217 protein-coding genes, 1 tRNA gene and 1 pseudogene (1 of these 219 cut by a window edge) are annotated in these 220,129 nt (G+C 69.9%); 110 read left to right on the forward strand and 109 right to left on the reverse strand.

All coding sequences use genetic code 11. The features are described 5' to 3' along the window. Positions 1-94 precede the first annotated feature (94 nt). Positions 95-337, forward strand: coding sequence for a hypothetical protein (locus tag AAHG03_RS03880; RefSeq protein WP_342148906.1), 243 nt, complete (start codon positions 95-97; stop codon positions 335-337). A 113-nt stretch (positions 338-450) separates the two neighbouring features. Here the strand turns inward: AAHG03_RS03880 and AAHG03_RS03885 are convergent, their stop codons facing one another. Both AAHG03_RS03885 and AAHG03_RS03890 read right to left on the reverse strand, forming a co-directional pair. Continuing rightward, positions 451-678: a hypothetical protein gene (locus AAHG03_RS03885; protein ID WP_091942510.1), complete on the reverse strand. Its 228-nt coding sequence runs from the start codon at positions 676-678 to the stop codon at positions 451-453. A gap of 384 nt (positions 679-1,062) precedes the next feature. Further along, positions 1,063-4,068 carry a glycosyltransferase family 2 protein gene (locus tag AAHG03_RS03890; protein ID WP_342148907.1) on the reverse strand — a complete coding sequence of 1,002 codons (3,006 nt, stop codon included), beginning with the start codon at positions 4,066-4,068 and terminating at the stop codon, positions 1,063-1,065. Positions 4,069-4,227: 159 nt separating this feature from the next. Between AAHG03_RS03890 and AAHG03_RS03895 the strand changes: the two genes are divergently transcribed. After that, on the forward strand, positions 4,228-5,586 hold the full coding sequence (locus tag AAHG03_RS03895) for a hemolysin family protein (protein WP_342148909.1): 1,359 nt from the start codon (positions 4,228-4,230) through the stop codon (positions 5,584-5,586). Here AAHG03_RS03895 and AAHG03_RS03900 read toward each other — a convergent pair. Further along, complete coding sequence (locus AAHG03_RS03900; protein WP_342148912.1) at positions 5,583-5,924, reverse strand: DUF6883 domain-containing protein; 342 nt, start codon at positions 5,922-5,924, stop codon at positions 5,583-5,585. The two genes, AAHG03_RS03895 and AAHG03_RS03900, sit on opposite strands and share 4 nt — an antisense overlap. Continuing rightward, positions 5,921-6,193, reverse strand: coding sequence for a DUF4926 domain-containing protein (locus AAHG03_RS03905; protein ID WP_342148913.1), 273 nt, complete (start codon positions 6,191-6,193; stop codon positions 5,921-5,923). Before AAHG03_RS03905 ends, AAHG03_RS03900 begins: the two co-directional genes overlap by 4 nt. A 69-nt stretch (positions 6,194-6,262) precedes the next feature. Here AAHG03_RS03905 and AAHG03_RS03910 point away from each other — a divergent pair, with 69 nt between their 5' ends. The 8 genes from AAHG03_RS03910 (at position 6,263) to AAHG03_RS03945 (ending at position 15,142) form a co-directional block, all read left to right on the forward strand. Then, a complete protein-coding gene (locus tag AAHG03_RS03910) occupies positions 6,263-6,988 on the forward strand; it encodes an SIR2 family NAD-dependent protein deacylase (protein ID WP_342148914.1) in 726 nt (241 codons plus the stop codon). 164 nt (positions 6,989-7,152) lie between these two features. Then, positions 7,153-8,592: a circularly permuted type 2 ATP-grasp protein gene (locus AAHG03_RS03915; protein WP_342148916.1), complete on the forward strand. Its 1,440-nt coding sequence runs from the start codon at positions 7,153-7,155 to the stop codon at positions 8,590-8,592. Positions 8,593-8,711: 119 nt separating this feature from the next. After that, complete coding sequence (locus AAHG03_RS03920; protein ID WP_342148917.1) at positions 8,712-9,656, forward strand: alpha-E domain-containing protein; 945 nt, start codon at positions 8,712-8,714, stop codon at positions 9,654-9,656. 460 nt (positions 9,657-10,116) lie between these two features. Beyond that, positions 10,117-11,595, forward strand: a complete 1,479-nt coding sequence (locus AAHG03_RS03925) for an MFS transporter (RefSeq protein ID WP_342148918.1) — start codon at positions 10,117-10,119, stop codon at positions 11,593-11,595. A 123-nt stretch (positions 11,596-11,718) separates the two neighbouring features. After that, a complete protein-coding gene (locus AAHG03_RS03930) occupies positions 11,719-12,582 on the forward strand; it encodes a transglutaminase family protein (RefSeq protein WP_342148919.1) in 864 nt (287 codons plus the stop codon). Positions 12,583-12,719: 137 nt separating this feature from the next. Then, on the forward strand, positions 12,720-13,610 hold the full coding sequence (locus AAHG03_RS03935) for a PLL family lectin (protein WP_342148921.1): 891 nt from the start codon (positions 12,720-12,722) through the stop codon (positions 13,608-13,610). 213 nt (positions 13,611-13,823) lie between these two features. Then, positions 13,824-14,573 (forward strand): peptidase, encoded by a 750-nt coding sequence (locus AAHG03_RS03940; RefSeq protein ID WP_342148923.1) that lies wholly within the window; start codon positions 13,824-13,826, stop codon positions 14,571-14,573. Positions 14,574-14,590: 17 nt separating this feature from the next. Continuing rightward, positions 14,591-15,142, forward strand: coding sequence for a sugar O-acetyltransferase (locus tag AAHG03_RS03945; protein WP_342148925.1), 552 nt, complete (start codon positions 14,591-14,593; stop codon positions 15,140-15,142). A 123-nt stretch (positions 15,143-15,265) separates the two neighbouring features. Here the strand turns inward: AAHG03_RS03945 and radC are convergent, their stop codons facing one another. Continuing rightward, a complete protein-coding gene (gene radC, locus AAHG03_RS03950; protein WP_342148927.1) occupies positions 15,266-16,003 on the reverse strand; it encodes a RadC family protein in 738 nt (245 codons plus the stop codon). 29 nt (positions 16,004-16,032) lie between these two features. Next, positions 16,033-16,854 (reverse strand): type I methionyl aminopeptidase, encoded by an 822-nt coding sequence (gene map, locus AAHG03_RS03955; RefSeq protein WP_342148928.1) that lies wholly within the window; start codon positions 16,852-16,854, stop codon positions 16,033-16,035. A 197-nt stretch (positions 16,855-17,051) separates the two neighbouring features. Between map and AAHG03_RS03960 the strand changes: the two genes are divergently transcribed. Further along, positions 17,052-17,657: a sulfite oxidase-like oxidoreductase gene (locus AAHG03_RS03960; protein ID WP_342148929.1), complete on the forward strand. Its 606-nt coding sequence runs from the start codon at positions 17,052-17,054 to the stop codon at positions 17,655-17,657. An 8-nt stretch (positions 17,658-17,665) separates the two neighbouring features. Then, positions 17,666-18,379, forward strand: a complete 714-nt coding sequence (locus tag AAHG03_RS03965; protein WP_342148931.1) for an FAD-binding oxidoreductase — start codon at positions 17,666-17,668, stop codon at positions 18,377-18,379. 168 nt (positions 18,380-18,547) lie between these two features. On the opposite strand, the gene AAHG03_RS03970 is transcribed toward AAHG03_RS03965, so the two are convergent. Next, positions 18,548-18,802 carry a hypothetical protein gene (locus AAHG03_RS03970; RefSeq protein ID WP_342148933.1) on the reverse strand — a complete coding sequence of 85 codons (255 nt, stop codon included), beginning with the start codon at positions 18,800-18,802 and terminating at the stop codon, positions 18,548-18,550. A 558-nt stretch (positions 18,803-19,360) separates the two neighbouring features. After that, positions 19,361-19,567, reverse strand: coding sequence for a hypothetical protein (locus tag AAHG03_RS03975; RefSeq protein WP_342148934.1), 207 nt, complete (start codon positions 19,565-19,567; stop codon positions 19,361-19,363). A 141-nt stretch (positions 19,568-19,708) separates the two neighbouring features. Between AAHG03_RS03975 and AAHG03_RS03980 the strand changes: the two genes are divergently transcribed. Beyond that, positions 19,709-19,981 carry a hypothetical protein gene (locus AAHG03_RS03980; protein WP_342148935.1) on the forward strand — a complete coding sequence of 91 codons (273 nt, stop codon included), beginning with the start codon at positions 19,709-19,711 and terminating at the stop codon, positions 19,979-19,981. A 32-nt stretch (positions 19,982-20,013) separates the two neighbouring features. On the opposite strand, the gene AAHG03_RS03985 is transcribed toward AAHG03_RS03980, so the two are convergent. Then, positions 20,014-20,235, reverse strand: a complete 222-nt coding sequence (locus AAHG03_RS03985; protein WP_342148936.1) for a DUF6894 family protein — start codon at positions 20,233-20,235, stop codon at positions 20,014-20,016. A 304-nt stretch (positions 20,236-20,539) separates the two neighbouring features. Between AAHG03_RS03985 and AAHG03_RS03990 the strand changes: the two genes are divergently transcribed. Further along, entirely contained in the window at positions 20,540-21,448 is a 909-nt protein-coding gene (locus tag AAHG03_RS03990) for an AbiTii domain-containing protein (protein WP_342148937.1), read from the forward strand. Positions 21,449-21,681: 233 nt separating this feature from the next. On the opposite strand, the gene AAHG03_RS03995 is transcribed toward AAHG03_RS03990, so the two are convergent. From AAHG03_RS03995 to AAHG03_RS04015, 5 genes are all read right to left on the reverse strand, one after another. Next, a tRNA-Leu gene (locus AAHG03_RS03995) sits at positions 21,682-21,768 on the reverse strand. A 34-nt stretch (positions 21,769-21,802) separates the two neighbouring features. Beyond that, a complete protein-coding gene (locus AAHG03_RS04000; protein ID WP_342148938.1) occupies positions 21,803-22,993 on the reverse strand; it encodes an FAD-dependent oxidoreductase in 1,191 nt (396 codons plus the stop codon). 8 nt (positions 22,994-23,001) lie between these two features. Then, positions 23,002-23,274, reverse strand: a complete 273-nt coding sequence (locus tag AAHG03_RS04005; protein WP_342148940.1) for a zinc-finger domain-containing protein — start codon at positions 23,272-23,274, stop codon at positions 23,002-23,004. Between the two features lie 77 nt (positions 23,275-23,351). Continuing rightward, a complete protein-coding gene (locus AAHG03_RS04010; protein WP_342148941.1) occupies positions 23,352-23,663 on the reverse strand; it encodes a hypothetical protein in 312 nt (103 codons plus the stop codon). Between the two features lie 133 nt (positions 23,664-23,796). After that, on the reverse strand, positions 23,797-24,705 hold the full coding sequence (locus tag AAHG03_RS04015) for a hypothetical protein (RefSeq protein ID WP_342148942.1): 909 nt from the start codon (positions 24,703-24,705) through the stop codon (positions 23,797-23,799). Between the two features lie 531 nt (positions 24,706-25,236). Between AAHG03_RS04015 and AAHG03_RS04020 the strand changes: the two genes are divergently transcribed. Further along, positions 25,237-26,325 carry an adenine-specific methyltransferase EcoRI family protein gene (locus tag AAHG03_RS04020; protein WP_342148943.1) on the forward strand — a complete coding sequence of 363 codons (1,089 nt, stop codon included), beginning with the start codon at positions 25,237-25,239 and terminating at the stop codon, positions 26,323-26,325. Then, on the forward strand, positions 26,322-27,404 hold the full coding sequence (locus AAHG03_RS04025; protein ID WP_342148944.1) for an HNH endonuclease family protein: 1,083 nt from the start codon (positions 26,322-26,324) through the stop codon (positions 27,402-27,404). Before AAHG03_RS04020 ends, AAHG03_RS04025 begins: the two co-directional genes overlap by 4 nt. Positions 27,405-27,620: 216 nt before the next feature. Here AAHG03_RS04025 and AAHG03_RS04030 read toward each other — a convergent pair whose 3' ends face one another. Then, the gene (locus AAHG03_RS04030; protein WP_342148946.1) at positions 27,621-29,363 is read right to left on the reverse strand and encodes a sensor histidine kinase; all 1,743 of its coding nucleotides are present in this window, start codon (positions 29,361-29,363) and stop codon (positions 27,621-27,623) included. Positions 29,364-29,756: 393 nt separating this feature from the next. On the opposite strand from AAHG03_RS04030, the gene AAHG03_RS04035 reads away from it, so the two are divergent. The 9 genes from AAHG03_RS04035 (at position 29,757) to AAHG03_RS04075 (ending at position 38,307) form a co-directional block, all read left to right on the forward strand. Next, entirely contained in the window at positions 29,757-30,500 is a 744-nt protein-coding gene (locus AAHG03_RS04035; protein ID WP_342148948.1) for a response regulator, read from the forward strand. A 193-nt stretch (positions 30,501-30,693) separates the two neighbouring features. Then, positions 30,694-30,927: a hypothetical protein gene (locus tag AAHG03_RS04040; RefSeq protein WP_342148950.1), complete on the forward strand. Its 234-nt coding sequence runs from the start codon at positions 30,694-30,696 to the stop codon at positions 30,925-30,927. Positions 30,928-30,937: 10 nt separating this feature from the next. Beyond that, positions 30,938-31,141 carry a hypothetical protein gene (locus tag AAHG03_RS04045; protein WP_342148951.1) on the forward strand — a complete coding sequence of 68 codons (204 nt, stop codon included), beginning with the start codon at positions 30,938-30,940 and terminating at the stop codon, positions 31,139-31,141. 130 nt (positions 31,142-31,271) lie between these two features. Next, positions 31,272-33,566 carry a HAMP domain-containing sensor histidine kinase gene (locus tag AAHG03_RS04050; RefSeq protein ID WP_342148952.1) on the forward strand — a complete coding sequence of 765 codons (2,295 nt, stop codon included), beginning with the start codon at positions 31,272-31,274 and terminating at the stop codon, positions 33,564-33,566. Next, positions 33,563-35,164: an ABC transporter substrate-binding protein gene (locus tag AAHG03_RS04055; protein WP_342148954.1), complete on the forward strand. Its 1,602-nt coding sequence runs from the start codon at positions 33,563-33,565 to the stop codon at positions 35,162-35,164. The genes AAHG03_RS04050 and AAHG03_RS04055 overlap by 4 nt, the downstream gene beginning before the upstream one ends. Before the next feature lie 253 nt (positions 35,165-35,417). Beyond that, positions 35,418-36,317, forward strand: coding sequence for a helix-turn-helix transcriptional regulator (locus AAHG03_RS04060; protein ID WP_342148956.1), 900 nt, complete (start codon positions 35,418-35,420; stop codon positions 36,315-36,317). 333 nt (positions 36,318-36,650) lie between these two features. Continuing rightward, positions 36,651-37,508, forward strand: a complete 858-nt coding sequence (gene cysE, locus AAHG03_RS04065) for a serine O-acetyltransferase (RefSeq protein WP_342148957.1) — start codon at positions 36,651-36,653, stop codon at positions 37,506-37,508. A 130-nt stretch (positions 37,509-37,638) separates the two neighbouring features. Further along, positions 37,639-37,854 (forward strand): DUF3126 family protein, encoded by a 216-nt coding sequence (locus AAHG03_RS04070; protein ID WP_342148958.1) that lies wholly within the window; start codon positions 37,639-37,641, stop codon positions 37,852-37,854. A gap of 123 nt (positions 37,855-37,977) precedes the next feature. Next, positions 37,978-38,307, forward strand: a complete 330-nt coding sequence (locus AAHG03_RS04075; protein WP_342148960.1) for a DUF6949 family protein — start codon at positions 37,978-37,980, stop codon at positions 38,305-38,307. Positions 38,308-38,414: 107 nt separating this feature from the next. Here the strand turns inward: AAHG03_RS04075 and AAHG03_RS04080 are convergent, their stop codons facing one another. Next, positions 38,415-39,047, reverse strand: coding sequence for a S24 family peptidase (locus tag AAHG03_RS04080; RefSeq protein ID WP_342148961.1), 633 nt, complete (start codon positions 39,045-39,047; stop codon positions 38,415-38,417). A gap of 210 nt (positions 39,048-39,257) precedes the next feature. Between AAHG03_RS04080 and AAHG03_RS04085 the strand changes: the two genes are divergently transcribed. Together AAHG03_RS04085 and AAHG03_RS04090 are read left to right on the forward strand one after the other, a co-directional pair. Next, positions 39,258-39,608, forward strand: a complete 351-nt coding sequence (locus AAHG03_RS04085; RefSeq protein ID WP_342148963.1) for a DUF952 domain-containing protein — start codon at positions 39,258-39,260, stop codon at positions 39,606-39,608. After that, the gene (locus AAHG03_RS04090) at positions 39,605-40,681 is read left to right on the forward strand and encodes a quinone-dependent dihydroorotate dehydrogenase (RefSeq protein ID WP_342148965.1); all 1,077 of its coding nucleotides are present in this window, start codon (positions 39,605-39,607) and stop codon (positions 40,679-40,681) included. Before AAHG03_RS04085 ends, AAHG03_RS04090 begins: the two co-directional genes overlap by 4 nt. Before the next feature lie 42 nt (positions 40,682-40,723). Here AAHG03_RS04090 and AAHG03_RS04095 read toward each other — a convergent pair whose 3' ends face one another. Both AAHG03_RS04095 and AAHG03_RS04100 read right to left on the reverse strand, forming a co-directional pair. Then, positions 40,724-41,062 (reverse strand): hypothetical protein, encoded by a 339-nt coding sequence (locus AAHG03_RS04095; RefSeq protein WP_342148966.1) that lies wholly within the window; start codon positions 41,060-41,062, stop codon positions 40,724-40,726. A 27-nt stretch (positions 41,063-41,089) separates the two neighbouring features. Next, positions 41,090-41,380, reverse strand: a complete 291-nt coding sequence (locus AAHG03_RS04100) for a hypothetical protein (RefSeq protein WP_342148968.1) — start codon at positions 41,378-41,380, stop codon at positions 41,090-41,092. 352 nt (positions 41,381-41,732) lie between these two features. On the opposite strand from AAHG03_RS04100, the gene AAHG03_RS04105 reads away from it, so the two are divergent. From AAHG03_RS04105 to AAHG03_RS04115, 3 genes are all read left to right on the forward strand, one after another. After that, on the forward strand, positions 41,733-44,042 hold the full coding sequence (locus tag AAHG03_RS04105) for an FdhF/YdeP family oxidoreductase (RefSeq protein WP_342148969.1): 2,310 nt from the start codon (positions 41,733-41,735) through the stop codon (positions 44,040-44,042). Beyond that, the gene (locus AAHG03_RS04110; RefSeq protein WP_342148970.1) at positions 44,039-44,341 is read left to right on the forward strand and encodes a hypothetical protein; all 303 of its coding nucleotides are present in this window, start codon (positions 44,039-44,041) and stop codon (positions 44,339-44,341) included. The genes AAHG03_RS04105 and AAHG03_RS04110 overlap by 4 nt, the downstream gene beginning before the upstream one ends. Positions 44,342-44,589: 248 nt before the next feature. Next, entirely contained in the window at positions 44,590-45,870 is a 1,281-nt protein-coding gene (locus AAHG03_RS04115; protein ID WP_342148971.1) for an MFS transporter, read from the forward strand. Here AAHG03_RS04115 and AAHG03_RS04120 read toward each other — a convergent pair. The 5 genes from AAHG03_RS04120 to tesB form a co-directional block, all read right to left on the reverse strand. Next, positions 45,864-48,491, reverse strand: a complete 2,628-nt coding sequence (locus AAHG03_RS04120; RefSeq protein WP_342148972.1) for a DNA translocase FtsK — start codon at positions 48,489-48,491, stop codon at positions 45,864-45,866. The two genes, AAHG03_RS04115 and AAHG03_RS04120, sit on opposite strands and share 7 nt — an antisense overlap. Before the next feature lie 244 nt (positions 48,492-48,735). After that, positions 48,736-50,007, reverse strand: a complete 1,272-nt coding sequence (locus tag AAHG03_RS04125) for an outer membrane beta-barrel protein (protein ID WP_342148974.1) — start codon at positions 50,005-50,007, stop codon at positions 48,736-48,738. 353 nt (positions 50,008-50,360) lie between these two features. Beyond that, on the reverse strand, positions 50,361-51,857 hold the full coding sequence (locus AAHG03_RS04130) for an ammonium transporter (RefSeq protein WP_342148976.1): 1,497 nt from the start codon (positions 51,855-51,857) through the stop codon (positions 50,361-50,363). 67 nt (positions 51,858-51,924) lie between these two features. Further along, positions 51,925-52,263, reverse strand: coding sequence for a P-II family nitrogen regulator (locus AAHG03_RS04135; protein WP_056247188.1), 339 nt, complete (start codon positions 52,261-52,263; stop codon positions 51,925-51,927). 299 nt (positions 52,264-52,562) lie between these two features. Then, positions 52,563-53,423: an acyl-CoA thioesterase II gene (gene tesB / locus AAHG03_RS04140; protein WP_342148978.1), complete on the reverse strand. Its 861-nt coding sequence runs from the start codon at positions 53,421-53,423 to the stop codon at positions 52,563-52,565. A gap of 135 nt (positions 53,424-53,558) precedes the next feature. Here tesB and AAHG03_RS04145 point away from each other — a divergent pair, with 135 nt between their 5' ends. Then, positions 53,559-54,839 (forward strand): FAD-dependent monooxygenase, encoded by a 1,281-nt coding sequence (locus tag AAHG03_RS04145; RefSeq protein ID WP_342148980.1) that lies wholly within the window; start codon positions 53,559-53,561, stop codon positions 54,837-54,839. 119 nt (positions 54,840-54,958) lie between these two features. On the opposite strand, the gene ppa is transcribed toward AAHG03_RS04145, so the two are convergent. Together ppa and AAHG03_RS04155 are read right to left on the reverse strand one after the other, a co-directional pair. Further along, positions 54,959-55,501, reverse strand: coding sequence for an inorganic diphosphatase (gene ppa / locus AAHG03_RS04150; RefSeq protein WP_137828379.1), 543 nt, complete (start codon positions 55,499-55,501; stop codon positions 54,959-54,961). A 143-nt stretch (positions 55,502-55,644) separates the two neighbouring features. Then, on the reverse strand, positions 55,645-56,151 hold the full coding sequence (locus AAHG03_RS04155; protein WP_342148983.1) for a GNAT family N-acetyltransferase: 507 nt from the start codon (positions 56,149-56,151) through the stop codon (positions 55,645-55,647). A gap of 93 nt (positions 56,152-56,244) precedes the next feature. On the opposite strand from AAHG03_RS04155, the gene AAHG03_RS04160 reads away from it, so the two are divergent. The 3 genes from AAHG03_RS04160 (at position 56,245) to AAHG03_RS04170 (ending at position 57,808) form a co-directional block, all read left to right on the forward strand. Further along, positions 56,245-56,541: a hypothetical protein gene (locus AAHG03_RS04160; RefSeq protein WP_342148984.1), complete on the forward strand. Its 297-nt coding sequence runs from the start codon at positions 56,245-56,247 to the stop codon at positions 56,539-56,541. Next, positions 56,531-56,998 (forward strand): DUF4279 domain-containing protein, encoded by a 468-nt coding sequence (locus AAHG03_RS04165; RefSeq protein ID WP_342148985.1) that lies wholly within the window; start codon positions 56,531-56,533, stop codon positions 56,996-56,998. Before AAHG03_RS04160 ends, AAHG03_RS04165 begins: the two co-directional genes overlap by 11 nt. An 84-nt stretch (positions 56,999-57,082) precedes the next feature. Beyond that, entirely contained in the window at positions 57,083-57,808 is a 726-nt protein-coding gene (locus tag AAHG03_RS04170) for a fused DSP-PTPase phosphatase/NAD kinase-like protein (protein WP_342148986.1), read from the forward strand. A 60-nt stretch (positions 57,809-57,868) separates the two neighbouring features. On the opposite strand, the gene lpxD is transcribed toward AAHG03_RS04170, so the two are convergent. The 11 genes from lpxD to AAHG03_RS04225 all read right to left on the reverse strand — a co-directional run bounded on the left by lpxD (position 57,869) and on the right by AAHG03_RS04225 (position 71,128). Then, on the reverse strand, positions 57,869-58,927 hold the full coding sequence (gene lpxD / locus AAHG03_RS04175) for a UDP-3-O-(3-hydroxymyristoyl)glucosamine N-acyltransferase (RefSeq protein ID WP_342148988.1): 1,059 nt from the start codon (positions 58,925-58,927) through the stop codon (positions 57,869-57,871). A gap of 45 nt (positions 58,928-58,972) precedes the next feature. Then, positions 58,973-61,543 carry an outer membrane protein assembly factor BamA gene (bamA, locus tag AAHG03_RS04180; protein ID WP_342148989.1) on the reverse strand — a complete coding sequence of 857 codons (2,571 nt, stop codon included), beginning with the start codon at positions 61,541-61,543 and terminating at the stop codon, positions 58,973-58,975. Positions 61,544-61,927: 384 nt separating this feature from the next. Beyond that, positions 61,928-63,085 carry an RIP metalloprotease RseP gene (rseP, locus tag AAHG03_RS04185; RefSeq protein WP_342148990.1) on the reverse strand — a complete coding sequence of 386 codons (1,158 nt, stop codon included), beginning with the start codon at positions 63,083-63,085 and terminating at the stop codon, positions 61,928-61,930. Positions 63,086-63,247: 162 nt separating this feature from the next. Next, entirely contained in the window at positions 63,248-64,426 is a 1,179-nt protein-coding gene (gene dxr / locus AAHG03_RS04190) for a 1-deoxy-D-xylulose-5-phosphate reductoisomerase (protein ID WP_342148991.1), read from the reverse strand. 24 nt (positions 64,427-64,450) lie between these two features. Continuing rightward, a complete protein-coding gene (locus AAHG03_RS04195; protein WP_342148992.1) occupies positions 64,451-65,305 on the reverse strand; it encodes a phosphatidate cytidylyltransferase in 855 nt (284 codons plus the stop codon). After that, the gene (locus AAHG03_RS04200; RefSeq protein ID WP_342148994.1) at positions 65,305-66,078 is read right to left on the reverse strand and encodes an isoprenyl transferase; all 774 of its coding nucleotides are present in this window, start codon (positions 66,076-66,078) and stop codon (positions 65,305-65,307) included. The genes AAHG03_RS04195 and AAHG03_RS04200 overlap by 1 nt, the downstream gene beginning before the upstream one ends. Before the next feature lie 156 nt (positions 66,079-66,234). Then, the gene (gene frr / locus AAHG03_RS04205; RefSeq protein WP_342148996.1) at positions 66,235-66,798 is read right to left on the reverse strand and encodes a ribosome recycling factor; all 564 of its coding nucleotides are present in this window, start codon (positions 66,796-66,798) and stop codon (positions 66,235-66,237) included. Positions 66,799-66,920: 122 nt separating this feature from the next. After that, a complete protein-coding gene (pyrH, locus tag AAHG03_RS04210) occupies positions 66,921-67,643 on the reverse strand; it encodes a UMP kinase (RefSeq protein WP_342148997.1) in 723 nt (240 codons plus the stop codon). A gap of 124 nt (positions 67,644-67,767) precedes the next feature. Continuing rightward, positions 67,768-68,688 (reverse strand): translation elongation factor Ts, encoded by a 921-nt coding sequence (tsf, locus tag AAHG03_RS04215; protein ID WP_342148998.1) that lies wholly within the window; start codon positions 68,686-68,688, stop codon positions 67,768-67,770. Positions 68,689-68,805: 117 nt separating this feature from the next. Beyond that, positions 68,806-69,873, reverse strand: a complete 1,068-nt coding sequence (locus AAHG03_RS04220; RefSeq protein ID WP_342148999.1) for a 30S ribosomal protein S2 — start codon at positions 69,871-69,873, stop codon at positions 68,806-68,808. 202 nt (positions 69,874-70,075) lie between these two features. Continuing rightward, a complete protein-coding gene (locus tag AAHG03_RS04225; RefSeq protein WP_342149000.1) occupies positions 70,076-71,128 on the reverse strand; it encodes an alpha/beta hydrolase family protein in 1,053 nt (350 codons plus the stop codon). A 285-nt stretch (positions 71,129-71,413) separates the two neighbouring features. Between AAHG03_RS04225 and AAHG03_RS04230 the strand changes: the two genes are divergently transcribed. The 13 genes and pseudogenes from AAHG03_RS04230 to AAHG03_RS04290 all read left to right on the forward strand — a co-directional run. Then, positions 71,414-72,577 carry a mandelate racemase/muconate lactonizing enzyme family protein gene (locus AAHG03_RS04230; protein WP_342149001.1) on the forward strand — a complete coding sequence of 388 codons (1,164 nt, stop codon included), beginning with the start codon at positions 71,414-71,416 and terminating at the stop codon, positions 72,575-72,577. A 134-nt stretch (positions 72,578-72,711) separates the two neighbouring features. Further along, positions 72,712-73,098, forward strand: coding sequence for a VOC family protein (locus AAHG03_RS04235; RefSeq protein ID WP_342149002.1), 387 nt, complete (start codon positions 72,712-72,714; stop codon positions 73,096-73,098). Positions 73,099-73,258: 160 nt separating this feature from the next. Next, entirely contained in the window at positions 73,259-73,720 is a 462-nt protein-coding gene (locus AAHG03_RS04240; protein ID WP_342149003.1) for a (2Fe-2S)-binding protein, read from the forward strand. A gap of 11 nt (positions 73,721-73,731) precedes the next feature. Then, positions 73,732-75,933: a xanthine dehydrogenase family protein molybdopterin-binding subunit gene (locus tag AAHG03_RS04245; RefSeq protein ID WP_342149006.1), complete on the forward strand. Its 2,202-nt coding sequence runs from the start codon at positions 73,732-73,734 to the stop codon at positions 75,931-75,933. Then, entirely contained in the window at positions 75,930-76,223 is a 294-nt protein-coding gene (locus tag AAHG03_RS04250; protein WP_342149007.1) for a c-type cytochrome, read from the forward strand. The genes AAHG03_RS04245 and AAHG03_RS04250 overlap by 4 nt, the downstream gene beginning before the upstream one ends. Before the next feature lie 137 nt (positions 76,224-76,360). Beyond that, a complete protein-coding gene (locus AAHG03_RS04255) occupies positions 76,361-77,593 on the forward strand; it encodes an FAD-dependent oxidoreductase (protein WP_342149198.1) in 1,233 nt (410 codons plus the stop codon). Continuing rightward, positions 77,590-78,060 carry a sulfur oxidation c-type cytochrome SoxX gene (gene soxX, locus AAHG03_RS04260; protein WP_412759714.1) on the forward strand — a complete coding sequence of 157 codons (471 nt, stop codon included), beginning with the start codon at positions 77,590-77,592 and terminating at the stop codon, positions 78,058-78,060. Before AAHG03_RS04255 ends, soxX begins: the two co-directional genes overlap by 4 nt. Then, positions 78,057-78,539 (forward strand): SoxY-related AACIE arm protein, encoded by a 483-nt coding sequence (locus tag AAHG03_RS04265; protein ID WP_342149008.1) that lies wholly within the window; start codon positions 78,057-78,059, stop codon positions 78,537-78,539. Before soxX ends, AAHG03_RS04265 begins: the two co-directional genes overlap by 4 nt. A 5-nt stretch (positions 78,540-78,544) precedes the next feature. Continuing rightward, on the forward strand, positions 78,545-78,865 hold the full coding sequence (locus AAHG03_RS04270; RefSeq protein WP_342149009.1) for a thiosulfate oxidation carrier complex protein SoxZ: 321 nt from the start codon (positions 78,545-78,547) through the stop codon (positions 78,863-78,865). A gap of 8 nt (positions 78,866-78,873) precedes the next feature. Beyond that, a complete protein-coding gene (soxA, locus tag AAHG03_RS04275; protein WP_342149011.1) occupies positions 78,874-79,665 on the forward strand; it encodes a sulfur oxidation c-type cytochrome SoxA in 792 nt (263 codons plus the stop codon). 447 nt (positions 79,666-80,112) lie between these two features. After that, on the forward strand, positions 80,113-80,349 hold the full coding sequence (locus AAHG03_RS04280) for a hypothetical protein (protein ID WP_342149014.1): 237 nt from the start codon (positions 80,113-80,115) through the stop codon (positions 80,347-80,349). Between the two features lie 105 nt (positions 80,350-80,454). Further along, complete coding sequence (locus tag AAHG03_RS04285) at positions 80,455-80,883, forward strand: hypothetical protein (RefSeq protein WP_342149015.1); 429 nt, start codon at positions 80,455-80,457, stop codon at positions 80,881-80,883. Positions 80,884-80,938: 55 nt separating this feature from the next. Then, a pseudogene (locus AAHG03_RS04290) lies at positions 80,939-81,148 on the forward strand (FUSC family protein); the annotation flags it as partial. A 48-nt stretch (positions 81,149-81,196) separates the two neighbouring features. Here AAHG03_RS04290 and AAHG03_RS04295 read toward each other — a convergent pair. Continuing rightward, the gene (locus tag AAHG03_RS04295) at positions 81,197-81,859 is read right to left on the reverse strand and encodes a TetR/AcrR family transcriptional regulator (protein ID WP_342149016.1); all 663 of its coding nucleotides are present in this window, start codon (positions 81,857-81,859) and stop codon (positions 81,197-81,199) included. A gap of 135 nt (positions 81,860-81,994) precedes the next feature. On the opposite strand from AAHG03_RS04295, the gene AAHG03_RS04300 reads away from it, so the two are divergent. Continuing rightward, the gene (locus AAHG03_RS04300) at positions 81,995-82,810 is read left to right on the forward strand and encodes a hypothetical protein (RefSeq protein ID WP_342149017.1); all 816 of its coding nucleotides are present in this window, start codon (positions 81,995-81,997) and stop codon (positions 82,808-82,810) included. A gap of 87 nt (positions 82,811-82,897) precedes the next feature. Here the strand turns inward: AAHG03_RS04300 and AAHG03_RS04305 are convergent, their stop codons facing one another. Continuing rightward, positions 82,898-83,893 carry a phytanoyl-CoA dioxygenase family protein gene (locus tag AAHG03_RS04305; protein WP_342149019.1) on the reverse strand — a complete coding sequence of 332 codons (996 nt, stop codon included), beginning with the start codon at positions 83,891-83,893 and terminating at the stop codon, positions 82,898-82,900. Positions 83,894-83,907: 14 nt separating this feature from the next. Next, positions 83,908-85,890 (reverse strand): acyl CoA:acetate/3-ketoacid CoA transferase, encoded by a 1,983-nt coding sequence (locus AAHG03_RS04310; RefSeq protein WP_342149021.1) that lies wholly within the window; start codon positions 85,888-85,890, stop codon positions 83,908-83,910. A 74-nt stretch (positions 85,891-85,964) separates the two neighbouring features. On the opposite strand from AAHG03_RS04310, the gene AAHG03_RS04315 reads away from it, so the two are divergent. The 3 genes from AAHG03_RS04315 (at position 85,965) to AAHG03_RS04325 (ending at position 88,477) form a co-directional block, all read left to right on the forward strand. Then, positions 85,965-86,177 (forward strand): hypothetical protein, encoded by a 213-nt coding sequence (locus AAHG03_RS04315; RefSeq protein WP_342149023.1) that lies wholly within the window; start codon positions 85,965-85,967, stop codon positions 86,175-86,177. A gap of 173 nt (positions 86,178-86,350) precedes the next feature. Then, positions 86,351-87,553 (forward strand): pyridoxal phosphate-dependent aminotransferase, encoded by a 1,203-nt coding sequence (locus AAHG03_RS04320; protein ID WP_342149024.1) that lies wholly within the window; start codon positions 86,351-86,353, stop codon positions 87,551-87,553. Positions 87,554-88,168: 615 nt separating this feature from the next. Further along, positions 88,169-88,477 (forward strand): hypothetical protein, encoded by a 309-nt coding sequence (locus AAHG03_RS04325; protein ID WP_342149026.1) that lies wholly within the window; start codon positions 88,169-88,171, stop codon positions 88,475-88,477. Here AAHG03_RS04325 and AAHG03_RS04330 read toward each other — a convergent pair. The 12 genes from AAHG03_RS04330 to AAHG03_RS04385 all read right to left on the reverse strand — a co-directional run bounded on the left by AAHG03_RS04330 (position 88,474) and on the right by AAHG03_RS04385 (position 102,557). Continuing rightward, positions 88,474-88,911: a prepilin-type N-terminal cleavage/methylation domain-containing protein gene (locus AAHG03_RS04330; protein WP_342149027.1), complete on the reverse strand. Its 438-nt coding sequence runs from the start codon at positions 88,909-88,911 to the stop codon at positions 88,474-88,476. The two genes, AAHG03_RS04325 and AAHG03_RS04330, sit on opposite strands and share 4 nt — an antisense overlap. 8 nt (positions 88,912-88,919) lie before the next feature. Continuing rightward, positions 88,920-89,363, reverse strand: a complete 444-nt coding sequence (gspG, locus tag AAHG03_RS04335) for a type II secretion system major pseudopilin GspG (protein ID WP_342149028.1) — start codon at positions 89,361-89,363, stop codon at positions 88,920-88,922. 17 nt (positions 89,364-89,380) lie between these two features. Then, positions 89,381-90,595 (reverse strand): type II secretion system F family protein, encoded by a 1,215-nt coding sequence (locus AAHG03_RS04340; protein ID WP_342149029.1) that lies wholly within the window; start codon positions 90,593-90,595, stop codon positions 89,381-89,383. Then, complete coding sequence (locus tag AAHG03_RS04345; protein WP_342149031.1) at positions 90,595-91,179, reverse strand: prepilin peptidase; 585 nt, start codon at positions 91,177-91,179, stop codon at positions 90,595-90,597. Before AAHG03_RS04345 ends, AAHG03_RS04340 begins: the two co-directional genes overlap by 1 nt. Positions 91,180-91,186: 7 nt before the next feature. Then, positions 91,187-93,616 carry a type II secretion system secretin GspD gene (gene gspD, locus AAHG03_RS04350; protein WP_342149033.1) on the reverse strand — a complete coding sequence of 810 codons (2,430 nt, stop codon included), beginning with the start codon at positions 93,614-93,616 and terminating at the stop codon, positions 91,187-91,189. A gap of 231 nt (positions 93,617-93,847) precedes the next feature. Further along, positions 93,848-94,537 carry a hypothetical protein gene (locus tag AAHG03_RS04355; RefSeq protein ID WP_342149034.1) on the reverse strand — a complete coding sequence of 230 codons (690 nt, stop codon included), beginning with the start codon at positions 94,535-94,537 and terminating at the stop codon, positions 93,848-93,850. Then, the gene (gene gspM, locus AAHG03_RS04360; RefSeq protein WP_342149035.1) at positions 94,537-95,127 is read right to left on the reverse strand and encodes a type II secretion system protein GspM; all 591 of its coding nucleotides are present in this window, start codon (positions 95,125-95,127) and stop codon (positions 94,537-94,539) included. The genes AAHG03_RS04355 and gspM overlap by 1 nt, the downstream gene beginning before the upstream one ends. Beyond that, positions 95,124-96,239 (reverse strand): PilN domain-containing protein, encoded by a 1,116-nt coding sequence (locus tag AAHG03_RS04365; protein WP_342149036.1) that lies wholly within the window; start codon positions 96,237-96,239, stop codon positions 95,124-95,126. The genes gspM and AAHG03_RS04365 overlap by 4 nt, the downstream gene beginning before the upstream one ends. A gap of 10 nt (positions 96,240-96,249) precedes the next feature. Continuing rightward, positions 96,250-97,929: a GspE/PulE family protein gene (locus AAHG03_RS04370; RefSeq protein WP_342149037.1), complete on the reverse strand. Its 1,680-nt coding sequence runs from the start codon at positions 97,927-97,929 to the stop codon at positions 96,250-96,252. 239 nt (positions 97,930-98,168) lie between these two features. Then, positions 98,169-99,962, reverse strand: a complete 1,794-nt coding sequence (locus AAHG03_RS04375) for a long-chain-acyl-CoA synthetase (RefSeq protein ID WP_342149038.1) — start codon at positions 99,960-99,962, stop codon at positions 98,169-98,171. A 258-nt stretch (positions 99,963-100,220) separates the two neighbouring features. Further along, positions 100,221-101,216, reverse strand: a complete 996-nt coding sequence (metA, locus tag AAHG03_RS04380) for a homoserine O-succinyltransferase MetA (RefSeq protein ID WP_342149039.1) — start codon at positions 101,214-101,216, stop codon at positions 100,221-100,223. Positions 101,217-101,264: 48 nt separating this feature from the next. Continuing rightward, positions 101,265-102,557 (reverse strand): O-acetylhomoserine aminocarboxypropyltransferase/cysteine synthase family protein, encoded by a 1,293-nt coding sequence (locus tag AAHG03_RS04385; protein WP_342149040.1) that lies wholly within the window; start codon positions 102,555-102,557, stop codon positions 101,265-101,267. Positions 102,558-103,002: 445 nt separating this feature from the next. On the opposite strand from AAHG03_RS04385, the gene AAHG03_RS04390 reads away from it, so the two are divergent. Further along, positions 103,003-103,446: a cupin domain-containing protein gene (locus tag AAHG03_RS04390; protein ID WP_342149200.1), complete on the forward strand. Its 444-nt coding sequence runs from the start codon at positions 103,003-103,005 to the stop codon at positions 103,444-103,446. Between the two features lie 59 nt (positions 103,447-103,505). Then, entirely contained in the window at positions 103,506-104,369 is an 864-nt protein-coding gene (locus tag AAHG03_RS04395) for a branched-chain amino acid aminotransferase (protein ID WP_342149041.1), read from the forward strand. A 167-nt stretch (positions 104,370-104,536) separates the two neighbouring features. On the opposite strand, the gene AAHG03_RS04400 is transcribed toward AAHG03_RS04395, so the two are convergent. Then, positions 104,537-106,213 carry a thiamine pyrophosphate-binding protein gene (locus tag AAHG03_RS04400; protein WP_342149042.1) on the reverse strand — a complete coding sequence of 559 codons (1,677 nt, stop codon included), beginning with the start codon at positions 106,211-106,213 and terminating at the stop codon, positions 104,537-104,539. 259 nt (positions 106,214-106,472) lie between these two features. Here AAHG03_RS04400 and AAHG03_RS04405 point away from each other — a divergent pair, with 259 nt between their 5' ends. The 10 genes from AAHG03_RS04405 to AAHG03_RS04450 all read left to right on the forward strand — a co-directional run bounded on the left by AAHG03_RS04405 (position 106,473) and on the right by AAHG03_RS04450 (position 115,237). Continuing rightward, on the forward strand, positions 106,473-107,057 hold the full coding sequence (locus tag AAHG03_RS04405; RefSeq protein ID WP_412759715.1) for a flavin reductase family protein: 585 nt from the start codon (positions 106,473-106,475) through the stop codon (positions 107,055-107,057). A 153-nt stretch (positions 107,058-107,210) separates the two neighbouring features. Next, the gene (locus AAHG03_RS04410) at positions 107,211-107,483 is read left to right on the forward strand and encodes a phosphopantetheine-binding protein (RefSeq protein ID WP_342149043.1); all 273 of its coding nucleotides are present in this window, start codon (positions 107,211-107,213) and stop codon (positions 107,481-107,483) included. A gap of 59 nt (positions 107,484-107,542) precedes the next feature. Further along, complete coding sequence (locus tag AAHG03_RS04415; RefSeq protein WP_342149044.1) at positions 107,543-108,739, forward strand: acyl-CoA dehydrogenase family protein; 1,197 nt, start codon at positions 107,543-107,545, stop codon at positions 108,737-108,739. A gap of 38 nt (positions 108,740-108,777) precedes the next feature. After that, positions 108,778-109,710, forward strand: coding sequence for an amino acid--[acyl-carrier-protein] ligase (locus AAHG03_RS04420; RefSeq protein WP_342149045.1), 933 nt, complete (start codon positions 108,778-108,780; stop codon positions 109,708-109,710). Between the two features lie 15 nt (positions 109,711-109,725). Beyond that, positions 109,726-110,676, forward strand: a complete 951-nt coding sequence (locus AAHG03_RS04425) for an alpha/beta hydrolase (RefSeq protein ID WP_342149047.1) — start codon at positions 109,726-109,728, stop codon at positions 110,674-110,676. A gap of 23 nt (positions 110,677-110,699) precedes the next feature. Next, on the forward strand, positions 110,700-110,957 hold the full coding sequence (locus tag AAHG03_RS04430) for an acyl carrier protein (RefSeq protein WP_342149048.1): 258 nt from the start codon (positions 110,700-110,702) through the stop codon (positions 110,955-110,957). 5 nt (positions 110,958-110,962) lie between these two features. Further along, on the forward strand, positions 110,963-112,327 hold the full coding sequence (locus AAHG03_RS04435; RefSeq protein WP_342149049.1) for a class I adenylate-forming enzyme family protein: 1,365 nt from the start codon (positions 110,963-110,965) through the stop codon (positions 112,325-112,327). Next, complete coding sequence (locus AAHG03_RS04440) at positions 112,324-113,067, forward strand: SDR family NAD(P)-dependent oxidoreductase (RefSeq protein ID WP_342149051.1); 744 nt, start codon at positions 112,324-112,326, stop codon at positions 113,065-113,067. Before AAHG03_RS04435 ends, AAHG03_RS04440 begins: the two co-directional genes overlap by 4 nt. A 260-nt stretch (positions 113,068-113,327) precedes the next feature. Continuing rightward, complete coding sequence (locus AAHG03_RS04445; protein ID WP_342149052.1) at positions 113,328-114,287, forward strand: hypothetical protein; 960 nt, start codon at positions 113,328-113,330, stop codon at positions 114,285-114,287. A gap of 272 nt (positions 114,288-114,559) precedes the next feature. Continuing rightward, positions 114,560-115,237 carry an SGNH/GDSL hydrolase family protein gene (locus AAHG03_RS04450; protein ID WP_342149053.1) on the forward strand — a complete coding sequence of 226 codons (678 nt, stop codon included), beginning with the start codon at positions 114,560-114,562 and terminating at the stop codon, positions 115,235-115,237. 7 nt (positions 115,238-115,244) lie between these two features. Here the strand turns inward: AAHG03_RS04450 and AAHG03_RS04455 are convergent, their stop codons facing one another. The 4 genes from AAHG03_RS04455 to AAHG03_RS04470 all read right to left on the reverse strand — a co-directional run bounded on the left by AAHG03_RS04455 (position 115,245) and on the right by AAHG03_RS04470 (position 120,732). After that, positions 115,245-116,366, reverse strand: coding sequence for an acyltransferase family protein (locus AAHG03_RS04455; RefSeq protein ID WP_342149054.1), 1,122 nt, complete (start codon positions 116,364-116,366; stop codon positions 115,245-115,247). After that, on the reverse strand, positions 116,363-117,694 hold the full coding sequence (locus AAHG03_RS04460) for an O-antigen ligase family protein (protein ID WP_342149055.1): 1,332 nt from the start codon (positions 117,692-117,694) through the stop codon (positions 116,363-116,365). The genes AAHG03_RS04455 and AAHG03_RS04460 overlap by 4 nt, the downstream gene beginning before the upstream one ends. A gap of 145 nt (positions 117,695-117,839) precedes the next feature. Further along, a complete protein-coding gene (locus AAHG03_RS04465; RefSeq protein ID WP_342149056.1) occupies positions 117,840-119,354 on the reverse strand; it encodes a GumC family protein in 1,515 nt (504 codons plus the stop codon). A 346-nt stretch (positions 119,355-119,700) separates the two neighbouring features. Then, the gene (locus AAHG03_RS04470) at positions 119,701-120,732 is read right to left on the reverse strand and encodes a GlxA family transcriptional regulator (RefSeq protein ID WP_342149203.1); all 1,032 of its coding nucleotides are present in this window, start codon (positions 120,730-120,732) and stop codon (positions 119,701-119,703) included. A gap of 378 nt (positions 120,733-121,110) precedes the next feature. On the opposite strand from AAHG03_RS04470, the gene AAHG03_RS04475 reads away from it, so the two are divergent. The 14 genes from AAHG03_RS04475 to folK all read left to right on the forward strand — a co-directional run bounded on the left by AAHG03_RS04475 (position 121,111) and on the right by folK (position 134,453). After that, on the forward strand, positions 121,111-122,364 hold the full coding sequence (locus AAHG03_RS04475; protein ID WP_342149057.1) for a sarcosine oxidase subunit beta family protein: 1,254 nt from the start codon (positions 121,111-121,113) through the stop codon (positions 122,362-122,364). A gap of 15 nt (positions 122,365-122,379) precedes the next feature. After that, positions 122,380-122,676 (forward strand): sarcosine oxidase subunit delta, encoded by a 297-nt coding sequence (locus AAHG03_RS04480; RefSeq protein WP_342149059.1) that lies wholly within the window; start codon positions 122,380-122,382, stop codon positions 122,674-122,676. Position 122,677: 1 nt separating this feature from the next. Next, positions 122,678-125,668 carry a sarcosine oxidase subunit alpha family protein gene (locus tag AAHG03_RS04485; RefSeq protein WP_342149060.1) on the forward strand — a complete coding sequence of 997 codons (2,991 nt, stop codon included), beginning with the start codon at positions 122,678-122,680 and terminating at the stop codon, positions 125,666-125,668. Then, a complete protein-coding gene (locus AAHG03_RS04490; RefSeq protein WP_342149061.1) occupies positions 125,661-126,227 on the forward strand; it encodes a sarcosine oxidase subunit gamma in 567 nt (188 codons plus the stop codon). The genes AAHG03_RS04485 and AAHG03_RS04490 overlap by 8 nt, the downstream gene beginning before the upstream one ends. After that, positions 126,224-127,588: an L-serine ammonia-lyase gene (locus tag AAHG03_RS04495; RefSeq protein ID WP_342149062.1), complete on the forward strand. Its 1,365-nt coding sequence runs from the start codon at positions 126,224-126,226 to the stop codon at positions 127,586-127,588. The genes AAHG03_RS04490 and AAHG03_RS04495 overlap by 4 nt, the downstream gene beginning before the upstream one ends. 568 nt (positions 127,589-128,156) lie before the next feature. Beyond that, a complete protein-coding gene (gene pqqA / locus AAHG03_RS04500; RefSeq protein WP_012317526.1) occupies positions 128,157-128,246 on the forward strand; it encodes a pyrroloquinoline quinone precursor peptide PqqA in 90 nt (29 codons plus the stop codon). Positions 128,247-128,294: 48 nt separating this feature from the next. After that, positions 128,295-129,194 carry a pyrroloquinoline quinone biosynthesis protein PqqB gene (gene pqqB / locus AAHG03_RS04505; protein WP_342149063.1) on the forward strand — a complete coding sequence of 300 codons (900 nt, stop codon included), beginning with the start codon at positions 128,295-128,297 and terminating at the stop codon, positions 129,192-129,194. A 194-nt stretch (positions 129,195-129,388) separates the two neighbouring features. Next, positions 129,389-130,465, forward strand: a complete 1,077-nt coding sequence (gene pqqC / locus AAHG03_RS04510; RefSeq protein WP_342149064.1) for a pyrroloquinoline-quinone synthase PqqC — start codon at positions 129,389-129,391, stop codon at positions 130,463-130,465. Further along, complete coding sequence (pqqE, locus tag AAHG03_RS04515) at positions 130,462-131,616, forward strand: pyrroloquinoline quinone biosynthesis protein PqqE (RefSeq protein ID WP_342149066.1); 1,155 nt, start codon at positions 130,462-130,464, stop codon at positions 131,614-131,616. The genes pqqC and pqqE overlap by 4 nt, the downstream gene beginning before the upstream one ends. A gap of 68 nt (positions 131,617-131,684) precedes the next feature. Further along, positions 131,685-132,341 (forward strand): hypothetical protein, encoded by a 657-nt coding sequence (locus tag AAHG03_RS04520; protein WP_412759717.1) that lies wholly within the window; start codon positions 131,685-131,687, stop codon positions 132,339-132,341. Next, a complete protein-coding gene (locus AAHG03_RS04525) occupies positions 132,322-132,684 on the forward strand; it encodes a hypothetical protein (RefSeq protein ID WP_342149068.1) in 363 nt (120 codons plus the stop codon). The genes AAHG03_RS04520 and AAHG03_RS04525 overlap by 20 nt, the downstream gene beginning before the upstream one ends. An 83-nt stretch (positions 132,685-132,767) precedes the next feature. Next, on the forward strand, positions 132,768-133,619 hold the full coding sequence (gene folP, locus AAHG03_RS04530) for a dihydropteroate synthase (RefSeq protein WP_342149070.1): 852 nt from the start codon (positions 132,768-132,770) through the stop codon (positions 133,617-133,619). After that, positions 133,612-133,980 carry a dihydroneopterin aldolase gene (gene folB / locus AAHG03_RS04535; RefSeq protein WP_342149072.1) on the forward strand — a complete coding sequence of 123 codons (369 nt, stop codon included), beginning with the start codon at positions 133,612-133,614 and terminating at the stop codon, positions 133,978-133,980. The genes folP and folB overlap by 8 nt, the downstream gene beginning before the upstream one ends. Continuing rightward, on the forward strand, positions 133,977-134,453 hold the full coding sequence (folK, locus tag AAHG03_RS04540) for a 2-amino-4-hydroxy-6-hydroxymethyldihydropteridine diphosphokinase (protein WP_342149073.1): 477 nt from the start codon (positions 133,977-133,979) through the stop codon (positions 134,451-134,453). Before folB ends, folK begins: the two co-directional genes overlap by 4 nt. Positions 134,454-134,515: 62 nt before the next feature. Here folK and xoxJ read toward each other — a convergent pair whose 3' ends face one another. From xoxJ to AAHG03_RS04575, 7 genes are all read right to left on the reverse strand, one after another. Continuing rightward, a complete protein-coding gene (xoxJ, locus tag AAHG03_RS04545) occupies positions 134,516-135,376 on the reverse strand; it encodes a rare earth element methanol dehydrogenase accessory protein XoxJ (protein ID WP_342149074.1) in 861 nt (286 codons plus the stop codon). After that, entirely contained in the window at positions 135,376-135,966 is a 591-nt protein-coding gene (gene xoxG, locus AAHG03_RS04550; protein ID WP_342149075.1) for a methanol metabolism c-type cytochrome XoxG, read from the reverse strand. The genes xoxJ and xoxG overlap by 1 nt, the downstream gene beginning before the upstream one ends. Positions 135,967-136,194: 228 nt before the next feature. Then, a complete protein-coding gene (gene xoxF1, locus AAHG03_RS04555; RefSeq protein WP_342149076.1) occupies positions 136,195-138,000 on the reverse strand; it encodes a lanthanide-dependent methanol dehydrogenase XoxF1 in 1,806 nt (601 codons plus the stop codon). Positions 138,001-138,141: 141 nt separating this feature from the next. Next, the gene (locus AAHG03_RS04560) at positions 138,142-138,483 is read right to left on the reverse strand and encodes a hypothetical protein (protein ID WP_342149077.1); all 342 of its coding nucleotides are present in this window, start codon (positions 138,481-138,483) and stop codon (positions 138,142-138,144) included. A gap of 165 nt (positions 138,484-138,648) precedes the next feature. Next, positions 138,649-139,413 carry an ABC transporter ATP-binding protein gene (locus tag AAHG03_RS04565; RefSeq protein WP_342149078.1) on the reverse strand — a complete coding sequence of 255 codons (765 nt, stop codon included), beginning with the start codon at positions 139,411-139,413 and terminating at the stop codon, positions 138,649-138,651. Beyond that, positions 139,394-140,128: an ABC transporter permease gene (locus AAHG03_RS04570; RefSeq protein ID WP_342149080.1), complete on the reverse strand. Its 735-nt coding sequence runs from the start codon at positions 140,126-140,128 to the stop codon at positions 139,394-139,396. Before AAHG03_RS04570 ends, AAHG03_RS04565 begins: the two co-directional genes overlap by 20 nt. Positions 140,129-140,161: 33 nt before the next feature. After that, positions 140,162-141,142, reverse strand: a complete 981-nt coding sequence (locus tag AAHG03_RS04575) for an ABC transporter substrate-binding protein (protein WP_342149081.1) — start codon at positions 141,140-141,142, stop codon at positions 140,162-140,164. A 192-nt stretch (positions 141,143-141,334) separates the two neighbouring features. Here AAHG03_RS04575 and AAHG03_RS04580 point away from each other — a divergent pair, with 192 nt between their 5' ends. Next, a complete protein-coding gene (locus AAHG03_RS04580) occupies positions 141,335-141,712 on the forward strand; it encodes a 4a-hydroxytetrahydrobiopterin dehydratase (RefSeq protein ID WP_342149082.1) in 378 nt (125 codons plus the stop codon). Positions 141,713-141,929: 217 nt separating this feature from the next. Here the strand turns inward: AAHG03_RS04580 and AAHG03_RS04585 are convergent, their stop codons facing one another. The 8 genes from AAHG03_RS04585 to AAHG03_RS04620 form a co-directional block, all read right to left on the reverse strand. Then, complete coding sequence (locus AAHG03_RS04585) at positions 141,930-142,901, reverse strand: HpcH/HpaI aldolase/citrate lyase family protein (RefSeq protein WP_183568461.1); 972 nt, start codon at positions 142,899-142,901, stop codon at positions 141,930-141,932. Positions 142,902-143,028: 127 nt separating this feature from the next. Next, the gene (locus tag AAHG03_RS04590) at positions 143,029-145,800 is read right to left on the reverse strand and encodes a phosphoenolpyruvate carboxylase (RefSeq protein WP_342149084.1); all 2,772 of its coding nucleotides are present in this window, start codon (positions 145,798-145,800) and stop codon (positions 143,029-143,031) included. A gap of 202 nt (positions 145,801-146,002) precedes the next feature. Further along, the gene (sucD, locus tag AAHG03_RS04595) at positions 146,003-146,893 is read right to left on the reverse strand and encodes a succinate--CoA ligase subunit alpha (RefSeq protein WP_342149085.1); all 891 of its coding nucleotides are present in this window, start codon (positions 146,891-146,893) and stop codon (positions 146,003-146,005) included. 22 nt (positions 146,894-146,915) lie between these two features. Then, positions 146,916-148,088 carry a malate--CoA ligase subunit beta gene (locus AAHG03_RS04600; protein ID WP_342149086.1) on the reverse strand — a complete coding sequence of 391 codons (1,173 nt, stop codon included), beginning with the start codon at positions 148,086-148,088 and terminating at the stop codon, positions 146,916-146,918. Positions 148,089-148,426: 338 nt separating this feature from the next. Next, complete coding sequence (gene fchA, locus AAHG03_RS04605; protein ID WP_342149088.1) at positions 148,427-149,053, reverse strand: methenyltetrahydrofolate cyclohydrolase; 627 nt, start codon at positions 149,051-149,053, stop codon at positions 148,427-148,429. Continuing rightward, positions 149,053-149,919 carry an NADP-dependent methylenetetrahydromethanopterin/methylenetetrahydrofolate dehydrogenase gene (locus AAHG03_RS04610; protein WP_342149089.1) on the reverse strand — a complete coding sequence of 289 codons (867 nt, stop codon included), beginning with the start codon at positions 149,917-149,919 and terminating at the stop codon, positions 149,053-149,055. Before AAHG03_RS04610 ends, fchA begins: the two co-directional genes overlap by 1 nt. A 206-nt stretch (positions 149,920-150,125) precedes the next feature. Next, a complete protein-coding gene (locus AAHG03_RS04615; RefSeq protein ID WP_342149090.1) occupies positions 150,126-151,070 on the reverse strand; it encodes a D-2-hydroxyacid dehydrogenase in 945 nt (314 codons plus the stop codon). Positions 151,071-151,192: 122 nt separating this feature from the next. Continuing rightward, positions 151,193-152,401, reverse strand: coding sequence for an aminotransferase class V-fold PLP-dependent enzyme (locus AAHG03_RS04620; protein WP_342149091.1), 1,209 nt, complete (start codon positions 152,399-152,401; stop codon positions 151,193-151,195). Between the two features lie 622 nt (positions 152,402-153,023). Here AAHG03_RS04620 and AAHG03_RS04625 point away from each other — a divergent pair. The 3 genes from AAHG03_RS04625 (at position 153,024) to AAHG03_RS04635 (ending at position 155,649) form a co-directional block, all read left to right on the forward strand. Next, positions 153,024-153,839, forward strand: a complete 816-nt coding sequence (locus tag AAHG03_RS04625) for a UDP-2,3-diacylglucosamine diphosphatase (protein WP_342149092.1) — start codon at positions 153,024-153,026, stop codon at positions 153,837-153,839. Between the two features lie 2 nt (positions 153,840-153,841). Continuing rightward, positions 153,842-154,918 carry a glycosyltransferase family 4 protein gene (locus tag AAHG03_RS04630; protein ID WP_342149093.1) on the forward strand — a complete coding sequence of 359 codons (1,077 nt, stop codon included), beginning with the start codon at positions 153,842-153,844 and terminating at the stop codon, positions 154,916-154,918. A gap of 92 nt (positions 154,919-155,010) precedes the next feature. Further along, on the forward strand, positions 155,011-155,649 hold the full coding sequence (locus tag AAHG03_RS04635; protein ID WP_342149094.1) for a ribonuclease HII: 639 nt from the start codon (positions 155,011-155,013) through the stop codon (positions 155,647-155,649). Between the two features lie 124 nt (positions 155,650-155,773). Here the strand turns inward: AAHG03_RS04635 and AAHG03_RS04640 are convergent, their stop codons facing one another. After that, positions 155,774-156,871: a PA0069 family radical SAM protein gene (locus AAHG03_RS04640; protein ID WP_342149095.1), complete on the reverse strand. Its 1,098-nt coding sequence runs from the start codon at positions 156,869-156,871 to the stop codon at positions 155,774-155,776. 168 nt (positions 156,872-157,039) lie between these two features. On the opposite strand from AAHG03_RS04640, the gene AAHG03_RS04645 reads away from it, so the two are divergent. After that, complete coding sequence (locus AAHG03_RS04645; RefSeq protein ID WP_342149096.1) at positions 157,040-157,558, forward strand: hypothetical protein; 519 nt, start codon at positions 157,040-157,042, stop codon at positions 157,556-157,558. A 3-nt stretch (positions 157,559-157,561) separates the two neighbouring features. Here the strand turns inward: AAHG03_RS04645 and AAHG03_RS04650 are convergent, their stop codons facing one another. The 6 genes from AAHG03_RS04650 to AAHG03_RS04675 all read right to left on the reverse strand — a co-directional run bounded on the left by AAHG03_RS04650 (position 157,562) and on the right by AAHG03_RS04675 (position 164,205). Then, entirely contained in the window at positions 157,562-157,915 is a 354-nt protein-coding gene (locus tag AAHG03_RS04650; protein ID WP_342149097.1) for a hypothetical protein, read from the reverse strand. A 29-nt stretch (positions 157,916-157,944) separates the two neighbouring features. Then, complete coding sequence (locus AAHG03_RS04655) at positions 157,945-161,127, reverse strand: efflux RND transporter permease subunit (RefSeq protein WP_342149098.1); 3,183 nt, start codon at positions 161,125-161,127, stop codon at positions 157,945-157,947. A gap of 12 nt (positions 161,128-161,139) precedes the next feature. Beyond that, positions 161,140-162,825: an efflux RND transporter periplasmic adaptor subunit gene (locus AAHG03_RS04660; protein WP_342149099.1), complete on the reverse strand. Its 1,686-nt coding sequence runs from the start codon at positions 162,823-162,825 to the stop codon at positions 161,140-161,142. An 87-nt stretch (positions 162,826-162,912) separates the two neighbouring features. Next, positions 162,913-163,311, reverse strand: a complete 399-nt coding sequence (locus AAHG03_RS04665; RefSeq protein ID WP_342149100.1) for a hypothetical protein — start codon at positions 163,309-163,311, stop codon at positions 162,913-162,915. A gap of 53 nt (positions 163,312-163,364) precedes the next feature. Further along, positions 163,365-163,721: a YybH family protein gene (locus AAHG03_RS04670; RefSeq protein WP_342149101.1), complete on the reverse strand. Its 357-nt coding sequence runs from the start codon at positions 163,719-163,721 to the stop codon at positions 163,365-163,367. 40 nt (positions 163,722-163,761) lie between these two features. Then, positions 163,762-164,205 carry an OsmC family protein gene (locus AAHG03_RS04675; RefSeq protein WP_342149103.1) on the reverse strand — a complete coding sequence of 148 codons (444 nt, stop codon included), beginning with the start codon at positions 164,203-164,205 and terminating at the stop codon, positions 163,762-163,764. Between the two features lie 178 nt (positions 164,206-164,383). On the opposite strand from AAHG03_RS04675, the gene AAHG03_RS04680 reads away from it, so the two are divergent. From AAHG03_RS04680 to AAHG03_RS04690, 3 genes are all read left to right on the forward strand, one after another. Next, the gene (locus AAHG03_RS04680) at positions 164,384-164,857 is read left to right on the forward strand and encodes a PAS domain-containing protein (protein WP_342149105.1); all 474 of its coding nucleotides are present in this window, start codon (positions 164,384-164,386) and stop codon (positions 164,855-164,857) included. 92 nt (positions 164,858-164,949) lie between these two features. After that, positions 164,950-166,200 (forward strand): formyl-CoA transferase, encoded by a 1,251-nt coding sequence (frc, locus tag AAHG03_RS04685; RefSeq protein ID WP_342149107.1) that lies wholly within the window; start codon positions 164,950-164,952, stop codon positions 166,198-166,200. Positions 166,201-166,416: 216 nt separating this feature from the next. Then, positions 166,417-167,646, forward strand: a complete 1,230-nt coding sequence (locus AAHG03_RS04690; RefSeq protein WP_342149109.1) for an HPP family protein — start codon at positions 166,417-166,419, stop codon at positions 167,644-167,646. 262 nt (positions 167,647-167,908) lie between these two features. On the opposite strand, the gene AAHG03_RS04695 is transcribed toward AAHG03_RS04690, so the two are convergent. The 3 genes from AAHG03_RS04695 to oxlT (AAHG03_RS04705) form a co-directional block, all read right to left on the reverse strand. Further along, positions 167,909-168,628, reverse strand: a complete 720-nt coding sequence (locus tag AAHG03_RS04695; RefSeq protein ID WP_342149111.1) for an alpha/beta hydrolase — start codon at positions 168,626-168,628, stop codon at positions 167,909-167,911. Positions 168,629-168,901: 273 nt separating this feature from the next. Then, on the reverse strand, positions 168,902-170,659 hold the full coding sequence (gene oxc, locus AAHG03_RS04700; RefSeq protein WP_342149113.1) for an oxalyl-CoA decarboxylase: 1,758 nt from the start codon (positions 170,657-170,659) through the stop codon (positions 168,902-168,904). Between the two features lie 250 nt (positions 170,660-170,909). Next, complete coding sequence (gene oxlT / locus AAHG03_RS04705; protein ID WP_342149115.1) at positions 170,910-172,220, reverse strand: oxalate/formate MFS antiporter; 1,311 nt, start codon at positions 172,218-172,220, stop codon at positions 170,910-170,912. 235 nt (positions 172,221-172,455) lie between these two features. Here oxlT (AAHG03_RS04705) and AAHG03_RS04710 point away from each other — a divergent pair, with 235 nt between their 5' ends. After that, the gene (locus AAHG03_RS04710; protein WP_342149116.1) at positions 172,456-173,652 is read left to right on the forward strand and encodes a YncE family protein; all 1,197 of its coding nucleotides are present in this window, start codon (positions 172,456-172,458) and stop codon (positions 173,650-173,652) included. Positions 173,653-173,770: 118 nt separating this feature from the next. Here the strand turns inward: AAHG03_RS04710 and oxlT (AAHG03_RS04715) are convergent, their stop codons facing one another. Then, the gene (gene oxlT / locus AAHG03_RS04715; protein WP_342149117.1) at positions 173,771-175,078 is read right to left on the reverse strand and encodes an oxalate/formate MFS antiporter; all 1,308 of its coding nucleotides are present in this window, start codon (positions 175,076-175,078) and stop codon (positions 173,771-173,773) included. A gap of 263 nt (positions 175,079-175,341) precedes the next feature. Here oxlT (AAHG03_RS04715) and AAHG03_RS04720 point away from each other — a divergent pair, with 263 nt between their 5' ends. From AAHG03_RS04720 to AAHG03_RS04730, 3 genes are read left to right on the forward strand one after another with little or no spacing between them, the layout of a single operon-like run. Beyond that, a complete protein-coding gene (locus AAHG03_RS04720) occupies positions 175,342-175,752 on the forward strand; it encodes a CBS domain-containing protein (RefSeq protein ID WP_342149118.1) in 411 nt (136 codons plus the stop codon). Continuing rightward, entirely contained in the window at positions 175,749-176,078 is a 330-nt protein-coding gene (locus tag AAHG03_RS04725) for a hypothetical protein (protein WP_342149119.1), read from the forward strand. The genes AAHG03_RS04720 and AAHG03_RS04725 overlap by 4 nt, the downstream gene beginning before the upstream one ends. Before the next feature lie 30 nt (positions 176,079-176,108). Beyond that, a complete protein-coding gene (locus AAHG03_RS04730; RefSeq protein WP_342149120.1) occupies positions 176,109-177,914 on the forward strand; it encodes a DEAD/DEAH box helicase family protein in 1,806 nt (601 codons plus the stop codon). 159 nt (positions 177,915-178,073) lie between these two features. Here the strand turns inward: AAHG03_RS04730 and AAHG03_RS04735 are convergent, their stop codons facing one another. Both AAHG03_RS04735 and AAHG03_RS04740 read right to left on the reverse strand, forming a co-directional pair. Continuing rightward, the gene (locus tag AAHG03_RS04735) at positions 178,074-178,934 is read right to left on the reverse strand and encodes a phosphoribulokinase (RefSeq protein ID WP_342149122.1); all 861 of its coding nucleotides are present in this window, start codon (positions 178,932-178,934) and stop codon (positions 178,074-178,076) included. A 149-nt stretch (positions 178,935-179,083) separates the two neighbouring features. Next, positions 179,084-180,133 (reverse strand): class 1 fructose-bisphosphatase, encoded by a 1,050-nt coding sequence (locus AAHG03_RS04740; protein WP_342149123.1) that lies wholly within the window; start codon positions 180,131-180,133, stop codon positions 179,084-179,086. Between the two features lie 155 nt (positions 180,134-180,288). Between AAHG03_RS04740 and AAHG03_RS04745 the strand changes: the two genes are divergently transcribed. Together AAHG03_RS04745 and AAHG03_RS04750 are read left to right on the forward strand one after the other, a co-directional pair. Beyond that, positions 180,289-181,284, forward strand: coding sequence for a LysR family transcriptional regulator (locus AAHG03_RS04745; RefSeq protein WP_342149124.1), 996 nt, complete (start codon positions 180,289-180,291; stop codon positions 181,282-181,284). Next, positions 181,281-182,507 carry an NAD(P)/FAD-dependent oxidoreductase gene (locus AAHG03_RS04750; protein WP_342149126.1) on the forward strand — a complete coding sequence of 409 codons (1,227 nt, stop codon included), beginning with the start codon at positions 181,281-181,283 and terminating at the stop codon, positions 182,505-182,507. The genes AAHG03_RS04745 and AAHG03_RS04750 overlap by 4 nt, the downstream gene beginning before the upstream one ends. A gap of 6 nt (positions 182,508-182,513) precedes the next feature. On the opposite strand, the gene AAHG03_RS04755 is transcribed toward AAHG03_RS04750, so the two are convergent. Further along, positions 182,514-182,843, reverse strand: coding sequence for a helix-turn-helix domain-containing protein (locus tag AAHG03_RS04755; protein ID WP_412759716.1), 330 nt, complete (start codon positions 182,841-182,843; stop codon positions 182,514-182,516). 299 nt (positions 182,844-183,142) lie between these two features. Between AAHG03_RS04755 and AAHG03_RS04760 the strand changes: the two genes are divergently transcribed. The 6 genes from AAHG03_RS04760 (at position 183,143) to AAHG03_RS04785 (ending at position 186,018) form a co-directional block, all read left to right on the forward strand. Continuing rightward, positions 183,143-183,649 carry an META domain-containing protein gene (locus AAHG03_RS04760; RefSeq protein WP_342149128.1) on the forward strand — a complete coding sequence of 169 codons (507 nt, stop codon included), beginning with the start codon at positions 183,143-183,145 and terminating at the stop codon, positions 183,647-183,649. 123 nt (positions 183,650-183,772) lie between these two features. Continuing rightward, complete coding sequence (locus tag AAHG03_RS04765) at positions 183,773-183,949, forward strand: hypothetical protein (protein WP_342149130.1); 177 nt, start codon at positions 183,773-183,775, stop codon at positions 183,947-183,949. Between the two features lie 257 nt (positions 183,950-184,206). After that, complete coding sequence (gene cysK / locus AAHG03_RS04770) at positions 184,207-185,172, forward strand: cysteine synthase A (protein WP_342149131.1); 966 nt, start codon at positions 184,207-184,209, stop codon at positions 185,170-185,172. A gap of 207 nt (positions 185,173-185,379) precedes the next feature. Next, positions 185,380-185,541, forward strand: coding sequence for a hypothetical protein (locus AAHG03_RS04775; RefSeq protein WP_342149133.1), 162 nt, complete (start codon positions 185,380-185,382; stop codon positions 185,539-185,541). Further along, entirely contained in the window at positions 185,531-185,845 is a 315-nt protein-coding gene (locus tag AAHG03_RS04780) for a hypothetical protein (RefSeq protein WP_342149134.1), read from the forward strand. The genes AAHG03_RS04775 and AAHG03_RS04780 overlap by 11 nt, the downstream gene beginning before the upstream one ends. 17 nt (positions 185,846-185,862) lie before the next feature. Continuing rightward, positions 185,863-186,018: a hypothetical protein gene (locus AAHG03_RS04785; RefSeq protein ID WP_342149136.1), complete on the forward strand. Its 156-nt coding sequence runs from the start codon at positions 185,863-185,865 to the stop codon at positions 186,016-186,018. A 45-nt stretch (positions 186,019-186,063) separates the two neighbouring features. Here the strand turns inward: AAHG03_RS04785 and AAHG03_RS04790 are convergent, their stop codons facing one another. Next, positions 186,064-187,437: a PleD family two-component system response regulator gene (locus AAHG03_RS04790; RefSeq protein ID WP_342149137.1), complete on the reverse strand. Its 1,374-nt coding sequence runs from the start codon at positions 187,435-187,437 to the stop codon at positions 186,064-186,066. A gap of 64 nt (positions 187,438-187,501) precedes the next feature. Beyond that, the gene (locus AAHG03_RS04795; protein WP_137831475.1) at positions 187,502-187,882 is read right to left on the reverse strand and encodes a response regulator; all 381 of its coding nucleotides are present in this window, start codon (positions 187,880-187,882) and stop codon (positions 187,502-187,504) included. Positions 187,883-187,959: 77 nt separating this feature from the next. Here AAHG03_RS04795 and AAHG03_RS04800 point away from each other — a divergent pair, with 77 nt between their 5' ends. Further along, a complete protein-coding gene (locus AAHG03_RS04800; RefSeq protein ID WP_342149140.1) occupies positions 187,960-188,256 on the forward strand; it encodes a DUF3572 domain-containing protein in 297 nt (98 codons plus the stop codon). A gap of 24 nt (positions 188,257-188,280) precedes the next feature. Here AAHG03_RS04800 and ruvA read toward each other — a convergent pair whose 3' ends face one another. Next, a complete protein-coding gene (gene ruvA, locus AAHG03_RS04805; protein WP_342149141.1) occupies positions 188,281-188,898 on the reverse strand; it encodes a Holliday junction branch migration protein RuvA in 618 nt (205 codons plus the stop codon). A 104-nt stretch (positions 188,899-189,002) separates the two neighbouring features. Here ruvA and AAHG03_RS04810 point away from each other — a divergent pair, with 104 nt between their 5' ends. Beyond that, complete coding sequence (locus tag AAHG03_RS04810; protein WP_342149142.1) at positions 189,003-189,632, forward strand: YceI family protein; 630 nt, start codon at positions 189,003-189,005, stop codon at positions 189,630-189,632. Positions 189,633-189,878: 246 nt separating this feature from the next. After that, positions 189,879-190,445, forward strand: coding sequence for a crossover junction endodeoxyribonuclease RuvC (ruvC, locus tag AAHG03_RS04815; RefSeq protein ID WP_342149144.1), 567 nt, complete (start codon positions 189,879-189,881; stop codon positions 190,443-190,445). A 125-nt stretch (positions 190,446-190,570) separates the two neighbouring features. Here ruvC and AAHG03_RS04820 read toward each other — a convergent pair whose 3' ends face one another. The 5 genes from AAHG03_RS04820 to AAHG03_RS04840 all read right to left on the reverse strand — a co-directional run bounded on the left by AAHG03_RS04820 (position 190,571) and on the right by AAHG03_RS04840 (position 194,268). Next, complete coding sequence (locus AAHG03_RS04820) at positions 190,571-191,545, reverse strand: NADPH:quinone oxidoreductase family protein (protein WP_342149146.1); 975 nt, start codon at positions 191,543-191,545, stop codon at positions 190,571-190,573. A 193-nt stretch (positions 191,546-191,738) separates the two neighbouring features. Further along, positions 191,739-192,311 (reverse strand): YbhB/YbcL family Raf kinase inhibitor-like protein, encoded by a 573-nt coding sequence (locus AAHG03_RS04825; RefSeq protein WP_342149148.1) that lies wholly within the window; start codon positions 192,309-192,311, stop codon positions 191,739-191,741. A gap of 58 nt (positions 192,312-192,369) precedes the next feature. After that, the gene (gene ubiG, locus AAHG03_RS04830; protein ID WP_342149149.1) at positions 192,370-193,104 is read right to left on the reverse strand and encodes a bifunctional 2-polyprenyl-6-hydroxyphenol methylase/3-demethylubiquinol 3-O-methyltransferase UbiG; all 735 of its coding nucleotides are present in this window, start codon (positions 193,102-193,104) and stop codon (positions 192,370-192,372) included. A gap of 43 nt (positions 193,105-193,147) precedes the next feature. Beyond that, a complete protein-coding gene (locus AAHG03_RS04835; protein ID WP_342149151.1) occupies positions 193,148-193,795 on the reverse strand; it encodes a hypothetical protein in 648 nt (215 codons plus the stop codon). After that, positions 193,792-194,268, reverse strand: coding sequence for a RusA family crossover junction endodeoxyribonuclease (locus tag AAHG03_RS04840; protein ID WP_342149152.1), 477 nt, complete (start codon positions 194,266-194,268; stop codon positions 193,792-193,794). The genes AAHG03_RS04835 and AAHG03_RS04840 overlap by 4 nt, the downstream gene beginning before the upstream one ends. A gap of 251 nt (positions 194,269-194,519) precedes the next feature. Between AAHG03_RS04840 and AAHG03_RS04845 the strand changes: the two genes are divergently transcribed. The 5 genes from AAHG03_RS04845 to AAHG03_RS04865 all read left to right on the forward strand — a co-directional run bounded on the left by AAHG03_RS04845 (position 194,520) and on the right by AAHG03_RS04865 (position 202,369). After that, complete coding sequence (locus AAHG03_RS04845) at positions 194,520-195,755, forward strand: aspartate kinase (RefSeq protein WP_342149153.1); 1,236 nt, start codon at positions 194,520-194,522, stop codon at positions 195,753-195,755. Positions 195,756-195,899: 144 nt separating this feature from the next. Further along, positions 195,900-198,161, forward strand: coding sequence for a phosphoenolpyruvate--protein phosphotransferase (gene ptsP, locus AAHG03_RS04850; protein WP_342149155.1), 2,262 nt, complete (start codon positions 195,900-195,902; stop codon positions 198,159-198,161). Positions 198,162-198,487: 326 nt separating this feature from the next. Next, positions 198,488-199,573, forward strand: coding sequence for a peptide chain release factor 1 (gene prfA / locus AAHG03_RS04855; protein ID WP_342149156.1), 1,086 nt, complete (start codon positions 198,488-198,490; stop codon positions 199,571-199,573). Between the two features lie 199 nt (positions 199,574-199,772). After that, complete coding sequence (gene prmC, locus AAHG03_RS04860; protein WP_342149158.1) at positions 199,773-200,654, forward strand: peptide chain release factor N(5)-glutamine methyltransferase; 882 nt, start codon at positions 199,773-199,775, stop codon at positions 200,652-200,654. Between the two features lie 428 nt (positions 200,655-201,082). Continuing rightward, positions 201,083-202,369: a DUF4167 domain-containing protein gene (locus AAHG03_RS04865; protein ID WP_342149159.1), complete on the forward strand. Its 1,287-nt coding sequence runs from the start codon at positions 201,083-201,085 to the stop codon at positions 202,367-202,369. Positions 202,370-202,433: 64 nt separating this feature from the next. Here AAHG03_RS04865 and AAHG03_RS04870 read toward each other — a convergent pair whose 3' ends face one another. From AAHG03_RS04870 to queD, 3 genes are read right to left on the reverse strand one after another with little or no spacing between them, the layout of a single operon-like run. Continuing rightward, positions 202,434-203,174 (reverse strand): PIG-L deacetylase family protein, encoded by a 741-nt coding sequence (locus tag AAHG03_RS04870; protein WP_342149161.1) that lies wholly within the window; start codon positions 203,172-203,174, stop codon positions 202,434-202,436. Between the two features lie 25 nt (positions 203,175-203,199). Continuing rightward, entirely contained in the window at positions 203,200-203,916 is a 717-nt protein-coding gene (gene queC / locus AAHG03_RS04875; protein ID WP_342149205.1) for a 7-cyano-7-deazaguanine synthase QueC, read from the reverse strand. A gap of 2 nt (positions 203,917-203,918) precedes the next feature. Further along, positions 203,919-204,275, reverse strand: a complete 357-nt coding sequence (queD, locus tag AAHG03_RS04880) for a 6-carboxytetrahydropterin synthase QueD (RefSeq protein WP_342149162.1) — start codon at positions 204,273-204,275, stop codon at positions 203,919-203,921. A 413-nt stretch (positions 204,276-204,688) separates the two neighbouring features. Here queD and AAHG03_RS04885 point away from each other — a divergent pair, with 413 nt between their 5' ends. Further along, complete coding sequence (locus tag AAHG03_RS04885) at positions 204,689-205,753, forward strand: SDR family oxidoreductase (protein ID WP_342149163.1); 1,065 nt, start codon at positions 204,689-204,691, stop codon at positions 205,751-205,753. 94 nt (positions 205,754-205,847) lie between these two features. Here the strand turns inward: AAHG03_RS04885 and AAHG03_RS04890 are convergent, their stop codons facing one another. Together AAHG03_RS04890 and queE are read right to left on the reverse strand one after the other, a co-directional pair. Beyond that, positions 205,848-206,072 carry a hypothetical protein gene (locus AAHG03_RS04890; RefSeq protein WP_342149165.1) on the reverse strand — a complete coding sequence of 75 codons (225 nt, stop codon included), beginning with the start codon at positions 206,070-206,072 and terminating at the stop codon, positions 205,848-205,850. Positions 206,073-206,096: 24 nt separating this feature from the next. Further along, positions 206,097-206,729, reverse strand: coding sequence for a 7-carboxy-7-deazaguanine synthase (gene queE, locus AAHG03_RS04895; RefSeq protein WP_342149166.1), 633 nt, complete (start codon positions 206,727-206,729; stop codon positions 206,097-206,099). Positions 206,730-206,993: 264 nt separating this feature from the next. Here queE and AAHG03_RS04900 point away from each other — a divergent pair, with 264 nt between their 5' ends. Next, positions 206,994-208,469, forward strand: coding sequence for a D-alanyl-D-alanine carboxypeptidase family protein (locus tag AAHG03_RS04900; RefSeq protein ID WP_342149167.1), 1,476 nt, complete (start codon positions 206,994-206,996; stop codon positions 208,467-208,469). 264 nt (positions 208,470-208,733) lie between these two features. Beyond that, the gene (locus tag AAHG03_RS04905; protein WP_342149168.1) at positions 208,734-209,840 is read left to right on the forward strand and encodes a CobW family GTP-binding protein; all 1,107 of its coding nucleotides are present in this window, start codon (positions 208,734-208,736) and stop codon (positions 209,838-209,840) included. A gap of 56 nt (positions 209,841-209,896) precedes the next feature. Here AAHG03_RS04905 and AAHG03_RS04910 read toward each other — a convergent pair whose 3' ends face one another. The 5 genes from AAHG03_RS04910 to AAHG03_RS04930 form a co-directional block, all read right to left on the reverse strand. Next, positions 209,897-210,220 (reverse strand): HPr family phosphocarrier protein, encoded by a 324-nt coding sequence (locus tag AAHG03_RS04910; RefSeq protein ID WP_091941925.1) that lies wholly within the window; start codon positions 210,218-210,220, stop codon positions 209,897-209,899. A gap of 85 nt (positions 210,221-210,305) precedes the next feature. Next, a complete protein-coding gene (locus AAHG03_RS04915) occupies positions 210,306-210,707 on the reverse strand; it encodes a PTS sugar transporter subunit IIA (RefSeq protein WP_091941927.1) in 402 nt (133 codons plus the stop codon). A gap of 124 nt (positions 210,708-210,831) precedes the next feature. Beyond that, positions 210,832-211,332, reverse strand: a complete 501-nt coding sequence (locus AAHG03_RS04920; protein ID WP_342149169.1) for an HPr kinase/phosphorylase — start codon at positions 211,330-211,332, stop codon at positions 210,832-210,834. Continuing rightward, positions 211,329-213,197 (reverse strand): sensor histidine kinase, encoded by a 1,869-nt coding sequence (locus AAHG03_RS04925; protein ID WP_342149170.1) that lies wholly within the window; start codon positions 213,195-213,197, stop codon positions 211,329-211,331. The genes AAHG03_RS04920 and AAHG03_RS04925 overlap by 4 nt, the downstream gene beginning before the upstream one ends. 28 nt (positions 213,198-213,225) lie before the next feature. Next, on the reverse strand, positions 213,226-213,942 hold the full coding sequence (locus AAHG03_RS04930) for a response regulator transcription factor (protein ID WP_056248322.1): 717 nt from the start codon (positions 213,940-213,942) through the stop codon (positions 213,226-213,228). A 293-nt stretch (positions 213,943-214,235) separates the two neighbouring features. Between AAHG03_RS04930 and AAHG03_RS04935 the strand changes: the two genes are divergently transcribed. After that, a complete protein-coding gene (locus AAHG03_RS04935; RefSeq protein WP_342149172.1) occupies positions 214,236-215,027 on the forward strand; it encodes a HugZ family pyridoxamine 5'-phosphate oxidase in 792 nt (263 codons plus the stop codon). Here AAHG03_RS04935 and AAHG03_RS04940 read toward each other — a convergent pair. From AAHG03_RS04940 to cobS, 5 genes are all read right to left on the reverse strand, one after another. Next, positions 215,014-215,706, reverse strand: a complete 693-nt coding sequence (locus tag AAHG03_RS04940) for a retropepsin-like aspartic protease family protein (RefSeq protein ID WP_342149173.1) — start codon at positions 215,704-215,706, stop codon at positions 215,014-215,016. The genes AAHG03_RS04935 and AAHG03_RS04940 overlap by 14 nt on opposite strands. Beyond that, entirely contained in the window at positions 215,703-215,915 is a 213-nt protein-coding gene (locus AAHG03_RS04945; protein WP_342149175.1) for a DUF1289 domain-containing protein, read from the reverse strand. Before AAHG03_RS04945 ends, AAHG03_RS04940 begins: the two co-directional genes overlap by 4 nt. A gap of 34 nt (positions 215,916-215,949) precedes the next feature. Then, positions 215,950-216,411, reverse strand: coding sequence for a type II toxin-antitoxin system YhaV family toxin (locus AAHG03_RS04950; protein WP_342149176.1), 462 nt, complete (start codon positions 216,409-216,411; stop codon positions 215,950-215,952). Beyond that, positions 216,408-216,767: a type II toxin-antitoxin system PrlF family antitoxin gene (locus AAHG03_RS04955; protein WP_342149178.1), complete on the reverse strand. Its 360-nt coding sequence runs from the start codon at positions 216,765-216,767 to the stop codon at positions 216,408-216,410. Before AAHG03_RS04955 ends, AAHG03_RS04950 begins: the two co-directional genes overlap by 4 nt. 62 nt (positions 216,768-216,829) lie before the next feature. Beyond that, positions 216,830-217,657: an adenosylcobinamide-GDP ribazoletransferase gene (gene cobS, locus AAHG03_RS04960; RefSeq protein ID WP_342149180.1), complete on the reverse strand. Its 828-nt coding sequence runs from the start codon at positions 217,655-217,657 to the stop codon at positions 216,830-216,832. A gap of 154 nt (positions 217,658-217,811) precedes the next feature. Here cobS and cobT point away from each other — a divergent pair, with 154 nt between their 5' ends. Continuing rightward, on the forward strand, positions 217,812-218,834 hold the full coding sequence (gene cobT / locus AAHG03_RS04965; RefSeq protein WP_342149181.1) for a nicotinate-nucleotide--dimethylbenzimidazole phosphoribosyltransferase: 1,023 nt from the start codon (positions 217,812-217,814) through the stop codon (positions 218,832-218,834). A 150-nt stretch (positions 218,835-218,984) separates the two neighbouring features. On the opposite strand, the gene chrA is transcribed toward cobT, so the two are convergent. Continuing rightward, positions 218,985-220,129 carry the 3' portion of a chromate efflux transporter gene (chrA, locus tag AAHG03_RS04970; RefSeq protein WP_342149182.1) on the reverse strand. Its footprint extends 235 nt past the window's final position, so 1,145 of the gene's 1,380 nt are visible here — the last part of the coding sequence; its start codon lies beyond the right edge, outside the window; it ends in the stop codon at positions 218,985-218,987.

Below are 220,129 nucleotides of genomic sequence, written 5' to 3' on the forward strand. Positions count from 1 at the left end.
CATGTGCGCTGGCGCAATGCCTCGGCAATCTGTCCAGCCTAGGTTCAGCCTCACACGAGAGCCGGCAAGGCTCCGAACCCAAGGGGCGGACATCATGCGGGACCTGTTCAAGATCGCGGCGGCCGGTGCGGTGCTCAGCGCCTACGCCGCCCTGGTGCCCTCGGTGGTCGAGGCGGTGCCCGCGCAGGGCGAGAAGGCCTTCACCCATCGCCTGCCGCAGGCCGGCGGCGCCGGTCCGGTCAGCGTCCGCCTGGAGACCACGGAGATCGGGGCCCGTCCGATGGACGCCCGCCGGCCGCTCGTCGTCGGCATCTCGGCGGGCGGAGCCTCCCGGTGACCACCGCGGACGCGCCCCTCCTCGCCGCGGTGTTCGTCGTCGGCCTGGGTGCGGCCGTGATCCTCAACGCCCTGCTGCTCGCCTGAACCCGTTTTCTGAGCGAGACGGACGCTTCAACCCGTGGCGGCCAGCGCGTGCACGTTGCCGCGCAGGCCCGCGCAGAGGTCGTCGACCTCCGCCAGATCGAGGGCATCGCCGCTGGTGGCCGCGATGGTGTCGATCAGGTCGTCCTTCCGGGGGTCGAACGGGTGACCCTGCATCCGGTAGAACTGGTAGTAGCGCAACGCCGCCAGAAGCGTGTCGCGCTCGCGAGCGGTCACGGTGAGGTTCTGCGTGGTCATGGGAGTCCCCTTGGCTTGCAACGAACGCCTGGCCGAGGCCGCACGCGACTCGGCCAAGCTCGACCGTTGTAGCCCCCGGAGAGCGGGTCCGTAAATGAATGGATGTTAAGGAAGGGGTGGACCGCGAGCGCTCGCGGCCGGGACGGCGCCTTGAGCTGGACGGCGCACCCACCGTTTCGATCCTGAACGCCGTCATTCCGGGGCGTGAAGCGAACCCGGACCCGAAGGGGCGCGCTGGAGGCGTGCAATCCACCCGTGATGCGCGGCTAGACGAGGCGTCGCGGCCAGTCGTGGATTCCGGGTTCCGCTGCGCGGCCCCGGAATGACGGCGGTGTGGGGTGGAGACGAGGGGGCATGCTCCGAATGCGGATATCCGCCTGAGGATCAGGCCGGCTCCCGCTCCGCCCCGACCCGTCCCGCCAAATCCCCGCCGGCCAAGCCGTAATAATCCTCCAAAATCCGCGGATAGACGGTCGGGCGAAAAACCGACTGCTCGGCCCTCAGCGCGTCGAGCGGGAGCGCCAGCAGCGCCGCGTTGAGCCGCTGCGGGTCGCCCGCGAGCGCCGGGTCGAGGCGGAAGCCCTGGCCCAGCTCCGCCAGCCGCTGCCCCTGCGCGCCGAGGTCGAACACCGCCGGGGGGATGCCCGCGGCGAGCGCCAGCGAGAGCGTGTAGCAGTAGGTCTCGGGCAGGATCGTCGGCAGCAGGATCAGGTCGGGATCGAGCCGGGCGAGTTCGGTGAAGGCCGCCGCGTCGCCGTCGTAGCGGCCGGTCTCGCGCACGCCCGCCGCCCGCATCGCGCCGGGGGCGTAGCTGTGGCCGATCAGGGTGTAGCCGATGGGCAGTGCGCGCAGCTGCGCGTCCAGCGCAAGGTCGTGGACCACGTCGAAGCCCTTGTGGATGCCGATGGAGCCGACCACCGCCACCCGCAGCGGCCCGTCCCGGCGCGTCGCGGGGCGCGGCGGGGCCGCGGGCAGCCGGTCCTCGTGCGGGCGCAGGGTGATCCCCGGGAGGTCGAGCGCCCCCGCGATGCGCTCGGCGAGATCGCGCGAGGGGGCGAAGACGCGCCGCGCGCCTCCCAGGAAACCGGCCCAGGCGCGCCTGCGCGCCTCCGGATCGGGCGGGGGCGTCTCGGGCTCGTCGTCGAGGCGGATGCAGGCGCGGCAGACCGCGGGCGCGGGCAGGCCGCAATAGACGCCCTCGGGCCGCAGCAGGTGGTTGCGGTGGCAGACCGCCGAATAGTCGTGCAGCGTCGCGTCGTAACCGGTGGGCAGGCCCGCGATCAGCTCCATCAGCCTCAGCGTCGAGGGCCAGTCGAGCCCGGCGAGCGAGTGGACGTGGACGAGGACCGGATCGAGCCACGCAATCAGCTCGGCGACGAAGTCGCGCTCGGTGGCGAGCGAGATCGGGTCCAGCACCGAGGCCGGGAAATCGACGGCGCTCGCCTTCGGCAGATCGGCCCGCAGGCCGGTGAGGTCGTCGGTGCGCAGGTAGACCGGTTCGAGCCCGGCCTCGGTGAGCCGCGCGCTCATCGCCTCGATATGGGTCTCGATGCCGCCGCCGAAATCGTGGGTGACGATCAGCGCCACGGGCCGTCCCGAGGCGATGACGCGGCGGGCGAAGCGGTAATGGTCGAGGCGGCGGCGGGCGAAGCGGGCCGGATCGACCCGGATATGGGTCTCGACCCGGCGCTGGTAGTCGGCGTGCTTGGTCAGCAGGGTGCGCAGGATCTCGGCGCCCTTGGTCGCGAGCAGGCCGCCGAACGAGACCGAGCCGGAGTGGAACACGAACACGTCGTGGGCGAGCACGTTGGCAAAGCCCGCCTTGAGCGCCCGCAGGCAGAAGTCGTTCTCCTCGCCGTAGCCGCGCCCGAAGGTCTCCGCGTCGAGGGGGCCGACCGCGTCGATCACGGCCCGGCGCATGTAGAAGCAGAAGCCGACGCCCGTCGGCACCGTGGAGCGCGTGCCGGCGTTGCAGGCCGCCGCGTAGGCGTCGATCTCGGCCGGGCCGACCTCGAGCTGCGTCTGGTTGTCGATGCAGAAGACCGGGTAGCTGCAGATCGTGGCGTTGTTGGAGAACGGCGTCACCGTGGCGATCGAGGGATCGTCGGCGGCGTGCCGGAGCAGGCGGTCGAGCCAGTCGCCGAACACGACGATGTCGGCGTTCAGGAGCACCACGTCGCGATCGGTGGCCAGCTCCAGGCCGCGGTTGCAGGTGCGGACGAAGCCGAGGTTCTCCGCGTTCCGTTCGAGCACGAACAGGCCGCGGCCGGCCAGCTCCGCCAGCGCCGCCGACAGCGCCGGCTCGGGGCTGCAATCGTCGATCACGAGGAGGGCGAAGGGCGTCGCCTGGGGCGCGCTCAGCACCGAGTGGATGGCGCGCAGGGTGTCGTCGAGCCCCTTGTAGACCGGCATGATCAGGACGACCCGCGCGCTGCCAAGGTCGGCGGCGGGCCGCGCCCGCTCCCACTCCGCCGCGCTCGGCGCGACCTGCGCCGGCCAGGGCCCGCGGCCGTAGGCGTTCGGCTTGAAGCCGCGGTCGCGCCCGACCGCGAGGTAGTGGAAGAACGGGTTCACGCCCCGCCCGATCTCGTGGCGGTACTGCGCGCGGTAGAAGCGGACGGAGAAGTGCGGGTTCGGGTCGCGGTCCTCGCGCACGCCGAAATCGAGGAAGTGGCGCACCGGATCGACGCCGGAATGGCGGATGTCGGCGTTGCGCTCGCGGTAATACGCCGTGTCGAACTCCGCCGCGACGGCCCGGTAGATCTGCGCGTCGGTGGCGTCGGCCGGATCGGCCGGGAGCCGGGCCGCCGCCCCGGTCGCCCGCGGCTCGGGCGGGATCGCCTGGGACGAATTCAGCCGCCGGGTCGAGACGAAGTGGTAGAGCGGGCTGACGTCGAGGCGGCGCACATGGGCGTGGGCCTGAAGGTAGGCGGTGCCGTCGAAGCCGTCGTTGGGGGCAAGCCCCCGCCGCCACCCCTTGGTGAGGTAGTGGATGAGCGGGTCTTCCCCGCTCTCCTCCAGCCCGGCGGTGCGGGCGTAGAAGCCGGCATCGAAATGGGGCGCGATCACCTCCGCCTGGACCGCGACGAAATCCGGCCCCGGCCGGGTCGGAACCCGCAGCCGCTCCGTGGCCGAGAGCCGGGCGTAGTGGAGCAGCGGGTTCTCCGGCACGCCTTCGCCCAAGTGCCGGTCGGCGTAGTAGAGCGTGCCGAACACGGCGGACGGGTTGCGGCCCTCGCGCCAGCCGTGGTCGAGGTAGTGCAGGAGCGGGTCCATCCCGCCGGACGCCACGTCGGGATATTCGCTGCGGTAGAACTCGGCATCGAAGAAGGGTCGCGCCAGCGCGGCGTCGCGGCGTTTGGGCCGAAGCAGCCTCGGCAGCTTGATCACGATCCGTCCTTCGATACGGCGATGGGCCCTACGCCCCCTACACCCGCGATGGCGGAGCCTGGGAGCGAAAAGATGGCGCGCGCCCGTCCTCCCCCCGAGGATTGATCGGCGCCCCCTTCCCCCGCCCCCGGGTTCGGCCTTAATTGCAGCCTGCCGCCGATGGGTGCGGTCATCGATGCGGCATCGCCCCGGGAGGGCACGATTTCCGACGGTCTCTGGTCTTCGGCGCTCGGTCTTCTGGCCGTCGTCGCCCTCGTCCTCGCCAACGGCTTCTTCGTCGCGGCGGAATTCTCCCTCGTGGCGGTGCGGCGCAGCCGGATCGCCGAACTGGTCAACGAGGGCCGGCTGAACGCCAAGGCGCTGCAACGCGCCACCGACCGGCTCGACGCGCATCTCGCCGCGACGCAGCTCGGCATCACCCTGTCCTCGCTCGCGCTCGGCTGGGTCGGCGAGCCGGCGCTCGCCCACCTGATCGAGCCCGCCTTCGCGTGGCTGCCGCCGATGGCCGCGGGCGTCACCACGCACACGCTCGCCGTGGTGCTGGCGTTCGCCGTCATCACCACGCTGCACATCGTGCTCGGCGAGCTGGCGCCGAAAAGCCTCGCGCTCCAGCGCAGCGAGCGCACCGCCCTCGTCATCGTGCGCCCGCTCTCCCTGTTCCTGCTGGTGTTCGGGCCCGCGATCCACTTCCTCAACGGGCTGGGCAACGGCGTGCTGCGGCTGCTGGGCCTGCGCCCCGGAGAGGGCGAGGGTCATCTGCCTTCGCCTGCCGAACTGAGCCTGCTCGTCACCGCGAGCCACGAGGCCGGCCTGCTGCACGAGGCGCAGGAGGACGCGGTGGCCCGCATCCTCGCCATCGGCGAGCGGCGCATCCGCGAGATCATGACGCCGCGAAACGAGGTCGATTGGGTCGATCTCGACGACAGCCAGGAGGAGATGATCGAGGCCGTGCGCGCCTGCCGCCACGAGCAGATCGTGGTGAGCCGCGGCCAGATCGACGACGTCGTCGGCGTGCTGAGGAAGCAGGACCTGCTGGATCAGTTCCTCGACGGCAAGCCCCTCGACGTAAAGGGCGCGACCCGCGAGCCCATCGTGGTCCACGAGGGGCTGGCGATCCTGAAGGTCTTGGAGATGTTCCAGACCAAGCCGGTGCGCATGGCGATCGTGGTGGACGAGTACGGCAGCCTGGAGGGCATCGTCACCCAGACCGACCTCCTGGAGGCCATGGCCGGCGAGATCCCCGAGCCCGGCGACGAGAAGATGGTGGTCGAGCGCGAGGACGGCTCGCTCCTCATCGACGGCATGATGCCCGCGGGCGACGCCTTCGACCGCCTCGGCTTCACCGAAAAGCCGCGCTCGGACGACTTCTCCACCTTCGCCGGCTTCTTCATCGTCCATCTCGGCCGCATCCCGACCGAGGGCGACTTCATCGAGGCGCAAGGCTGGCGCATCGAGGTGGTCGACATGGACGGACGCCGCATCGACAAGGTGCTGGCGCAGCGGATGGCGGAGGGTTAGCCACCCTCGCCGGCCGGATAGGCCGTCACGAACACGGCCTCCTCTCGACCGGGCGGCACGATCCAGACGCTGACGATGCAGGGGTCGCGCCCGTCCGGCGTCCTGATCCGGCATCGGAACGCGGTGCGGACACCCCAGCGGTCCCGGCGCACCTCGTCGATCGGATTGCGCTCGGGATGCTCCATCAGGGCCGCCTCGACGACGGGCCACGCCTCGGCCGAGAAGCCGAACGCTCGGAAGAAGGCGGCCTTCGACGCGCCGGCCGGATGGGTCGGATCGAGCAGGTAAGCGGTGATCTTGGCGAGCGGAATCCGGCGCGCCGGGGCCGGCTGCGTCACGCCGTCTGCGAGAGGTTCGGCGCCGTCACCGTCGCGACGGCGTGGAACGGGGTGATGAACTCCACCTCGTAGGCCTCGCCGGCCGCGTGCACGAACACCACCGCCCCCGTCGCCCCCGCGGGCAGGGTGCGGCCGTCGTCAAGCGTCAGGTCGCCGGACAACCGGACCATGCTCAACTCGGCCAGCGGCAGCCGGCTCGGCTGCGCGACGTTTCGCGCCAGCCGATGCTGCGGATGGACAAGTCCGGCGGTAGAAGACTTGCGGGTCACTCTCATCTCCTGCAGCCTGCAGATGGGCATGGCCAGGGGCCGAATGCAAATTGCCGTCGCCGGGGCACGATGGACATCGAGAACATCTTCGTGCTGACGGGCGCCGGCATCTCCGCCGAGAGCGGGCTCGGCACGTTCCGCGACCGCGGCGGGGTGTGGAGCCGGTTCGATCCGATGAAGCTCGCCACACCCGAGGCGTTCGCGGCCGACCCGGTGCTGGTGCACGACTTCTACAACATGCGCCGCCGCGACGCGGTGAAGGCCGAGCCCAACCCGGCCCACGCGGCTCTGGCGCGGCTGGAGGCGGCGCTGACGGCCCGCGGCGGACGGCTTTTCCTGTGCACGCAGAACGTCGACGACCTGCACGAGCGGGCGGGCTCGCGCGAGGTCGTCCACATCCACGGCGAACTGGTGCGGGCCCGCTGCACCCATTGCGGCGCGAGCCGGGAATGGCGCGAGGACCTCACGGTCGCGACGCCCTGCCCCAATTGCCAAAAAACCGGCGGGATGCGGCCGGACGTGGTGTGGTTCGGCGAGATGCCCAAACACCTCGACGCGATCGAGGACGCGCTGCTGAAGTCCGACCTGTTCGTGGCGATCGGCACCTCGGGGGCGGTCTATCCGGCCGCGGGCTACGCCGCCCAGGCGCGGGAATTCGGCATCCCGACGCTCGCGCTCAATCTGGAAGCCGCCGACAATGCCGGGATGTTCGCCAAGACCCGCCTCGGGCCGGCGAGCGAGACCGTGTCGGCTTTCGTCGCCGACATCCTGGCCGGCGGCGACGGCGCGGGGTGAATCGTAAGCGTCGCGGGGATGGGCCTACGCGCCCGATCCACTAGTTCCCTCGAAACGTCGCCGCACGGGAGGCACGAGGCCGGCGGACGGGGCATGGCTCCAACCGTCGCCGTGGCCTGCCTCTTGCTCCGGTACGGCGGAAGACGATGGGAGGGGTGGCGCGGATGGCGCACACGGCGTTCGACGAGATGAACGGGGGCGGGGCCGGTGGGGCCGATCCGGCCGCCGTGCGGCAGGCCTACGACATCCTCAAGGCGTGGCTCGACAAGACCTCCCCGGAGCATTTCAACACCCGCCGCAGCCAGGCCGAGATGCTGTTCCGGCGCATCGGCATCACGTTCGCGGTCTACGGCGCCAACGAATCGACCGAGCGGCTGATCCCGTTCGACATCATCCCCCGGGTGCTGACCAAGCCCGAATGGGACTTTCTGGAACGCGGGCTGAAGCAGCGCGTCACCGCGCTCAACGCCTTCATCAACGACATCTACGGCGCCGAGGAATGCATCAAGGCCGGGATCATCCCGCCCGACCTCGTCTACCGCAACCCACATTACCGCATGGAGATGCGCGCCTTCGACGTGCCGCACGACCTCTACGTCCACATCGCCGGCATCGACATCGTGAGGACCGGCGAGAACGACTTCTTCGTGCTCGAAGACAATGCGCGCACGCCCTCGGGGGTCTCCTACATGCTGGAGAACCGCGAGGTGATGATGCGGCTCTTCCCCGAGCTGTTCTCGCGCCACCGCGTCGCGCCGGTCGAGAACTATCCCGATGCCCTGCTCGCGACGCTGCGCAGCCTCGCGCCCCAATCCGCCACGCGCGACCCCACCGTCGTGCTGCTGACGCCGGGGCGCTACAACTCGGCCTTCTACGAGCACTCGTTCCTGGCGGACAAACTCGGCGTCGAACTGGTGGAGGCGGGCGACCTCTTCACCAAGGACGATGTCGTCTACATGCGCACCACCGAGGGGCCGCGCCGGGTCGACGTGATCTACCGCCGCCTCGACGACGACTTCCTGGACCCGCTGGTGTTCCGCCCGGACTCGGTGCTGGGCGTGCCGGGCCTCATGAACGCCTACGAGCGCGGAAACGTGACGCTCTCGAACGCAGTCGGAACCGGCATCTCCGACGACAAGGCGGTCTACAGCTACATGCCGGAGATCGTGAAATTCTTCACCGGCGAGGAGCCGATCCTGCACAACGTGCCGACCTATCGCTGCCGCGAGCGGGAGGCGTTCTCCTACGTGATGGACAACCTGAAGGACCTCGTGGTGAAGGAGGTCAACGGCTCGGGCGGCTACGGCATGCTGGTGGGCCCGCACGCGACCCGGCGCGAGATCGACGAGTTCGCCAAGAAGCTGCGGCATGCGCCGGACAACTTCATCGCCCAGCCGACGCTGTCGCTCTCCACCTGCCCGACCTTCGTGGCCTCCGGCGTCGCCCCGCGCCACGTCGATCTCCGCCCGTTCGTGCTGGCGGGCGCCGACGAGATCCGCATCGTGCCGGGCGGGCTGACCCGCGTCGCCCTGAAGGAGGGTTCGCTCGTGGTCAATTCGAGCCAGGGCGGCGGCACCAAGGACACCTGGGTGCTGGATGCATGAGCATCCCGACCACCCGTTGAGCAATCATTCGGCGGGACGTCGCAGGCGTTTGCCCTGAAACCGGGCAAATGCCGCACTGATCGCCGAAATGTCCAAGAGCTGGCCTGCGAGCTGAACCCATGCTGTCCCGGACCGCCGACAACCTCTACTGGCTCTCGCGCTACGCCGAGCGCGCCGACTTCCTCGCCCGCATCCTCGACGCGGCCCATCGCCTCGCAGCCCTGCCGTCGAGCTACGGCGGGCGCGAATCGAACGAGTGGGCCTCGGCCCTCCTGTCGGCAGGCGATCCGGAGCTGTTCCGCACGCTCTACGACACGGTCAACGAGCACACGGTCTGCAACTTCCTGGCGTTTTCCCCCAACAACCCGTCCTCGATCCGCTCCTGCATCGCCACCGCGCGGGAGAACGCGCGCTCGATCCGCACGGCGCTCACCACCGAGATGTGGGACACGATCAACGGCGCGTGGCTGGAGCTGCGCTCGTATGAAGGCCGCGACCTGACGCGGGAGGAATTCACGCAGTTCCTCGATTGGGTGAAGCGCGTCTCGCTCACCTTCGACGGCTCGGCCTACCGGACGATGCTGCGCAACGACGCCTACTGGTTCACCCGCGCCGGCACGGCGATCGAGCGGGCCGACAACACGGCGCGCATCCTCGACGTGAAGTACCAGATCCTGCTGCCGGCCTCCGAGCGGGTCGGCGGCTCGCTCGACTACTTCCAGTGGACCACAATCCTGCGCGAGGTCTCGGCCTTCAACGCCTATCACTGGGTCTACCGCGAGAGCATCAAGCCGCTGTTGGTGGCCGACCTGCTGATCCTCAACCCCGAGATGCCGCGCTCGCTGGCGAGCTGCTACCGCATGCTGGTCGAACATCTCGACCTCATCGCCGACGCCTATGGCCGCCGCGGCGAGAGCCAGCGCTTGGCGAGCAAGATGCGGGCGAAGCTCGGCAGCGCCGACATCGAGCGCATCTTCGCCTCGGGGCTGCACGAGTTCATCCAGGGCTTCATCGCCGAGAACAACGCGCTGGGGGCGGCGATCAGCGAGCAGTATCTGGTTTGACGGAGGTCGATCGCGACGACGACCCACGCATCCCCTCTCCCCGCACGCGGGGAGAGGGCTTCATGCCCCCTTGTCGGGGCATGAAGCGAGGCGGCAGCCGAAGGTGAGGGGGCTCATCCGTAGGAGCCTCTTCCGGACAAGCCCCCTCACCCCCGCTACCGCTCGTCGCGCCGACGACAGGGTCGTCGCGACCCTCTCCCCGCGTGCGGGGAGAGGGGGCACAACTTGCTCCGCCGCGCTTTCATCGGCACCGCACCTATAATGCCCCCGCCCAATCCCCCGTCCACGCCGTAAATCGCAACAGAACGTCGCTCCGCGACAACTCCCATCGCGGCAACCGATCACACTGCGCGAGGGCCGCAGCCCAGCCGCGCGCGGGCTTGCCCGTCTCATGAAGGAAAATGCCGGGCCCCGACCGCGGGAGGTGGATGCCCGTCGTCGCCACGGAGAGTCCTGAGGGATGCTGTCGCAGCACGTCGAGTCCGAGAAGGAGTGGAAGCCCTCCGACTGCACCGTCACCGAGCCGGCGACGGTCAACCGGGCGATCTCGGCGGCCTCCGTCGGCAACGTCGCCGAGTGGTACGATTTCGGCGTCTATGCCTTCTTCGAACCCGTCATCCAAAAAGTGTTCTTCTCCGACCTCTCCCACCCGATGGGCGAGATCGCGACCTTCGGCCTGTTCGCGGTGGCGTTCCTGATCCGGCCGCTCGGCGGGGCGTTCTTCGGGCCGCTGGCCGACCGGATCGGCCGCAACCGGGTGCTCGCCGCCACCATGATCCTGATGGCGGTCGGCACCTTCGCCATCGGCTGCATCCCGAGCCAGGAGAGCATCGGTATCCTCGCCCCGCTCCTGCTGCTCGCCGCCCGCCTCGTCCAGGGTTTCTCGACCGGCGGCGAGTACGGCAGCGCCATGACCTTCATCGCCGAGTACGCCCCGGACCGGAAGCGCGGCTTCCTCGGCAGCTGGCTCGAATTCGGCACCTTCACCGGCTACCTGCTCGGCGCCATCGTGGTGACGACCGCCCACATCGCCCTGACCGAGGAGCAGTTGCTCGACTGGGGCTGGCGCCTGCCGTTCTTCCTCGCCCTGCCGCTCGGCCTGATCGGGCTTTACCTGCGCGCGCAACTCGCCGAGACGCCAGCCTTCGCCGCCCTCGAAGCCGAGGCGGAAGCGCGCGAGAAGACCGCACGCGCCACCCAGACCTATCGCGACGTGTTCGCGCTCTGGCCCTACGCGCTCGTCTGCATGGGGCTGGTGCTGGCCTGGAACGTGCCGAACTACATGCTGACCGCCTACATGCCGACCTACGTCACCCAGACCCTGCCGACGATGCAGGGCTCGGGCGGCATCTCGGCCACCGCCTCGCAGATCCTGCAGATCGTCGTGATGGTGATCGCGCTGCTCGCGATCCCGCTGGTCGGGCGCCTGTCGGACCGGTTCGGCCGCAAGCCGTTCGCGCTCGTCGGCGCGGTCGGCCTCGTGGTGCTGGCGCTGCCGATGATCCTGCTGATCCGCAGCCAGAGCGAGGCGGCGGTGTTCACCGGCCTCCTCATGATGGGCCTGCTGCTGATCTGCTTTTCCGCCACCATGCCCTCGACCCTGCCGGCCCTGTTTCCGACCAACATCCGGGCGACCGGGCTGTCGATCGCCTTCAACGTCTCGGTCTCGCTGTTTGCCGGCACGACCTCGCTGGTGGTGGGTTCGCTCGTCGCCTTCACCGGCGACCTCAACTGGCCGGCCTATTACCTGATGATCGCGGGCGCGATCGGCGTCGCCTCGATGCTCGCCATCCGCGAGCCGAACGGGTCCAGCATGTGGGGCTCGCCCCCGGCGGCCGCGAGCGAGGCGGAGGCGCGCGACCTCGTGGCGCGCTACAACGCCGCCGCGACCGGCAGCCCCGCGCCGCCGCTCGGCCCCCTACCGCCGCAGGTGGTGTGAGTCGGCTCACCGCCTCGCGATGACGGCGCGAGTCTGCCAACGCTTTGGGCACACGACACGATTCCCAAATCGCGCATCCCGCCCTAGCTTGCCCGCGAGGCGCCGAGGCAGGACCATCACGGCATGCGCATCCGCATCGTCCACGACACCGTCTACACCTACGAGCAGCCGGCCCGCGGCCTGATCCAGCTCATGCGGCTGACGCCGCGCGACCATGACGGGCAGCACGTGCGCGAGTGGCGCATCGAGCCCTCCGTCAACGGGCGGCTGACCGCGCGGGAGGACGGGTTCGGCAACCTCGTCCACTGGTTCTCGGCGGACGAGCCGACCGACGCGCTCACCGTGCGGGTGACCGGCGAGGTCGAAACCTTCGAGACCGACGGCATCGTCCGCGGCGCGGTCGAGCGCCTGCCCGACCTGTTCTATCTCCGCGACACGCCGCTGACCGAGGCGAGCCCGGAGATCCAGGCCTTCGCCCGGCGCGTGGCAGGCGAGGGCGAGAGCAGCCCGCTCGCCATCCTGCACCGCCTGCTCGCCGCCGTCCCCGAGACGGTGGCCTTCGTCCCCGGCCCGGCCAGCGCCAGCACCACCGCCGCCCAGGCCTTCGCGGCCGGCAGCGGCGTCTGCCAGGACATCGCCCACGTCTTCGTCACCGCCGCGCGCCATCTCGAGATCCCGGCCCGCTACGTCTCCGGCTACGTCCGCCGCGACGACGGCGAGGAGGACGCGGCGCATGCCTGGGCCGAGGCCTTGGTGCCCGATCTCGGCTGGGTCGGGTTCGATCCGGCCTACGGCCTCTCGACCACCGAGGCGCATATCCGCGTCGCCACCGGCCTCGACTATCTCGGCGCCGCCCCGATCCGCGGCAGCCGCACCGGCGGCGGCACCGAGACCCTCACCGTGACCCTGCGGGTCGGCGAAGGCGGGGCGCAGGCGCAGAACAGCCGCGCCCCGAGCCAGAGTCAAAGCCAGTCTCAGGGCGGCTGAGCAGGCGCGCGAGGCGGCCGAGAATTCTCAATCGAGAATGGAATTCACTGTTTCGAAACCATCGCGTCCGGGCTAGCCTCCAATCTTAGGTTTGGGGGATGATTCGGATGTTTCAGTCTTGGAATAATGCGCCGCCCGTGTTCGAAGTCGCGGCGACGCAGCTGCAAGCCGCGTCCCAACTCTGCCAAGTCTGGGCCATCACGACCGACTATCAGCTGATCACATCCCAAAGGGATGGGTCGGAGATGCCTTGGGGGCCGTGGTCGACACCGGACGGCGCGCCCGCGCAGGTCTCCCGCGTGGCGGCGTGCCAGCAGGGTAACGGCCTCGCGCAGGTCTTCCTGCTCGACGTCGACGGGCAGCTCTGGTCCTCGTGGCAGTACGCGGATGGCACGTGGTGCGCCTTCTCCGGGCCGAACTTCGGTGGTGCCCCGAAGATGCAGCGCATCTGCGCGAGCGCGCAGGGCGGCGGTCGCGGCGCTCAGCTCTTCGGCATCACCGACGCAAACGGCATCGTCACGTGCTATCAGGCGACACCCGGCACCGACAGCTGGAGCGATTGGGTCGACTTCGGCGGGCCCAACCCCTGCTTCGAGATCACGGCGAGCCTTCAGAACGATCCGCGGGTCCAGCTCTTCGCTCTCGATGAGTACCAGAGCATCTGGACGAATTTCCAGACCGCACCCGGCAACGGCTGGTACGGCTTCGAGGGGCCCAAGTTCAATGGACAGCCCGGCGCTTTTCCAGCGATCGCCACCGTTTCCCAAGGCGGCTCGCGTGGCGCGCAGGTCTGGGGCGTCGACGGGAGCGGTGCGCTCTGGACCTGCTTCGAGCAGGTCTCGGGCAATGAGTGGACCGGCTGGGGACAGTTCCCCCCGTTCGACACCAGCACGTCCTTCGCGCGGATTGCCGCCGCGCAGATGGCCGACGGCAACGTGATGTTCTGGGGCATCGACGAGAACGGGAGCCTGTGGGTCATCCAGCAGACCAGCCCCGGCGGCGGCTGGGGACCCTGGGTCAACAGCTGAGCGGCCGACACGCTCTCGGTCGACCGCTTCGGTCGTGTCCCGCACGCCGCGGTTGCGAGGCGGCGGGCGGGGGTTCTCTCGGATCGCCACGACGGCGCCCGTCGGGTCATCGCGACGGGCGATGGCCCGGCTGCCCGAAAGATCGACTTGCGGCGTGAGGCTTCGCCGTGTCATCCGGCAGCCTCAAGCGTCCCTGCAAGGCCCCGTGCCGTCATGACCTACTGCGTCGGAGTGCTCGTCGAGGACGGGCTCGTGATGATCGCCGACACCCGCACCAATGCGGGGCTCGACAACATCTCGACCTACCGCAAGCTCCATATGTTCAACGTCGCCGACGAGCGGGTGATGATGCTGGCGTCCGCCGGCAACCTGTCGATGACGCAGTCGGTCCTGTCCATGCTGCACGAGGGCGTGGACGACGAGGAGACGGACGGGCCGCCGCCACGCCTGCGCGACGCGCCGACGATGTTCAAGGCGGCCCAGCTCGTCGGCCGGGCGATCCGGCGCGTGCGCGCGATCGAGAAGGCCGGCGCCGAGGCGGCGAACCTCCGCATGGAGGTCTCATTCCTGTTCGGCGGCCAGATCGGCACCGAGCCGATGCGGCTGTTCATGATCTACTCGGCGGGCAACTTCATCGAGTGCAGCCGCGACGCGCCGTTCCTCCAGATCGGCGAGCACAAGTACGGCAAGCCGATCCTCGACCGCGCCGTCACCTTCGAGACCGACCTCTACGACGCGCTTAAAGTGGGCCTCGTCTCGATGGATTCGACCATGCGCTCCAACCTCGGCGTGGGCCTGCCCATCGACATCGCGGTCCTGCGCCGCAACGCGCTCGCCCTCGAGGTGAACTACCGGATCGAGGCCGGCGAGAGCTACTTCCACGATCTGCGCGAGCGCTGGTCCGCGGCCCTGCGCGCCGCGCACCGGGCGATTCCCCGCCCGCCCTACGGGCCGCCGCGCTGAGTGCGGGAGGCATCCGGATGAGCACGAAGACGCAGAAGCAGCGGATGCTGGCGGGCGAACTCTACGTCGCCGACGATCCGGAATTGCACGCCGACATCCGGCGCATCTCGGCCTGGATGGACCGCTACAATGCGAGCCAGACCCTGAGTCAGCCGGAGCGGCAGGCGCTTCTCGAAGAGGCGTTCGCGAGCGTCGGCGCGGGCTGCAACATCCGCCCGCCCTTCACCTGCGATTACGGCTACAACATCCGCCTCGGGCGGGGCGTGTTCCTGAACTTCAACTGCTGCATCCTCGACGTGGTCGCGGTCACGATCGGCGACAGGACGCAGATCGGCCCCGGCGTGCAGATCCTCACCGCCGACCACCCGCGCGATCCGGCCGAGCGGCGTCAGATGCTGGAATTCGGGCGGCCGATCAGCATCGGGGCGAACGTCTGGATCGGCGGCGGCGCCCTGATCCTGCCCGGCGTCACCATCGGCGACGACGCCATCATCGGCGCCGGCAGCGTCGTCACCCGCGACGTGCCCGCGGGCGCGGTCGCCGTGGGCAACCCGGCAAGGCTACGCTGAGTCCCGGGTTTCGAAAGGGATCATCCCTTTCGTGGGTCCAGGGCAAAGCCCTGGTCTTGGAGGGAAACCGGGGCTCTGCCCCGGTGCCCCGCCAAAGGACTTAGTCCTTTGGAATCCCATGACTCAGATCAGTTTCAGACCCTTGAGGCTCGCGTGGCCGTCGCGGCCGAGGATGACGTGGTCGTGGACCACGATGCCCAGCGGATCGAGCACGGTGACGATCTCGCGGGTCATGCGGATGTCGGGGCCGGACGGCGTCGGATCGCCGGAGGGGTGGTTGTGGGCCAGGATGATCGCGGTGGAGGAGAGTTCGAGTGCGCGCCGCGCCACCTCGCGGGGATAGACCGGCGTGTGATCGACGGTGCCGCGGCCCTGCACCTCGTCGGCGATGAGGTGGTTGCGTCGGTCGAGGAACAGCACCCGGAATTCCTCACGCGGCGAAAAGGCCATCGTCGCGCGCAGGTATTCGATCAGCGCGGCCCACGAGGCCAGCAGGGGCCGCGCCGCGATGGCGCCCTTGGCGAGGCGCCGGCCCGCGGCCTCCATCAGCTTCAGGTCGCCGATCACCCCCGCGCTGACGCCCTCGACCTCGGCGAGCCGCGCCGGCTCGGCGGCGAGCACCTCGGCGAACGAGCCGAAGCGGCGGATCAGCGCCTTGGCGAGCGGCTTCACGTCCCGCCGGGGGATCGCCCGGAACAGGGCGAGTTCGAGCAGTTCGTAATCCGGCAGCGCGTCCGCGCCGGCCTCCGCGAAGCGGGCGCGCAGGCGCTCGCGGTGGCCGTGGTAATGCGGCGCCTCCGCGGCGGCCGCCTCGGCGAGCCCCGGCAGGTCGGCGGCGGGATCGGGCGGCCGGCGGGCCATCGCGGTCGGCGCGTCGTCGAGGGCCGTCCTCAGTACTGGGGCTTGGGCTGGTCGAGCCCCTTGGGCGAGAGCGTGAAGATCTCGAAGCCGGTCTCGGTCACCGCCACCGTGTGCTCGAACTGCGCCGAGAGCGAGCGGTCGCGGGTCACCGCGGTCCAGCCGTCGGCCAGCACCTTCACGGCGGGGCGCCCGAGATTGATCATCGGCTCGACGGTGAAGAATTGCCCGGCCTTCAGCGGGACGTCGTAGCTCGCCTCGACGTAGTGCAGGATGGTCGGCGCGTCGTGGTAGACCCGGCCCAAACCGTGGCCGCAGAAGTCGCGCACCACCGAGCAGCGCTCTCCTTCCGCGAAGGTCTGGATCGCCCGGCCGATGTCGTTGGTCGAGCCGCCGGGCCTGACCGCCTGGATGCCGCGCATCAGCGCCTCGTAGGTGATCTCGCACAGGCGCTGCGCCTTGCGCGGCACCTCGCCGATATAGGCCATGCGGCTCGAATCGCCGTGCCAGCCGTCGAGGATCAGGCAGATGTCGAGGTTGACGATGTCGCCCTCGCGCAGCGGCTTGTCGTTGGGGATGCCGTGGCAGACGACGTGGTTGATCGAGGTGCAGATCGACTTGCGGTAGCCGCGGTAGAACAGCGAGGCCGGATAGGCGCCGTGGTCCATGCCGAACTCGAAGGCGAGCTTGTCGAGTTCGTCCGTGGTGACGCCGGGCTGGGCCGCCTCCATCAAGAGGTCGAGCGCCTCGGCCGTGAGGCGCCCGGCGCGGCGCATGCCCTCGAAGCCCTCGGGGCCGTGGATCGGCGGCTCGGGCGCGCGGCGCCCGGCCTCGGCGGTCTGGTCTCGGCTCAAGGGCTCGGCTCTGCGGACGTTTTAGTGAAGGACGATGCTGGCATCCGTTCTACGCTTCGTCGTCAGCCTCGCCAACCCGGATGAACGGGGAGTGCGCCCGCGTTGCGGCCTCCGCCGGCCCGTGCCAGACGGTTCCACGGATCGCGCGACCCGCCCACAGTGTTGAGGGGTCGCCCGGCTTGAGGCGGAGGAAGGGTATGGCAACGCGCGGTTTCACGGGGCGCCCCCCGGCGGCGGAGATCCGCGACCGGCTGCCCCCCGGCCAGTACCTCACCGACGACTTCCCCGTGCTGCAGATGGGGCCGACGCCGCGGGTCTCGACCGAGGGCTGGCGCTTCACCCTGCGCCAGGGTTCGCGCCCGCTGGCGAGCTGGACCTGGGACGAGCTGCAGGCCCTGCCGCGCACCCGCTGGGGCGGGGACATCCACTGCGTCACCAAGTGGTCGAAGTTCGACACCCAGTGGGAGGGCGTCACCATCGACGACCTGCTCGCCGCCGCGGGGCTGGAAGCGCCGACCGGCTTCGTCCTGGCGGAGGGCCACGACGACTACACCACAAACATCCCGGTCCCCGACCTGCTCGGCGGCAAGGCGATGATCGCGACTCTCTACGAGGGGAAGCCGATCGAGCCCGACCACGGCGGCCCGGCGCGGCTCCTCGTGCCGCATCTCTACTTCTGGAAGAGCGCCAAGTGGGTGAAGGGTATGCGCTTCACGGAAGCCGACGAGGCCGGCTTCTGGGAGCTGCGCGGCTACCATATGTACGGCGACCCGTGGCGCGAGCAGCGCTTCACCGGCGATTGATTCAGCCCGTGGCCGATCCGATCCGCTGGCGCTCCACGACGATCCGAGCGATCGCGCCCGCGACCGCGCGGGTGAAGAGCTTCCGCTTCGACGGACTCGACGGCCCCCACCGGGCCGGCCAGCACGTCGATGTCCGGCTGACCGCGCCCGACGGCTATCAGGCGCAGCGCAGCTACTCCATCGCCTCCGCCCCCGGCGATCCGCTGGGCCTCGAACTGATGATCGAGCGTCTGGCGGACGGCGAGGTCTCGGGCTTCTTCGACGAGGTGGCGGAGGTCGGCGACGCGATCGAGATGCGCGGCCCCGTCGGCGCCTTCGCCTGGGGCGCGCCGGACGGCGGGCCGGTGCTGCTCGTCGGCGGCGGCTCGGGCGTGGTGCCGCTGCTCGCCATGGTGCGCGAGCGCTCGCTGCGCGCGCCGCACGTGCCGATGCTGCTGCTCTACTCGGCGCGCTCCAGGGCCGAGGCCATCGCGCGGGGCGAACTCGCGGCGCGCTCCCGCGACGAGACCGGCTTCGATCTGACGCTGCTGCTCACCCGCGAGGGCCCGACCGCGGGCCGGCGCATCGACCGAGTCATGATCGACACCGCCATCGAGTGCCTCGGCATGCCGCGCCACAGCTTCGTCTGCGGCGGCAACGCCTTCGTCGGCACCGTCGCCGACCTCTTGGTGGATGCGGGCGTCAGGCCCGGCACCATCCGCACCGAGCGATTCGGCGGCTGAGCGCGGCGTCGCCTCTCCCACCCCTCCCCCTCATCCTGAGGTGCGGAGCGAAGCGCAGCCTCGAAGGAGGGCTCCAGGGATCGCCGAGCGAACTGGAGCCCTCCTTCGAGGCCCGCTCACGCGGGCACCTCAGGATGAGGGGGTTGTATGGGAGGAAAGATAGAAGAATCAGCGCTTCGGCTCAGGCCCCTTCCGGTCCGCATCGGACCCGTTCGAGCCCTGCGGCGGGGCATCCGCCGGCTTCGCGCCCGTGGCCCGTCCCCCCGGAGCGGCCGGGCGTTCGCCGCCATGGCTCTCGGCGCCGAGCGAGGCCGGGCCGGCCTCAGGGGCGTTCGGCGTGTCGTGGCCCTGCGCCAGCGCCGGGCTCGTCGAGGCGAGAAGAAGAGCGCCGGCCAGCGGCGGAAGACGAGCGTCGGTGCGCATGGCCCAAAAATCCGTTCGGCCCCCGAGGGGTCGAACCGCGGGCCGCCGCCCCTGTTCCGGCTACCACTCGAAGAACGAGTCGAACCCCGGCAGCAGGCACATCAGCGTCGCCGCCGCCCCGACCACACCGGCCATCATCACCGCCAACGCCACGCGCGCCACTCCTTACCGGTCGGTCACCGACCGTCCGGACCGAACGTCGCAGCGGCGCAAAGGTTCAGGGGCGGGCGATCACCATTTGATGAAACGGTCGGCGCTCGGGCGAGCCGCCAGGGTGAGGGCGATCCCCCCCAGCGCTCCGGCGATCATGATGGCCACGGCCAGCGTCATCTCGGCTCCCCTCCAAACGGCCTCTCGCGAAGCTGTCAGGAGATCAACAGGGCCGGAACATGGTCTGTGCCGTGCGGCAGATTGGCATTCTTCAGAGCATCGGTCCGAAAGGTGGCGGCCGGCTTTCGGAAAAACCGATGCGGCACAAGAACCAGCCCATCATCCTGGATACGATATCAAGGATGATGGGCTGGTGAAGCGCGGAACGCCAACCCGTAGGGCGGACCGTCAGCGCGTTTTGCGCTTGCTCGTCGCCTTGCCCGCCGGGCGCGGCTTGCGCCGCTTCGGCTTCCCCGTGGTGCCGGTCGCGGCCTTGGTCATCTCGGCCAACATCGCGCGCTGCTGGCGGCGGACGGCGTTGGCACTGTACCCCATCCAGAAGCCGGCGGCGCTGTTGGCCGCGGAAAGCCACAGGCCCATCGCAGGGTTCTTCATGATGCAACCTCCGCGGACCAACGGCGCCGACATGCGATCGGTTTCGGTGCCCCCGCCTCCGCTGCGGCACAATTCGCCGCACCGGCGGTTTCCCCCGTGAAGCGCCGGCCGGTGTCGGCGCATCCGAACCGGAGACCGACCATGAAGCGACTCGCCCTCACCTGCGCGCTGGCCCTGTCGGCAGCGACGTTCGCGGCCTCGGCCCAGGCGCAAGGCACGATCCGCGGCGCCGAGCGCGGCGCGGAGGACGGCAACCGCGCGGCCGGTCCGGTCGGCGGCGTGGTCGGCGGCGCCGTGGGCGCGGCGACCGGCACGGTCGGCGGCGTGCTCGGCGTCGATCCCGACGCCCGCCGCGAGGAGCGCCGGGACGAGCGCATCGAGCGCCGCACCGTGCGCGAGCGCGACGGCCGCTGATCCCGAACGGGGGCGGCGCGCCGCCCCCGCCCTCACCCGCCGACGAAGGGCCGCACCAGCACGCGCCGGCCGGTGAGATCGTGCACGCTCACGTGCCACGCGTCCCAATCCTCCCGCCCGTCGAGCGCGCGCATCACCTCGCGGGCGACCTCCCCGGCCCGCCGCGCCAGACGCTCCGGCAGCCGGATCTCCTTGCCACGGGCATCGAACACGCACTCGTATCCGTTCGTCGCATGGAAGCGGTATCGCGCCATCGTCGTCCCTGTCCTCCTCGCCGACTCGTTTGTTCGCGCTTCGTTCCATATGTGGACAAGCGGTGGACAAAGGCAAGCGGGCGGAGGCGCTTGGGCTGGAGAGAGCGAGAATTTTCTCAAGTTAGTGAGCCGCGTAAAGCGACAACGTGGCGCCAAAGCCGATTGGGCCTGTGCGCATGAGCGGCTTGTGGACATGCACGAATCACACATTGCGACGCGGCGTCTGTTCATCGCCTAACATCGGGGGTCGCATACCTCTCCGTTCGTAGTATGTTCTAAAAAATTTTGGCGGAGCCCTGAGGCGATGCGTCTTCTACGAGAAATTGCCGAGCTTGCTGTTAGCAGCAATGAACCGCTGTCCAATGTACTGCGCAAGTGCGCAATCTTGAATGCTACTTTAAAGAATCAAACACTCAAAAGGTGGCTACATCTTGAGTTAAACGGATACCTCTCTGGAGAGGCGCTCCCCAAATACAGAGTTATGAATGTTCATGCCAAGGGACATTTTTGCGGCCCTTTAGGCGGCGCAATAAAAAATGCAACCTTGCCTCCCATGGTATTGCCAAAAGAGTTGCGCCATTGGGCGTCAAGCGCTCGCCTAACTCAGCCAATTGCAGCCTACGACGCTGCAGTTAAGAGCGGGGAGCAAGACCCCTTGAAAATAATGTGGCCACAGGACTTGGTCGTTTATGTACAAAGCGATTTTTATGAAGGATATGCGCTGGCTCAGGCATGGCAAGTTCTTCCAATGAGTGGAATAGTTTCATTATGCGATACCGTTCGAAATCGCGTGCTTGAGTTTGCATTGGAGATAGATGAGACACTGGCGGACTATGGCGAAGACGTAAAATTAATGCCGGCAGAAGAAGTGACGAGATCAGTGACCACAATTATTTATGGAGACAACAATGTCGTGTCTGGCAGCGCGCGCGATATCAGCAACAACGCGAACAAAACTTTATCCAAAGGCGATTGGAAATCCCTTGAAAAGATCGTTGCCGAGGTTGGCTTTAATGAGAGCGATATTCAAGCTCTCAAAATTGCCCTAGAGGCGGATGAATCCACTTCCAAAAAGGGAGAGATGGGCTCACAGACCGCAACCTGGATGGCACGTGCGTTAAGTAAAGTCAGCAAGGGGGGAATGAAGTTTAGCTTAGATGTTGCGAGTTCTGCATTAACTGCCGCTGTGACGAGCTATCTTGGGTTGTCGTAGGCACGGCACTAAACCGTCCTCCGCCTCACCCTCGGATGCTTCTTCATTGCATCAATGAGCGACTACCAAACAAAATCTAGACTCCTGATGCAAGGCGCAAATATGGATGCGCTGCACGCGCTCAACCGTTTTTTTCGGTGCTGAGCGCAAGCGAGGCATATATTGTATCACTCGCCGTAGCGAGAACTACCGTGCAGCCGGCACGCGACTGCCCCCAAAAAGTCCAAAAAAAATGGTGCGGACGGCGGGACTCGAACCCGCATGGCCGTGGGGCCGCAAGATTTTAAGTCTCGTGCGTCTACCGGTTCCGCCACGTCCGCATGAAGCCAGCGGTAGCGGGCCAAGCGGGGCAGATCAAGCGGCGGGCGGGGTCCAGCCGTAGAGCCACGCGTAGCGCGCGGCCATGCCCTCCGGGCCCAGCCGCCGCATCACCGTATCGCGGGCGAACCCGACGAGGCGGCTGGCGTGGTAGACGCGGCCGTTGCGCCGCGCCGCCCGCTGCACCGTGGCGACCCGCTCGGCCCGCGCCCCCGCATAGGCCGCGAGCGCGGCCGGCACGTCGGCGTGGGCGGAGAGTTCTGCGGCCAGCACCGCCGCGTCCTCGATGGCGAGCGCCGCGCCCTGCGCCAGGAACGGCAGCACCGGATGGGCGGCGTCGCCCAGCAGCGCGATCCGCCCCCGCGCCATCGGCCGCGCCGCGGGGCGATCGACCAGCGACCACACCACCCAGGCATCCGGCGTACTCAACAGGTCCGCCAGCGGGGCGGCGGCATCGGGGAAGTGGTCGCGGAGCGCCGCCGGGTCGCCGATGCGGCCCCAATCCTCGTCGCCGTCGCGCTCGGGCGCGATGGCGACGACGTTGAGGCGTTTGCCGCCGCCGACCGGATAATGCACCACGTGCCGCCCGGCCCCGAGCCACAGCCCGGTCTCGTCCCCCTGGAAGGCGTCGGGCGCGGCCTCGCGCGGGATCAGCGCCCGCCACGCCGCCTGCCGGTGCAGCCGCAGCGGACGCGCGTCGAAGCGGACGCGCAGCTTCGAGCGCACCCCGTCGGCCCCGACGACGAGGTCGGCGCGCAACGTCTCGCTGCGACCGCCGTCGATGCCCGACACGGTGAGCGCGATCCCGTCCGGCCCCTCGCTCAGATCGGTGATCTCGCGGCCCACGCTCAGCCGGATGCCGGGGCGCCCGCGCACGGCATCGAGCAGCAGCGTCTGCAGGTCGGCGCGGTGGATGACGTAGTAGGGCGCGCCGTGCCGCTCGCGGATGGAGGCCCCGAGCCGGATGCTGCCGATCGTCTGACCGGTCGCGAGCGCCCGCACCCGCACGCCGGGCGGCTCGTCGGCGGCGCGCCGCAGGGCCGCGCCGAGGCCGAGCCCGATCAGCACCCGGCTGGCGTTCGGCGAGAGCTGGAGCCCCGCCCCGACCTCGGAGAACCCGGTGCGCCGCTCGATCAGCGTGACCGAATGGCCCGCGCCGGCCAGCGCGAGCGCGGCGGTGAGCCCGCCGATGCCGGCGCCCACGACCGCGATGGAGAGGCCGCCCACCGTTCGGCTCAGGCGGCCTGCGTCCCCCGGCCGATGCCGTCGGCGGCCTCGGTCCAGACGCAACTACCCGGCTCGGCCGCGCCGGCCTTCAGCCGGGCGTCGTAGCGGAACAGCGTCGAGCAGTACTGGCAGATGATCTCGGTCTCGGCGCCCATGTCGAGGAAGACGTGCGGATGGTCGAACGGCGGCAGCGCGCCGATGCACATGAACTCCTTCGAGCCCACCGCGACCACCGGCAGGCCGGGCTGGTTGTGGAAGTGGGGAACGCCCTTGTCGGCCATCTCAGGTCCCTTCTCGGCCCGCCCCTCGCCTCTCGGGACGGTCGGGTGCCCGGTCTAACCCGCGCGCGGCGTTCCGGCTAGCGCGTCCGCTCCGCGCCGCAGGAATCGCAGACGCTGTCGAGCACGCCGTCGAGGCGCTTCTGGCGCTCGGTGCGGGCATTGGGGTCGATCTCCGGGGCGGCGTCGCGGCCGGGCGGCACGGTCTGGCCGGTGCCGGCGCGGTAGGGGGCGTTGACCGTGGTCTCCGGCCCGCCGCCGGTGCCGGTGATCGGCGCCGCCCCGGCCGATCCGAGCGCGAACAGCCCGAAGATCGGCCCCGCCAGCACCAGCCCCCACCGCGCGCGCCGCCCCTCGGACACCGCGCCCACATCCAACGCCGTCTTCCGCATCCCTCTCTCCGATCGTCCGCGCCTCGGGCGCCCAAAACCTCCGCCGCATCGGCCGTGTCGCCGGCCGATGGCTTTTTCGGAGTGTTGACGCGCGGGGCGGCGCCGATGATCCGGGCGCGCGGCGCGGGGCGTGCTACGGCGCACGGATGCGGGGCCCCGGTCCGTCCGGCGCCCTCGGCCGCGGCGCGTGCCGCGCCGCGTCCTCTTCCCCTCGCCCTTCCTCAGCCCGTTCCTGAACCCCTTGCCCCGCCGCGTCCCCGGCCCCGCGCCGGAGCGCATCCCCTGGCGCCGCCGCCCCTCGCGCCGCGCCCGCCGACGTCGCGCCCCTGGCGCCCCGGGCGATCCGCTCGGCGAACAGATCGTCCGCGTCCTCCTCCAGCGGCACGCCCGCGTTGGCGTGCGCCCGGGCCCAGGCCGCGGCCCGCGCCGCCTTCCTTTCCTCCTCCTGAGCCTCGAAAACCTCGTAGCGCCGGGCGATGTCGGCGCGCAGCGCCACGAGGTCGAGCTTCTCCTTGGGTTCGCCCTCGGACGCCGGCTCCACCTCGTCCAACAGCTTCTTCAGGCCGACGAGGTTGCGCAGCATCTTGGCGGTGTCGAGCTTGCCCGCCCGCTCCAGCCGGACCAGATCGTCCTCGCGACCGCGGGCGATGAGCAGCGCGTCGAGTTCGCCGATCTGCCGCGCGAGGTGGACGCGCAAAGCCGTCCGCAAGGAGCCGTCCGGCCCCGCCCGGCGCTGCGCCCGCCCGACCGCGGATTGCGGCGCGATCGTCTCCGACAGGCCGCAGGCGCGAAACAGCGACTCGGCCCGGTCGCGCCGCGCGCCCAACGCCTCGGCGAGGTCGCCCGGATCGACGCCGGGCACCCGCGCCACCCGGGCGAGCGCGGCGACCCGCGCGTCCGACCACTTTTGCGGCCGATGCGCCTCGCGCGCCCGCAGCACCGCCGGCCGCCAGTTCTGCACGAGGTTCCACCGGCACACGGTGGAATAGGGCACGCCGGTGCGCGCCGCGATCTCCTGCGGGGTCAGATCGCTCCGCCGCATGAGATCACCCACGTCGCGACGCACCGCCGGACCATGACGGGGAGCCCAGGCCATGGCTTTGGCCCTCTTTGGAGTTTGGATTTTTGGGATGGTGGGGAGGTTAGCCGGAGGAGCGACGCGGTGTCAAGGCATATTATCCTATTCAAGGCACATTTTATGGAACCACCATCCTAGCAGCTGTGCAAATTTTAACAGAAAGAGATAAAAATCCACAACGAAACATATGGACGCGAGCTACCACCCCGATGTCATTTTCGATCCGTAAGCATATATTATCATAGCTACGGAGGAGCAGATTAAGAAATGAATACTGCGAATAGCATCACCGTATTTAAGAAAAAGCATTGGCCGGTAAAGTTTCGATTTCAGACATCCTACGTGTCGCTGATCACCCCACGCGGAGTATGGGTACCTCTACTACTGTGGATATTTAAGAACGCTGCTTATCACCGGCCCAACGTCGTGCTAGACGAAGTCACCCTTGATCTTCTAAAAGGCACTAAGTTGCACCCACTGAAAACGGAGAAGTGAGTGGCTAGCAAGGCTCTAAACGTTAATTTTGCAGAAGCCAAGAAGATCAAAGAAGATGAGTTTTATACCCAGCTTGCCGACATCGAGCGAGAAGTAAAACATTACAGAAATCATTTTGATGGAAAAATCGTCTACTGCAATTGCGACGATCCTCGCGTGAGTAATTTTTTCCACTATTTCAGCTACAGTTTTAAAAAACTAGGCCTTAAGAAGCTCATCACAACCTGTTACAAAAGTCAAGAGGCCAATCTTTTCAGTCGAAATGACTCTGAGATGGCTTTATATCTTGAGTACATGGGCGACATGAACCGAGATATGGTGCCTGATCCTGCGGAGATCGGCATCAGGCCACTGAGTGGGGATGGAGACTTTCGCAGCGAGGAAAGCATCGAACTGCTTAAGCAAGCCGATATCGTGGTCACAAATCCGCCGTTTTCTTTATTCCGAGAATATGTAGCACAGTTAATAAAATACGACAAAAAGTTTATTATCGTAGGAAATCAAAATGCCATCAGCTACATAGACATTTTTCGTCTGATAAAAGACAATAAGATATGGCTTGGATACAACAATGGCGATATGAAATTTATGGTGCCAGATTACTATACTCCTCGCGACACTCGTTTCTGGGTGGATGCCGAAGGCAAAAAGTGGCGCAGCCTCGGAAATGCGTGCTGGTTCACGAACCTTGACATTGCCAAGCGTCATGAAGATCTCATTCTTTATAAAGCATACGAACGTGACGCATACCCGACATATGATAATTACGACGCCATTGAGGTTTCAAAGGTCGTCGACATCCCTGTTGACTACGAGGGCGTGATGGGCGTGCCTCTTACCTTTCTCGACAAGCACAATCCAGATCAATTTGAAATATTGGGACTTAGTGGGACAGACTATCCTACAACGAAGACATATGGCAAGAAGGAGCGGGTTGTGGACGGAGTTCGCAAGAAATCCAATACCGGAACCTTGCGCTCCGTCATTAGAACTGAGACCTTTGGAGCCGGAACTCATTTCGACGTTGGCTACCCTGTCAAAGGGACTTATAGACGGTTATTCATTCGACGTAAGGGGGCTGTCTTATGAAAATTCAACTCCGAAAAGTTACCGTTCGCGATCTTGCGAAAGATTACGCTGACAATAACGAAGCTGGCGTTGTAGGCTACAGTGGCCAGCTCGACATTCGCCCTCCATATCAGCGGGAGTTCATATACAAAGATAAGCAGCGTGATGCGGTCATTGAAACAGTTTTCAAAAATTTTCCGCTCAATGTAATGTACTGGTCCGAGAGAAGCGATGATAGTTACGAAGTAATCGACGGGCAACAACGCACGATCTCGATTTGCCAGTATGTGGCAGGCGATTTTTCTTACAAAGGACGTTATTTCTACAACCTCCAAGTAGACGAGAAGGATAAAATACTTAATTATGAGTTAATGATTTATATATGTAGCGGGACGGATAGTGAAAAATTGGATTGGTTTCAAACAATTAACATTGCGGGTGCCGAACTGACTAAACAAGAGCTTCGCAATGCGGTCTACGCTGGGTCGTGGGTGACCGATGCCAAACGTTATTTTAGCAAGGCCGGCTGCCCAGCATATGGAATTGGGAGTAAGTATATAACCGGAGAATTAAATCGACAGGCTTACTTGGAAACCGCTATTGATTGGATAAGTAAAGGTGACATTGAAGGATATATGGCGCTGCATCAGAATGACCCCGATGCTAGCCAGCTATGGCTGCATTTTCAAGCTGTGATAGCATGGGTAAAAGTTACATATCCAATCTATCGCAAAGAAATGAAGGCCGTCCCTTGGGGCGATCTTTTCAACGATCACAACAAAAAATCCCTCAATTCAAAAATCCTTGAAGCTGAGGTAACTCGTCTGATGCTTGACGAGGATGTTGAGCGCAAGAAGGGTATCTACTCATATTTACTTGATCGCAAGGAGAAACACCTAAGCATACGCTCGTTTAGTTCTGCTATGAGACGCGAGGCTTATGAGCGCCAGCAAGGAATATGTCCTGACTGCGGCAAACACTATGAGCTTGAAGCTATGGAAGCTGATCATATCACTCCGTGGCATGAGGGCGGTAAAACTACTGTAGCTAATTGCCAAATGCTCTGCAAAGAGGACAATCGGCGGAAAGGCGGACGCTAGTAGATCGACAGGGTAGCTCGGCTTTAGTCATAAAACCCTTAGAGCGTCTGCCTCAATACCGAGCTAGCTCTCCTAGCGCAGCAGTTAATTACTCTATTAGAGTAGAAATTTAGCATAATACTTCCGAAAAATAGTAATTATCTATTCATAACCTTGATCTAGATCTCAATTCGCTACATTTTACGACTCGACTGAAGGATCAAAAAAGAAAATATCTCACACCACCGCCTCCTCAGGAAACCACATCGAAAACGTCGCCCCCGTCCCCGGCCCGTCCGAAAACGCCTCCGCCCGGCCGCCGTGCAGTTCGGCGATGCGTTTGACGATGGAGAGGCCCAAACCCGTCGAACCCTCGCCGCCGGTGGGTTTGGCGGAGAGGCGTTGGAAGCGGCCGAACAGGCGGGCGGCGTCCTCCGGGGAGAGGCCGGGGCCCTCGTCGGTGACGGCGCAGATTGTGGCCCCGCCCTCGCGGCGCACCGACACCGCGATCGCGCCGCCGGCTTGCGAATACTTGATCGCGTTCGAGACGAGGTTGTCGAGCGCCTCGCGCAGGCGCTCGGCGTCGCCGCTCATCGTCAGCGTCGGCGGCACCGCGGCGGTCAGGCGCTGGCCCTTGGCCTCGGCCAGCGGGCGGTTGGCCTCGCACACCTCCCGGGCCAGCCCCGCGAGGTCCACGGTCTCGCGCCGCAGGGTGATGTCGAGGGCGTCGTTCATCGCATCCGCCATCAGGCTGTCGATCATGCCGATCAGCCGGGTGGCGGAGGCGCGCACGTGCTCGACCTGCGCCGTCATCGCGGCTCTGGGGGGCGGGGCGCCGGGATCGGTCTCCAGGCCGATCAGGTCGGCCAGCATCTCGGAGCGGCCCAGGATCACCGCCAGCGGGTTCTTCAGGTCGTGGGCGACGGTGCCCAGAATCTCGGTCTTGAGGCTGTTGGCCCGGCGCAGGTCCGAGCGCTGCAGGGCGAGCCGCCGGTTCGCCCGGATCAGCTCGGCGGTGCGCTCCGTCACCCGCTGCTCCAGGGTGACGTTGGCCCGCTGCAATTGCTCGTAGAGGATCACGTTGTCGAAGGCGATGCCGAGCCGCCCGGTCAGCAGGGTGATCAGCGCCCGGTCGGTGTCGGAGAGCGGGCGGTCGGCGTCGATCAGGGCGACGATCTCGCGCCCGCTCGCGGTGCGGACGTAGAGCGTGGAAAAATGCTCGCTGAAAGTGTGTTGACGCGCCGCGAAGGCGGCTTCAACCACGGGGCGGATTTTCGCGTCAAGTGATTCGGGGGTGGCGCCGTAGAGGCCCGATCCGGCCAGCACGCTGAACGCGCCGCCGGCCGCGTCGGTGTCGCCCTCGCGCAACACCAGGATTCCGGCGCATTCGGCGTTCAGCAGCGAGGCGACCTGCGTCAAAACCCCTTCGGCGAGGCGTTTCATCGACTTCTGATCGAGCAGCATCGGGGCCGCGTCGATGATGATCTCGAGCCCGCGCCGCGTCTCGTCCAGCCGCTTGAGCTGCTGGTAGGCCCGCAACGCCGCGGTCAGGCTGGTGAACAGCCGGTCGGCGGTGAGCTCGGTCTTCGCCTTGTAGTCGTTGATGTCGTAATCGACGATGACCCGCCGCTCCGGCGCCTGCCCCGGCTGCCCGGTCCGCAGGATGATGCGCACGGTCTCGTCCCGCAATTCGCGCCGGATGTAGTCGACGAGGCGCAGCCCGGCGTCGTCGGTCTCCATCACCACGTCGAGGAGCACGATGGCGATATCTCTGCGCTCCGCCAACAGCTTACTGGCTTCGACCGCCGAATGGGCGGACAGGATTTCGAGGCCCCGTCCCTCCAGTTCGTAGCCGGAGAGCGCGTAGCGGGTGCCCTCGTGCACCGCCGGGTCGTCGTCGATCAGCGCGATGGTCCAGTGGCCGGTCCGCGGCCCCGCCGGGGGCTCGTCGGGCATCAGTTCGAGCAGGTCGTCGTCCATAGTCGCCCCTGAGATCGCTTCCTTGGCCGCGGAGAATCGCCGGCCTTTCACCGTTTCTCGGGCTATCGCGGCCCCCGCGCGGTTCGAAACCGCACCAAGCGGGAGGTACAGCGATCACGGCAAGAAATCTCGGTGAAAGGTAAGCCGTCTCTACCGGTTTCACGCGACCGAAATCCGCCGATCACTTGGCGGCCGGACGGATCGTCCGCTGGTGGAGCAATCTTCTGTGCGGGAGGGGGCCTAACGCGTCGCCAAGCGGCGAGGCTTCGGGCATTGTGGCCGATGCGTTGCAGCGCCGGACCCTCGGCCGGGCGCGCGACACCGGCATTCGATTGAGGAAAGCTTCACGCCGATGGCACAGGTCGTCTCTCCAGCCCACGGAACCTTGCCGCGATGACCGGTTCGTCCGTATCCGCCCCCCACGTCGTCGTGGTGGACGACGAGCCCGACGCCCGCGCCATGGTCGGCGATTACCTGCGCCTGCACGGCTTCGACGTCGCGCTCTGCGACGGCGGCCGCTCATTACGGGCGCATCTCGAAGGTCGCGCCCCCGACCTGATCGTGCTCGACCTCAACATGCCGGAGGAGGATGGCTTGTCGATCGTGCGCGATCTGAAATCGCGCAGCCGCATCCCGATCATCATGCTCACCGCCACCGCGAGCCCGATCGACCGGGTGGTCGGGCTCGAACTCGGCGCCGACGACTATCTGCCCAAACCCTGCGAGCTGCGCGAACTCGTCGCCCGCGTGCGCTCGGTGCTGCGCCGGGCGATCACGACGCCCGCCCCGGCGCCGGCCAAGGCGGCGGAAGCAGAGGCGCCCGCCCGCCGGGTGCGGTTCGGGACGAAGTGGCTCGAACTCGACGCCGTGCGGCTGCGCGACGACCAGGGCGTCGAGCAGGCGCTGACGCGCTCCGAGTTCGATCTGCTCAAGGCGTTTGCCGACCACCCGAAGCGCGCGCTCTCCCGCGAGCGCCTGCTGGATCTCGCCGACGCCCGCGATCCCGACGCCTTCGACCGGGCGATCGACGTGCGGATCAACCGCATCCGCAAGAAGGTCGAGCCCGATCCGGCCAACCCGCGCTTCATCCGCACGGTGCGCGGCCTCGGCTACGTCTTCCGCCCCGAAGGAGACTGAAAGCGGCGACTGAGGGCAAAGCTTAACGAATTGTTACGTCGCCGCCCCGGCGACGCAACAGAACCCGCCCGATCCCGTGATCCTGGGACAGACGACGCAAAATCCCGGACATCCGGGCCTCCTACAAGCCTCCCATCGACGACGGCACAAGCCGCGGGGGGATGTCATGCGAGGATGGATTTCGATCGTGGCCGTGAGCGCCGTGCTTTCGGCGGGGCTGGTGGCCGGACGCGCCGCCGCGGATTCGATCACGACGGCACCGACCGCCACGGCGACGTGGAGCGACCCGCCGGCCAGGATCGCGCCCAAGGCCGTCGCCAAGGACGCCGCCACCGGCCTGGCCTGCACCGCCAACGCCTTCTCGCTCGCCTCGGCCTGCAGCGCGCAAGGCCGCCCGGTGCGCGTCATCGCCCTGACCCAGCGCTGAGGAGGGGACGATGTCGCATTTCTCGAAAGACCTCCTCGACGCCGCCCCCGAGACCCTGGCGGCGCTGCGCGATCTCCTGCACGGCACCGGCCCCCGGCGCGGCGGGCGGCCGGTCTCGGTGCCGCCGTCGAAGGAGGGCCGCTTCGTCGGCGGCAAGGCCGGGCGCGCGGCGCCGGTGCGCAAGCGCGGCGCCCTCTCGCCGATCCGGGCGTGATGCCGCGCCGACACATCCGGGCATGACGGCTCGGGTCGGGAGCCAGGAAGCCCTTGTCGCGCCGCGCATTTCCGGCAACGATCCGACGCATCGGTCAACCGCTCTGCGAAGGGCTTTGCGCGGGTCGAGGATGCGGGTCGGGCGGAAGATTGCCCTCGTCGGCGGCGTCCCGATCCTGGTGGCCGCGGCCATCGCGGCGGCGGGCTGGGTGCTGCTGGCACAGGAGCAGCGCGCCCGCACCGGCGCCCTGCTCGCGGCGCGCATCTACCACGACCTCACCGTCGCCCGCACCGAGCGCGAGGCCTATGTCGCGGCCCGGCCCACGGAGCGCACAGCGCGCGAGGAGCGCTTCTTTGCGCTCGCCGCTGACGCCCGCCGCGGCCTCGACGCGCTCCAGAGCGATGTCCGCACAAGGGGACAGGCCGAGCGGGTCGCCTCGGCGCAACGGACCCTCGACCGCTCCATGGAGCGGATGCGGGCGCTCGTCGCGCTGACGCGGGAGAACGACGGGCTCGTCACCGAGATGGGCCAGCGCGCGGGCCGGCTGGTGGAGCTCGCCGATCAGGCGCGGCTGCGCCAGCAGGGCTCGAACGCCGACCTCGCCCGGACCCTGGCCCGGAAGGTGGAGCGGCTGCGCACCGCCCGCGATGCGGTGGCGCGGATCAACGCCCTGTCGGCGGCCCTCGCCCGCCTCGATCTCGCCGAGGCGCGTTCTGCCGCGGGCGAATCGACCGCCGCCTCCGGCTCCAGCGGCCTCGCGCATGTCGGCGGCGACCTCGTGGCGGCCCTGCGCGGCTCGGGCCGGGAGGGGGATGCCGCCGCGCTCGAGCCCCTGCTCGCCGCCCGTGCGGCCGGGCGCGGCCCCGACCGAGCGCTCGATGAGCGGATCGAGCATCTGCTGAAGATCCTCTCGTCGGAGCAGCGCTCGCTGCACGACGAGGTGAGCCAGCTCCTCGCTTACGCGATCGAGGCCAACGAGACCGGTCAGGCGACGCAGAACATCGGCATCAGCGCGCTCAAGCTCGGCCAGCGCACGTCCGAGGCCCTGAACCGGCGCGATCCGCAAGGGGCGAGCGCCATGCTGGCGGAGGGCGAGCGGCTGTCGTCCACCACGGCGAGCCTGCCGATCTCGCCGCTGATCCAGGGCGACATGATCGACGCCATCGACGGCTGGCGCGGGCGCCTCGCCACCACGGTCGAGGGCGTGACGCGCCAGAACGCGATGATCGCCGAGATGGACGCCCTGGCCAAGGCCATGAGCGATAGCGCCAATGCCTTGAACGACATCGCCCTGGAGGAGGCCGACCGCTTCGGCGAGTTCCTGCGCCAACTCCTGCTGGTCGGGGCGGCGGGGGGTCTGCTGCTCGGCGCGCTCGCGGCCATCGCCGTCGCCCGCTCGATCCTCGTGCCCCTGCGCCAGCTTCAGGGCGACATGATCGCGCTCGCCGCCGACCCGAAGGCCGCCGGGCTCTCGGGGTTGCAGCGGGCGGACGAACTCGGCGACATCGCGCGCGCCACCCACTTCTTCGTCACCGAGATCGGCCGGCGCGAGCGGGCCCTGCGCCGGGCCAAGGATCAGGCGGATGCCGCGCTCCACGACCTGCGCCAGGCCCAGGACGACCTGATCCGCGCGGAAAAGCTCGCCTCGCTCGGCCAGCTCGTGGCGGGCGTGGCGCACGAGATCAACACGCCGCTCGGCATCGCGCTCACCACGGCGACGCTGGTGCGCGACGAGACGCGGGCGTTCCGGGAGGTGGTCGCCGCCGGCACCCTGTCGCGCTCGCGCCTCAACCACTTCGTCGATCGCGTCGGCGAGGGGGCGCAGCTCCTGTCCTCCAATCTCACCCGCGCCGCCGACCTCGTCCACGGCTTCAAGCAGGTCGCTGTCGATCGGGCGAGCGACGAGCGCCGCAGCTTCCCCCTCGACGTCTGGCTGGACGAGCTGCTGGCGAGCCTCCAGCCGATGCTGCGCAAGGGCGGCCACCGCGTCCGGCCGGACTGCCCGCCGGGGCTCACCGTCGATACCTATCCGGGCGTGCTGGCGCAGGTGGTGACCAACCTCGTGGCCAACGCCGTGGTGCACGGCTTCGCTCAGCGACCACCGGAGAGCCCCGGCAGCATCGTGGTGCGGGTCCAGTCGGCGGGCGCGCTGGTGCGGATCGAGGTCGCCGACGACGGCATCGGCATCCCGCCGGAGAACCTCGGCCGCATCTTCGATCCGTTCTTCACCACCGCCCGCGCCCGCGGCAGCACCGGGCTCGGGATGCACATCGTCCACAACCTCGTCACGGTGAAGCTCCAGGGCCGCATCGCCGTCGAGAGCGAGCCCGGCGCGGGCACCAATGTGCGGGTCGAGTTCCCCCGCGAGGTGCCGGCCGGCGAACGGCCGGCCCTGCGGACTCCTGCTGGCGCGGGGGCCGCATGAGACGCCTCGCCCTTTCTCTTGCCCTCGCCCTCGGCCTCGCCGGCCCGGCCGCGGCCTCGACCCTGGTCTATTGCTCGGAGGGCAACCCGGAATCGCTCGATCCCGGCCGCGTCACCACGACGACGGCGATGAACGTCACGTGGCAGATGTTCAACAACCTCGTCGAGTTCGAGCCGGGAACCACGACCCTGCGCCCGGCGCTCGCCGAATCCTGGGTCGTCTCCGACGAGGGTAAGACCTACGACTTCACCCTGCGCGCGGGCGTGCGCTTCCACGCCAACGCCCGGTTCGCGCCGAGCCGGACGCTGAACGCCGACGACGTGCTGTTCAGCTTCCTGCGCCAGTGGCGGGCGGACCATCCCTATCACCGGGTCGGCGGCGAGACCTTCGGCTATTTCCGCGATCTCGGCCTCGCCGACCTGATCCTGGCCATCGAACGCCTCGACGCCGGGCGGGTGCGCTTCCGCCTGCGCGAGGCCGACGCGACCTTCCTCCCCAACCTCGCCCAGGCCTTCGGCGGCATCCTCTCGGCCGAGTATGCCGAACGCCTCGCGGCCTCGAATGAACCCGAAGAACTGGCCCGCGCGCCGATCGGCACCGGCCCGTTCCGCTTCGCGGGCTACCGCCCCGACATGGCCGTGCGCTACCGCGGCTTCCCGGATTACTGGCGCAAGGCCGCCGGACCGGCGCCGCTCGACGGCCTCGTCTTCTCGATCACCCCGAACGCGGCCGTGCGGCTGACCAAGCTCAAGGCCGGCGAGTGTCAGGTGGCGGCCTTCCCGGCACCCGCCGACCTCGACGCGGTGCGCGCCGACCCCGACCTCGCCCTGCTGTCGGGGGAGGAACTCAACGTCGCCTACCTCGCCCTCAACACCACCCGCCCGCCGATGGACGACGTGCGGGTGCGCCGGGCGATCAACCTCGCCATCGACCGCCGCGCCATCGTCGAGGCGGTCTACGGCGCGGCCGGGCGGCTTGCCCGCAACCCGCTGCCGCCGGGGAGCTGGGCCTTCCACGACGGCCTGCCCAACCTCGCCTTCGACCGCGAGGCCGCCGCGCGGCTGCTGGCCGAGGCCGGCCATGCGCAGGGCTTCGAAACCGACCTGTGGTTCCTGCCCGTCAGCCGGCCCTACAATCCCAACGGCCGGCGCGTCGCCGACATGATCCAGGCCGACCTCGCCCGCGTCGGCATCCGCGCCCGCCTCGTCACGCGGGACTGGGGCGCCTACCGGGCCGCGCTCTACGCGGGCGAGCCGACGGCGATGCTCTACGGCTGGACGAGCGACAACGGCGACCCCGACAACTTCCTCAACGTGCTGCTCGGCTGCCAGGCGGCCGTACCCGGCGGGGCCAACCTCGCCCGCTGGTGCGATCCGACCTACGATTCGGACATCCAGGCGGCCCGCCGCACCGACGACCGGGCGACCCGCACCCGGCTCTACCGCGCGGCGCAGGAACGCTTTCGCGAAGGCCTGCCCTGGGTGCCGCTCGCCCACACCGTGGTGCACATGGCGGCGCGGCGCACGGTCGCGGGCTTCCGCATGGACCCGCTCGGGCGCTACCTGTTCGAGGGCGTGACGCTCTCCGATCCGCCGTGAAAAGGCTTCACTTCGCTGCGAGCTTTCTGGGGACCGTCGGCCAAAGCATCAAATATTTTATCCACCGTCGCGTTCGCATGGATGCCACGCCCGCGGTATGGGTTGTGCGGGCGTGGCCCGCGCGGCAGATGGGCGAAGCCATTTTGCTGCAACTGCGAGATTGGCCTGTGCGTTGCAGCAAGAGGCCGCCGCCGACGTTGGCTGCGGGACGCGCGCCATGCGTCGACATTCGGACGAGAGGTGAGTTGAGGCCATGACCGACGCGGCCCAACACGAAGCGGATTTCCTGAACGAGCTGGGCCGGCGCGTGCGCCACGCCCGGACCGTGCGCGGACTCTCGCGCAAGCTGCTCTCCCAGGCCTCCGGCCTGTCCGAGCGCTACATCGCCCAGCTCGAAGGCGGCCAGGGCAACGTCTCGATCATCCTGCTGCGGCGCGTGGCCAACGCCATGGGCATGCGCCTCGACGACCTCGTGGCCGCGCAGGAGACCTCCTCCGACTGGCGCGTGGTCCGCGACCTCTTGGAGCAGGCGAGCCCCGACCAGATCGCGCTCGCCAAGTCGGCGCTCGCCGGCTCGGCCAACGTGGACAACCGCGTCGTGCGCCGCCGCGTGGCCGTGGTGGGCCTGCGCGGGGCCGGCAAGTCCACCCTCGGGCGGATGGCCGCGGCCCATCTCGGCTGGCGCTTCGTCGAGCTGAACACCGAGATCGAGCGCGAGAACGGCCTGTCGGTCGGCGAGATCTTCGCGATCTACGGTCAGGAGGGCTATCGCCGCCTGGAGCAGAAGGCCCTGCGCCAGCTCGCCGAGCATCCGGGGCCGATGGTGCTCGCCACCGGCGGCTCCATCGTCGCCGAGCCGCTGACCTACGACCTGCTGCTGTCCTCGTTCTACACGATCTGGCTGCGGGCCCGTCCGGAAGAACATCTCCAGCGGGTGCGCGATCAGGGCCATGTCGAGGGCAAGGGCGACCCGACCTCGGTGCTGGAGGACCTGCGCGCCGTGCTGCTTAGCCGCGAGCCGCTCTACGCCCGCGCTTCCGCCGTGGTCGACACCTCCGATGTGCCCGTGGACGTGATGGCCGGACGCCTGATCGAGGTGATCGAGGCGCGCTTCAGCGGCAACGACAACGGCGGACGCCGCCCGGCGGCTTAAGTGAAGCCTCAGGCGCCGGCGGCCGCGTCCGCGGCCTTAGGCTGCTCGCTCCGTTAGACGCCTCGGCTTCGCCGAGGCCCACTGCGCGGGGCGCTTTTCGCGCCCGGCCACACGGCCGTGCCTCCTGCGAGCGCTACTGCTTTGTAACGTAGCGCCCCTCTTGATGCCGGCGGCCCCGGACCCAAGCTGTACGACCATGCCGCGCCGCGGTAGGGATCGATCTCGCTCAAGGACCGTCCGCGCGAGAGCGATCGTTCTTCAACGCGTCGCCGAACAGGCCATTTGATCTCGCCCGCGCGATCAAGGAATCCCCTTCCCTTCGAGGAGGAATGCATGTCCGCCAGTCCTTCGCTCAGCCCCGTGGGGCGCGAGGCGATCGCCGGCATCGTCGATCCGGTCTGGACGCGGATTCGGGGCGAGGCCGAATCGGTTCTGCGCGACGAGCCGTCGCTCGCCTCCTTCTTCGTCGCCACGATCCTGAACCATCCGACGCTTGAGGCGGCGGTGGGTCATCGCGTCGCCGCGCGGCTGGGCCACGCCTCGCTCCCGACCGAACTCGTCGCCCACGGCTTCTACGAGGCGGTTCAGGACGATCCCGGCATCGGCCAGAGCATGCGCGCCGACATCCTCGCCGTGATGGATCGCGACCCCGCCACCACCCGGGCGATCGAGCCGCTGCTCTACTTCAAGGGGTTCCACGCGCTCCAGGCGCATCGGCTGGCCCACTGGTACTGGCACCAGGGCCGGCGCGATCTCGCCCTCTACCTCCAGAGCCGGTCCTCGGAGGTGTTCCAGACCGACATCCACCCGGCGGCCCGCATCGGCCGCGGCGTGTTCTTCGACCACGCCACCGGCGTCGTCGTCGGCTCGACCGCGGTGATCGAGGACGACGTGTCGATCCTGCACGCGGTGACGCTCGGCGGCACCGGCAAGCACGGCGGCGACCGCCACCCGAAGATTCGCCGCGGCGTGATGATCGGTGCGGGAGCCAAGATCCTGGGCAACATCGAGGTCGGGGCCTGCGCCCGCGTCGCCGCCGGCTCCGTGGTCCTACGCCCGGTGCCGCCCCACACCACCGTCGTCGGCGTGCCGGCCCGCGTCGTGGGTGCGGCCGGCTGCGCCGAGCCCGCCCGCTCGATGGACCAGCTCGTGGCGATGAGCGAGTTCGTCGACATCGCCGGCGGCATCTGAGAATCCTTCGGGCGCTTGCCTGCCCCCCCGCGGCGTGGCAAGCCGCGCCACCACCACAAAGCCCCTCCCGCCGACGTTCCGAGGTCCCCAAGAACCCCGGCGCGCGGCGTCGCACCAGAAGGGAAACGGCGTGAACAAGACCGAGGTCACCAAGCTGCAGGGCTACCTGCGCCGCAAGTTCGCCAACGCCAGCATCCGCGTCGTCGCGATGAAGACCGGCGATTCCGCCGAGGTGTTCATCGGCGACGAGTCGATCGGCGTGCTCGCCGACGACAAGGAGGACGGCGACGATTCCTTCACCTTCCGGATGGCGATCCTCGACATCGACCTCGAAGAGGACGCCTGAGCCGCGACGCCGCCCTGGGCAAGGCCCCTGTGGGCGGCGTTAACGTTGAGGAAAGGTATTCCTTAACAAGGTGTAAACGATCGGCCAGAGTACGCGTCTCATCCTGAAAAGGAGCGTCGCGTCATGGCCCTGAGCCCGTCCTCGATCGAATCCCTCCAGGCGCTGGTCGTCGGGCTCGCGCTGGCGGGCCTGATGGCGAGCGCCTTCGAGTTCGCCACCAACCGCCGGGCGAGCTTCCGCCTGCTCGAGGCCGGCGGCGTCTCGACGCTCGCCGCCCTGCCGATGCTGGCCTTCGTCGCCCCCTTCATCATCCTGCGCAATACCCTGCGCGGGCGGAAGCTGGAGCGCCGCCCGATCCCGTTCGTGATGATCGCGACGATGATCGCCTGCGGCTGGGGCCTGCTCTCGGGCCACATCGCCCTCGACGTGGCGCATATGATCGCCGGTCAATAAAACCGGGAGGCGACGCCTCCCGCCCCCGCGACGGCGGGGCGGCGGTCGTCCGCCGGGGGCGCCCAGGAAACGACCGGAGGACGGTTCTCGGGCAACACAGAGGGTCCCTACTGCCGCACCCACATCACCCTGGCCATCCAGGCGATCTCGGCGAGCGGGATCGTGCGGTCCTCGTGCTCCGGGTTGAGCGAGATCAGCTCCACGGTGCGGGCGGTGCGGCGGCGCAGTTCCTTGGCCAGCACCTCGCCGTTGGCGAGCCGCGCCACCACCCGGTCGCCCTTGCGCACGCTGGCGGTGGGCGAGACGATCAGCACGTCGCCGTCGCGGTAGAGCGGGTGCATCGAATCGCCCTGCACTTCGAGGGCGAAGGCCCGGTCGCCGCCGAGATCGGGAAACTCGATCTCGTCCCAGCCGGGCCCGCCCACCGGCATGCCCTCGTCGTTGAACAGGCGGCCCGAGCCCGCCTGGGTCAGGCCGATCAGCGGCACCATGGTGCGGGCCGGCCCCTCGCGGGAATCGATCAGGCGCAGGAAGTCGTCGAGGCTGGCGCCGGTGGCGGCGAGCACCTTCGACACCGATTCGGTCGAGGGCCAGCGCTTGCGCCCGTCCGGGCCGATCCGCTTCGAGCGGTTGAAGCTCGTGGCGTCGAGGCCGGCACGGCGGGCGAGCCCGGAAGCGGAATAGCCGTAGCGCTCGGCCAGACGGTCGATGGCAGCCCAGATCTGCTCGTGCGACAGCATGACGGCCCCGGCCCGGCGCGCCTGCCGATGGGACAGACGGCCTAGTCATAGGAAACTAGAACCAGCCGGGATCGAATGCAATCGCGGCCGCAGGAGCCGGGCAGTGTCGCATCACGGGGCGTCCGGGTGAAGGCGCGAATCCGCCCGGTTGCGATGCGGGCGAGCGGAGCATATCGCTCGGCGCATCCAAAAGAGTTCGGCAGGAGCCCCATGCCCCTCGTCTACAAGATATGCCCGCGCCCGCTCTGGCGGGAGGCGGAGGCGCACGGGGTGTTTCGCGGGGCGCCGGTCGATCGCGCCGACGGCTTCATCCATTTCTCCACAGCCGAACAGGCGCCCGAAACCGCCGCGCGCCACTTCGCGGCCCAGGACGACCTGCTGCTGATCGCCGTTGACACGGACGCCCTCGGCGAGGCGCTGCGGTTCGAGCCGTCCCGCGGCGGCGCGCTGTTCCCCCATCTCTACGGCGAACTCCCCTTAAATGCCGTGCGCTCGGTCGCTGAGTTGCCGCTCGGCGCGGACGGGCGCCACGTCTTTCCGGCGGAGGTCGTGTCGGCATGATCGAGGCGCTGTTTCCCCTCGCCCGCCCGATCCTGCACGGCCTCGACGCCGAGACCGCCCACGATCTCACCCTGCGGGGTCTGAGCCTGCTGCCGCCCCGCCACCCGGCCCCGGACGACCCGGCGCTCGCGGTCGAGCTGTTCGGCCGCCGCTTCCCCAACCCGGTCGGCCTCGCGGCGGGCTTCGACAAGGGCGCGCGGGTCGCCGACGCGCTGCTTGGCCTCGGTTTCGGCTTCGTCGAGGTCGGCGGCGTGGTGCCGCTGCCCCAGCCCGGCAATCCGCGCCCGCGGGTGTTTCGCCTCGCCCGCGACCGGGCGGTGATCAACCGCTTCGGCCTCAACAGCGAGGGCCTCGATGCGGTGGCCGACCGGCTGAAAGCGCGCGCCGGACGGCCGGGCATCGTCGGCGTCAACATCGGCGCCAACAAGGAATCGTCGGATCGACTGGCCGACTACGTCGCCTGCACCGCGCGGCTCGCGCCGCACGTGGCCTTCCTCACCGTCAATGTCTCCTCGCCCAACACGCCGGGCCTGCGCGACCTCCAGGGCGAAGCCTTTCTGGACGACCTGCTCGCCCGCGTGATCGCCGCCCGCGACGCCGCCAGTGCGCGCCCCGCGGTGCTCCTCAAGATCGCCCCCGACATCTCGCTCGACGGCCTCGACGCCATGACCGGCACCGCGCTCCGCCGCGGCATCGACGGGCTCGTCGTCTCGAACACCACGGTCGCCCGGCCCGCCTCGCTCGCCGAGACGGCGCTGGCGACCGAGACCGGCGGCCTCTCGGGCCGCCCGCTCTTCGCGGCCTCGACCCGGCTGCTTGCCGAGACCTTCCTGCGCGTCGGCGACCGCATCCCCCTCATCGGCGTCGGCGGCATCGACTCGGCCGAGACCGCCTGGACTAAGATCCGCGCGGGCGCGCGCCTGCTCCAGCTCTACTCGGCGCTGGTCTACGAGGGGCCGGGGCTGGTCGGCACGATCAAGCGTGGGCTGGCCGACCGGCTCCGGGCGGAGGGCTTGAGCAGCCTCGCGCCGGTCGTCGGGCGGGATGCGGCGAGCCTGTCACGGCTCGATTGAGGCATCTGCCCCGCACCGGGGCAGGTGAGCGGAGAGCGGACGTCAGACGGCGGCCCTCTGCGCCTCGGGAAGACAGCCGCGCAGGACATCCCGAACGTTGCGCAGGAACAGAAGGTCGTTCCCGAGGGCGTCGTCCTCGTCCTCGCCCTGGTCGAACGAGCGCTGCATCGCCTCGACCCGCTGCTCCACCGCGGACAGGAGAACCCGCGCCACCGGATCGGGGACCTCGACGGCTCCACCGGGCCGCACGGCATCCGGGGCGCGCTCCTCGCGCCAGCGGTCCCAGACGATCCTCGGCGGATCGTTGCGATCGGCCGTCTCGGGCAGGGAGCGGACGGCATCCTCGGCGAAGCGAAGAGCCTTCGGGGAAAGTCTGACCATGGGTGCGTCGTCCCGATCGTTGTCCGCTCAACGGAAATGACGGTTCGCCGTATCGAGCAACGATCTGTAGTCGCTCAGCGGCATATCAATGCTCGGCTCCCAGGACCAGTGGTTCCCCACATCGTTCCAGACGAGCAGAAGCGTTCCGTAATCGTACCCGGCCGCCAGCTTCCACCAGCGCCCCTTCCCCGGAGCCGGAACCGAGAAGGTCGATACGCCCCCGGTCCCGGCCCGGACCCAATCGACGCCCGCGACGACGGTATGCTCCACGTCGATGGGGCGAACATGATCGAGACGGGCGCTCGTCGCGTTGCCCATCCGATAGAGATCGCACGTCGTTCGGCCCACCCTCCGAATCCTCCCCCGGCCGGACACCGCTTCGACCGGCGACCGACGCACCGGCTATTTTCGGTTGCATAGCTTAAGCCCAAGCTCGGAAGAAGGTCGGAGAATGCTCGACCGTGCCTTCCACGAACGGTCGGCGAAGTCGTTCATGCACCCCTGCGACGGCACCGTGGAAGCTGCAGGATTGTGCCTAGCGCATATCGGAGCGATTCAAATCTCCAGCCAAGCGCTGGAGTCATGAGAGGCGTGCGCCGAGCCGGAATTGTGAGGCTTCCCGGAAGCCGCTTATCTGGCGTTGCACCATCGCTTTCTCCGGGATTTCGGCATGGACCGTTCAGACGGGTCCCTCAAGCGCTCCTCCGCCGCGGGCGGCTGGGGGGCTCTGAAGAGCTGCGGCAAGCATCTGCTCGGCAGCCGGGCGCCGCTCTCCGGGGCGCGAGCCCTGCTCTCGGCCAACCAGCCCGACGGGTTCGATTGCCCCGGCTGCGCCTGGGGTGACCCCGCCCACGGCTCGTCGTTCGAGTTCTGCGAGAACGGCGTGAAGGCGGTCTCCTGGGAGGCCACCGACAAGCGCGCCGCCCCGCGCTTCTTCGCGCGTCACACCGTCTCGGAGCTGCGCGGCTGGACCGACTATGCGCTCGAGAGCGAGGGCCGCCTGACGCATCCGATGCGCTACGACGCGGCCACCGACACCTACCGCCCGGTGGAGTGGACGGACGCCTTCGCCGAGATCGGCGCGACGCTGCGCGGCCTCGGCAACCCGGATGCCGCCGAGTTCTACACCTCGGGCCGCGCCTCGAACGAGGCGGCCTATCTCTACCAGCTCTTCGCCCGATCTTTCGGCACCAACAACTTCCCCGACTGCTCGAACATGTGCCACGAGGCCAGCGGCATCGCGCTGGTCCAGGCCATCGGCATCGGCAAGGGCACGGTGCTGCTCGAAGACTTCGAGAAGGCGGACGCGGTCTTCGTCGTCGGCCAGAACCCCGGCACCAACCACCCGCGCATGCTGGGCGACCTGCGCCGCGCCGCCGAGCGGGGCGCGCAGATCGTCGTGCTCAACCCCGTGCGCGAGCGCGGGCTGGAGCGCTTCGCCGACCCGCAGAACAGCGTCGAGATGCTGCGCGGCGCGAGCCGCCCCATCGCCAGCCACTATCTCCAGCCCAAGCCCGGCGGCGACATGGCGGCCTTCCGCGGCATCGCCAAGGTGGTCTTCGCCCGCAACGCGGCGGCGCTCAGCGAGGGCAAGCCCTCGCTCCTCGACCACGCGTTCCTCGCCACCCACACCCTCGCCTTCGAGGAGTACCGCGCCGCCGTCGAGGCGACGGAATGGGACGCGATCCTCGACCAGTCGGGGCTGACGCGCGTCGAGATCGAGGCGGCGGCGGAGGTCTATCTCGGCGCGGACAAGGTCATCGCCACCTGGGCGATGGGCGTGACCCAGCACCGCCACTCGGTCGCGACGATCCGCGAGATTGCCAACGTGCTGTTCCTGCGCGGCCATGTCGGGCGGCCCGGCACCGGCCTGTGCCCGGTGCGCGGCCATTCGAACGTCCAGGGCGACCGCACGGTCGGCATCAACGAGAAGCCGCCGACCGCGCTGATCGAGGCGCTGGAGCGCGAGTTCGGGCTCGGCATGCCGAGGAAGCACGGCCACAATGTGCTCGGAGCCATCGGCGCGATGCTCGACGGCGCCTCGAAGGCCTTCATCGGCTTAGGGGGCAACTTTTTGCGCGCGACCCCCGATACGCCGTTGGTGGCCAAGGCGCTCGCCGGGTGTGAACTCACCGTCCACATCGCGACGAAGCTCAACCACTCGCATCTCGTGCCGGGCCGCGTCTCCTACGTGCTGCCCTGCCTCGGCCGCACCGAGGTCGATCGCAACAGCCGGGGCAAGGTCCAGATCGTGACCGTCGAGGATTCGATGAGCATGGTCCACGGCTCGGGGGGCATCAACAAGCCGGCCTCCCCGCACCTGCGCTCCGAGGTCGCCATCATCGCCGGCATGGCCGCCGCCACCGTCGGGTCCGAGCGGATCGAATGGGACACCCTCGCCGACGACCACGACCGCATCCGCGACCTGATCGAGCGCACCATCCCCGGTTTCAGCGGCTTCAACACGCGCGTGCGAAAGCCCCGGGGCTTCATGCTGCGCAACCTCGCCTCGGAGCGCGTGTTCGAGACGGCGACGGGCCGGGCCAACTTCTCCAGCGGCCCGCTGCCGGGGGCGACCGAGCACCAGCGCGCGAGCGCGCTGCCTGAGACCTTCGTGCTCCAGACGTTCCGCAGCCACGACCAGTACAACACCACGGTCTACGGCCTCGACGACCGCTACCGCGGCGTCTACGGCGAGCGCCGCGTCGTCTTCGCCCATCCGGACGACCTCGCCGCGCTGAAGGGCCGGTTCGGCGAGCGGGTCGATCTCGTCGGCCATGGCACCGATGACGGCGTCACACGGCGGGCGGAGGATTTCCGCCTCGTGCCGTTCGACATGCCGCGCGGGTCGCTCGCGGGCTACTACCCGGAACTCAACGTGCTGGTGCCGCTCTCGGCCTTCGGCGAATTCTCGGACACGCCGACCTCGAAATCCGTGCTGGTGCAGGTCCGCGCCCGCGGCGAAGCGCTGGCCGCATGAGCCAGCCCCCCGCCGACGCCGAGACGTTTCTGGCGACCACCGACACCATCGCGGCGCTGCGCCCCGAACTGAGCCTGTTGGAATCCGGCATCCTCGCCGGGCTCCATCTCGGGCTCGCCGAAGACAGCCGCAGCTTCGCCCGCGTCTTCGGCATCGAGCACGCGCTGGTGCTGCGGGCGGTGGACACGCTCGCGGGCGAGACCCTGGTGAGCGTGACCGCGCGCGACGCCCGGACGCAACGTACCCGCTACGCCGCGAGCGAGGTCGGGCGCAGCGTGCTGGCGGTGCTGGCGGCCTGAAGATCCGCTCGATCCCGTCCCTTCTCCCATCGCCACCCTCATCCTGAGGTGCCGCGCAGCGGCCTCGAAGGAGGGCTCCAGAACGCTCCGCGCGAACTGGAGCCCTACTTCGAGGCTCCGCCTTCGGCTGCGCACCTCAGGATGAGGGGATTTGATGGGATGAGCCGCCCAGAGGCGCTCCGAGGAAACCCCGCCGCATTGCCGCGCGGGCGGGCCGCCGCCACCCTGTGCGGGTGGAGAGCGCCCGAATGTCGTCCCGTGAAGCGCCCGATCGGCTCGGGCGCGTACCGAGCCTGCTGAGCCGGCGCTGGCGCGTCGGGCTGTTTGCCGGCCTCTACCTCTACCAGGGCACGGTCGCGGGCTTCGCCACATTGGCGCTCGCCAACCATCTGGCCGCGAGCGGCCACGGCGCGGGCGCGGTCGGCTCGCTGCTGGCGCTGATCGGCCTGCCCTGGGTGCTGCAGCCGCTGCTGTGGGGGCCGCTGCTCGACCGGGCCGCGCCGCATCCGATGGGGGCGCACCGGGTCTGGCTCGTGCGCGGGCTGTTCGGGGGCCAGATCGCGCTGGGCCTGCTGCCGTTCCTCGGCGCGCGGCCGGACCCGAGCATGCTCGGCGCGGTGCTGCTGCTCCACAGCCTGTGCGCCTCGCTCGCCGACACCGCGACCGACCGGTTGATCGTGGCCAACGTGCCCGAGGGCGAACTCGGCCGCGTCAGCGCCTGCACCCGTGCCGGCTTCGTCACCGGCTCCGCCCTTGGCGCGGCGCTGTTCGGCTGGCTGCTGCCGCAGATCGGCCTCCCCGGCGCCGCCGGCTTGCTGCTGTCCCTCACCACCGCCCTCGTGCTCGCCGCCGGCCTCGTGCGCGAGCGGCCGGGCGACGCGCTGCTGCGGGTCGGGCCCCTGCCGCGCTCGATCGTCTCTGAAGCGCCCCGCGGGCTGGCCGCGCATGGGCGGGGCGTCGTGCGGGTCCTCGCCGCCTTCCGCCATCGCGCGGCGCTTCTGCTGCTGGCGCTCTGCTTCGGGATCGATTTCGCCCTGGCGCTCTTTCAGGTGCCCTTCGCGGTGGCGATGGTGCGCGACCATGGCTGGGAGGCTGGCGCCCTGTCGCAGGTGCAGGCGCTGCTGGCGTTCCTCGGGGGCACCCTGGGGGCCGGGCTCGTCGGGTTCGCCGTCGATCGGATCGGTCCCGCCTCGGCCCTACGCCGGCTGTGCCTCGCCTGCGCCGCGGCCTTCGCCGTCATCGCCCTGATCGTCGTCGGCGGGTTCGAGGCGCGGGGCGGGCCGCTCATCCTCGGGCTGGCGAGCGTCGTCCCGGCGCTCCTCTACGTCGCGCTCCAGCCCACCGTGGTGCTGGCGAGCCGGGCGGAGGGCGTGTCGGCGACGCAGTTCCAGATCTTCATGGCGGCGATGAACCTCGGCGACGTCGCGGGCGCCGCGCTCGCGGGCGCCGCCGAGCGCTGGGCCTCCCCCGCCGCCACGGCCTGCGGCGTCGCCGTCGTGTTCGGGCTCGCCGCGATGCGGCGTCAGTAGTCCTGCGCCTCGGGCTCCACGAGAATCTCGCGCTTGCCCGCGTGGTTGGCGGGGCCGACGAGGCCTTCGGTCTCCATCCGCTCCATCAGCGAGGCGGCGCGATTGTAGCCGATCTGGAGGCGGCGCTGGATGTAGGAGGTCGAGGCCTTCTTGTCCCGCATCACCACCGCGACCGCCTGCTCGTAGAGGTCGCCGCCCTCGGAGCCGCCGAACTGGCCGGCATCGAACACCGCGCCGTCCGGGGCCGCCGCAGTACCGGACGCCATCTCGGCCTCGTCCGCCGTGACGGCATCGAGATACGAGGGCCGGCCCTGCCGCTTGAGATGGGCGACCACGCTCTCGACTTCCGAATCCGAGCAGAACGGCCCGTGGACGCGGGTGGTGCGGCCACCACCCGCCATGAACAGCATGTCGCCCTGGCCCAGCAACTGCTCGGCGCCCATCTCGCCGAGGATCGTGCGCGAATCGATCTTCGAGGTGACTTGGAAGCTCATCCGGGTCGGGAAGTTGGCCTTGATCGTGCCGGTGATGACGTCCACGCTCGGGCGCTGCGTCGCCATGATGAGGTGGATGCCCGCCGCCCGCGCCATTTGCGCGAGGCGCTGGATCGCGCCCTCGATGTCCTTGCCGGCCACCATCATCAGGTCGGCCATCTCGTCGACCACGATGACGATGTAGGGCAGCGGGTTGAGGTCCATGACCTCGTCCTCGTAGACCGCCTCGCCGGTCGAGCGGTCGAAGCCGGTCTGGACCGTGCGGGTCAGGGTCTCGCCGCGGGTGCGGGCTTCCTCCAGGCGGGCGTTGAAGCCGTCGATGTTGCGCACACCGACCTTGGACATCTTCTTGTAGCGCTCCTCCATCTCGCGCACGGCCCATTTGAGGGCGATGACCGCCTTCTTGGGGTCGGTGACGACCGGCGACAGGAGGTGCGGGATGCCGTCGTAGACCGACAGCTCCAGCATCTTCGGATCGACCATGATCAGGCGGCACTCTTCGGGCTTCAGCCGGTAGAGCAGCGACAGGATCATGGTGTTGATGGCGACCGACTTGCCGGAGCCCGTGGTGCCGGCGACGAGCAAGTGCGGCATCCGGGCGAGGTCGGCGATGATCGGCTCGCCGCCGATGTTTTTCCCCAAGCACAAGGCGAGCTTGTGCTTGGTCTCGGCGAAGTCGGCGGATGCCAGCAGTTCGCGCAAAAAGACCGTCTCGCGCTTCATGTTCGGCAGTTCGATGCCGATGGCGTTGCGGCCCGGCACCACGGCGACGCGGGCCGAGACCGCGGCCATCGAACGGGCGATGTCGTCGGCGAGCGCGATCACGCGGCTCGACTTGGTGCCCGGCGCCGGCTCCAGTTCGTAGAGGGTGACGACCGGGCCGGGGCGCACGGCCAAAATATCGCCGCGCACGCCGAAATCCTGAAGGGTCGCCTCCAGCATGGTGGCGTTCTGCTCCAGCGCCTCGGCCGAGACCTCGGAGCCGGGCGACGCCTCGCGCGGGCGGGCGAGCAGCTCGAGGGCCGGGTGCTGGTAGGCGCCGGGCTCGGGGCGGAATTCGGGGGCCGGACGGGGCCGGGCCGGCTGCGGCTGGGGCGCGGGCCGCGACACCCGCGAGACCGGGGCCTCGGCCTCGGCCGCCTCGTCGTCCTCAAGGATGGCGGCCGGGCGCGGCGGCGCGGCGGGGCGGGCGGGGGCCGCCGCGGGCGGCGCCTCGTCCGCGTCGGTCTCCTCGTTGTCGAACACGGGCTCGCGGCGCCCCGCGGCGGGACGCGCCGGGGCGTGGGCGGCCCAGGGGGCCTCGTCGTCCTCGAAGGCGCGGCGGGCGGCGAGCGCGGGCGAGGCGCCGGCATAGGCGAGCCCGTCGCGGGCCTCATTGGGCGCCTTGAAGGCTTCGAGCCGGTCGCGCAGCGAGGCGCGACCGCGCATCACCGCGTGGGCGAGCGCGCCGAGCGAGAGGATGCCGAGGCTCGGTTCGTCGGCATCGTGCCGCTCCTCGTAGGCGCGGGACGGCGCGCGCGGCGCCGGGCGGGCGGGGGCGTAGGCGACCTCCTCCTCGTCCTCCGGGTCGGGCTTGGCGACGCGGCAGGCGGCGGTGAGGCTCAGGATCGCCACCGCGGCGAAGGCGAAGCCGGCGAACGCCGCGAACGGGCCGATCAGCCGCCGCGTGCCGGCGAGCAGGGCGTCGCCCGCGACGCCGCCCAGCCCGGTCGGCAGCGGCCAGCGGGCGGTCGGCGGCAGGGCGCTCGCCACCGCGCTGACGCAGAGCACGCCGAGGATCCACAGCACGAGGCGCACGCCGCCATGCGGCAGGTCGCGCTCGCGCATCAGCCGCATGCCCCAGAGCGCGGGCGGCAGGGCCAGCGCGATCGAGCCGAGACCGAGGAGCTGCATCGCGAGGTCGGCGACCACGGCGCCCGCGCGCCCGAGCACGTTGTGCGCCCGGTGGTCGGTGGCGTGGTTAAGGCTCGGATCGTCGATCGACCACGTCGCCAGCGCGACGATGAGGGCGATGGCGCCAGCGAACAGGATGAGCCCGCCGCACTCCGTCAGCCGCTTGGCCAGGAACGGCCGCAGGCTGTCGACGAACGTATCGTAGGGCGACGCGGAGCGGCGAAGGGAACGCATGCGAACAACCGGACCAATGGCAACGGTACGGTAAGGCTAACGCGACCCCGTTAACGGCGGGCTAAGCAAACGCCCGCGGAAACGAAAGAAGCCCCGGAGACCATCCGGGGCTTCGATCTTCGTCTCTTCATGTGCATGGAACCCGATCTGCGATCGGCTTCCATGCGCCCGGCGGACGCCCGCCGCCCCGCAGTCGCGGGGGCCGCCGTCGATGCCGATTAGGCATCGCCGACGGAATACGCGATCAGAAGGTGAAGCCGGTCTCGAGCAGGTAGCGCTCCTGCGAGTTCTTGAGGCCGTTGCGGCCGAAGCCCGCGCCCGCGCCGATCCCGAAATCCTTGGCGACGTCGTAGGCCTGCACCGTCGCGAACTCGCCGCGGATGAAGTAGCGGTCCCAGGTGAAGGTCGGGGTGATGGTGAACGAGAACGCCGAGCTGCCCGGGCCGTAGAGCACGTTGGTGGCGCTGATGCCGGCGAAGTCGCCGCGGGTGCCGGACTGCTTGATGTACTCGACGCGGCCGGCGAGGCCGAAGTTCTCGTTGAACGAGTAGCCCGCGAGCAGCGCGCCGCCGTAGGTCTCAGCGCCGACGATCGGGGAGAAGTAGTTCGGCTTGGCGGCGACGTTGGTGTACTGGAAGTACGGCGTCACGATCCACGGGCCGTTGGCGTAGGTCCAGTTGACGCTGACGATGCTGCTGTTCTGCAGCGAGTTGATGGTCGCGAACTGGAACCGCGGGCTGCGGGTCGAGGAGTCGAAGTCGGCGAAGTGGGTGCCGCCGTTGACGCCGATCGTGTTCGAATCGTCGATCTTGTAGGTGATGAGACCGGTGACCCAGTTGAGTTGGCCCGAGTAGAAGCCGTCGTTGACCGACAGCGACGCCGCCCACGGGCCGCTGGCGTAGTTCACCTGGACGCCCTGGTTGATGAAGTTCTCTTGGTTGAACACCAGACCGCGGCTGATGTTGAGGTTCTGGTAGGAGAACAGCAGCTCGGAGCCGATGTTGGTGAACATCCGGCCGCCCTGGATCGACCACTCGTCATTGATCTGCCACTTGCCGTAGGCGACCGGGACCGGGCCGAACAGCGACTCGGTCTGCTCGAACGAGGAGTAGAGCGGCAGGCCGAGCGCCGGGATCGAGTACAGGCCGGTGTGCACGTAGAACTGGAACGGACCGTCGGCCTTCTGGATCCAGGCCTGGAGGTTCGTGAAGTCGACGCGGCCGTAACGGTCCCGCTCGCCGCTGGGGGAGAGGATGCCGAAGGCGTTGGTCTGGGTGTAGGCGAAGCCGGTGATCGCGCCGCCGACATAGATGTCGCCGATACCGGTGGTGAAGCAGGCCGGGTTCGGGTTGGCCTTGATCAGGCCGCCGAAGGCCGGGGTCGAGATCGCGGCCTTGCAATGCTCGACGGCGACGACCGGCAGCACCTTCGCCGGGAGATCGGCGGCAACGGCTTGGCCGGCGGTGAAGGCGGCCAGTGCGGCCACGGAGGCCTTCAACGTCAGTCGGATGGTCATCGAGCTCTGCCCCGGTTGTTTGATACGGCCAAGGTGCCGCAGGGGCCCGTGCATCGCAAAATGAAGCTTTGGGCAATTGCCTAAAACATAGGCAATTACGGCCAAGCTCAGGCGATGCCATGGAACTGTTGCCGAAGGAACACATCTGTGGCAGCCGCCGGAACAACAGTCCGGGCGCGTTTCTGCCCAGTCCAGCCGAGACCTCGCCTCCGCCGGCCCAGTTCTCGTTCCTTGATCGGCTCGGCGGGATGCGACCGCGAATCACGAAGGGCCCCGACGCGTCGCGCCGGGGCCCTTCGAGTGTCTTCGCCGGTTCCGCCCCGGACGCGCGGTCCGGGACGGGGTTGGTGGGTTCAGTAGTTGTAGGCGCGCTCGCCGTGATCGGCGATGTCGAGGCCCTCGCGCTCCTCTTCCTGCGTGACGCGCAGGCCGATCGTCAGGTCGACGAGCTTGTAGAGGATCGCCGAGCCGATGCCCGACCACAGGATGGTGAAGCCGACCGCCTTGGCCTGGGTGATGAGCTGGGCGGTCATGTCGTAGGCGCCGAGCACCAGCTCGCCGGGCTTGGTGGTGTAGTCCGGGATGCCGGCGCCGCCGAGATCGGGCGAGACCAGGATGCCGGTGGCCAGCGCACCGAGGATGCCGCCGACGCAGTGGACGCCGAAGACGTCGAGCGAGTCGTCGTAGCCCAGCGCGTTCTTGACGGTCGAGCACATCACGAAGCAGGCGGCGCCCGCCACGAGGCCGAGCACGATCGAGCCCATCGGGCCGGCGAAGCCCGCGGCCGGCGTCACGGCGACGAGGCCGGCAATGGCGCCCGAGAGCATGCCGAGCAGCGACGGCTTGCCCTTGGCGGCCCATTCCACGAACAGCCAGGACACGGCCGCGGCGGCGGTGGCCACGAAGGTGTTGATCATGGCGAGGGTGGTGGTGCCGTTGGCCTCGAGGTTCGAGCCGGCGTTGAAGCCGAACCAACCCACCCACAGGAGCGAGGCGCCGATGGTGGTCATGGTCAGCGAGTGCGGGGCGAGCAGGTCGCGGCCGTAGCCGATGCGCTTGCCGAGCATCAGGCAGCCGACGAGGCCGGCGATGCCCGCGTTGATGTGGACGACGGTGCCGCCGGCGAAGTCGAGGGCGCCCCACTTGAACAGCAGGCCGGCATCACCCAGCACGGCGTCGTAATCGGCCTGGGCGGCAGCCTTGTCGGTCGCCTCGGCGAGCTTCTTCGCGGCGTCGGCGAACACGTCCGGGCCGCCCCAGTACCAGACCATGTGGGCCATCGGGAAGTAGATCAGCGTGACCCAGAGGATCGTGAACACGATCAGCGCCGAGAACTTCATCCGCTCGGCGAAGGCGCCGACGATGAGGCCGGGGGTGATCATCGCGAACGTCATCTGGAAGCAGATGTAGACGTATTCGGGGATCACGACGCCGTTGGAGAAGGTCGCGGCCACCGAGTTGGCGTCGACGCCCTTGAGGAAGGCCTTGCCGAAGCCGCCGATGAAGTCGTTGAGGCCGCCGCCGTTGGTGAAGGCGAGGCTGTAGCCGTAGGTGACCCACAGCAGGCAGACGATGGAGGCGATGGCGAAGACCTGGGTCAGCACCGAGAGCATGTTCTTGGTGCGCACGAGGCCGCCGTAGAACAGCGCCAAGCCCGGCACGGTCATCATCAGGACGAGGACCGAGGACAGCAGCATCCAGGCGGTGTCGCCCTTGTTCGGGACCGGTGCCGCGGCGGCGGCTGCCGGCGCGGCCTCGGGAGCGGGCGTCTGGGCCAGCGACGGCTCGACGAGGAGGAGGCCGAGCGCGGCACCTCCCAGCCCGAGCGCGAGAAGGGTACGAAGTTTCATGGGACGGGAAGCTCCTGATCGCGTTCTGCGAGAGCGTTGCGAATTCTTCTGGGTGTTCGGGCGATGCTCAGAGAGCGTCGACGTCGGTCTCGCCGGTGCGGATGCGGACCGCCTTCTCCAGCGGCATGACGAAGATCTTGCCGTCGCCGATCTGGCCGGTGCGGGCGGCGCCCGCGATGGCGTCGATGACGCTGGTGACGAGGTCGGCGGCCACCGCCACCTCGATCTTCAGCTTGGGCAGGAAGCTCACGGCGTATTCGGCGCCGCGGTAGATCTCGGTGTGACCCTTCTGGCGGCCGTAGCCCTTGACCTCGGTCACGGTGAGGCCGTGGACCCCGATGCCGGTCAGGGCGTCGCGGACCTCCTCCAACTTGAACGGCTTGATGATCGCCATCACGATTTTCATGGGCGGCGCCCCCTGATTGTTCATTCATGCCGGCCGCGCACCGGCCGAGACCCAACGGCTCGCAGGTGTCGGAAAGACCCTGCGATCGGGCGCCCTCATTCAAGGACCATGCCAAGCGGAACCATTTTGGAGTTCGCTTTTCTGCCCAAGGGCTAAGCGCAAGGCGCGCGCAGGGCAGGCAGCGCCGGGAACGACACTGCTCACGAATTATGCAAACAGCCGGTCTTTGCGGCAATTTTGACCGTGAATTGCGCGGCCAAGCTTCGCCTGACGGTGAAACGCCTCCAAGATGGGCGGTTTCAGCGGCGCTGGCGGATCAGACCTTCCTGGGCGACGGAGGCGATCAGGTTTCCGGCCTCGTCGTGCAGGGTGCCGCGGGCGAATCCGCGGGCGCCGGACGCGCTCGGCGCGTCCTGCGAGTAGAGCAGCCACGCATCGGCCCGGAACGGGCGGTGGAACCACAGGGCGTGGTCGAGGCTCGCCGACTGGATGTCGGTGTCGAACACGGTGCGGCCGTGCGGGATCAGCGTCGCGTCGAGCAGCGTCATGTCGGAGGCGTAGGCGAGCACCGCGCGGTGCAGCGCCGGATCGTCCGGCAGCGGCTTCGTCGTGCGCATCCAGACATGGTAGCGCCCCGGCCGCGGGGTGCGGTCGCGGTAGCGGTCGGTCTCGACCGGGCGCAGCTCGATCGGCCAGGCCTGCGTGAAGTAGGCCAGCATGGGCGCGGGCACGATGCTGCCCTCCGCATGCGCCAGCGTCCGGGCGTCGGCGAGCGCCTCGGGGCCGGGCACGTCGGGCCGCTCGGCGGCGTGTTCGAAGCCGGGTTCCTCCTCGTGGAACGAGACCGACATGGCGAAGATCGCCCGGCCCTTCTGGATCGCCTTGACGCGCCGCGTGGTGAAGCTGCCGCCGTCGCGGATGCGCTCGACCTCGTAGACGATCGGCACCGCCGGATCGCCGCCGAGCAGGAAGTAGGCGTGCATCGAGTGCGGCACCCGCGCCGACATCACCGTGCGCGAGGCGGCGACGAGGCTCTGGGCCACCACCTGCCCGCCGAACACCCGCGGCCAGCCGATCGGCGGCGAGACCCCGCGGAACAGGTCGGTCTCCAGGCGCTCCAGGTCGAGGATCGCCAGAAGTCCGTCGACGGGATCGGGCATGGCGGTTTCCAAGCAGGTGAAGGACTGGGCGGTGACGAGACAAGGGCCGCGGCGCGGCTATCACTCGACGCGGGCGCCCGGCAAGGGCATGAGCAAGGCATGAGATCTCCGGAGATGCCGAGGAAGGAGCCGCCGATGGGCGAGACCGGTCGCCGTTCCGGGAGCCGCAGCCTGCTGGTCGCGGGCGCGGGCCTGCCCGGCCTGACGCTCGCGGTGGCGCTGAAGCGGGCGCACGGCCCGGCCCTCGACGTGGCGGTCTGCGATCCCGGCCTGCCCGCGGGCGCCGCCCGCCATCGCGGGCGCGCCTACGCGGTGGCGGCGGGGCCGCGGCGGATGCTGGAGCGGCTGGGGCTGTGGGCGGCCATCGCGCCCGCCGCCGAGCCGATGCGCCGCCTCGTCATCAGCGACAGCCGCGTCGGTGACCCGGTGCGACCGGTCTTCCTCACCTTCGGCGACGCGGCGAAGGAGGCCGCGGCGAAGGAGGCCACGGACGGCGAGCCCTTTGCCCACATGGTCGAGGCCGAGCCGATGGCCGCCGCCCTTCTCGACGCCGCCCGCGCGGCCGGGGTGCGGCTGGTGCCGCAGGGTGTGCGCGCGGCCGTGCCGGAGGCCGGCGGCATCCGCGCCGAGTTCGCCGACGGCTCGTCCGAAAAGCTCGCGCTGGTGGTGGCCGCGGACGGCGCCCGCTCCGCCTTGCGCGAGGCCGCCGGGATCGGCTGGGTCGGCTGGTCCTATCCGCAATCGGGCATCGTCGCGACGGTGCAGCACGCGCGCGACCACGAGGGCCGGGCCTTCGAGCACTTCCTGCCGAGCGGGCCCTTCGCGATCCTGCCGCTCACGGTCGGCGGCGACCTCGGCCACCGCTCCTCCATCGTCTGGACCGAGCGCAGCGCCGACGTGCCAGCGCTGCTCGGCGGGGACGAAGCCGAGACGCTGGCCGAGATCGAGCGGCGGTTCGGGGCGGAACTCGGCCGGATCGCCCTTGAGCACGGCCCCTCGGCGCACCCGCTGGCCTTCGGCATCGCCCGCAGCTTCAGGGCGCCGCGCCTCGCCCTGCTGGGGGACGCCGCCCACGTGATCCATCCGGTGGCGGGCCAGGGGCTCAATCTCGGGCTGGCCGGGGCGGCCGCTTTGGCGGAAGCCGTAACGGAGGCGCTGCGGCTCGGGCTCGATCCGGGCTCGGACGACGTGCTGAAGGCCTACGAGCGGGCGCGCCGGTTCGACACGGTGGCGATGGCGGCGGCCACCGACGGGCTCAACCGGCTGTTCTCGAACGACAGCCTGCCGCTGCGACTCACCCGCGACCTCGGCCTCGGCCTCGTCGATCGCCTGCCGGGCCTGAAGGACTTCTTCATCGGCCAAGCCGCGGGCCGCCGAGCCCAAGGCCCTCGGCTTCTACGCGGCGAAGCGTTGTAGGTCCGGGGATCCCAAAGGACGAGTCCTTTGGCGGGGCGCCGGGGCAGAGCCCCGGCATCCCTTCAAACCAGGGCTCCGCCCTGGACCCGCGAAAGGACTTGTCCTTTCGAAACCTAGATTTAGGCCTTCGCTTTGTTGGCCTTTTCGCGCTCGATGCCTTCGAGGATGAGGCGGTGGGCCTCCTCCTTGTCGCCCCAGCGGACGACCTTGACCCACTTGCCCGGCTCCAGATCCTTGTAGTGCTCGAAGAAGTGCTGGATCTGGTGCAGCGTGATGTCGGGCAGGTCGGTGTAGTTCTCGATCCGGTCGTAGCGCTTGGTCAGGTGGCGCGAGGGGACGGCGATGATCTTCTCGTCCTCGCCGGCATTGTCCTCCATCACCAGCACGCCGACGGGGCGCACGCTGATGATCGCGCCCGGCGCGATGGCGCGGGTGTTGGCCACCAGCACGTCGCACGGGTCGCCGTCGCCCGACAGGGTATGCGGGATGAAGCCGTAATTGCCCGGGTAGTGCATCGCCGTATACAGGAAGCGATCGACGACGAGGGCGCCGGCCTCCTTGTCCATCTCGTACTTGATCGGCTCGCCGCCGATCGGAACCTCGACGATCACGTTGACGTCGTGCGGCGGGGTCTTGCCGATCGAGATGGCGTTGATGTCCATGGCGTCTGCTTTCTTGATGCCGGCCGCGTCGGCCCGACCGTGTCGGGATGCGGCAACCGTTCGCTGTCTTAGGGCGCGCGCGCACGAAAGAAAATCGGCCGTTCGGACAGGAACCGCCGAGTGTTGCCGCGGTACCCAAGCTTTCAGGTGAAGAGATAGGCGATCTTGGGCAGGCTGAAGCCCGAGACGCGCTCGAACCCCTCCGGCCCCGGCACCCCGCCGAGCCGCTCGTAGAAGGCGCAGGCGCGGGCGTTGTCGGCCAGCGCCCAGACACCGATGCGGGTCAGCCCGCGGTCGATCAGGTCGTTGCGCACCGCCCGGAACAGCCGCGTGCCGAAGCCGAGCCCCTGGAACACGGGAGCGATGTAGAGTTCGTCGATCTCGCCGTCCGCCCGGATCGTCCGCTCCCGCGCCCGACCGTAGGCGGCGTAACCCGCGATCCGCTCGTCGAACTCGACCACGGCGAGCCCGCGCCCGCCGCCGATCATCGCCCGCCACGCGGCCCCGCCGCGCCGCGCCAGGAACCGCTCCAGGGCGACCCCCGGAATCACCCCCTGATAGGCCTCGCGCCACGACGCGTCGAACACCCCCGCGAGGCCGGCCGCATCCGCGGGGCGGGCTCGCCGGATGCTCACCGTGTTCGTCGCCATGGCCGGCTCCGCTGTGGGAATTGCCCGGTATGATGCCGGCAAAGGCCGCGGTTCGGCAACGGGGAAACCGGACAGCTGGCCCGAGGCGACAACTTGCACGGCGAGAGGGATCGGCTACGGTCGAACGACCCGAAGCCGCCTGCAAAATGCGGCGACACGATCACGAGCGATCCGCTTGTCACGTCGCATCATCTGGGATCGCACCGGAGGCAATCCGATCCCGCGCGTGAGCCAGGAATTGGGGATCGATCCTTACGTCTGCAGCGATGCCTGCATACGATCAAACAATCGGCGGGCCTCCGCCCGAACGACGAGGTGATCTACGACAACGGCGACGTGACCGGCAAGCTCAACGGCGACGAGATCGGGAACCTGTACGATGAGCACTGATCCGAGAGCGCTTCCCGTCACCTACGCGGCGATCGTGTTCAAGGGCGAGCATCTCGACCCCGGCCTCGTCTCGGCGATCATGGAGCGCGCGCCTACCCTCTCCTACCGGCGTGGGGACACCTACAGCGTCAAGGGCCGGGAACAGGAGCGACGGTTCGGCCTGTGGGTCTACAGCACCCGCAACCTCGTCGCCTCGGGCAGCCTGAAGAAGCATCTGGAAGCCCTGGAGATCGCGATCCTCGGCCTGCGCTCGGCATGGTCCGAGAAGCGGTGGCTCAAGATGAAGGCTCTGGTCGAGGATCAGGGCGTGGAACTGCGCATCGACGTGTTCTGGTACGGGCCCGCCCACGCCGAGTTTCCCCGGATCAGCCTGTCGTTCCAGCATCTGATCGACGAGGCCGGCGGCACGATCCAGACCGACTTCCATCGCGACGAGGATGCGACGCAGGTCGCGTAGTCGGCACGGTCGCCGCACCGCCCGCGTTGTCGCCCCCATCGCGGGCTGTTAGACGGACATTCCTTCCCGCCAGCCCCGCGTCCCGTGTTCAACCGCTTCCTTCCCCCCGAGACGCGCTACGCGCGGCGCATGGCGCGCATCGCGAAGTTCGAGAAGCCGATCGCCGGGCCGGTCTCGCGCGCCAAGGCGTGGGCTAACATGCTGCTCGTCGATCACGGCGTGTTCCGGCTGGCCTATCTCAACCGGCACCGCATCGGCACCGGCCTCGTCTGGCGCTCGGCCCAGCCGACGCCGCACCAGCTCGCGTGGTTCAAGCGCCAGGGCGTGCGCACCGTGGTCTCGCTGCGCGGCGGGCGCGAGCACGGCTCCTGGCCGCTCCAGCGGGAGGCCTGCGAGCGCCAGGGCCTGCGACTGGTCGAGTTCGTGCTGCGCTCCCGCGAGGCGCCCTCGCGCGAGACCCTGATGGCCGCGAAGGAATTCTTCGCCGGCATCGAGTACCCGGCGGTGATGCATTGCAAGTCCGGCGCGGACCGGGCGGGGCTGGCCGCCGCCCTGTTCCTGATCCTGCACGAGGACCGCCCGGTGCGGGAGGCCCTGCGCCAGCTCTCGCCGCGCTACGGCCATTTCCGCTTCGCCAAGACCGGCATCCTCGACGCGTTCTTCGCCGCCTATCTCCGCGAGGGCGAGCCGCGCGGCCAGAGCTTTTCGCAATGGGTCGAGCACAGCTACGACCCCGAGGCGCTGAAGCGGGATTTTCGCGCGGGGTTCTGGTCCGATCTCGTCGTCGATCGGCTGTTACGACGGGAATAGCGGACAGACGCAGGGGCTCTGCCCCTGCACCCCACCGAAGGACTTGTCCTTCGGGAACCCCTACTTCTCGTCCTTGGGATCGGGGCCGGAGCGTTCGGCGAGGCGGGCCAGCGTCGTCAGTTCGCGGAACCATGCCCGCACGGGTTTCGCCGGCGTGCCGCCCCAGCGCGAGCCCGGCGGCACGTCGCGGTTGACGTTGGAGGAGCCCGCGATCTGCGAGCCCATGCCGATGCGCAGGTGGCCGACGACGCCGACCTGCCCGCCCAGCACGACGTAATCCTCCAGCGTGGTCGAGCCGGAGATGCCGACGCCCGACACGATCACGCAGTGGCGCCCGATCACCACGTTGTGGGCGATCTGCACGAGGTTGTCGATCTTGGTCCCCTCGCCGATCACCGTGTCGCGCGAGGCGCCCCGGTCGATCGTGGTGTTGGCACCGATCTCGACGTCGTCCTGAACGATGACCCGACCGATCTGCGGCACCTTGAGATGGCCGCCCGCCCCCATGGCGAAGCCGAAGCCGTCCTGGCCGATCCGGGCGCCGGGATGGACGATGACGCGGTTGCCCACCAGCGCATGGGTCAGCGTGCTGCCCGCCCCGATCGAGCAGTCGCGCCCGATCCGGACGTTCGGGCCGATCACCGCGTTGGGGCCGATCACCGAGCCCGAGCCGATCTCGGCGCCGGGCCCGACCACCGCGCCGGGATCGATCCGCACGTCGTCCTCCAGACGCGCCTGCGGATGGACGTGAGCGCCGGGGGCGACGCCGTCGGTCCCGAACAGCGAGCGCGGCCGCATCGCCTCGCCGTAGAGGCGCGCGAGCAGGCCGGCATAGGCGCGGTAGGGGTCGCGCAGCACCAGCGCCGCCGTCCCCTCAGGCACGCGGGCGGAAAAGCGCGGCGAGACGAGGCAGGCGAGCGCCTTGGTGGCGGAGAGCGCCTCGCCGTAGCGGGCGTTGTCCATATAGGCGATCTCGGACGGTCCCGCCGATTCGAGCGGGGCCGCGCCGGTGACCGGGCGGGCCGGGTCGGCGCCCTCGGGCAGGGAAACGCCGCAAGCCTCGGCGACGGCGCCGAGGCTCAGGCCGCCTTTCGGCGTGATGAAGAGGGGGTCTGACATGACACGACAACGCGGCGACCCGCGAAGGGTCGCCGCGTCATGGGATCAGAAGCGCGAGCCGCCGGAGAAGCGGAACGCCTGGAGCTGGTCCTTGCCGACCCGGCCGAAGCCGTTGTTCACGCCCTCGTCCTTGGTGAGGGCGTAGGCGTAATCGAAGCGGATCGGGCCCAGCGGCGAGTTCCACAGGATCGAGGCACCGACCGAGGAGCGGATCTTGGCGCTGTCGCGGACGTTCACGCACTCGGGCTCGACGCTGATCGCGCCGGTGCCGAAGCTGGAGTAGTTGCAGGTGCCGCCGCGACGGTCCGCGCTGCCGTTGATGAAGCCGTCGCCGTTGACGTCGAAGTTGCGGCGGCCCGAATAGCCGAACAGCGTACCGGCGTCGGCGAACACCGCGCCCTTGATGCCGAGATCCTTCGGAACGCCGGGGATCGGGAACTGGACCTCGAGCGTGGCGCCGACATAGGTCGTGCCGCCGATGGCGTTGGAGCGGGCGTCGGCGCTGCCGACGTCGCGCGGGCCGAGGCCGTTCGGGGCGAAGCCGCGGACCAGCGACGGGCCGAGGAAGAACTGGTCGGTGATGCGCAGCGGGTTGCCGTCGAGCGCCGAGATGTGACCGCCCTGGAGGCGGACGAAGCCGATCACGTCCTCGAAAAACAGCTCCTTGTAGTAGCGGGCGTCGCCCGTCACGCGGAAGAACTTCGAGTCGCCGCCGATGCCGGCCACGTCGGGCTTCAGCTCGCCGTAGAAGCCGTTGGTCGGCCGCTGCAGGTTGTCGAGCGTCGAGTAGGCCAGCGTCACGCCCGCGAGGGAGGTGAGGGTCGAGCCGCGCGAGCCCTTGAGCGCGATCGAGGCCTCGCCGTTATAGGCGCAGTCCGGATAGATCGGCAGGCCGGCGAGCGGGTTCGCCGCCCCGTTCGCCAGGGTCGGCGGCTGGACCGCCGTGACGCCGGGGATCGGGATCGAGCAGTCGTTGTAGGGCCGCTTGACCGTGTTCGGGATCGTCAGCTCGGTGTTGTAGAGCGAGTAGCGGAACGTGACGCCGAAATCCTCGGTGATCGGCAGGCCAACGCGGAGCTGGCCGCCGTAGACGGTCGTCTCGTAGCGCGAGTAGCGGGTCAGGTCCGAGTACTTGTAGAAGGCGTCGAAGCCGGCCGCCATGCGGTAGCCGAGGAAGTACGGCTCGGTGAACGAGAAGTCGAAGCCCTTGGCGTACTGGCCGCCCTGGGCGGCGACGCGGACGTACTGACCGCGGCCGAGGAAGTTCGACTCGGAGACCGAGACTTCGCCGATGATGCCGTCCTGGGTGGAGTAGCCGCCCGCCACCGAGAACGAGCCCGTGGGCTGATCCTCGACATCGATGTTCACGACCACGCGGTCCGGCGAGGAGCCCGGCTCGTTGGAGAAGCGGACCTTCTTGAAGAAGCCCAGGCCGTTGAGGCGGCGCTCGGCGCGGTCCACCAGCACGCGATTGTAGGCGTCGCCCTCGGTGAGGTCGAGTTCGCGGCGGATGACGTAGTCGCGGGTGCGGGTGTTGCCGCGGATGTTGATGCGCTCGACATAGACGCGCGGGCCGTCCTCGACCACGAAGCCGAGGGAGACCTGACGGGTGGCGGGGTCGCGCTGACCGGTCGGGCGGACCTGGGCGAAGGGATAGCCCTGGCGGTTGACCTCGTTGGTCACGCCGACCAGCGACTTCTCCACGTCCTCGGCGTTGTAGACGTCGCCGACCTGGGCGCGGATCTGGCCGTCGAGGGCGCCGCGATCGACGCCGGGGATGCGCGGGTCCACGGCCACGGCGCCGACGGTGTACTGCTCGCCCTCGTCCACCGTGACGGTGACGACCCAGCCGGCATCCTCCGGGGTCTCGACGTAGCGGGCGTCGGCGTTGACGACGCGGAAGTCGGCGTAGCCGTTCTTGAGGTAGTAGCGACGCACCAGCTCCACGTCCGCCGCGATGCGATCCGGATCGTAGACGTCGGAGGTCTTGATGAACGACAGGAAGTTCATCTGCGTGGTGGTCATCAGCCCGCGCAGGGTCGATTCGGAATAGGCGCGGTTGCCGACGAAGTTGATCGCCTTCACGCCGGTCTTGTCGCCCTCTTCGACGGTGAAGACGACGTCGGAGCGGCCGTTCGGCAGATCGACGAGGCGATAGCTGACCTTGGCGGTGCCGCGACCGAAGCGCTTGTACACCTCGCGGATGCGCTCCACGTCGGCCGCGATCACGGCCTGGCTCAGGGCGCCGCGTTCCTTGGTCTCGACGGTGCCTTCGAGCGTCGCCTTCTCGACCTTCTTGTTGCCCTCGAAGAAGACGCGGCCGACGATGCTGTTCTCGCGCACCCGCACGACGGTGGTGCCGCCGCGGGCCGAGACCTGCACGTCGGAGAAGAGGCCGGTGGAGAGGAGGTTGCGCCGCGCCTCCTCGGGCGAGCCGGAGGCGGTGCCGGTGACGTAGGAGCGGATCGTGCCGGAATCGACACGCTTGTTGCCTTCAACGAGGATCTGCTGGGCGTGAGCGACCTCACCGCCGAGGATCACACCGGCGGCGGCGGCGACCAGAACGATGGCCTGCTCCGCCGACTTGCGCCGGCGCTTTCCCGTCATCGACATCATGTAATCGCCCGTCTCTTTTTATCTCAGCACGGGTTCGCACCCGCGGGCCGCCGTCCTTGTCAGAGACGGGCCGCCCTCTGGTCCCAGCCACGCTTGTATCGGGAATCCCCTGCGACGCAACGCGGGGGAGGTCCGCCGTTAAGGGATTTTGGGGGGTCGTGGCCTTCGCGCCACTTAACGGCGCGCCACTTGCCCACAGGATCGCGGATCAGGGTGAATGGGGCGTAAATGCGGCCCCGGTCACGGCTTTTCGGAACGGGACCGGATCGCCGCAACACCCCGTTAACCATGGCTCCGAATCGAAATTGGGGCCTTCCGGCCACGAAAAAGGCCCGGCCGAGGGGCCGGGCCTGTAGGGCCGGAGTCGGGGACGGTCGCGCCCCGTCAGGTGCCGCGCGAGAACGAGGCGCCGAGATTCAAGATATCGTTCCAGGCGGCGAACAACATCAGCATCAGCACGAAGGCCAGGCCGATGCGGAAGCCGATCTCCTGGGCGCGCTCGCTCAAGGGGCGGCCGCGCACCACCTCGAAGGCGTAGAACATGAGATGGCCGCCATCGAGCAGCGGGATCGGGAACAGGTTGAGCAGGCCGATCGAGACCGAGAGCAGCGCGATCAGCCCGATCAGCCCACCGACGCCGCCGACGCGGGCGACCTCGCCGGAGACCCGGGCGATGCCGATCGGCCCGGAGAGCTGGTCGGCGGATTCGCGGCCGGTCACCAGCTTGCCGATGTAGTCGAAGGTGCGCTCGACCACGAAGTAGGTCTCGGCGACGCCGAGCTTGAGCGACTCGTAGGGGCCGTAATGCACGAGCTTGGCCGCGTCGCCCCGCGGCCCGTTGATGCCGAGCCGGCCGAAGCGGTGGCGGCCGAACGGGGTGCGGTCCTCGATCTTGTCGGGCACCGCGGTCAGCGTCTTCTGCTCGCCGCCGCGATCGACCGTGACCGACAGCGAGGAGCCGGCCGCCCCCGAGACGACGCGCTGCATCTCGCCGAAGGTGGCGATGGCCTCCCCGTCGATGGAGCGGATCACGTCGCCGGGCTGGAAGCCGGCGCGCTCGGCGGCGCTGCCGGGCTGCACCGCCTCGACGCGGGCCGGCGTCTCGTAGCGGCCGTTGAGGTAGATCGCGCCCGCGAACACGGCGATCGCCAGGATGAAGTTGGCGATGGGGCCGGCGGCCACGATCGCCGCGCGCTTGGCCACCGGCTGGGCCGGGAAGCTGATCGCCCGCTCGTGCGGGTTCATCCGGGCGACCGCATCGGGATCGGGCACGCTGGCGCCGTTGGCGTCGCCGACGAACTTGACGTAGCCGCCGAGCGGGATCGCGCAGAGCTTCCAGCGGGTGCCGTGCCGGTCGTTGAAGCCGACGAGCTCCGGCCCGAAGCCGATGGAGAAGGCGTTGACGCCGACGCCGCACCAGCGGCCGACGAGGAAGTGCCCCATCTCGTGGACGAAGACCACGATGGTCAGCACGAACAGGAACGGGATCACCGCGCCGAAGAAACCGGCCGCGTTGCCGCCCATGCTGCTGAGGAAATCCATTCCGGCACCCTTTTGGCCGCGATCGTCTCGTCTCCGCCCTGACAGGGCGGCCCCCCGAGCCGCAAGTCGCGGATCGTCGCACGCCGCGCGGCCTGGCGCGAGACCTTTTGGCTGTTTCGATTCGCGTCCCGCGAACCGGTCCCCGTCAAGCCTGCGCCAGGGTTAACCGGCGGCGCGCGCCTGCGGCACCGCCTCCAGGCTCCAGGCCCGAACCTCGGCGTCGATGGCGAGCGCCTCCTCCACGTCCTCGGGGGCGCGGGCGTAGACCGGCGCGAAGCGCTCGCAGGCGCGCTCGACCAGTTCGGCGATGCCGTAGAAGGGGATCGCGCCGCGGATGAAGGCCGCGACCGCGATCTCGTTGGCGGCGTTCATCACGGTCGGCGCGGCACCACCCTCGGCCAGCGCCGCGCGGGCGACGCGCAGGCAGGGGAAGCGCGCCTCGTCGGCCGGCTCGAAGGTGAGACTGCCGGTGGCGGCGAGATCGAGGATGCGCCCGCGGGCGATCTCCAGCCGGTCGCCGAGGCCGAGGCAATGGGCGATCGGCACCCGCATGTCCGGCATGGCGAGGCCGGCGGTGACCGCGCCGTCGCGCCACGCGATCAGCCCGTGCACGATCGATTGCGGATGGACGATCACGTCGAGGCGGGCCGCCTCGATGCCGAAGAGATGGTGGGCCTCGATCAGCTCCAGCCCCTTGTTCATCAGGGAGGCGGAATCGATGTTGATCTTCATGCCCATCGACCACGTCGGATGGGCGGCGGCTTCCGTGGGGCTCGCGGCGGCGATGCGCTCGCGCGCCCAGGTGCGGAACGGGCCGCCGGATGCCGTCAGCGTCATCTTGGCGATGTCGGAGACGCGCCCGTCGCCCATCGCCTGCGCCAGCGCGTTGTGCTCGGAATCGACCGGTAGGATCCTGGCGCCGTAGCGGGCGGCGTCGCGCATGAAGGCGTCGCCGGCGCAGACGAGGCTCTCCTTGTTGGCGAGCGCGATGGTGCGCCCGAGCCGGAGCGCCGCGTGGGTGGGCTTCAAGCCCGCCGCCCCGCTCACGGCGGCCACCACGATGTCGGCCTCGCGGGCGACCGCCTCCAGCACCGCGCCCTCGCCCGCCCCGTTCGGGATGCCGGAGCCGGACAAAGCCTCGGCCAGCGCCGGGCCGGCGCTCGCGTCGGCGAGCGCGGCGAAGTCGGGGCGCATCTCCAGGGCCAGCTTGGCGAGCGAGGCCGCATCCTTGCCGCCGACCAGCGCCCCGACGCGGAAGCGGCCGGCATGCTGGGCGAGCAGGTCGGTGGTGGAGCGGCCGATCGATCCGGTGGCGCCGAGGACGGTGACGGTGAGGCTCACGAGAGCAGTTCCTTGAACAGGCGATCAGGCGGTGAGCCGCATCACGGCAAAGCACAGGCCGGCGAGCAACGCCACGGCGAAGAAGCCGTCGAGCCGGTCCATGACGCCGCCATGGCCGGGGATAGAGCGGCCGGAATCCTTCACGCCGTAGCGCCGCTTGAGCGAGGATTCGACGAGGTCGCCGCCCTGGCTGAGCACCGAGGCGATCCCGCTGAACAGGGCGACCACGGGCAGCGAGACGGCGGGCAGCGCGTCCCAGCCGTGGCCCCGGGCGATGGACGCCGTCACGGTGCCGGCGACGATGCCGGCGGTGAGCCCGCCGAGCGCGCCCGACCACGTCTTGTTCGGGCTCACCCGCGGCATCAGCTTCGGCCCGCCGACGAGGCGGCCGGTGATGTAGGCGAGGATATCGGTGGACCACACCACGGCGAACATCCAAGCCGGTCCAACGAGGCCGACGGCCGGGTCGATCCGCAGCAGCGTCGGCACCAGCGCGACGACGGCGCCGCCGAGCAGGCCGCACACCGCCTTGCGCCGGGTGATGCCGCGCGCCAGCACGACGAGGCCGACGCAGCCCGCGAGCAGGATGAGGAGGGAGGTATAGGCCGGAAGCCCGATGAGCGTCGCGGCGGCGAGCCCTGCGAGCGTCGCCCCGGTGACGCCGAGCAGCGGCAGCAGCGGCTCCGAGCGGGTCATGGCCAGCCACTCGGCGGCCCCGACCGTGCCGGCGATGAGCCAGACCAGGGCGAACGCCCAGCCGCCGACGAGCAGCGTGCCGATCACCGCCGTGCCGAGCACGATCGCCGAGATCGTGCGCAGCCGGAACTCGCGGGTGGCGAAGGGCGAGCGCGCGGCCCGGACCGGGGGGGATTGCGCCATCAGCCGGCCGTGCCCCCGAGGCCGCCGAAGCGGCGGTCGCGGCGATGGTACTCGGCGAGCGCCGCGACGAAGGCGGCATGGTCGAAGTCGGGCCAGAAGCCCGGCTCGATCACGTACTCGGCGTAAGCCGTCTGCCATGTGAGGAAGTTCGACAGGCGCTGCTCGCCGGAGGTGCGGATCACGAGGTCGGGATCGGGGATGCCGGCAGTGTCGAGGGCGCCCGCGATGGTCGGCAGGTCGATCTCGTCGGGCCGCAGCCGGCCCTCGGCGACCGAGGCGGCGATCCGCCGGACCGCGCTCAGGATTTCCTGGCGACCGCCGTAGTTGAAGGCGACGACCAGCGTCAGGCCGGTGTTGTCGCGGGTGCGCGTCTCGGCCTCGTCGAGCAAGGCGGCGATGTCGGCGGAAAGGCTCTGGCGCTCGCCGATCACCCGGACGCGCACGTTGTTGGCGTGGAGGTCGGCGAGGTCCCCGCGCACGAACAGGCGCAGCAGGCCCATCAACTCCATGACCTCGGTCGGCGGGCGGCGCCAGTTCTCGGAGGAGAAGCTGTAGACGGTGAGGTAGGCGACCCCGAGTTCGATCGCCGAGCGCACCGCGCGGCGCACCGCCTCGACCCCGCGGCGATGGCCCTCGAACCGGGGCAGCCCCTTGCGGGCGGCCCAGCGCCCGTTGCCGTCCATGATGATGGCCACGTGGCGGGGAGCCGGTCGCGCCGTCCCGTCGGCGGCGGCATCCGCCCCGATCTGCCGCGCGCCCTCCGAGCGAACCACCCGCCTCTCCCCGTGTCGTCATGGTTTCGAAAGGACCGAGTCCTTTCGCGGGTCCAGGGCGAAGCCCTGGTCGGCGAAGCCATCATGGGGCTCCGCCCCAAACCCCGCCAAAGGGCTTGCCCTTTGGGAACCCCTTACGAAAGATCAGACAGGTTCTCAGACCTGCATGATTTCCTTTTCCTTGCTGGCCAGCACCTGATCGACCTCGCTGATCGCGTCGTCGGTGGCCTTCTGCACGTCGCCGGCCTGACGCTTCTCGTCGTCCTGGCTGATGGCGCCGTCCTTCTCCAGCTTCTTGAGGATGTCGAGCCCGTCGCGGCGCACGTGACGCACGGCGATGCGGGCCTCCTCGGCGTATTTGTGGGCGACCTTCACCATCTCCTTGCGGCGCTGCTCGTTCATCTCGGGGATGCGCAGGCGAATGGTCTGGCCCTCCGTCATCGGGTTGAGGCCGAGATCGGATTCGCGGATCGCCTTCTCGACGGCGGTGACCATCGAGCGGTCCCACACCGAGATCGAGAGCAGGCGCGGCTCGGGCACGCTGACGGTGGCGACGCCGGCCATCGGCATCATCGAGCCGTAGGCCTCGACGTTGATCGGCTCGACCAGACTCGGCGTCGCCCGCCCGGTGCGCAGCGAGCCGAGATCCTTGCTGAGCGAGGCGATGGCGCCCTGCATGCGGCGCTTGATGTCGCCGAGATCGAAATCCGGTGTGGCCATGGCTTTGAGAATCCCGACGCGTTCGGGTGGCAGATCGGCGCGAAGGCGCGAGGCCTCCGTCGCGGTGGCGCTACATGAACGAAAAACCGTGGAGCCGCAAATAGCGTGGCGCGGCGTTTCGCCTACGGCACCACGCGGGTCGAGACCGATTTGCCGGTCAGAATCGCCGTGACCGAACTCGGTGCATGGACCGAGCCGACCACGATGGTGAGCCGGCTCTCGCGGGCCAGCGCGAAGGCGGCGGTGTCCATCACCTTGAGGTCGCGGGCGATGGCCTCGTCGTGGGTGATCGTGTCGTAGCGGATCGCCTCGGGGTCGCGCTTCGGGTCCGCCGAGTAGACGCCGTCCACCTGTGTCGCCTTCAGCACCGCGTCGCAGCGCAGCTCCGCCGCGCGCAGCACGGCCGCGGTGTCGGTGGTGAAGTAGGGGTTGCCGGTGCCGCCCGCGAGCACCACGACCTGCCCCTTGTCGAGATGGTGCAGGGCCGGCTGGCGCGCATAGGTCTCGCAGATCGTCGGCATCGACACCGCCGACATGGTGCGCGCCTGGACGCCGGCGGCGTTGAGCGCGGTCTCGATGGCGAGCGAGTTCATCACGGTGGCCATCATGCCGAGCGAATCGCCGGTCGCCCGGTCGATCCAGCCGGCCTGGGAGATGCGCGCCCCGCGGATCAGGTTGCCGCCGCCCACCACGATGGCGATCTCGATGCCCTGGGCGACCGTCGCGGCGATGTCCTCGGCCAGGGACGCCAGCATCGGCGGATGGAGCCAGAACCCGTCGGGGGCGGCGAGCGCCTCGCCCGAGAGCTTGACCAGGACACGGCGGTAGGGCGTCGTCTCCGGCATCGGATCCTCGTCGGCTTGGCTGCTGGCGCCGGCTTCTAGCAAGACGAGGGCCCGAACGTCGAGGGGCGGCGGCATCGCTGCCGCCGCCCCCCTGAAACATGACCTCGATCGCGAGGGAAAAAAATTACCGCGACATGCTCGCGACTTCCGCCGCGAAGTCCGGGGCCTCTTCCTTCTCGATGCCCTCGCCGAGCGCGAAGCGGACGAAGGACTTGATGCTGACCTCGGCCCCGGCCTTGCCCGCGGCTTCCTTGAGCACCTGGGAGATGGTCTTGGAGCCGTCGTGGACGAAGGGCTGCTCCAGGAGGGTGACCTCCTTGTAGTAGCTCTTCAGGCCGCTCTCGACGATCTTGGCCATCACGTGGTCCGGCTTGCCGGCGTTCTTCTCGCGCAGGATGTTCGACTCGCGCTCGACCACGGCCGGGTCGATGCCCGAGGCGTCGAGCGCCGCCGGGTTGGTCGCCGCGATGTGCATGGCGATCTGGCGGCCCAGCGTGGAGAGCACCTCGACGTCGCCCTCGGACTCGAGCGCGACGAGCACGCCGATCTTGCCGAGGCCTTCGCTGATCTGGCCGTGGACGTAGGACGCGATCACGCCCTGGGCGACCTCGACCTTGGCGACGCGGCGCAGGGTCATGTTCTCGCCGATGGTGGCGATGAGGTTCGACAGCGTGTCCTTCACGGTCGCGGACGAGCCGGGGAAGGTCGCGGCCTCGAGGCCTTCGAGGGTGCCGTCGGTGTTGAGCGTGAGCTTGGCGGCCTCGCGGGCGAAGGACTGGAAGCCGTCGTTGCGGGCGACGAAGTCGGTCTCGGAGTTCACCTCGACGATGGCGGCGTGGCGGCCGGCGGACTCGACGGCCACGAGGCCTTCCGCGGCGACGCGGCCGGCCTTCTTGGCGGCCTTGGCCAGACCCTTCTTCCGCAGCCAATCCACCGCGGCTTCGAGGTCGCCGTTCGTCTCGTTGAGCGCGCCCTTGCAATCCATCATGCCGGCGCCGGTCTTTTCGCGAAGCTCCTTCACGAGTGCGGCGGTGATGTTGGCCATGGCGATCCTCTCAAGGTCTGGAAGCGAGTGAGCCCGGCGCTCGTTGAAAGCACCGGGCTTTGCAGGGTGATGACGATGCCGCCGCCGGGAGGCCCCGGCGGCGAGAATAGGGGCGACTTAGGCCGCGGCGGCCTCGACGAAGCCGCGGGACCGGGCGATCCAGCCGTCGCGCTCGATGCGGCCGTTGAGCTTCAGGTCGGCGTCGAGCTTGGCCACGTCCTCGGGCTGCATGGCGGCGATCTGCCAGTAGTGCCACACGCCGGCATCGTTGAGCTTCTGCACCAGCTGCGGGCCGACGCCGTTGAGCTTGGTCAGGTCGTCGGGCGCGCCGCGGGGGGCGGCGAGCTGCTCGAAATGCTCGGTCGACTCGGCGAGCGCGGCGACGTCGGCCGGGGCGATCGCGTCGGAGGCGACGGAGGCCGCGACGTCGTCGTTGGCCGGCGGCAGCTCCTCGGCGGTCGGCTCCTCTGAGGCGCCGACATCGATGCCGAGCGCGCCCTGACCGCGGCCGATGCCCTCGATCGCCGCGCGGGCGATCAGGTCGCAGTACAGCGCGATGGCGCGGCCCGCGTCGTCGTTGGCCGGGACGATGTAGGAGATGCCGTCCGGGTTGCAGTTGGTGTCGACGATGGCGGCGACCGGGATGCCGAGGCGCTGGGCCTCCTTGATCGCGAGCTGCTCCTTGTTGGTGTCGATCACGAACAGGAGGTCCGGCACGCCGCCCATGTCCTTGATGCCGCCGAGCGCCTTCTCGAGCTTGTCCTTCTCACGGGTCAGCATGAGGCGCTCCTTCTTGGTGAGGCCGACGGCCCCGCCCTCGAGCGTCTCATCGACCTTGCGCAGGCGCTGGATCGAGCCGGAGATGGTCTTCCAGTTGGTCAGCATGCCGCCGAGCCAGCGGGAGTTGACGTAGTACTGGGCCGAACGCTTGGCGGCCTCGGCGATCGAGTCGGCGGCCTGGCGCTTGGTGCCGACGAACAGCACGCGACCGCCGCGGGCGACCGTGTCGCTCACCGCCTGCAGCGCGGCGTGGAGCGCCGGCACGGTCTGGGCGAGGTCGATGATGTGGATGTTGTTGCGGGTGCCGAAGATGTAGGGCTGCATCTTCGGGTTCCAGCGATGCGACTGGTGCCCGAAATGGGCGCCGGCCTCGAGGAGCTGGCGCATGGAAAAATCGACGGCCATGGTCTTTGTACTCTCCGGTTATACCGCCGCGGAGGGTGCAGCCGGCGAGAGGCCGGCCACCGGGGACGCCTCATTCAGGCATGAGGCCGGCTCCGCGTGTGGAATGGGCCGGGGCGTTAGCAGAGGCGGGGGCCGATGGCAAGGCGGCCTGCCCCATCCGCCGAGTGACGCGGTGTGGTCGAAAATCCGCATGGGCCGACCGCTACGCGCGGGGACCGGACCGGCGGGATGGATGGGGCGACGGTGCCGTGACGGGGTAGGCTGCCGGTGCCACGGCCAGGATCGGCTGCCACGTCTCGCTCCACGAAGCCAGGGGACCGGGATCGCCCCGGAACGCCAGGTCGAGGAAGGCCAGCGTGCCGTCCGCCGTCGCCCGCTTCACCTGCGGGTTGAGCGCCGCCCCGCCCGTCAGCGCCCGGTCGGTGAAGATGCTGTGCGACCCGCCCTGGAAGACCGCCAGCGCCTTTCGCGTCGTCCCGACCGCCGCGTAGACGTCGAGGCGGTCCTGCACGGGTGAGCGCCGGCCCGGCAACGCGATCACGTCTTCGGTCGCGGTCACGTGGAAGGTCGGCACGGTGATCGCTGCCAGCACGGCGTGCAGGTCGCGCTCGCCGTAGAAGGGCGGCGCGGAGATGACGATCCCGGCCTTGAAGCGCGGATCCCTGCGCTCGAGCGTCCTGCCGTCGCGGACGACGCGAGCCCCGCCGACGATCAAGGTCGTGTTCGCGCCGTAGGAATGACCGGCGGCGACGAGGCGCTGCCGGTCGATGAAGGGGGCGAAGGCGCTCTCACCGCCGAGGATGCGGTCGAGCGCGAAACTCACGTCGGCCGCGCGCGCGAGGGCCTCGCGTTCGTCCGCCGCCCCGTTCACGCGGTCAAGAAGCTCGAACGGATTGCCGGCCCAGACGCTGCCGTCGCTGCCGACATGCTGCACGTGGAGGCTCGCATAGCCGTTGGCGGCCCAGCGGCGTCCGAGATGGCTGTAGCCCGTCCGCGACTGACCGAGGCCGTGCGAGAAGACGATCAGGGGAACGGGAGCCGCCGGCGCCCCCGGGGACGGCCAGTAGAGGCGCGCCGGCACCCGACGCGCGCGCCGGGTATCGACCCAGTCCAGATCGGCGATGCGGACATCCTCGGGCGCCGCCTGCGCCGGACGGGTCGCGCGTGCAGCCAGGCCCGTCGCGAAGACGCCGGTGAGCACGGCCCCGAAACGACGCCGGCTGAGGCCGGGTCGCGAGAAGAATTCATCCCTCACCGGGGGCCAGCCTCTTCGAGACCTCGGCGCAGCCGAACACGTTCCCGGGTACGGCACTCGCCGTCCCCCCGCGGTGACGCGGCGCACACCCCATTCGGCTTCGGTTGCGACGTCCGTTCCGACGATGCGGCACAAGCATCCGGACGGCGCGTTTCGCCATCGAGCATGGCGACGGCCAGCATCGTCCCGGTCGTCGGCCCCGTACTGCGGCTCGGTGCCGAACGTTCCGATCCCGACGGTCTTTTACCGACCCTTTCGACCCCTCACACCTTCAGGCGAGCAACCATGCGCATCGTCGACGTCCGCGAGGTCACCAAGCCGATCTCCTCGCCCATCCGCAACGCCTACATCGACTTCTCGAAGATGACCGCGAGCCTCGTCGCCGTGGTCACCGACGTCGAGCGCGACGGCCGCCGCGTCGTCGGCTACGGCTTCAACTCGAACGGCCGCTACGGCCAGGGCGGCCTGATCCGCGAGCGCTTCAAGGGTCGCATCCTGGAGGCCGATCCCGAGAGCGTGCGCGACGAGGCCGGCGACAACCTCGACCCGCACAAGCTGTGGGACGCCATGATGACCAACGAGAAGCCCGGCGGCCACGGTGAGCGCTCGGTGGCGGTCGGCACCCTCGACATGGCGATCTGGGACGCGACCGCCAAGATCGCCGGCAAGCCGCTGTTCCGCCTGCTCGCCGAGCGGAAGGGCGTCGAGGCCAACCCGCGCGTGTTCGTCTACGCCGCCGGCGGCTACTACTTCCCCGGCAAGGACGACACCCAGCTGCGCGCCGAGATGCGTGGCTATCTCGACCGCGGCTACACCGTCGTGAAGATGAAGATCGGCGGCGCGCCGATCGAGAAGGACCAGCGCCGCATCGAGGCGGTGCTGCAGGAGATCGGTTCGCAGGCCCGGCTCGCGGTGGATGCGAACGGCCGCTTCAGCCTCGAACAGGGTATCGCCTACGCCAAGATGCTGCGCCAGTACCCGCTGTTCTGGTACGAGGAGGTCGGCGACCCGCTCGACTACGCTCTGCAGGCGGCGCTATCCGAGTACTATCCCGGCCCGATGGCCACCGGCGAGAACCTGTTCTCGCACCAGGATGCGCGCAACCTCCTGCGCTACGGCGGCATGCGGCCCGACCGGGACTACCTGCAGTTCGACTGCGCCCTGTCCTACGGACTGGTCGAGTACCTGCGCACCCTCGACGTGCTGCACCAGTTCGGCTGGTCGCCCGCCCGCTGCATCCCGCACGGCGGTCACCAGATGTCGCTCAACATCGCGGCCGGCCTCGGGCTCGGCGGCAACGAGAGCTACCCGGACCTGTTCCAGCCCTACGGCGGCTTCCCGGACGGCGTGCGCGTCGAGGACGGCCACATCGTCATGCCCGAGCTGCCGGGCATCGGCTTCGAGGGCAAGTCGGACCTGATCAAGGTCATGCGCGAACTGGCCGAGTGAGGCGGCCGGGACCGGGCGGCGTCGGCCCGCCGAGCGCTGGAACGCCGGGGGCTGGGGGAGCATACAGGCTGCATCCCCCGCCCCGACCCGTACCGGAGGCGGGCCAGCCATCGGCCCGAGAGGACAGTCCGCCCATGAACGTCCGTTGCGATCACGTCCACCTGCGCAGCCGCGATGCGGTCGCCGCCGCCCGATTCTACGTCGATCTGTTCGGTGCCCGCGAAATCCGCCGCGACGGCGCGCCGACCGTCAGCCGGGTCACGCTCGACCTCGGCGGCCTGACCGTCTTCATCGAGCAGGCGCCCCAGGGCACGACGCCGGCATCGGCTCAGCCGCATCTGGGGATCGAGCATATCGGGCTCGGTGTCGCGGATATCGAGCAGGCGTATGCGCACGTTCAGCGACACGGCATCGAGATCATCTCCGGGATCAACGACGTGAATCCGAGTCTGCGCACGATCTTCATCAAGGGGCCCGACGGCGCCATCATCGAGCTGCTGCAGCGGTTTCCCAGCCCGTAGGGCGGGCGGCCCCAGGCTATTCGGGAGCCTTCTTCGCCGAGCCCTGGATCACCCTGCGATTACGGACCGCCTCGGCCGAGCCGCCGCAAGAGTCCCTTGAGATGTCGCGGCATCCGAGGGATACAATATACCTCAGGACGGTTCCAAGGAGAGGGATGCCATGGCGCGTCTGAACGTCAACGGCGTCGTGCGCGAGATCGAGGCCGAGCCGGACACGCCGCTCCTCTGGGTGATCCGGGAGCAGGTCGGGCTCACCGGGACGAAATACGGCTGCGGCATCGCCCAATGCGGCGCCTGCACCGTGCATATCGACGGCGCGGCGGTGCGGGCCTGCTCGGTCCCGCTCTCCTCGGTGACGCCGGAGCAGAAGATCGTCACCATCGAGGGACTGGCGCCCGGCGCCGACCATCCCGTCCAGAAGGCCTGGGCCGAACTCGACGTGCCGCAATGCGGCTTCTGCCAGCCGGGAATGATCATGGCCTCGGCGGCGCTGCTGGCGCAGACCCCGCGTCCGAGCGAGGAGCAGATCCGCACCGAGATCACCAACATCTGCCGCTGCGGCACCTACAACCGCGTGCTGGCGGGCATCAAGCTCGCCGCCGAGCGCGGCCAGTCCGGCTGAGGGGAAGACCGATGCGCAGCAATCGCGACACTGCCCGCCCCTCGCGCCGCCCCTCGCGCCGCGCCGTCCTGGCCGGCGCCGGCCTGTTCACCCTCGGCTTCCACATCCCGTTCCCCGCGACCCTCCGGGCGGCGACGCTCGACGCGGGGCCGGCGACGCCGGAGGTGAATGCCTGGGTCGTGGTCAAGCCCGACGAGACCGTGGTGATCCGCATCGCCCGCTCGGAGATGGGCCAGGGCACGCTCACCGGCCTCGCCCAGCTCGTCGCCGAGGAACTCGATTGCGACTGGGCCCGCGTCACCACCGAATATCCGAGCCCGGGCCAAAACCTCGCCCGCAAGCGCGTCTGGGGCGACTACTCGACCGGCGGCAGCCGCGGCATCCGCGAGTCGCACGACTACGTCCGCAAGGGGGGCGCGGCGGCCCGCACCATGCTGGTCGCCGCCGCCGCGAAGGGCTGGGGCGTGCCGGCGGGCGAGTGCCGCACCGAGCGGGGCACGATCACGCACGGGCCCTCCGGGCGCCGCACCACCTACGGCGCGGTCGCAGGAGAAGCCGCCAGGATCGAGCCGCCGAAGGAGGTCGTACTCAAGGACCCCAAGGACTGGACGCTCGCCGGCAAGCCGCTGAAGCGCCTCGACACGTTGGCGAAGCTCGACGGCTCGCAGGTCTACGGCATCGACCTGACCCTGCCGGGCCTGCTCAACGCGGCGATCCGCGACTGCCCGGTGACCGGCGGCAGCGTGAAGTCCTTCGACGCGGCGGCCGTGTCGGCCATGCCCGGCGTCAAGCGCGTGCTGCAGCTCGGTGACAGCGCGGTCGTGGTCGTGGCCGACACGTTCTGGCGCGCCAAGACCGCCCTCGACGCGCTTCCGATCGTCTGGGACGAGGGCCCGAACGCGGGGGTCTCCAGCGAGACCATCGCGGCGACCCTGCGCGAGGGGCTCGACGCCCCGGAAGCCTTCGTCGGCAACAAGTCCGGCGACGTGGCCGGTGCGCTCAAGGGGGCGGCCAAGGTCGTGGAGGCGGTCTACGGCGTGCCCTTCCAGAACCACGCCACCATGGAGCCGATGAACGCCACCGCGCTCTGGACGCAGGAGCGCTGCGAGGTCTGGGCGCCGACCCAGAACGGCGAGGCGGCGCTGGCCGCCACCGCCGAGGCCGCCGGCCTGCCGGCCACGTCGTGCGAGGTTCACAAGATCCATCTCGGCGGCGGCTTCGGGCGCCGCGGCGCCACGCACGACTGGCTGCGGCAGGCGGTGCAGATCGCGCGGGAGCTGCCCGGCACGCCGGTCAAGCTGATCTGGACCCGCGAAGAGGACATGATCCACGGGCGCTACCATCCGGTGACGCAGTGCCGCCTGCGCGGCGCGCTCGACGCCGACGGCAACCTGACCGGGCTGCACATGCGCATCTCCGGCCAGTCGATCCTGGCCTCGGTCGCGCCCCAGCGCATGGTCGAAGGCCGCGATCCGGTGACCTTCCAGGGGCTCAATCCCGGCGGCCCGGAGGCGGCGATCGGCTACGCGATCCCGAACATCCTCGTCGATCACGCCATGCGCAACCCGCACATCCTGCCGGGCTTCTGGCGGGGCGTGAACCTCAACCCGAACGCCCTCTACCTCGAATGCTTCATGGACGAGTTGGCCCACGCCGCCGGCCAGGACCCGCTGGCCTTCCGGCTGAAGCTGATGGGCAACCATCCCAAGCACCGCGCCGTGCTGCAGGCGGTGGCCGACAAGATCGGCTGGGACGACAAGCCACCGGAGGGCGTCTACCGGGGCCTGTGCCAGACGATGGGCTTCGGCAGCTACGTGGCGGGAGCGGCCGAGGTCTCGGTCTCGGAATCCGGCGAGCTGAAGATCCACCGCATCGTGGCGGCGACCGATCCGGGCCACGCGGTCAACCCGCAGCAGATCGACGCGCAGGTCGCGGGCTCCTTCGTCTACGGCCTGTCGGCGGCGCTCTACGGCGCCTGCACCGTGAAGGACGGGCGGATCGAGCAGACCAACTTCGACAGCTACCCGGTCATGCGGATGGACGCGATGCCGGTGGTCGAGACCATCCTGATGCCGTCCGGCGGCTTCTGGGGCGGCGTCGGCGAGCCGACCATCGCGGTGGCGGCCCCCGCCGTGCTCAATGCTGTCTTCGCGGCCACCGGCAAGCGCGTGCGCCATCTGCCCCTGAAGGACACGGACCTGCGCCGGGCATGAGGGCGGCGCGGCCGGTCCTCGCGGCCCTCGCCGTACTCGCCTGCGGGACCGGCGCGCGCGCCGCCGAGACCCGCCCGCCGCCCGGTGCGTCGTCCTGCACCGGCTGTCACGCGCCGGGCGCCGCGATGGGCGCGTTGGAGGGCCGGCCCGAGGCCGAGATCGTGGCCGCGCTCGAAGCCTTCCGGTCGGGCGCGCGCCCGGCCACGATCATGAACCGCATCGCCAGGGGCTTCGACGAGGCCGAGAGCCGGGCCATCGCGGCCTGGTTCGCGGGGCGAGGGGCGCGCTGATGTTCAGAGTGCATTCCGACGAAGTGGATTCCGGTTCGTCGAAAGAATGCGCGGCACAACGAAGACCGGGAGATGTGTCTCGACCCGGCGGGGTCGGGCGCAGCTCTCGGGACGCGTCAGCGCCGACCCGCCGTGCCCTGATCGGCGGGGCGGCCGCGGCCGTCGCCCTGGCGCGCCCGGCGCGCAGCGGCACGCCTCCGCGGGTCGTGGTTGTCGGCGCCGGGTTCGGCGGCGCCACGGCGGCGCGGGCGCTGGCCGCGGAGGGCGTCGACGTAACCCTCGTCGAGGCGAGCGAGCGCTACGTCGCCTGCACCGGCAGCAACGCGGTCGTGGTGGGCCTGCGCGGCATCGAGGCACAGACGTTCGGCTACGACGCCCTCGGCCGGGCCGGGCTCCGCCTCGTGCGCGCGAGCGCGGAGGCGGTCGATCCGGCCGCGCACCGGGTGCGCCTCGGCGACGGGACGGTGCTCCCTTACGACCGGCTGATCCTCTCGCCCGGCATCGAGATGCGGTTCGACGCCGTGCCGGGCTACGATGCGGGGGCCGCCGCGGTCATGCCGCATGCCTGGAAGGCGGGGGAGCAGACCGTTCGGCTCGCCCGCCAGCTCGCCGCCCTGCCGGAGGGCGGGACGGTCGTGCTCGCAGCCCCCGCCAACCCCTATCGCTGCCCGCCCGGCCCCTACGAGCGCGCCAGCCTGATCGCCCATTTCCTGAAGGCGAGGAAGCCGCGGGCGAAGCTGATCCTGCTCGACGCCAAGGACACCTTCTCCAAGCAGAAGCTGTTCGAGGCGGCCTGGGCGACGCTCTATCCGGACGTGCTCGAATACGTGCCGCTCGCCGCGGGCGGGCAGGTCAGCGAGGTCGATCCGGCCGCGATGATCGTGCGCACCGACTTCGCCGAGTTCAAGGCGGACGTCGCCTGCATCATCCCGCCCCAGCGCGCGGGCCGCATCGCGGCGCTCTCCGGCTGCACCGACCGCAGCGGCTGGTGCCCGATCGACCCGGCGACCTTCGAGTCGCGCCTCGTGCCAGGCATCCACGTGATCGGCGACGCGGCGATCGCCGGGGCGATGCCGAAATCCGCCTTCTCGGCCAACGCGCAGGGCAAGGTCTGCGCGCAGGCGGTGACCGACCTGCTGGCCGGGCGCGCGCCCCAGGAGCCGAAGCTCATCAACACCTGCTGGAGCCTCGTCGCCCCCGGTTACGGCATCTCGATCGTGGGCGTCTTCCGCCCCGCCGACGGGCTGCTGGCGGATGTGCCGGGGGCCGGCGGCATCAGCCCGCTCGACGCGCCGGACGCCGTCCGCGCTCAGGAGTCGGCTCATGCCGAGAGCTGGTACCGGACGATCACCCGGGACGTGTTCGGGTGAGGCCGAGCCCCCGGGCCGGCTGTCTCGTCGCGGCCGTGCTGGTGCTCGCCGCCCCGGTGGCGCAGGCGGAGGAGTTGGCCCCCTACGCCATCGTCGGCGACGCGATCCCCGCCTCCCTGACCGGGGCGCCGGGCGACCCGGCCCGCGGCCGGGCCATCGTCGCGGACCGCACCCGCGGCCTCTGCCTGCTCTGCCATGCCGGGCCGTTCCCGGAGGAGCGCTTCCAGGGCAATCTCGCCCCCGATCTCGCGGGCGTCGGTTCCCGGCGGAGCCCGGCGCAGCTGCGCCTGCGGCTGGTGGACGGGCGGGTGTTGAACCCGGACACCATCATGCCATCCTATTACAGCCTGTCGGGGCTCGCCCGCGTGGGCCGGGCGTGGCAGGGGCGCCCGATCCTGAACGCGGCCGAGATCGAGGACGTCGTCGCCTTCCTGGCGACCCTGCGCGAGCCCGAGGAAACACCATGAGCACCGGGGAGACGGGACGGGCGGGCGGGATCGACCGGCGCCGGGTCATCGCCGGGGCGGCCGGAACGGCGCTGGCGGTCGCGCTGCGGCCGGCCGCGGCGGCGCAGCCGCGCAGCGAGACGACCGAATCCGCCATCCGGCGCTTCGCGGGGGACAACCCGATCCGACCGGGCCGCGTCAGCCTCGATCTGCCCCCGCTCGTGGACAACGGCAACACGGTGCCGCTCTCGGTCTCCGTCGAGAGCCCGATGACGCGGGAGGACCACGTGCGCCGCATCGGCGTGTTCAACGAGAAGAACCCGCAGCCGAACGTCGTCACGCTCCACCTGCGGCCGGGCGCCGGCCGCGCCCAGGTCGCCACACGCATCCGGCTCGCCGACACGCAGCGCATCACGGCGATCGCCGAGATGAGCGACGGCACCTACTGGTCCGCGAGCGCGGACGCGATCGTCACGCTCGCCGCCTGCCTGGAGGGCTGACCCGGATGGCCCGCACCCTGATCAACCTGCCCAAGACGGCTAAGTCCGGCGACGTGATCGCGATCAAGACGCTGATCTCGCACCCGATGGAGACGGGCTTCCGCCCCGGCGCGGACGGACGCATCCTGCCGCGCAACATCGTCACGGAGTTCGTCTGCCGCTTCGAGGACGAGGACATCTTCCGGGCGGAGCTGTTTCCGGCGTCCGCCGCCAACCCCTACCTGACCTTCACCTGGGTCGCGACAAGGAGCGGTCGCTTCAGCTTCACCTGGCGCGGCGATGGCGGGTTCGAGCAGACCGAGTTCGCGGCGATCACGGTCGCCTGAGCGCCGTCATGCCGCGCCGCCGAGGTCTTTCGCGTCCGGTCGCCCTCGTGGCGCTGCTGCTCACGGCGGCCCCGCTCCGGGCGGAGCCGATCGCGCCGACCGACCGGCGTTCGAGCTTCGACCAGATGGGCGCCGAGATCCAGGCCATGCAGCGGGACGACGACGCCAATCCCGGCATGCTCGCCGTCGCGGACGGGGCCGACCTCTGGACGCGTCCGCCGAGCCCCGACCGCCCGGCTTGCGCCGGCTGCCACGGCGAGGCCGAGGCCAGCATGCGCGGCGTGGCCGCGCGCTACCCGGCCTGGGACGCTCGCACCGCCCGTCCGATCGACCTGCAGGGCCGGATCAACGCCTGCCGCCGCACGCATCAGGGCGCGGACCCGTTCGCCCATGAGAGCCCCGATCTCCTGGCGCTGACGGCCTTCGTCGCCACGCAATCCCGCGGTCAGCCGATCGCACCGCCGGACGACGCCCGGCTCGCACCCGCGCGGGCGGAGGGACGCGCGCTGTTCGAGGCGCGGATGGGCCAGCTCGGCCTGTCCTGCGCGATCTGCCACGACGGGAACTGGGGCCGCCGGCTCGGCTCGGCCACGATCCCGCAGGGGCATCCGACCGGCTACCCCCTCTACCGCCTCGAATGGCAGGGTCTGGGCTCGCTACAGCGGCGGCTGCGCAACTGTCTCACCGGCATGCGGGCCGAGCCCTTCGCGTACGGCGCGCCGGAAACCATCGCGCTCGAAGCCTATCTCGCGACGCGGGCCGCCCCGCTCCCCATCGAGGCGCCGGCCGTGCGCCCGTGACCCGCGCGCCGGGATCGGTCTCGCGTCCGCCCTACGCCGCACCCGCGGCCCGTAGAACGTGCCGACGAAGCAGTGGGTGAGCCTGCGTCCGGATCAGGACGTAAACGGGCCGGCCCGTCCCCTTCGAACCGACCGCGACGCCCCGCGAGACTCCGACGCCTTGGCTGACGCTGCGGGCAGGGCGGGCCGGCGACGCGTCACGCGCGACGGATCGACAGTTGCATCGGGTCGTAGCACTTAAGGAACCCATGAGTTCCTTTTATGTTATGTCCGGACAAGGCACGCCGCATCCCCGCACGGTCCGCGGCGTTCCCGGCAAGGACGACATCCATGAACCCGCACTCGCGCCCCAGCGCCGCCTTCCCGTCCGTCGCCGCGCCCCCTGGCCGTCGCGCTCCTCCCGTCCCTCGGGAGGCGGGCTCGCCGCGCCACCCGCGACGACGGACCGTGCCGGCTCGCCTCGCCCTCGCCGCGTTTCTGTCCGGCCTCGCCCCCCAGGCGGACGCGTCCGAGGCAGCCAGACTGTGCCGGGGCGATGCCGTCCGGCTCTGCTTCGACGCCATCCCGGACCGCGAGCGGATCGCGGCCTGCCTGAAGCAGCGGAAGGCCGAGCTGACCGCCGGCTGCCAGGCGCTGTTCGAGGGGTCCGACACCGGGTCCTCCGTCCGGACCGCCGGCCGATAGAGCATCGGCCCGAAAGGCGGCCGCAGGCTTTCGGAAAAAAGCCGATGCGGCACAAGGATTTATTGCTTCACCTGAGGGGGTGAGACCGCAGAAGGCACCCGCGACATGCTCCTCAAGATCACCGCCCCGATGCTCCTGGCCGCGTTCGTCGCCGCACCGGCGCTGGCCCAATCCGGGCCGATGCCCGGTCGTCCGACCCTGCTCGTCCACGGCAATTATTGCGGTCCGGGCAACAACGCCCCGCTCGCCCCCGTCGATGCCCTCGACGCCGCCTGCGCCCGCCACGACGCCTGCACGCCCGATCACGGCCTGCCGTCGAAGGCGTGCAACCTGCGCCTGGAGGCGGACGCCGAGCGCGTCGCCTCCGACCCGCGCCGACCCGAGGATCTCCGCATGATGGCAGGCCTGGTCGCGTCCGTCGCCGCCATGTTGCCCGCGCGTCCGGCGGACCCGGCCACGGTCGTCGCCGCGGCGCCGCCGCGCGCGCTCGCCCGGGGTCGGTCCTACGACGCCGCACCGGAGGAGGCGCCGTGAACGCCGCCGTCGATGGGCCGGGTCGCGCCGGGGCCATCCGCCGCGGATCGCGCGCATGAGCGCCGCGTCCCTCCGGGCGGACCGTTCCCTGCGCATCGCCGCCATCCCGGCCCCCGTGTGGGGCGCGGGCATCCGGCTCTGGCTCGCGATGATGCTCGCCCTGTACGTCGCGTTCTGGCTGCAGCTCGACGGTGCATCCTCCGCGGCGGTCTGCGTCGGCATCGTGTTCCAGCAGACCCGGGGGGCTGCGGCGAGCAAGGTGTTCTGGCGCATCGTTTTTTCCGAAAGCCGGGCCCCCTTTCGGGACGATGCTTTATCCGGGGCGACAGGCCTTCATGAAGAAGTCGACGGCCTGTCTCAGCGTCTCGCGCTTGACGTGCGAGAGGCCGGGCCGCTCCAGCCCGAGTTCCGCCCGGTCGACGAAGGTCCGGATGGCGATGCTGAAGAAGAAGTCGGCGGCCAGCCTGACGTCCTCGACCGCGATCGCGCCCGAGGCGTTGCCCTCCTCCAGGCACCGCTCGATCAACGGAACGACCCGGGCGACGCCGAAATCGTGGAGCAGACGAGCGAATTCCGGGAAGCGCCCGGCCTCGGCAACGATGATCCGACGCGCCGCGATGGTGTCGGGCCACAGCGCGACCTCCAAGACCGCGAGCGCGATGCGGTGCAGCCGCTCCGCCACCGGCCCGTCCCCCGTGGCGGCCTGTTCGACGGGCGGGATGTGCTCCTCGATGTAGCGCACGATGACGGCCTCGAAGAGATCCTCCTTCGAGGCGAAGCGGGCGTAGATGGTCTTCTTGGACATGCCGGCCGAGGCGGCGATGATGTCGAGGCTCGTCGCCTCGAACCCTTCCCGCAGGAAGACCGGCTTCGCCGCCGCCATGATGCGCAGGGTCACCTCGCCCTCGGACCCGCGCGGCGGGCGACCGAGGCGGCCCGGCTGTCGCGACGTCGATGCCTTGTCGATCGCAGCCATCGCATACCCTTTTGGAAACGCACACGGGACGAAATACGGGAGGCGTCGCCGAAGCGATAGTTCAGAACGCATTGCCTTGCAAAACACGCGAGGAGTCCCCCGGGTTCGGCCTTGCCCGTCGCCGAAACGGTATATATGAAACGTATGAGTTCCTTTGATGGCCGGATCGGTCGCGTAACCCGAGGGAAGCCGGTCGCGCTTCGTGCCGGGTACGCGTCGTTCAATGGCGATCACCCGGATCGCGCGGAAGCCTCCGTTTCGCGCGGTGCGGCGGCCGGTTCGTCCTTCCCGATCGATATCGGACCGGCCGCCGGCCCTTCTGGCAACCCCATGGTCCCGCTTCGGACCCGCCCTCGTGCCGGACCCGCCGACGTCGCCAGGCCGGGGTCTCTCGACGGGCCGGACGATGCGGCCGACCTCCTCCGCGAGGGCCTTCGATTGAATGCGGGTTACGTCTCCGCGCTGGCCGCGTTGGCCGGCTCCGCCATCGGCGCCCTGGCGTCGTTCGCGACGACGTGGATGACGCAACGCTTTCAGGACCGGGCCCAGCGCCTCGCGCAGACCTCGGCTCGGCGCGAGCGGCTGTACGGCGAGTTCATCGACGAGGCATCCCGCTTGTTCGGCGATGCGCTCACGCATGGTCCGGAGGACCCGTCGAAACTGGTCGGGCTCTACGCGATCCGGAGCAAGCTCCTGCTGTTCGCTTCCCCGTCCATCATCGATGAAGCCAACAAGGTCATGGTCGGCGTCGTCGAGGCTCACCGTACCGACCCGGCGACGCTCGACCGGATCGGGCGTGATGCCCCGGGTCGCCCGGACGTGCTTCGCGGAAGCCTGCCGCAGCGAGCTTTCCGAGGCTCGAGGCCACGGTCGCCCGTGGCCGCGCAAGCAAGCCGACGCGGCAGCCATACCCGGGCATTCGGCGCCGTCCTTGTGCGGTACGAGGGCTAGCGCATCGGCCCGAAAGGTGGCCGCCGGCTTTCGGAGAAAGCCGATGCTCCAAAGGCGTGACCCGACCCGACGTGGTCGGGCACGACTCTAGAGCCACACCTTCTGCTCGATCTCGGCCGGGCTGTAGCGGTTGACGTACTGGACCATGCGCGGGCGGCTCGCGGTGTTCGGGCTCGCCCCGTGCAGCAGCTCTTGGCGCCAGATCACGAGGTCGCCGGCTCTGCCTGCGATCGGCACCGCCTCGGCGCTGAAGTCGATCCGGCGCGGGTCGGCGTCGCCGATCTCGGCGAGCCAGCCGTCGAGCCGGTGGTGGAAGCCCGGCACCAGCCGCAGCGCGCCCTGGTTCGCGTCCGTGTCGGTGAGGTAGAGGATACCGGCGGTCGCGAACGGGCGCGGGCTCGCGAGGCTCATGTCCCAATGCAGGTGCGGGCCGGGGAAGCGGTAGCCCGCGTGCTCCGGCGGGTTGAAACCCATGCGGTCGGTCGAGGACCACAGGTCGCTGGTGCCGTGGAGCTGGGCGAAGGCCTTGTGGATGCGCTTCGAGCGCCGCGCCACCTCCAGCACCGGGTCCTGGAAGTGCTGGATCATGATGCCGTTGGTGCGCGGGCCGTACCAGCCGGAGGGATCGTCGGGGCGTGCGTCGAGGAGGCGCCACAGCCGGGCCTCGGCCGCGGCGGCTTCCTCCGGCTCGATCGCCCGGCGCAGCACGACGTAGCCGAGCCGGTCCCAGTGCGCGAGGTCGTCGGCGTCGAGCACCGGCGCCATCGCGTCGATGGCGGCGAGTTCCCGCGCGGTGGCCTCCGGCACCGGTTCACCCGCGATCCAGGCGTTGTAGCGCGCGATCCTTTCGGGGGCGGGCGGACCGGCGGTCGCCACCACCCACTCCGCGAAGGCATCGAACTCGGGCTGCATCTGCCCGAGATGCCGGATCGCCTGCTCGATCCCGAGGCCGAGCACGTCGAGCAGGATGCGGTCGGCCATCTCGCTCGGCGGAGGGCTTTGGGAGCGCATGGTCCTGCGCGCCCAGTAATCCTCGATCCCAGCGATGCCGTGCAGGGCCGAGGATGCAGCGGTGGAGGCCATCGCGAAGACCCCGGTCAGGCCGCCGAGGCGACGGCGGGCGAGATCTTCTTGCGGGCCCGCTTGTCCTCGGTGCTGCCGACGAAGGCCTGGGCCTCCTCCTTGCGCTCGAACACGTGGGGGGCGACGCCGCGCTTGGTCAGGGCCTCCTCCATCTTCAGGCGCAGGAACGCGCTGGTCGCGTAGCGGGTCGTCGTCGCGTAGTAGTTCGCCTGGAGATACTGGATCATCCCGGCATAGTCGTCGTAGAGGTTCTCGTTGAGGCGGAAGCCGTCGTGGTTGATCACCGCGTTGACGCGCTGGCCCGCCTTGCGGCAGGCCTCGACGATGGTCATGCGCAGCTCGTCCATGTCGCTCTTCACGCGGCAGTACCAGCCCTCCAGGTTGATGAAGAGGATGTTGCGCTCGGCATCCAGGCTGACGCGCGACTTGAGGTCGAGGTTGAGCAGGTCCGAGAGCAGCTCCATCGGATCTTCTCGGAAGATGCGCGCGTCCATCGGCACGGGGTTCCGCACGATCGGGGCGAAGTCCATGTGGGCGAGGATGTCGCGCTCGATGTCGATGCCCGGCGCCACCTCGATCAACTCCAGCCCCTCCCGGGTGAGTTGGAACACGCAGCGCTCGGTCACGTAGATCACCGGCTGCGAGCGCTCGACCGCGTAGGGCCCCGAGAAGGTGTTCTGCTGGACCGCGGTGACGAACTTGCGGGCACGCCCCTCCTTGACGATCTTCACGACGCCGTCCTGCACGGCGATCTCCAGACCGCCCGCGGTGAAGGTGCCGGCGAAGACGACCGAGCGGGCGTTCTGCGAGATGTTGATGAAGCCGCCGCAGCCGTTGAGCTTGCCGCCGAACTTCGAGGTGTTGACGTTGCCGGCCTCGTCGCACTCGGCCATGCCGAGGCAGGTCATGTCGAGGCCGCCGCCGTCGTAGAAGTCGAACATCTGGTTCTGGTCGATGATGCAGTCGGCGTTCGTCGCCGCGCCGAAGCTCGACCCCGAGGCCAGCACGCCGCCGACCGCGCCGGCCTCCGTCGTCAGGGTGATGTAAGGGGTGATTTTTTCTTCATTGGCTACGGAAGAAATGCCCTCCGGTGCGCCGACGCCGAGGTTGACCACGCCGTTGGGCGGCAGCTCGAAGGCGGCGCGCCGCGCGATGATCTTGCGCTCGTTGAGCGGCATCCGCTTGATGCCGGTGACGGGCACGCGGATCTGTCCGGCCAGCGCGGGATCGTGCATCACGCCGTAGTTCATGCGGTGCATCTCGGGCTCGGCCAGCACCACGCAATCCACGAGGATGCCGGGCACGCGCACGTCCTTGGGCAGCAGGAAGCCGTCATCGACGATGCGCTCGACCTGCGCGATGACGATACCGCCGTTGTTGCGCGCCGCCATCGCCTGGGCGAGGCAGTCCAGCGTCAGCGCCTCCTTCTCGTAGGAGAGGTTGCCCGAGGGGTCGGACGAGGTGGCGCGGATGAAGGCCACGTCGATCTTGGTGGCGGTGTAGAACAACCACTCCTCGCCATCGACCTCGACCAGCTTGACGATGTCCTCCGTCGTCAGATCGTTGACCTTGGCGCCGCCGTGGCGCGGATCGACGTAGGTCTTCAGGCCCACTTTCGAGAACAGCCCCGGCTGACCGGCGGCGCAGGCGCGGTAGAGCTGCGAGATGACGCCCTGGGGCAGGTTGTAGCCGCGGATCAGGTTGTTCTGCGCGGCCTGCGCGACCTTCGGCATGCGCCCGAAATTGGCGGCGATGACCCGCGACAGCAGGCCGTCATGCCCCAGGCGCCCGGTGCCGAGCCCCTTCGAATCGCCCGCGCCCGCGGTCATGATCAGGGTGAGGCCCCGCGGCGAACCCGTCTCGACGAAGCGCTTTTCGAGGGCGGCGTGCAAGGCCTCCGGGATGCAGCTCTGAACGAAGCCCGTGGTGGTCACGACGTCGTTCTCGCGGATCAGCGCGATCGCCTCTTCCGCCGTGATGACCTTGTTCTTCTTCATGGAAACGGCGTTCCTCCGCGTCTTCCGGCCCGGCGGCGCGGCTGGGCCCGCTCCTCGCCGTTCCACCCGAAACGATGCAGGCCGACCCCGCGACCCGGAAGCGTCCGGCTCGCGCGATCGGCTGGATTTTGAATGCATTCGCTATTGCAGTGCATCGAACAACTTCGGCACTGCAAGAAAATGCATCACTTGAACCTGACAATACCGCAAAAGCCTGCCCGCGCACGCCTGAAAAACTCTTCTGTCATCGCTCAGAAAAATTGCGCCAAGCTGCGGACGACGCTTGACGCCGGGAAACCGGGCCGCAGCGTGCCGCGCGAGCGTGGTGTAAAAAATGCCAGGAGCGGGAGGCGGGTGTCCCCTCCCGGCCTTGTCGCTTCGGCAGCGCGGGACTACGAGGGCGCGCGGAGCCCGGACCGACATCCGGGCCCGGCCGCAAACGCAGATTCGGAGTTCTCCCATGGGCTTTCTCGCCGACGCCCTCTCGCGCGTCAAACCCTCCGCGACCATCGCGATGACGCAGAAGGCCCGCGAGCTGAAAGCCAAGGGCGTCGACGTGATCAGCCTCTCGGTCGGCGAGCCGGACTTCGACACGCCCGACCACATCAAGGAGGCGGCGATCGACGCGATCCGCCGCGGCGAGACCAAGTATCCGCCCGTCTCCGGCATCGTGCCCTTACGCGATGCCATCGTGAAGAAGTTCAAGCGCGAGAACGGGCTCGACTATAAGGCCTCGCAGACCATCGTCGGAACGGGGGGCAAGCACGTCATCTACAACGCGCTCTTGGCCACCCTGAACCCCGGCGACGAGGTGGTGATCCCGCGCCCCTACTGGGTGTCCTATCCCGAGATGGTGGTGCTGTGCGGCGGCACGCCGGTCTTCGTCGAGACCGACATGGCGCACGACTTCAAGCTCCAGCCGGAGGATCTGGAGCGGGCGATCACGCCGAAGACCAAGTGGATCATCCTCAACTCGCCCTCGAACCCGTCGGGCGCCGCCTACAGCCGCGACGAGCTGAAGCAGGTCACCGACGTGCTGATGCGCCACCCCCACGTCTGGGTGCTGACCGACGATATGTACGAGCACCTGACCTACGGCGCGTTCGAGTTCGTGACGCCGGCCCAGGTCGAGCCCGGCCTCTACGAGCGCACGCTCACCATGAACGGCGTGTCGAAGGCCTACGCCATGACCGGCTGGCGCATCGGCTACGCCGCAGGCCCGGAACAGCTCATCAAGGCGATGGACTTCGTGCAGGGCCAGCAGACCTCGGGCGCCTCCTCGATCTCGCAATGGGCGGCGGTTGCCGCGCTCGACGGCACGCAGGAGCACCTCGCCCGCTTCAAGGCGGCGTTCCAGGAGCGGCGCGACCTCGTGGTCTCGATGCTGAACCAGACGAGCGGCCTGAAGTGCCCGACCCCGGAGGGCGCCTTCTACGTCTACCCGTCCTGCGCCGATCTGATCGGCCGCAAGACCGAGACCGGCAAGACGCTCGAGTCGGACGAGGACTTCGTCACCGAACTCCTCCAGGCGGAAGGCGTCGCCGCGGTCCACGGCTCGGCCTTCGGTCTCGGCCCGAACCTGCGCATCTCCTACGCCACCTCGAACACGGCGCTGGAAGAAGCCTGCCGCCGCATCCAGCGCTTCTGCGGCTCGCTGCGCTGATTGTTTTCAAGGCCGCCGCAGGTGTCACCACACCCGCGGCGGCCTCGAATGGGCACTCCGACCCATACCCTCATCATGAGGTGCTCCGCGAAGCGGAGCCTCGAAGGAGGGCTCCAGTTCGCTCAGCGATCCCTGGAGCCCTCCTTCGAGGCCGCTGCGCGGCACCTCAGGATGAGGGGGATGGACGGGGAGAAGCGGCCGGGCGCGCCGTGTTCCCTGCCGGACGAAGGGCGAATGGTCGCCGCGGCGACGGTTGCCCCGGACGGCGCGGCCCTCTACACGGGCCCTCCCCGCGGCCGATGCGCCCGATGGTTTCGCGAGCCCTCTCGGGCCGGCGTGGCAGCGGGGCCGGCAGTGACGGGACGGTGCGGACCAGTTCTCTGCATCGCACCTGTGAGGCTTAGTGGGCCGAGCGGCTGCAGGCGTGTCGGAGGCGCGGGGAACAGGAACCGCGATTCCGGCGCATGGCCCACCTGAAATCCCCGCCCCGAACACAGGGGCGTGAGCGGCGCCCGCCGCCCTGTGGATGCGGCACATTCGGGTGAATCCGGAAACGAAGCGCTGACGGATGCCGGCCTAATCCTGCGGTTCGCGAACCCAGGAAACCGGCTGTTAATGCCCCGTCCCACGCACCGCACGGCCGCCCGCAACTACCTGCCGGAATCGCGGCTCGAAGATCTCGCCCTGCGCCTGCGCCGGCTTGCCAACCACCGCGGATGCGTGCGCGAGGAAATCACCAGCCCGCTGCTGCTGCGCTTCCTCCCCGCACCCCTGTCGCCGCCCTTGCGCGGCGCGGCCGAGACCTACGCGAGCGAGTTGCGGCGCAAGCTCAAGGACGCCGACCTCGATGAGGATCAGGTCGCCTACCTGATCCTCCATGCCGAGCAGGAGATGGACATCGCCCACGCGCGGCAGACGGGTTAGGGCGTCGTCTGGGCCGGGAAGGGCGCGAGCCGCACCGTCTCGACCTCGACCGGGCGGCCCCGCGCGGTCGCGACCTCGATCCGCACCCGCAACGGCATCCAGCGCGGACCCTCCTGGGCGGGCGGCGGCGGGGCCGCACCGGCCTCGGGCTCCGGCGGGCTCGGCAGCGGCAGGTCGAGGGTCTGGAGGCCGACGCGCCAGCGGCGCCCGTCGGTGATGCCCTCGCGGCCCCCTGCGGCGACGGCGGCGGGCGTCAGCGGCTCTTCCAGCAGGGAGCGGGCGAGCCGCTCGGCGCCGGTGCGGTCCTCGACCGCCGCCCAGCCGACCCGCGACTGGATCAGACCGCGCTGCACGACGAGGCTCAGCGCCGCCACGATCGCGAAGGCGACCAGCGCCTCGATCAGGGTGAAGCCGTCGCGGGCGCCGGCCCTCACTGAGAAAACTACTCCTTGCCGATCATGCCGGCGCCGCGCTGGCCTTCGGCGCCGAGGGAGACGATGGCGTAGGGGCCGGACTTGCCCGGCGCGCGGTACTCGTAGGCGCGGCCCCAGGGGTCGGCGGGGACGTTGGACTGCTTGAGATAGGGCCCGCTCCAGGCCTCCGCGGCGGGCGGGCGCTTCACCAGGGCGTCGAGGCCCTCGCTGGTGGAGGGATAGCGGCCGTTGTCGAGGAAGTAGAGGTCCAGCGCCGAGGAGAACGACTCGATCTGCAGCCGCGCGGTCTTCTCCCGCGAACTGCCGAGATAGCCGAGCACGCGGGGGCCGGCGAGGCCCATGACGAGGCCCAGGATCACCAGCACGACAAGGAGTTCGACCAGGGTGAAGCCGCCGCGCGTGTCGCGGGCGACGCGCCGGTCGCGGCGGAGCGCCTTGAGAAAGCCGGACATGGAAACCTCGCCACCCCTCACATCAGCATGTCGTTGATGCTCATCAGCGCGGTCATCACCGAGATGATCAGCCACGCGATCAGCACGCTCACCACCACCATCACGGCCGGGCCGACCACCGCGATCACCCGGCCGAGCGCGGCGTCGAGCTTGGCCTCGTAGAACACCGCGACCCGGCTGGCGCTGTCGGCGAGATCGCCCGCCTCCTCGCCGACGCGCAGCATCTGCACGACGTGGCGCGGAAACAGCTTTCCTCGCGTCAGCGCCTCCGAGAGGCGCTTGCCCTGGCGCACGTCCGCCGTCACCCGGTCGATCTCGGCCCCGGCACCGGGCAGGCGCACGACGCCGCGGATCAGGCGGAGCGCCGTCGAGATGTCGACTCCGTTGCGCACCAGGATGGCGAGCGTGCGGCAGAAGGTGACGGTGAGTTCGTGCGCCAGCACGGTCTTCGACAGCGGCAGGGCCGCGACCAGCCGCAGCCACAGGCCGCGCTCGCGCCCGAGGCGGTTGACCAGCATGGCACCGCCGAGGATCGCCGCCATGCCGATGACGACGGCGTCGAGGTTGCGGTTGAGGAAGGCCGACATATTGAACACGACGAGCGCGCTCGGATCGATCCGCTCGCGAAACCCCTGAAGCGCCACCTCGAATTTCGGGATCAGGTAGATCAGCACGAAGAACAGCACCGCGACCGCCGCGCCGACGAGGAAGAGCGGGTAGGAGATCGCCGAGACGAAGCGCTTCTTCAGCCGCTCGCCGCGCTGGCGCTCGGCGGCGAGCGCGGTCAGGGCCTCTTCGAGCCGGCCCGCGGTCTCGGCGACCTCGACCATCTTCACGTAGATCGGCGGGAACAGTCTCGGGTGCTGCGCCAGCGCCTGCGAAAGGCTCTTGCCGTGAGAGAGCGCGACGTTGAGTTCGCGCAAAACCGCGACGAGCCAGCGCTTGCTCTCCATCTGCACGAGGATCGCCAGCGCCTCGTTGAGCGCCACGCCGCCTTTGAGCAGCATGGCGAGGTCGAGGGTCATGGCGGTGATCTCTTCCGGGCGCGGCTCCGGCGTCAGCAGATCGCGCAGGGACCGACCACCGCCCGCCGCCGGCTTGGGCTTGGCCGCGATCGGCGTCCAGCCGCTGCGGTCGAGCTGCGCCATCACCTCGGCGCGGGACTCCGCCTCCATGGTGCCGGAGAGGAGCTTTCCGGCCGCGTCCAGCGCCTGATACTCGAAGGCGGGCATCAGCCGACCGGCATCGCGGCGACGAGCCAGCCGAGCGCCAGCGCCGGGGCCAGCACCGCGCCGAAGGCGAGCCGCGCTTCCGGCGTCCCGCCGGGCGTCGCCAGCGCCCGGCGTCCGACGAGCAGCAGAATCCCGAAAAGGCTCGCGCCGAACAGGCACCACGCGAAGCCGCCGGTGCCGACGAGGAGGCCGCCGGCGGCGGCGAGCTTCACGTCGCCGAGCCCGATCCCGTCATGGCCGCGGCGGCGGAAATAGACTTCCCGCAGGACCCACAGCGCACCGCCGCAGAGCAGGCCATCGAGGGCGATCAAAGTCAGTTCGGCGCTCACGCTCTCGCCCGCCTCGACGGTCGCGGCCACGCGCCAGGCGAGGCCGAGAAGGCCGAGTGCCAGCGTCGCGCTGTCGGGGATGGTGAAGTCGGTGAGATCCTGCCACGCGATCCGCGCCGTCAGCAGCGCGAGCGCCGCCCCGGCCGCGGTGAGCCCGAGCGGGCCGGTGCCGAGGGCGAGGATCGCGAGCGCGCCGACGCCCGCTACACCGAGGCAGGCGAGGCCGTGATCGTCGGCGCTGACGGGCCGGACCACGACGATCTCACGGCTTCACGACCACGGGCCGCGCGGCGGGCGCGCGACCGCCGCGGCGGGCGGCGGCGTCGTAGAGCTGGCCGCGGTAATCCTCGGCCACGCGCTGCGCATCGCGGCCCGTGCGCACCACCACGGGGCGGATGAACACGACGAGTTCGGTGCGGTCGGCGGCGTTGTCGGTGGAGGAGAACAGATCGCCGACACTGGCCAGCCGGCTCAGGAAGGGAATGCCGTCGCGTCCGCGCAGGTTCTTCTCCTGGATCAGGCCGGCGAGCAGCACGGTCTGGCCGTTGGGCACCGAGATCATGCTGGCGACGCGCCGCTTCGAGATCGTCGGCGTCAGCGTCTTCTGCGCATCGACGACGGCGGAAATCTCCTGCTCGATCTGCATCGTCACCGCGCCGTTCTGGCCGATGCGCGGGATGACGTTGAGGATGATGCCGGTGTCGCGCATCTCGACCTGATTGACGAGCGGGGCACCCGGCACCGTCACGCTGGTCGCCTGGGTCGTGGTGATCGGCACGGAATCGCCCACCTGCAGGGTCGCGGGCTGGTTCTCCAGCACCACGAGCGAGGGCGAGGACAGGATCTTGACGTCGGTGAAGCCGTCGAGCGCGTTGATGACGATGTCGGGCCCGGAATAGCCGCCGACGAGGAAGTTGAAGCCCGCAGCCCCCGGCGACAGCTTGTTCATCACGCCGCCCGAGGCGCCCGCGGCGGCGCTGAGCAGGCCGATCGAGCCCTTGTTGGAGCCGATGCCGATCCGGTTCGAATCGAGGAAGTATTGCACGCCGTACTTGAGCTGGTCGGTCAGCCGCACCTCGGCAATGGTGACGTTGATGGCGACCTGCACCGGGGTCGCGTCGAGGCGCTGGAGCGCCGCGTGGATTTTTCGGTAGGTCTCGCCGTCGGTGTAGGTCACGACCGCGTTCTGGGCCGGGTCGGCGCTGATCGAGACGCGCCGGTTGCCGGAGCGCTGGGTCAGGTCGAGGCTGCCGCCGCCCATCATCGAGCCGTCGATGTTGCCGCCCTGGCCCTGGCCCTGTCCGGCCTGATCGCCGAAGGCCGAGGCGAAGCGCGCCTTGAGCAGATCGGCGCCGCTTCCGCCGGTCTGGTTCATCCCGCCGCCCGAGCCGACGCCCGTGCCGCCGAGGCCGGACCCGCCGGAGGACATGCCCCCCGACGATATCCCGCTCCCCATGCCGCCGCCGCCCATGCTGCCATCGGTGCCGCCGAGGCCGGAACCGGCCCCGTTCGACAGGCCGGAGCGCGCCCCGCCGAGACCGGCGCCGCCGGGCAGGCCCGAGCCGAGCCCGCTCATCATCCCGGAATTGCCGCCGCCGAACAGGCCGTTGACCACGCGGGCGAGTTCCACCGCGTTGCGGTAGCGCGCCTTGTAGACGAACACCGTCTCCTCGGCGGCCTCGGCGGTGCCGTCGAGCTCGCGCACGAAGCCCTCGGCGCGGCGCAGCAGGCCGGCATTCTTCGAGGTCGCCAGCACGGCGCGCAGGCGCCCGATCGGCTTGAACTGGATCAGGCCCTGCCCCGAGCCGTTCTCGCCAGTGTCGAAGAGCTGGGTCAGCTCGGCGACCACCGCCTCGGGCCGGGCCCGCTTCAGCTCGAACAGGCTCACCGTCTGGCCGCGCATCCAGTCGGCGTCGAAGGCGAGAATCGCGCTCACCGCCTCCTGGCGCTTCGGGCCGGGGCCCTTGACGATCATGGTGTTGCGTGTCGCATCGAACCGCAGGCCGTCGGCGTCGGCGACGAAGCCGGAGACGAGCTTCGACATCGTCGCCGCCGAGACGTAGCGCAGCGGCACGACCGAGACGCCGTAACCGGGCCCGCCCGCGCCGAGATTGACCGTGCCGAGCCCGGCGGCGGCCGGGACGATGCGGTAGCCGGTGCCGGCCTTGCTCATCGAGAAGCCCTGGCCGGCGAGCACGCTCTCCAGCGAGGCCAGAAGCTCGTTGCGCGAGAGCGGCCGGGGCGAGGAGATGGTGATCTGGCCCGAGACGTCGGCGCCCATGGTGTAGTTGAGGCCGAGGGTGTCCGAGAGGATCGCGTGGACGACGTCCTTGATCTCGGCCCGCTCGAAGTTGAGGCGGAAGCCCCCGCCGTTCACCGCATCCTGCGCCGGGCCGCCGCCGATCTCGATGGCCTCCGCCTGCTCGGACAGCCCGCCGAGGCCGGTGCCCGCGGTGCGATCGACGTCCTCGGGCCCGAAATAGCGGCTGCGCCCGACGCCGCGCGCCGGCTGGGTCACGGCGTCCGAGGCCGGGCGGGCGGCCCCGCCGCCGCGGATCGGCTTGGCCGAGAGGTCCATGCCGACCTCCGGCCCGGTCAGGCCGGTGCGCGGCAGGGTCTGTCCGGCGGCAGGCACGAGAACGGCCAGCACCAGCAGCAGGGATGGGAGCAAGGCGCGCCGGAGCGATGGCATCGGGTTCTCTTGATGAGGCCGCCGGTCAGCTTACCGGCGAGGGGCGCCCGTGCCCATGAGGGCCCGCACCCGGACCACTGCTTTCAACCGCGCAGTGCTCGATATGACACACAATTTGGTAAATTTTGGTTAATGCATTGAGGATTGATTAACCAAGACCACGGTCCGATCGAGCCGAGCGCGACAACTCACGAAGCGCGTGCGCTGCACAATCGACGAACCGCCCCCGACTCAGGGCACGCGGACGACGGCGCCGGCGGGGAGCCCGGCGCCCGGCGCGGCGGCGGGCGGCAGGGCGAACAGGCGGTAGGTCTGCTCGCGCTCGCCCTCGCGCAGGACGACGCGGTCCGGCGCGATCCGGTCCACCCGCCACGCATCGACCTGATCGCCGACCCGCAGGCTGAGCGAGGCGCCCTCCTGCCGGCTGACCAGCGCCACCGCCCGATCGACGCCGGCCACGATCCCGACGAGCCGCAGTTCCGGCGGCGGGCTCGCCGGCATCTCGGGAAGAGGCAGAGGGGCCGCGTAGGCCACGGGCTGGTCGGGGCGGCGGCGCGAGGGCGCGAAGAGCGGACGCTGCCGGAAGCCGTCGAGATCCTTGAACGCCATCCGGCTCAAGGGGTTGGGCGACGGGGCGACCTGCGGCAGCGGAAGATGCGGCTCCGGCGGCGGCTCGGCCAGGGCGGTCTCGGCGGGCGCCTCGGGCTCGGGCGGGGCCGCGGCGATGGCGGGCTCGGGCGGAGCGGGCGAGGCCGCGGGCGGCGCGGCGGGTCTGCGCCCGCGCCGCGCATCCTCGGCCTGCCGCAGGGCCTCCTGCTCGCGGACCCAGGCGGGCGAACCGAACGGGCTCTCGGCGATGGCGGGGCTCGCCAGTCCGAGCAGCACGAGCGGGGCGAACAGGGCGCGCGCGGAAAAACCCATTACGTGCGACCCTCGCGGCGGTGGCCGCGGATCGCCAGCGCGACGCGCAGGGTCGGCTGCGGGTCTTCCACCGCGGCGCCGCGACCGGCCTGGGTGCGGATGTTGATCGATTCGACCGTCAGCAGCGGCATCCCGGCCTCGATCGTGGCCAGGAGATCGAACAGGCCATCGTTGGCGATGTCGAGGCTCGCGCGCAGCAGCACGCTGCGGCCGTCGTCGGCCTCGTCCTCGCCGCGCACCTCGATGAGGCGCCCGCCCGCCGCATCGACCAGCGCGCTCAGGCGGCGCTGCATCTCGGCCCGCGCGAGGCCCGGCGCGGCGGCGTCGAGGAAGACCGAATGGGTTCGCGCGGCTTCCGCCCCTTCGCCCTCCCGCGCCCTGACCTGCTCGGCGGCGAGGCGGCGGATGCGGGCTTCGATCTGCGTGGTCCGGGTGCGGTTCTCCTCCACCGCTCGGCTCGCCTCCCACCACGCGGCGAGGCGGTCGAGGGTGAGGGCGGCGAGCAGCAGCGGCAGGCCGACGAAGACGGCGACCGAGAGGGGGCCGATCCAGCGGCGCAGGGCCGGCGGGACACGCGGGTCGGCGCTCATCGCCCGGCCTCCGCTTGGCGGTCGGGCAAGGGGCCTTGTCCTCGGCTCGCCACGATGTCGAAGGCCTCGCGCCGCTCGGCATCGCGGATCACCGGGGCGGCGAAGCGCACCGCCGACAGCCCGCCCTGCCCTTCGAGCAGGCCGATCAGCGCGGCGGCGTCGTCCGAGCGGCCGACGAGGCGCACCTTGGCGCCATCGGCGTCGAGTTCGCGCAGCACCGTGCCGTCGGGGAGCGCCGTGCTGAGCCGGTCGATCAGCACGAGGGTGCTGGCGTCCGGCCGCTTGGCGGCGAGCAACGCGGCCTCGCGGGTGCCGCCGGGGCCGGAGCGGGCGGCGAGCCGCGAGCGGAGTGCGACGAGATGCGATCCGGTCTCGGCCTGCTCGGTCTCGGCGGAGTCCGCCAGAAGCGTGGCCGCGAGGCAGGCCGGGATCAGGAGGCCGAACGCGAGCGCGGCGGCGAGGGCTACCGGGCGGCGCAGCGGGCTCGCCCCGCCCGCGCCGGGGCGACCGCGGTAGAGGTCGATGGCGAGCGGCGCGTCGAGGGGTGCGGCGGAACTGCCGAGCGCCGTCACCATGAGGCCGGCACCCGCCAGCGCGTCGAGATGGGGCGCCACGAGGTCGGCGGAGGTCGCCAGCAGGTCGACCGCGATGGTGCCGTCGGGGCCGGCGGGTTCGGGCACGTCGTAGCCGTAGAGCACCCGGTCGGGCCGCCAGGGCGTCAGGCGCTCCAGGCGGTGGGACAGGATCGGCCCGAGATAGTCGCGGCCGGCATCCGGCAGACGCAGGGTGCGGGCGAGGAAGAGGTTTGCGGGTAAGCGCAACTCGAGGCCGCGCCCGGAAAAGTCTTTCGGGGCCGCGCCGTCGAAGGGTCCGCGCGGGGTCACCCGGCCCTCGCGCATCTCGTAGAGCGCGAGCCCGTCGCCCTCGACCACCGCGACGCGGCGGCTGCGGTCGAGGAAGCGGCCGAGGCGCGGTTCGAGCGCCGCCACGAAGGCGTCGAGCAGGATCGAGACCGCGCCCGTCACCTTGGCGACGAGCGGGGAGGCGCCGAGGCGGCCTTTCAAAGCCGCCGTCTGCGCGAAAAATCCCGTCATCCGGGTCGAGGCCGCCATGATCGCCCCGCTAGCCGGTGATCCGCATCACTTCGTCGAGGGAGGTGAGACCCTGCCCCGCCTTGGTGATGCCGTCGTCGAGCATGGTGGTCATACCGCGCGCCCGTGCCGCCTCTAAGATGCGCGACGGGTCGGGCTCGCGCCGCACCAGCGGCTCGATCTCGGAATCGATGGTCAGCACCTCGAACACGCCGACCCGGCCGCGATAGCCGGTGCCGCCGCAATGCGGGCAGCCCAAAGCCTTGAAGTAGTCGCGCCGCTCGGGCGCGGGCGTGCCGCGCTTGGCGCAGATGTCGAGGGCGGCCTCCGCCGCGCGGGGATCGGGCGCCTTGCACTTCTCGCAGAGCCGCCGCACCAGCCGCTGGCCGAGCACGCCGCGCAAGGAGGCCGCGATCAGGTACGGCTCGACGCCCATGTCGGCGAGGCGCACGACCGCGTCGGCGGCGGTGTTGGTGTGGAGCGTGGTGAGCACGAGGTGGCCGGTGAGCGCGGCCTGGATGCCGATGGCCGCCGTCTCCCGGTCGCGCATCTCGCCGACCATGATCACGTCGGGGTCGTGGCGCAGGAACGAGCGGAGCGCGGTCGCGAAGGTGAGCCCGATCTGCGGCTTCACCTGGGTCTGGTGGATGCCGGGCAGCTGGTACTCGACCGGGTCCTCCACCGTCACGATCTTTCGGGAGGGGTCGTTCAGCATCGAGATCGCGGTGGCGAGCGTCGTCGTCTTGCCCGAACCAGTGGGGCCCGTGACGATCAGGATGCCGTGCGGCTCGGCCAGCAGCCGCTCCATCGATTGCTGGTCGCGCACCGACATGCCGATGCGCTTGAACTCCAACAGGCGCGTATCCTTGAGCAGGATGCGCAGCACCGCCGTTTCGCCGTAGAGCGTCGGCATCACGGCGACGCGCAGGTCCGCCTCCTGGCTGCCGACCTTGACGTTGGTGCGCCCGTCCTGCGGCAGGCGGCGCTCGGCGATGTCGAGCCCGGCCAGGATCTTCACCCGCGAGAGGATGGCGGGGGCCATGTGCTTGGCCAGCGTCTGCTGGGCCCGCAGGTGCCCGTCGATGCGGAAGCGGACGCGCAGGTCCTCGCGGCCGGTCTCGATGTGGATGTCGGTCGCGCCCTGCTCGACGGCGCGTTCCAGCATCGCGTCGATGGCGCGCACGATCGGGGCGCCGCGGGCGAGGTCCTGCAGTGTCTCGACATCGTCGGAGAAGGCGATCTCGGCCGGGATGTCCTCCGGCTCCGGCGCGGCTTCCGTGCCGCCGCGCTCGAACAGGGCCTCGATCTCCTCAAAGGAGAGCACCGCGAGCGAAACGGATGCGCCGAGCGCGAGGCTCGCGGCCTGGATCGGCTCGGCGAGCGAGGGGTCGGCGACGCAGAGCAGCGGGCGGCCGGATTCCGAGACCGGATAGAGGAAGGCTTCGCGCAGGAAGCGCCGCGACAGCCCGTCGAGGAGATGGGGCGCTTCGGCGATGCGCTTGATCTCGGCCCGCGGCAGGCGGTGGAAGGCCGCGATGGCGTCCGCCAGATCGCCGGGGGGAAGCCGGCCCTCGCGCCAGATCGCCTCCGCCGCGCCCGCGCCGGTGCGCGTGCCGCGCGACTCGCCGGATTCGGCGCCGTGGCGGGCGCGCAGGAAGGCGAGGAGGTCGCCGCCCCCGGTCGCGTCCGTGCTGTGCGCCCCTGCCTGCACCGTCGTCTTCCGCTCGGGCCCGCTTGCGCTTCTCAAGAAGCGCGAAGCCGCGGGGTCCGTCCAGCACCGGGCCGCCCCTGAGGGTGGCCGGAGATCAGGAAGCGGTGGAGATGTGGCGGATTGACGACACGGAACGGGCCCAGAGCATCGTTCCGGATCTCGGATCCGGAACGATGCTCTGTTTGATTGTGCCGCATCGGCTTTTCCGAAAGCCGGTTTCCACCTTTCGGGCCGATGCTTCAGAGCCGCAGGGCACCCGCCGCGATCTGTTCGTACAGCGCCGGATCGAGCGGGCGGTAGGCGCCGTCGCGGTCGATGTAGAGCGGGTCGGTGGTGCGGGCCGGGTCGTAGCCCTCTTCCGCCAGCACGGCCTTCTTCTGCTTGAAGGTCTCGGTGTGGCCGAGTTCGTCCATCAGGCGCAGGAACAGCGGGCGGGCGTAGGCCGGCAGCCGCTCGGCCATGTCGGCGTGGAGCCGGGCGAGGTCGAAGCCGGGGCCGACGGTCAACGCGGCCATCCCGGCGCGGCCGTCGGCGCCCGGCACCGCGACGCCGTAGACGCAGGCCTCCGTGACGCCCTCGGTGCGGCCGAGCGCTTCGGCGACTTCGGTGGTGGCGACGTTCTCGCCCTTCCAGCGGAAGGTGTCGCCGATGCGATCGACGAAGTAGTAGTAGCCCTGCGCGTCGCGCCGCATCAGGTCGCCGGTGCGCATCCAGGCATCGCCCGGTTTGAGGACGTCGCGCAGCACCTTGCGGTCGCTCTCGGACGCGTTGGTATAGCCCTCGAAGGTGTATTCGGCCTTGTCCGACAGGCGGCCCAGAAGTTCGCCCGCCTCGCCGAATTCGGTGGGCACGCAAGCCCCGTTAGCGTCACGTAGGGGGAGCCCGGTGGCGATGTCGTGCTTGACGATGAGGGCGGGCGAGCGCCGCGCCATGAAGCTCGGCACGCGCCCGACCGCGCCGACCCGACCCTCGACGTTGTAGAGCGAGAGCGTGCCCTCGGTCGCGGCGTAGAACTCCAGGATGCGGGGAATCGCGAAGCGCTTCTGGAAGCGCTCCCACACCTCCGGGCGCAGGCCGTTGCCGGTGCAGAGGCGCAACGAATGCGCGCGCTCCTGCGGGTCGGGCGCGGCCAGCGTCAGGTAGCGGCACAGCTCGCCGATATACTGGAACAGGGTGGCACCCGATTCCGCGACGTCCGACCAGAACCGGCTCGCCGAGAATTTTTCGCGAATGACGACAGAGCCGCCGCCGAGCAGGACGCTGCCCGGCGCCACGACGCCGCCGACGCTGTGGTAGAGCGGCAGGCAATCGTACATGCGGTCGTCCGGCCCCGGATCGGCGAGGCCCGCGAACCAGTGGGTCCACATCATGATGCGGTGATGGCTGACGCGGGCGGCCTTCGGCAGGCCGGTGGTGCCGGAGGTGTAGATCAGCAGCGCCGGGTCGCGCAGGCTCACCGCGGGCGCCTCGTCGGCACCGAGCGGCTCAGCCCCGAACCGCGCGGCCTGCGCGGCGAGCGAGGCTTCGGCGCCCTCCCCCTGCCAGCAGAGTTCGGGCGGCGACGCGAGATGGGGCCACGCGCCCTCGACCGCCTCGGCGAGGTCGGTCGCGGCGATCAGGAGGCGCGGCGCGGCCGTATCGATGCAGTGGGCGAGCCCCCGCTCGCGCAGGTTGGTGTTGAGCAAAGCCACCCGCACGCCGACGCGGGTCAGGCCGAGCCAGATCGCGAGGTAATCAGGCCGGTTGCGCATCATCAGCGCGACGGTGTCGCCCTTGGCGAGCCCCTGGGCCAGCGCCCAGCGGGCGTAGCGATGGCGCCGCGCGGCGAGATCGCCGTGGGTCAGGGTCTCGTCGGTGCCGATCAGCGCCGGAGCGCCGGCCCGCTCGGCGGCGACCGTGTCGAGGATGAGCGGGAAGATGCGGTCCGGGTTCGCGTCGATGCGCGCGGTGCGCTCCAGCGCGCCAATCCAGCCGGCGGTGGAGGAGGTACGCGGCGGGGCGATGGGGGACGGGGCGGTGTGCAGGGTCGTCATGATGGTGTCCGTTCGGTCGCGCCGGTTACGCGCATCCCCTCTCCCCGCACGCGGGGAGAGGGCTTCGGCGACCTCGTCGTCGCCGAAGCGAGGCGGCAGCCGAGGTGTGAGGGGGCTTTTCCGAAGGAGACTCGTCCGTCGAGTCCCCCTCACCTTCGCTTCCGCTTGTCGCGACGACGACAGGGTCGTCGCGACCCTCTCCCCGCACGCGGGGAGAGGGGATTCAGCTTCGCCCGCGCGGGTTAACCGGAGGCGTCGTCAGGCCATCGCCTCGGCGGCGGCCCTCAGGGCACGGTTGGCCGCGACCAGCGCGAGCCAGTTCCGGAACAGCCGCGCCGCCCCGTCCTGCCACGCGGCCGGGCGCGGCGGGGTCGCGTCCATGGCGGGGAAGTCGGCGTGGAGCGCCGGGGCGCGGTGTCGGCGGGCGCGGTCGGCGAAGAAGGCCAGCTGCTCGGCCGCGTCGGCGGTGTAGTAATGTTCGGGCAGGTCCGGGCAGGTGTCGCGGCTGCCGTCGAGGAAGCGGCCGATGTCGCGGCGGTATTCGCGCGCCAGCGTGTCCGCGTCGTATTCCGGGTGCCCCTGCAGGAACACCATCAGGCTCGCGCCCTCGCGGATGAACAGATCGACGCCGACATCCTCCGAGCGGCGCAGCACCGTGTAGCCCTTGGCGGTCAGCTCGGCCTCGGGCAGGTCGTTCCAGCGCGAATGCGGCACCGGCATCAGCGGGCTCAGGCCGGCGAGCAGCGGATGCACGCTCGACGCCGCGCAGGCATAGACGCCGGAGAACTTCGTCGCCATCGGTCGGCGCTCGATGCCATCGAGATGCAGCACGGCGGCATGCGCGGCGAGGCACGAGAACAGCGTCGAGACCGTGCCGCGGGCGGCCCAATCCACGACTTCCGTGAAGTCGGCGTAATAGGGTTCTTCGTCGAGGCGGGCGGCCTTCGGCTCGGAGCCGGTGACGACCAGCGCGTCGAGCCCGGCCGCGGCGAGCGCGGTGTGGGGCGCGTAGAACCGGTCGAGATGGGCGCGGGCCAGCGGCCCGCGCGGCACCGAGGCGAGGCTGAAGAAGCTCAGCTCCACGTCCCCGCCGATGAGGCGCCGGAACTGGCGCTCGGTCTGGACGAGCGCGGTGTCCGGCATGTTGTTGAGGAGCCCGATCCGCAGGCGCGGCGCGGGGGCCGCCGCCTCGAACCGGGGCGGCGGAGCGGTCTCGGCGAAGCCGGCCTCGCCGGAGGCAGCGTGTTCCAGCATGCGTCTCTCCTCTCGAACGGGTGGGGCCGGGCGTGTTTGGCCGACGCGTCAGGCCGCGAGCGCCAGGGGCCGGGCGGCGGCGAGCGCTTGGTCGAGGTCGGCGACGATGTCGTCGATGTGCTCGATGCCGACGCTGATCCGGATGGTCTCGGGCAGCACGCCCGCGACCCGCTGCTCGTCCGGCGTCATCTGGCGGTGGGTGGTCGAGGCCGGGTGGCAGGCGAGCGACTTGGCGTCGCCGATGTTGACGAGCCGCTTCACGAGCTTCAGCGCGTCGTAGACCGTCTTGCCGGCCTCGAACCCGCCCTTCACGCCGAACGTCAGCAGCGAGGAGCCCTCGCCGCCGAGATATTTTTGCGCCATCGCGTGGTTGGGGCTGTCGGGAAAGCCCGCGTAGTTGACCCACTCGATGCCCGGATGCGCCCGCAGGTATTCGGCGACCTTGCGGGCGTTCTGGACGTGGCGCTCGACGCGGAGCGCCACCGTCTCGATGCCTTGCAGCAGCAGGAAGGCCGACATGGCGGGGAGCACCGCGCCGGTGGTGCGCTGGTAGACGCTGCGGGCGCGGGCCGCGAACGCGCCGCGGCCGAACCGCTCGCTGTAGACGAGGCCGTGATACGACACGTCCGGTGTCGAGAATTGCGGGAAGCGCTCAGGGTACGCGGCCCAGTCGAAATTGCCCGAATCGACCACGATGCCGCCGAGGGTGGTGCCGTGCCCGCCCATGAACTTGGTGAGCGAGGCGATGACGATGTCGGCCCCGTAATCGATCGGCCGCATCAGGATCGGCGTCGGTACGGTGTTGTCGACGACGAGCGGCACGCCGTGGGCGTGGGCGACCTTTGCGAGCGCCTCGATATCGCAGATGTTGCCGGCCGGGTTGCCGATCGACTCGCAGTAGACCGCGCGGGTCTCGCCATCGATCAGCCGCTCGATGTCCTCGGGCCGGTCGCTCGCGGCGAAGCGGGTGACGATGCCCTGGCGCGGCAGCACGTGGGCCAGCAGCGTGTGTGTGGTGCCGTAGAGCTGGGGCACGCAGACGATGTTGCCGCCGTGGTCGGCCAGCGTCGCGATGGCGTAGTGGAGCGCCGCCTGCCCCGTGGCGACGGCGAGCGCAGAATGGCCGCCCTCCAGTTCCGCCACGCGCCGCTCCAGCACGTTCACGGTCGGGTTGGCGATGCGGCTGTAGCGAAAACCCTCTTCCTCGAGATTGAACAGGGCGGCGCCGTGGTCGGCGCTGTCGAATGCGTAGGCGACGCTCTGGTAGATCGGCACGGCGACCGCGTGGGTGGTCGGATCGTGCTCGAAGCCGGCGTGGACCGCGATGGTTTCGCTGCGCATGGTGCTGTGTCGTCCTACGGAACCCGAGGGTCGGCGGGCCTGCCGCAAGGCCGGGACCACGCCGGAATGTGCCGAAACGGCACGCAATCAGCAGTGCCCGGCGAGGCCTGCACGGTCGCGCTCGCCGGTTGATTTTGGTGAAAGATCAGGGGGATGGCCGCGCAGCCCACAGCCTGAGGGCCGTCTTTCCCGCCGCATGGTTGCGGAATTCTACGTAGAAACGCTGTCCCCGGATGAGCCGAACGTATCGTTTCGGGCCCTCTACTCTACAGCCAAGTCACGATTCGGCCCGAATTCCAGTTCTGGCATCGAACGCGTTAGGCATATCGCGAAGACGATCTTGCAAGATCAAGTCGTCTGTGGTGGTGCTGGATCGGGGCGCCTCCGGAGTGGTCCTGGACGCCCCACCCGATTTCTGAGCGAGGAAGACGTGTCTACCACCCCGATGATTGCGTCCGTGACGACGGGCGATCTGCGGCCGGCCCCGATCGAGCCGAGCTGGATTCACGAGGGGATGCCGATCGCGCGCAACACCATGCTGTCGCGCAGCGCCGACCGCCTGGCCTGGACGCTCGTCTGGGACTGCACCGCCGGAAAGTTCGAGTGGCATTACGACATCGACGAGACGATCCACTTCCTCGAAGGCTCGGCCACGATCAGCGACGGCATCAACCCGGCCAAGACCTTCGTGGCCGGCGACGTGCTGTTCATCCCCCGCGGCGCGGTCTGCCACTGGCATGTCGAGAGCTACGTGCGGAAGGTCGCCTTCTGCCGCCAGACCCAGCCGAAGTATCTCGCGCTGGCGCTGCGCGCCTTCGCCAAGGCCAAGAAGATGCTGCGCCGCAAGTCCGCGCCGGCAACCGGCGGCGGCCTGCTCGAAGCGGCCTGACCCAGCCTCGGGGCCGCTCGTTGGCGGCCCCGCTTCCCCCTTCCTTCGAGGCGCGTGCCATGACGCAGGACACGGACACCTGGACCTTCTTCGAGGGCGCGTGGCATCCCGGCAACGTCCGGATCATGGGCCCGCGCAGCCACGGCGCTTGGCTCGGCTCGACGGTGTTCGACGGCGCCCGCGCCTTCGAGGGCGTCACGCCCGACCTCGACCTGCATCTGGCCCGCGTCAACCGCTCGGCGGTGGCGCTCGGCCTCGAGCCCAAGGTGTCGGTGGCGGAGTGGACCGATCTCGTCGCGCAGGGGCTGTCGCGCTTCGCAACCGACGCGGAACTCTACATCCGGCCGATGTACTGGGCCGAAAGCGGGTTCGCCGGCGGCGTCCGGTTCGATCCCGCCTCCACCAACTGGTGCCTGTCGATCTACACCGCGCCGATGCCGCTGCCGTCGGGCGTGCGCGCGACGCTCTCTCCCTTCCGCCGCCCCTCCATCGAAGTCGCCCCGGTCGATGCCAAGGCGGGCTGCCTCTATCCGAACGGCGCCCGCGCGCTCACCGAGGCGCTGTCGCGCGGCTTCGGCAACTGTCTGATGCTCGACGGCCTCGGCAACGTCGCCGAATTCGCCAACGCCAACGCCTTCCTGGCGCGCGACGGCGTGGTCTACACACCGGTGCCGAACGGCGTGTTCCTGGCCGGCATCACCCGCGCGCGGGTGATCGCGCTCCTGCGGGGGGCGGGCGTCACGGTGGTGGAGAAGACGCTGCGCTACGACGACTTTTTGGGTGCCGACGAGGTGTTCACCGCGGGCAACTTCGCCAAGGTCGCGCCGGTGACCGGGCTGGATGACGTGCGGTTCGAGCCGGGGCCGATGTTCCGGCTGGCGCGGCAGCTGTATTGGGACTTTGCGCACGGGCGCCAGAACTGAGCGCCCTTCCCTCCCCCCTCCGCGGGGGAGGGTGGCCCCCGAAGGGGGTCGGGAGAGGGGAGCGACGGTGCCGCTTGGCCGCGCTCGACCAGCCATCTCCGGAAGCGTGCTTCCCCTCTCCCGCCCGCTCCGCGGGCACCCTCCCCCGCGGAGGGGGGAGGGTTTTTTTACCGTCCCGCCAACGCCTTCTCCCTTATCGCCGTCAGCGTCGCGCCCGGCGCGATGGCATCGACCGCGATCTTCACGTGGATGATCGCCGGGCGCTTGGCCGCCAGCGCCGCATCGAGCGCGGCAGCAAAATCCTCCGTCCGCTCCACCGTGAACCCCACCCCGCCGAACGCCCGCGCATAGGCCGCAAAATCCGGGTTCACGAGATCGGTGGCGCAGACGCGGCCGGGAAAATCCCGCTCCTGATGCATGCGGATCGTGCCGTAGCTGGCGTTGTCGGCGACGATGCAGACGATGTTCAGGCCGTACTGCACGGCGGTCGCGAATTCCTGGCCGTTCATCAGGAAGTCGCCGTCGCCGTTCAATGAAATCACGATGCGCTCGGGGTAGAGCCGCTTCATCGCGACCGCCGCGGGCACGCCGTAGCCCATCGAGCCCGAGGTCGGCGCCATGTGGGTGGCGAGCCGCCGGAAGCGGTAGAAGCGGTGGATCCAGGCGGCGTAGTTGCCCGCGCCGTTGCACAGGATCGCGTCGGAGGGCAGCGCGTCGCGTAACTGAATCATCACCTCGCCGAAATTGACCGCGCCGGGCTGCGGCGTCGCCGTCTCGCTCCAGGCGAGGTAATCGGCATGGCCCGCCCGCGCGCCCTCCGACCACGGCGTCGCGGCGGGCGCCGGCAGACGCGCGAGCGCGGCGGCCGTGCGGGTCGGGCCGGCGTTGATGGCCAGATGCGGGACGTAGACCCGCCCCAATTCCTCCGGGCCCGGATGGATGTGGACGAGCCGCGTGCGCGGGGCCGGGATGTCGAGGAGCGAGTACATCTGGCTCGCCACCTCGCCGAGCCGCCCGCCGAGCACGATCAGCAGGTCGGCGGCCTTCACCCGCGCGACGAGCTTGGGGTTGGCGGCGAGGCCAAGGTCGCCCGCGTAGTTCGGATGCAGCGGGTCGAACAGCGGCAGGCGGCGATAGCTCGTCGCCACCGGCAGATCGAAGGCTTCCGCGAAGGCGCGGATGTCGGCGTAGGCGCGCTCGTCCCAGCGGCTGCCGCCGAGCACGAGGAAGGGGTTTTGCGCTTCCGCCAACAGCGCGGCCAGCCGCTCCATGTCCTCGACGCCCGGCGCGGCCTCGACCGGCACGAAGGCCGGCGCGGTCGGGCCGGAGACGGGATCCTTCAGCATGTCCTTGGGCAGCGCCATCACCACCGGGCCGGGGCGACCGCCGCAGGCGGTGTGGAAGGCGCGGGAGACGTATTCGGGCACGCGCGCGCCGGTCTCGATCTCGGTCGCCCATTTGGCGATCGGCCCGAAGGCCGCGCGGTAATCGACCTCCTGCCACGCCTCGCGGTCGCGAAGCCCCCGCTCGATCTGGCCGACGAACAGGATCATCGGCGTCGAATCCTGCTGGGCGATGTGGATGCCCGCCGCCGCGTTGGTGGCGCCGGGGCCGCGGGTGACGAAGCAGATGCCCGGTCGGCCCGTCGCCTTGCCGTGGGCCTCGGCCATCATCGCCGCGCCCCCCTCCTGGCGGCAGACCGTGATCGGGATGCCGGACTCGTGCAGCGCGTCGAGCACCGGCAGGTAGCTCTCGCCCGGCACCGCGAAGACGTGGCCGACGCCGTTGGCGACGAGCTGGTCCACGAGCGCCTGGGCGGCCGTGCGGGGGGTCGGATCGGACATCGCGCGAACCTCGGATTGGGGCGACATCCGCCCGGAAAACTGTTCCGGATCGGGACCGTGCGTCGGTCCAAGCCCGCGTTCGTGCCGCGAACGGACAGATTTCGGCCCCTCCGGCCGGGCCCTTCATTTGCAGAAGAGGCCGCGAGGACCGGATCGGCATAGGCGCCAACCGATAACGTCCGGTTTCGAACCGGAATGCGGCGGGCGTCACCGGGTCGGACCTCGAACGAAATCCCCGCTCTTTCGGATGGTCGATGCCATGGCCGCGTACCGGAGTTCCTTCGCGACGAATGTCCGGGTCGATCCGCTGGAGGCTGCCGCGATGAGCCTCGCGCCCGACGCGCCGCCCCCGCCGGTGGCGGATGCCGGCCTGCTGAAGCAGGCGATGCGCCGCCTCGTCGGCGGGGTCGTCGTCGTCACCGCGGGCAGCGGCGAGGACCGGGTCGGGCTCACCGCCACCTCGGCGGTCTCGCTCTCGGTCGATCCGCCGACCATGCTGGTCTGCGTCAACCGCGCCTCCTCGACCTGGCCGGTGATCGTCAAGCGCCAGCATTTCTGCGTCAGCATCCTGGCCGCCGGGCACCGCCCCGTCGCCGAGCGCTTCGCCGGAATCGGGGCGCTGCGCGGTCCCGCCCGCTACGCCGGCGCCGAGTGGACCACCATGGCGTCGGGCGCGTCCGGCCTCACCGAGGCGCAGGCGATCATCGATTGCGACCTCGAAGAGGTCATCGAGCGGCACAGCCACGCCATCCTCCTCGGCGCCGTGCGCGAGGTGCGCCTCGGCGGCGAGGCCGGCGCGCTGGTCTACGGCGGCGGCAACTTCATCGACCTGTCGCCGCCGTAGCGAAGCATTCGATTAACTGAACCAATACTTAACATCGAAATTCGGATTGATTCGAAAATTCGGAAGAGACCTTATCGCGGCGATGATTGTATCGCCGCCGGACAGGTCGCAGCCCATCACCAGAACTGCAACGGACAAGAGGCGCGAGACACCATGTCGGAGATGATGATTGAGACCGTGGCGAACCGGACGATGGGTCTGGCCTACGAGATCGCCGGGCGGCACGCGATCAAGCCGGAATTCGGCGCGGGCGACGCGCTGGTCGATGTCGGCCTGTCCTCGCTCGACTTGGTGAACCTGATGATCGCGGTCGAGGCCGAGTTCGACATCATGATCCCGCCCGCGGCGCTGACCCCGAAGAACTTCTACTCGATCGAGACCATCGCCCGGATGGTCGAGACCGTGAAGGCGGCCCCGTCCGCCTGACCTGACGAAGACTGCAAGAACTGCCGGCGCGGCCGGCTTCATTTCTGGGGAGCCAAGCCATGACCATCCAGCCGATGACCGGCCCCGACGACGTCCTCGCCACCGACCTCACCGCGCGCGCCGCCGCGGTGGCGGCGGTGGCCGCCCTCCACGCCGAGGCGGTGGACCGCGACGGGCGCTTCCCCGAGGAGGCGGTCGCCGCGCTGAAATCACAGCGCCTGCTGGGCGCCGCGGTGCCGATCGAACTCGGCGGCGAGGGCGCCACGATCCGGGCGCTCGCCGACATCTGCTACGCCCTCGGCCGCGCCTGCGCCTCGACGGCGATGATTTTTGCCATGCACCAGACCAAGGTAGCCTGCCTGACCCGGCACGGCCGGGGTGATGCGTGGCGCGACGGCCTGATCCGCCGCATTGCCGACGAGCAACTGCTGCTGGCCTCCTCCACGACCGAGGGCCAGGGCGGCGGCAACGTCCGCTCCTCGGCCGCCGCCATCGAGAGCGACGGCGAGAGCGTGAGTCTGGAGCGGGCCGCCACCGTGATCTCCTACGGCGCCCAGGCCGACGGCGTCGTCACCGTCGCCCGCCGCAACGCGGACGCCGCCGCCTCCGATCAGGTGCTCTGCGTGTTCCTCAAGGAGGATTACACGCTGGAGCGCCTCAGCGGCTGGGAGACGCTCGGCATGCGCGGCACCTGCAGCAGCGGGTTCCGCCTCGTCGCCAAGGGCCGGCCCGAGCAGGTGCTCTCCGCCCGCTACGGCGATGTCCACAACCAGACCATGACGCCGGTCTCGCACATCCTCTGGTCGAGCGCATGGGCCGGTATCGCCGCCAGCGCCGTCGACCGCGCCCAGGCCTTCACCCGCACCGCCATGCGCGGCGCGGGCGGCGTCGCCCCTCCCGGCGCGCTCCACTACGCCCGCGCCGTGTCGAGCCTGAAGCAGGCCCGCGCGCTGATCGTCCAGGGTCTCGACCGGTTCGAGGCCGCGGGCGACGACGCGGCGGCCCTCGCCGGCCTCGATTTCCAGACCGCGATCACGATGCTCAAGGTCGAGGTCTCCGAACTCGCCGTCGCCGCGGTGTCGAGCGCGATGCGGGCCAACGGGCTCGCCGGCTACCGCCAGGACGGCGCCTTCAGCGTCGGGCGCGCGCTGCGCGACATCCTCTCGGCGCCGATCATGATCCACAACGACCGCATCGTCGCCAACCTCGCCACCGCGACCCTGATGTCCCCGGTCGCCGCCTCGCTCGGCGCCTGATCCCCTCCCCCGCCCTCATTCTTCGAGAGATTGCCGCCATGAACATGCCTGTGATGAACGCGCCGGCCGCCCCGCCCGCGACCGATCCGCTCGACTCCCTGTTCGACGCGATGTTCAAGCCAATGAACGCGCAAGGCGTCTACGCCCGCACCGGCGCCTACGAGTCGGTGGTCGAGGCATTGGCCGCCTTCATCTCGGCCCGCCGCGACGAGGGCACGGAAGTGTTCCGCTTCCCGCCGGTGATGAGCCGCGCGCATCTGGAGCGCCACGGCTACCTCAAGAGCTTTCCGAATCTTCTGGGCTGCGTCTCGTGCCTCGAAGGCTCAGAGACCGAAATCCGCGGCTACGCCGACCGCCACCTGAACGGCGGCGACTGGACCGAGGGCCTGGAGACCGCCGACCTCGTCCTAACCCCGGCCGCCTGCTACCCGGTCTACCCGATCGCCGCAGCCCGCGGGGCGGTGCCGGAAGCCGGCTACCGCTTCGACGTCGCCTGCGACTGCTTCCGCCGCGAGCCCTCGCGCCATCTCGACCGGCTGCAATCCTTCCGCATGCGCGAATACGTCCGCATCGGCACGCCGGAGCAGATCGTCGCCTTCCGCGAGGCCTGGATCGCGACCGCCACCGCCATGGCCGACGAACTCGGCCTCACCTACACGGTCGAGACCGCGAGCGATCCGTTCTTCGGGCGGCTCGGCCAGATCATGGCCTTCAGCCAGCTCGAACAGGCGCTGAAGTTCGAGCTGCTGATCCCGCTGCGCGGGGCCGCCGCCGGCACCGCCTGCATGAGCTTCAACTATCACCGCGAGCATTTCGGCACGACCTGGGGCCTCAACCTCGCCGACGGCGAGCCCGCCCATACCGGCTGCGTCGCCTTCGGCATGGACCGCCTCGCCGTCGCACTCTTCGCCACCCACGGCGCGACGCTGGCCGACTGGCCGGCCTCCGTCCGCGCCGCGCTGAAGCTCTGAAAGAGAACCGCCGCGATGGCCCTCGACCCGCATGTCAGCCGCTTCCTCGACATGATGGCGCTCGGGGGCACGGGCGGCATCGATCTGCCCGCCCGGCGCGAGGGCCTGCGCGGGCTCTCGCGCCTCGCCGCCGCCGGCCTCGCGACCGGCCCGATGAGCGTGCGCGACCTCACCATGCCCGGCCCCGGTGGGGCGCTGGCGCTTCGGCTCTACGCGCCGGAGGGCGAGGCGCCAGAGAGCGAGACACCCGGCCCCGGCCTCGTCTTCCTGCACGGCGGCGGCCTCGTCACCGGCGACCTCGACACCCACGATGCGATGTGCCGCACGCTCTGCGATTCAGGCCGGATGCGGGTGGTCGCGGTTGAGTACCGGCTCGCCCCCGAGCACCCGTTTCCGGGCGGCCTCGACGACGCGCTCGCCGCGACCCGCTGGGTCATGGAGCACGCGGCCGACCTCGGCATCGATCCGGCGCGGCTGGCCGTCGGCGGCGAGTCGGCTGGCGCGGGCCTTGCCGCCCGCGTCTGCCAGGAATTTTTGGGAGTCGGCAAAGCACTCGCCGCCCAGCTCCTGATTTGCCCGGTCCTCGACGTCCACGGCGCTGGCGCGTCCCGCCGCGACTTCGCCCGCGGCTACTTCCTCGACGAGGCGACGATCCAGGGCGACCTCGCGGCCTGCGGATCGGAGGCCCTGCCGAACCCGCGCTTCTGCCCCCTGCGCGAAACCGAATTCACCGGCCTGCCGCCGGCCCACATCCACACGGCCGAGTACGACCCCGTGCGCGACGACGGCGAGACTTATGCCGAGCGCCTGACCCGCGCGGGCGTGCCGGTCGTCCACGCGCGCCATGCCGGCATGATCCACTTCTTCTACGGCCTCGGGCGCCTCGTCCCCCGCTCCCGACCGATCCTGTCCGAGATCGCGCGCGATTTCGCCGGCCTCCTGCGAAGCCCCGCGCCCAACGCCTGACCTTTCGACCTGTGGAGTATCCGATGTCCCTGCGTTCCACCGTCCACGCCGAGATCGCCGCCGTCGCCGCCGAGCAGGAGAAGCGGATGCCGCCGATCACCGACGGCCTCGTGATGCTGGAGACCGAGTTCGACTCGCTCTGCTTCGCCCTGCTGGTCGCCCGCATGGAGGACCTGACCGGCGCCGATCCGTTCTCCGAGATGGAGGCCGACGACCTGCCCGTGACGGTCGGCGACCTCGTCGCCCTCTACGACCGCGCCGCGGCCCGGAAGGCGGCGTAAGCGCCATGATCCTGCGCGAGACGCTTTCGAGGGCGGGCGGGCTGGACGGCCTGTTCCTGTCCGATCTCCGCGAGAAAAGGGATCTCGCCGGGATCGTGTTCGGCGAAACCGACGCGTCGGTCAGCCAGGAACTCGCCGGCAAGCGCGTGCTGCTCGCCGTCGGCGGGCAGATGGCGGCGGCCCGCGCGATGCTGGCCCTCGACGGCCTCGTCGCCCGCCTCGCCCTGGTGCCGCCGGGGCTCGCCCCGGAGCACGTCGCCCGCATCGCCGCCGACTCCGAGGCCGAAATCGTCGTCTGCGACGCGGAAGGGCTGCCCGAGGGCGACCTGCCCGGCCTGCCCCGCATCGACATCGAGGCCGCCGCGAAGGCTTCGGCGGAGACCGGCCGAGAGACCGAGTGGGCGCTCGCCACCTCCGGCACCACCGGCGCCCCGAAGCTCGTGGCCCACACCCTCGACGGGCTGGCCGGCGGCATCAACACGTCCGCCGCGCCCGAACCCGGCACGGTCTGGTCCACCTTCTACGACATCCGCCGCTACGGCGGCCTCCAGGTGTTTCTACGCGCGATGCTGGCCCCGGCCTCGCTGGTGCTGTCCGACCGGCACGAGCCGGTGCGCGACTATCTGATCCGCGCGGGCGAGCGGCAAGTCACCCACATCCTTGGCACGCCCTCGCACTGGCGCCTCGCCCTGATGAGCAACGCGCTGACCAAGCTCGCGCCGCGCTACGTCCGGCTGTCGGGCGAGATCGCCGACCAGACCGTGCTCGACCTCCTGCGCGCCGCCTTCCCCGAGGCCCGCATGGCGCATGCCTACGCCTCGACCGAGGGCGGCGTCGGCTTCACCGTCGAGGACGGGCGCGAGGGGTTCCCGGCCTCGCTGATCGGCGCGCGCTCCGGCATCGAGATCGCGGTGCGCGACGACGCGCTCTACGTCCGCTCCGGCCGCACCGGCCGGCGCTACCTCGGGAGCGCGCCCGAGCCGCTGATGGCGGAAGACGGCTTCGTCGATACCGGCGACCTCGTCGAGCGGCGCGGTGAGCGCTTCCACTTCCTCGGGCGACGCAGCGGCGTCATCAATGTCGGCGGCGCCAAGGTGCAGCCCGAAGAGGTCGAGGCCGTCGTCAACCTGCACGCGAGCGTGTCGATGTCCCGCGTGCGGGCGCGGCCCAACCCCATCCTCGGCGCCGTGGTCGAGGCCGAAGTGGTCCTGCGCGCCGGCACCGATGCCGCCGACCCGGCGGCGCTCAAGAAGGCGATCATCGCCCATTGCCGCCCGCGGCTCTCCGGCCACAAGGTGCCGGCGAGCGTGCGCTTCGTCGACGACCTGCCGCTCACCTCGGGCGGCAAGCTGGTGCGGAGGATGCCGTGACCGAAATCCGTGAAGGCCGCCTCGTCGTCGTCACCGGAGCGAGCCGGGGCCTCGGCCTCGCCATGGCCTCGACGCTGGCCGCCGAAGGGTATCGCGTGGTCGCCCTGGCGCGGCGCCCGAGCGAGGCTTTGGAGGCGGCCTGCGAGGTCGCCCCCTTCGGCGCGATTCAATTCATGGCCGCCGATCTCGGCGAGATCGACGCGCTGCAAGGACTCGTCCAGCGGATCAAGGCGGAGCACGGGCCGGTCTACGGCCTCGTCAACAACGCCGCCCTCGGCACGCCGGGCCTGCTCACCACTATGCCGGCCAAGAAGATCGCCGAGTTGGTCCACCTCAACACCGTCGCCCCGATGGTGCTGACCAAGTACCTCGCCCGCGGCATGATGACGGCGGGTGCCGGCCGCATCGTCAACGTCAGCTCGATCATCGCCTTCACCGGCTACAACGCGCTCTCGGTCTACGCCGCCACCAAGGCGTCGATGATCGGCTTCACCAAGTCGCTTGCCCGCGAGGTCGGCCGGCTCGGAGTCACGGTCAACGCGGTGGCGCCGGGCTTCATCGAGACGGCGCTGACGGAGGGGATGGACGAGGCCGAACGCGGCCGGGTCGCCAACCGCAGCGCCCTCAAGCGCCTCGCCGAGCCGCAGGACGTGGCCGATGCCGTCGCCTACCTGATGTCCGACAAGGCCCGCAACATCACCGGAACCGTGCTGACGATCGACGCCGGCAGCACCGCTTGATTTCACCTTCCCACCCATCCCCCTCATCCTGAGGTGCGAGCGAAGCGAAGCCTCGAAGGAGCCCTCCAGTTCGCTCAGCATTCCTCTGGAGCCCTCCTTCGAGGCCGCTGACGCGGCACCTCAGGATGAGGGGGGTGGGTGGGATGAACCCAGCCCTTCCCCGTCCCCGAACCCACCGCCGACCTGACTCCCGATCCGAACGGATGCCCCCCGCATCCGCCCCGGGCCCCAAGCTCAGCGAAGCTCCGCGAGTGTCGCCGATGTTAGCCCTGTCCGACGCCGATGATGTCCCCGTCTTCGCCCAGCCGGAGACGCTCCCGGCCGCACCGGAGCCGGTCAAACCGCGCGCCAAGACGCGCTGCCGCACCATCGAGGAAGCCGACCTCGACGCGGTGATCGGCCTGCTGCGCGCGGGCTTTTCCGACCGTTCGGAGGCCTATTGGCGCCAGGGTCTCGCCCGTCATCGCGCCCAGAACTTGCCCGACGGCGTGCCGCGCTACGGCTACCTCGTGGAGCGGGAGGGCGAGCCCGTCGGCGTGTTGCTGGCGCTCTACCGCGCCGTCGAGGACGCGACCGGCACGCATTGGCGCTGCAACCTGTCGAGCTGGTACGTGAAGCCGGAATACCGCTCGCTGGGCACGCTCCTCGACGGCTTCGCCATGCGCGACAAGGCGGTGACCTACGTCAACGTCTCGCCCGCGCCGCAGACCTGGGCAATGCACAAGGCCCGCGGCTTCAAGACAATCTGCGCCGGCCAGATGCTGACCCTGCCGTGGCTGGGCCGCCACCGCGGCCGGGCGCGGGCCGTCTCGCCCGAGACCCTGGCGCTGCTGCCCGAGGCGGAAGCCCGGCTGGTCGCCGACCACGTCTCCTACGGCTGCCTCGGCCTCGTCTGGTCGGACGGCGAAGGGGCCGGCGCGCTGCTGTTCCAGCGCCGCGCCATCAAGGTGCTGCGGGGCCGGCTCGGCTGGCTGCGCTTCCCCGGCCTCCAACTCGTCTACCATTCGCCCGGTCTCGATCTCGCGTCCTGCCTCGGCGCCGTCGGCCGGCACCTGCTCCTGCGCCGCGCCATGCCCTGGTTCGTCCTCGACGCCCTGGAGCGCCGCACCGACCTCCCCGGCCGCTACTTCCCCGGCCGCGCCCCCAAATTCGCCCGCGGCCCCAACCCGCCGATGGCGGGCGATCTGGCCTATACGGAGATCGTTCTGTTCGGGGCGTGAGCGGCCTCCAAATTGATCTTCAACCTTGCAAACGCGTCCCCCTCTCCCCGCACGCGGGGAGAGAGTCGCGACGACCTCGTCGTCGGCGCGACGAGGCGGCAGCCGAGGTGTGAGGGGGAGCGTCCGGAATAGTCTCATCCGGAAGCGCCCCCTCACCTTCGCCTGCCGGCTCGCTTCGGCGACCACGAGGTCGCCGAAGCCCTCTCCCCGCACGCGGGGAGAGGGGATGCGGTGGCGGCCGAAGCGAATATCCGGAAGCTTACGAGAGCCGCATGCCGTCAGCCCCCTTCCTCGACCGCCGCCGCTTCGGTCTCGGACTCCTCGTAGTGGGCGTTACCGGGCCGGCCGAAGCCGCACCCGCGCCGATCGTCTGCTGGGGCGACAGCCTGACCTTCGGGGCGGGGGTGCAGACCGATGGCGGGCGCTATCCACAAGTCCTGAGCCGGCTCTTCACCCCGGCGCGCCCGGTGCGCAATGCTGGGATCGGCGGGGAGACCTCGACGCAGGTGGCGGCCCGGATGCTGGCCGATCCGCGCTCGCGCGAGGGCGTGGCGGTGATCTGGGCGGGGCGCAACAATTACGACGATCCCAACCGGGTGCGGGCCGACCTGCGGGCGATGGCGGCGCGGTGCGGGCGCAGCCTCGTGCTGTCGATCCTCAACGCCGACGTGCCCGAGGAGCACCGGGGCCGGCCCGGCCACCGGGCGATCCGCGCGCTCAACGATGCGCTGCGCGACGAGCACGGCCACCGCTTCCTCGATGTGCGCGGGCCCCTGGTCGAGCGCGGGCTGGCGATGAACGAGCTCGCCCCGACCGCGCAGGACCGGGCCGACATCGTCGACGACGTGCCGGCCCGGGCGCTCCGGGCCGACCACATCCATCTCAACGACGCCGGTCAGGCCGTCATCGCCACGCTGGTGCGCGACGCGCTCCTCGCCCGCGGCTGGTGAGGCGGCTTCAGCGCGCCGGAGCCGCCAGCGGTGTCCCCTGCGCCGGCACGCCGGCGCCGGGCGCGTCGAGGCGGCGACGCAGCCGTGCGAACGGGCGCTCGACGAAGCGGTGCATCACGGCGGCGAAAGCGAGCGTCAGCGCGCCGCCGACGACGCCCTGGACGAGATGGGAATCGGAAAAACCCGCCACCGCCTCGATCATCGCCGCGTGCACGAGGTAGATCGTGTACGAGTAGAGGCCGATCCGGGTCAGCACAGGCGCCGAGAGCCACCGCGCCGCGCCGGCGCAGGCACTGCCGCGGGCCGGCTGGAGGATGCAGGCGAACAGCACGAACAGGGCGCCGCCCTGGACCGTGTAGCGCAGGGTCTGCCGGAAGGTCTCGTCCCGCACCACGAGGGTGGCGCCGAGGACGCCGAGCGCGGCGAGAGCCTGCCAGCCGCCGGGGCGGTAGCCGGCCGCGCCGTCGAGCAGCGGGTTGCGCCAGAGCGCGAGGCAGCAGCCGAACAGGATCGAATCGGCCCGCGTATGGGTCCAGATATAGGTGTTGGAGGCGTCCGCCAGGGTCATCACCGCGGCGATCCGGAACGCCAGCACGACCCCGCAGGCGATCAGGCAATAGAGCGCGAGCCGCGCCGCCGAGACCCGGCCGAAAGCCATCAGGAAGACGAGCGGGAAGAGCAGGTAGAAATGCTCCTCCACTGCGAGCGACCACAAAGGCAGCGGCAGGGCGCGGGCGATGTCGCCGCCCAGCACGGTCACGTAGTTGCCGGCGAACGCCGCCTGCATCAGCACTACGCCCGCGTCGTAGGGCCCCTTCAGCAGGCCGGCGGCGTAGAGAAGCCCTGCGAAGAGCAGCGTCAGGTAGAGCGGCGGGAAGATGCGGAAGACGCGGCGCAGGTAGAAGTTCCGCAGGCTGACGCCGCCGGTGTTCAGCGCCTCGAACCGCAGCAGCGTGGTGATGAGGTAGCCGCTGAGGAAGAAGAAGATCGTCACCCCGAGCCCGCCGGGCACGATATGCCCGAGCCCGGCATGCGACAGGAACACCAGCCCGACCGCGAGCGCGCGGATGCCGTCGAGTTGCGGCAGATGCGGCATGCTGCCGGGTTTGGCCGTCGGGAGGGATGTCACCGGAGGGCTCCATGGCCGTGGGGCGGCGCGGACGCGGCCGGGCGGTAGCTGCGGCACAGCACGAACAGGCAGTAGAACTGGAAGATCGCCGGCAGCCGGTTATGCGCCAGGAAGATGTAGTTCGTGGCGCTGTTGAGAATGAACAGGATCAGGATCGCCGAGAGCAGGAAGGCGCAGCGGCGCTCCAGGCTCGGATGGGCGAAGACGGCGGACGAGACGAACAGCAGGCCGAGATAGAGGACGCCGCCGACCAATCCTAAGGCGATGAGGATGTCGAGGAAGGTGTTGTGGAACTCGGGCGTGAAGAAATACAGCTCCTGCTCCCACAGCCGCCACACCTTCGAGAACGGGTCGGTGCTGAAGAAGCTCAGGTAACCGTAGCCGAACAGCGGGCGCTCCTTGATGGCTTCGATGCCGTAGGGCCAGAAGCTGGTGCGGCCGGTGAAGTCGGCGCTGCGGCCGAGCGCGGTGGCGATCTCGCCGATGCCGACGAAGGGCAGGCTGAGGGCGAACAGGATCGACAGGCCGGTGACGCCCGCGAAGATCGGGCGGCCGAACCGCGGCAGGAGCCGGGCGGCGAACAGCGTCGCCCCCGCCGCGAGCGTCCCGCCGACCGAGGCGGCCGAGTTCGACAGGATCAGGCCCAGCGCCAGGATGCCGAGCGCCGGCCAGCGCAGGCCGCGGGGGCTCGAACCCGGCAGGAACGACAGCACGAGGATCGCGATCGAGGCCGACATGCCGTGGATGGTCTTGTTGGGGTAGGCCCCGAACAATTCGCCCGTCATCAGGAGGCCCGGCCGGTCGATGTCGGTGCGCACCGTGTCCGGGGTGATCACCACCAGCGCCAGCGAGATCGCGACGAGGATCACGTTGGTCCAGGCGAAGATGCGCAGGAACCGCGCCGGGTGGACCACCGAGGCGAGCGCGGCGGCGATGACCATGTTGAGCGCCAGCATCGTGGCCGGCACGACCGAGGCCCAGGGGTCGTACGACCACGTGGACGAGAGCATGATGTAGCCGGCGAGCGGCACGATCCCGACGAGGCACAGGTCGAGCCCGTTGCGCAGGAAATCGCGGAACACCACCCAGGCGGAGCAGCCGTAGAGAGCGAGCCAGAGGCCGACATAGAGCAGGTTGCCGCGGTTCGACGGCACGTGAGCCTTGTCGCCGCCGAGTTCGTCGCTGCCGCCGGCAAACGTCGCGTAGAACGCGTTGACGCACATCAGCACCGCGAAGACGACGAACGCCGTGCGCCACAGCTCGCCGGTGGCGCGGCGGGGCGCGGCGAGGGCCGGCGCGGCGGAATACGGAATCGCGGTGTCGCTCATGGTCGTGACGCTCTCGGCAGCACGCGCGGGCGGGACGGTTCGTTTGGGCTGAAGCCTCCCACGAAACTCCTGCCGCGCCGTCGCCTCGCGGGTCGAAACGGCGGGCGGCAGGGGATTTCGCGGGACAGGCTTAACCGGGCGGGCGTCAGCGGAAGTCGCGCGGGGTCCAGGCGGCCTCGCGCGCCGACGGCTCGGTCGCGAGCGGGCGGGCACCGAGGGTCTCGCCCGCCGGGCTCGCCTCGCCGCGCAGCACGCCGAGGGCGATGGCGGCCAGGATGCCGAGGACGCCGCCGATCAGGGTGCCGAGCGCCAGGATCACGACCTTGCTCAGGTTGCTCGACTGGTCCGGCGGGATCGCCGCGCCGATGGCCCGGACGTTGTTGAGGTTCACCTGCGTCTGCTCGGTCAGCTCGCGGGAACGGGCGAGGTACTGCGAGTACAGGGTGCGGCGGGTCTCGGCCTCGCGCTCCAGCTCGCGCAGCTCGGTCAGCGCCCGGCTGTCGGCGAAGGAAGCGCGCGACATCGATTCGACGGTGCGGCGCAGCTCCTCCTCGGTCTGCTTGGCGCGGCGGTAGTCGTTGCGGGCGGCGTCGCCGATGCGGCGCAGCTCCTGATCGAGCCCATCCTGCAGCGCGTCGATCTCGCGGCCGACCGAGGCCAGATCGGGATGGCGCGGCCCCAGCACGTTGGCGAGGTTCGCCTTGCGGCGGCGGGCCTCGGCGATCTGGCCGCGCAGCTGCATCACGGCCTGCGACTGCACCGCCTCGCTCAGGCCGTCGAGCTTGCCGTGGAGGGAAGCCGCCTGCTCCATCCGGGCGAGCGCCTCGGTCGAGCGGGCGCGGGCGGTGACGAGCTGGGCGTTGAGGTCGCGCAGGCGCCGGTCGCGGGTGAGCGTGCCGTCGGCGCTGACGAGGTCGTTCTGGCTCTTGAAGGTCTCGACCTTGTCCTCGGCCTTGCGCACGGCGGCGCGCAGCTCGGCGAGGCGATCGTCGAGGGAGGCGCCGGAGCGGCGGGCGAGGTCGGCGCGGGTCTTGCTGGCCTGCTCGGTGTAGATCGATACGAGGTCGTTGGCGATGCGGGCCGACTTGTCGGGATCGCGGGTGGCGACCGTGACCTCGATGACGAAGCTGCGCTCGGCGCGGCGCACGGCGATCTTGCGCTCCAGGGCCTGGAGCGCGGACCGGCGCGGGTCCGGCGTGCGGGCCGAAGACGCACCGAAGAGGTCGGTGACGGCGGTACGCACTTGGCGCAGCAGGCCCGGCGGGTTGCCGACGAATTCGGGATCCTGATCGAGCTTCTCGCGGGTGATCAGGGCATCGAGCACGGCGCTGGAGCGCAGCACCCGCATCTCGTTCTCGACGGTGGCGACCTGGGCGTCGGCGTTGTCGACGCTCGGCGTCACCTCGCGCTCGACCACGCGCAGGCCGCGCGGATCGATGATGACCTGGGCGGTGGCGACGTAGCGCGGCTCCATCGTCGCCACGACGCCGACGGCGCCGAGCAGGCCGAGGATCAGCATGAGGCCGATCAGCCAGCGCCGCCGCCGGAGCATCGCCATCACCATCACCGGGCTGACCGAGCGCGCCTGCCCGGCGGGCTCGGCGCGCCAGTCGAAGGAGGAGAGCGGCACGGCGCCCCGCAGGCTGGTGTGGCTCGTCATTCCACGAAAACCGGAGGCGATCCGGTCCCTCTCATCTCGGCGGCCTCAGGCGACCGCCCATCCGATCCGCCCGGGACAGGCCCGGACGCTGGACCGAGAGACTGCAAGGGTGCTGCCGGACGGGTTGTGTCGCGGAGGGACAGAATCCGGGATGGCGGGGCGCCGCGATCCGGGAGTCGGCGGCGGCGCCGGGCCGCGACGAACGGGGCTGTGCCGATCCGGGAGGGGCATGCCCCGGAAGGCGCGCCGCGCGCCAGGGAACGCGGCCTACGACGTCCGAGGTTTACCCGGACGAACGGGCCGCCGCGGGGGAAAGGCGGCGATACGCGCGGCGGTCGGCCCCGCCTCACCCCTGCCCGAGCGAGCGCGCCTGCACCACCTTGCGCTCGGCGCTCGGCGGCTGGCCGAAGCAGTCGAGATAGGCCTTCGAGAAGTGCGAGGCCGAGGTGAAGCCGCATTCCATCGCCACCGAGAGCAGCGGCATCGCCGTCTGGCGGATCAGGTCGCGGGCGTGCTCCAGGCGGATGCGCAGGTAGTGCTTGGCCGGCGAGCGGCCGAGATACTTGAGGAATAGCCGCTCCAATTGGCGGGTCGAGAGGTGGACCGCCTCGGCGAGTTCCTGGCTGCCGAGCGGCTCGGTGAGCGAGGCCTCCATCAGCCCGACCACCTTGAGGAGCTTCGGGTGCGCCACGCCGAGGCGCATGCGCAGGTCCATCCGCTGGCGCTCGCCCGAATCGCGGATGCGGTGGTGGATGAGCTGGTCGGCGACATAGGACGCCACGCTCGGCCCGTGCTCGCGCATGATCAGCGACAGCATCATGTCGGCCGCCGCCGTGCCGCCCGCGCAGGTGAAGCGGTTGCGGTCGATCTCGAACAGGTCCGAGCCGATCTCCAGCCCCTCGTGCTCCGAGACGAGGCCCGGCAGGTTCTCCCAGTGAATCGTCGCCCGGTAACCGTCCAGCAGACCGGCCTTGGCCAGCACGTAGGTGCCGGTGCAGACCGCGCCCAAAGCCGTGCCGCGGGCGCTCGCCCGGCGGAGCGCGGCGTGCAGCGCCCGGTGGTCCGGCTTCTGGATGTCGAGGCCGCCGCAGACGATCAGCATGTCGAAATCCTGCACCTCGGCGAACCGACCCGAGACCTTGACCTCGATGCCGTTCGACGCGGTGCATTGGGTCCCGTCCTCGGACCAGAGCGAGAAGCGGTAGAGGTCGCGCCCCGCGGCGCGGTTGGCGAGCCGCAACGCCTCGATCGCCGAGGAGAAGGCGATCATCGAGAAACACTCGACCAGCATGAAGCCGACCGTGATCGCCCGGGCGCCCACCGACGCCTCGACCGGCGCCTCGTTGATCGGACACGTCTCCGCGGCCGCTATCGATATTTCCATCCCGACCACCGTTTGTCGGCCTCTGCCGCGGCTTGGTGGGCAAGTTGCGTGCCGACGACACCTGCTGCCGGAAGGCCAGTGACCGCGCGGCGCGTCCGCGGAAGGCGGCGCCCACGACCGGAACTTAATCTCCGATCGCGGGCTCGGCGCAATAGAATAATTCTCATTTGATCGGCGCGCGCATGTTGCACCGCGCGCGATTCGGCGATTCGGCGGGCATCCCCGGCAAGCGATCCGGGCAGGCGCTCGGGCCGGGCGGGACAGGGCGTCGGGGGCTCGCGTAAAGTCGTAAAATCCAAACTCGCGGTCGCCGTCGATCAAGCCCCCCGGCAGGCGCCGGACCATGATCCCTCAACACCGCGAGGTCGTCCGATGCGCCGCTTCTCCCTCACGTCGCTCCTCTCCGAATCCCTGCGGGGCCATACCGGCTGGGGGCGCCAGTGGCGCGCGCCCGAGCCGAAGCCCCGGTACGACGTCGTCATCGTCGGCGGCGGCGGCCATGGCCTCGCCACCGCCTATTACCTCGCCACCGTCCATGGCATCACCAACGTGGCGGTGCTGGAGAAGGGCTGGATCGGCGGCGGCAACACTGGCCGCAACACCACGATCATCCGCTCCAACTACCTCTACGACGAGAGCGCGGCGCTCTACGAGCACGCCCTGAAGCTGTGGGAGGGCCTTAGCCAGGAGCTGAACTACAACGTGATGTTCTCGCAGCGCGGCGTCCTGATGCTCGCGCACAACATCCACGACGTTCAGAGCTTCAAGCGCCACGTCTACGCCAACCGCCTCAACGGCATCGACAACGAGTGGCTGTCGAAGGAGGAGTGCAAGGAGTTCTGCCCGCCGATCGAGATCGGCGGACACCTGCGCTATCCCGTCCTCGGCGGCGCGCTCCAGCGCCGGGCCGGCACCGCCCGCCACGACGCGGTGGCCTGGGGCTACGCCCGCGGCGCCGATGCGCGGGGCGTCGACATCATCCAGAACTGCGAGGTCACCGGCATCCGCCGCGACGCCGCAGGCACCGCCATCGGCGTCGAGACCAGCCGCGGCTATATCGGCGCGGGCCGGATCGGCGTGGTCGCAGCCGGCCACACCTCGACCGTGATGAACATGGCCGGCGTGTCGATGCCGCTGGAGAGCTACCCGCTCCAGGCGCTCGTCTCGGAGCCGGTCAAGCCCGTCTTCCCCTGCGTGGTGATGTCGAACGCGGTCCACGCCTACATCTCGCAATCCGACAAGGGCGAGCTGGTGATCGGGGCGGGCACCGATCAGTACACCTCCTACAGCCAGCAGGGCGGCCTCCACATCACCACCCACACGCTCGACGCCATCTGCGAGCTGTTTCCGCAATTCACACGCATGCGGATGCTGCGCTCCTGGGGCGGCATCGTCGACGTGACCCCCGACCGCTCGCCGATCATCGGCAAGACCCCGGTCTCCAACCTGTTCGTCAATTGCGGCTGGGGCACCGGCGGCTTCAAGGCGACGCCGGGTTCGGGCCACGTCTTCGCCCACACGCTGGCGACCGGCGCGCCGCACGCGATCAACGCGCCCTTCACCCTCGACCGCTTCCGCACCGGCCGCCTCATCGACGAGGCGGCGGCAGCCGCCGTCGCACACTGACTGGAGATCGACCCGATGTTGCTGATCGCCTGTCCCCATTGCGGCAACCGCCCCGAGACCGAGTTCCGCTGCGGCGGCCAAGCCCACATCGCCCGGCCCGAGCAGCCGGGCGCCATCGATGACCAGAACTGGTCCGAGTACCTGTTCGTCCGAAAGAACCCGCGCGGGGTCCATGCCGAGCGCTGGAACCACGTCCACGGCTGCGGCCGCTGGTTCAACGCGCTGCGCGACACGGTCAGCGACCGCTTCATCGAGACCTACCCGATGGGTGCTTCACCGAAATCCGACACCACCAGCGAGGCGAGGGCGTGAGATGGCACAGCCGTTCAGATTGTCCCGCGGCGGACGCATCGACCGTTCCCGCCCCATCGTCTTCGAATTCAACGGGAAGCCGGTCCACGGCTACCAGGGCGACACCGTCGCCTCGGCGCTGATCGCCAACGGCATCCACCTCGTCGGGCGCTCGTTCAAGTATCACCGCCCCCGCGGCATCCTCAGCCACGGCCCGGACGAGCCGAGCGCCCTGCTCTCGGTCGATCGCGGCCCCGGCCGGGTCGATCCGAACAACCGCGCCTCCGTCGTCGAGGCCCGCGCCGGCTTGCGCACGGCATCGCAGAACCACTGGCCGTCGCTCGAATACGACATCGGCGCGGTCAACGACCTGCTGTCGCCGGTCTTCGTCGCGGGGTTCTACTACAAGACCTTCATGTGGCCGCGGAAGTTCTGGGACAAGGTCTACGAGCCCTTCATCCGCGCCGCCGCCGGCCTCGGCAAGGCGCCGGTGGAGGCCGACCCGGACCGCTACGCCAACCGCCACGCCCATTGCGACGTGCTGATCGTCGGCGCCGGCCCCGCCGGCCTCGCCGCCGCGCTCGCGGCGGCCAAGACCGGCAAGCGCGTCATCCTTGCCGACGAGGGTCCGGAGCCGGGCGGTTCGCTGCTGCACGATCCCAAGGCCGAGATCGACGGACGCCTCGCCTCCGAGTGGCTCGCCGAGACGCTGGCCGACTTGGACGCCCGCGAGAACGTCATCCTGCTGCCGCGCACCACCGTGTTCGGCTACTACAACCACAACCACGTGGCGATGACCGAGCGCGTCACCGACCACCTGCCCTCGACCGCCGGTCAGGCGCCCCGCGAACGCCTGTGGCAGGTGCGGGCCGGCGAGGTGGTGCTGGCGGGCGGCGCCCACGAGCGCCCGCTGGTCTTCGCCGACAACGACCGTCCGGGCATCCTGCTCGCCGAGAGCGTGCGGGTGTTCCTCAACCGCTACGGCGTCGCCCCGGGCCACCGCCTCGTCGTCGCCACCAGCGGCGCCTCGGCCTATCAGGTCGCCCTCGACGCCAAGTCCGCCGGCCTCGACGTGACGCTGGTCGATCTGCGGTTGGAGGCCGATTGCGGGCCGGAGGTCGCCCGCCTGCGCGGCGCCGGCGTCGAGGTGCTGACCGGCCACACCGTGGTCGGCTCCAAGGGCCGCAAGCGCGTCTCCGGCCTCATCGTGGCCCCCGTGGAGAGCAGCGGCCGCTGCGGGGCGCGCCGCGTCATCGCTTGCGACTGCGTCGGCATGTCCGGCGGCTGGACGCCCGCCGTCCACCTGTTCTCGCAGTCCCGCGGCAAGCTGCGCTACGACGACGGCCTCGACGCCTTCGTGCCCAACGTCTCGGCCCAGGCCGAGCGTTCGGCGGGTGCCGCGAAGGGCACCTACGATCTCGCCGACTGCCTCACCGAGGGCTTCGCGGCCGGTGCCGCGGCGGCAGGCTCGTCCGAGACCCACACCTTCGGGGCGAGCGCCACGCTCACCGGCTTCCAGCCGGTGCGGGTGATGCCGACCGACGCCGACCCCAAGAAGGTCCGCGCCTTCGTCGATTACCAGAACGACGTGACGGCCAAGGACATCAAGCTCGCGGTGCGCGAGGGCTTCCAGTCGATCGAGCACGTCAAGCGCTACACCACCACCGGCATGGCGACCGACCAGGGCAAGACCTCGAACATGAACGCGCTCGGCATCGTCGCCGGGCAGCTCGACAAGGCGCTGCCGGCGGTCGGCACCACCACCTTCCGCCCGCCCTACACGCCCGTCACCTTCGGCGCGCTGGTCGGGCCGGCGCGGCACGCCCTGTTCGATCCGATCCGCACCACGCCGATCCACGGCTGGGCCGAGGCGCAGGGCGCCACCTTCGAGAACGTCGCCCTGTGGCGCCGCGCTTGGTACTTCCCGAAAGCCGGCGAGGATCTGCACGCCGCGGTCGCCCGCGAGTGCAAGGCGGTGCGCGAAGGGGTCGGCATCTTCGACGCCTCGACGCTCGGCAAGATCGAGGTGGTCGGGCCGGATGCGGCCGAGTTCATGAACCGGATGTACGTCAACCCCTGGGCCAAGCTCGCCAACGGCCGCTGCCGCTACGGGCTGATGCTGAAGGAGGACGGCTACATCCTCGACGACGGCGTTGTCGCCCGCGTCTCCGACGAGTGCTTCCACGTCACCACGACGACCGGCGGGGCCGCCCGCGTGCTCGCCCACATGGAGGATTACCTCCAGACCGAGTGGCCGGACCTGCAGGTGTTCCTGACCTCGACCACCGAGCAATGGGCGGTGATCGCGCTGCAGGGCCCGAAGGCCCGCCAGGTGATCGCGCCGCTGGTGGAGGGCATCGACCTCTCTCCGGAAGCCTTCCCGCACATGGCGATGCGGACGGGCACGATCTGCGGCGTGCCGACCCGGCTGTTCCGCGTCTCGTTCACCGGCGAACTCGGCTTCGAGATCAACGTGCCGAGCGACCACGCGCTCGCCGTGTGGGAGGCGATTTTTTCCGCGGGCCAACCCCACGGCATCACCCCCTACGGCACCGAGACGATGCACGTGCTGCGCGCCGAGAAGGGCTACATCATCGTCGGCCAGGAGACCGACGGGACGGTGACCCCGGACGATGTCGGCATGGCCGGCATGATCGCCAAGACCAAGGTCGACTTCGTCGGCAAGCGTTCGCTGGCCCGCCCCGACGTGGTCGCCACCACCGGCCGCAAGCAGCTCGTCGGCCTCATGACCGAGGACCCCAAGCTCGTGCTCGACGAGGGCGCGCAGATCGTGCTCGATCCGAACCAGCCGATCCCGATGCGGATGCTCGGCCACGTCACGTCGAGCTACTGGAGCCCGAACTGCGACCGCTCCATCGCCCTGGCGCTGGTGGCGGACGGGCGGGCCCTGATGGGCAAGACGCTCCACATCACCACGCCCGACGGCTTCACCCGCGCGACCGTGAGCGAGCCGGTCTTCTTCGACACCAAGGGAGAGCGCGTCAATGCTTGAGGTTCGCTACCGCACCGCCCGCACCCTCCCGCTCGGCCGGATCGAGACCCGCCCCTCGGGCGTCTCGATCCGCCCCGCGGAGGCCGAGGCCCGCTTCGTCCTGCGCATCCGCTCGACCGAGGGCGAGGTCGCGGGGCTCCCGCTGAACCGGCCGATCAACACGATCTCGGGCGAAGACCGCCGCTGGATCGCCCGGCTCGGGCCGGACGAGTGGCTGATCGGCGTCCCCGAAGGCGAGGCCGACCTGTTGCAGACCTCCGCCGCGGGCGATCTCGCCGGCCGGGCCCATTCCCTGGTCGATGTCTCGAACCGCAACGTCGGCATCGACGTCGAGGGTTTTCGCGCTTCCGAGGTCCTCAACGCCGGCTGCCCGCTCGATCTGGGCGAGGCCGCCTTCCCGGCCGGGACCGCCACCCGCACCCTGCTCGGCAAGGCCGAGATCGTCCTGATCCGCCGCGCGGGCGCGCAACCGCGGTACCGGGTGGAATGCTGGCGCTCCTTCGCCACATACGTGCATGGCTTCCTGCAGGAAGCCGGTATGGGGATCGGCGAGGGATGATCAGCGTCTTCGACCTGTTCAAGATCGGCATCGGCCCGTCGAGCTCGCACACCGTCGGCCCGATGATCGCCGCCCGCCGGTTCCGCGAGCGGGTCGCAGGACAGGCCGATATCGCCCGGATCGGCGCCGAGATTTTCGGATCGCTCGCCTGGACCGGGCGCGGCCACGGCACCGACACGGCCATCTTTCTGGGGCTGCTGGGTCATGACCCGGCGACCGTCGATCCGGATCGGGTCACCGAGTACACCAAGGCCCTGACCGAGCGCGGCGCCCTCGATCTGCCGGGCGCGGGCGCCCCGGTGGCGTTCGACACCGCCCACGACCTCGTCTTCAACTTCACCGAAATCCTGCCGCGCCACACCAACGGCATGCGCTTCCGCGCGTTCGACGGCGTGGGCGACGTGCTGGCCGAGACGACCTGCTACTCCATCGGCGGCGGTTTCGTCGTGGACGAGGGCGAGGCCGAGGGTGCCGGGCTGGAGGCGAAGCCGGTGCCCCATCCCTTCGCCAGCGCCGCCGAGCTGCTGGCGATCTGCGCCGAGACGGGCCTGAGCATCGCTCAGGTGCAGATAGAGAACGAGCGGGCGTTGCGTCCTGAGTCCGAGGTCGAAGCCGGCTTGGATGCCATCCGCGACGCCATGCTCGCCTGCATCGACCGCGGCCTGCGCATGGACGGCGAATTGCCCGGCGGCCTCAAGGTGCGCCGCCGCGCCAAGCGCCTGCACGCGCAGCTCATGGAGGGCCGGCTCTCCAACAGCCGCCCGGCCCACGAGATCATGGACTGGATCAGCCTGTTCGCGCTGGCCGTCAACGAGGAGAACGCCGCGGGCGGGCGCGTCGTCACCGCGCCGACCAACGGCGCCGCCGGCATCGTGCCCGCGGTCCTGCGCTACGTCGTCGAGTTCTGCCCCGGCTGGTGCGACGCCCACGGGCGCGACTTCCTGCTGACGGCGGCGGCCGTCGGCGGCCTGATCAAGAGCCGCGCCTCGATCTCCGGCGCCGAGGTCGGCTGCCAGGGCGAGGTCGGCTCCGCCGCCGCCATGGCCGCGGCCGGTCTCGCCGCGGTGCTCGGCGGCAACGCGCTCCAGGTCGAGAACGCCGCCGAGATCGCCATGGAGCACCATCTCGGCATGACCTGCGACCCGATCGGCGGCCTCGTGCAGATCCCCTGCATCGAGCGCAACGCCTTCGGGGCCAACAAGGCGGTGGCCGCCGCCTCGCTGGCGTTGCGCGGCGACGGCATCCACTACGTGACGCTGGACGAGGTCATCGAGACCATGCGCCAGACCGGCCTCGACATGCAGGACAAGTACAAGGAGACCTCGCTGGGCGGTCTCGCGGTCAACGTCGCCGCCTGCTGATTCTTTTTGGGGTTTGGGCTCCGCCTTCGGCCCCGTGAGACTCCGCCGTCCGCCCCGTAAGACTCCGCCGTCATTGCGAGGCGAAGCCGAAGCAATCCAGGGCGCGACTTTTCCTGGGAAGGCGAGGCCGAGCCGACGAAACGGTCCCGCACGCGCTTTCCCTGGACAGCGCGGAGCCCTGGATTGCTTCGGCTCCGCCTCGCAAAGACGGGGTGGGGCGGAAGCCCGAGTGCTGAGCCCGGCAAGCTGCCGCACGCCTGAAACCCGGCACCCTCCCCCGCCCTGCGGCGGCCGGCCGCGGGCCCGCTGAAAAACCCGATGCCGGCCAAAGCCATGGCGCCCGCCCGTGCGGGCGTCACGGTGAACGCGCCCCCACCTCCGTTAAGGCTTTCGGCAACATCCCGCACGGTGAGGTGGGAAAAAGCGGCAATTTGGGTCTTGCGGGGCGGGCCGGGTTGGGCGATACACCTCGGGCGCTGAAAAATCAGTGCGCCGTCAGTATCTTACGATCTTCTTAGAGTGATGATCGAGCGGTGCTGACGTCCGATAATGTTGCAGGAGAAACACCATGAAGTGGGCCGCCCCCATCGTTTCCGAGATCTGCGTCGGCATGGAAGTCACGAGCTACGAGTCGGCCGAGATCGACACCTTCAACTAAGAAGGTTGGAGCCGGGCCTGGACGATCGCGGACGAGCGGGTCAACACCATGCATGTCGTGATCCTGGGCTCGGCGGCGGGCGGCGGCGTTCCCCAGTGGAACTGCCGCTGTTCCATCTGCGCCCTGGCCTGGGCGGGTGACGCCAGGGTCAGGCCGCGCACGCAGTCGAGCATCGCGGTCTCTCCCGATGGAGAGCGCTGGCTCCTGCTGAACGCCTCCCCCGACATCCGCCAGCAGATCCAGGCCAGTCCGCAGATGCATCCGCGGGAGGGCCTGCGCCACTCGCCGATCCACGCGGTGCTGCTGACCAACGGCGACGTCGATCACGTCGCGGGCCTGCTGACTTTGCGTGAGGGCCAGCCCTTCACCCTCTACGCCACGCCCGGTATCCTGGCCTCCGTCACCGACAACCGCGTCTTCGACGTGATGGCCGCCGACGTGGTGAAGCGCCGGACGATCGCGCTGAACGAGACCTTCGAGCCGGTGCCCGGCCTCACCGTCACCCTATTCTCCGTGCCCGGCAAGGTGCCGCTCTGGCTGGAGGACGCCTCGATGCAGATCGGCGCCGAGACCGAGACGACGGTCGGCACCATGATCGAGGCCGGGGGCAAGCGCCTCGCCTACATCCCCGGCTGCGCCCGCGTCACCGACGACCTCAAGGCCCGCGTGTCCGGGGTCGATGCCCTGCTGTTCGACGGCACGGTGCTGGAGGACGACGACATGATCCGCGCGGGCGTCGGCACCAAGACCGGCTGGCGCATGGGCCATATCCAGATGAACGGCGAGACCGGTTCGGTCGCCTCCTTCGCCGATATCGAGATCGGCCGGCGCGTGTTCGTCCACATCAACAACACCAACCCGGTGCTGGTCGAGGACTCGCCCGAGCGCGCGAGCGTCGAGGCGCGGGGCTGGACCGTCGCGCACGACGGACTGACGCTGGACCTCTGAGCCAGAACTAAGAGGGCGAGGCTCGGAAGCCCCCTTGGCTTCCCCCGGCCCGGCCCAATATATTTTGCACGATACAATCGTGCGGTAAGCGCCCTGTCCTTCACGGACCCTGCGGACCATCTTAGACTCACTCTCAGGACGCGCGCCCCCGAGAGTCCCAAAAAACGCCAGAGAGACGGGGAGAGCCCAACGCCATGACCGCCCAATTTCCGCCCCCCGTCCCTGACGCCGGCGACCGGCTCCTGAGCCACGAGGAGTTGGAGGCGGCGCTCCGCGACATCGGCGCCCGCCGCTACCACAACCTGCACCCGTTCCACCGCCTGCTGCACGACGGCAAGCTCTCGAAGGATCAGGTCCGGGCCTGGGCGCTCAACCGCTACTATTATCAGGCGATGATCCCGGTGAAGGACGCCGCGGTGCTCGCCCGACTGCCGGACGCGCAGCTCCGCCGCATCTGGCGCCAGCGCATCGTCGATCACGACGGCGACCATGAGGGCGACGGCGGCATCGAGCGCTGGCTGAAGCTGGCGGAAGGGGTGGGATTCGAGCGCGACTACATCCTCTCCACCAAGGGCATCCTCTCGGCGACCCGCTTCTCGGTCGATGCCTACGTGCACTTCGTCTCCGAGCGCTCGCTGCTGGAGGCCATCGCCTCCTCGCTCACCGAGATGTTCTCGCCGACCATCATCTCCGAGCGCGTCGCCGGGATGCTGAAGAACTACGACTTCATCACCAAGGACACGCTGGCCTATTTCGACAAGCGCCTGACCCAGGCCCCGCGCGACGCCGACTTCGCCCTCGACTACGTCAAGCAGCACGCCAAGACCCCGGAGCAGCAGCGCGCCGCGATGGCCGCGCTGACCTTCAAGTGCAACGTGCTCTGGACCCAGCTCGACGCGCTGTACTTCGCCTACGTCGCGCCCGGCATGATCCCGCCGGATGCGTGGCAGCCGGGCGAGGGCCTCGTTACTGAGGGTTCGCCCGCGGGCAAGCCCGGTGCGTTCTCAGGATCCGACGTGCCGCGCCTGCCCCGCGGCGTGCGCCTGCGTTTCGACGAGGTGCGCAACAAGCACGTGCTGCTCGCCCCCGAGCGCACCTTCGACCTCGACGACAATGCGGTCGCGGTCCTCAAGCTCGTCGACGGCACGGCGAGCGTGTCGCAGATCGCCCGCACGCTCGGCCAGACCTACGACGCCGACCCCGCCGTCATCGAGGCCGACATCGTCGTGATGCTGGCCGACCTCGCGCAGAAGAGGGTCTTGGAGCGATGAACGCACCCGCGCCCGCCCCCTCCCCCGCCGAGGTCATCCCGGCCCCCGTGGGTCTGCTCGCCGAGCTGACCCACCGCTGTCCGCTGCGCTGCCCCTATTGCTCGAACCCGCTCGAACTCGACCGGCGCTCGGCCGAGCTCGACACGGCGACGTGGCTGCGGGTGTTGACGGAAGCTTCGAAGCTCGGCGTGCTGCACGTCCACCTCTCGGGCGGCGAGCCGACGGCGCGGCCCGACATCGTCGAGATCACGGCCAAATGCGCCGAACTCGGCCTCTACTCGAACCTGATCACGTCGGGCGTCGGCGGCGCGCTCGGAAAGCTCGACGCCCTCTACGACGCCGGTCTCGACCACGTGCAGCTCTCGGTGCAGGGCGTGGACGCCGCGAACGCCGAAAAGATCGGCGGGTTGAAGAACGCCCAGCCGCAGAAGATGCAGTTCGCGGCCCGCGTGACCGAGCTCGGTCTGCCGCTGACGCTCAACTCGGTGATCCACCGCGGCAACATCCACGAGGTGCCGGGCTTCATCGATCTGGCGGTCAAGCTCGGGGCCAAGCGGCTGGAGGTGGCCCACACTCAGTATTACGGCTGGGCCTACGTCAACCGCGCCTCGTTGATGCCCGACAAGAAACAGGTCGATGAATCGATCCGCATCGTCGAGGCCGCGCGCGAGCGGCTCAAAGGGCAGCTCGTCATCGACCTCGTGGTGCCGGACTACTACGCCAAGTATCCCAAGGCCTGCGCGGGCGGCTGGGGCCGCAAGCTGATGAACGTGACGCCGCAAGGCAAGGTGCTGCCCTGCCACGCCGCCGAGACCATCCCCGGCCTCGAATTCTGGTACGTGGCCGACCACTCGCTCGGCGACATCTGGACGAAGTCCCCGGCCTTCGCCGCCTATCGCGGCACGAGCTGGATGAAGGAGCCGTGCCGCTCCTGCGATCGGCGCGAGAAGGATTGGGGCGGCTGCCGCTGCCAGGCGCTGGCGCTCACGGGGGACGCCGCCAACACCGATCCGGCCTGTTCGCTCTCGCCGCTGCATTCGAAGATGCGCGATCTTGCCGCGGAAGAGGCTGCCGAGAACCCGCCGGAGTATATATACCGCACCATCGGGACGAATGTGCAAAGTCCTTTGACCGAGAAGGCACCCCTTTGAACCGCAAGCTCCTGTCGGCCGCGCTCGCCGCGGCCCTCCTCACCACGACCTCCCTGGCCACGACCGCCGTGCAGGCGGCCCCCGACACCCCGGCTCCGACGCCGGCGGCGACCGACGCGTCCAAGCAGGACGCGGGCGACCTGCTGTTCGAGCGGCCGCAGATGAAGAACACCGCGCCGGGCAGCACGATCACCTACGATTACCTGCGCCGCAGCGGCATCGTCCGCGGCCCCTACGGCCCGCCGATCAACGACGAGATCAAGTTCACGATCGAGCCGGGCAAAAGCGCCGAGAGCCGCGACGTGCGGGTGCAGATGTTCTCCGGCGGCAACCGCGTGCCGGCGGGCCCGTTCATCGACATGCCGGGCAACCCGGTGCTCAGCCTGTTCCTCGAGAACCATCTCAAGGGGCTCGCCGGCCTGCTCGAGGCCAACCCGCGCTATCTCAAGAACGCGATCCGCAAGGGCATGCGCGAGAAGGCGACGATCACCAAGACCGAGGTCGAGTTCAAGGGCCGCAAGGTCGAGGGCTGGAAGATCGAGATGCAGCCCTTCCTCGGCGACCCGCTGACGGACCGCATGCGCGGCTTCGACGGGCTCACCTACACCTTCGTCACCTCGCCGGAAGTGCCGGGTGAGATCGTCTCGATGCAGGCCCGTGCCACCAAGCCGGACGGCGGCGAACTCCTCGAAGAGAGGCTGGACTATGATCAGAAGGACTCTTGAGGTTCTCGCGGCGGCGTCCGTCGTCGCGTTCCTCGCCGGGCCGGCTCAGGCGGAGGAGAACGACTACCCGACGGACGCCCGCGCCGACTACGTGTTCGGCTGCATGGCCGCCAACGGGCAGACCCGCGAGGCGCTGGAGAAGTGCTCCTGCTCCCTCGACGCGATGGCCGCGATCCTGCCCTACGACAAGTACGTGCAGGCCTCGACCATCCTGTCGATGCGTCAGGGCATCGGTCAGCGCACCACGGCGTTCAAATCGACCAAGATGTTCGACGACCGCGTCGCCGACCTCCGCCGCGCCCAGGCGGAGGCGGAAATCCGTTGCTACCGGGGCGCGAGCTAATCGGGTTTCGCCGGGGGCTGGCCTCCCGGCGTTCGAGAGGCTAGGCCGGATCGAAGCCGCCTAGCCTCGAAATCCGGTTCGTGATGTCCGCCTCCCCTCCCCCGAGCCGCCTCCAGACGCTGCTGCCCGATCTCGGGCGGCGCACGCTGGTGATGGGCATCCTCAACGTCACGCCGGATTCGTTCTCGGACGGCGGCCGATTCGAGGGCGTCGAGGCCGCCCGGGCGCAGGCCGACGCGCTGATCGCGGAAGGCGCCCACATCCTCGACATCGGCGGCGAGTCGACCCGGCCGGGCCACGCGCCGGTGCCGGCCGCGGAGGAACAGGCCCGCGTCCTGCCGGTGATCGCGGCGCTCGTGCCCGACCTGTCCGTCCCGATCTCTATCGACACCTACAAGGCCTCGACCGCCGAGGCGGCCCTGAAGGCGGGTGCCACCATCGTCAACGATGTCTGGGGCCTGCAGCGCGAGCCCGACATCGCCCGCGTCGCCGCCGCGCACGGCGCGCCGGTCATCGTCATGCACAACCGCGAGACGAGCGACCCGGACCTCGACATCGTCGCCGACATGCAGCGCTTCTTCGAGCGCTCGCTCGACATCGCGCGGCGCGCCGGCATTCCGGACGCCGACATCGTCCTCGATCCCGGCATCGGCTTCGGCAAGAGCTGGGACCAGCATCTCGAAGCGCTGCGGCGCCTGCCCGAGATCCGGGGGCTCGGCTACCCCCTCCTCGTCGGCGTCTCGCGAAAAAGCCTGCTCGGGCGGCTGCACGACCGCGAGACCGCGCCGCGCGACCGCCTCGTCGGCTCGATCGCCGCCCATGTGCTCGCCGGCACGCTCGGGGCCGACATCGTGCGCGTCCACGATGTCGCCCAGCATGTCGAGGCCCTGCGGGTGCTCGACGCGGTGATGCGCCCGGATACCGCCCGTGGCTGACCGCATCCTCGTCCACCGCATCGCGGTCTTCGCCCGCCACGGCGTGCTGCCGGAGGAGGAGCGGCTCGGCCAGCGCTTCTACATCTCGTTGGATTGCCGGCTCGAGCTCGCCGAGGCCGGGCGCAGCGACGACGTGGCGCACACCGTCAGCTATGCCAACCTCGCGCAGATCGCGGTGGAGATCGCCACCGAGCGGCGCTTCGCCCTGATCGAGGCCCTGGCCGAAGCCATCGCCGAGACCTGTCTGGCCCGGTTTCCCCGGATCGAGCGCATCCGGGTGCGGATCGACAAGCCGAGTGCGCCGATTCCGACCGTGCTCGATTACGCCGCCGTCGAGATCGAACGGGAGCGCCGGCCATGACGCGGGCGTATCTCGGCCTCGGCAGCAATATCGGCGACAAGGCCGCGATGCTCGGGGCTGCCGTCGCGCGGCTGGCCGCGTGGCCTGGCATCCGTCTCACCGCCCGCTCGGCCGATTACCGCACGCCGCCCTGGGGCGACACCGATCAGGACTGGTTCCTCAACGCCGCGGTCGCGGTCGAGACCGATCTGACCCCGCATGGTCTGCTGGAGGCCTGCCTCGCCATCGAGGCGGCGCTCGGCCGGGTGCGCGAGCGCCGCTGGGGGCCGCGGGTCATCGACATCGACGTGCTGTCCTACGAGGGTGCCGAGGTGTCCGACGAGCGCCTCGTCCTGCCGCACCGCTACGTCCGCGAGCGCGCCTTCGTGCTGGTCCCGCTCGCCGAGATCGCCCCCGATCTCGTGATCGGCGGCGAGACCGTGCGGGACGCGCTGGCCAAGCTCGATCCCACCGGCATCGAGCGGCACACATGAGAAAGGGCCCGGATGCGGGGTGCATCCGGGCCCCTTTTTCCAATCGCCGAACCCAATTCGACTTACGGGGTCTTCGCCTCGGTACTCGGTTCGAGGAGCTTGTTCTCCTCTTCGGCGAGCAGCGGCACGTCGTACTCCCGCAGCACCTTCTCGATGTCATCCTTGCGCTTGCGGATGACGGTGTTGATCTTGCGCTTCCAGTCATCCTCGCCGTGGCGCACGCCCATCGAGACCCGGAAGGTCAGCGCGGGGCGGCCCGGCTCGTTGATCAGCGGGGCGACATCCATCGGCACGCCGCTCTGCTTGGCCAACCAGCCCGCGGCCGCCCCCCACAGGATCGCCACGTCGATCTTCTTCTCGGCGAGGTCGGCGATGACCCCGGCCGCCACCGTCTGGTGCTTGCGCTCGTCGCCGAAGGCGTAGGGCGGATACGGCGTCATCCGCTCGCCCGAGAGGCCGACCTCGCTCATCCGAGCGACGGGCGGGGTGCCGGCGATGACGCCGATCCGCTTGTCCTTCAGCCGCGGATCGTCGAGCGCCTTCAGGTCCTCGATCTCGCCCTTGCGGGTCACCGCGGCGTAGGCCGAGCGATAGTAGGGGTTCGTCGGCTGCACCACCTCGCCGCCGGAGGTGCCGATGATCAGGTCGCACAGCCCGTTGCCGAGGGTGTTGCGGACGAAGCCGGGCCCCTGCGTCAGCCAGTAGTAGCGCAGCTTGACCTTCAGCTCGTCGGCGACGATGGCCGCGATCCTGTTCTCGAAGCCGTCGCCCTTGCGCTGGGAGAACGGCATGTTGCCGGGGTCCGAGCAGACCCGCAGCACGTCGGTCGTGACGAGATCGGGCAGGTGCTGGGCCCGAGCGTCGCGCGCCCCTGCGACCAGCAGGAGCGCGACGACGACGGTCAGGAGATTGCCTCGGGGCATCAGCCGCCCAGGCACTCGGTCTCCGCCTTCTTGTAGGCCTCGGGCTTGTCTTCCTTCTCGGCCGGACGGGCACGGCCCCAGGCACCGGCAGCGCGGGCGCGCAGGTACACGTAGAGGTCGTTGGCGTAGCACATCACGTTCTTGTTGTCGCCGAAGGCGGGCATCACCTGGTTGGCGGTGTTGTTCACGTCCTGCTTGCCGCCGGCGAGGATGCCGTAGAACTCCTCGTAGGAGAGGCGCTTCAGCGAATCCTTGAGGGCGGGCGCGTAGGTCGAGCCCATGCCGTCCGGGCCGTGGCAGACGTGGCACTCGGCGTGATAGCGGCGGTAGCCGGCATAGGTATACCAATCGACCTTCTTGCCGTCGTTGGTCACGCGGAAGGTCGGGTGGCCGTCCTTGTCGAGATACTTGCCGTCCTCGTCCTTCACCGCCTCGGCGGCCTTAAGGACCGGCTCGTCGATCTCCTTGGCATCGGGATTGAGCTTGTTGGCGAAGTCGCCCTTGGCGTCCTGCGCGAAGACGAGGGTGGCCGTGGGGACCGTGCCGAGGACGGCGGCGCCGACGAGACCAAGCAGAGCGAAGGTTTTCATAGAGGACAAAGACGTTTCTCCCGAGACCGTGTGTTGCACCGCACCATGTCTGTGCGGTTGCCGCGGAGTCTTACATGCTCATTATAAAAACATAAAGATGCCGGCGCGGAAACCGCGCCGGCATCTCTTTGCATGGCTGGGCCATGCGACCGAGCGTCTCTCGCGGTGACTTCCGTTTGACCGGAAGTCCTCCCGCCGGCCTCGCGGTCGGCGGGAGCGGTTCGAGACTTAGTTGTTCGGCAGAGCGAAGACGGTGAGCTGACCGCCGAGGTTGGTGTAGCTCGACAGGGCAGCGTAGCCGCCGACCGCGCCGAGACCGGCGTTCGGGTCGGTCAGACCAGCCGCGAGGCCGATGCCGGCCCAGCCGCCGACACCCGACAGGACGCCCACGTACTGCTTGCCCTTGTGCTCGTAAGTCATCACGTTGCCGATGATGCCCGACGGGGTCTTGAACTTGTAGAGTTCCTTACCCGTCTTCGAGTCGACAGCCTTCAGGTAGCCTTCGAGGGTGCCGTAGAACACCACGTCGCCGGCGGTGGCGAGCGCGCCGCCCCAAGCCGAGAACTGCTCGGGGTTCGACCACTTGATCTTACCGGCCACGCCGTCCCAAGCGATGAAGTTACCCATGCCGCCGTGCGAGCCGGGGGCGGGGTACATCGACAGGGTCGCGCCGACATAGGGCTGGCCCGGGGTGTAGGTCACCTTGAAGGGCTCGTAGTCCATGCAGACGTGGTTGGTGGGCACGTAGAACAGGTTGGTCTTGGGCGAGAATGCCGCCGGCTGCTGGTCCTTGGAGCCCAGAGCGGCCGGGCAGATGCCCTTGGAGTTCACGTCCTCACCGTTCTGCTCGGTCGAGTACTTCGACACGACCAGCGGGCGGCCGTAGGTCTTGGAGCCCTTGTCGAGATCGACCTTGGTGGCCCAGTTCACGACCGGATCGTACTTCTCGGCGACGAGGACTTCGCCGGTGGCGCGATCGAGGGTGTAGCCGAAGCCGTTCCGGTCGAAGTGCGTCAGCAGCGGGCGATCCTTGCCGTCGATCTTCTGATCGGTGAGGATCATCTCGTTGATGCCGTCGTAATCCCACTCGTCGTGGGGGGTCATCTGGTAGACCCACTTGGCCATGCCGGTGTCGGGGTTACGCGCCCAGATCGTCATGGACCACTTGTTGTCGCCCGGACGCTGCTTGGGGTTCCAGGTCGAGGGGTTGCCCGAGCCGTAGTAGAAGAGGTCGAGCTTCGGATCGTAGGAGAACCAGCCCCAGGTGCAGCCGCCGCCGGTCTTCCACTGATCGCCTTCCCAGGTCTTCAGCGAGGAATCCTTGCCGACCGGCTTGCCGAGAGACGTGGTCTTCTCGGGGTCCATGATCATGTCGGCGTCGGGGCCCTGGGAGTGGCCGCGCCACACCTTCTTGCCGTCCTTGAGGTTGTAGGCGGTGACGTGGCAGTTCACGCCGAACTCGCCGCCGGAGATGCCGACGATGACCTTGTCCTTCACCGGCAGCACGGTGGCGGTGTTGGTCTCGCCCTTCGACGGGTCGCCGTTCTTGACCGACCAGTTCACCTTGCCGGACTTGGCGTCGAGCGAGACGAGGGTGGTGTCGGCCTGGTGCAGCAGGATCGCGCCGTCGGCATAGGCCAGACCGCGGTTGACGGTGTCGCAGCACATCACCGGGATGACCGACGGGTCCTGCTTCGGCTCGTACTTCCACACGATCTTGGCGCCCTGATCGAGGTCGAGGGCGTAGACGATGTTCGGGAAGGGGGTGTGGACGTACATGATGTTGCCGACGACGAGCGGGGAGCCCTCGTGGCCGCGCAGCACGCCGGTCGAGAAGGTCCAGGCGACCTGGAGGTTCTTGACGTTGCCGGCGTTGATCTGGTCGAGCTTGGAATAACGGGTGTTGGCGTAGTCGACGGTCTGAAGCGCCTGCTCCGCCGGGTTGGCGATGGACTTCAGGACGCTGTCGTTGGCCAGCGCCGGGGTGGCGGCGGCGAGGCCGGCACCGAGTGCGAGAAGGTGTACCGCTCTCATGGATTCCTCCGACAGACCTTGTTCCGCAGCCGGCAACACGAAGTATTGCCGCTGAAGACTGGCCTGCTGTTTGCGACAGGGATCAGTTGAGCCTCGGCAGCTCGTGAGAAGGCGCCGACGGCGCGGGATTATCCCGATCCATCAACGGCTTACCCGGCCGGAACCGCATCCCTGGCGGCTCCCCAAGTCCGAAGCTTGAACGAACTCTAAGAAAATTTCGGGCGGCGTCAACACGCTTTCTCCGGTCGAATGTCGCAGGTGGACAGGCACATTCGGAGAAATTTGCTTGTTCCATTCTAGATTTTGCGCTGCAACAAATTGAACGCGGCGCAAAAGTCGCTGGCTCAACTTGGGAAAAATCGTGGCGGCGCAGCATTCACCATGCGCTTCCGGAATGTGGCGGCGGGCAAGTTCGGCAATTCGAAACACGGCATGCGCGGGTTGCAGCGCGTCCCGCCCATCGATCACGCCGTCGCGAGCCAACGGGCGGCCGAAGCGTAAGCGCTTCGGATCGCTCGCGGATCGGCTTAGCCCGGATGCCTTGCAACGGAGCAGTGGACAGGCGCGGTCCCGTGCGTTGCCTTGCCGCAACCTCCCGGTCGCAAGCGGCAACGGGAACGCGCACACAGCGAATCGGCGTGTCGGGACTTACTGCGCGATCACACCGGGGAAGCGCGCGGCGAGATCCGCGCGGGTCGCTTCGAGAAAGGCGCGGTCGCGCCGGCCCCGCGGTCGGTCGAGGGGCACGTTCGCCAGCAGGCTCGCGGGCCGGGCCGAGACGAGGAGCAGCCGGTCGGCGATCTCCAGCGCCTCCGCCACGTTGTGGGTGACCATCAGGATGCTGGTGCCCCGCCGCGCGACGGTCTCGACCACGAGGCCGCGCAGGCCCGCGGCGGCGGTGTCGTCGAGGGAGACGAACGGCTCGTCGAGGACGAGGATGCGCGGCTCCAGCGCCAGCGCGCGGGCGAGCGCCACCCGGCGCTGCATGCCGAGCGACAGCGCGCCGGGGAATCGCCCGCGCCAGGGGGTCAGCGCGAGGGATTCGAACAGGCCGTCGAGGTCGCGCCCGCGCCGCTCCCGCGGCAGGCCGAGGCGCACGTTCTGCTCGATGGTCCGCCACGGCAGCAGGCGGGGGTCCTGAAACACCATGGCGATGCCGACCGCGTTCGGGTCGGGCGTCACCGCGCCCTCGAAATCGTGGTCGAGGCCGAGCAGGATGCGCAAGGTCGTGGTCTTGCCCGCCCCCGAGGGGCCGATCAGGCAGGTGATCTCGGCGGGCTGGAGCGAGAAGGTGAGGCCGCGCACCGCCTCGACCGGCTCGGTGCGGGCGCGGCGATAGACCTTGCGGTCGACCCGGACCGTCAGGAGGGCCGGGGCTGCGGCAGGCATCAACTCAGCGCCAGCGGCGGACATGGGCGTCGAGGGGCTGGAGAATCAGGGCGTCGATGGCGAGCATCACGCTCATGAAGACGACGCTGTAGCCGATCACGGCGGTCACGTCGAAGAGGGTGAAGTAGTAGTTGATGGCAAAGCCCACCCCGTTCGGGCGCCCGAGCAGCTCGACCACCAGCACGATCTTCCAGGCGAGCGAGATGCCCGAGCGGGCCGCCGCGACCATGAAGGGCTGGAGCTGCGGCAGCAGCACGTGGGCGATCCAGGTGCGGCGGTCGAACCGGTAGGTGCGGGCCATCTCCTCCAAGCCGGGATCGAGGCCGCGGGCCCCCTCGCGCATGATGACGGCGACGTTGGGGAGCTTGTTGATGGCCACCGCCACGATCGCCGCGGTCTCGGTGAGCCCGAGCCAGACATAGGCCAGCACCGTGACGACGAGGGCCGGGGTGTTCAGCACCACGAGGAGCGGCGTGTCGAGCAGCCGGTCGGCGAGTTTCGAGCGCCCCAGCGCGATGCCGAGCAGCACGCCGAGGCTCATGGCGATGACGAAGGAGACGCCGACGCGGGCCAGCGTGACGCCGACGTTGAACAGCAGGTTGCCGCTCTCGGCCTCGCGCAGGATGAAGGCGAACACGGCGCTCGGCGCCGGAAGCGTCCGCACATCGGCATAGACCGAGACGCCCTGCCACAGGGCGAGCAGGACGGCGAGCGAGACGAGGCGCGCGATCAGGGCCATACGGTCGGGGTCAGGCGGCCGGAGCGGGGATCGTCACGCTTTGGACGCGTCGAGGTAGAGGTCCGGCGGCAGGGTCTTGCCGGAGCCGAGGAGCTGCGTGCCGGCGAGCCGCGCCAGCGTCGCGTAGATGCGCTCGCCGTCCGCCCGCTCGGCGCCGACCGGGCGACGGGGGATGCCGGAGAGGAACTCGCGCTTCAGGGCCTCGAAGGTGGCGTCGTCGTCCGCCGCCATCAGCGGGCGCACGGTGGCCCACAGGCCGGCATCGTTGGCGAGCGCGTCCTTGGCCGCGGTCGAGGCGCGGGCGAAGCCCTTCACGATCTCGGGGCGGTTCGTGACGGTGCGGCCCTCGAACAGGTAGCCGATCAAGGCCACCGGCCCTTGAGCGCCGAACGCCCGCATCACGTCGTCGGCGGAGATCAGGCGCTTGAAGCCCTTGGCCTGGAGCCGGGCGCAGTACTGCCAGTAGAGGAGCGCCGCATCGAGCTCGCCGGTCTCCAGCTTCTGCGCCAGCAGCGGGGGCGCGCCGTAGGCGATCTGGGCGGCGGAATCGAGATCGAGCCCGGCGGCCTCGCGCCCCTGCGCCTTGAGCAGAATCCAGTTCTTGTCGAGCGCGCCGCCCGCGACGCCGAGGCGCTTGCCCGCGAGGCTCTTGAGATCGGTGATGGGGCTGTCGGCGGGCACCATCAGGGCGCCCTCGGTGGTGGAATAGGGGGTGAAGCGCACGCCCCGCCCCTCGTTGCCGAGGCGAGCCGCCCAGATCAGGTCGCCGACGATGGCGTCCACCTGATCGCCCAGGAAGGCGATGCGGGCGGCGTCGTTGCCGGCGAGCTTGACGGTCTCGAGGGTGAAACCGTTGGCCTCGTCGAGGCGCCGCTCCTTGATCACGGCGGCCTCCCAGGAGGCGGTGCCGAAGGGCAGCACGCCGAGCCGGAACGTGTCCGCCGCCGCGCGCGCCGAACCGATTCCGGCCAGCGCCGCCGCTCCGGCCGCGAGCATTCCGCGCCGTGACAGCATCGGCGTCACCTCCCGTTGTTCCGGCGACCATCAAGGCCGCCATCCTGTTGAAGAATCTCATAAGGGCTGGCCCCGGCCCCGTCCACAGCCGGGCCCGGCCTTTCCCGTGCGACACGCAGGCGTGATCCCGCCGGCTTGCGTGGTCGAGTGGCCCGTCGCACCTTCCCGCCCGACAGAAATGGGAGGCGAACGATGTCACAGGAACGCGAACCGGTGTTCGATGAAGCGACGGTCGAGCAGCGGCTGAAGGACGAGCTGCCGGCCTGGCGGCTGGAGGACGGCTGGATCCGCCGCACCTACAAGACCGCCTCGTGGAAGAGCACGCTGATGGTGATCAACACGGTGGGCCATCTGGCGGAGGCCGCGTGGCACCATCCCGACCTCACGGCGTCCTACGCCTGGGTCGAGGTGCGGCTGATGAACCACGCCGCCAAGGGCATCACCGAGAAGGATTTTGCTCTGGCTAAAAAGATCGAGGAGGTGGTGGGCTGGCAACCCGGCACCGAGGGCGGCGGGCTGGAGGGCACGCCGACCGACCCGCGGTTCGCGTATATCAAGTACGACAAGTAGGGGGCGATTAACGCACCGTCATTGCGAAGCGAAACTGACGCAATCCAGGGCGCGACGTTGCCGGACAAGGCGTCTGCAGCTACCCCGTCATCGGCCGCGTGCCTCATCTGGACAATGCGGAGCGCTGGATTGCTTCGGCTCCGCCTCGCAATGACGGTTGGAAAAGAGAATGGCCGGGCTCACGCCCGGCCATTCTCAGTCCTGAACTCTCAAAAGATCACTTCTTCATCGCGTCGGCCTTCTGGATCAGGGCTTCGGCCATGCGGATCGAGGCGATGTCGATGAGGCGGCCGTCGAGGGCGACGGCGCCGCGGCCGGCCTTGGCGGCCTCTTCCATGGCCACGAGGATGCGGCGGGCCTTGTCGACCTCCTTCTCGGAGGGCGTGAACACCTCGTTGGCGAGTTCGATCTGCGAGGGGTGGATCGCCCACTTGCCCTCGTAGCCGGCGGCGGCGCAGCGGCGGGCGGCGGAGAGGTAGCCGTCCTTGTCCGAGAAGTCGCCGAACGGGCCGTCGACCGGGCGCAGGCCGTAGGCGCGGCAGGCCACCAGCATGCGCTGCTGGGCGAACAGCCACGGGTCCTGCCAGTGGGTCTGGCGGTTGCCGGCCTCGTCCTTGTCGGTCAGCACCGAGTAATCCTCGTTGACGCCGCCGATCACGGTGGAGCGGGTGCGGCAGGAGGCGGCGTAGTCGGCCACGCCGAAGGACATCGCCTCCAGACGCTTGGAGGACTGGGCGATCGCCTCAACGTTGGCCATGCCGAGCGCGGTCTCGATCAGCACCTCGAAGCCGATCTTCTTCTCGCGCTTCTTGGCCTGCTCGATCTGGGTCGTCAGCACGTCGATGGCGTAGACGTCCTGCGGCACGCCGACCTTGGGGATCAGGATCATGTCCAAGCGCGGACAAGCTTCGACGATATCGACGACATCGCGGTACATGTAGTGGGTGTCGAGACCGTTGATGCGGATCATCATGGTCTTGTTGCCCCAATCGATGTCGTTCAGGGCCTGGATGATGTTCTTGCGGGCCTGCTCCTTGTCGTCGGGAGCCACCGCGTCCTCGAGATCGAGGAAGATCACGTCGGCCGCCGACGTGGCCGACTTCTCCATGAAGGTCGGGTTCGAGCCGGGAACCGCGAGTTCCGAGCGGTGCAGGCGGGGGGTTGCCTGCGGGATCAGGGTGAAGCTCATCGTGATTCCTCCGTTTTCTGAGACCGTCTTGCCTCGGCACCCGCGCTTGACGCGTCGTGCCGTCTATCTCGCGCGCACGGCCCGGCCGTCCAGCCGAGTCAGCGACGCTTGATCCTTCTTGTTTGCCTCAGCCCGTCGCGCCGAAGCCGACCGCGATACAGTTGATCGACAGGAGCAGGGCGGACTTCACCGCCTCGCGCTTGTCCTCGTCGGTCTCGCTGCGGAAGCGGCGCAGCAGCTCGACCTGCTCGCGGCTGACCTGATTGATCGTCGGCAGGCGCCCGTGCAGGCGCTCGCGGAATTGTGGGAAGCGCTCGGCCAGCTCCGAACCGCCGGAGACGCGCAGCACCATCTCCCGCGTCAGCGCGTATTCGCGCTCGATCATGCCGAAGATGCGCTCCCGCACGCCCTCGTCCTCGACGAGGCCGGCATAGTCGCGGGCGATCCCCAGATCGACCATCAGCAGCGTCTTCTCGACCTCGTCGAGGACCAGGCGGAAGGGCCGCGAGTGTTCGAACAGGCGCTTCAGCAGGGCTTCGCCCTGTTCGCCACGGATATCGATGAAGCTCTTGAGCCCCGAGCCGACGCCGTACCAGCCGGTGATGACGTGGCGGTTCTGCGACCACGCGAACACCCACGGGATCGCGCGCAGGTCCGAGAGCGACTTGGCGCCGAAGCGGCGGGCCGGCCGCGAGCCGATGTTGAGCAGCGCGATCTCGTCGAGCGGGCTCGCCGCCTGGAAGTAATCGACCAGCCCCTCGGCCTGGATGAAGTTGACGTAGGCCGCCCGCGCGGCACCCGAGAGCGCCTCCATGGCGTCGTCGAGTTCGGAGCGCGAGCCGTTGAGGCCGTTCTTCTCCGAATGCAGCGCGTGCTCGAACACCGAGGCCGCCAGCAGCTCCATCTGGTAGGCGGCGGTGCCGCGGTTGGCGTATTTGAACGAGACGACCTCGCCCTGCTCGGTGATGCGGAAGCGCCCGTTGATCGAGCCCGGCGGCTGGGCCGCGATGCCGCGATGGATCGGCACGCCGCCGCGGCTGACCGAGCCGCCGCGGCCGTGGAAGAAGGCGATCGGCACGCCGGCCTGCCGACCGAGATCGGTCAGCTTGGTCTGCGCCTTGTACAGCTCCCAGTTCGAGGCGACGTAGCCGCCGTCCTTGTTCGAATCCGAGTAGCCGATCATCACCTCCTGCACCCCGCCCTGCCAGCGGGTGGCGCGGCGCACCACGGGGACGTTCAGGAGGTCCTTCATGATGGCGGGCGCGGCGCGCAGGTCGTCGATGGTCTCGAACAGCGGCACGATCGGCAGGGGGCAGATCTCGGTGCCCGCAGCATCGAGGAAGACGCCCGCTTCCTTGGCCAGCAGGTAGGCGCCGAGCACGTCGACGGTGGAGCGCGTCATCGACAGGATGAAGGCGCCGAAGGCCTCCCGGTCGAGCTGCTCGCGCATCTCGGCCACCAGCGCGAAGGTCGCCAGCGTCTCACGGGCGTCATCGGGCAGCCGGTCGGCGTAGTCCTCGAACGTGTTCTCCGAGCTGCGCGGCCGGGCGAGTTCGGCGAGCAGCCACTCGCGCCAGGCGGAGGAGTCGAGGGCCGGCGGCTCGCGGTCGCCGTTGCGCAAGCCCCACAGCGCATGCAGCGTCTTGGTGGTGCGCGTGGAGTTCTCGCGCAGGTCGAGGCGCACGGTCGAGAAGCGGAAGATTTCCACCATGCGGCGCACGGGGCGCACGATGTCGACGGCGAGCGACCCGCACTTGGCGTCGGCCAGCCCCTTCTCCAGGGTGCGCAGGTCGTTGATGAGGCCGTCGGCGCTCGGGTAATCCGGCCCGACCGAGCGGGCGCCCTGGTTGCGGGCGATGGTCGCGTCGAGCTTCCTCAGCACGCAGGACAGGAACTGGCGATAGGCCTCGCCGGGGTTGCGGCTGGTGATGGCGCGGCCGTCGCCCGATTCGGCGAGCAGGCTCGCGAGTTCCGCGCGGAACGTCTCCGGCACCGGCAGCGAGCGCTCGGTGATCGACAGCACGCGGCCGAGATGGGTGATGCCGTCGCGGTAGCGCTGCAGGCTCGCCAGCGCGTTGCGCTGCAGCGTCTCGCGGGTCACGCTCGCGGTGACGTAGGGGTTGCCGTCGCGATCACCGCCGATCCAGCTGCCGAACTGGAAGAACGGCGGCACCTCGAAGGTCTCGTCCGGGTAGTACTGCGCGAGGCTCTCTTCGAGCGAGAGCAGCATCTCGGGCAGCATCTCGAACAGCGATTCGTCGAAGAAATGCAGGCCCCAGGCGACCTCGCGATCGACGGTGGGCTTCTCCAGATGCAGCTCGCCCGTCATCCAGATCAGCTCGATCTGGTCGCGCAGCTCGTTCATCAGGCCGTTGCGCTCGCGCTCAGTCCAGCGCGGCAGCTCCAGCTCGCGCAGGACGAGGTAGATGCGGCGCAGCTTCTCCAGCACGGTGACGCGCTTGCCCTCGGTGGGGTGCGCCGTCAGCGTCGGGCGGATGCGCAGGTTCTTCAACAGCGCGTGGATCTGCGGCGCGTCGATGCCCTTGGCGGAGGCCTCGGACAGCACCTTGGCGAACGAGCCGTTCAGCGCCTCGCGGCCCTGGTCGCGCTCGACATGGCGGCGGCGGCGCATGGCGGCGTTCTGCTCGGCGATGGAGACGAGCTGGAACCATATGCCCTGCACCTGAAGCGCGCGAGCCAGCATCTCGGGCGTGTAGGACGAGATGTCGGCGCGCCCGTGCAGCACGTCCTCCAGTTCGGGATCGTGGCGGCGGGCCACGTCGAGGAGCGCATGGAACAGGATGTCGAGGGCGTCCTCGGTGGCGGTGCCGGTGATGACCGGCGGCGCGAAGGTCGTGTCGCTCGCGGCTGACGGCCGGGCGTGCAGCGTCTTGGTCATGGGAATCCCCCCTGGCGAGGTTCTTTTGGGATTTCGCGGGCCGTGCCTGCGAACGAGGGGTCGCCTCCATTCAAGGAGCGTCTCTCCTCCCCCTTGCGGGGAGGAGGTAGGAGGTGGGGGTGGTGCCGGATTGAGCGCGGCGGTGCCTCCTGCAAGACCCCCACCCCTACCCCTCCCCGCAAGGGAGGGGGGAACGCGCGACTCAGGCCGCGCGGGCGAGGACGTCGGCGACGGTCTGGCCGAAGGAGCCCGGATCGGGGGCCACGGTGAGGCCGTAGGACTTCATGATCTCGGCCTTCTCGGCGGCGCTGTCGCCGGTCGCCGAGATGATCGCGCCGGCATGCCCCATGCGGCGGCCCTTCGGGGCGGTCAGGCCCGCGACGAAGCCGATGACGGGCTTCGAAAAGTTCTCCTTGATCCAGGCGGAGGCCTCGGCCTCCTGCGGGCCGCCGATCTCGCCGATCATCAGCACGGCTTCCGTCTCCGGGTCCTGCTCGAACAGGGCGAGGTGATCGAGGAAGGACGAGCCGTTGATCGGGTCGCCGCCGATGCCGACCGAGGTCGAGATGCCGATGCCGAGCGCCTTCATCTGCGCGGCGGCCTCGTAGCCGAGCGTGCCGGAGCGCGAGATGACGCCGACCTTGCCCGGCAGGTAGATGTGGCCGGGCATGATGCCGAGCATCGACTTGCCGGGCGAGATGATGCCGGCGCAGTTCGGGCCCACCACCATGGTGCGCTTGTCGCGCGGGTAGCGGCGCAGGTAGCGCTTCACCCGCATCATGTCCTGGGCCGGGATGCCGTCGGTGATCGAGCAGACGAGCTTCAGGCCGGCATCGGCCGCCTCCATGATCGCGTCCGCGGCGAACGGCGGGGCGACGAAGGTGATCGAGGTGGTGGCGCCGGTGGCCTCCACCGCGTCCTTGACGGTGTTGAACACCGGCACGCCGCAATGGGTCTTGCCGCCCTTGCCCGGCGTGACGCCGCCGACGACGTTCGAGCCGTAGGCGATCATCTCCTTGGCGTGGAAGGTGCCCTTGTCGCCCGTGATGCCCTGGACGATGATCGGGGTCTTCTCGTCGATGAGAATGCTCATGGCGTGATTCCTCCCCGTTCCGTTAGCGCTTGGCGCCGTTGCAGGCCTCGACGGCCTTGCGGGCGGCGTCCGTCAGGGTGTCGGCGGTGATGAGGTCGAGCCCGCTCTCCGCGATGATCTTCTGGCCCTCCTCCACGTTGGTTCCGGCCAGACGCACCACCAGCGGCACGTCGATCTTCACGTCTTTGGCTGCCTTCACCACGCCCTCCGCGACCCAGTCGCAGCGGTTGATGCCGGCGAAGATGTTGACGAGGATCGCCTTGACGTTGCGGTCGGACAGCACGAGCCGGAAGGCCGTCGCGACGCGGTCGGGCGAGGCGCCGCCGCCGACGTCGAGGAAGTTGGCCGGCTCACCGCCCGCGTGCTTGATCATGTCCATGGTGGCCATGGCCAGACCCGCGCCGTTGACGATGCAGCCGATCTCGCCGTCCAGCCCGATATAGCTGAGGTTGTGCTCGGCGGCCTGGGCCTCGCGCGGATCGCCCTGGGACGGGTCGTGCATGTCCGCGATGTTGCGGCGGCGGAACAGCGCGTTGTCGTCGAACGACATCTTGGCGTCGAGCGCCAGCACGCGGTCGTCCTTGGTAACGACGAGCGGGTTGATCTCCAGCATGGTGCCGTCGCAGTCGCGGAACGCCCGGTAGGCGTTCATGATCGTCTTCACCGCGGCCGAGACCTGCTTGATGTTGAGGCCGAGCTGGAACGCGATCTCGCGGGCCTGGAACTGCTGCAGGCCGACCGCGGGCTCCACGACCACTTGGATCAGGGCCTCGGGCTCCTTGGCGGCGATCTCCTCGATGTCCATGCCGCCGCGCTGGGAGGCGATGACGCGCACGCGCTCGGCCTTCCGGTCCAGCACGTAGCCGAGATACAGCTCGCGCTCGAACGGGTCGGCGGTCTCGACGTAGACGCGCTGCACCGGCTTGCCCTCGGCGCCGGTCTGGAGCGTCACGAGGCGCTTGCCGAGCAGGTCGCGGGCGGCGTCGCGGACCTCGTTGTAGGTGCGGCAGAGCTTGATCCCACCGGCCTTGCCGCGCGCGCCCGCATGGATCTGGGCCTTCACCGCCCAGAACGAGCCGCCGAGTTCGGTCGCGGCGTAGACCGCCTGATCGGGGCTGAAGGCCACGGCGCCCTTGGGTACGGCGACCCCGAAGCTCGCGAGCAGCTCTTTTGCTTGGTACTCGTGAACGTCCATCGAGACCTCCTTCGCGTTTCCTCGCGTTTCGTTGGAGCGACCTTCGCGGAAAAATTAGTTTTCGGGAAGCGGGTCTGCTCTCAATTTTTTCTTCTGATGTGGTTTAGTTTGGTTGCCCGTCAGTGATTTAGCGGGCTTTCGGAATACAAAATCAGCAGCGGCGGCTGGCGAGACCGCCCGTTGCCTGACTTTCATCTTGCGGTGCAGCATCACCGCGCTGGTTCCCCTCCCCCTTGCGGGGAGGGGTAGGGTGGGGGTGGTTCAGGATAAGGCGTTATGGTGCCTTCTGCCCGACCCCCACCTCCGGCTCCTCCCCGCAAGGGGGAGGAGAGGCCCCGTCAGTTCACCTTAGCCTTGACGACCTCGTAGACCCGCTCGTTGAGCGCGGCGGCCTCGCCCAGGATCGTCTCAAGCTCCTTGAGCCGCTCCTCGGCGAAGGCGCGGTCGTCCAGGCCCTTGGCGTTGACGTAGACGTTGAGCGCCGCCGAGCGCAGGCCGGCGAAGGCGGAGAGCACCGCGACGCCCGCATCCGAGATGACGTTGAGATTGCCCTTGTCGGCGGTGATCTCGGCGAGGTCGATGACCTCGCGGCAGGCGCGGCAGCAGGCGAGCGGCACGTCCGTCGCCGTCTTCAGCGCTTCTTGGATCTTGGCGGCACGGGCCGCCTTTTCCTCATCGGTGCCCTTGGGGAGACCGTAGGCGCCCATCACCGCGTCGAACGCCTCGACGTCGTCGGCGATCATGCCGGTCAGCGTCTTGCGCAGCGCCTCGGACTTTTCGAGAACCGCCTTCAGGTCGGCCTCGACCTCGACGTACTTCTTCTTGCCGATGGTGAGGTTGCACACCATCGACACGAGCGCCGCGCCCATGGCGCCGGAGATGGCGGCGGCGCCGCCGCCGCCGGGGGTCGGGGCCGAACTCGCCAGCCCGTCGAGGAACGTTTCGATGGTCTCGTTCGCGGCCATCAAGCCATCTCCTTGGCGAGCTTGTAGATTTCCTCGGCGTCGAACACGCCCTCGCTCGACTCGAACAGTTTTGCGATGCAGGCGCGGTGCAGCTTGAGCTTCAGGCCGCCGATGCCGAGCGCTCCGAAGGCGCGCTTGTCGCCGTATTCCTTACCCTTGTCGGTCGCCTCGATGCCGCCGATGCCGAGCGGCGGCTGGGCGTTGTAGTCGGCCACGATCTCGACCGAGGCTTCGTTCTGCCACGCCGCCTGCGGCAGCAGTTCCAGGCCGATGGCGCCGGCGGTGAAGATCAGGTGGGCGCCCTTGATGATCTCCGAGCGCGAGGCGTCGTCCGGGGTCTCGGCTGCGGTGACGTTGACCTTGAAGCGCTTGTTCACCGAGTCGGCGGCGGCCTGCGCCTTGTCGAGCTTGCGCCCGCACAGCACCACCTCGGCGCCCTCGCCCGCCAGCAGCGCGGCGGAGCGCATGCCGACCGGGCCGGTGCCGGCGAGCACCACGGCCTTCTTGCCGGCCACCGAACCGCCCGCGGCCTTGACGACGAGGGCCACGCCCGCCGCCGCAGTGGTGTTGGAGCCGTTCGAATCCAGCATGCAGGAGACGCGGAACGGTCCGAAGAAGCGCTTCTTGACCGCCTGGAACACCCGCTCGCCCGCCGCCATGTCGCCGCCGCCGACGAAGATCGCCGTCGACTGCTTCTCCTTGCCGCCGCGGGTGTAGATGGTGCCGTCGACATAGGCGCCGACGTTCTCAGGGGTGACGTTGCCGTACCCGGTGATGTGGTCGGCCCCGCCGTCGTAGCCGACGACGACATCGAACACGCTCGGCGTGGGGTCGGTGTCGAATTGGAAGAGCAGCTTCTTGGACATGATTCCTCTGAGAGTCGGTGTCCGCGTGAGACGCGGAGCGCTTCCTTGAGTGGCATCGAGGCCACCCATTCAAATCCGTCATTCCGGGGCCGCGTCAGCGGAACCCGGCATCCACCCGTGATGCGCGGCTGTTGGCTGCGTCGCGGCCAGTCGTGGATTCCGGGTTCCGCTGCGCGGCCCCGGAATGACGACGGGGGTGGTCGGCGTTACGCTTCGACGACGTTCTGCGGCTTGCCCGCGACGTAGGCCTCGACGTTGTCCACGAGCTGGTCGGCGAGGATCTGCATCGCCTCCTTGCTCGCCCAGGCCACGTGCGGGGTGATGATCAGGTTCGGCAGGTCGGCGTCGCACAGGATGTTGCCGTCCTTCGGCGGCTCCTGGGCCACCACGTCGAAGCCGGCGCCGCCGATGGTGCCGTCCTTGAGCGCCTGCAACAGCGCCGCCTCGTCCACCAGCCCGCCGCGGGCGGTGTTGATGAGGATCGCCGACTTCTTCATCTTCTTGAGCTGTTCCGCCCCGATCATGTTGCGGGTGTCGGGGGTCAGCGGCACGTGCAGGGTGATGACGTCCGACTGGGTCAGGATCGTCTCGAGATCGACGAGCCCATCCTGCGGGAACACGTCGAAGGCCAGCACCTTCATGCCCAGCGCCTCGGCGCGCTTGCCGATCGACTTGCCGAGCGCCCCGTAGCCGATGATGCCGAGCGTCGAGCCGGCGATGTCGTAGATCGGATAATCGAAGTAGCAGAACTGCTTCGACTTGTTCCAGTCGCCGCGGCGCACGGAGTTGGCGTAGGGCACGATGGCGCGGCGCAGCGCGAACATCAGGCCGATCACGTGCTCGGGCACGGTGTTGAAGGCGTAGTTGCGGATGTTGACGACGGTGATGCCTTGGGCCTTCGCCGCGGCCTTGTCGACAACGTCCGTGCCGGTGGCGGCCACCGCGATCAGCTTCAGGTCGGGAAGCTGTTTCAGCGTGTCGGCGCGCATCGGCACCTTGTTGATCAGGGCGATCTCGGCGCCCTGGAGGCGCTCGACGATCTCCTCCGGCGTCCAGGTCGACTCGTATTCCTTGTACTCGTGCGGGAAGTTGAATTCGCGAACCGTCGCATCGAGCGACTCGCGGTCAAGGAACACGACTTTCTTCGTCATTCTGGACCCCTTCCGGCCGACCGGCGCTGGCGTCCGCCGGCCTGCTGTTTCCTCACCTGTTTTCTTAAGTAGTGGAAGCGGCGCCGTTGGAACCGGCGCCGCTTCTCAAATCAGGCCGAAATTCAGCTCTTGGCGAGCGGGTTCTCGCGCAGGTAGCTGGAGGCCGCCGCGACGCCCGAGCCGGGGGTCACGTTCACGCCGTTGTCGATGAGCGACATCTCGGCACCCGCGATGGCGCCGAGCAGCGACAACTCGTTCAGGTCACCGACGTGGCCGATGCGGAACACCTTGCCGGCGACCTGGGACAGGCCGGCACCGAGCGCGAGGTTGTAGCGCTCGTAGGCGTGCTTGATGATCTTGGCACCGTCCACGCCCTCCGGCACGAGGATGGCCGTGACGGTGTCCGAGTTCCACTTCGGCTCCTTGGCGCAGGTCTTGAGACCCCACGCCGCGACGGCCTGGCGGGTCGCCTCGCCGAGCACGTGATGGCGGTGGTAGACGTTCTCCAGGCCTTCCTCGAACAGGCAGGCGAGCGCCTCGCGCAGGCCGTAGAGCAGCGGCACCGACGGGGTGTAGGGGAAGTACCCGGCCGGGTTCTGCTTCATCATGTCCTGCCAGTCGAAGTAGACATGGGCGAGACGGTCGTTGTGGCCGCGAAGCGCCTCGGAGGCCTTGAGCGCCTTCGGGCTGATGCAGATCACGCCGAGGCCGGCCGGCAGCATCAGGCCCTTCTGCGAGCCGGCGATGGCGCAATCGACCTTCCACTCGTCCATCTTGAACGGCAGCGAGGCGATCGAGGACACGCCGTCGACGAACAGCAGGGCCGGGTGGCCGGCGGCGTCGATCGCCTTGCGCACGGCGCCGATGTCCGAGGTGACGCCGGTGGCGGTCTCGTTGTGGACCACCATCACGGCCTTGATCTCGTGATTGCGGTCCTCGCGCAGGGCCTGCTCGATCTTGTCCGGATCGGCGCCGGTGCCCCACTCCTCCTCCTGCACGATCACGTCCAGGCCGATGCGCTGGGCCATGTCGATCCACAGGTGGCTGAACTGGCCGAACCGCGCGGCCAGCACCTTGTTGGTGCGCGCCAGCGTGTTGGTCAGGGCCGATTCCCAGATGCCGGTGCCGGAGGCCGGGAACAGGATGATGGTGCCGTCGGTCGAGCCGAACACCTTCTTGGTGTCCTCGAACAGCGGCTTCGTCAGGTTCGGGAAATCGACCGAGCGGTGGTCCTCGGACGGCACGAGCATCGCGCGCTGGACACGGTCCGGGATGTTGGTCGGGCCGGGAACGAACAGGTGGTTGCGTCCCGGACGTCTCGTTGCCGCCATGAATGTCTCCTCCGCTTGAAACCTGCGAGCCGGCCTTCAGTGGCCGCGTGCCCGCTTAGATTCGGATGGCGGGCGAACGCCCGCCGCGAAACGTCGTCGGCCCCGCGGCGCGCGGGATGCGTCCGCCGCAAGCGACCGTCACTCTGCGATGTCGGATCGTCGACCGGCCCGGAGCGGCGAAGCGGCTGTGATCCCGCCCGCGTCGCGGCGCGTGCAGACACGCCGGTCGCCTCCGAAAGAACCGAACCCTCGATGCGTCAGCCTCGCGGCGCATTCAAGCGCGCTCCCGCTGATAGTCGTCGGCGTCCCCATCCCGTCCGCGGTGACCCTTACGCCTCTGCCGGGCGTGTCCCGCGCGAGCCTCGACGGCCCGCGCGCGGCAGATCACCTTGGCCGCCGTTATGCGCCCCCCGGCCGAAGATGCAAAACCGAAAAAACTGAACTGAAAAACAAAAAGATTTTCGTATGCACGGCAGTCAGGTGCACCGCACGCAGGCCGCCGGGCCGGTCTTGCTGCGGTGCGGCCAAACGGCACGATCCTGCACGCCTGCGTTCGCCGCCGTCATCAAACTGAGATCGGATTGGGTTTTGGCTCTGGCCGTTCGCGAGGCCGGAGGCGCTGGTGTCACAGGATCCGGAGACCACCATCCGCGTTCGGACGCTGTTCCTGTCCGATCTGCATCTCGGCACGAAGGGCTGCCAGGCGGCCCTGCTGCTCGACTTCCTGCGCGACGTCGATGCCGACACGATCTACCTCGTCGGCGACATCGTCGACGGCTGGCAGCTGCGCTCGGGCTGGTACTGGCCTCAAGGCCACAACGACGTGGTGCAGAAGATGCTGCGCAAGGTGCGCAAGGGCGCCCACGTCGTCTACGTGCCGGGCAACCACGACGAGTTCCTGCGCGACTATATCGGCATGACCTTCGGCGGGGTGGAGATCGCCGAGAGCCGCATCCACGAGGCGGCGGACGGGAAGCGCTACCTCGTCATCCACGGCGACCAGTTCGACATGGTGGTGCGCCATTCGAAGTGGCTCGCGCATCTGGGCGACTGGGCCTACACCTCGGCGCTCGCCGTCAACACCGTGGTCAACCGCGTCCGGCGGCGGCTCGGCCTGCCCTACTGGTCGCTCTCGGCCTGGGCCAAGCTGAAGGTGAAGAACGCGGTCAACTTCATCGGCCAGTTCGAGACCTTCCTGTCGGCGGAAGCCAAGCGCCAGGGCGCCGACGGCGTGATCTGCGGCCACATCCACCACGCCGCCCACCGCCAGATCGACGGCCTGACCTACCTCAACACCGGCGACTGGGTGGAATCCTGCACCGGCATCGTCGAGCATTACGACGGCCGGATGGAGGTGCTGCACTACCCCACCCTGCTGCGCCAGCGCGGCGCGGCGGAGGCCTACGAGCCGGCCGCCCTCCCCCGCGCCGTCGCCTGACGATGCGCCTGCTCATCGCCACCGACGCGTGGCACCCGCAGGTCAACGGCGTGGTGCGCTCGATCGAGCGCATGACCGAGGCCGGCAGCGCGCTCGGCGTCGAGACGGTGCTGCTGACGCCCGCCGACTTCGCGAGCGTGCCGATGCCGGGCTATTCCGAGATCCGGCTCTCGCTCGTCACGGCGGGGCGCGTGCTCGCCCGCTGGGACCGGCTGGCGCCGACGCATGTCCACATCGCCACCGAAGGGCCGATCGGCCACGCCGTGCGCGGCGCCTGCCTGCGGCGGGGGCAGGCCTTCACCACGAGCTACCACACCCGCTTCCCCGAATACCTCGCCGCCCGCGCCCCCGTGCCCGAGGCCTGGAGCTACGCGTGGCTGCGCCGCTTCCATGCGGCGGGCAGCGGCACCATGGTGAGCACGCCCTCGCTGGAGCGGGAATTGTCCGCCCGCGGCTTTGCCGGGCTGATGCGCTGGACCCGCGGCGTTGATACCGAGCTGTTCCGCCCCCGCGACGGGGATGCGTTTCCGGGGCTACCCCGGCCGATCTTCCTCTCGGTCGGGCGGCTCGCGGTCGAGAAGAATCTTTCCGCCTTCCTCAGCCTCGATCTGCCGGGCACGAAGGTGGTGGTCGGCGGCGGGCCGGACCGGGCGCGCCTCCAGGCGATGGCGCCCGACGCCCGCTTCCTCGGCGCGCTCACCGGCGAGGCGCTGGCGCGGGCCTATGCCGGGGCCGACGCGTTCGTGTTTCCGAGCCTTACCGACACCTTCGGCATCGTGCTGCTGGAAGCGCTCGCCTGCGGCGTGCCGGTGGCGGCTTACCCCGTGACCGGCCCCCTCGACGTGATCGGCGAGACCGGCGCGGGCGCCCTCGACCGCGATCTGCGCGCGGCGACCCTCGCGGCGCTCACCGTGCCGCGGGCGCGCTGCCGGGCCGAGGCCCTGCGCTACACCTGGGCCGAGAGCGCGCGCCAGTTCTACGAGAACATCGCGCTCGCCCACGCGCTCGGGCCGATGCGGGCGATCCCGCGCCGCCTCCGGGCCGGTGCGGCGGGCGACGGGGCCAAGCACTTCGCCTGAGCACTTCGCCTGAGCGTTTTTCGGCTCGTTGCGGGATGACCGGGGCCGGCGGGGATGCCAAAACCGGCGCCCTTCTCCGCCCCGGCCCGCCCATGCGTCCCTTCGATCCCGCGCTCGCCGCCACCTACCCGGCCGTGATCGGCTGCGACGAGGTCGGGCGCGGTGCGCTGTGCGGACCGGTGATGGTGGCCGCCGTCTGGTTCGATCCCCTCGCCTTCCCGCCCGAGTTGCTGGCCCGCCTCGACGACAGCAAGCGCCTCGACCGTGCGACCCGCGAGGCGCTGACGCCGCTGATCCGGGCGCATGCCCACGTGGCCCTGGCCGGGGGCTCGCGGGCGCTGGTGGACCGGATCAACGTGCGCGCCGCCACCCTCGACGCCATGCGCCGGGCGGTGCGGCGCTTGAGGGACGACGGCCCGGTGCTGGTCGATGGGCGCGACCCGATCCCCGGCCTCGACCAGCCCTGCCGCGCGGTGGTCGGCGGCGACCGCCTCGTCCCGCAGATCGCCGCCGCCTCCATCGTCGCCAAGACCGTTCGGGATGCACTGATGCGCAAGCTGGCCCTGCGCCACCCCGCCTACGCCTGGGAGCGCAACGCCGGCTACGGCACCGCGGCGCATCTCGCCGGGCTGTCGGCGCAGGGGCGCAGCCCGCATCATCGGGTGAGTTTTACCGGGCGGTTCGGGGCGGGCGCGCCACCCCGCCCCCTCCCACCCTCCCCCTCATCCTGAGGTGCCGCGCAGCGGCCTCGAAGGAGGGCTCCAGCGAAGCGCGCGATCCCTGGAGCCCTCCTTCGAGGCTCCGCTGCGCGGAGCACCTCAGGATGAGGGGGTTGGGTGGGAGAGGCCGGCGGGCTCAGAACAACGCCAGTTGCTCCCCCGCCCGCGGCGGCGGGCGAAACAACTCCGTCGTCTGCCGCAGGGGCTCGTCGGAAAAACCCAGCCGGCGCTTGGCCAGGGCGAAGCGGCGGCGGATCAGGTCGGCGTAGGGGCCCTTGCCGATCATGCGGGTGCCGAAGGCGGCGTCGTAGGCCTTGCCGCCGCGGGCGCCGCTCAGCAGCGAGAAGATGTGGGCGCGCCGGCCCGGATAATGCTCGGAGAGCCAGTCGCCGACGAGGTCGTCGAGTTCGTGCGGCAGGCGCAGCAGCACGTAGTTCGCCTCGCGGGCGCCCGCCGCCCGCACGCGCTCCAAGATCGCCTCGATCTCGTGGTCGTTGAGCGAGGGGATGATCGGCGCGACGATCCCCATCACCGGCACGCCCACGGAGGCCAGCCCCTCGATGGCCTCCAGGCGCTTGCGCGGATGCGGGGCGCGGGGTTCCATCCGCCGGGCGAGCACCGGGTCGAGGGTGGTGACCGAGATCGCGACCTTCACCAAATTCTGCGCTGCCATCTCCGCCAAAAGATCGCGGTCGCGCAGGATCAGGTTCGACTTGGTGACGATGCCGACCGGATGGCGGAAGCGCGCGAGCACCTCCAGCACCGCGCGGGTGAGGCGGTGTTCGCGCTCGATCGGCTGGTAGGGGTCGGTGGCGGTGCCGAGCGCGATGGTGCGCGGCCGGTAGCCCGGCGCCGAGAGTTCGCGTTCCAGCAGCGCCGCCGCGTCGGGTTTGGCGAACAGCTTGGTCTCGAAATCGAGCCCCGGCGAGAGCCCGGCATATCCGTGGTTGGGCCGGGCGAAGCAGTAGATGCAGCCGTGCTCGCAGCCGCGATAAGGGTTGATCGAGCGGTCGAACGAGATGTCGGGGGAATCGTTGCGGGTGATGATGGTGCGGGCGCGCTCGACCGTCACCTCCGTGCGCCGGACCGCGACCTCGTCCGGATGCCAGCCGTCGTCCAAGACCTCGCGCCGGGTCGCCTCGAAGCGCCCCTCCGGGTTGGCCGTCGCCCCGCGCCCGCGCCGACCTTCCGCGGCCACGCGGTTGCCCGCGAGCCGGCCCGCCGCTTCCCCCATCGATTTCGGTCCCTTGCCATGCCGCCAAGGAACATATCATGAACAATGACGTGGCCGCTGCACAAGATTGATGCATCCCCGGAAAGGCGTAGCTGTCGCGTCCGGGGCCGTCATGCAATAGACCGCGCACAACCTTTTCCCGCTCGGTCCAGGATTCTTGGCCCGCCGATGATCTCCGGCCTGATCCACGTGGCACGCCCCGCCGACACGGCGATCGAGGGCTTGGCCGACACGCTGAGCGCGCTCGTCGCGGGCGTGGCGGCGGGGCTCGTGGGCGATGCCGTGATCGTCACCGCGGCGGCGAGCGAGGCGTTGGAGACCATCGCCGAGGGCAGCGGGGCGACGCTCGTGGTGCGCCCGGTCGGCACGAATCCGTGGATCGCGGGTGCGAAGGTCGCCCGGCGGGACTGGCTGCTCTGCTTGGAGCCGGGCGACATTCCGTCGGAGGGCTGGATCCGCAGTCTCGACCGCTTCGTCGGCACCGCCCGGCCCGACACGGCGCTCGGCCGGATGCGCCGCCCCCATGCCGGCCTGCCCGGCCGCCTCGCGGCCCGCGGCGAGAGCGTGATCGGCGTCACCCGCCCGCGGGCCGGCGACGTGGTGCGGCGCGAGCGCCTGCTGGCGGGGCTGCCCTTCGCCCCCCGCCTCAAGGTGCGGCTGCTGACCGCGCGGCTGGAGCGGGCATAGCGCTTACCGCTCGAACCGCGCCTGCAGACCGTGCCCGTGGACTTTGGCCGAGAGCACGATCCTGGCGCCCGGCGGCAGCGGCGCCTTGAGGTCGCCGACGAAGCGGTTCGGCGCGGCGCCCTTCAGCGCCACGGTCTCGGTTTTGCCGCCGGCCTGGATGTAGGCCTTGCCCGAAAGCCCGGCGGTGGCGAGCGGCTGACCGCCCTCCTCGGTGACGAAGAAGGTCAGGCCCGTATCGGTGACGACGAGTTCGACCGGATGGTCGTCGGCCATGACGACCTGACCGCCGTTGGGGCCGGCGGCAAGCGCCGGCCCGGTGAGGATCAGCGCGAGGGTGAGCGCGGTGACGATGCGCATGGAGAAAATCCTTTCGCTTGTCAGAAGGGTCAGAACGCGCCCGCAGGGGCGCCCTCGGGATGGTCGGTGGCCGGGCGATGGGCCTGCTCGCGCAGGCGCTCCAGCGGCGCACGGCCGAAGGTGAGGAACAGGAGCGGCGTCAGCACCGTGTCGAGCAGCGTCGCGCTGATCAGGCCGCCGAAGATCGTCACCGCGACCGGATGCAGGATCTCCTTGCCCGGCGCGTCGGCGCCGATCAGCAGCGGCACCAGGGCGACGCCCGCCGCGAGCGCCGTCATCAGCACGGGGGCGAGCCGCTCCAGGCTGCCGCGGATGACGAGGTCGGGGCCGAAGGGCAGTCCCTCGTGAATCGCCAGATTGAGGATGTGGCTGACCTTGAGGATGCCGTTGCGGGTGGCGATGCCGGTGAGGGTGATGAAGCCGATCATGGAGGCGACCGAGAGCGGCTGTCCGGCGATCCAGAGCGCCGCCACCGAGCCGATCAGCGCCAGCGGGATGCTGCCCAAGATGATCAGCGTGAAGGTCACCGAGCGGTAGCGGCTGTAGAGCAGGGCGAAGACGAGGCCGAGCGAGAGCAGCGAGAGCAGGCCGATGGTCCGGCTCGCCTCTTCCTGCGCCTGGAACGCGCCCTCCAGGCGGGTGCCGTAGCCGTTCGGCAGCGCCGTCGCGGCGATTTCCTTCTGGATCGCGCTGACGATCACGCCCATGTCGGCGCCGCCCACCGTGTTGGCCTGGACGACGATGCGGCGGCGGGCATTCTCGCGAAGGATCTGGTTCGGCCCGTCGGTCTCGCGGATGTCGGCGATCTGGCGCGCCGGCACCCAGCCGGAGGGGGTCTCGACCAGGAGGTCGCCGAGGCGCTGGGTGGTGCGCATGCTGTCGGGCAGGCGCATCACCACGTCGAAGCGGCGGGTGCCGTCCACCACGCGCGAGACGACCTGACCGTTCGAGAGCCGGCTCAATTGTTCGATGAGCGCGGCGGGCTGCACGCCGTAGAGGGCGGCGCGGGCGTAGTCCACGCGGATTTCGAGCTGCGGGATCAGCACCTGCTTCTCGACCTGAAGGTCGGCGAGGCCGGGGATCTTTTCCAGGCGACGCCGCAGGTCCTCGGCAAGGCTGCGCAGGGTATCGAGGTCGTCGCCGAAGATTTTGAGGGCGATCTCGGCGCGCACGCCCGAGAGCATGTGTTCCAGCCGGTGCGAGATCGGCTGGCCGACATTGACCGAGACCGGCAGCACCGCGAGGCGGTCGCGGATGTCGGCGATCAGTTCGGGTTTGCGCCGGGCGCCCGGCTTCAGGTCGATTTCGAGGTCGGAGGAGTGGACCCCTTCCGCGTGCTCGTCGAGTTCGGCCCGGCCGGTGCGGCGGCCGATCGACTTCACGTCCGGCATGTCGAGGAGCAGGCGTTCGGCCACACCGCCGATCCGGTCGCTCTCGGCGAGCGAGATGCCGGGGTTGAACGCCATGGTGACGGTGAACGAGCCCTCGTTGAACGGCGGCAGGAAGGCCCGCGGCAGGAACGCCGCGGCGATCCCCGCCGACGCCACCGCGAGGGCGGCGAGCAGCATCATCGGGCGGGCACGGCCGATGAGCCCCCGCAGCACGGCGGCGTTGAGGCGCTTGAGGACGCGGATCAGGCCACTCTCGTGCTCTTCCAGCCGCTTGAGGCCGGGGAGCAGATAATAGGCGAGCACCGGCGTCAGGGTGATCGAGACCAGCAGGCTCGCCAGAATCGAGACGATGTAGGCTTGGCCCAAGGGCGCGAACAGCCGCCCCTCAATGCCCGACAGGGCAAACAGCGGCACGAACACCAGCACGATCACCATCGTGGCGTAGACGATGCCGGAGCGCACCTCGTTCGAGGCCTCGACCACGACCGCGAAGACGCTCTTCGGGTTGCCGGCCCGCCGGTTCTCACCGAGCCGGCGAAAGATGTTCTCGACGTCCACCACCGCGTCGTCGACGAGTTCGCCGATGGCGATGGCGAGCCCGCCGAGCGTCATCGTGTTGATCGACAGCCCGGCGAGATGGAAGACGATTCCCGTCGCCAGGATCGAGACGGGAATCGCCGCGAGCGAGATCGCGGTGGTGCGGACGTTGAGCAGGAAGGCGAACAGCACCACGGCGACGACGACGACGGCCTCGATCAACACCGTCTCGACATTGCCGATCGAGGTCTCGATGAAGTTGGCTTGGCGAAAAATCAGCCGGTCGGCGCGCACGCCCTTGAAGGCGCAAGCCTCGCTCGAAGCCTCGGCGGCGGCGGTGCCGCAGGCGTTGAGGCTCGCGGTGATGTCGGCCAATGCCGCCTCGACCTCGCGGGTGAGGCGGACCGTATCGACGCCGGGCTGCTTCTCGACCGAGATCACGACGGCGGGCGCGCCCATATAGCCGGCGTCGCCCCGCTTCACCTTCGCCGCGAACGACACCTCCGCGACTTGGCGCAGGGAGATCGGCCGGCCGCCCACGGTCGCGACCACCATGTTGCGCAGATCGTCGAGGTTCATGGTCCGGCCGAGGTTCCGGATCAGGTATTCGCGGGCGTACTGGTCGGTGAAGCCGCCGCCGGTGTTGGTGCCGAACTGCGCCAGCGCCGCCTCCAGCTGGGCGTAGGTGACGCCGAGCGCGCGGAGCGCCGTCGGCTGGGGCGCGACGCGGAACTGGCGCACCTCACCGCCCATCGGGATCACCTGGGCGACGCCGGGGATCGAGAGCAGGCGCGGGCGGATGGTGAAGTCGGCCAGTTCCCGCAGCTGCATCGGCGAGACCGAGCCGCCGCTGAGCGCGGCCATCACGATCTGCCCCATGATCGAGGAGATCGGCCCCATCATCGGCGTGACGGTGGGGGGCAGGTGCGGGCGCACCATGGCGAGGCGTTCGGCCACCTGCTGGCGGTTGCGGTAGATGTCGGTGCCCCAATCGAACTCGACGTAGACCACGGAGAGGCCGACGCCCGAGACCGAGCGGACCCGCGACACGCCGGGCAGGCCGTTCATCTGCGTCTCGAGGGGGTAGGTGACGATCTGCTCGACCTCCTGGGGCGCGAGCCCTTCCGATTCTGTCATGATCGTCACGGTCGGCCGGTTGAGGTCGGGGAAGACATCGACGGGGAGCCGCGTCACCGTGAAGGCGCCGTAGACGACGAGCACCGCGGCGAGCGCCAGCACGAGGACGCGGTTGCGAAGCGACTGCGAGACGAGAAGCGTGAACATGGCCGATGCTCCTCAGCGGACCTGATTGAGGAGTTCGGCGCCCTGCGTGACGATGCGCTTGCCCGCGCCCACACCCGACACCACCAGCACGCGGCCGGCGTCCAACGGCTCGACCCTGACTTCCCGCGGCTCGAACCGCTCGGGCGCGGTGTGCTCGTAGACGAGGCTTTGGCCGTTGCCGCCGCGGACCACGCTGGTGCGGGGCAAAGCGAGGCCGGTCTGCTGGGCGTCGAGGGCGGCGAGCACGGTGACGAACTGACCGGTGCGCAGCTCCGGCGGGGCGTCTTGAATCGAGAAATGCATCGGCACCGCCTGACTGCGGTCGGCGAGCCCCGCGCCCATGAAGGCGAGGCGCAAGGTGCGGCCGTCGGCGAGCCGCGCGGTGGCGTCCTGGCCGGTGGCGAGCGCGTCGAAGCTCAGGGCCTCGACCCAGAGGCTCGCCGGGTCGACGATCTGGAACACCTGCACGCCGGGGCTCGCCATCTGACCCGCCACCGCGCTCGCCTCGGCGATCACGCCATCGACCGGCGCGGTCAGCGCCTCCGGGTGCTGGCGGATGGCGTCGAGGGCGGCGCGGCGGTCGGCCAGCCCTTTCAGCTCGGCCAGCGCGTCGTCGAGCTGGACCTGCGAGACCGCGCCGCCCGGCGCGAGCTTGCGGTAGCGCTCCACCCGGCGCTCGATGATGGCGATCTGCTGATCGAGTTCGCCCTGGCGCTGGCGCATGTCGGACACGTCCACCGCCTGGACCGGGGGCGTGACGGTGGCGAGCACCTCACCCTTCCTCACCCGCGTGCCGAGCCGCGGGAAGCGGCCGGAGTCCGGCGGCGCCAAGCGGCCGCCGACCGAGGACTGGACCACGCCGCTGGCGCTCGGATCGGGGATGATCCGCCCCGGCAGCTCGACGGTGCGGCTCAAGGTGTCCGAGGCGGTGACCACGGTGCGGACCGCGAGCACGCGCTGGGTCGGTTTGGGCACGAAGATCGCCCCGTCCGGCAGACGGCGGGCGAGGTCCTGGCCGCTCGGAGCGGCGAGCGGCGTGCCGTCGTCGTGGCCCTCATGGGCGAAGGCGCGCGGCGCGAAGGCCAGCGCCAGCACGAAGACGACCAGGGCGGCCACCGGCGCCCGGCGGCGCCCGCGCATCAGCAGGGTGACGACGACGCCGAGCAGAAAACCCGCGCCGCCGACCGCGAAGGGCAGCGGGTCGGCCTCCTCGATATGGCGGCGGAAGTCGTGGGCGACCGCGAGGCTCTGGGCCCAGGCATCCTCGGAAGCGGACGGCGGAGGCGGCTCGGGGATCGTGAGGGCGACCGGGAAGAGGTCGGTGGTGCCGCCCTGCGTGACCGTAAATAGCACCTCGTATTCGCCGGCATGGGTGCTCCAATGGGCGGGCAGGCCATAGCTGCCGTCCGGCATCGCCTCGGCCTGCGCCGTCCCTTCCGGGGTCTCGGCGGTGATGGCGGCGTCGGTGACGGGCTCGTTGGTGCCGGCCCGGTCGAGATAGAGGCTGAGGCGCCCGTTGCGGGCGACCGCCACGAGTTCGAGGTTCTGGCTGCTCGACGCGCCGCGCGGGGCGCTGACGGCCGCCGTGGCGGGGGGCTCAGAACCGTGGTCGTGGCCCTCATGGGCGGCGGCGGGAGCAGCCCAGAGGGCGAGCGCCAGCACGGCCGCGCGCAGGGCCGGAACGCGTGAAACGGGCATGGGGAATCGATCCTTCGCGAGCGGGGACGCGCGACGGCCTCGTTCAGACCGCCGCGTCGGGGCGCGCGCAGAAAAGGCGCGCCGGTCTCAGGCGAAGGATCGGGGCGGTTCGGGGAGCGCTTCGGAGACGACGCTGGCGAAGGAGGCATCGCGCGGGCGGCGGAAGGCGGCTTCCGCGTTCCAGCGCAGCGCCACGGTCACGTCGGCCACGCCGACGAAGGGGATGTGGAACGGGCAATGCAGCCCGCAGCATTGGCCGGAATGACCGTCGCTTGCCGGCTCTGATGCGTCGGCGACCGGGCCATGGGCCTCGGCGCAGTCGATCCCGGACGGGTCGGCATGAGCGTGATGGACATGCGCGTGATGCACATGCTCCGCCCCCCCGTGGGCGCGGGCATGCGCCGGGGCGGCGATCGACAGCGCGAGCAGCGCCACGATCTGGAGGATCACGGCGAGCATCGGCCGGAAGGGGCGTCGAGCACGCATCACGCCCCTTCCCTAGCACGACCGGGGCGCCGCGGGAACGCTACGTCCTTCGCTCAGTCCTTCTTGGCCGGCTTGATCTTGAGCTGGTCGATCGCCCAGAGCCAACGCCCATCGGGCTGGCGGCGGGCCGCCTCGACCGAGAACGAGCCGTTCGGCAGGCGGGCGAAGGTGAGGCCGAGATCGCCGTTCGTCAGCGCCGGCAGGGTCTCGGGCTCGGGGAAGTCGGACTTGCGGGCCAGAAGATCGGTGTAGAAGCGCCGGATCTCGTCGTGGCCGGTGGCCACCACCTCGCCCGCCGCCAGCACGGCGCCCGGCTCGTAGAGCGCCACCAGCCCCTCGATGTCGCCGGCATTGGCCCGCGCGTGGAACAGCCGGGCGAGATCGCCCGGTTCTTTCGCCGTCTCGCTCATCCTGAAAAAATCCTCCTTCATGAGCCGCTCGAATCGGCGGCTATCGCAAACGCGTGCCGGCCCCGTCCTGCACCGAGACCGAGACCGGAATTCCCGCCTTGACGCTCTCGGAGACGGTGCAGAACCGCTCGAACTGCTCCAGCACCCGGTCGATCCGGTCCATGGAGGCGGCCTCGGCGCCGAGGGCGATGGCCACGTCGATGCCCTCCAGGCGCAGGCGCCCCTCGGCGTTGCGGCCGAGCCGCCCGCTCGCCTGGGCGCTGACGCCGCCGCCCTCCTGATGGAACTTGCCGAGCGCGAAGACGAAGCTCGCGCACAGGCAATTGCTCACCGCCGCGATCAGCACCTGTTCGGGCGAGGGACCCACGCCGGCGCCGATCGGCACCGGCTCATCGGTCAGCAGGGTCTCGAAGGCGGGGCCGAACTCGACCCGGAAGGCGAAGCGCTCGACTTGCCGGATGCTGATGCTGGGTCCGTCCGACATGGCCGCTCCTCCCGTCGCCGGTCTCAACCCGGCAAGCCGGCCCTTGTTGCCGACACCGTCGCTTGACCCGCTTTCCGTATTTGGTATACCAGATGCCAACGCGACGCCACCGGAGAGAGCCCGCTCCCTCCCGCGGCGATCGAGCGACGAGGCGAGGGACAGGAAGGAGCGCGAGGCCGTGGCCGAAGCGACATCTCCAACGACATCCCCTTCACCGGCCGTCGACGTCTCGGGGCTGGTCCGGTCCCTGGGCGATGCGGTGGTGATCTCCGACGCGGACGGCCGGATCGTCACGTGGAATCCGGCGGCCGAGCGGATCTTCGGTTTCAGCGAGGCCGAGGCGATGGGGGAGATGCTCGATCTCATCACCCCGGAGCGCCATCGGCGGCGCCACTGGGACGGCTACGCCAAGACCATGCGCACCGGGCAGACCCGCTACGGGACCTCGCTGCTCAAGGTGCCGGCCCTGCACAAGGACGGGCACACCCTGTCCATCGCCTTCACCGTCTCGCTCCTGTTCGGGGCGGACGGGGAGGTCAGCGGAATCGTCGCGGTCATCCGCGACGAGACCGAGCGCTTCGAGGAGGAGCGCCGCCTGCGCCGCCGCATGGCGGAGCTGGAGGAAGCGCTCGGCACCCTCGTGCTCGCCTGATCCGGCGGGCCCAAGTTCACAACAAGAACAAGACCTTTCGTTTCAAGACTTCACTTCACCTTCAACGAAGTCGTCATAGGGAGAATGCCATCATGTCCCAGCCGCTCGAGGGCATCCGGATCATCGATTTCACCCACGTCCAGGCGGGTCCCGCCTGCACGCAGCTGCTCGCGTGGTTCGGCGCGGACGTGATCAAGGTCGAGCGCCCCGGCGCCGGCGACGTGACCCGCAACCAGCTGCGCCACGTCGAGGACGCGGACGCGCTGTACTTCACGATGCTGAACTCCAACAAGCGCTCGCTGACGCTCGACACCAAGACGCCCCAGGGCAAGGAAGTGCTCGAGAAGCTGATCCGCGAATCCGACGTGATGGTCGAGAATTTCGGCCCCGGCGCGCTCGACCGCATGGGCTTCACCTGGGCCCACATCCAGTCGCTCAACCCCGGCATGATCCTCGCCTCGGTCAAGGGCTTCTCCGACGGCCACCACTACGAGGACCTCAAGGTCTACGAGAACGTCGCGCAGTGCGCGGGCGGTGCCGCCTCGACCACCGGCTTCTGGGACGGCCCGCCCACCGTGTCGGCCGCCGCTCTCGGCGACTCGAACACCGGCATGCATCTGGCCATCGGCATCCTCACCGCGCTGCACGCCAAGACCAAGACCGGCAAGGGCCAGAAGGTCGCCGTGTCGATGCAGGATTCGGTGATCAACCTCTGCCGCGTGAAGCTGCGCGACCAGCAGCGCCTCGACGCCATCGGCTACCTCGAAGAGTACCCGCAATACCCGCACGGCGAGTTCTCGGACGTGGTGCCGCGCGGCGGCAACGCGGGCGGCGGCGGCCAGCCGGGCTGGGTGCTCAAGTGCAAGGGCTGGCAGTCGGACCCGAACGCCTACATCTACTTCACGATCCAGGGCCATGCCTGGGCCCCGATCTGCAAGGCGCTCGGCAAGCCGGAGTGGATCGAGGATCCGGCCTACAACACCGCCCGCGCCCGCCAGGACAAGATCTTCGAGATCTTCGCCTTCATCGAGGATTGGCTGGCCGACAAGACGAAGTTCGAGGCCGTCGACATCCTGCGCAAGTTCGACATCCCGTGCTCGCCGGTGCTGTCGATGAAGGAGATCGCCGCCGATCCGTCGCTGCGCGCCAGCGGCACCATCGTCGAGGTCCCGCACCCGAAGCTCGGCTCGTACCTGACCGTCGGCTCACCGATCAAGTTCTCGGACCTGAAGGTCGACATCAAGGCCTCCCCGCTGCTCGGCGAGCACACCGACGAAGTGCTGGCCGACCTCGGCTACTCGCCCGAGCAGATCGCCGCGATGCACGAGTCCCGCGCGGTTTAAGACCGCGCGCCGGTCTCGCTCCAAAGAATCCTCCCGGGTCGGCGAGCGCCCCGGGAGTGTCTGACCGGACTCCCTTAGAGTCCGGGCTGTTTTTCTCCTCCGTGTGACTTGGCCGGGCCGCCCTACGGTCCGGCCTTTCTTGTTTCCGGCGTCTTTTCGCGACACCGCTCCATCGACGCCCCTCCCCGTCCGCGCCTCGACTCACGGTGCCTGCCGGTGACTGCATTCCTGACCCATCCCCTGCTGCGCCGCCTGCTGCCGCAGCAGGCCCCCGTCAGCCTGCGCGAGCGCGTGCGCGCCGCCTGCGGGGCGCTCATCGGGCTCCTCATCACCGGGCTCGTCGCGCGTGCCGCCATCGGCAACGGGGCCGCGCTCCCGGCGCTGATCGCGCCGATGGGCGCCTCCGCGGTGCTGCTGTTCGCCGTGCCGTCGAGCCCGCTGGCGCAGCCCTGGTCGATCCTCGGCGGAAACCTGATCGCCGCGCTCGTCGGCGTGAGCCTCGGGCGTCTCGTGCCCGATCCGCTCATCGCCGCGGGAATCGCGGGCGGGCTCGCCATCGGCCTGATGATGGCCTTCCGCTGCCTGCATCCGCCGAGCGGCGCGGTGGCGCTCACCGCCGTCCTCGGCGGGCCGGCGATCCACGATCTCGGCTACGGCTTCGTGCTGTGGCCGGTCTGCGCCAATTCCCTGCTGATCCTCGGCGTGGCGATCGCGTTCAACAATCTCACCGGCCGCTCCTACCCGCACGCGACGGCCGCCGCGCCGCAGGCTCCGGCGCCCTCCTCCGGCATGGGCCTGACCGCGGGCGACATCGACGCGGCGCTCGCCGATTTCGATCAGGTGCTCGACATCGGCCGGGGCGATCTGGAGGCGCTGCTGCGGCGCGCCCAGCTCAGCGCCCTGGTGCGCCGCTCCGGCCCTGAGACCTGCGCCTCGATCCTGACCCGCGATGTCGTCGCCATCGCCCCCGAGGCGCCGCTGAGCGAAGCGCTGGCGCTGCTGCGGCGCCACCACATCAAGATGCTGCCCGTCACAGACGAGAACGCCCGCGTGCTCGGCGTCCTCACCCAGACCGACCTGATGGACAAGGCCGAGTGGGACAGTCGCGGCCCCCGCCTCGGGCTGGCCCGGCGCTGGCAACTGACGCTCGGCCGCGGCCGCGCCCCGCATGGCTGCGCCGCCGACGTGATGACGTCCGAGGTGGTGTGCCTGCGCCCGGAGATGACGCTCGCCGAAGTCGCGGTGCGGATGGCCCGCGGCGGGCACCACCACCTGCCCGTGGTCGGCGCGGAGGACCGCCTGTGCGGCGTCGTCGCCCAGTCCGACCTGATCGAAACGCTCGTGGCCCAGGCCGCCAACCGCACCGCGGAGCCGCCGCAGGCCGGCGCCGCGGCGCGAGCCCGCACTGAGGGCGTGCCGCCCGACCTCGCCGCTGGGCTCGCTTAGGGGCTGTTTGATTCCGCGACGATACCCTTTCCGGTCGGCCGCTTCGGAGACCGCCCCGCGCCGTCATCGCGAGGCGGAGCCGAAGCGATCCAGGGCGCGACCTTTCCGGAGAAGGCAAGACCGCGCAGACGAAACGGTCGCGCGACCTTTCCGGATGGTGCGGAGCCCTGGATTGCTTCGGCTTCGCCTCGCAATGACGGGGTGAGGTGAAATCCGACGCGAACAGAGCGGGAAACCGTAGATTTCCACCCTCGCCCTCGCGTCAGGCGAAAAAATCACCCAAAAAGAAATCAACCGCCTGGGTCACCACGGACGAGTCGTAGGCGTGCGGGCCGTCGTACTCGACGTAGGTCAGGTCGTAGCCGGCGCCGCGCAGCAGGCGGGCGTGGTGGCGGGCGCTGCGGTCGATGCCGATCTGCTCGTCGCGCGTCCCGTGCGACAGGAAGATCTTGGGCGCGCCCGCCTGCACGTGAACCGACATGAAACCGGCCGACGAGACGATGAGGTGGCTGACCCGGTCGCCGTTGGTGAGCCCGAGCGAGAGCGCGTAGCTGCCGCCGTCGGAATGGCCGGCGAAGGCGAGATGGCCGGGATCGATCAGGAAGCGGTCAGCGACCTCCGCCAGCGCCCGGTCGAGCCGCTCGCGGTCCGGCCCGTTGCCGGCGATGACGAGGTCCCAGGTCGGGTGCAGCGATTGCGGCGCGAGCAGCAGGAAGCCGCGCGCCTTCGCGTGCCCCTCCAGCATCGGCAGGATCTTGTCCGCGCTGCCCCCGCCGCCGTGGAACAGCACCACCAGCGGCGTCGGCAGACGCGGATCGACGTGCTCGGGCACGCAGAGCACCGCGTCGCGGGTCTCGAACAGCCCGAGGGCGTGGCGCCCCGGCCCCAGCGCCGGCTTCGTCGGCAACCGCGGCAGGAACGACAGCCGCCCGGCGAGGCGCGGGTCGAGGGGAAGGGTCGGATCGGTCGCGGAGGAGGCCATGGGCGTGTCCCTGGTGGCACCCGCTTCCTCTGAGGGCAGCGCGCTTCCCCTCCCCCTTGCGGGGAGGGGTAGGGGTGGGGGTGGTTCAGGAGGAACCGCTCCGGTGCCTTCTGCCCGACCCCCACCTCCTACCTCCTCCCCGCAAGGGGGAGGAGAGCGCCCCTGCAATCTGGGCGAACGAATCGGAAGGCGGGCGGAGTCGTAAAACGAAGAAGACCGCGGCGCCTCGCGGCACCGCGGTCCGGCTACTCAGCGGCAGAAGTCAAAAAAGCCTCAGGCGGTCTTCTTCTTCAGCGTGCTCTGCGGGTTGAGGCTGCCGATGTTGCCGCTCTCGCTGCCGGCGGTCGGGTCGATCACCGCGTTGATGAGGGTCGGCTTGCCCGAATCCATGGCGGCATCGACCGCCCGCTTCAGCTCGTCCGGAGTCGTGACGTTGACGCCCACGCCGCCGAAGGCCTCCATCATCTTGTCGTAGCGGCTGTCCTTCACGAACACCGTGGTGCCCGGATCGCGGCCGGTCGGGTCGATGTCGGTGCCACGGTAGATGCCGTTGTTGTTGAAGATGACGATGCAGACCGGCAGGTCGTAGCGGCAGATGGTCTCCACCTCCATGCCGGAGAAGCCGAAGGCCGAGTCGCCCTCGACGGCGAGCACCGGCTTGCCGGTCTCGACGGCGGCCGCGACGGCGAAGCCCATGCCGATGCCCATCACGCCCCAGGTGCCGACGTCCAGGCGCTTGCGCGGCTGGTACATATCGATGATGCCGCGGGCGAGATCGAGGGTGTTGGCGCCCTCGTTGACGAGGATCGCGTCGGGCCGCTCCTTGATGACGGTGCGCAGCGCGCCAAGCGCCGAGTGGAAGCACATCGGCGAGGAGTTCTTCATCAGCTTCGGGGCCATCTTGGCGATGTTAGCCTCGCGCTTGGAACGGATGGTCTCGATCCAGGGCTGCGGCGCGCCCTTCCAATCCTTGCGGATGCCGGCCAGCAGCGCCTCGACGCAGGAGCCGATGTCGCCGACGAGCGGGGCCGCGATCTCGACGTTCGAGTCCATCTCGCGCGGCTCAATGTCGATCTGGATGAAGCGCTTGGAGCCGGGCTCGCCCCAGGTCTTGCCCTTGCCGTGGGAGAGCAGCCAGTTGAGGCGCGCGCCCACCAGCACGACGACGTCGGAATCCTTCAGAGCGGTCGAGCGGGCCGCACCCGCCGAGAGCGGGTGGGTGTCAGGCAGGAGGCCCTTGGCCATGCTCATCGGCACGTAGGGGATGCCGGACTCCTCCACCAGCGCGCGGACAGCCTCGTCGGCCTGGGCGTAGGCCGCGCCCTTGCCGAGCACGATCAGCGGACGCTCGGCGGTCTTGAGCAGGTCGAGGGCGCGGGCGACCGCGGACGGGGCCGGGAGCTGGGCCGGGGCCGCATCGATCACCTTGACGAGCGACTTGGCGCCGAGGCCGGCATCGATCACCTGCGAGAAAAGCTTGGCGGGCAGGTCGAGATAGACGCCGCCGGGACGGCCGGAGACGGCGGCGCGGATGGCGCGGGCCACGCCGATGCCGATGTCCTGGGCGTGCAGCACGCGGAAGGCGGCCTTGCACAGCGGCTTGGCGATGGCGAGCTGGTCCATCTCCTCGTAGTCGCCCTGCTGGAGGTCGACGATCTCGCGCTCGGACGAGCCGGAGATCAGGATCATCGGGAAGCAGTTGGTGGTGGCGTTGGCGAGCGCGGTCAGGCCATTGAGGAAGCCCGGGGCCGAGACGGTGAGGCAGATGCCCGGCTTCTTGGTGAGGAAGCCGGCGATGGCCGCGGCGTTGCCCGCGTTCTGCTCGTGGCGGAAGGAGACGACGCGCAGGCCCTCGGCCTGGGCGAGGCGGCCGAGATCGGTGATCGGGATGCCGGGGACGTTGTAGATCGTCTCGATGCCGTTGAGCTTGAGCGCGTCGATGACGAGATGGAAGCCGTCGGTCAGCTCCGCTTCCTCGTGGGGCATGGCGCCCGCGGTGATCGCGTCGATGTTCTGGGCCTGGACGGTCATGCGGCGTTCTCCCTTTTGGCTTGAATTCTTCGTCGCTGGTTTTTTGGACGATGTGCGGGCCCTCGGGAGGTGCCTCGCATTCTTTCGATCTGCGGCGCCCGAGGGCGCCGGGCCGTGCGTTCCGGCCTGCGAGTCTTGTCGCGACAGGCTTGGTATACCAAATACCAATTAGGCGGTCAAACGAAACGCGCGGGTGACGAGGCCCGCGCGTTCAGGAGGAGTCCTGCGATGTCGGGCGGCCGAGCCGCCCTCAGGCGAGGCGCACGGCGCTCGCCTCGGTGGCCTCGGCCGTCTCGGCCTCGGAGGCGAGGTAGCGGCGGCGCAGCGGCTTCAGGACGAACACCGCCAGCGCGGCGGCCGTGATGTTGAGCGCGATGATCAGCGCGAACACCGCCGGCCAGCCATAGGCGGCCGAGAGCAGGCTCGCCATCGGCACGAGGAAGGCCGCAGTGCCCTTCGCGGTGTAGAGCAGGCCGGCGTTGCTCGCCGCATACTTCGAGCCGAACGTGTCGCCGCAGGTCGCCGGGAACAGCGAGTAGATCTCGCCGAACACCGCGAAGTAGGCAGCCGTCGCGAAGACGAAGACGTACGGGTTGCGGCCGTAGCCGTACATCACGAGGCAGGCGGTCGCCGCCACCGTGAAGGCGACGAACATCGTGTTCTCGCGACCGATATTGTCCGACACCCAGCCGAAGAACGGCCGGCCGAAGCCGTCGAGGATGCGGTCGAGGGAGATCGCCATCGTCAGCGCGGCCATCTGCAGACCGAACAGGCTCACCGGTACGTCGGCGACGTGGAAGTCGTGGGCGATCGGGCCGATCTGCGCCGCCGTCATCAGGCCGCCGGAGGCCACCATCACGAACATGGCGTACATGGTCCAGAACACGGGCGTGCGCACCGCCTGCTTCGGGGTGCGGTCGACCTTGGTCTGGGGCAGGCGCAGGCTCTTGCGCTTGACCGGGATCGCGACCTTGGGCTTGCGCAGCAGGAACGACAGGGCGACCACGACGAGGCCCTGGCCGATGCCGAAGGTGAGGAAGGCCTGCTCGTAGCCGTGCGAGGCGATCATCCTGGCGATCGGCACGACGGTGATGGCCGCGCCCGCGCCGAAGCCGGCGGCGGTGGCGCCGGCGGCCAGCCCCCGGCGGTCCGGGAACCACTTCAGCGCGTTGCCGACGCAGGTGCCGTAGACGGAGCCCGCGCCGATGCCGCCGATGACGGCCGCAGTGTAGAGCAGGAAGAGCGAGTCGGCGTAGGCGTTGAGCACCCAGGACAGGGCGATCATCACGCCGCCGAAGCAGACCACGATCTTCGGGCCGTAGCGGTCCACGAACCACGTCTCGACCGGCACCAGCCACGTCTCGGTGGCGACGAAGATCGTGAAGGCGAGCTGGATCGCGGCGCGACCCCAATGGTGGGTCTGGTCGATCGGATCGACGAACAGCGTCCAGCCGTATTGCAGGTTGGCGATCATCGCCATGCAGAGCACGCCGAAGGCGAGCTGCCACCACTTGGCGGAAGAGGCGTCCTGCGCCTCCCGCGGTGCCGTCTGGCGTTCCATCCCGGTATTCCTCTTATGGCGTCCGGTGACCCCTCGGGGCGGCATCATGCATAATGTCACAAGGCATACAATATACCAGGAATAAAAAAGCGTACCGGACGTGCTATCGTGCCGGTCGCCGAGCGGTGGAGGCAGCGCCTCCGCTCTCGCCGCTGCGCGGCGCCACACCATCTTGTCTCCCCGGCGCCGGCTGGCCGAAGGATCGGCCGTTTCCGGCGCGGGGGATCGTCACGGCATGTTCGGCAAGGGCGAGGTGAAGCGGGTCCGCCCGCGCTGGCAGGCCGGTCTGCTCTCGGTGGCGCTGCTGCTCGCCGGGGAGGCACGGGCGGCGGAGGGGCGCGCCTTCCTGATCGCGGGCCTCGACGGAAAGACCTTCTTCCGGCCCGAGGGCTCGGTGAACGGGCCGAACGGACGCGACGGGCTCGCCGTCATCGACATCGCCGACCCGGCCCGGCCGCGGCTGGCTCATGTCGTGAGGCTCGACACCTCCGTCTACGGGCCGCCGACCAACCTGCAGATCACGCCGGACGGCCGCCTCGGCCTCGTCACCAGCCCGGTCGCCATGCGGCAGGAGGGCGAGAACTGGTGGGCGCAAGGCGACGACCGCCTGCACGTGGTCGATCTCGCCGCCGAACCGCCCGCCCTGATCGAGACGATCCGCGTCGGCCGGCAGCCCTCGGGCCTGGCGATTGCCAAGGCGGGCGATGTCGCGCTGGTGGCCAACCGCGAGGGCCGCAGCGTGTCGGTCCTGGCGATCGCCGGCCGAAGCGTGCGCGTCGTGGCCGAGGTGGATGTCGGGGCGGAGGCCGCCGCGGTGGCCCTCGCGCCGGACGGGCGGCGGGCCTTTGTGGCCAAGAACAAGGCCGGCACGGTCGGCCTCCTCACCCTCGCGGACGGGCAGTGGCGGCACGATCCCGCCCTCGACATGCCGGTCGGCCCCGGCACCTACGGCCTGGAGGTGACGCCGGACGGGGCCTTCGCGCTCGCCGGCAACACCGGCCCGGCGCCGAGCGACGGCCATGCCGACACGGTCGCGCTGATCCGGGCCGGCACCGCGCGGCCGGTCGTGCTCGATCACACCGGGGTCGGCGACACCGCCGAGACCCTGGCGATCAGCCCCGACGGGCGCCGGGCGGCCATCGCCGTGGTGAAGGGCTCCGCGGCGCCGCAGGCGAGCCCCGCTTACACCCCGGACAGCGCGGCGGTGCTGGTGGCGATCGAGCCGGAGGGAATGCTGCGCCGGCTCGGCGAGGCGCCGGCCGGTGCCGTGGTCCAGGGCATCGCCTTCGACCCGAGCGGCGCCTACGTCTATATCGGCAACTACACCGATCGCAGCCTCGGCGTGTACCGGATCGAGGGGGAGACGATCCGGGAGACCGGTTTCCGGCTCGCGCTGCCGGGCCAGCCGGCCTCCCTGCGCGGTCGCCCCTGAGAGGCGGCGAGCGCTTCGGCAACCTCGTCCGCGTCCCGAGAAAAACGCGCCGGGCGGGGTCCGCCGCGGCGCGCTTCCGTCTCGACCGGTCGGCATGAGCCGGCCGGGTTCTCTCCCGTCAGTGGGCGGTCGCGGTCTTCACCTCGGTCTCGCCCGCGGCCTGCGCCTTGGTGTAGCCCTGGCGCATCGGCTTCAGGACGAAGATCGCCATGAAGGCCGCGAGGATGTTCAGCGCGGCGGCGGCCAGGAACACCGCGTGCCACGAGCCGGTCATCGTGGTGAGGATGCTGGTGTAGGGCACGATCAGGGCCGCGGTGCCCTTGGCCGTGTAGAGCAGGCCGGCATTGGTGGCGGCGTATTTCGAGCCGAAGGTGTCGCCGCAGGTCGCCGGGAACAGCGAGTAGATCTCACCCCAGGCGAAGAACACGAGGCCGGTCAGGATCACGAACATGAACGGGTCCTGGCCGAACTGGCTCAGCATGTAGATGCCGACGCCCTCGATGCCGAAGGAGAGGAACATCGTGTTCTCGCGGCCGATATGGTCGGAGATCCAGCCGAACAGCGGACGCGTCACGCCGTTGAGCACCCGGTCGATGGTGGCGGCGAAGGTGAGCGCCGGCAGCGTGATGCCCATCAGGCTCACGGGGGTGTCGGCGATGTGGAAGTCCTTGGCGATGGGGCCGAGCTGCGCCGTCGCCATCAGGCCGCCCGCGGCCATCATGACGAACATCGCGTACATCACCCAGAAGATCGGGGTGCGGACCATCTCGGCCGGCGCGTAGTCGCGCTTGCTCTGGCTGACGCGGGCGATGGTGGGCACGTCGCCCTTCTTCGGCGCCGACAGCAGCAGCGCCACCGCCATCACGACGAGGCCCTGGCCGAGGCCGAACCAGAAGAAGGCGTGCTCGTAGCTGTAATGGTGGATGACGGCCTGGATCGGCACCACGGTGAGCGCCGAGCCGGCGCCGAAGCCCATGGCGGTGAGGCCGGCGGCGAGACCGCGACGGTCCGGGAACCACTTGAGCGAGTTGCCGACGCAGGTGCCGTAGACCGCGCCCGCCCCCGTGCCGCCGATCGCGGCGCCGACATAGAGCATGAACAGCGAGTCGGCGTAGGCGTTGATCACCCAGGCCAGCCCGCAGAGCAGGCCGCCGACGAGGGTGACGATGCGCGGGCCGTACTTGTCGACGAACCAGCCCTCGATCGGCACGAGCCAGGTCTCGGTGACGACGAAGATCGTGAACGCGACCTGGATCGCGGCGCGGTCCCAGCCGTGGCGCTCCTGGATCGGGTTGACGAAGAAGGTCCAGCCGTACTGCATGTTGGCGATCATGCACATGCAGACGATGCCGAGGACGAGCTGAAGCCAGCGGTTGACCGGTGGCGATGCGGGTGGGGATACGGGCGTCGCGGTGAGCGTTGACATGGGACGTCTCTCCAGGGGGTGCGCCCGGTTGTCCGGGCTGCATCGGCTACGCCCCGACGCGGCACGGGTCCCTGAAGCGGGACGCGCGTGGGTGGGTGGCAGGCCGGCAGGTTAATTCAGCGGCGCCGGGATTAGGCCTCTTGCCCAAACGTGCGGCGGCGCTGACCAGCACCATAATTCAAAATCCAGAATTGACAACAGGTATTCTGTATACCAGTCTCAGGTCAGGGACGCCGCCAGAGCGCCCGGATCGGAGGAGCGCCGTGCCGGCTTCGATGCAGCAGGATTCTGCCCGCATCCGCACCATCCACCGCGACCGCTCGGTCGCGGAGGCGATGCAGGCGCTCGCCGAGCCCGGTCTCGGCGCCCTCGTCGTGGTCGAGGGAACGGGCGCGGACGCCCCCGTCATCGGCCTCTTGACCCAGCGCGACATCTTCCGGGCGGTCGCCGCGGAGGGGCCGGACGTGTATGGTCGCAGCGTCTGGCTCATCACCGATCACGACTTCCCCGCCGTCGACGTCGGAGCCTCCGCCCAGGAGCGCCTGCGCGCCTTCTGCGACCGGCAGGTCGATCATATCGCGCTGATGGAGTCCTGCCGCGTCAGCGCGATCCTGAGCATCTGGGACTGCGCGGGAGAACGCACGATCGAGCGTGCCGCCGGAGTCGTCTCATGAACAATCCTTCGACCACACCGTCCTCGCCGCAACAGGCTCCCGAGATGAAGCACCTCGTCGTCGTCGAATGCCCGATCGTCTTCCCCGGCGAGAACGAGTTCGGGATGTCGAGCGTCGACATGCTGCCCCGCAACGGCATCGCCGCGGGCCTGGAGAGCCGCCACATCCGCGTGCTCGACGAGCGGATCATCGCGGTGTGCATCTTCAAGAGCACGTTCTGCGCCAAGCTGTTCTTCGACGCCGAATGGACCTCGCGCGCCGACACGCTCTGGGGCGACCGCTACCAGATGCGCTTCGAGGCGATCGACAACGCCTCCGCCGCCTGATTTTTTTGCGACTTGGGGGAGGACGTTTCCATGGCCTCCCCGGCGCCCGTGACCGAGCCGGCTTTCGACGCCTGGAACCCCGGCCTCGAACCCGGCCTGCCGCGCGCCCTGATGCCGCTCGCGACCGTTTTCCGGCCCGAGAACGTGGCGCTGCCGCTCTCTGAGATCCTCGAACTGTCGGATTTCAGCGGCCTGCCCGCGACGCGGCTGGCCCCGTTCAGGCCCCGGCGGCTCGCGGTGCACGAGGTGCTGATCCGCGTGATGGCCGACCTCTCGGTGCCGGTCGGCGAGGTCTATGCCGATCTCGGCGTCAACTTCCGCGCCATGGTCACCGCGATCCTGAACGAGGGCGTCGCCCCGCGGATGGCCCAGGTCGAGGCCGCCTTCGAGGCGTTGCGCCGCGAGGCCGAAGCGCTGCTGGCACAGGAACTCGCGATCCTCCTCGACGAGCCCGCCGAACCGCCCGCGCCCCGGCGCTGGCTCGGCCTGCTGCCGCCGAAGCCCGGCCTCCCGCCCCATCCGAGCGACTGGCAGGCGCGGGCGCTCGCCCGGCTCGACGCCCGCTGCGGCCAAGCGAGCGAGGCGGCGTGCGAGGCGGATGGCCTGGAGGGGGCGGTGCGCGGTGCGCTGCGCACCGTGGTCTCGGCCGTCATCGCCCGCCAGGGCACGCTGATCCGCGACCGGGCGCTGCTGGCGCGCCTCGCCCTGATCCTGGTGGCCAACCGCGAGGGCAGCCGCCGCATCGGCGCGCTGATCGCGCCGTGGATGGACGCGGTCGTGTGCGCCCACGGCTACCGGCAGTTGGCGCCCCAGGCCGAGCCGGTGGTGATGACGGTCAAGGGCGCCTCCGCCTCCGGCAAGAGCACGATCCGCCCCTACCAGCGCGACCTCGCCGGGCGGATCGGCGCCGGCTGGTCCGACTTCGCCGTCGTCACGCCGGACGTCTGGCGCAAGTTCCTGCTCGATTACGACGCCCTCGGCCCCCAGCGCCGCTATGCCGGGCCGCTCGCCGGCCACGAGGTCGAGATCGTGGACGCCAAGCTCGACCGCCACATCACGGCGAAGGCCGCCGCCGGGCGCCTGTCGCATCTGCTGATCGACCGCTTCCGCTTCGACAGCTTCTCGGTCGAGCCCAGCGGCGACGGCACCGGCCAGTTGCTGACCCGGTTCGGCCAGCGGGTCTACCTGCAGTTCATGGTGACGCCCCCGGAGGAGACGGTGGAGCGGGCGTGGAAGCGCGGCGAGGAATTCGGCCGCTACAAGGCGGTGGAGGACCTGCTCGCCCACAACGTCGAGGCCTTCACCGGCATGCCGCGACTGTTCTTCACCTGGGCCCTGCGCCGCGACCGGGCGGTGTTCTTCGAGTTTCTCGACAACGACGTGCGAAGAGGGGCGCGCCCGCTGACCATCGCCTTCGGCGGCAACGGCGAGATGACCATCCTCGACGCCCGCGCCCTGATGAGCATCGAGCGCTACCGCCGCATCGACATCGGCGCCCGCGCGCCGGACGAGGTCTATCGCGGCGCCGCGCTCGAGCCGGAGCGCGACGCCGCCTTCCTGCGGGCGATCCTGCGCCGGCTCGACACCGTGCGCTTCGCCGAGCGCGACACCGGCCGGGTCTTTGCGCGGTTCGAGCGAGGTCGCCTGACCGCGCTCGACCGGGCCGGACTCGCGGCGATGCGGGCCGACCCGGCGATGGCGCGGGCGCTCGCGGCGGCGGGTGTGACGGAGCCGTCCGATGCCGCGCTTCCGGGGCTCGACGAGCGGCTGGTACCGGGGAGCGTGGCGACGTTGGGGGCGTGGGGGCCACGGGTGGGGGCCGAGGCGCCCGCCTGACCCTCCCCGTCATTCCGGGGCCGCGCAGCGGAACCCGGAATCCACCCGTGATGCGCGGTGCCCGGTTGCAATCGAACCGTCGCGGCCAGTCGTGGATTCCGGGTTCGCCTTCGGCGCCCCGGAATGACGGTGGAGAGGAGTATCGGAGGGAGCTGCGCCTCAGGCCAGCCGCCGCCGCCGCTCCACCAGTTGCATGATGATCGGCGTCAGGATCAGCTGCATCGCCAGATCGAGCTTGCCGCCGGGGATGACGATGGAGTTGGCCCGGCTCATGAAGCTGTCGTGGATCATCGACACGAGATACGAGAAATCGATCCCCTTCGGGTCCTTGAAGCGGATCACCACCATCGATTCGTCGGCGGTGGGAATCCAGCGGGCGATGAACGGGTTCGAGGTGTCCACCATCGGCACCCGCTGGAAGTTGATGTCCGTCCACGAGAATTGCGGGCAGATCGTCTGCACGTAGTCGGGCATCCGCCGCAGAATCACGTCGGTGACCGCATCGGTGGAGTAGCCGCGGGTCGAGCGGTCGCGGTGGAGCTTCTGAATCCATTCGAGGTTGATCACCGGCACCACCCCGATCTTGAGATCGGGATAGCGGGCGATGTCGACCGCGTTGTCCACGACGCAGCCGTGCAGCCCTTCGTAGAACAGGAGGTCGGAGCCCGGCTGGAAGTTTTCCCACTCGGAAAAACTCCCCTCGGCAATGCCGTAGCGGGCGGCCTCGTCGGCATCGTGGGCGTAGTGGCGGGTCCGCCCGGTGCCGTTCGCGCCGTAACTGCGAAACACCTCCTCCAGCTCGGGCAGGAGGTTGGCGCGCGGCGCGAAGTGGCTCAGCGTCGGCTCGCGCGCCATCTTCGCCCGCATCGTGTCGCGGTCGTAGGCGTGGAAGCCGTCGCCTTCGATGTAGACCGCGCTCACGTCCTCGCGACGAAAAATCTGCTCGAAGGTGTTGCGGACCGAGGTGGTACCGGCGCCCGAGGAGCCGGTGACCGAGATGATGGGGTGACGCGCCGACATTGATGCTTTGGGACTGAGATGAAGACGCGCTCTAAGATCTTATAGGTTGCACGAAACAGGACCGATGGTCCTGTTTCGTGCGTCCGGCGGACGACCGCCGCCGCGCAGTCGCGCGGGCGAACGATGATGAGCGATCATCATCGTTCGGGCTAGCTGCGCATCAGGCCGCGCTGGCCGAACAGCGGCGAGCGCCCGGCGGCGGGCTGGCGCCCGTCGTAATAGGCGGCGACGGCGGCGACTTCCTCGGTCGAGCCGAACACCAGCGGCGAACGCTCGTGAATCTTGGTCGCCACGAGATCGAGGACGCGGGTGCGCCCGTCGGTGGCGGCGGCCCCGGCCTGCTCCATCAGGAAGGCCATCGGCGCGGTCTCGTAGAGCAGGCGCAGGCGGCCCTGGCCGTAGCCCTTGCGGCTGTCGCCCGGATACAGGAACACGCCGCCGCGGATCAGCACGCGCTGCGCGTCGGCCACCAGCGCCGCGGTCCAGCGCATGTTGAAGTCGCGGTCGCGCGGACCGTCCGTGCCGCGCTGGCAATCCTCGATGAAGGCCTTGATCGGGCCGTCCCAGTGGCGGGCGTTCGAGGCGTTGATGGCGTATTCGTTGGCCGAGGGCACCACCTTGAGGGCATCGTGGGTGAGGCGGAACACGCCCTCCGCCCGCTCCAGGGTGAAGATGCGGGTGCCGTCGCCGAGCGTCAGCACGAAGGTCGTGGCTGGGCCGTAGACGACGAAGCCGGCCGCGGTCTGCGTGGTGCCCGGCGTCTTGAACGAGGCGTTGGGATCGCCCTTCGCGACGACCTTCGGGCGGATGCCGAAGATGGTGCCGACCACCATGCCGACCGCGATGTTGGAGGAGCCGTCGAGCGGGTCGATCGCCACCGCCAGCGGTGCGTCGGGGTTCAGCACCACGACGTCGTCGGCCTCCTCCGAGGCGACCTCGGCGACGGGGGCCTGTTCGAGCGCCTGCATGAAGCGCTTGTGGGCGATGACGTCGAGCGCCTTCTGCACGTCGCCGTCGCTGTTGTGCTCGCCCTGCGCGCCCATATCGCCGGCCAGCGCCCCGCGCCCGCAGGTCTCGCTCACGTCGATGGCGGCGGCGCTGAGCGCGCGGATCGTCGCGGCGGTATCGGCGAGCGTCGCGTCGCGCGCGACCTCGGCGTCGAGAAACGCGTCGAGGGAGGACCCGGTCGGCTTCGTCATCGGCTTGTCGCGCTCGCTCCCGTCACCGCCGGCCCGGCGGATTTCTCAGCCCGATGATACCCCGTGCCGTGGCGCCTGCGCCAGCGGGCGCAACACAGTCGGGGAAGGTTTTTGAAAAAACTTGTGGTGCCGCGCAAAAAAACTAAAAGCGAATCATGCGCAATCTCTCGCTCAAGCAGCTCCAGGCGGTCGCCGCGGTGGCGCGGCTCGGCACCATGACGCGGGCGGCGCAGGAGCTCAACGTCACCTCCGCGGCGCTCTACGCCCGCATCCGCCAACTGGAGGAAGAGGCGGGGCTCCTGCTGTTCGACCGCACGCCCACCGGCCTCAAGCCGACGGACGCCGGCCGCGAGATGCTGTGGGCGATCAACAGCATCAACACCGTGCTGGAGACCTGTACCGACAGGCTTCGCACCTTGAAAGGGGGCGGCGGCGGGCGCGTGGCGCTCGGCGTGGTCTCCACCGCCAAATATTTCGCCCCGGCGGTGATCGCGGGTTTCATGGAGAGCCATCCGAAGGTCGAGATCGCGCTCACCGTGGGCAACCGCCAGGGCACGATCGACGCCCTGCGCAACTACGACATCGATTTCGCGATCATGGGCCGCCCGCCGCGCGACTTCGCCATCGAGGCCGAGACCTTCGGCCCCCACCCGCTCGTGGTCATCGCGTCCCCGGACCATCCGCTGGCCGGGCGCCGGGGCCTGAGCCGCTCGGATCTGGCCGAAGAGTCCTTCCTCGTGCGCGAGGAGGGCTCGGGCACGCGCTCGGTGTTCGAGGAGTTCATGAGCGGCGTGATGATCCGCCGGGCCAAGCTCGGGATCGATGCCGGCTCGAACGAGACGCTGAAGCAGGCGGTGATGGCGGGCCTCGGCATCGCGCTGCTGTCGGGCCACACGGTCGCGTCCGAGGTCGAGAGCGGGCGCCTCGCGCTCCTCGACGTGCAGGGCCTGCCGATCCGCCGCGACTGGTACGTGGTGCGCCGCTCCGACAAGGTGCTGGGTCCGGCGGCCGACGCGTTCTGGGACTACCTGTCCCGCGAGGGCCGGCGCTTCCTGCCGCGCCTGCCCGACGAGGCGCTCGCCGGCATGGCCGCCGAGATGGCGCCGCGGCTCAACGCGGAGGCCGACCTCGCCGCGGAGGCGGGCGAGTGAGCGGCATCCTGATCGTCGGCGCGGGTCAGGCCGGTTTCCAGGCCGCCGCCTCGCTGCGGGAGGCGGGCCTCACCGGCCCCCTCACGCTGATCGGCGACGAGGCGCAGCCGCCCTACCAGCGCCCGCCCCTATCCAAGGCCTATCTCGCCGGCAAGACCGATGCCCGCGGCCTGCTGTTGCGGCCCGAATCGTTCTTCACCGAGCACGCCATCACCCATCGCCGCGCCCGCGCCACCGTCATCGACCGGGCGGACCGCCGAGTGCGGCTGGAGGACGGCGAGGCGCTCGCCTACGACCACCTGATCCTCGCCACCGGCACCCGCAACCGGGTATTGCCGGTGCCGGGCGCGGAGCTTGCCGGAGTCCACAGCCTGCGCTCGCTCGACGAGGCCGACGCGCTCAAAAGTGCACTGGAACGCGCAAGAAGAATCGTCGTGGTGGGGGCGGGCTTCATCGGGCTCGAATTCGCCGCCGTCTGCGCCGCCCGCGGCCTGTCCGTCACGGTGATCGAGGCGGCGCCCCGCGTCATGGCGCGGGCGGTCTCGGCGGAGACCTCGCAGGCGTTTCACGAGTTCCACGAGGCGGCCGGCGTCACGATCCTGTTCGGGGCCGGGGTGAGCGCCATCGAGGGCGCGGACGGACACGTCACGTCCGTGGCTCTGGCGAATGGAGAGAACCTTCCGGCCGACCTCGTGCTCGTCGGCATCGGCGTAGTGCCCAACCAAGAGCTTGCCGCGCAGGCCGGGCTGACCGTGCAGGACGGCATCGCGGTCGATGCCTTCCTGGCGACGGACGATCCCGCGATCTCGGCCATCGGCGACTGCGCCCGCTTCCCGACCCGCTTCGCCGCGGGCCTGCCCGGCGGCGACCGGGTGCGGATCGAATCGGTGCAGAACGCGGTCGATCAGGGCCGCTGCCTCGCCGCCCGCCTCACCGGGCGCCCCACCGCCTACGACGCGGTGCCGTGGTTCTGGAGCGACCAGGGCCCGCGCAAGCTGCAGATCGCCGGACTCGGCAGCCCTGACGACGCCAGCGTCCTGCGCCGGGCCGGCGGGGCTTTTTCCGTGTTCCGCTTCCGCGACGGGCGCCTCGCCGCGGTCGAATCGGTCGATCGCCCGGCCGACCACATGGCGGCCCGCCGGATCATCGCGGCCGGCCGCTCGCTCACCCCGGAGCAGGCGGCGGACCCGGCCTTCGATCTGAAGGCGCTGGCCACCGCCTGAGCGTCGTCAGCGATCGTTCTCCGTCGTCAGGTCGCCCAGCCGCGTGCCCTCGTCGCCGCCCCGCTGGCGCTCCGACAGGCGCACGCCGTCGCCGCCGGTGAAGACCACGCCCTCGCGCATCAGCGCGCTGCGCAGGGCCTCGATCTGGCCAGAGGCCGGATCGCCGCTGCCGGCTTCGAAGCCCGTCACGAAGCCCTCGTCGAGGCCGGAGGCCCGGGCGAGGTCCGCCACGCTCCAGCCGAGCAGGCCGCGCGCCGCCCGGGACTGGCCGGGCCCGATCGTGTTGAGGTTCTCGCCGCTGGTGCCGCTCGCGCCCGCTTCGTCCGATCCCGTCAAACCGCTCTCCTGCTCAACTCTGTCCGGCCGCGTGGCCCGTCTGCCGGACAACGGGGCAGGCGCGGCAATCGTTTCGGCGCGGGCGCGAGATAAGCGTCGCGGCGGCGCCTTCACCTGTGAACGGCGGCGCGCGGAGCGACCGCGACCATAATTGTGCTTGAATCTCTGACGATTTCCCGTTCCGCCGCCGGTCCACGCGAATCGCCTTCGACGATCTTGCGCCGATGTGCGTGCCACGGCATCGGCGACATGACTTCAAACCCAGAAGCAGCCGAGCGAGCGAAGGGGGTCGTAAGGACATGAACGGAAAGCTGACCGCCGCGCTGGCCGCCGGCGCGGTCGCCGTCGCCACGCTGGCCGCCGGGCCGGCCCTGGCGCAGCAGGGCACCAACGCGATCACCGGCTTCGGCCAGGGCGGACGCGCGCCGGAGAAGAAGCCGCAATACGTCCCCGGGGCCAAGGCCCAGGAGAAGATGTTCCCGCTCGGCGCCACGTGGACCGCAGTGAGCCTCAACGGCAAGCCGTTCAGCGGCAACGACCGCCCGACCTTCATCATCGACAGCCAGTACCGGGCCCGCGGCTACGGCGGCTGCAACACCTTCACGGCCACCGCCTTCCCCTTGCGCGAGCAGAACCTCGCCGTCGGCCCGCTCGCGCTCACCAAGAAGAGCTGCGACAAGGCGCTCGCCGCCGCCGAGCAGTCCTTCTTCATCGCGCTGCGCACCTCGGGCGCCTGGGACCTCGTCGGCTCGCAGCTCGTGATCCGCACCCAGAACGGCGAGCTGAAGTTCGAACGCGCCCTTTAACCCGCCATTGACGACGATCCACGGTCGCGCCCGCGGATTCACGCCTCGTCAGGCGTCGCGGCCGTTTCCTAAACCCGCAACCGGTGGCGCCCCCGCGCGACCGGTCTTCCAGCGGAGGACGGGATGCGGATCGGCCGGGTTCACCAGCGCGTGGTGCCGAAGGTGGTGCCGCACGCGGTCGCGCTGCCGCGCTACACCTTCATGCGCGCCCACCACGAGGGCGCCGCGCTGCTGGCCGCCTGGGCGACCAGCGCGGCGATCGCCCTGCTGGTGCTCGCCGCCGCCCTCGGGCCGGCCTGACACGGCGCCGACGATACGGGAGATCATCTCGGATGCGGGACCGGCCCATCGGATGATATTGTTGTCGTCGTAAGAGCCGGCGGGAGAAGACTATTCCCCGCCGCCGCGCGAATGCGGAACTCCCTGGCAAAACCTTCGTAAACCTCGACGCTCCTTGGGAAATCGGCTACAGCCCTGCGCCGGACAGCGGGGGCGGATCGGCACTTGGTCATCGTGCCGCCGGCCCCTCGATTTCTCCGCCCAGGGAGTGGACCGCCATGACAGACACCGCGCGCAAAGCCGGACACGGCCGCGTATACGGCTCGATCACCGAGACCATCGGCAACACCCCCCTGGTGCGCCTCAACCGGCTCACCAAGGAGCGCGGCGTCGATGCCGAAATCCTGCTCAAGCTCGAATTCTTCAACCCGATCGCCTCGGTGAAGGACCGCATCGGCGTCAACATGATCGACGCGCTGGAGGCCTCGGGCCGCCTGAAGCCCGGTGGCACCCTGGTCGAGCCGACCTCGGGCAACACCGGCATCGCGCTGGCCTTCGTGGCCGCCGCCCGCGGCTACCGCCTGATCCTCGTCATGCCCGAGACGATGTCGCTGGAGCGGCGCAAGATGCTCGCCTTCCTCGGCGCGCAGCTCGAACTCACCCCCGGCCCGAAGGGCATGAAGGGCGCCATCGCCCGCGCGGAAGAACTGCTGGCCGAGATCGACGGCGCGGTGATGCCGCAACAGTTCGCCAACCCGGCCAACCCCGAGATTCACCGCAAGACGACGGCCGAAGAGATCTGGAACGATACGGACGGGAAGCTCGACGCGTTCGTGGCGGGCGTCGGCACCGGCGGCACGGTGACGGGCGTCGGCGAGGTGCTCAAGCCCCGTCTGCCGGGCCTCAAGGTGTTCGCGGTCGAGCCGGTGGATTCGCCGGTCATCTCCGGCGGCCAGCCGGGCCCGCACAAGATCCAGGGCATCGGCGCGGGCTTCATCCCCGAGAACCTGCACACCGACGTGCTCGACGGCGTGCTGCAGGTGACCAACCAGCAGGCGGTCGACACCGCCCGCGATCTGGCCAAGTTCGAGGGCATCCCCGGCGGCATCTCCACCGGCGGCAACGTCGCGGCGGCGTTGGAACTGGCCGCGCGGCCGGAATTCCAGGGCAAGCGGATCGTCACCGTCGCCTGCTCGTTTGCCGAGCGCTACATCTCGTCGGTGCTGTTCGAGGGCATCGGCTAGTCTTTTTTGGCTCAGCTCGACCGGCGATGATCCACTCATCGCCGGTCGCCCCCGCGACGGTGGGGCGGCGGTCGTCCGCCGGACGCGCTGCGCTCGACCGAAGGTCGGGGGCAGCGCAACATTTCAAGACCGGCGGGCCTGTCGCAGGCCCGCGCGGCAACTCCTCGGGTTCCGGACTGTTGTCCCGGCGAATCCGAGGAGTTTTTCATGACGGATACCCCCCGCCCCTCGCCCGAGGACGCAGCCGCGGATCGTGAGGACGGCACTCTGAAGAAGCCCGACGCCGCCGCGCAGGAGGCGATCGAGCGCGCCACCGCCGCCGTCGGCAGCGACGAGCCGCCGGTCCAGGGAGGCCGCGATGGGGAATGAGAACCGGCCCGACGAGGATCTGACCAACGTCGGCACCCGCAAGCCCGAGGACGCGGTCGGCTCACCCGGCCCCAGCCCCGCGGGCGGCGGCCATCAGACGCCGCAGCAGGCGGCGATCACCGGGCAGGGCTCGGGCGGGCGCAGCGACGACGAGCGGACCGGTGAATGGGGCGGCTCGGAAGAGGGCCGCACGCCGCCGGCCATCGGCGGCTCCTCCGGCGGCCATTCCGACCGCAAGGCCTCGGCCGGCCCGCGCGCGGGCGAGCCGGTGGCCGGTGAGCCCGACCGGGCCAAACAATCTTGAGAGCGACGGGGGGAGCGATGAGCGAGCGCGACAGGGATTCGTCCGAGACGGACCGGGACGGCGGCAAGCCGGCCAATTCGGCGCCCGACGCCGTCAAGGACCCGAACGAGAAGACCGACGGCAAGCCCGGCGTACCGGGCCAGGGCGACGAGACCGATCCCGGCACGGGCTGACACGGAAGCCCCCCCTCTGCGGGGGAGGGAGGGGTGCCATGTCCTTTAAGCCGCAGCCGCTTCCACCCGGTTCCGCCCGGCGGACTTCGCCCGATACAGGGCTGCGTCGGCTCTTCCCAGAATATCGGCCGGGCTGGTGTCGGTCGGGCGGCGGACGGCGACGCCGATCGAGACCGTGACCGTAATATCGCGGGTGCCGCGCTGGACCGCGAAGGGTGCGGCCTCGACGCGCTCGCGGATGCGCTCGGCGATGGCTTGGGCCTCCGGCAGATCGACGCCGGGCACCACCATCACGATCTCCTCGCCGCCGTAGCGGGCCAAGATGTCCATCGGCCGGACCTGCGCGCGGATGCGCTCGGCGAACGCCCGCAGCACCTCGTCGCCGGCTTCATGCCCCCAGGTGTCGTTGATCGATTTGAACCGGTCGATGTCGAGCAGCAGGCAGGCCAGCCCCTTCTGGTGCAGCATCGCGTCGCCGAAGACCGGGCCGATCTGGCGGTCGAGGTAGCGCCGGTTGTGCAGGCCCGTCAGGTCGTCGGTGATCGCGAGTTCCATCGAGGCCTGGAGCGCGCCGCGCAGGGTCTCGGTGAAGCGCCGCCGCCGCACCTGCGTGCGCACCCGCGCCACCAGCTCGTTCCGGTCGATCGGGCGCAGCAGGTAGTCGTTGACGCCGAATTCGAGGCCTCGGGTGATGCGCGTCTTCTCGCCCATCTCGCCCAGCATGATGAGCGAGAGGTTGCGGGTGCGCTCGAGCGAGCGGAGCTGGCTGCACAGGCGCAACCCGTCGAAGCCTTCGAGATCGAGGCTGACCAGCGCCACCTCGAACCCGCCGTCCGGCGCCAGCACCAGGGCGCGATGCGGATCGGTCTCGACGGTGACCCGATGGTGCTGCGCGAGCGCCGTGCCGATCCGGTCGATGGCGCTGGCGCGATCCTCGACGAGGAGCACCTTGGCGTTCTCGCCCGTATCCGCGGCGGCGAGCGCCAGCGGATCGACGCCGCCGATGGCGCGGGTGGCGAGCGCGCGCGAGCGCAGCTCGTCGGTCACGGCCTTGAGCCGCACGAGGCTGCGCACCCGCGTCATCAGGGCGGTGTCGTCGATGGGCTTGGTCAGGAAGTCGTCGGCCCCGGCGTCCAGGCCGCGCAGGCGGTCGGCGGGTTGATCCAGCGCGGTGACGATCACCACCGGCAGGTGGGCGGTGTTGGGGTTCGCCTTCAGGCGGCGGCAGACCTCGAAGCCGTCCATGCCCGGCATCATCACGTCGAGCAGCACCACGTCGCAGGCGCCGCGCTCGCAGATCGTCAGGGCGTCGGGCCCGTTCATGGCGACGACCACGTCGAAATATTCGAGCGACAGCTTCGTTTCGAGCAGCCGCACGTTCGGATAGAGGTCGTCAACGATCAGGACGCGGGCCGACATCGTTCCTCCGCTACGCGGCTGACCGGCCGCCCGGGTCCTCTCGCGAGACGGGGTCTTTCGAGAATCAGGCGGTGCCGTCCTCGCCAATGTACCGCCGAACCGTTGCCAAAAACTTCGCGACCGAGATCGGCTTCGAGAGGTAGGCCTCGCAGCCGCCTTCGCGTATGCGCTCCTCGTCGCCCTTCATCGCGAAGGCCGTGATGGCGATGACGGGGATGTCGCGCAGGTCGTCGTCGTCCTTGAGCCACTTGGTCACCTCCAGCCCCGACACCTCGGGCAGCTGGATGTCCATGAGGATCAGGTCGGGGTGGTGGGCGCGGGCCAGCTCGATCGCCTCGATGCCGTTGGCGGTCTTCAGCGTCGCGTAGCCGTGCGCCTCCAGCAGGTCGTTGAAGAGCTTCATGTTGAGCTCGTTGTCCTCAACGATGAGAACGGTTTTCTTCATGACCTGCTCCGAGGCGGTCCGACCGCGCTCCATCACCTGGCACAGCCCTCGAACTCTCTTTAAACTGCTACTCGTTGATGAAACGCAAACTTGATCATACGGCGGCCGGCGACGAGCGTCTCGCGGTCGAAGTGCTGGGCTGGATCGCGGGCGACGACGAGCGGCTCACCCGCTTCGTCGTCGAGAGCGGGCTCGACCCCGGTACGTTGCGCGAGAGCGCCCGCGATCCGGGCTTCCTCACGGCCGTGCTCGACCACGTGATGGGCGAGGAATTGCGGCTCGTCGCCTGCGCGCAGGCGCTGGAGGTGAAGCCGGAGAAGATCGCCGCCGCGTGGCAGAGGCTGCAACCGCCGCCGTTCGACGACGGTTTCTGAGCGGCTTTATTTTCGCGACGATCGCTACTTCGCCAACTCCTTGAGGCCGAGCCGGATCAGCACTTTGGCCTCCGCCCCCTCCCCGCCCGCCTTCAGCGCGGCGGCGATGGCGGCGGACGCCTGAACCTGGGGATAACCGAGATTGACCAGCGCCGAGATTGCGTCGGCCACCGGCTGGGGCGCGGTGCGGTCCTCGACGGCGCCGGTCAGCGCGATGAGCGCCGGATCGATGGGGGCGAAGGCCGGCGCCTTGTCCTTCAGTTCGGCCACGAGCCGGGCCGCGAGCCGCGGGCCGACGCCCGGCGCGCGGGCGATCCCGCCCTTGTCGCCGGTGGCGATGGCCGAGGCCAGCGCGCCGGGCTCCAGCACCGAGAGCACGCCCAGCGCGACGCGGGTGCCGACCCCCTGCACGGTCTGGAGCAGGCGGAACCACTCCCGCTCCGCGTCCGAGCGGAAGCCGTAGAGGCGGATCATGTCCTCGCGCACGTGCGTCTCGATGGCGAGGTCGGTCGCCTCGCCAGGCGGGGGCAGGCGCTGGAGCGTGCGGGCGGAGCAATGCACCACGTAGCCGACGCCGTTCACGTCGAGGATGACGAAATCCTCGCCGTACGAGTCCACCAGTCCCTTGAGCTTGCCGATCATCCGAAAAACACCGATCAAATGTCGGGATCGGCGCCCGGCCCCTCGTTGCCGCGCCCGCCCGAACGCCATATCCGTCAGGGCGGCCCAACCGACAAGGTGACCGCATGAAGCGCACGCTCCTCGCCGCCCTCCTCCTCGTGGGCGCCGCCGCCCCCGCGATGGCACAGGAGAGCAAACCAGAGGCTCCTGCCGCGCTCACCAAGGACCCCGGACAGGTGAAGGCCGGGCGCTACCGCCTCGACACGGCCCACGGCAAGATCACGTGGTCGCTGAGCCATCTCGGCTACTCGACCTATTACGGCCAGTTCACCGACGTCACGGGCGAACTGACCCTCGACCCCAAGGCGCCGGCCCAGAGCCGCCTTTCGGTCAAGATCGCCACCGCCAGCGTCAACGCGCTCCACGAAAAACTCAACGCCCACCTCAAGGCGCCGGACTTTTTGAGCGTCGAGGCGTACCCCGAGGCGACCTTCGTCAGCACCTCGATCGAGCCGACGAGCCCGACCACCGCCCGCGTCAACGGCACCCTGACGCTGCGCGGCGTGGCCAAGCCGGTCTCGTTCGACGCGACCTTCAACCAAGCCGGGCCGCATCCGGTCGACAAGCTCTACACCGTCGGCTTCGACGGCTGGACCGTGATCAAGCGCTCGGACTTCGGCGTGAACGCCTTCCTGCCGGTGCTGGGGGACGAGGTCGCGCTGCGGCTGGAGGGGGAATTCAAGGCGGTGGAGTGAGGGATCGAACAGGCCGTTCAGTGAGTCGTACGGCAGCACACCGGATGTCCGGGCGCGAAGAGCGCCCCGCGCAGCGGCCTCGGCTCTGCCGAGGCGTCTAGCGGAGCGAGCAGCCTAAGGCCGCGGACGCGGCCGCCGGCGCTTGAGGCCAGCCAAGAGACCGGCAACTTCATTGCCGGAACCCTTCGTTCACGATATGTGCGCACAAAGGTCGCGCGCCGCGGCGGCGCCTGACCGGAGAGCCCGATGACCGACGACGTGCGCATCCTCGGCATCGATCCGGGCCTCCGCCGCACCGGCTGGGGCCTCATCGTCGCGCGCGGGAGCAAGCTGTCCTACCTCGCCTGCGGGGTCGTGACCTCCGACGGCGACCTGCCCCTGGCGCTCCGCCTGCGCGAACTGCACGAGGGCCTGACCCGCGTGGTGGCCGACCACGCGCCCGACGAGGTCGCGGTGGAAGAGACCTTCGTCAACAAGGACGGGCAGGCGACGCTCAAGCTCGGCCACGCCCGCGCCGTCGCCCTGCTCGTGCCGGCGCTCGCCGGGCTGCCGGTGGCGGAATACGCCGCCAACCTCGTCAAGAAGACGGTCACCGGCTCGGGCCACGCCGAAAAGACCCAGATCCAGGCGATGGTGCGGTTCCTACTGCCCAAGGCCGAATTCAAGCTCGCCGATGCCGCGGACGCGCTGGCCATCGCGATCACCCACGCCAGCCATCGCGGCCGCGCGGCACTCAACCGCCGCAGCGCCGTGCCCGCGGGCAGCGGGCCGGGCGCGGCCCGCATCGCGGCGGCTTTGGCCCGGCAGGGCTGAGGCGAGTCAGGGGTTTCGAAAGGGCTCGCCCTTTCGCGGGTGCAGGGTGGAACCCTGCAAATGTCAGGGCTCTGCTCTGACGACCCGCCAGAGGGCTTGCCCTCTGGACACCCGACACGACTCCGTCAGGTGACCTTCAGGATCACCTTGCCGCTGGCTTCGCGGCGTTTGAGGATGCCGAGCGCTTCCTCGTAGGCATCGAGCGGGTAGGTGCTGTGCACCTTCACGGTCAGCTTGCCCTCTGCCGCCCAGGCCAGCAGCTGGGTCTGGTTCCGCTGATGCACTTCCGGCTCGCGCTCGACGAAGGCGCCCCAGTGGACGCCCTGCACGTCGATGCCCTTGAGCATGATGACGTTGAGCGGAAATCTCGGAATCTCGCCCGCCGCGAAGCCGATCACGAGGAAGCGGCCCTTCCAGGCGAGCGCCCGCATCGCCGGCTCGGCCAGTTCCCCGCCGACCGCGTCGTAGACGACATCGACGCCGTCGGGCGCGAGGCGGCGCAGTGCCTCGCGCAGGTTGTCGGCCCGGTAGTCGATCAGGTCGTCGGCCCCGTGGGCGCGGGCGACCTCCAGCTTTTCCGGCGAAGAGGCGCAGGCGATCACGCGGGCGCCGAGCAGCTTGCCGAGTTCCACCGCCGCGAGCCCGACCCCGCCCGAGGCGCCCAGCACCACCAGCGTCTCGCCGGGCTGGATGCGGGCGCGGTCCACGAGGGCGTGCAACGTCGTGCCGTAGGTGATGGAGAGCCCCGCTGCGACCTCGTCGGAGACGCCCTCCGGCACGCGGGCGAGCCGCGCCGCCGGCACGGCGATGCGCTCGCGCGCGGTGCCGTAACCAACATGAATCATCACCCGGTCGCCGACTTCGAACCCCTCGACGCCTTCGCCCAGCGCCTCGACGATCCCGCAGGCCTCACCGCCGGGCGAGAACGGCAGTTCGGGCTTCACCTGATACTTGCCGGCGATGATCAGCGTGTCGAAGAAGTTGAGCGCGGCGACCCGCACCCGCACCAGCGCCTCGCCGGGACCGGCCACCGGATCGGCCACATCCTCGACCGTAAGATCCTCCGGCCCGCCGAGCCGGGTGCATAGCAGGGCTTTCATCGTCTTCGACTTCCGTCCGTTCGTCGGGCCGAGCGCGGGTCTCTCCTCCCCCTTGCGGGGAGGAGGACAGGAGGTGGGGGTGGCTCAGGAGGAACCGTTACGGTGCCTTCTGCACGCCCCCTCCCCGCAAGGGGGAGGGGGCGCGCCTGACTCCCTTCTTTCATGCCCACCGCCACGCCCGTCGCGCAAGCGCTCACGCCCGCTCGTAAATGCCCGTCAGCCACCCCTTAGCGATCACATTGCCGTCGAGCGCCTCCAACAACGCGCTGCGGCCGGGCGAGGCAGAAAGGTCCGGCGCGCGGGCCAGCGCGAAGGCCTGGAACAGGTAGCGGTGCGGGCCGTGGCCGGTGGGCGGGTCCGGGGGGAGCCAGCCGTCCTTGAGGAAGGAGTTGCGGCCGAGATCGTGCCGGGCGCCTTCGCCCGCCGGGCTGGCGAACGCGCCCTCGGAAAACTCCTGGTCCCGCGGAGGCAGGTTCCAGGCGATCAGGTGGACGAACGGATGCAGGGACGGCGCGTCGGGATCCTCCACGAACAGCACCAGGGCGGCGGCCTCCGGCGGCACGTCCGCGACGGCGAGCGGCGGCGAGACCCCCGCGCCGTCGGCGGTGAACCGGGCCGGAATCGGCGCGCCGTCCGCGAAGGCCGGGCTCGTCACCCGTAAGCTTTCGGGCGCCTGCGCCGCGACCGTATGGAACGCCGCCTTCTCGAGGCCGGCCCTGACGTTCGACAGGGCCGCGCCGACGGCGTGCGGCAGCTTCTCCAACATGATGACGCGTCCCGTCCTGAGCCTTGAGGACACGTCAACGGCGGGCGGGCCGCTTCGTTCAGGCGCGGCGGTGCGCCGCCAGCATGTAGTTCACCCCCATGTCACGGCTCGCCCGCCAGGAGTCACCGAGCGGGTTGTAGACCACGCCGGTCGTATCGGTGACGGTCAGCCCGCCGGCCTCGATGTCGGCGGTCAGCTCGGCCGGCGTCACGAATTTTTCCCAGTCGTGGGTGCCCCGCGGCAGCCAGCGCAGCACGTATTCGGCGCCGACGATGGCGAGCGCGAAGGAGCGCATCGTCCGGTTGATGGTGGCCGCGAACAGGAGCCCGCCGGGCCTGACGGCCTCACACGTCGCGCGCAAGAAGCCGGCACGGTCGGAGACGTGCTCGACCACCTCCATGGCGAGCACCACGTCGAACCGGGCGCCGCCCGCCACCACCGCCTCGATGGTCTCGTCACGGTAATCGATGTCGAGCCCCTCCCCTTCCGCGTGGGCGCGGGCAGCCGCGATGTTGGCGCTCGCCGGATCGAGCCCGGTCACTTTCGCGCCGAGCCGGGCCAGCGGCTCGGACAGCACGCCGCCGCCGCAGCCGATATCGACCACGCTGAGGCCCTCCAGCGGGAACGGCGCGGCCGGGTCGCGCCCGAACGTGCGGCAGACCTCGTCGCGGATGTAGCCGACCCGCACGGGGTTGAACTTGTGCAGCACCGCCATCGGCCCGCGCGGGTCCCACCAGCGCGCGGCCAGCGCATCGAAGCGCGCCACTTCGTCCCGATCGATCGAGGCGCTCATCCGTCCATTCCTGACTGTGGCCGTCCCGAAACTGCGGGTCGGTTCAGGGCGTCATAGCGGCTGTCCCTGCCGGGGCAAGGTCGGCCTTTCCGGCGACGGTGCGGGCCAGGGCGAGGATGGCGTCGGCGTCCTGCGAGGACACATCGACCTTGAAGCCATGGGCGATGCGGTTCCTGACCTCGCACGATCGATTGATCGCACGAAGTTCGCCGTCCGAGATCGCTTCCGCCTCGTAGGCATCACGGATCAGGCGAGGCAGGGCCGCCTCACTCGGTGGGGTGAAGGGCTTGGGCACGAGGCGGCGAAGGCCGGTTTCGATGCCGATGAAGGCGATCAGCACGGCCTCCGCGACATGCCCGTCCCTGAGAAGATCCTCGGCGAGACTCAGGCGGGTCGCGACATCGGCATCGTCGATCTCGTCGTTCGAACGTGGCGGCTGGGGAGTCAGCAGCTTCACGGCGAAGCGCCAGTTGGGCCGCCGTTCGACGAGCCTGCGCATCTCCGCGATCGACCGCTCCGGCTCGCGCCCCGAACGCTTCACCTCAACGACGAGAAACTCATCGCCTTTGCGAAGGAGGACATCCGGTTCGAAATCGAGAGCGGAACGCGCGAGGCGTGTGTCCTCACGGTGCCATCCGTTGCGCAGATAGTCGGCGATCAGCTCGTCCGGGACCGCATGTTCCGTCGTCATGCCGAGGCCTCGCGCGTGAGATCGAGGAGTCTCACAATGGTGACTTCTCCCGTCCGCATATAGAGCGGATCGTCTTGGACTTCGTCCATCACATCCCGCACCGCCGCGGGCGGATCGTTGATCGAGGCCTTTTCGGCCAGGATGCGATGCACCTGCCCGTCGTCGGCGATCACCCGCGTGTTGAAGGCGTCGATGAGGGGCTTCAGCACGTTGTCGAGGTCCGGCTGGGAGCGATCCGATGGATCGAGGCTGAGCCAGTAGACCTGCACCTCCACGAAGCCCTCGAAAGGCACGAAGCCGCGCCGACCCGACGCTGCTTCGATGGCTTCGAGAAGCGCCGCCTCGACGGTGGCGCGCCACCGTGGCAGCGCGGCCGGCTTCTTCCCGTCCTGCGCCTGCTGCGAGATCGGCCGTCCGAAGACCCAGTAGGTGAAGGGCAGCGTGCAGGGGATAGGTGGCCGCTGTCTCGCCAAGTCCGCTCGCTCGGTCAGGTGTCACGCGACGAAGCTACGTCCTCGTCGGGACTGCCGTCCACGAAAGTTGCACGATGGCCCTACCACAATCCCGCCCGGGGTCGAGCGATTGACAGGCCGCATCCGCCCCATTACCGGCGCAGTGCCCCGCTGAGAGGTCGCCCGAGCCGACGGCTCCCGGCGCGGAATCGTGATCGATGCGGTGTCCTGCACCCTCGATCTTCCATACAGGCAATCGGCGCGGACGCGACATGCCCCGTTTGGTGATGAAATTCGGCGGCACCTCCGTCGCCAACGTCGAGCGCATCCGCAACGTGGCGGCCCACGTCGCCCGCGAGGTCGCGGCCGGCTACGAGGTCGCCGTCGTGGTCTCGGCGATGTCGGGCAAGACCAACGAGCTGGTCGCCTGGGTGAAGGACGCCGACGCGCTCTACTCGGAGGCCGAGTACGACACCGTCGTGGCGTCCGGCGAGCAGGTCACCTCGGGGCTGCTGGCGGTCGCGCTCAACAAGATGGGCATCAAGGCCCGCTCCTGGCAGGGCTGGCAGATCCCGCTCCACACCTCCGACGCCCACGGCTCGGCCCGGATCGAGGCGATCGACCCGAAGAACCTCGACGCGGGCTTCGCGCGCGGCGAGGTCGCGGTGATCGCGGGCTTCCAGGGCGTGCACGCCGAGACCGGCCGGATCGCGACGCTGGGGCGCGGCGGCTCGGACACGAGCGCGGTGGCCATCGCCGCCGCCATCGGCGCGGAGCGCTGCGACATCTACACGGACGTGGACGGGGTCTACACCACCGATCCGCGGGTGGTGCCGAAGGCCAAGCGCATGGAGCGCGTGACCTTCGAGGAGATGCTGGAGATGGCCTCGCTCGGGGCCAAGGTGCTTCAGGTGCGCTCGGTCGAGCTCGCCATGATCCACCGCGTGCCGACCACGGTGCGCTCCTCCTTCGATCCCCCCGATGCCGCGCGGCCGGGCACCCTCATCTGCGACGAGGATCAGATCGTGGAACAGCAGACCATCACCGGCATCGCCTTCGCCAAGGACGAAGCCCAGATTACGCTCCGCGCCGTGAAGGACAGCCCCGGCATCGCCGCGGCGATCTTCGGGCCGCTGGCGGACGCCAACATCAACGTCGACATGATCATCCAGACCGTGTCGGGCGACCAGTCGACCACCGACATGACCTTCACGGTCCCGGCCGCCGACTACGAGCGTGCCCGCGCGATCCTCGATGCGCAACGCGAGACGATCCGGTTCGGCCAGATCGAGGGCGCCACCGACGTGGTCAAGGTCTCGGCCATCGGCGTCGGCATGCGCTCGCATGCGGGCGTCGCCGCCAAGGCCTTCCGGGCGCTGGCCGAGAAGGGTATCAACATCCGGGCGATCACCACCTCCGAGATCAAGTTCTCGGTGCTCATCGACGCCGCCTACACGGAGCTTGCCGTTCGCACGCTCCACTCGCTATACGGCCTCGACAAGGCCTGACCGTACCCGTCGGCGCGCCCGCACGTGAGGGTTGCGCCGATCCCGGCCCGAGACGCGGGCCTTGCGGGAACGGGACCGGCCGACGTGAAACTTCCAGTCTAGGGCGCCGCTTCGGCGCTCTAGCCGACCCGGATTGACGACCCGATGCCCGCTGCGCCCGGAGGCCCGCGCCTGCTGCTGCGCCGGCTCCGCGAAGCCATGGCGGAGCCGGTCTCTCCGCAGGCGCGCCTCGACCGGATCGTCGTCCTGATCGCGGCCAACGTGATCGCCGAGGTGTGCTCGGTCTACGTCGTGCGCGACGACAACACTCTCGAACTGTTCGCCACCGAGGGCCTCAACCGCGACGCGGTCCACATCACCCGCCTGCGCGCCGACGAGGGCCTCGTCGGCCTGATCGCCAAGACGGCCGAGCCGCTGGCGCTCTCCGACGCGCAGTCGCACCCTTCGTTCTCCTACCGGCCGGAGACGGGCGAAGAGATCTACCACGCCTTCCTCGGCGTGCCGCTCTTGCGCGCGGGCAACACGCTCGGCGTCCTGGTCGTCCAGAACAAGACCTACCGGGTCTATTCCGAGGAGGAGATCGAGGCGCTCCAGACCACCGCCATGGTGCTCTCGGAGATGATCGCCTCGGGCGAGCTGCAGGCGCTGGCCCCCGGGGCCGGCTCGGCGGCGCGCCGCCCGGTCAGCCCCCGCGGCGTGGCGCTCGCCGACGGCATCGGCCTCGGCCACGTGGTGCTGCACGAGCCGCGCATCGTCGTGAAGACGCTGATCGCCGAGAACGTCGAGCGCGAGGTCGAGCGGCTCGACGCCGCGATCGAGGAGGTGCGCTCAGCCATCGACGAGTTGGTGGAGCGCGGCGACGGGCTCAGTTCGGGCGAATCCCGCGAGGTCTTGGAGACCGTGCGGATGTTCGCCCACGACAAGGGCTGGCTGCGCCGGATGCGCGAGGCGGTCCAGTCGGGCCTGACCGCGGAGGCCGCCGTCGAGCGGGTGCAGTCGGACAACCGCGCCCGGATGCTGCGCCAGAGCGACCCGTATCTCCGCGACCGCCTGCACGACCTCGACGACCTCGCCAACCGCCTGCTGCGCCGCCTCGTCGGCCAGGAGGGGCGCGGCGCCGACGGCCTGCCCGAGAACGCGATTCTGGTGGCCCGCTCCATGGGTCCGGCCGCGCTCCTCGATTACGACCGGGCGCGCCTGCGCGGCGTCGTCTTGGAGGAAGGCGGGCCGACGAGCCACATCGCCATCGTGGCCCGCGCGCTCGGCATCCCGGCGGTGGGCGAGATCGCCAACGCCACGGGCCTGTGCGATTCGGGCGACGCCATCATCGTCGACGGCCTCTCCGGCGAGGTGCAGATCCGGCCGACGCCGGAGATCGAGGCCTCCTACGCCGAGATGGTGCGCCTGCGCGCCCGGCGGCAGGAGCAGTACCGGGCGCTGCGCGCCGTGCCCGCCGCCACCCGCGACGGGGTGCGGATCGGCCTCCATCTCAACGCGGGCCTGCTGGTCGATCTCACCCACCTGCACGAGACCGGCGCGGAGGGCGTCGGCCTGTTCCGCACCGAGTTGCAGTTCATGGTGGCCGAGCGGATGCCCTCGGCGGCCGAGCAGCAGGCGCTCTACGAGGCGGTGTTCTCAGCCACCGGCGACTTGCCCGTGACGATCCGGACGCTGGATATCGGCGGCGACAAGATCCTCCCCTACATGCCGGCGCTGGAAGAGGAGAACCCGGCGCTCGGCTGGCGCGCGATCCGCATCGGCCTCGACCGGCCCGCCCTCCTGCGGGTGCAGCTGCGCGCTCTGCTGAAGGCAGCGGCCGGCAAGCCGATCAAGATCATGTTCCCGATGGTGGCGACGGTCGAGGAATTCACCCGCGCCCGCGACATCGTCGAGCGCGAGAAGGCGCACCTGCGCCGCCACGGCTACACCCTGCCGAGCGATTGCCGCCTCGGTGCCATGGTCGAGGTGCCCTCGCTCCTGTTCCAGATCGACGAGATCGCCCGCGAGGCCGACTTCCTCTCGGTCGGCTCCAACGACCTGATGCAGTTCCTGTTCGCGGTCGATCGCGAGAACCGGCGCGTGGCCAACCGCTTCGACCCGCTCTGCGGCGCCGCCATGCGGGCCTTCCGCCTCATCGCGCAGCGCGCCGCCGCCCAGAACTGCCCGGTGACGGTCTGCGGCGAGATCGGCGGGCGCCCGCTCGAAGCGCTCGCGCTGATCGGTCTGGGTTTTCGCGACTTCTCGATGTCGCCCGCCGCCATCGGCCCGATCAAGGCGATGGTGCTCTCGGCCGACGCGGGCGAGGTCGCCGCGCTAATCGACGCGGAGCTGACCAAGGTGACGGATGGGGCCTCGCTCCGGCCCGCGCTCGCAGCTTACGCCAAGTCACACGGCGTGCCGGTGTGAGAGCCTGTTCGACGGGCTCATCCAACCCAACCCCCTCATCCTGAGGTGCCGCGAAGCGGCCTCGAAGGAGGGCTCCAGTTCGCTCGGCGATCCCTGGAGCCCTCCTTCTAGACTTCGCCTTCGGCTCCGCACCTCAGGATGAGGGCGGGGGTCGGATCACGCGCGGCCTGGGCATGGCGTCGGGCGACAACGGCTCGTGAGGAACCGTTGGTTGCCGAAGCGCGCCACGCGTTGCAAGAGCGGCAGCCCGCCTCTCGGGGCACTCGCCCTCCGCGCGGCAGTGAAGTAGGGAAGCCCCCTTCCCGCGACGTGACATCGAAGACCCCGTGACACCCATCCCCTCTGAGCGCCTCGACGCCATCCTGGCCCGGCACGAGTTCGTCACGGCGCAGCTCGCCGACGGCGCGGGCTCGCCCGAGAGCATCGTGCAGCTCTCCCGCGAGCTGTCCGAGCTCGACGGCGTGGTGGCGGCGATCCGCGACTATCGGGCGGCGGAGGCCAACCTCGCCGGCATCCGCGCGCTGATCGACGAGCCCGGCGGCGATCCCGAGATGCGCGAACTGGCCGCCGACGAGAAGCCCGAGGCCGAAGAGGCGCTGGAGCGGGCCCACCGCGCCCTCCAGCTCATCCTGCTGCCGAAGGACGCCGCCGACGAGAAGAGCGCGATCCTCGAAATCCGCGCCGGCACCGGCGGCGACGAGGCGGCTCTGTTCGCGGGTGATCTCTTCCGCATGTACGCCAAATACGCCGAGTCGAAGGGCTGGCGCGTCGAGGTGATCTCGGAGAGCGAGGGCACCGTCGGGGGCTTCCGCGAGGTCGTGGCCGAGGTGAAGGGCCGCTCGGTGTTCTCCCGCCTCAAGTTCGAGAGCGGGGCCCATCGGGTCCAGCGCGTGCCCGACACCGAGACGCAGGGGCGCATCCACACCTCGGCGGCCACCGTCGCGGTGCTGCCGGAAGCCGAGGAGGTCGACATCGCCATCAACGACGCCGACCTGAAGATCGACACCATGCGGGCGCAGGGCGCCGGCGGTCAGCACGTCAACAAGACGGAATCGGCGATCCGCATCACCCACTTGCCCACCGGCGTGGTGGTATTCGTCCAGGAGGAGCGCTCGCAGCACAAGAACCGCGCGCGTGCCATGGCGCTGCTGCGGGCCAAGCTGTTCGACGCCGAGCGCACGGCCAAGGATTCGGCGCGAGCCGCCGACCGCAAGGCGCAGGTCGGCTCAGGCGACCGCTCGGAGCGCATCCGCACCTACAATTTCCCGCAAGGGCGCGTCACGGATCACCGCATCAACCTGACCCTCTACAAGCTGGAGGAGGTCATGGCCGGCCCGGCGCTCGACGAGGTGATCGACGCGCTGGTGACCGAGCATCAGGCGGAGCTGTTGGCCGCCGAGGGGATGGCGTGAGGCGCAAGCACCCAACCCTCCCCCCTCTGCGGGGGAGGGTGTCCGCGGAGCGGACGGGAGAGGGGAACCACGCTTCCGCTTGGCCGCCTCTTCCGCGAAATCCTCGGAACCGTCGCTCCCCTCACCCGACCCGCTTCGCGGGCCACCCTCTCCCGCGGAGGGGAGAGGGAGATGCAGCGGGAACGTCCCGCCCCTTTTCATGAACCCCACCCTCCCCCGCGCCGAAGCCCTGCGCCGGCTCACCCAAGCCTTCGCCGAAGCCGGTCTCGCCAACCCGCGCGGCGATGCCCGCTTCCTCGCCGAGTACGCGCTGGGACTGTCCTCGTCCGAGCTGATCCTGCAGGGCCAGCACCCCCTCGGTGAATCCGGCGCGCAGGCGCTCGGCGAGGCCGCCGCGCGGCGGCTGGCGGGCGAGCCGGTGGCGCGCATCCTCGGCGAATGGGAGTTCTGGGGGCTGCCGTTCCGGCTCTCTCCCGAGACGCTGGTGCCGCGGCCCGACACCGAGACGCTGGTGGAGGCCGCCCTCCGGCTCTTCCCCGATCCGGCACGGCCCCTGCGCATCGTCGATCTCGGCACCGGCTCGGGCTGCATCCTCGTCGCCCTGCTGCACGAGCGCCCCAAATCCTTCGGAATCGGCCTCGACCGTTCGCAGGACGCGCTGGCGACCGCCCGGGACAACGCGCAGGCGAACGGCATCGGCACCCGCGCGGTTTTTCTGCGCGGCTCCTGGCTGGATGCACTGGCCGGCCCGTTCGACCTGATCGTCTCGAATCCGCCCTACATCGCGGCGTCCGTGATCCCGACCCTCGACGCCGAGGTGCGCGGGCATGACCCCCTGGCCGCCCTCGACGGCGGGCCGGACGGGCTCGACGCCTACCGGGCGATTTTTTCGCAGATCGCGCGACGGCCCGGCCTGCTGGCGCCGGGCGGCGCGCTCGCCCTGGAGATCGGCTACGATCAGGCCGAGGCCGTCATGGCGCTGGGTGCCGAATCGGGATTTTCCGATATCACGCTGAACCGCGATCTCGCCGGGCATCCGCGGGTCGTCACGCTTCGGCCATCCTTGTCGATCAGGGGATGACGGCGGGACTGGACACGCGGCACCGGCAAGCCCCCGAGACAGTGGGATAATCCCGCGAAAAATCGGAAAAAATGCTTGTTGTCGCGGGCGGCAGTCACTAGCTTACAGGTGCAGACCGCGAACGGCCCGTTAAGATGGGCTGCGGTAGGATCGGTTTTGACCGCTTCCTCCGGGTTCGGACGGTCTTCCCACCATCGAGCGGACGCAGCCCGGCAAGCGCGGTCAGGCTCGGTGGGATCGAACCTGACAGTCGAGGGATGTCTCGCGGCGCGCCTTGAGAGCGCGGCCACCGGACGAGCGGCAGACAGCGCGGGCGCGCCGACGGCGCCGGATGCGTCGTCCATGCAAGGCCGCAACGCTGTCAGTCACGCCACGCGACAGGTAACGAGGGTCAATCGAGGCCGATGAGACCAAACCAGAACCGACGGATGCGGGGCCGGAACAACAACAACCGGCCCAAGGGTCCGAACCCGCTGACGCGCTCCTACGAGTCGAACGGGCCCGACGTCAAAATCCGCGGCAACGCCCAGCACATCGCCGACAAGTACGCCCAGCTCGCCCGCGACGCGCTGGCGAGCGGCGACCCGATCGCCGCCGAGAACTACTTTCAGCACGGCGAGCACTATTTCCGCATCATCACCGGTGCCGCCCAGGAGCAGGGCCGTCCTCAGGCCGCCCAGGGCTATGCCCGCAACGGCTTCGACGAGGACGAGGACGGCGACGACGAGGGCGTGCAGGGCGCACCCGAGGGCGGTCGCCAGCCCTTCGGCTACGGCACCGACGAGTACGGCGACCCGACCCAGGCCCCCCAGCCGTTCGAGCGCCACGACTTCGACCCGCGCCGCCAGGATCGCGGCCAGGACCGGAACGACCGCGGCAACGATCGCGGTCAGCAGCGCTTCCAGGGCCGCGACCGCAACGACCGCAACGACCGGGGCCAGCGCTTCGACGGCAACCGGCAGGATCGCCAGGACTACAATCGGGGCGGCGAGCCGCGGCAGGATTTCCGCGGCGACCGCCAGGATCGGGGCCAGGACCGCGGCGACTTCCGTCAGGATCGCCAGGATCGAGGTGACCGTGGCGACCGCGGGCGGCAGGATTACCGGCCCGATTACGGCCAGCAGGACGGCGGCCGCCCGCAGGACGGGCGCCCCGAGCAGGGCCAGGGCCGCCGCGAGTTCCGCCAGGATCGGCAGGACCGCCAGCACGACCGCCAGGATCGTCAGCAAGACCGGCAGGACCGGTTCGAGAACAACCGCTTCGAGGGCGGTCGCGGCGAGCACGACGCGCCCCGCCAGGAGGTTTCGCGTCAGGAGCCGGCCCATCAGGACGCGCCCCGCTCCGAGGCCCCGCGCCAGGAACCGGTCCGTCAGGAGCCCGTGCGCCAGGAGCCTCGCACCGAGGGTCCGGTGCGTCCCGACGCGCCGACCCGCGGTCGCCGCCGCGCCGAGCCCCGCCCCGTCGCCGAGGTCGCCGATCCGGGCGCGCTGCCGGCCTTCCTGATGACCGCCACCCGCAACCGGCCGGCCGCCGACGAGGCCGAGGCGCCCCGCCCGGCCCCGCAGCGCGAGACGCCGCCCGCCACCGAGGCCGCCCCGACCGCGCCCGCCGACGAGACCCCGGCACCGAAGCGCCGCCGCACCCGCACCCGCTACAAGGGCACCGACGGCGAGCCGGCCCCGGAGCCGACGGATACGCCGGACGCCGCGGAGTAAGGCGACAGAGAAGAAAAAGGCCCGGAGCGGAAACGCTCCGGGCCTTTTTTCTTGGTCGGCGCCGTCAGCCCGGCAGGGCGATGAACCACTCGTGCGGGCCGGTCAGCCGATCGATCATGTCCGGCTGCAACTGGAAGCCCTCGGGATCGTCCTCGATCAGGCCGGAGACCTGGGAGGCGTGGGCTTCCACCGCCCGGCGCTTGGCCGCGCGCTCGTCGTCCGTGACCGCGAGGCGGTAGCCGGTCGGCGCCGGCCCGACCTCGCGCTCCGACGGCAGGGTCCAGCCCCAGACCGGGTAGGCGTGGAACGCCGCGCCCGGCAGATGCTTGCGGGCGAGATCGACGATGGCCGCGGATGCCGTGTGGTCGCAATGCGGGTCGTGCTTCCACGTCACGAACACGGCGCTGGCGCCTGCCTCCCGCGCGATCTCTGCGATCCGGGCGGCGGCCTCTTCGGCCTGCGGGCCCTCGCTCGGCACGCCGCCGTCGGGCAGGCGCAGGAAGTGGATGTGCTCCGCCCCGAGCCCGAGCGCCGCCATCGCAGCGACCGTCTCGGACTCGCGCAACGCCCGCAGCCGGTCGTGCGGATAGGCCTTGGAGTTCGGATGCGAGCCGCAGCCGTCGCTGATGATGACGACGCGGACCGCGCGGGCCCCTGCCAGCGCCTGCAGGATCAGGCCGCCGCAGCCCAGGCTCTCGTCGTCCGGGTGGGGGGCGACCACGACGAGGCCGCCTTCCGGCACGAGGGTCTCGAACCCCGCCACCGGCAGGGCTTTGACGACTTCGAAAAAGGCGTCGGCGCGCATGGGCTGCTCCTTTTCCCGGACGGAATCAGTCGGCTCTGGCGGCGAGATAGCGCGAAAACCCCTTGGCGCGCAGGTCGCAGGCCGGGCAGGTGCCGCAGCCGTAGCCCCAGGGGTGGCGTTCGCCGCGCTCGCCGAGATAGCAGGTGTGGCTCTCCTCGACGATGAGGTCCACCAGCGCCCGGCCGCCGAGTTCCTCGGCCAGCGCCCAGGTCTGCGCCTTGTCGAGCCACATCAGCGGCGTGTGCAGCACGAAGCGGCGCTCCATGCCGAGGTTGAGCGCCACCTGCATCGCCTTGATCGCGTCGTCGCGGCAATCGGGATAGCCCGAGTAATCGGTCTCGCACATGCCGCCGACGATGTGGCGCAGGCCCCGCCGGTAGGCGAGCGCGGCGGCGAACGTCAGGAAGGCGAGGTTGCGCCCCGGCACGAAGGTGTTGGGCAGCCCGTCCCGCTCCAGCGCGATCTCGCTCTCGCGGGTCAGCGCCGTCTCGGAAATCTCGCCGAGCGCCGAGAGGTCGAGGGTGTGGTCGCGGCCTAACCGGCGCCACCACGTCCGGTCATGCGCCGTCATGCCCTTGCGCAGGGCCTCGCGCCGCTCCAGCTCGACCCGGTGGCGCTGGCCGTAATCGAAGCCCAGCGTCTCGACGCGGGGGAAGCGGTCGAGCGCCCAGGCGAGGCAGGTGGCCGAATCCTGCCCGCCGGAAAACAGCACCAGGGCGCCGGAATCCGCCTCGTCCGCCATCGTCATTCGCCCTCGTACTCGGCCCAGGAGTACGGCGTCTCGAACACGCGCACGCTCGACAGGCCGGGGATCGTGGGCTTGGCCCGATGCCAGATCCAGGCCGCGATGTGCTCGGCGGTCGGGTTCTCCAGCCCCTCGATCTCGTTGAGGCAATGATGGTCGAGCCGCTCCAGGAGCGGCGCGAAGGCGCTCTCGATGTCGTAGAAATCCACGACCCAGCCCGTGGTCGCGTCGATCTCGCCCGAGACCGTCAGCTCGACGCGGTAGGAATGCCCGTGCATGCGGTGGCAGCGATGCGTGACGGGCACGTTGGGCAGGCGGTGCGCCGCCTCGAAGGTGAAGGCCTGGGTGATCTTCATGACTGTCTCAGCCGGCCGCATGGGGCTGGCACCGGGTGGGCGGAATTGGGGCTTTGAACCGCCGATATGTCACCGAAGCGACCGGAATGCACGCGGGAGCCTTCCTCACCCTCCCCCGTCATTCCGGGGCCGCGCAGCGGAACCCGGAATCCACCCGTGATGCGGGATGCCCGGCCGAAGTCGAACCGTCGCGGCCAGTCGTGGATTCCGGGTTCTCGCCTTCGGCGAGCCCCGGAATGACGGGGGAGGTTCGGGATCCCATCGTCGTATCCGTAGCCCGAGGCGGAGTCCTCTGGCCCATACCTGACCCGCAGGAACCGTCACCCGCACCGACCGGTTCGTGAAGCTTCCGAGGCCCGCGGGCCCAATCCCAAAAAGCGTCAAGCGCAGCGGCCGGAAGGCCCGGAGCCCTCATGAGCGAAACCGCACTGATCGCCGGCGTCAGCGGCATCGTCGGCAACAACCTCGCCCGCCATCTCGTCGGCGTGGGCTTCACGGTCCACGGCCTCGCCCGGCGCCCGCCCACCGACCTCGACGGCGTTAAGCCGGTGGCGGCCGACCTGCTCGATCCGGACAGCCTGCGGGCGGCGCTGGCCGAGGTGAAACCCAGCCACGTCTTCATCACCACCTGGCTGCGCCAGGAGACGGAGGCCGAGAACATCCGGGTCAACGCCGCGATGGTGCGCAACCTCCTCGACGCGGTGGGCCCCGCGGGCAGCGTGCGCCACGTCGCGCTGGTGACGGGCCTCAAGCACTATCTCGGCCCGTTCGAGGCCTACGGGCACGGGACGCTGCCGGCCACGCCCTTCCGCGAGGAGCAGGGCCGCCTCGACGTCGAGAACTTTTACTACGCGCAAGAAGACGAGGTGTTCGCCGCCGCCGCGCGCGACGGGTTCGGCTGGAGCGTGCACCGGCCCCACACCATCATCGGCTACGCGCTCGGCAACGCCATGAACATGGGCGTGACGCTCGCCGTCTACGCCACGCTCTGCCGCGAGACCGGGCGGCCGTTCCGCTTCCCCGGATCGGCGGCGCAGTGGAACGGGCTGACCGACATGACCGACGCGCGGCTGCTCGCTCGACACCTCACCTGGGCCGCGACCACGCCCGAGGCCCGCAACGAGGCCTTCAACGTGGTGAACGGCGACGTCTTCCGCTGGAGCTGGATGTGGGGCCGGATCGCCGAATGGTTCGGCGTCGAGCCCGCCCCCTTCGACGGGCAGCCCAACCCGCTGGAGATGCAGATGGCGGGCGCCGCCCCGCTCTGGACGGAGATCGCGGCCCGCCACGGCCTGATCGAGCCCGACCTGAGCCGCCTCGCCTCCGCGTGGCACACGGACGCCGATCTCGGCCGCCCGATCGAGGTCGTGACCGACATGAGCAAGAGCCGCCGCCTCGGCTTCCTCGACTACCAGGCGACCGACGACGCGTTTTTCGAGTTGTTCGAACGGCTGCGGGCCACGCGGGTGATTCCGTGAACTTCACGGAATCCCGAGGATCTTGCGCGTCTGGAGCGAGAGCCGCCGGCGCGCATCCGCCAGGGAAGAGACCATCACGGCGACCATCGCTGTTCTAGCTCGCGTTGACGACGACCGACACGGCGTCCAACCAATCTTCGTATTGCGCCGGATCGAGGGGAAGAATGCTCGCTTCGCGGTTCCTGTTCAGGAAGCCGAGCAGGACTGCGATATCATCCGAGCACGCGTCGCCGCGTCGCCAGTACGCTTCGAGAAACACTCGCATGGCCTCGAACGCATCATCGACGGTGATGAGATCGGCCTTCGTCACAGCGTTCATCGAAGCTCTCCTGGGATGCGGGCCTCACGGAATCCCGATGATCTTGTGCGTCTGCAGCGACAGCCGCCAGCGCGCATCCGTCCGGCAATAGGCCACCGCGGCGGCGGTGTTGGCGGCGGCCTCCGGTCCGGCCATCGGTTGGAGGAAGCGGTGGCGGAAGGGTAACTCCGCAAACCTCTCCGGTGGGGCCTCGGCCTGGGGGAACACGAGCTTCAACTCGTGGCCCGAGGTCTGGGCGAGCGGGTTGCCGGCCTTGGGGCTCACGCAGATCCAGTCGATGCCCGGCGGCGCGGGAAGCGTGCCGTTGGTCTCCACCGCCACCTCGAAGCCGCGTGCGTGAACGGCCTCGATCAGCGCGGCGTCGAGTTGCAGCAGCGGCTCGCCGCCGGTGAAGACGACGTAGCGGTTGCTGGCACCCCCGCCCCAGGTCGCCGCGATGGCCTCGGCCAGCGCCGCCGCGTCGGCGAACCGCCCGCCGCCCTCGCCGTCCATCCCGATGAAGTCGGTGTCGCAGAAGGTGCAGGCGGCGCCCGCCCGATCCTCCTCGCGGCCGGACCAGAGATTGCAGCCGGCGAATCGGCAGAACACCGCCGCGCGCCCGGCCTGGGCGCCCTCGCCCTGGAGGGTGTGGAACAGTTCCTTGACCGCGTAGGACATCGCAAAAATCGCTGAAGATGAGGCCCTGCCCATACAGGCGCGCATGGAACCCTGTCACGCCGGTCACGATTCCGCGGGTGCAACCCTGCCGGCGAGCTTATCCGTTGGGCGTTCGGCGGTTTCTGCCATGCTCTCGCCACGGAGGGCACGTTGATGATCGGCCAATCCTCGCGCCGATCCCATCGGTGCCGCCTACCCGTAGGCGGCGCGACGCCCGGCGCCTTTTCCAAAACCCTTCCTGCCCCCTTGCCCGAGATGAACCCGATGGTGAACCGAGTCTGGGGACGCCTGATCGCACCGCTGGCCGCGCTCGCGGCGCTGGCCGTCCCGGCGGCGGCGGTGACGACGCCGATCCTCGTGGTCGAGGCCGATTCCGGCAAGGTGCTCTACAGCCAGGGCGCCACCGATCCGTGGTACCCGGCCTCCATCACCAAGCTGATGACGACCTACGTCGCCCTCGACATGGTGCGGCAGGGCAAAGTCTCCCTCGACACGCTGCTGACCATCTCGCCCGAGGCCGCGGCCGAGCCGCCCTCGAAGATGGGCTTCAAGCCCGGCACCCAGATCACCCTCGACAACGCCCTCAAGATCATCATGGTCAAGTCGGCCAACGACATCTCCTGGGCGATCGCGGAGGGCCTCGGCGGCTCGGCCGAGGGCTTCGCCGACATGATGAACGAGACCGCGCACCGGATCGGCATGCGCGAGAGCCGCTGGTACAATCCCAACGGCCTGCCCGAGCCGCGGCAATGGACCACCGCCCGCGACATGGCGATCCTGGCCCGCGCGCTGATGCGCGACTTCCCCGACCAGCAGGGGCTGTTTTCGATCTCGGCGATCCAGTTCGGCAAGTCCGTCATGGCCAACCACAACGGCCTGCTCGGGCGCTATCCCGGCGCCGACGGCATGAAGACCGGCTTCATCTGCTCGGGCGGCTTCAACGTGGTGGCGAGCGCGACCCGCAACGGGCGCCGCATCATCACCGTGGTGATGGGCCAGCCGAGCGCCCGCGAGCGCGACATCAAGGCCGCCGACCTGTTCGATTACGGCTTCGGCCAGTCCGCGGGCTGGACCGCCCAGACCCTCGAAACCCTGCCGGCCTCAAACCTCGCCGCCCCGCCGGATCTGCGGCCCTATATCTGCGACAAGCGCAAGCCGATCCCCGTCGATGAGGGGCCGGGCGCCCTGACCGCGGGCGCCGACGGCACCGCCACCCAGCTGTTCGGCTCGGCCACCGCCGACACCTCGAACCTCGCCTTCGCCGCGCTCGGCGCCGCCAATGTCCGGGGGCGCAGCCTGCCGCCGCGGGCGCCGCTCCAGCCGATCGCGGTCTGGACCGGCCGCAGCCCGGCCGAGGGCGCCGCCGCGCTGGCCCAGGCCGAGCAGGAGGCCCAGGCGTCCAAGGAGGCCGCTCGCACCGCCAAGGTCGAGGCCGCCCGCCAGAAGCGCGAGGAGGCCAAGGCCGCCCAGGCCGCGAAGGCCGAGGCCCACAAGCAGGCCGCGGCGGAAAAAGCCGCCAAGGCCCGCGCCGCCGCCGTGACGGCGCCGAAGCCTAAGACCGCCGCCAAGGACAAGGTCCCGGCTGCCGCCAGCGCCTACACCGCCGCCGAGGCCCCGAAGGCCGCGCACAAGCCGGCGGCGAAGAAGGCGGAGACCAAGGCGGATGCCAAGCCCGCCGCGAAGAAGACCGAAGCCAAGCCCGCGGCGAAGAAGGCCAAGGGCAAGGACGACGACGCTTAAGGCGATTCACCTCACCGACCGCGCATCCCCTCTCCCCGCCGTGCGGGGAGAGGGCCGCGACGACCCCGTCGTCGGCGCGGCGAGGCGGCAGCCGAAGGTGAGGGGGCTTGGACGGATGAGACTCTTCCGTCCAAGCCCCCTCACCTTCGCTCCGGCTTCGCCTCCGCTCCCTGCATGGACAACAAGGTCCATGCAGGCCTCTCCCCGCGTGCGGGGAGAGGGGGGAGCGGCGGTTCTCGACAGAGTTCTCTGGAACGCCGCCCCATGACCCAGACCGACCCCCGCCGCCCCGCCCCGATCCCGCTCACCGTCCTCACCGGCTTTCTCGGAGCGGGAAAAACCACCCTGCTCAACCGGTGGCTGGCCGATCCGGCGCTCGCCGACACGGTGGTGATCGTCAACGAGTTCGGTGAGATCGGCCTCGATCACCTGCTGATCGAGACGGTGGACGACGGGATGATCCTGCTCGGCGCGGGCTGCCTGTGCTGCACCGTGCGGGGCGACCTCATCAACACGCTCGAAGACCTGCTGCGGAAGCGCGACAACGGCCGGATCGGTCCGTTCCGCCGGGTCGTGATCGAGACCACCGGGCTCGCCGACCCCGCCCCGATCCTGCACGCGCTGATCTACCACCCCTACCTGTCGCTGCGATTCCAGTTGCAGGGCGTGGTCACGGTGATCGACGCGGTCAACGGCCAAGGCACCCTCGACGCCCACCAAGAGGCCCGGCGGCAGGCGGCGGTGGCCGACCATCTCGTGCTGACCAAGGCCGACCTGCCCGACGCCGCGCCGGACGCGCTCAAAGCTCGGCTCGCCGCCCTCAATCCGGGCGCGTCGATCCATGGGCCGGACGTGCCGGCGGAGCGCCTGCTCGGCGGCCTGTTCGGGCTCGACGGCAAGGGCGAAGACGTGCGGGCGTGGCTCGGGCCGGCAAAGGAGTACGACCACGGGCACGCCCATGACCATCATCACGGGCACCATTATCACGACGTGAACCGGCACGACGCCGCGATCCGGGCCTTCCATCTCACCAGCGACGTGCCGGTGCCGCGCCCGGCCTTCGAGATGTTCCTGGACCTCGTCCGCTCGGCTCACGGGCCCAAGCTCCTGCGCCTCAAGGGTCTCGTGGCACTGGCCGACGATCCCGAGCGGCCCGTCGTGGTGCACGGCGTGCAGCACGTCGTCCACGCCCCCACGACGCTGCCGGCCTGGCCCGACGCCGACCGGCGCTCGCGGCTGGTGATGATCGTCCACGACCTCGATCCGGACTTCGTGCGCCGGATCTGGGATGCGTTCCTCGGCAAACCCGCCATCGACACGCCGGATCGGGCTGCCTTGACGGAGAATCCGCTGGCGATTCCCGGGGGCTGATTCAGAGGCTCCGCCCCAGACCGCGCGACAGGGGTGCCCCCTTTCGAAACCCTGGATTATTCGTCTTCGCCGAACTTGTCGGCGAGCAGCGCCTCGATCGCGTCGAGGGCGGCCTCGGCGTCGTCGCCGAGCGCGACCACCGCGATGGTGGTGCCCTTGGCCGCGCCCAGCGTCAGCAGGCCCATGATCGAGCGGCCCCCGACGGTCTCGCCCGCGCGGGTGACCGTGACGGCGGCGCCGAAGCGCTCCACCGTCTGCACGAACTTGGCCGAGGCGCGGGCGTGCAGGCCGCGGCGGTTGATGATCGGGAGGATGCGGCAGAACCCGCCCTCGGGAATCTCGGGCTGCGGCTCGATTTCGTCGTCCACGCTCTCGCTCATCGGGCCTCGCGCTCCTCCCGGATGGGGAAAGCGTGGTTAAGCCGGCTCTCGGGCGAAGGGAAGGCGCAAGCGGCGGGCGACCGGGCTACTTGCCCGCAAGAACCCGCGAGGCGACGTTGATGTACTTGCGCCCCGCCTCCTGGGCGTGGAGCACCGCGTCGCCCAGGCTCTCGGCGTCGCGCACGCTGGCGAGCTTGATCAGCATCGGCAGATTGATCCCGGCGACCACCTCGACCTGGCCGCCGTTCATACACGACAGGGCGAGGTTCGAGGGCGTGCCGCCGAACATGTCGGTCAGCACGACGACGCCCGCGCCCGTGTTGACGCGGCCGACCGCGGTCATGATGTCGCCGCGTCGCAGTTCCATATCGTCCTCGGGGCCGATCGTGATCGTCTCGATCTGCTTCTGAGGGCCGACGACATGCTCCAGGGCGGCCTTGAACTCGGTCGCCAACAGGCCGTGGGTGACGAGCACCATTCCAATCATCGAAGCGTGTTCCGACGCCCTGTGAGCGGAGACGCCATCTTGTGCAGCGCAAGGTGAAGCGCAACCCGATCGCGGCGATTTGCTCGATGCGATGCACCACCATGCCATGGCGGCAACACCCGCGCTACAGGTCGCGAGCCCCTGCGGGCACGAGAGCGGCGGGGTGCGTCCGAACGGCCACGCTGGCGTCGAGCGCCTCGCGAATCAGGTATTCCCTCGGCTGACCCCCTGCAAGGGAGAGGCGCGGCAGGCTGACCCCGAGGAGACGCTCGGTCGCAACCGGCTCCGCCGGCATCCGCTCGGCCGTCTCGACGAGGTCGACCACGAGGCGCAGAACCGCCGCTTCCGCAGGCGCGGCGAGCCGGCGGATGCCGTGGCCGCGGATCTCGATCAGCCCGGCCAGCGCCGGATGCGGCCGGGCGACGAGGCGGCCGTGATACGCTTCCAGCCGGATGCGGTCGTCGCCGACGAGGGCGGCGTGGCGACCCTCCAGATCGGCGCGGTCGAGCAGCGCGAGGCAGAGCGAGGATTTTCCCGAGCCCGCCGGCCCCCGCACCAGGACACCCGCCTCGCCGAGGAGGACGCAACTCGCATGGACGGTGAGCGAGGCGGTCGGATCGCTCACGCCGCGAGGTCGTCGCCGAAGCGGTCGGCGCGCGGCGCCACCGGCAGGCGCACGATGAAGCGGGCGCCGCGCACCGTCGGATGCCCCTCCTCATCCGCCGGGCCGGGGCGGTTCTCGGCCCGGATCGTGCCGTGATGCGCCTGGATGATCTGGCGCGAGATCGACAGGCCGAGCCCGGAATTCTGCCCGAAACCCTGCTCGGGCCGGTCGGTGTAGAAGCGCTCAAAGATGCGCTCCAGGGCGTGCTCGGGAATGCCCGGCCCCTCGTCCTCGACGATGAACTCGACCTCGTTCTTGAGGCGCCGCAGGGCCACTCGCACCTGGGCGCCCGGCGGCGAGAACGAGCGGGCGTTGTCGAGCAGGTTGTTGACGACCTGACCGAGCCGGCTGTCGTGGCCGATGATGCGGAACGGCTCCTCCACGTCGCCCGGCGGCCGCTCGATGTCGAACCGGATCAGCGCCGCCTTGGCCCGGCGCCGCTCGTTGGCCACCGAGGTGACGGTGGTCAGGAGCTTGCCGAGATCGACCCGGCGCGCCTCGGCGCGGGCGAGTTCGGCGTCAAGCCGCGAGGCGTCGGCGATGTCGGAGATCAGCCGGTCGAGGCGCTTCACGTCGTGCTGGATGATCTGGAGCAGGCGCCCGCGCGACTCGTCGGTCTTGGCGAGCGGCAGGGTCTCGACCGCGCTGCGGAGCGAGGTCAACGGGTTCTTCAACTCGTGGCTGACGTCGGCCGCGAAACTCTCGATGGCGTCGAGCCTACGGTAGAGCGCCTGGGTCATGTCGCGCAGCGCGCCGGAGAGATGGCCGATCTCATCGGTGCGGTTGGTGAAGTCGGGAATCTCCTGCCTCGACTTGATGCCCCTGCGCACCCGCTCGGCGGCGTCGGCCAAGCGTCGCACCGGCCCGGCGATGGCGCCCGCGAGCAGGATCGACAGCACCAGCATCACGGCGGCGGCGACGAGGAAGACCTGCAGCAGGCCGAACCGCTCGGAGGCGATGACCCGGTCGATGTCGCCGCCTTGCGTCGAGACCATCAGGACGCCGCGCACCGAGCCCGAGCGCTGAATCGGCACCGCGACCGAGACGATGGTCTCGCCGCGCTCGTTGCGCCGGGCGATGGTGCCGCGCGCGCCTGTCAGCGCCGCCTGGACCTCGCGGAAGCCGCGCCCGTCCTGCGGGCCGGCCTCCTGGCCGGCATCGCCGCCGCCCCCCCCTTGCCCCGCGCGCTCGCTGACGACGAGGCCGATGATGCGGGTGCCGACGAAATCCCACACCCGTTCCAGCACGTTGGGCTTGGGCGGTCGCACCACGCTGTCGGCCCGCCCGGCCTCGCCGCGGGCGAACAGCGAGCGGGTGTCGAACAGCAGGCTGCCCTCACGGTCGTAGACGCGGGCTCGGTTGCCGGTCGGCGTCACGAGGCGGCGGAGCAGCGGGGCCACCTTCTCCGGGTTGAGCGAGAAGGCGAGCGAGGACGGGTCGTCGTCGAAGTCGCGGCCCTCGCCAGCCTGCTGCTGCAGGAGCTTGTCGGGATCGACCCGGATCGTGTCGGTGTCGACCGAGGCCTGGGCCGCGATGGCGCCGGCGATGATGTCGCCCTGGATCAGCAGGCTCTGGACACGGGCCTGGATCAGCCCCTGCCGGAACTGGTTCAGGTAGAGGAAGCCGAACAGCAGGACGATCAGCCCGACGAGGTTGAGCACCACGATGCGGCGCGTCAAGCTGGAGGAGGCGCGCTGGCCCACCGCGTTCCACAGGTCGCGCGGCCAGGTCAGCGGCGGGCGGGCGAAGGATTCGACGAGGCGCGCGAGACCGCGGCGGCCGGCGCCGTGCTTCGGGTCGGGGGATCGGAACAGGGGAGCGAGCATCCGCGGTGTGGCCTTCTGGCTGCGGATTCTAGCCTTCCTTGAAGCGGTAGCCGACGCCGTAGAGCGTCTCGATCATGTCGAAGCTCTGGTCGGTCACCTTGAACTTCTTGCGCAGGCGCTTGATGTGGCTGTCGATGGTGCGGTCATCGACGTAGACCTGATCGTCGTAGGCCGCGTCCATCAGGGCGTTGCGGCTCTTCACGACGCCGGGGCGCTGCGCCAGCGCCTGGAGGATCAGGAACTCGGTGACGGTCAGCGTCACCGGCTCGCCCTTCCACGTGCAGGTGTGGCGCTCGGGGTCCATCATCAGTTGGCCGCGCTCCAGCGAGCGGGCGGCCGCCGCGTCGGCGTCGCGGGCCGGGGCGCCGGGGGTGCCGTCCTTCGGGGCGAAGCGGCGCAGCACCGCCTTCACTCGCTCGACCAGCAGGCGCTGCGAGAACGGCTTATGGATGAAGTCGTCCGCGCCCATCTTGAGGCCGAACAATTCGTCGATCTCCTCGTCCTTCGAGGTGAGGAAGATCACCGGAAGGTCCGATTTCTGCCGCAGGCGTCGGAGAAGCTCCATCCCGTCCATGCGCGGCATCTTGATGTCGAAGATCGCGAGATCGGGCGGGGAATGGCGCAGGCCGTCGAGGGCCGAGGCGCCGTCGGTGTAGGTCTGGATGCGGTAACCCTCGGTCTCCAGCGCGATCGAGACGGAGGTCAGGATGTTGCGGTCGTCGTCGACGAGGGCGATGGTCGGCATGCGGAATCCCTGACTGGACGGCGCGGCGCCGCGCGCCCCGAAAGGGCCCGGCGATGCGTCACGCACCCCGCCTCGGGAGCGGGTCTCCTCCCCCGCGGCGGGTCTCGTCCTTTACGACCATCGTTCGAAAAAAGCGAGCGGGTGTCTAAGCTTGGCCGTAACAGACGGGTCCGTCCGGCTTTTTCGCCCGGCAGGATGCCGCACCCGGCGCGTGCTGTCCGCTCTCCTGCCGCGCGGTATGCTCCGGGGATATCCGGGCGCGACAAGACCCGGCCTCCGGCAGGGAGTTTTTCATGAGCGATGCGACACCCGCAGGCCCCGAGCGCCGCGGCCCGGCCGAGCCGCTGCCCGCGGCGCAGGCGCCGTTCGACGCGATCGGGCTCGCCCGCCAACTCCTGCGCGGCGTGCGGGCAGGCGCCTTGGCCACGATCGACGCGGGCGACGGCACGCCCTTCGCCTCGCTCGTCACCATCGCGACCGACCACGACGGCACGCCGCTGATGCTGATGTCCCGGCTCTCGGGCCATACGCGCAACCTCGACAAGGACCCGCGCTGCTCGCTGCTGTTTTCGGTGGGCGGCAAGGGCGACCCGCTCGCCCATCCGCGCCTGACCGTGACGGGGCGGGCCATCCGCACCGACGAACCGCGCATCCGCGAGCGATTCCTCGCGCGCCATCCGAAGGCCAAGCTCTACGCCGACTTCCCCGATTTCGGCTTCTTCGCCCTCGACCCGTCCGCCGGCCATCTCAACGGCGGTTTCGCCAAGGCCGCGACCCTGACGCGGGACGAACTCCTCCTCGACCTGACCGGGGCCGAGACGCTGGTCTCGGGCGAGCGCGGCGCCGTCGAGCACATGAACGAGGACCATACGGATGCGCTCGCCCTCTACGCCGCCGGCGTGGGCGAGGCCGGCAGCGGCTGGCGCCTCACCGGGCTCGATCCGGAGGGGATGGACCTGCTCGCGGGCGACCGCACCGCCCGCGTGCCCTACCCCGAGCCAGTGCGCGACATGGGGGCTTTGCGCAAGGTGCTGGTCACCATGGCGAACGCCGCCCGCTCCGGCACTGGTTCTACCGGCTCCTGAGGATCAGCCGGTCGCCGCGCACCTCGTAGGAGGGCAGCCGCGTCAGGAAACTCTGGCCGAGCAGGTTGCCGGAGAGCGCGCCGGGCCGGCTCACCACGGCATCGACGTTGCGCTCGGTGATCGGCCCGATCCGGATCGAATCGAGCCGGATCGGCGCGGTCAGCGCGATGCCGTTGGCGGTGGAGACGCGCAGCGAAAAATCGCTCTCCGCCGGGCGGATGCCGAGCGCGGCGGCGTTCTCGGCGGTGAGCACCACGCTGCTGGCGCCGGTGTCGAAGGCGAAGCGCTGGTCGGCGCGGCCGTTCACCTCGGCGATCACCGAAAAGTCGCCGTCGGCGCGGCGGGTGATCGTCACCTCGCCGCCGGGCCCGACCACGGCGGTGCCGGGGCGTAGCGCGCCGATCAGGTTCGCGCCGATCCGCTGCGCGTCGTCGCGATAGGTGTAGCCCGCGACCGCGAGCGCCCCGAGCCCGAGCCAGATCAGCGCCGCCCGCACGGTGTCGCCCGGCATCGCCAGCGCGTGGCGCCAGCGCCCGGCGGTGAGCAGGAGCAGCAGGCCCGAGAGCGAGACGAGGCCGGCGAACTGGTCGGGATCGAGCCCCATCACCGGTCCGCCGTCATGGTTGGCGATCAGGACGGCGAGGCCGACCCCGAGGATCGCGAGCCCGACCCACATCATTTCGTGAGCGCCCCGCGGCCCGGATAGGCCTTGGCGAGCCGCTCGTGAAGCGTCGCCATGATCGCCTGCCGCCGCGGCTCCGACAGCGAGCCCCACCGCCCGATCTCGTCGCGCGTGCGCCCGCAGCCCTCGCACAGACCGGTGCGGGCATCGAGCACGCAGACCTTGGTGCAGGGGGAGGACGGTTTCGCGGAGGGCTGGGCGGTCATGGCCCTGGCAGATGGGCCGCGAAGGCGCTCCGAATCAAGGCCCGCCCGCATCCACCAGGAGATCGTCCCAGTGATCGGGCGGGTCGCCCGCATCGAGCCGCCGGGCGAACACGGCGTAGGGGTCGCTGCGCCCGCCCGCCTTGCGCAGGGTGTTCTCGTCGTTGACCCAGGCATAGACGATGATGCGGCTCGCGCTGTCGAAGCGGAAGAACAGGCGGAAGCGCTGCAGGAACTTGGCCCGCCGCCAGTGCCGGTGCGCCGGCCCGAGGGTGTTGCCGAGCGCGTAGGTCGGCGCGTTCGGATCGCGCGGGATTTCCTCGAAGATCAGGTCGCGGATGCGGGCGAGCAGCTTCGCCTTGGGATGGGCGCGGTAGCCCTCCGGGTCGGCGGCGGCGAGCCGTTCGACCTCCGCCGTGAGCGGGTCGAGGCTCGCGCGGAAGGCCGTTGCGCGAAACAGCCGCCAGCCGTTGCGCTTGGCGAAGGGGCCGTCGGTCACAGGGTGACGTCGTCCGGGATCGCGTCGTCGTCGGACACGCTCACGCCCGCGGTCAGCGCCTCGATCCGGGCGACCTCGCCTCGCGTGAACGGCTGCAACCGCTCGGGATGGGCGGCCATGTCGCGCTCGAGGAAGGCGAGGTAGGCGGCGACCACGGGGTCGCGCTCGGCCGCATCGTCGTCGGCCGCCTCGTCGCGGTCGAGGGTCACCAGCATCGTGCCCGGCCCGAGGACGTAGGCGCGCAGCTTCGCCTTCTGCCGGAACTCGGGATGAGCCTTGAACAGCGCCTTGTCGAGCCGCAGCGCCTCGGAGCGGCCGGTTGTTGTGATCGAGCCCTTGAAGCCGGATCGGGACATGGGAGACTTCCGATACGAACGATACGTGCGGTGATACGTATCGTTCGCCTGCGAATCAAGGGCTACGCTGTCGCCCCCACCAGCGCGAGCAGCACCGCGATCTCGCCGAGTTGCTGGCAGGCGCCGACCACGTCGCCGGTCTGGCCGCCGATCTTCTTCCGCGCGAGCGACGAGAGCGCGAAGGCAGCCGAGGGCGCCAGGACGAGGCCCAACACGAGGCCGAGCGGGGGCAGGCCGAGGCCGGCGCCGACCAGCGCGAGGGCGAGGCAGAGGCCGGCGACGGTCAGGAGCGTCGCCCGGCTCGGGCGGCCGACCGCGGCGCCCGAGCCGCCGGGGCGGGCGGGGGCGAGCCACGCGATCGGCACCAGCGCGGCGCTGCGGGAGACGGCGGCGGCGTAGAGGAGCGCCGCCGCCGCGAGCGCGCCGGAGCGGTCGAGGAGCGTTGCGAGCGTCGCCGCCCGCAGCGCCAGCCCGAGAAAAAGGGCGGTGCCGCCGAAGGCGCCGATGCGGCTGTCGCGCATGATCTCCAGGATGCGCTCCGGGTTTCGCCCGCCGCCGAAGCCGTCGGCGACGTCGGCCAGCCCATCCTCGTGCATCGCCCCGGTGACGAGGGCGAGCGCGGCGAGCGCCAGCGCCGCAGCCACGAACGGCCCGAGCCGGATTTCCCAGGCCAGCACCAGCACGAGGGCGGCGGGCAAGGCCAGCAGCAGGGCGGCGACGGGCAGCATCCGCGGCACGGTGCGGAAATCCGGGATGCCGTAGGGCTCGGGCTCGTCGGGCAGCGGCGGGATCGGCAGGCGCGTGAAGAAGCGCAGGCAGGCGGCGAGATCGTAGACGAGATCGGCGCCCGGAAAGGGCGGCCCGGGATCGCCGCTCATGCGCTCCACCATTCCGGCTTCCTTCGTCGGGCGGACACCCGGCCGCCTGTACCGCGGGCCCGCACGCTTCTATAGCGCTGGCACGTTCCCGCCCGCTACGCGCCCCGCCCGCCGTCCCCGCCGCATTTTTCCGCAAGGCGGCCCACGATCCCCGAGAGGCCCCGCGATGACCGATTCCGCCGCGCCGTTCGCCGACATCCGCCGGCTGATCGCCGACATGCCCGGCCCCGATGCCGACGCGGTCGCGATGGTGCGCGCCCGCGACGCGACGCTGACCAAGCCGCCGGGCGCGCTCGGGCGGTTGGAGAGCCTCGTGGAATGGCTCGCCGCGTGGCAGGGCAAGGGCAAGCCGAGCCTCGACCGGCCGCTGGTCTGCGTGTTCGCCGGCAGCCACGGGGTGGCGGCCCGCGGCGTCTCGGCCTTCCCGGCCGAGGTCAACCGGCAGATGCTCGACAACTTCGCCGCCGGGGGCGCCGCCATCAACCAGCTCTGCGCCGCCTACGGCCTCGGCTTCCGGGTGTTCGACCTCGCCGTGGACCTGCCGACCGGCGACATCTGCGAGGGCCCGGCGCTCGACGAGAAGGGGTGCGTGGCCACCATGGCCTTCGGCATGGAGGCGGTCGCCGCCGGCACCGACGGGCTCGCCATCGGCGAGATGGGCATCGGCAACACCACGGTCGCGGCGGCGATCTACGCCGCGCTCTACGGCGGCGATCCGGCCCACTGGGTCGGGCGCGGCACGGGGGTGGACGAGGGGGGCCTTCACCGCAAGGCGGAGGCCGTGCGGCTGGCGCTGACGACCCATGCCGGCCATCTCGACGACCCGCTGCAGGTGCTGGCCCGCCTCGGCGGTCGCGAGATCGCCGCCATGGCCGGGGCGATCCTCGCCGCCCGCCTCCAGCGGGTGCCGGTGGTGCTCGACGGCTACGTCGCCACCGCCGCGGCGGCCGTGCTGCACGCCCTCGACGCGAGCGCCCTCGACCATTGCGTGGCCGGCCATCTCTCGGCGGAGGGCGCGCATGCGGAGGTGCTGGAGCGGCTCGGGCTCACCCCGCTGCTGTCGCTAGGCATGCGGCTCGGCGAGGCCTCCGGCGCGGCGCTCGCCATGGGCCTCCTCAAGGGCGCACTCGCCTGCCATCGCGACATGGCGACGTTCGAGCAGGCGGGGGTGTCGGGCAAGGCGGATTGATCGCTTCTCCCACCCATTCCCCTCATCCTAAGATGTGGAGCGTAGCGAAGCCTCGAAGGAGGGCTCCAGTTCGCTCAGCGACTTCTGGAGCCCTCCTTCGAGGCCGCTTCGCGGCACCTCAGGATGAGGGGGTGGGTGGGACATCGGGTGTCACGCAAACCCCGCCAGATGCAGCCCCACCCCCGCGGCGGAGGCCGCGAGCAGCGTCGGGATCACGCCTGCGCGCAGGCGGAACACCGCGAGGATCGCCGCTCCCGAGAGCAGCAGCGCCGGCGCGTTTAGGCTCGACCAGACCGGCATGTCGAGCCGCAGCCCGAGCCCCGGATGCAGGGGGCGGGTTTCCGAAAACAGCAGGTGCAGCGCGAACCAGACCGCGAGGTTGAGGATCACCCCCACCACCGCCGCGGTGATGGCGGACAGCGCCCCCGACAGCGCCCGGTTCTCCCGCAAGGCCTCGACGTAAGGCGCGCCCGCGAAGATCCAGAGGAAGCAGGGCAGGAACGTCACCCAGGTGGTGAGCAGCCCGCCGAGCACGCCGGCCACGTACGGATCGAGCCCCCCGGCCTGCCGGAAGGCGCCGAGGAAGCCGACGAACTGCGTGACCATGATGAGCGGGCCCGGCGTCGTCTCGGCCAAGCCCAGCCCGTCGAGCATCTCGCCGGGCTTCAGCCAGCCATAGGTATCGACCGCGGCCTGCGCGACATAGGCCAGCACCGCGTAGGCGCCGCCGAAGGTGACGACCGCCATCTTGGAAAAAAACACCGCGATGGCGCTGAAGACGTGGTCCGGCCCGAGCCCGACCACCAGCGCCAGCACCGGCCCGAGCCAGAGCGCCAGGAAGACGCCGGCGAGCGCCAGCGTGCGGCGCAGATTCGGCCGGGCATGGGCCGGCACGCCGAGCCCGAGCAGGCTGTCGGCGTCGGCGAGACCCTTCTCCGCCGCGCCGCCATGGCCGCCGGCGCGAAAGCTTTGGGCGCCGCTGCGCGTGCCGAGATAGCCGATCAGACCCGCCGCGAGCACGATCAGCGGGAACGGCACGTCGAACAGGAAGATCGCCGCGAAGGCGCCTGCCGCGATCATCCGCATCGCGGTGTTGCGCAAGGCGCGGGCGCCGACCCGCACCACCGCCTGGAGCACGATGGCGAGCACCGCGCATTTGAGGCCGAAGAACAGGCCGCCGACGATCCCGACGCCGCCGTAAGCCGCATAGATCAGGCTCAGGCCCATGATCGAGACGAGGCCGGGCAAGACAAAGAGTCCGCCCGCGATCAGCCCGCCCGCGGTGCGGTGCATCA

Source organism: Methylorubrum subtropicum (genome assembly GCF_038442325.1).
GTDB lineage: Bacteria > Pseudomonadota > Alphaproteobacteria > Rhizobiales > Beijerinckiaceae > Methylobacterium > Methylobacterium subtropicum.

Excerpts from the sequence above, each read along its gene's own strand:
- AAHG03_RS04365 (WP_342149036.1), bottom strand. The coding sequence starts at position 96,239 with ATGGCGGCCTCGACCCGGATGACGGGATTTTTCGCGCAGACGGCGGCT.
- AAHG03_RS04675 (WP_342149103.1), bottom strand. The coding sequence starts at position 164,205 with ATGTCGGACGGACCCAGCATCAGCATCCGGCAAGTCGAGCGCTTCGCC.
- AAHG03_RS04410 (WP_342149043.1), top strand. The coding sequence starts at position 107,211 with ATGTCGGAGATGATGATTGAGACCGTGGCGAACCGGACGATGGGTCTG.
- xoxF1 (WP_342149076.1), bottom strand. The coding sequence starts at position 138,000 with ATGAGAGCGGTACACCTTCTCGCACTCGGTGCCGGCCTCGCCGCCGCC.
- gspM (WP_342149035.1), bottom strand. The coding sequence starts at position 95,127 with ATGAGCGCCGACCCGCGTGTCCCGCCGGCCCTGCGCCGCTGGATCGGC.
- AAHG03_RS04425 (WP_342149047.1), top strand. The coding sequence starts at position 109,726 with ATGGCCCTCGACCCGCATGTCAGCCGCTTCCTCGACATGATGGCGCTC.
- AAHG03_RS04030 (WP_342148946.1), bottom strand. The coding sequence starts at position 29,363 with ATGGACGACGACCTGCTCGAACTGATGCCCGACGAGCCCCCGGCGGGG.
- AAHG03_RS04025 (WP_342148944.1), top strand. The coding sequence starts at position 26,322 with ATGAAAATTCAACTCCGAAAAGTTACCGTTCGCGATCTTGCGAAAGAT.
- AAHG03_RS04220 (WP_342148999.1), bottom strand. The coding sequence starts at position 69,873 with ATGGCCGTCGATTTTTCCATGCGCCAGCTCCTCGAGGCCGGCGCCCAT.
- AAHG03_RS04430 (WP_342149048.1), top strand. The coding sequence starts at position 110,700 with ATGTCCCTGCGTTCCACCGTCCACGCCGAGATCGCCGCCGTCGCCGCC.
- AAHG03_RS04155 (WP_342148983.1), bottom strand. The coding sequence starts at position 56,151 with ATGGCGACGAACACGGTGAGCATCCGGCGAGCCCGCCCCGCGGATGCG.
- AAHG03_RS03975 (WP_342148934.1), bottom strand. The coding sequence starts at position 19,567 with ATGAAGAACCCTGCGATGGGCCTGTGGCTTTCCGCGGCCAACAGCGCC.
- gspG (WP_342149028.1), bottom strand. The coding sequence starts at position 89,363 with ATGTCCGGCTTTCTCAAGGCGCTCCGCCGCGACCGGCGCGTCGCCCGC.
- AAHG03_RS04115 (WP_342148971.1), top strand. The coding sequence starts at position 44,590 with ATGTCGTCCCGTGAAGCGCCCGATCGGCTCGGGCGCGTACCGAGCCTG.
- metA (WP_342149039.1), bottom strand. The coding sequence starts at position 101,216 with ATGCTGGAACACGCTGCCTCCGGCGAGGCCGGCTTCGCCGAGACCGCT.
- AAHG03_RS04320 (WP_342149024.1), top strand. The coding sequence starts at position 86,351 with ATGGGCTTTCTCGCCGACGCCCTCTCGCGCGTCAAACCCTCCGCGACC.
- AAHG03_RS04015 (WP_342148942.1), bottom strand. The coding sequence starts at position 24,705 with ATGCGGCGGAGCGATCTGACCCCGCAGGAGATCGCGGCGCGCACCGGC.
- AAHG03_RS04660 (WP_342149099.1), bottom strand. The coding sequence starts at position 162,825 with ATGCCCGTTTCACGCGTTCCGGCCCTGCGCGCGGCCGTGCTGGCGCTC.
- AAHG03_RS04725 (WP_342149119.1), top strand. The coding sequence starts at position 175,749 with ATGAACAATCCTTCGACCACACCGTCCTCGCCGCAACAGGCTCCCGAG.
- AAHG03_RS03945 (WP_342148925.1), top strand. The coding sequence starts at position 14,591 with ATGAGCACGAAGACGCAGAAGCAGCGGATGCTGGCGGGCGAACTCTAC.
- AAHG03_RS03880 (WP_342148906.1), top strand. The coding sequence starts at position 95 with ATGCGGGACCTGTTCAAGATCGCGGCGGCCGGTGCGGTGCTCAGCGCC.
- AAHG03_RS04105 (WP_342148969.1), top strand. The coding sequence starts at position 41,733 with ATGGACCGTTCAGACGGGTCCCTCAAGCGCTCCTCCGCCGCGGGCGGC.
- pqqE (WP_342149066.1), top strand. The coding sequence starts at position 130,462 with ATGAACGCACCCGCGCCCGCCCCCTCCCCCGCCGAGGTCATCCCGGCC.
- AAHG03_RS04740 (WP_342149123.1), bottom strand. The coding sequence starts at position 180,133 with ATGACGAAGCCGACCGGGTCCTCCCTCGACGCGTTTCTCGACGCCGAG.
- AAHG03_RS04915 (WP_091941927.1), bottom strand. The coding sequence starts at position 210,707 with ATGATTGGAATGGTGCTCGTCACCCACGGCCTGTTGGCGACCGAGTTC.
- AAHG03_RS04640 (WP_342149095.1), bottom strand. The coding sequence starts at position 156,871 with ATGGGGGAAGCGGCGGGCCGGCTCGCGGGCAACCGCGTGGCCGCGGAA.
- AAHG03_RS03940 (WP_342148923.1), top strand. The coding sequence starts at position 13,824 with ATGACCTACTGCGTCGGAGTGCTCGTCGAGGACGGGCTCGTGATGATC.
- oxlT (WP_342149115.1), bottom strand. The coding sequence starts at position 172,220 with ATGGAACGCCAGACGGCACCGCGGGAGGCGCAGGACGCCTCTTCCGCC.
- AAHG03_RS04870 (WP_342149161.1), bottom strand. The coding sequence starts at position 203,174 with ATGCGCGCCGACGCCTTTTTCGAAGTCGTCAAAGCCCTGCCGGTGGCG.
- AAHG03_RS04570 (WP_342149080.1), bottom strand. The coding sequence starts at position 140,128 with ATGGCCCTGATCGCGCGCCTCGTCTCGCTCGCCGTCCTGCTCGCCCTG.
- AAHG03_RS04445 (WP_342149052.1), top strand. The coding sequence starts at position 113,328 with ATGTTAGCCCTGTCCGACGCCGATGATGTCCCCGTCTTCGCCCAGCCG.
- ruvA (WP_342149141.1), bottom strand. The coding sequence starts at position 188,898 with ATGATCGGCAAGCTCAAGGGACTGGTGGACTCGTACGGCGAGGATTTC.
- AAHG03_RS04080 (WP_342148961.1), bottom strand. The coding sequence starts at position 39,047 with ATGCTGTCGCACGAGCAGATCTGGGCTGCCATCGACCGTCTGGCCGAG.
- AAHG03_RS04405 (WP_412759715.1), top strand. The coding sequence starts at position 106,473 with ATGGCCGCGTACCGGAGTTCCTTCGCGACGAATGTCCGGGTCGATCCG.
- AAHG03_RS04650 (WP_342149097.1), bottom strand. The coding sequence starts at position 157,915 with ATGCGCATCGTCACCGCGCTCACCCTCGCGCTGATCCTCACCGGGCCG.
- AAHG03_RS03980 (WP_342148935.1), top strand. The coding sequence starts at position 19,709 with ATGAAGCGACTCGCCCTCACCTGCGCGCTGGCCCTGTCGGCAGCGACG.
- AAHG03_RS04645 (WP_342149096.1), top strand. The coding sequence starts at position 157,040 with ATGATCTCCGGCCTGATCCACGTGGCACGCCCCGCCGACACGGCGATC.
- AAHG03_RS04600 (WP_342149086.1), bottom strand. The coding sequence starts at position 148,088 with ATGGACGTTCACGAGTACCAAGCAAAAGAGCTGCTCGCGAGCTTCGGG.
- AAHG03_RS04480 (WP_342149059.1), top strand. The coding sequence starts at position 122,380 with ATGTTGCTGATCGCCTGTCCCCATTGCGGCAACCGCCCCGAGACCGAG.
- AAHG03_RS04695 (WP_342149111.1), bottom strand. The coding sequence starts at position 168,628 with ATGGCCTCCTCCGCGACCGATCCGACCCTTCCCCTCGACCCGCGCCTC.
- AAHG03_RS04090 (WP_342148965.1), top strand. The coding sequence starts at position 39,605 with ATGATCGAGGCGCTGTTTCCCCTCGCCCGCCCGATCCTGCACGGCCTC.
- AAHG03_RS04935 (WP_342149172.1), top strand. The coding sequence starts at position 214,236 with ATGAGCGATGCGACACCCGCAGGCCCCGAGCGCCGCGGCCCGGCCGAG.
- AAHG03_RS04900 (WP_342149167.1), top strand. The coding sequence starts at position 206,994 with ATGGTGAACCGAGTCTGGGGACGCCTGATCGCACCGCTGGCCGCGCTC.
- AAHG03_RS04300 (WP_342149017.1), top strand. The coding sequence starts at position 81,995 with ATGAAACGTATGAGTTCCTTTGATGGCCGGATCGGTCGCGTAACCCGA.
- AAHG03_RS04125 (WP_342148974.1), bottom strand. The coding sequence starts at position 50,007 with ATGACCATCCGACTGACGTTGAAGGCCTCCGTGGCCGCACTGGCCGCC.
- AAHG03_RS04450 (WP_342149053.1), top strand. The coding sequence starts at position 114,560 with ATGCCGTCAGCCCCCTTCCTCGACCGCCGCCGCTTCGGTCTCGGACTC.
- AAHG03_RS04010 (WP_342148941.1), bottom strand. The coding sequence starts at position 23,663 with ATGCGGAAGACGGCGTTGGATGTGGGCGCGGTGTCCGAGGGGCGGCGC.
- AAHG03_RS04495 (WP_342149062.1), top strand. The coding sequence starts at position 126,224 with ATGATCAGCGTCTTCGACCTGTTCAAGATCGGCATCGGCCCGTCGAGC.
- pqqB (WP_342149063.1), top strand. The coding sequence starts at position 128,295 with ATGCATGTCGTGATCCTGGGCTCGGCGGCGGGCGGCGGCGTTCCCCAG.
- AAHG03_RS04710 (WP_342149116.1), top strand. The coding sequence starts at position 172,456 with ATGTTCGGCAAGGGCGAGGTGAAGCGGGTCCGCCCGCGCTGGCAGGCC.
- AAHG03_RS04045 (WP_342148951.1), top strand. The coding sequence starts at position 30,938 with ATGTCGCATTTCTCGAAAGACCTCCTCGACGCCGCCCCCGAGACCCTG.
- ptsP (WP_342149155.1), top strand. The coding sequence starts at position 195,900 with ATGCCCGCTGCGCCCGGAGGCCCGCGCCTGCTGCTGCGCCGGCTCCGC.
- gspD (WP_342149033.1), bottom strand. The coding sequence starts at position 93,616 with ATGCCATCGCTCCGGCGCGCCTTGCTCCCATCCCTGCTGCTGGTGCTG.
- AAHG03_RS04845 (WP_342149153.1), top strand. The coding sequence starts at position 194,520 with ATGCCCCGTTTGGTGATGAAATTCGGCGGCACCTCCGTCGCCAACGTC.
- AAHG03_RS04580 (WP_342149082.1), top strand. The coding sequence starts at position 141,335 with ATGTCACAGGAACGCGAACCGGTGTTCGATGAAGCGACGGTCGAGCAG.
- AAHG03_RS04460 (WP_342149055.1), bottom strand. The coding sequence starts at position 117,694 with ATGAGCGACACCGCGATTCCGTATTCCGCCGCGCCGGCCCTCGCCGCG.
- AAHG03_RS04245 (WP_342149006.1), top strand. The coding sequence starts at position 73,732 with ATGCGCAGCAATCGCGACACTGCCCGCCCCTCGCGCCGCCCCTCGCGC.
- AAHG03_RS04325 (WP_342149026.1), top strand. The coding sequence starts at position 88,169 with ATGCCCCGTCCCACGCACCGCACGGCCGCCCGCAACTACCTGCCGGAA.
- AAHG03_RS04250 (WP_342149007.1), top strand. The coding sequence starts at position 75,930 with ATGAGGGCGGCGCGGCCGGTCCTCGCGGCCCTCGCCGTACTCGCCTGC.
- AAHG03_RS04765 (WP_342149130.1), top strand. The coding sequence starts at position 183,773 with ATGCGGATCGGCCGGGTTCACCAGCGCGTGGTGCCGAAGGTGGTGCCG.
- fchA (WP_342149088.1), bottom strand. The coding sequence starts at position 149,053 with ATGGCCGCGAACGAGACCATCGAAACGTTCCTCGACGGGCTGGCGAGT.
- AAHG03_RS04075 (WP_342148960.1), top strand. The coding sequence starts at position 37,978 with ATGGCCCTGAGCCCGTCCTCGATCGAATCCCTCCAGGCGCTGGTCGTC.
- AAHG03_RS04825 (WP_342149148.1), bottom strand. The coding sequence starts at position 192,311 with ATGTTGGAGAAGCTGCCGCACGCCGTCGGCGCGGCCCTGTCGAACGTC.
- AAHG03_RS03895 (WP_342148909.1), top strand. The coding sequence starts at position 4,228 with ATGGGTGCGGTCATCGATGCGGCATCGCCCCGGGAGGGCACGATTTCC.
- cysE (WP_342148957.1), top strand. The coding sequence starts at position 36,651 with ATGTCCGCCAGTCCTTCGCTCAGCCCCGTGGGGCGCGAGGCGATCGCC.
- prmC (WP_342149158.1), top strand. The coding sequence starts at position 199,773 with ATGAACCCCACCCTCCCCCGCGCCGAAGCCCTGCGCCGGCTCACCCAA.
- AAHG03_RS04800 (WP_342149140.1), top strand. The coding sequence starts at position 187,960 with ATGAAACGCAAACTTGATCATACGGCGGCCGGCGACGAGCGTCTCGCG.
- AAHG03_RS03885 (WP_091942510.1), bottom strand. The coding sequence starts at position 678 with ATGACCACGCAGAACCTCACCGTGACCGCTCGCGAGCGCGACACGCTT.
- AAHG03_RS04165 (WP_342148985.1), top strand. The coding sequence starts at position 56,531 with ATGAGCACTGATCCGAGAGCGCTTCCCGTCACCTACGCGGCGATCGTG.
- sucD (WP_342149085.1), bottom strand. The coding sequence starts at position 146,893 with ATGAGCATTCTCATCGACGAGAAGACCCCGATCATCGTCCAGGGCATC.
- queC (WP_342149205.1), bottom strand. The coding sequence starts at position 203,916 with ATGGCGGACGAGGCGGATTCCGGCGCCCTGGTGCTGTTTTCCGGCGGG.
- AAHG03_RS04810 (WP_342149142.1), top strand. The coding sequence starts at position 189,003 with ATGAAGCGCACGCTCCTCGCCGCCCTCCTCCTCGTGGGCGCCGCCGCC.
- AAHG03_RS04435 (WP_342149049.1), top strand. The coding sequence starts at position 110,963 with ATGATCCTGCGCGAGACGCTTTCGAGGGCGGGCGGGCTGGACGGCCTG.
- AAHG03_RS04120 (WP_342148972.1), bottom strand. The coding sequence starts at position 48,491 with ATGCGTTCCCTTCGCCGCTCCGCGTCGCCCTACGATACGTTCGTCGAC.
- AAHG03_RS04525 (WP_342149068.1), top strand. The coding sequence starts at position 132,322 with ATGATCAGAAGGACTCTTGAGGTTCTCGCGGCGGCGTCCGTCGTCGCG.
- AAHG03_RS04130 (WP_342148976.1), bottom strand. The coding sequence starts at position 51,857 with ATGAAACTTCGTACCCTTCTCGCGCTCGGGCTGGGAGGTGCCGCGCTC.
- AAHG03_RS04305 (WP_342149019.1), bottom strand. The coding sequence starts at position 83,893 with ATGGCCTCCACCGCTGCATCCTCGGCCCTGCACGGCATCGCTGGGATC.
- AAHG03_RS04340 (WP_342149029.1), bottom strand. The coding sequence starts at position 90,595 with ATGCCCGCCTTCGAGTATCAGGCGCTGGACGCGGCCGGAAAGCTCCTC.
- AAHG03_RS04385 (WP_342149040.1), bottom strand. The coding sequence starts at position 102,557 with ATGCGCAGCGAAACCATCGCGGTCCACGCCGGCTTCGAGCACGATCCG.
- AAHG03_RS04095 (WP_342148966.1), bottom strand. The coding sequence starts at position 41,062 with ATGGTCAGACTTTCCCCGAAGGCTCTTCGCTTCGCCGAGGATGCCGTC.
- AAHG03_RS04145 (WP_342148980.1), top strand. The coding sequence starts at position 53,559 with ATGGGCGAGACCGGTCGCCGTTCCGGGAGCCGCAGCCTGCTGGTCGCG.
- AAHG03_RS04665 (WP_342149100.1), bottom strand. The coding sequence starts at position 163,311 with ATGCGTGCTCGACGCCCCTTCCGGCCGATGCTCGCCGTGATCCTCCAG.
- AAHG03_RS04285 (WP_342149015.1), top strand. The coding sequence starts at position 80,455 with ATGCTCCTCAAGATCACCGCCCCGATGCTCCTGGCCGCGTTCGTCGCC.
- AAHG03_RS04085 (WP_342148963.1), top strand. The coding sequence starts at position 39,258 with ATGCCCCTCGTCTACAAGATATGCCCGCGCCCGCTCTGGCGGGAGGCG.
- cobS (WP_342149180.1), bottom strand. The coding sequence starts at position 217,657 with ATGGTGGAGCGCATGAGCGGCGATCCCGGGCCGCCCTTTCCGGGCGCC.
- AAHG03_RS04790 (WP_342149137.1), bottom strand. The coding sequence starts at position 187,437 with ATGTCGGCCCGCGTCCTGATCGTTGACGACCTCTATCCGAACGTGCGG.
- radC (WP_342148927.1), bottom strand. The coding sequence starts at position 16,003 with ATGGCCCGCCGGCCGCCCGATCCCGCCGCCGACCTGCCGGGGCTCGCC.
- AAHG03_RS04610 (WP_342149089.1), bottom strand. The coding sequence starts at position 149,919 with ATGTCCAAGAAGCTGCTCTTCCAATTCGACACCGACCCCACGCCGAGC.
- AAHG03_RS04395 (WP_342149041.1), top strand. The coding sequence starts at position 103,506 with ATGACGCAGGACACGGACACCTGGACCTTCTTCGAGGGCGCGTGGCAT.
- AAHG03_RS04235 (WP_342149002.1), top strand. The coding sequence starts at position 72,712 with ATGAACGTCCGTTGCGATCACGTCCACCTGCGCAGCCGCGATGCGGTC.
- AAHG03_RS04635 (WP_342149094.1), top strand. The coding sequence starts at position 155,011 with ATGCGTCCCTTCGATCCCGCGCTCGCCGCCACCTACCCGGCCGTGATC.
- AAHG03_RS04575 (WP_342149081.1), bottom strand. The coding sequence starts at position 141,142 with ATGCTGTCACGGCGCGGAATGCTCGCGGCCGGAGCGGCGGCGCTGGCC.
- ubiG (WP_342149149.1), bottom strand. The coding sequence starts at position 193,104 with ATGAGCGCCTCGATCGATCGGGACGAAGTGGCGCGCTTCGATGCGCTG.
- AAHG03_RS03915 (WP_342148916.1), top strand. The coding sequence starts at position 7,153 with ATGGCGCACACGGCGTTCGACGAGATGAACGGGGGCGGGGCCGGTGGG.
- AAHG03_RS04240 (WP_342149003.1), top strand. The coding sequence starts at position 73,259 with ATGGCGCGTCTGAACGTCAACGGCGTCGTGCGCGAGATCGAGGCCGAG.
- AAHG03_RS04730 (WP_342149120.1), top strand. The coding sequence starts at position 176,109 with ATGGCCTCCCCGGCGCCCGTGACCGAGCCGGCTTTCGACGCCTGGAAC.
- AAHG03_RS04835 (WP_342149151.1), bottom strand. The coding sequence starts at position 193,795 with ATGACGACGGAACATGCGGTCCCGGACGAGCTGATCGCCGACTATCTG.
- AAHG03_RS04670 (WP_342149101.1), bottom strand. The coding sequence starts at position 163,721 with ATGAGCGAGACGGCGAAAGAACCGGGCGATCTCGCCCGGCTGTTCCAC.
- AAHG03_RS04910 (WP_091941925.1), bottom strand. The coding sequence starts at position 210,220 with ATGAGCGAGAGCGTGGACGACGAAATCGAGCCGCAGCCCGAGATTCCC.
- AAHG03_RS04055 (WP_342148954.1), top strand. The coding sequence starts at position 33,563 with ATGAGACGCCTCGCCCTTTCTCTTGCCCTCGCCCTCGGCCTCGCCGGC.
- xoxJ (WP_342149074.1), bottom strand. The coding sequence starts at position 135,376 with ATGCCCCGAGGCAATCTCCTGACCGTCGTCGTCGCGCTCCTGCTGGTC.
- folP (WP_342149070.1), top strand. The coding sequence starts at position 132,768 with ATGTCCGCCTCCCCTCCCCCGAGCCGCCTCCAGACGCTGCTGCCCGAT.
- AAHG03_RS03960 (WP_342148929.1), top strand. The coding sequence starts at position 17,052 with ATGGCAACGCGCGGTTTCACGGGGCGCCCCCCGGCGGCGGAGATCCGC.
- AAHG03_RS04565 (WP_342149078.1), bottom strand. The coding sequence starts at position 139,413 with ATGTCCGCCGCTGGCGCTGAGTTGATGCCTGCCGCAGCCCCGGCCCTC.
- queE (WP_342149166.1), bottom strand. The coding sequence starts at position 206,729 with ATGTCCTACGCGGTCAAGGAACTGTTCCACACCCTCCAGGGCGAGGGC.
- AAHG03_RS04110 (WP_342148970.1), top strand. The coding sequence starts at position 44,039 with ATGAGCCAGCCCCCCGCCGACGCCGAGACGTTTCTGGCGACCACCGAC.
- AAHG03_RS04265 (WP_342149008.1), top strand. The coding sequence starts at position 78,057 with ATGAGCACCGGGGAGACGGGACGGGCGGGCGGGATCGACCGGCGCCGG.
- AAHG03_RS04820 (WP_342149146.1), bottom strand. The coding sequence starts at position 191,545 with ATGAAAGCCCTGCTATGCACCCGGCTCGGCGGGCCGGAGGATCTTACG.
- folK (WP_342149073.1), top strand. The coding sequence starts at position 133,977 with ATGACGCGGGCGTATCTCGGCCTCGGCAGCAATATCGGCGACAAGGCC.
- AAHG03_RS04310 (WP_342149021.1), bottom strand. The coding sequence starts at position 85,890 with ATGAAGAAGAACAAGGTCATCACGGCGGAAGAGGCGATCGCGCTGATC.
- AAHG03_RS03925 (WP_342148918.1), top strand. The coding sequence starts at position 10,117 with ATGCTGTCGCAGCACGTCGAGTCCGAGAAGGAGTGGAAGCCCTCCGAC.
- AAHG03_RS04930 (WP_056248322.1), bottom strand. The coding sequence starts at position 213,942 with ATGCCGACCATCGCCCTCGTCGACGACGACCGCAACATCCTGACCTCC.
- AAHG03_RS04270 (WP_342149009.1), top strand. The coding sequence starts at position 78,545 with ATGGCCCGCACCCTGATCAACCTGCCCAAGACGGCTAAGTCCGGCGAC.
- AAHG03_RS04375 (WP_342149038.1), bottom strand. The coding sequence starts at position 99,962 with ATGACGACCCTGCACACCGCCCCGTCCCCCATCGCCCCGCCGCGTACC.
- tsf (WP_342148998.1), bottom strand. The coding sequence starts at position 68,688 with ATGGCCAACATCACCGCCGCACTCGTGAAGGAGCTTCGCGAAAAGACC.
- AAHG03_RS04865 (WP_342149159.1), top strand. The coding sequence starts at position 201,083 with ATGCGGGGCCGGAACAACAACAACCGGCCCAAGGGTCCGAACCCGCTG.
- pqqC (WP_342149064.1), top strand. The coding sequence starts at position 129,389 with ATGACCGCCCAATTTCCGCCCCCCGTCCCTGACGCCGGCGACCGGCTC.
- AAHG03_RS04615 (WP_342149090.1), bottom strand. The coding sequence starts at position 151,070 with ATGACGAAGAAAGTCGTGTTCCTTGACCGCGAGTCGCTCGATGCGACG.
- AAHG03_RS04945 (WP_342149175.1), bottom strand. The coding sequence starts at position 215,915 with ATGACCGCCCAGCCCTCCGCGAAACCGTCCTCCCCCTGCACCAAGGTC.
- cysK (WP_342149131.1), top strand. The coding sequence starts at position 184,207 with ATGACAGACACCGCGCGCAAAGCCGGACACGGCCGCGTATACGGCTCG.
- AAHG03_RS04355 (WP_342149034.1), bottom strand. The coding sequence starts at position 94,537 with ATGGGTTTTTCCGCGCGCGCCCTGTTCGCCCCGCTCGTGCTGCTCGGA.
- AAHG03_RS04195 (WP_342148992.1), bottom strand. The coding sequence starts at position 65,305 with ATGGCGCAATCCCCCCCGGTCCGGGCCGCGCGCTCGCCCTTCGCCACC.
- AAHG03_RS04630 (WP_342149093.1), top strand. The coding sequence starts at position 153,842 with ATGCGCCTGCTCATCGCCACCGACGCGTGGCACCCGCAGGTCAACGGC.
- AAHG03_RS03970 (WP_342148933.1), bottom strand. The coding sequence starts at position 18,802 with ATGCGCACCGACGCTCGTCTTCCGCCGCTGGCCGGCGCTCTTCTTCTC.
- xoxG (WP_342149075.1), bottom strand. The coding sequence starts at position 135,966 with ATGAAAACCTTCGCTCTGCTTGGTCTCGTCGGCGCCGCCGTCCTCGGC.
- pyrH (WP_342148997.1), bottom strand. The coding sequence starts at position 67,643 with ATGCCGGAGACGACGCCCTACCGCCGTGTCCTGGTCAAGCTCTCGGGC.
- AAHG03_RS04100 (WP_342148968.1), bottom strand. The coding sequence starts at position 41,380 with ATGGGCAACGCGACGAGCGCCCGTCTCGATCATGTTCGCCCCATCGAC.
- AAHG03_RS04400 (WP_342149042.1), bottom strand. The coding sequence starts at position 106,213 with ATGTCCGATCCGACCCCCCGCACGGCCGCCCAGGCGCTCGTGGACCAG.
- oxc (WP_342149113.1), bottom strand. The coding sequence starts at position 170,659 with ATGACCGTCCAGGCCCAGAACATCGACGCGATCACCGCGGGCGCCATG.
- ruvC (WP_342149144.1), top strand. The coding sequence starts at position 189,879 with ATGACCGACGACGTGCGCATCCTCGGCATCGATCCGGGCCTCCGCCGC.
- frc (WP_342149107.1), top strand. The coding sequence starts at position 164,950 with ATGTCCCAGCCGCTCGAGGGCATCCGGATCATCGATTTCACCCACGTC.
- AAHG03_RS04035 (WP_342148948.1), top strand. The coding sequence starts at position 29,757 with ATGACCGGTTCGTCCGTATCCGCCCCCCACGTCGTCGTGGTGGACGAC.
- AAHG03_RS04620 (WP_342149091.1), bottom strand. The coding sequence starts at position 152,401 with ATGGCGGCAACGAGACGTCCGGGACGCAACCACCTGTTCGTTCCCGGC.
- AAHG03_RS04905 (WP_342149168.1), top strand. The coding sequence starts at position 208,734 with ATGACCCAGACCGACCCCCGCCGCCCCGCCCCGATCCCGCTCACCGTC.
- AAHG03_RS04230 (WP_342149001.1), top strand. The coding sequence starts at position 71,414 with ATGCGCATCGTCGACGTCCGCGAGGTCACCAAGCCGATCTCCTCGCCC.
- AAHG03_RS04780 (WP_342149134.1), top strand. The coding sequence starts at position 185,531 with ATGGGGAATGAGAACCGGCCCGACGAGGATCTGACCAACGTCGGCACC.
- AAHG03_RS04885 (WP_342149163.1), top strand. The coding sequence starts at position 204,689 with ATGAGCGAAACCGCACTGATCGCCGGCGTCAGCGGCATCGTCGGCAAC.
- ppa (WP_137828379.1), bottom strand. The coding sequence starts at position 55,501 with ATGGACATCAACGCCATCTCGATCGGCAAGACCCCGCCGCACGACGTC.
- AAHG03_RS03930 (WP_342148919.1), top strand. The coding sequence starts at position 11,719 with ATGCGCATCCGCATCGTCCACGACACCGTCTACACCTACGAGCAGCCG.
- AAHG03_RS04295 (WP_342149016.1), bottom strand. The coding sequence starts at position 81,859 with ATGGCTGCGATCGACAAGGCATCGACGTCGCGACAGCCGGGCCGCCTC.
- soxA (WP_342149011.1), top strand. The coding sequence starts at position 78,874 with ATGCCGCGCCGCCGAGGTCTTTCGCGTCCGGTCGCCCTCGTGGCGCTG.
- AAHG03_RS04890 (WP_342149165.1), bottom strand. The coding sequence starts at position 206,072 with ATGAACGCTGTGACGAAGGCCGATCTCATCACCGTCGATGATGCGTTC.
- AAHG03_RS04590 (WP_342149084.1), bottom strand. The coding sequence starts at position 145,800 with ATGACCAAGACGCTGCACGCCCGGCCGTCAGCCGCGAGCGACACGACC.
- AAHG03_RS04005 (WP_342148940.1), bottom strand. The coding sequence starts at position 23,274 with ATGGCCGACAAGGGCGTTCCCCACTTCCACAACCAGCCCGGCCTGCCG.
- AAHG03_RS03985 (WP_342148936.1), bottom strand. The coding sequence starts at position 20,235 with ATGGCGCGATACCGCTTCCATGCGACGAACGGATACGAGTGCGTGTTC.
- AAHG03_RS03910 (WP_342148914.1), top strand. The coding sequence starts at position 6,263 with ATGGACATCGAGAACATCTTCGTGCTGACGGGCGCCGGCATCTCCGCC.
- AAHG03_RS04490 (WP_342149061.1), top strand. The coding sequence starts at position 125,661 with ATGCTTGAGGTTCGCTACCGCACCGCCCGCACCCTCCCGCTCGGCCGG.
- AAHG03_RS04955 (WP_342149178.1), bottom strand. The coding sequence starts at position 216,767 with ATGTCCCGATCCGGCTTCAAGGGCTCGATCACAACAACCGGCCGCTCC.
- AAHG03_RS04585 (WP_183568461.1), bottom strand. The coding sequence starts at position 142,901 with ATGAGCTTCACCCTGATCCCGCAGGCAACCCCCCGCCTGCACCGCTCG.
- AAHG03_RS03920 (WP_342148917.1), top strand. The coding sequence starts at position 8,712 with ATGCTGTCCCGGACCGCCGACAACCTCTACTGGCTCTCGCGCTACGCC.
- AAHG03_RS04415 (WP_342149044.1), top strand. The coding sequence starts at position 107,543 with ATGACCATCCAGCCGATGACCGGCCCCGACGACGTCCTCGCCACCGAC.
- AAHG03_RS04465 (WP_342149056.1), bottom strand. The coding sequence starts at position 119,354 with ATGACGAGCCACACCAGCCTGCGGGGCGCCGTGCCGCTCTCCTCCTTC.
- AAHG03_RS03990 (WP_342148937.1), top strand. The coding sequence starts at position 20,540 with ATGCGTCTTCTACGAGAAATTGCCGAGCTTGCTGTTAGCAGCAATGAA.
- pqqA (WP_012317526.1), top strand. The coding sequence starts at position 128,157 with ATGAAGTGGGCCGCCCCCATCGTTTCCGAGATCTGCGTCGGCATGGAA.
- AAHG03_RS04060 (WP_342148956.1), top strand. The coding sequence starts at position 35,418 with ATGACCGACGCGGCCCAACACGAAGCGGATTTCCTGAACGAGCTGGGC.
- AAHG03_RS04420 (WP_342149045.1), top strand. The coding sequence starts at position 108,778 with ATGAACATGCCTGTGATGAACGCGCCGGCCGCCCCGCCCGCGACCGAT.
- AAHG03_RS04475 (WP_342149057.1), top strand. The coding sequence starts at position 121,111 with ATGCGCCGCTTCTCCCTCACGTCGCTCCTCTCCGAATCCCTGCGGGGC.
- AAHG03_RS04925 (WP_342149170.1), bottom strand. The coding sequence starts at position 213,197 with ATGCTCGCTCCCCTGTTCCGATCCCCCGACCCGAAGCACGGCGCCGGC.
- AAHG03_RS04135 (WP_056247188.1), bottom strand. The coding sequence starts at position 52,263 with ATGAAAATCGTGATGGCGATCATCAAGCCGTTCAAGTTGGAGGAGGTC.
- AAHG03_RS04315 (WP_342149023.1), top strand. The coding sequence starts at position 85,965 with ATGCAGGCCGACCCCGCGACCCGGAAGCGTCCGGCTCGCGCGATCGGC.
- cobT (WP_342149181.1), top strand. The coding sequence starts at position 217,812 with ATGACCGATTCCGCCGCGCCGTTCGCCGACATCCGCCGGCTGATCGCC.
- rseP (WP_342148990.1), bottom strand. The coding sequence starts at position 63,085 with ATGGATTTCCTCAGCAGCATGGGCGGCAACGCGGCCGGTTTCTTCGGC.
- AAHG03_RS04795 (WP_137831475.1), bottom strand. The coding sequence starts at position 187,882 with ATGAAGAAAACCGTTCTCATCGTTGAGGACAACGAGCTCAACATGAAG.
- lpxD (WP_342148988.1), bottom strand. The coding sequence starts at position 58,927 with ATGTCAGACCCCCTCTTCATCACGCCGAAAGGCGGCCTGAGCCTCGGC.
- frr (WP_342148996.1), bottom strand. The coding sequence starts at position 66,798 with ATGGCCACACCGGATTTCGATCTCGGCGACATCAAGCGCCGCATGCAG.
- tesB (WP_342148978.1), bottom strand. The coding sequence starts at position 53,423 with ATGCCCGATCCCGTCGACGGACTTCTGGCGATCCTCGACCTGGAGCGC.
- AAHG03_RS04655 (WP_342149098.1), bottom strand. The coding sequence starts at position 161,127 with ATGTTCACGCTTCTCGTCTCGCAGTCGCTTCGCAACCGCGTCCTCGTG.
- AAHG03_RS04745 (WP_342149124.1), top strand. The coding sequence starts at position 180,289 with ATGCGCAATCTCTCGCTCAAGCAGCTCCAGGCGGTCGCCGCGGTGGCG.
- AAHG03_RS04050 (WP_342148952.1), top strand. The coding sequence starts at position 31,272 with ATGCGGGTCGGGCGGAAGATTGCCCTCGTCGGCGGCGTCCCGATCCTG.
- AAHG03_RS04485 (WP_342149060.1), top strand. The coding sequence starts at position 122,678 with ATGGCACAGCCGTTCAGATTGTCCCGCGGCGGACGCATCGACCGTTCC.
- bamA (WP_342148989.1), bottom strand. The coding sequence starts at position 61,543 with ATGATGTCGATGACGGGAAAGCGCCGGCGCAAGTCGGCGGAGCAGGCC.
- AAHG03_RS04390 (WP_342149200.1), top strand. The coding sequence starts at position 103,003 with ATGATTGCGTCCGTGACGACGGGCGATCTGCGGCCGGCCCCGATCGAG.
- queD (WP_342149162.1), bottom strand. The coding sequence starts at position 204,275 with ATGAAGATCACCCAGGCCTTCACCTTCGAGGCGGCGCACCGCCTGCCC.
- AAHG03_RS04735 (WP_342149122.1), bottom strand. The coding sequence starts at position 178,934 with ATGTCGGCGCGTCACCCCATCATCTCGGTCACCGGCTCCTCGGGCGCC.
- AAHG03_RS04785 (WP_342149136.1), top strand. The coding sequence starts at position 185,863 with ATGAGCGAGCGCGACAGGGATTCGTCCGAGACGGACCGGGACGGCGGC.
- oxlT (WP_342149117.1), bottom strand. The coding sequence starts at position 175,078 with ATGTCAACGCTCACCGCGACGCCCGTATCCCCACCCGCATCGCCACCG.
- AAHG03_RS04940 (WP_342149173.1), bottom strand. The coding sequence starts at position 215,706 with ATGATGTGGGTCGGGCTCGCGATCCTCGGGGTCGGCCTCGCCGTCCTG.
- AAHG03_RS04775 (WP_342149133.1), top strand. The coding sequence starts at position 185,380 with ATGACGGATACCCCCCGCCCCTCGCCCGAGGACGCAGCCGCGGATCGT.
- AAHG03_RS04760 (WP_342149128.1), top strand. The coding sequence starts at position 183,143 with ATGAACGGAAAGCTGACCGCCGCGCTGGCCGCCGGCGCGGTCGCCGTC.